This is a genomic window from Variovorax sp. RO1 (assembly GCF_002849325.1).
Classification (GTDB): Bacteria; Pseudomonadota; Gammaproteobacteria; order Burkholderiales; family Burkholderiaceae_C; genus Variovorax.
In genome coordinates this window covers 114,080-338,227 of sequence record NZ_PKMT01000005.1, presented here as the reverse complement: position 1 = coordinate 338,227, position 224,148 = coordinate 114,080, and the positions used below count along the sequence as shown (strand labels likewise).

Sequence of the window (224,148 nt, the reverse complement as noted above, 5' to 3'; positions counted from 1 at the left end):
GCAGCGAGCGCCAGCAGCGCGGGCGCGGTCGATTCCTTCGGCGGATCGAGAAAGGCCACGTAACCCAGCAGCGTGAGCCCGGCCTCATCGGCCACGCTGTAGGCCGGCTTGCGCGCGTCGGCGTTCAGCGTGCGGCTGGCCACGGCCACCACGCGCAGGCCCTGGGCATTGAGCTCCGAGGCCACGCGGTGGATGCGCGCCATCACGTCGGCGTCGAGCGCGAGCACTTCGGCGCCGCGCTCGACCGAGGTGCACACCGAGAGGATCTCTTCGAGCGCGCCCTTGCAGATCAGCAGGTGCTCGTCGTCGCCGTGCGCGACCACCACCGACATGCGGCGGCGCGAGAAATCGAAGGGCACCTCGTCGACCTTGCGCCAGCTGGTCTGCAGCTGCGTGTCGAGCTGTACTTCGGCGTGGCTGAGCACGGCCTTGTCGAGCAGGTTCTTCAGCCCCGTCTGGTGAAAGCTGTTGAGGTAGGCCTGCTGCAGCACGTGGTCGGAGTCTTCGCCCCAGGCGTTGGTGTGGCGTTCGAGCACGATGCGGTCCTGCGTCAGCGTGCCGGTCTTGTCGGTGCACAGCACGTCCATGGCACCGAAGTTGTGAATGGCTTCGAGCCGCTTCACGATCACCTTCTGGCGCGACATCACGACCGCGCCCTTGGCCAGCGTGGCGGTCACGATCATCGGCAGCATCTCGGGCGTGAGGCCGACCGCGATCGACAGCGCGAACAGCGCCGCCTCCCACCAGTCGCCCTTGGTCACGCCGTTGATCACCAGCACCAGCGGCGCCATCACCAGCATGAAGCGGATCAGCAGCCAGCTCACGCGGTTGATGCCGGCCTGGAACGCAGTCGTGCCTCGGTCGATGGTGCTCACGCGCTGGGCCAGTGCGCCGAAGAAGGTGCGCTCGCCCGTGTGCACGATCACGGCCGTGGCGGTGCCGCTGATCACGTTCGTGCCCATGAAGAGCAGGTTGTCGCGTTCCAGCACGCCGGCCTGGTGATCGGCGGCGGTGGCGGCGAACTTCTCCACCGGCATCGATTCGCCGGTGAGCGCCGACTGGCTGATGAACAGGTCTTTCGCCGAAAGCAGGCGCGCGTCGGCCGGGATCATGTCGCCGGCCGACAGCGCGATCACGTCGCCGGGCACGAGGTCGCGCATCGGCACTTCCATGCGCTGCGTGCCGGCATGCGCAAGGTCGAAGCCGTCGTCACCCGCGCGTCCCGCCTTCTCGCCGGGCGCGGGGCGCAGCACCGTCGACGTGTTGCTGACCATCGCCTTGAGCCGGTCGGCGGCCTTGTTGGAGCGCGACTCCTGCAGGAAGCGCAGCACGGTCGACAGCAGCACCATGCTGCCGATCACCACCGTGGCCTTCGTGTCCTCGGTGATGTAGGAGACCAGCGCGAGCACCGTCAGCAGCAGGTTGAAAGGGTTGCGGTAGCACTGCCACAGGTGGTTCCACCACGGCAGCGGCTGCTCGTGGCGCACCTCGTTGCTGCCCAGCCGCTTGCGCAGCGCGAGCGCGTGGGCTTCGGTCAGGCCCTGCGACGAGCTGTTCAGGCGCACCAGCACCTCGCCCGCATCGGTGTGCGAGGCGGCAGCCAGCGCCTTGGCGATCTCGGGCGGCATTGCGGCCGAGCCGAGGCTGCTGGGCTTGGCGCTCAGCAGCGTCTGCCAGCGCTCGAAGTGATGCAGCATGTGGCGGCTGCGCAGGAAGCTTTCGAAAAAGGACTTCAGGACGTTCTTCATTTTTCTTCTCCTGTGTGGGGGCGCTCAGCGAGCGAATGCCCAGGTGAGGCCCAGCGTCCAGCCGCGCGGGCCGTCGTGGCGCAGGTCGCGTGCGTGGCTGAGATCGACGTTGACGGACGGCGTGGCCGTCCAGCGCAGGCCGGCGCGCCAGGCGTTGCGCCCGCCTTCGCGGAAGCGCTCGGCCACGAGCGACAGCGCGGGCAGGGCGGCCCATTCGAGGGCCGCGCCCGAGTGGCTGGTGCTCGGCTGTGCGCGATGGAAGTCGCGGCCCAGGTTCAGGTGGGCGCGCCATGCGTCGTCGAACTGCCAGGTGACGGGGATCACCACGCTGCTGTCGGTGAGGCGCAGCGAGGCATTGCCGGCGTTGCTGCGTTGCCACGAGGCCGAGGCCAGCACGCCGGTGCTCAGCGTGTCGGTGAGCGCGAAGGCCCACTTGATCTGCGGGCCGGCGCGCACGGTGCGGCCGTCGGCGTTGTGCTCACGTTCGAGGTTCAGGCCCAGCTCGACCGGGCCGACACGGCAGGCCGGACCGACGTGCGCGAGGCGCTGGCCGCCCCAGGTCTCGATCTGGCACTGGCCCGGATCGAGGATGGCGGCGTCGTCCACCGAATGGTGTCCGCCGGCGGCGTGGGTCTGTGTGGCGGCCAGGCCGCACAAGGTCGCGAGCCAGGCGTGGCTGGGTGCGGGGCGACGGAAGGGAAGGGGGCGGGCGTTGGAACGGGCGGCCGTGGCCGTCCGCACGACACGCCGCACGCGTTCGCGGGTCATGGGAGTTTTTCCTTCGGGTGCGGCGCGCCGCGAAGGAAGAAACGCCCGTGACGACGTGCTTACTCAGCAGTCAGCCGGCGGCGCTCCTCCGCAGCGCGGCAGGCTGCGAGGTGAATGGGGGATCGATCGGGCAAGGAAGAAGGCGGCGCACAGCGGCGCAAGCAAGGGTCCGGGTCCATGGGGGCCTCCTGTTCTGTGGGGGTGGCAGGGGCGGGCTTCAGCGGCGCGTGGTGCCGCCGGGCTGTTCGAGCAGCAGCAGGAAGCTGCGGATGCGGCGCGTGGTCCACAGCGCGGCGGCGCGGTCCAGGGCCTGCTCGTCGTCGAGGTGCGGTGCGGGGCTCACGCGTGCTGGCGCAGGCGCAGCGGCGTGCGCCGACGGGCGACCGTGCGACGGTCGCGTCTGCGGATGCAACGGACGAATTTGAAACTGGCGCATGACAAGGCTCCTTCACGCTGAAGGGCCTCGCGCACGGACGCACGCAAGCTGACTGAAAAAGTCAGCGACGAAGAACAACGGGAATCGGTAGGGGGAGCCGCTTGCCCGAGGGGCAAGGGGTTCGCGCTGCGGACACGGCGGCCGCAAGCGCGGGAGCTGCCTGCGCTAAAGGGCCGGGGGTGTCACGCCTGCCGAGGCACGCGTCTTGTCACTGATCCAACTGGCACTGTCCACGCACGGGGCTCCGAAATGATGATCTCCGGATTGTTGCACCGCATCATTGCCAGCGTCAACCCTTGGCCTGAAGCGAGAGGCTGCGTCGCGGTTGCGCGGCGTGGAGCTGGGGCTGGTTCGCGCTGCGTTCGATGGGCGTCGGAAACCAGCGGTAGATGTTCGTGTCGCCGCGCCATCCGTCGCTGAAGCGCACGAACAAGAAGCCCGATATCGCGTTGCCCAGGTCGTCCACCGGGATGCCTGCGGCGCGCAGGGCGGCGACTTCTTGCGCGGCGCTCATGTCGAAGGGCAATTTCAGCGTGATGCTCGCGCTGTGAAGACTGGGTCGGGGCATCGTGACTCCTCTGCATTGACCAAGGGCCGTAGTGAAGCGCAAGAAGTTGTGTCAGGCGATACCGAAGATATGGGAGCCTTCGCAGGAGAGGGCGGCGCTGTCGGCCTCTGCGCCCATGGTGCATCCCCTGACGGGGGGATGCCATGGGTAGGACGGCCTATGCCGAACGCCTGTCCCTGTGCCTATAGTGGGCGCGCATGAAACCAAGCACCCCCGCCGTCCTGTTCATCTGCACCGGCAACATCTGCCGCTCGCCGACCGCGCACGCGCTGCTGGTCCACAAGGCGCGGCTCGCGGGCTTCGCGGTGGAGGTCGACAGCGCCGCCATTTCCGACGAAGAGCGCGGCAATCCACCCGACCCGCGCTCGGTGGCCGAGGCACTGCGGCGCGGCATCGAGATGCCCGCGCATTGCGCACGCCAGGTGCGTGCGTCCGACTTCGAGCGTTTCGACTGGCTCGTCGGCATGACGCAGCAGCACTGCGCCGCGTTGCGCAGGCGTGCGCCCGCGGAGGCGGCGCGCAAGGTGCGCCTGCTTTCGGAGTTTGCGCAGGCCATCGGCGGTGACGTGCCCGACCCGTGGTACGGCGGCCACCAGGCCTTCATTGAGGCCTTCGACCTGATCGACCTCGGCGTGGAAGGCCTGCTCGCGCAGCTGCGTCGCGACGCGGCCTGATGAACCTGCAGACGGTGTGGTTCAGCCCGTGCAGAGCGCGCGGATCGTCGGCGGAATCGGCACCGCGCGGATGCCGCCGCCTTCGCGCTTCGCGGCAAAGATCCGCACCTCTTCGCATTCGAGGATCAGGTCGTCGCCGCGCGTCACGCGGTAGGTCTGCACGAAGCTCTTGTCGCGCCATTCGGTGATGCGCACCGCGATCTGCAGCGTGTCGCCGTAGCTGGCCGCCTTGACGAAGCGCGTGTGCGTGTCGACCAGCGGCGTGCCGATCACGCCGAGGGTCTGGGCCGTTTCTTCCCAGCGCGGCACGCCGCACTCGGCAAAGAAGTGGCGCGAGGCCGCGTCGATCCAGCGAAAGAAATTGGGAAACCAGACGATGCCGGCCGGGTCGCAGTCGCCGAACTCGACGCGCGTGGTGTAGACGACTTCCTGGCCGGAAGCGTCTTTGGGAGATGGAGTGCTGCTCATCCGATCATTGTCCCGCGCCCTCAATCGGCCTTGATGCCGCGCTCGCGGATCAGCGCACCAAAGCGCTGCGAATCCGCCGCCGCACGGCGCTGGAAGTCGGCCGGCGTGCCCGGCAGCGGCTCGCCGCCGATGGCCGCGATGCGCTCCTTCACCGCCGGCAGCGCGAGCGCGCGGTTGATCTGCGTGTTGAGCTGCGCCACCACCTCGGGCGGCGTGCCGGCCGGGGCGTAGAAACCGAACACCGTGTCGGCGTCGAAGCCGCGCAGGCCGGCCTCGTCGAGCGTGGGCACGTCGGGGAACTGCGAGGAGCGGTGCGGGCTGCCCACGGCCAGCAGCCTGAGCTTGCCGGCGCGCACCTGGTTCAGGCCGATGCCGGGGTCGAAGGCGTAGTCGATCTGGCCGGCCAGCAAATCTTGCAGCGCAGGCGCGGCGCCGCGGTAGGGCACGTGCAGCGCGAACAGGCCGGCCTGGCTCTTGAACATCTCGCCCGCCAGGTGCGGCGAGCTGCCGTTGCCCGGCGAGCCGTACGAGAGCTTGCCAGGGTTGGTCTTGAGGTAGGCCATGAACGACTTCACGTCGGTCGGCGGCAGCGAGGGGCGCGTGACCAGAAACACCAGCACGCGCGCGGCGGCGGCCACGGGCACCAGGTCCTTCGCGGGGTCGAAGCTCATGCGCGCATACAGGTGCGGGTTCACCGACACCATGCCGCCCGAGCTCATGAGCAGCGTGTAGCCGTCGGCCGCCGCACGCGCCACAGCCTCGCCGCCGACGTTGCCGTTGGCGCCGCCGCGGTTCTCGATCACCACGGGCTGCTTCAGCGCCTCCTGCAGCGGCTGCGAGACGGCGCGCGCAAGCTGGTCGGCCGCGCCGCCGGCGGGGAAGTTGACGATCACCTTGATGGGTTTGGACGGCCAGGTGTCGGCATGCACGGCGGGCGCGCACAAGGCGGTGCCGGCCAGGGCGAGCGCCAGCAGCAAGCGGCGGTGTGACGGCGATGGGGCAGCAGTGGGGCGTGGGGTCATGGTTCTTTGTCTCCTCAGGTCGTGGTCGTTGTCTTGGGCCGCTTCATCCAGCGGATGGGTTGCGCCTGCACCGGGCGCGGCGCGGCGCCGTGGCGCGTGAGCGCGGCGTCGAGCGCCTTGCCGCCTTCGTCCGCGAGCGCCGCCTCGCGTGCCGCGGCAATCGCCTCGGCGCGCGCGGCGGGGGGCAGCGCGGCGCGGCCCGCGAGTTCGTCGATCACGTGCAGCAGGTTGTGCTTGCCGCGTTCGTTGGTGCTGCCGTAGCCCTTGATGAGCCGGCCGCACAGCGCCAGCTCGCGGCCCAGCGCCCAGTGCGTGCGCGTGCCGGTTTCGACGGCGGCGAGCCAGCGTTCGATCAGCGCCTGCTCTTCGGCAAAGCGGCTGCCGCGCCGGCGCAGCCAGGTGAGCGAGGCCAGCACGCGCAGCGAGGCCATGCCCAGCACCGAGTGGCTGCCCACCTGCAGCGGCAAGGCCCACGGCGCAAGTCCGCGCGACTGGCGGCCACGGTCCCAGGCGGTCACGCGGCGCGCGAGCGACGGCGGCAGCAGCGCTGCGAACTCGGGCGCGCCGGGCTTGAAGTGGTCGAAGACCTTCACGATGTCTTCGTCGCCTGCGCGCACTTCCTGGCGCACGCGCTGCGCGCGGCTGGCGCGGCCCTTGAGCGCGGCCACGCGCACGATGTCGTCGAAGGCCATCCACAGCGCCAGCCAGCGCGCCATTTCGCGGGTGACCGCGAATCCCTGCGCGCCCGACGGATCGGCGGCGCGTTCGGCCTCGAGCACCCGCGCGAGGCGCTCGGCGTACAGCGCGGCGTAGGCGCCGTCCTGGTAGTCGCGCACCCGCGCATGGCCGAGCGCGAGCATGTCGTGCACGGCCGGCGGAAAGCGGCGCGCCACGTCGTCGGGCAGGGCCTGCGGCGTCGGGGGCGCGTCGCGCGTGTCGTCGCTGGCCAGCACGCCCTGCACGAAGGCGGCCTGGGCGCGCGGCGCGCGCACGGCCTCGAAGGCGGCGGCAAAGCCGCGCAGGCTGGCGGCGGCCATCTTGCCGAGCTTGTCGGCCGCGGCCGCGTCGCCGCCGCGCACCGCGCGCTCGTAGGCCTCGCGCGGGAACGGAAACAGCCCACTGCCCGCGATCGCGCCCAGCATCACGGCGCTGACCACCGTGCCGGCCTCGCGCGCCATGCCGCCCATGTCGAGCACGTGGTGCTCGCGGCTGAAGGCCTTGACCACGTCGAGCAAGCGCTGCGCGTCGGCGCGACCGTCGCCGGGCACCATGCGCTCGGCCGTGGTGAGCACGCGCGCCGACGAGCTGATGACCAGCGTGCGCAGCGGCGCGCTCATGCCGTTGCCGATCTGGCGCGTGGTCTCCAGCAACTCCGACGAGACGATCGCGTCGAGCGCGCCCGGCACCGGGCTCAGGCTGAACACCGGGCGCCGCCCGCCGAGTTGCGCCATCGGCACCGGGAACACCTCGATGTAGTAGGTGGTGGCGCCGGTGCGCTGCGCCACGCCGGGGATCGACGTGCTCTGCGCCGCGTAGCCCGCATGCCGCGCCGTGTCGACCAGCCATTCGGTGAGCACGCCGCCGCCTTCGCCGCCGAGGGCGCAGACGAGGAGGGTGGTGGGACGGTTCTGTTCCATGTCGTGGTTCTTTCTCATGCGGGCCGCAGCGCGCCGACGATCGCGCCGCGCAGGCCGTGCAGCAGGCGTTCGTGCCACTTCGGGTTCTGCACCACCTCGGCCCGGTAGAAGCTCGGGCACAGCGTGGCCGCGTGCGCGTTGGCGCCGCACAGGCCGCAGCCCACGCAGCCGTCGATGACCACGGCCACCGGGTCGACCTTCAGCGGATCGGGGTTGTCTTTCAGCGTGAGCGTGGGGCAGCCCGACAGGCGGATGCAGGCGTGGTCGCCGTTGCACACGTCCTCGTCGACGCCGTACTTCACGCGCACCACGCGCTTGCCTTTTTTCAGCAGGCCGGCGATCCACGGCTTGATGCGGCGCTGCCGCTCGAGCTGGCACTCGCCCTCGGCGATCACCACCTTCAGGCCGTTGAAGTCGCTCGTGAGCGCCTCGGTGAGCGTCTTGCGCATGCGCTCCACGTCGTAGGTGGTGACGGTGCGCATCCACTTCACGCCCAGGCCCGTGAGCGTGGCCTCGATGGTCTGGTTCTTGTCGACCAGGCTCTGCTGCTTGTCGACGGCGCGTTCCTTGATCTCGTCGTCGGGCGTGGAGATGATGTCCTGCGTGCCGGTGGCCGAGGTGTAGCCGTTCTTGAAGATCAGCAGCACCGCATCGTCGTCGTTGAACAGCGCGCTCTGCACGCCCGTGAGCAGGCCGTTGTGCCAGAAACCGCCGTCGCCCATGATCGACAGCGTGCGGCGGTTCATCATCGGCGCCACGCCCGCGCGGCTCGCCAGGCTCATGCCGTAGCCGAGGATCGAGTGGCCCATCGAAAACGGCTCGAAGGTGCCGAAGGCGTGGCAGCCGATGTCGGCCGCGATGTGCACCGGCCCCGTCTCCTGCTGCGCGAGCTTGAGTGCCGAAAACACCGGCCGCTCCGGGCAGCCCACGCAGAAGCTCGGCGGGCGGTTGGGCAGCGGCGCATCGAGCCGGCGCGCCACCGCTTCGCGGCGTTCGCGGTTGCCCGCCAGCCAGGCCTGCGCCGACGTGGCGGCTTCGCTCGCGCCGAGGTAGCGCTCGGCAAAGGCCGCAAGGCCGCCCGACAGCACTTCCACGCCGTACTCGCCGGCTTGCGGCAGCAGGTCCTTGCCGTGCAGCGGCGTCTGGATGTCGCGGCGGCGCAGCAAGGTGGCGATGTCCTGCTCGATGTACTCGGGCTGGCCTTCTTCCACCACCAGCACCGCGCGCTTGCCGATGCAGAAGTCCGCCACCTGCTCGGGCACCAGCGGGTAGGTCACGTTGAGCACGAGGATCGGGATGTCCGTCTCGCCGAAGGCATCGGCCAGGCCTTGCTGCTGCAGGCTGCGGATCAGCGCGTTGTACAGGCCGCCCTGCACCACGATGCCCAGGTCGGGGTGGCGCTGGCCGGGCATCAGCTCGTTGAGGCCGTTCGCCACGATGTGTCGGCGCGCCGCCGGCATGCGCTCATCGCCCTTGAGTTTTTCGTGGCGGAAGGTGACGGGCGGGTGCGCCAGGCGCATGTAGTCGAAGGCCGCGGGCTCGTCCATCAGCGCGCGCGTCGACACGGCGGGCGCGATGTTGTCCTTGCAGTCGAAGCTGCCGCGCACGTGGCAGGTGCGGATGCGCAGCTCCATCAGGCAGGGCATGTTCGACGCTTCCGACAGCTGGAAACCCTGCTCGACCATGCGCACCATCACGCCCAGGTCGGGCCGCGGATCGAGCAGGCACATGCTCGACTTGAGCGCGTAGGCGTGCGTGCGCTCCTGGATCACGCTGGCGCCTTCGCCGTAGTCTTCGCCCACCACGATCAGCACGCCGCCCGTCACGCCGGGCGACGACAGGTTGGACAGCGCATCGGCCGCCACGTTGGTGCCGACGATCGACTTCCAGGTGACCGCGCCGCGCAGCGGGTAGTGAATGGACGCGCCGAGCATCGCCGCCGCCGAGGCCTCGTTGGAGCAGGCCTCGACGTGCACGCCCAGTTCGTCCATGTACGCCTTGCCCTGCACCATCACGTCGAGCAGGTGCGACACCGGCGCGCCCTGGTAGCCGCCGACGTAGGCCACGCCCGACTGCAACAGGCCCTTGGTGATCGCGAGGATGCCCTCGCCGTGGAAGGTGTCGCCCGCGCCCAGGCGCAGCATTTCCACTTCCTTGCTGAATGAAACTTCCATCGTGTCTCTTGCTTCTTGTCGTGGGGAGAACGCGGGAGTGTGGGCGGGCCTGCGTCATACTTCAATGCAATGAGCCAGCTATCTAATATGAATGGTGTGCATATCGACGCGGTCGACCTCAACCTGCTCCGGTTGTTCGATGCCGTCTACCGCACCCGCAACGTGAGCCGCGCCGCCGAGGCCCTGGGCCTCACGCAGCCGGCGGCCAGCCACGGCCTCACGCGCTTGCGCCTGCTGCTGGGCGATGCGCTGTTCACGCGCAGCCTCGGCGGCGTCGCACCCACGCCGCGCGCCGAGCGGCTGGCGGTGCCCGTGCAGTCGGCGCTGGCCATGCTGCAGCAGGCGCTGAGCGAGCCCGAGCGCTTCGACCCGGCCGCGTCGCGCAAGCTGTTCCGCATCCACATGAGCGACATCGGCGAGGGCCGTTTCTTGCCCGCGCTCATGGCCCGGCTGCGCGAGCTGGCGCCGGGCGTGCGCGTGGAGACCATGCCGCTCGCCCCAGGCGACATCGCCACCGCGCTCGACAGCGGCAAGGTCGACTGCGCCTTCGGCTTCCTGCCGCACGTGAAGGACACCCAGCGCACCCAACTGCTGAAAGACCGCTACATCGTGCTGCTGCGCCACGACCATCCCTTCGTGAAGCGCCGGCGCAGCGGCCAGGCGCTGCTCGCCGCGCTGCACGAGCTCGACTACGTGGCCGTGCGCACCCATGCCGACACCTTGCGCATCCTGCAGCTGCTGAACCTCGAAGACCGCCTGCGCCTGACGACCGAGCACTTCATGGTGCTGCCCGCCATCGTGCGCGCCACCGACCTCGCGGTCGTGATGCCGCGCAACATCGCGCGCGGCTTCGCGGCCGAAGGCGGCTACGCCATCGTCGAGCCGCCGTTCCCGCTGCGCGACTTCACCGTGTCGCTGCACTGGAGCAAGCGCTTCGAGGCCGACCCGGGCAACCGGTGGTTGCGGCAGGTGATCGTGGCCCTGTTCTCGGAGCGAGGCTGACAGCGATCGCCGAACGCCAGCAGCGCCCAGCGTGCTCAGGGCACTGGGTGCTTCCCGCAGCGAAATCAAGGAGGAGGGCGAAGCCCGGGGGACATTCGCGGAGGGAAGTACCCGGTGGCCTGGGCACGCGCCCTGAAAAACGCACCCCGAACACACGCGTTATTCTCAAGCGCTCCCGCCTCGCGCCTAAGTCCCCCGATCCCCGTCCGCATGTCCGTCCCGCATCCCCGTTCCCCCGCCTCCCTCCACCGTCCCGCCAGCCTCGGCGCGCACTGACGGCATCGAGGTGCAAGCGATTCTTTCCGGCGCTGTCCCGGTCCTGATCTTCATGGCCTGCGTGGGCCTGGCCACCTACGCGCAGAACCTCACGGGCTTTGCGTTCAGCCTCATCCTGCTGGGCCTCGTGTCGGTGTTCGACATCGCCAGCGTGAACGACGCGGCCAATGCCGCGACCGTGTTGAGCCTCCTCAACGCCTGGACCTATTTCCGCGCGCGCCCCGGCCCCGTGCCCTGGCAGCTGATGAAGCCCGCGCTCAACGGCAGCACCGTCGGCGTCATCGTCGGGCTCATGCTGCTCGTGTGGCTCAGCGGCAGCGCCGTGGACTGGCTGCGGGGCCTGCTGGGCGTGTCGATCCTGATCTGCGCCGTGCTGCTGTTGCTGCAGGGCAAGCCGCTGCCGGCCGTGTCGGGCCGCACCAGCTTCGCCCTCATCGGCGGGCTCTCGGGCGTGCTGGGCGGGCTGTTTTCCGCCTCCGGCCCGCCCATCGTCTTCCACATGTACCGCCAGCCGCTGGACCGCGAACTCGTGCGCCGCGCGCTGCTGCTGATGTTCGCCTTCAACTCGCTTGTGCGGCTTGTCATCGTGGTGCCGACGGGCCACTTCTCGTGGCACTCGGCGCTGCTGGCCGGCTGCGCCATGCCCGTGGTCTACGCCGCGACGCGGCTGCACCACCGCCTGCCCAACAAGCTGCAGCCGCGCACCTTGCAATGGCTGGTCGCCGGCCTGCTGTTTGTGGCCGGAGTGACGCTGCTCGCCACCGCCTGGACCGCCATCGCGCACGCCTGAAAAACGGCTGAAAACCCTCGGTTTCCGGCGTGGCCCGGGAATTGCAGCGTCAATCCAAGGGTTTCCCCGGACGTGGCATACCGACCCTCACATACGCGTTATGGGCGTGCCCGTATGCAAGACCCCACGCAAGTCGCTAACGTCCATGACTGGCCCACGACGGGCCGCCCACGAGCCTGAAAAAAGCATGAGCACCGAGAGCCGCAGTAATCCGATTCAACCGATCCGCTTCTTCCATCGCGGAAAGATCGTCGACGTCAGCGGGGTCCATCCGACCCGCTCCGTTCTCGACTGGCTGCGCGAAGACGCGCGTTGCACCGGCACCAAGGAAGGCTGCAACGAAGGCGACTGCGGCGCCTGCACCGTCGTCATCGGCGAGCTGGCCACCGACGCCCACGCACCCGGCGCGGTCGACGGCCTGCAGCTGCAGACCGTCAACGCCTGCATCCAGTTTCTGCCCACGCTGCACGGCAAGGCGCTGTTCACGGTCGAAGACCTCAAGGGCCAGTGCGCGTCGCAGTGCAAGCCCAAGACCGACGCCCACGCCAAGCACGCCGTCCACCCGCTGCACCCCGTGCAACAGGCCATGGTCGACTGCCACGGCTCGCAGTGCGGTTTCTGCACGCCGGGCTTCGTGATGTCGCTGTGGGCCACCTACGAACACCACCAGGCCGAGGGCACGCAGCCCACGCGCCAGCAGCTGGCCGACGACCTGTCGGGCAACCTCTGCCGCTGCACCGGCTACCGCCCCATCCTCGATGCCGGCCAGCGCATGTTCGACCTGCCCGCCGTGCGCCTGGACACCGCGCCGGTGGTGGCCGCGCTCACCGCGCTGAAGAACGACGGCCTCGACTACGCGGCCCCGCTCGGCGCCCGCATCGACCACTTTCACGCCCCCAAGACCCTGGCCCAACTCGCCGCGCTGCGCGTGCAGAAGCCGGGCGCCCAGCTGCTGGCCGGCTCGACCGACGTCGGCCTGTGGGTCAACAAGCAATTCCGCGACCTCGGCGACATCATCTATGTCGGCGACGTAGCCGAGATGAAGACGGTCGAAGAGCGTGCCGACGAGCTGTACATCGGCGCAGGCGCCTCGCTCGAAGCGGCCTTCGGCGCACTGGTCGAGCGCGTGCCCAGCCTCGCCGACGTGTGGCTGCGCTTTGCCTCGCCGCCGATTCGCCACGCCGGCACCATGGGCGGCAACGTCGCCAACGGCTCGCCCATCGGCGATTCGCCGCCGGTGCTGATGTCGCTCGACGCGCAGATCGAGCTGCGCCGCGGCGACACCGTGCGCCGCATGCCGCTGCCCGAGTTCTATCTCGACTACATGAAGAACCAGCTGCAGCCCGGCGAGTTCGTGCAGGGGCTGGCGGTGCCGCTGGCCGCCATGCGCCGCCAGGTGCGCGCCTACAAGATCAGCAAGCGCTTCGACTGCGACATCTCGGCGCTGTGCGCGGGCTTCGCCATCGAACTGGAAGCCGACGGCAGCGACACGGTGAAGGCCGTGCGCCTGGCCTTCGGCGGCATGGCCGCCACCGTCAAGCGCGCCGCCAACGCCGAAGCCGCGCTCCTCGGCAAGCCCTGGACGCAGGCCAGCGTGGCCACCGCCAAGCTGGCGCTGGCGCAAGACTTCAAGCCGCTCTCGGACATGCGGGCCTCGGCCGACTACCGCCTGCAGGTGGCGCAGAACCTGATCCAGCGCCTGTGGCTCGAAACCCGCACGCAGAACGCGCTGTCCCTCGAGGAAACCAGCGTCTGGAGCGTGATGCCCCATGTCGTTGCCAAGGTGGCGGCGGAAGGACTCTGACCATGAACAAACCCATCGACGCCCGCCTGCTGCAGCCCGCCGAGGCCTTTGCCGACTACCTGAAGAACACCGCCGCCCGCATCGACGTGGGCGCCGAAGCGCTGGCGCACGACCGCGGCATGCGCGTGGGCATCAGCCGCCCGCACGAATCGGCGCACCTGCACGTGGCCGGCGAGGCCACCTACATCGACGACATTCCCGAACTCGCCGGCACGCTGCATTGCGCGCTGGGCCTGTCGCCGGTCGCCAACGGCCGTGTGACGGCGCTGTCGCTCGACGCCATCCGCGCCATGCCCGGCGTGGTCGCGGTGCTCACCGCCGACGACATCCCCGGCACCAACGACTGCGGTTCGATCGTCCATGACGACCCGATCCTGCTGCCCGTGAACGACGGCGGCCAGATCCGCTACCTCGGCCAGCCCGTGTTCGCCGTGATCGCCGAAACCCGCGATGCCGCGCGCCGCGCCGCCGCCAAGGCCAAGGACGCGATCACCCTCGAGGCGCAGCCGCCCGTCATCACGCCGCAGGACGCGCATGCGCGCGGCCAGTACGTGGTGCCGCCGATGCACATCGTGCGCAGCGGCGGGGCCGCCAACGAAGGCGACGAGGCCGCCGTGCGCGCCGCCATCGCGAAGGCACCGCACCGCCACAGCGCCACGCTCGACGTGGGCGGGCAGGAACAGTTCTATCTCGAAGGCCAGATCAGCTACGCCATTCCGAAAGAGGGCGGCACGCTGCACATCCACTGCTCGACGCAGCACCCGAGTGAGATGCAGCACCTGGTGGCGCATGCGCTGCACCTGTCCTCGAACGAAGTGCATGTGGAATGCCGGCGCATGGGCGGCGGTTTCGGCGGCAAGGAATCGCAGTCGGCGATCTTTGCGTGCGTGGCGGCCATTGCGGCGCGCCAGCTGCAGCGCCCCGTGAAGCTGCGCCTGGACCGCGACGACGATTTCATGATCACCGGTCGTCGCCACTGCTTCTGGTACGAGTACGACGTGGGCTACGACGACGAGGGCCGCATCCTCGGCGCCGAGATCACCATGGTCTCGCGCGCCGGCCACTCGGCCGACCTGTCGGGCCCGGTGATGACGCGCGCGCTGTGCCACTTCGACAACGCCTACTGGCTGCCCAACGTGGCCATGCACGGCTTCTCGGGCAAGACCAACACGCAGAGCAACACCGCGTTCCGCGGCTTCGGCGGCCCGCAGGGCGCCATTGCCATCGAGAACATCATGGACTCGGTGGCCCGTGAATTGAAGCGCGACCCGCTGGACGTGCGGCGCGTCAACTTCTATGGCAAGGGCGAGAACAACGTCACGCCGTACCGCCAGACCGTGACCGACAACATCGTCCACGAACTCGTGGCCGAGCTGGAAGCAACCAGCGACTACCGTCTGCGCCGTGAAGAGATCGCCGCCTTCAACAAGAAAAGCGTCGTGCTCAAGCGCGGCCTGGCGCTGGCGCCGCTGAAGTTCGGCATCTCGTTCAACGTGAAGCACTTCAACCAGGCCGGCGCGCTGGTGCATGTGTACACCGACGGCTCGATCCTCGTGAACCACGGCGGCACCGAGATGGGCCAGGGCCTGAACACCAAGGTGGCGCAGGTGGTGGCGCACGAGCTGGGCGTGAGCTTCGAGCGCGTGCGCGTCACCGCGACCGACACGACGAAGGTGGCCAACACCTCGGCCACGGCCGCCTCGACCGGCGCCGACCTGAATGGCAAGGCCGCGCAGGATGCCGCCCGCCAGATTCGCGAACGCCTGGCCGCCTGCGCCGCCGAGCGCCACGGCGGCAACGCCGCCGACGTGCGCTTTGCCAACGACCAGGTCGAAGTGAACGGCCGCACGCTGGCCTTCAGCACCGTGGTGGGCGAGGCGTATCTCGACCGCAAGCAGCTGTGGTCCGACGGCTTCTACGCCACGCCCGGCCTGAGCTGGGACAAGGACAAGATGCAGGGCCGCCCGTTCTACTACTACGCCTACGGCGCAGCGGTGAGCGAGGTGGTGGTCGACACCCTCACCGGCGAGTGGAAGCTCTTGCGTGCCGACATCCTGCACGACGCGGGCAAGTCGCTGAACCCGGCCGTCGACATTGGCCAGGTCGAGGGCGCCTTCATCCAGGGCATGGGCTGGCTCACCACCGAAGAACTGGTGTGGCATCCGGCGAGCGGCAAGCTCACCACGCACGCGCCCAGCACCTACAAGATCCCGACGGCCAACGACTGCCCGCCGGTGTTCAACGTGCGCCTGTTCGAGGGCCAGAACGTCGAAGACTCCATTCACCGCAGCAAGGCCGTGGGCGAACCGCCGCTGTTGCTGCCGTTCTCGGTGTTCTTCGCGATCCGCGATGCCGTGTCGGCCGCGGGCGGGCACCGGGTCGATCCGCCGCTGAAGGCGCCGGCCACGAGCGAATCCATCCTCCGCGCCCTGACCGCGGTGCAGGCAGCCTCTGGCGAATGAGCACCGGCCGTGCTCGCACGGTCCGAGCGTCCTTCCGTTCTCCAAATGTTGCGCTGTATAACTGTTCGCACAGACAAGAAAGGTGTGAACAGCCATGAGAGACCAGGCGCTTTTCGACAAGATCGATCTTCATCTGATACGGGTGCTTCATACCGTGCTGACCGACCGCAGCGTCTCGCGCGCCGCCATCCGCCTGGGCATGTACCAGCCGGCCGTCTCGGCCGCGCTGAAGCGCCTGCGCGAGCTGTCGGGCGACCCGCTGCTGGTGCGCTCGGGCTCGGGCATGGTGCCCACCGACGCGGGGCTGCGCATGATCGAGCCCGCGGCCAGCATTCTTCGGGCGGCCGAGATGCTGTTCTCGGATGCGCGGGGTTTCGAGCCGCAGTCGGCGGCCACCACCTTCCGCATCGCGGCCAGCGACTACATGGACCCGCTGTTCCTGCCGATGCTGGTGGCGCAGGTCAAGCGCGAGGCACCGCTGTGCCAGATCGAGATCCACGCGCTCTCGCCCGACTCGGACTACCACGGGCACCTGGCGCTCGGGCAGGTCGACCTGGTGATCGGCAACTGGCTCAAGCCGCCGGAAGACCTGCACATGGCGCGCCTCTTCGGCGACGAGGTGGTGTCGCTGGTCAACCAGGACCATCCGGCCGTGCGGCGCGGGTGGGACCTGGAAACCTGGCTGGCGGCCGAGCACATCGCGCCCACGCCCATGCACCCGGGCGGGCGCGGCATCATCGACCAGATGCTCGACGAGCTGGGCCGGCAGCGCAACATCACGGCGCGCTGCGCGCACTTCGGCCTCATTCCGGACATGGTGGCCTCGAGCCTGCTGGTGCTCACCACCGGGCGCCAGTACTGCGAGCGCTTTGCCGCACGGCTGCCCCTGAAGATCCTCGAGTGCCCGGCTGCGCTGCCGCGCCTCATGTACTACCAGCTCTGGCACGAACGCACGCATTCGTCGAGCTCCGCGCGCTGGCTGCGCGAATGCATCAAGGGCGTGGCGGCGTCGCTGCGGCCCGGCTTCGAGGCCGCACCTGCTGCCGCGCGAACCCTGCCGGCTGAACCGATTTCCGATCCTCCCTGAGCCCTCCGTCGCGCCGGCGTCGCGACCGAGGCAACGATGAACGAACCGCCACATACAACAGCTGGAGACAAGCGAAATGAACAGGTATGAAGAGGTGCCCAAGGCCACCACTCCCCGGGCCGCCGGGGCCACCGAGGCGGCGCCGTTGCGTGCCGCGGGCGCACCGGCCAACGCCGGTCTGCTGGAACGCTTTTTCAAGCTGACCGAGCACAACACCACCGTGCGCACCGAAGTCATCGCAGGGCTGACGACCTTCCTGACGATGGCCTACATCATCTTCGTGAACCCGTCGATCCTCGGGGACGCGGGCATGCCCAAGGGCGCGGTCTTCGTCGCCACCTGCCTGATCGCGGCCATCGGCACACTGATCATGGGCCTGTACGCCAACTACCCGATCGCCATGGCGCCGGGCATGGGCCTGAACGCCTACTTCGCCTACGTGGTCGTGCTCGGCATGGGCTACACGTGGCAGGTTGCGCTGGGCGCGGTGTTCATCTCGGGCTGCCTCTTCCTGATCGTGACGGTCACCGGATTGCGGGAGCTGTTCATCGCGGGCATACCGCAGTCCTTGCGAACGGCGATCACCGTGGGCATCGGCATGTTCCTGGCGCTCATCGCGCTGAAGAGCGCAGGCATCGTCGCTGCCTCGCCGGCCACCTTCGTCACGTTGGGCGACCTGCACTCGGCGCCCGTGGTGCTGGCGACCATCGGCTTTCTCATGATCGTGGCGCTCGACCGGCTCAAGGTGCGCGGCGCCATCCTCATCGGCATCCTCACGGTGACGGTGCTGTCGTTCTTCTTCGGCGGCAACAAGTTCCACGGCGTGTTCGACGCACCGCCGTCCATCGCACCGACCTTCATGCAGCTGGACATCCTCGGCGCGCTCAAGGGCGGCATCCTGAACGTGGTGCTGGTGTTCTTCCTGGTCGAGATGTTCGACGCCACCGGCACGCTGATGGGCGTGGCCAAGCGCGCGGGCCTCCTGGTGCCCGGCAAGATGGAACGCATGAACAAGGCGCTCTTGGCCGACAGCGGCGCGATCTTCGCGGGCTCGCTGCTCGGCACCTCGAGCACCACGGCGTATGTGGAAAGCGCAGCCGGCGTGCAAGCCGGCGGCCGCACCGGCCTCACGGCCGTGGTGGTGGCGGTGCTGTTCCTGGCCTGCCTGATGATCTCGCCGCTGGCGGGCTCGGTGCCGGCCTACGCCACCGCACCGGCGCTGCTCTTCGTGGGCTGCCTGATGCTGCGCGACCTGGTCGAGCTCGACTGGGAAGACACGACCGAGGTGATCCCGGCCGCCGTGACTGCGCTGGCCATGCCTTTCACCTACTCGATCGCCAACGGCCTGGCCTTCGGCTTCATCACCTACGCCGTGCTCAAGCTGTGCACCGGCCGGGCACGGGAAGTGCATGCGATGGTGTGGGTGATCGCGGCGATCTTCCTGTTCAAGTTCGCCTACATCGGCGGGCACTGAGAGGCTGAGCAGAGCGCCGTCGGGCGCCGATGGTCGCGGGGACGCTATTAAACTTATAGCTGTCCCCGCTTTGTTGCAGTTGAACGAGACAAACCCACGAAACCCGGCATGACAACCCCCAGACTCCAGCTGGCGAACATCACCAAGCGGTACCCCGCGGTGGTGGCCAACAGCGACATCTCCCTGGCCGTGCAGCCCGGCGAAATCCACGCCGTGCTCGGAGAGAACGGCGCGGGCAAATCGACCCTGATGAAGATCATCTACGGCTCGGTCAAGCCCGACGAAGGCACCGTCACCTTCGACGGCCAGACGGTCAACCTGCGCAACCCGCAGCAGGCGCGCGCGCTGGGCATCAGCATGGTGTTCCAGCACTTCAGCCTGTTCGACACGCTCACCGTGGCCGAGAACGTCTGGCTGGGCCTGGACAAGTCGCTTGCGCTGGCCGAGGTGGCCCGCAGCATCACGGCCAAGGCCAGCGAGTACGGCCTGGACATCGACCCCGCGCGCCCCGTGCACACGCTGTCGGTGGGCGAGATGCAGCGGGTCGAAATCATCCGCGCGCTGCTCACCAACCCCAAGCTGCTCATCCTGGACGAGCCGACCTCGGTGCTCACGCCGCAGGCCGTGATCCGCCTGTTCGGCGTGCTGAACAAGCTGGCCTCGGAAGGCTGCAGCATCCTGTACATCAGCCACAAGCTGCACGAGATCCAGGAGCTGTGCACCGCCTGCACCGTGCTGCGCGGCGGCAAGGTCACAGGTGTGTGCAACCCGCGCAACGAGAGCACCGAATCGCTCTCGCGCCTCATGATCGGCAGCGAGCCGCCGCCGCTGCAGCACCGCCCGCTGCATGCCGGCGCGGTGGCGCTGCGCGTGCAGGGCCTGAAGCTGGCGCGCGAAGACCAGTTCGGCGTCGACCTGGACGGCATCTCGTTCGACGTGCGCGCGGGCGAAGTCGTCGGCATCGCCGGTGTCTCGGGCAACGGCCAGAAGGAACTGCTGTACACGCTCTCGGGCGAGGACGTGCGCGCCGAGTCCGCCATGGTGCGCGTGTTCGACAAGCCGGCCGGCCGGCTGCGCCCGCGTGCGCGGCGTGCGCTGGGCCTGCATTTCGTGCCCGAGGAACGGCTGGGGCGCGGCGCCGTGCCCACGCTGGGCCTGGCGCACAACCTGCTGCTCACGCGCAGCAATGCGGTGGGCAAGGGCGGCTGGATTCGCACCGCCGAGTTGGACAAACAGGCGCGTTCCATCATCGAGCGCTTCAAGGTGAAGGCCGGTGGCCCGAACGCGGCGGCGCGTTCGCTGTCGGGCGGCAATCTGCAGAAATTCATCGTCGGTCGCGAGATCGACGCCAACCCGAAGCTCTTCATCGTCTCGCAGCCGACCTGGGGCGTGGACGTGGGCGCGGCCGCGCTCATCCATGCCGAGATCCTCGCGCTGCGCGATGCCGGCTGCGCCGTGCTCGTGATCAGCGAGGAGCTCGACGAGCTGTTCAACATCTGCGACCGGCTGCACGTGATCGCCAAGGGGCGGCTGTCGCCTTCCATCGACCGCGCGGCGGCCACGCTGCCGCAGATCGGCGAGTGGATGAGCGGCCTGTGGCCGCAGGCGCAGCCTGACAAGAACGACAAGAAGGAGGGCGCGCATGCTCAAGCTTGAACCCCGCCCGGAGCTGTCGCGCTTCTGGAGCTTTGCCTCGCCGATCCTGGCGCTCTTGATCACCGTGCTCATCGGCGTGGCGCTGTTCGCCGCGCTCGGCAAGGACCCGGTCAAGGGCCTGCAGGTGTTCTTCTACGAGCCGATCAAGAGCGGCTACGCCATCGGCGAGCTGATGGTGAAGGCGACACCGCTGCTCATCATTGCGCTCGGCCTGGCCGTGTGCTTTCGCTCCAACGTCTGGAACATCGGCGCCGAAGGGCAGTTCGTCTGCGGCGCCATCGCGGCGGGCGGCGTGGCGCTCTTGGCCGACAAGAGCACCGGCAGCTGGATCATCGCGGCCATTTTGCTGGCGGGCATCGCGGGCGGCATGGTGTGGGCGGGCATCGTCGCGTTCCTGCGCGACAAGTTCAACGCCAACGAAATCCTTGTGAGCCTGATGCTGGTCTACGTGGCCACGCTGATGCTGAGCTACCTGGTCTTCGGCCCCTGGAAAGACCCGCAGGGCTACAACTTCCCGCAGACCAAGACCTTCGAGGCGGTGACGCAGATACCGCGGCTCATGAAGGGCTCGCGCGTGTCGATCGGGCTGATCATCGCGCTGGTCGGCGCGGGCGCGCTGTGGGTGTTTTTGTTCCGCACGCGCGCGGGCTTCGCGCAGCAGGTCGGCGGGCTGGCGCCCGCGGCGGCGCGCTATGCGGGCTTCTCGGCACGCCGTGCCGTGTGGATCGCGCTGCTCACCTCGGGCGGCGCGGCCGGCCTGGCGGGCGCGCTCGAAGTGGCGGGCCCCATCGGCCAGCTCACGCCGTACGTGCCCGCGGGCTACGGCTTCGCGGCCATCATCGTGGCCTTCGTCGGGCGGCTGCATCCGGTGGGCATGATCTTCTCGGCCATCCTGATGAGCATGTTCTACATCGGCGGTGAACTCGCGCAGTCGCGCCTGGGCCTGCCCAAGTCGCTCACCGGCGTGTTCCAGGGCCTGCTGCTGTTCACGCTGCTGGCCTGCGACACGCTCATCGCCTACCGCATCCGCCGCAAGGCCGGCGCCAAGGCCGCGACCATGACCACGGCCTCGCTGCAGGCCAGCACGCCGATCACCGCGCCCGCAGCCACCACCGAAGGGGGTCACTGACCATGGAAAGCTACGCACTCCTGCTGGGCTCGACCCTGAGCGCGGGCACCGTGCTCGCCATCGCGGCGCTGGGCCTGTTGATCAACGAGAAGGCCGGCATCGTCAACCTCGGTGCCGAGGGCATGATGCTGTGCGCCGCCATCGCGGGCTTTGCGACGGTGGTCATCACGCACAACCCCTGGCTCGGCTTTTTGGCCGGCATGGCGGCCGGTGCCTTGCTCGCGGCATTCTTCGGCGTGCTCGTGATCTGGCTCAACACCAACCAGTACGCCACGGGGCTCGCGCTGAGCCTGTTCGGTGTCGGCTTCTCGGCCTTCGCGGGCATCAGCTTCGTGCAGGCCAAGCTGCCCGAGAGCACGCCCTTCGCCATTCCCGTGCTGGCCGACATTCCGCTGGCCGGCCCCGCGCTGTTCCGGCACCACCCGATGGTGTACGTGGCCGTGCTGCTGACCATCGGGCTCATCTGGTTCCTGTACCGAACCCGCGCCGGCCTCGTGCTGCGTTCGGTGGGCGAGTCGCCCGAGTCGGCGCATGCACTGGGCTACCCGGTGCGGCGCATCCGCTTCCTGGCGGTGATCGCGGGCGGTGCGCTGTGCGGGCTGTCGGGCGCGTACCTGTCGACCGTGTACACGCCGCTGTGGGTCGAGGGCATGGTTGCCGGCCGCGGCTGGATCGCGCTGGCGCTGACCACGTTTGCCACCTGGCGTCCGATCCGCGTGCTGCTCGGCGCCTACCTGTTCGGCGGCGTCTCGATGCTCGGTTTTCACCTGCAGAGCAGCGGCGTCGACGTGCCCTCGCAGTTCCTCAGCATGGCCCAGTACATCGCGCCGATCGTGGTGCTGGCGCTGATCTCGCGCAACCCCGCCTTCATCCGCATCAACATGCCGGCATCGATGGGGAAACCGTTCTACCCCGGCTCATAATCGCGTTCTCGTTTTTTTGCCAACCCGTCCTTTTCTTCTGAGGATTTCGACAATGAATGATCTGAACAAGCGTTCCCTGCTCAAGCTCGCGGCACTCACCGCGGTGGCTTCGGCGGCCCTCATCGGCTGCGGCAAGAAGGAAGAGGCGGCCGCTCCCGCTGCACCGCCGGCACCGGCGCCCGCAGCCGCCCCGGCCCCTGCACCGGCCGCTCCGCTGAACATCGCTTTCGCCTATGTCGGCCCTGTGGGCGACGGCGGCTGGTCCTTCGCGCACGACAACGCCCGCAAGGCGCTCGAGAAGGAATTCGGCGACAAGATCAAGACCACCTTCGTCGAAAGCGTGCCCGAGTCGGCCGACGCCGAGCGCGTGTTCCGCGACTTCGTGGGCCAGGGCAACAAGCTGATCTTCGGCACCACCTTCGGCTACATGGAGCCCATGCTCAAGGTCGCCAACGACAGCAAGGACGTGAAGTTCGAGCATGCCACCGGCTACAAGACCGCCGAGAACATGCGCACCTACGACAGCCGCACCTACGAAGGCGCGTACATGGCCGGCGTGATCGCCGGCTCGATGACCAAGAGCAACACGCTGGGCGTGGTCGGCTCGGTGCCGATTCCCGAAGTGCTGCGCAACATCAACAGCTTCACGCTGGGCGCGCAGTCGGTCAACCCGAAGATCACGACCAAGGTCGTGTGGGTGAACGAGTGGTTCAGCCCGCCCAAGGAAACCGAAGCCGCCACCGCCCTCATCAACGGCGGCGCCGACGTGCTGTTCCAGAACACCGACTCGCCGGCCGTGCTCAAGACCGCGCAAGAAAAGGGCAAGCGCGCCTTCGGCTGGGACTCCGACATGACCGCCTACGGCCCGAAGGCCCACCTGGGCTCGGCCATCATCAACTGGGCGCCGTACTACATCAAGACCACGCAGGACGCGCTGGACGGCAAGTGGGCCACGGGCCAGACCTGGTGGGGCGTGAAGGAAGGCGCGATCGACATCGTCTCGATCGCCGAAGACGTGCCGGCCGAAACCAAGGCCAAGGTCGACGAAATCAAGAAGGGCCTGAAGGATGGCAGCTTCTCGATCTGGAAGGGCCCGATCGTCGGCCAGGACGGCAAGGAGTTGATCGCCAAGGACGCGGTCGCCGACGACAAGTTCCTGTCGGGCGTCAACTTCTACGTTAAGGGCGTCGAAGGCAAGGTGCCGGGCGGCGACAAGAAGTAATCAATCGACCATCGATCGCTTCGGCGATTGCCACGAGAAGGGTCGTCTGCGGACGGCCCTTTTTTCATTCGGACAAGAGGTTCATCTCATGAAGCTGCAAGGAGTCATGGTGGCAGGCGCGGCACTGCTGGCCGTGTCGATGTCGTTCGCCGCACCGCCGCCGTTTTCGAAAGAAGAGCAGCGCCTGCGCAAGGCCGTCGACGATGCGGAAATGTGCTTTCACTTCGCCGGCGAATTCAACGGCGACGGGTCGGCGCACGACAAGGAAGTGGCGCGCCAGCAGCGCCAGCATTGCGGCAAGGAAGGCCAGCAACTGGTGCTGCGCGCCTACCGCAAGAACCCGCAGGACACGCGCCTCTACCCGGCGGTGCTGCGGCTGGACGGGCTGATGCCGGGGCTCACGTTGCCCGCGGCCGAGAAGGCCCGGCTGTGTGCCGTGGCCAAGACGGAACTGGCCTGCCCCTGAGCCGGCTTACTGCGTCGCCGTCTGCAGCTGCGCCGCCATCTTCTGGTGAATCAGGTTGACCGCCTTCAGCGGGCGCAGCATCACCTTGAACTCGGTGATCTGCCCATCGGCGTTCCACTTCATCATGTCGACGCCGTTGATGGCGATGCCGTCCAGCTCGAGTTCGAACTCGAGCACGGCATCGTTCGGGCCCTGGAGCTCGCGCACGTAGCGGAAGCTCTCGTTGAAGAAGACCTGGAACGCCGCAGCGAGGTACTGCTTGGTGATCGCCTTGCCGACCTGCGGCCGGTGCACCACGGGCGACAGGAAGACGGCGTCGTCGGCCAGCAGGGCATCGAGCCCCGCGACGTCGCGTGACTTGACGAGCCGGTGCCAGGTGGAAAGGGTGTCGATCGCCATGGGTCTGTCTCCTCGCGGGGTGGATGGAAGCACGGAAAACCCAGTCTAGCGAAGCACCTGCGGGCCCATCGTCGCGAGCGCGACGGGCCCGGCAGGCGGCAGCGGCAGGCTTACGCGCCTTGCCAGCGCTTCAGCACCAGCGTGGCGTTGGTGCCGCCGAAGCCGAAGCTGTTGCTCATCACCGTGTCGACGGTGGCGTTCTCGCGCGTCGCAGTGAGGATCGGCATGTCGGCCACTTCGGGGTCGAGCGCTTCGATGTTGGCCGAGCCGGCCATGAAGTTGCCTTCCATCATCAGCAGGCAGTAGATCGCCTCGTGCACGCCGGCGGCGCCCAGCGAGTGGCCCGACAGGCTCTTGGTGGAGCTGATGGCCGGCGCCTTGTCGCCGAAGACTTCGCGCACGCCCTTCATCTCCATGACGTCGCCCACGGGCGTCGAGGTGCCGTGGGTGTTCAGGTAGTCGATGGGCGTGTCGACGGTGGACATGGCCATCTGCATGCAGCGCACGGCGCCTTCGCCGCTGGGCGCGACCATGTCGTAGCCGTCGGAGGTGGCGCCGTAGCCGACGATTTCGGCGTAGATTTTTGCGCCGCGTGCCAGTGCGTGGTCGAGCGCTTCGACCACCACCATGCCGCCGCCGCCGGCGATGACGAAGCCGTCGCGCTCGGCGTCGTAGGCACGCGAGGCCTTCTCGGGCGTCTCGTTGTACTTGGTGGACAGCGCGCCCATGGCGTCGAACAGGAACGACTGGGTCCAGTGTTCTTCTTCACCGCCGCCGGCGAACACGATGTCCTGCTTGCCCATCTGGATCTGTTCCATGGCGTTGCCGATGCAGTGCGCGCTGGTGGCGCAGGCCGAGGCGATGGAGTAGTTCAGGCCCTTGATCTTGAAGGGCGTGGCCAGGCAGGCGGACACGGTGCTGCTCATGGTCCGCGTCACGCGGTAGGGGCCGACGCGCTTGACGCCCTTTTCGCGCAGCAGGTCGAGCGCTTCCATCTGGTTCAGCGTGGAGGCGCCGCCCGAGCCGGCGATGAGGCCGGTGCGCGGGTTGGACACCTGCTCCTCGGTCAGGCCGGCATCGGCAATGGCGTCCTTCATGGCCAGGTAGGCGTAGGCCGCCGCGTGGCCGACGAAGCGATACAGCTTGCGGTCGATGAGGTCTTCGAGGGGAAGGTCGATGGAGCCGGCCACCTGGCTGCGCAGGCCCATCTCGGCATAGGCCGGCTGGAACCGGATGCCGGGGCGGCTGGCGCGCAGGTTGGCGGAGACGGTCTCCTTGTCGTTGCCCAGGCACGAAACGATGCCCAGACCGGTGATGACGACGCGTCGCATGGCAAAACCCTCAGAAGTTGTCGGTGGAAGTGAACACGCCGACCCGCAGGCCCTCGGCGGTGTAGATCTGGCGGCCGTCGACGCTCACCGAGCCATCGGCGATGGCCAGGTTGAGCTTGCCCTTGAGCACGCGCTTGATCTGGATGCTGTAGGTGACGAGCTTGGCGGTCGGCAAGACCTGGCCCGTGAACTTCACTTCGCCCGAGCCCAGGGCGCGGCCGCGGCCCGGCAGGCCTTGCCAGCCGAGGAAGAAGCCGACCAGCTGCCACATGGCGTCCAGGCCCAGGCAGCCCGGCATGACCGGGTCGCCCTCGAAGTGGCAGGCGAAAAACCACAGGTCGGGCGTGATGTCGAGTTCGGCCGTGAGTTCGCCCTTGCCGTAGGTACCGCCCTCGGCGCTGATGTGGGTGATGCGGTCCACCATCAGCATGTTCGGGGCGGGCAGCTGTGCGTTGCCGGGGCCGAACAGTTCGCCGCGGCTGCAGCGCAGCAGGTCTTCGCGGGTGAAGGCGTTTTGTAGGGTCATGCGATTCGATCAAGGACGGCGCCAGGGCATAAATGCCGCTGCGCGCGGATTGGAGGGAACACACCCGATGCCGGGCCTGCCGGGGTCCAAGCCTATCGCATCCTGCGCGGCCCGATTTGACCCAGATCAGTTTGGGGGAAAAGGGGTGGGCAGCGTATACGTTTTCGGGAATGCCGCGCAGGGTGTCTGCCCTTATGCTGTGCGCGATCACAACGTCGATTTCCCACGCCATGACCGATTTCAGCCGCCCCCTCTTCGACCCGAGCTTCGCGCAGCGCATTCCCGCCGAACGCCTGCCCGAGCTGCTGCGCGCCATGCCCAAGGCCGAGCTGCACATGCACATCGAAGGCTCGCTCGAGCCCGAGCTGATCTTTGCGCTCGCCCAGCGAAACGGCGTTTCGATTCCGTACGCCAGCGTCGAAGAACTGCGCAAGGCCTACGCCTTCACCAACCTGCAGACCTTTCTCGACATTTACTACGCCGGCGCCAGCGTGCTGCTGAAAGAGCAGGACTTCTACGACATGGCCTGGGCCTACCTGGAGCGCGCCGCCGCCGACCACGTGGTGCACACCGAGATGTTCTTCGACCCGCAGACGCACACGGCGCGCGGCGTGGCGATGGACACGGTGGTCAACGGCCTGCATCGCGCGTGTGTCGATGCGCTGCCCAAGCTGGGCGTGAGCGCCTCGCTCATCCTGTGCTTCCTGCGCCACCTGAGCGAGGAAGAAGCCTTCGAGACGCTGGAACAGGCGCTGCCGTACCGCGACAAGTTCATCGGCGTGGGGCTCGACTCGAGCGAGGTCGGCCACCCGCCCGAGAAGTTCGCACGCGTGTTCGCGCGCTGCCGTGAGCTGGGCTTCCACCTCGTCGCGCACGCGGGCGAAGAGGGCCCGCCAGAGTACGTATGGAGCGCGCTCGATGTGCTGAAGGTCGAGCGCGTCGACCACGGCGTGCAAAGCGCGAAAGACCCGGCGCTGATGAAGCGGCTGGCGCAAGACCGCATTCCGCTCACCGTGTGCCCGCTGTCGAACCTCAAGCTCTGCGTGTTCCCCGACCTGTCGCAGCACAACCTGGGCGCGCTGCTCGAGGCGGGGCTGGTCGCCACCGTCAATTCGGACGACCCGGCCTACTTCGGCGGCTACATGAACCAGAACTTCACGCAGACCTTCGCCGCGACCGGGCTCGGCGTGCAGCAGGCCTGGCAGCTTGCGGCGAACAGCTTCGAGGGCAGCTTCATCGACGCCGCGGCCAAGCGCGCTTACGTCGACCGGCTCAACGCGGTCTTCGCGAGCTTCTGATCCGCCGCCGCGGTTCGCGGCACGAGCAGCGGCACCGCCACCAGCGCACACGCACTGGCCGCCAGCCACACGACCGGCCAGCCCTGCAGTGCCAGCAGGTGCGGAATCGAGAAGGGCGTGACGAAGCACACGAGGAACACGCTGGTGTTCGCCATGCCCAGCGCGGTGCCGGCGCGCGCCGCGCCGGCCAGCGTGGCCAGCTCGGTGTAGGCCACGCCGTGCCAGGCCGACACGCACACGCCGCTCAGGGCCAGCAGCGCGATCAGCGCCCCACGCAGCGCGGGTGACGGCGGCTCGGTGCCCGCCGCCATCACCAGCGCAGCCAGGCCCGCGAACAGCACCACGCTGAGCGCGCTGCAGGCCCGCAGGTAGGCCGGGCGGTTGCGGCGGCGGTCGGTCCATCGGCCGCTCCACACGCGCATCACCATCGCACCGACCTGCACGAAGACCATCGCGGCGGTGATCGTGCCCAGCCCCACATGGCCGAAGTCGTGCAGGAACACCGTGCCGAAGGAGAGCACCGCGAACTGCGGCGCGCACAGGATGCCGATGCCGGCCACGATGCGCCACACGCGCACGTCGCGCAGTGGGCCGGTCTTCGGTGCGGCGGCCTCGGTGCTCTTTGGGTGCGGCGTGATGGGCGGCTCGTGCACCCAGGCCCAGCTCATCGCCGCGCTCAGCGCGCACAGCAGCGCGAGCAGGCCGTACAGCGCGGCAAAGCCGAAGTGCAGGGCGACGAAAGGCAGCACCAGCGCACCGATGCCGCCGCCCAGCGGCACCGCCGTCTGTCGGATGCTCATGGCGAGGCCCCGCTCGCTGGCGTCGAACCAGGTCATCACCGCGCGCCCGCTGGCGCCGTTCACGCTGCCGCCGAGCAGGCCGACCAGCAGCAGCCCCGCACCGAGCACGCCAAGGCCCGGAATGTGGCCGTGGCCCGGCGCGGCCCACAGCGCCATCGCGACCAGCGCGATCGCCGTGCTGCCGAGCCCGGCCAGCAGCACGGGGCGGTCGCCCCAGCGATCGGTCAGCAGGCCCCACGGCAGCTCGCTCACGGCAATGCCCAGGCCCATGAGGCCGAGCACCAGGCCGAGCGCGGCGTTGTCGAGCTGGTAGCCGGTGCGCATGAGCACGGCGGTCATCGGGATGCCGCTGAAGGCGACCGAGAAGGCCGCGTTGGCGGCGACGCCGGCGGCGAGCACCTTCCAGCGGTGCCGGCGAGAAAACGCGGGAGAAGAAGCGGTCGAATGTGTCATGTTGCGGCGCAGTGTCCGCCGCTGCAAAGGTTTTGAAAATCAGAAAATAATGGGCGAATCGTCCTGAAATTCAGGACGATGAAAGAACCGACGCAAGGACCCGCAATGACCCAGGTGATGTTCGATCTCGACGTGCTGCGCACTTTTTCCACAGGCATGGCGCTCGGCAGCTATGCGCGCGCGGCCGACAAGCTGGGCCGCTCGACCTCGGCCGTGAGCGCGCAGCTCAAAAAGCTGGAGGCGCAGGCCGGCACCGTGCTGTTCCGCAAGGAGGGCCGTGGCCTGGCGCTCACCGATGCCGGCGAAACGCTGCTGGCCTACGCGCACCGCATGCTCGAACTCAACGACGAAGCCAGCGCCGCGCTGCGCGGTGTCGACCTGCAAGGCTGGGTGCGGCTCGGCCTGCAGGAAGACTTCGGCGAGACGCTGCTGCCGGCTGTGCTCGGCCGCTTTGCGCGCGCGCACCCCAAGGTGCGCATCGAGGCCTGCGTGGCGCGCAGCGGCGAGCTGCGCGAGCGGCTCGAGCTGGGTCAGCTCGACCTGGCGCTGGCTTGGGACGCGGGCGACCAGCCGCTGTCGCCGTATGCCGAGCGCGTGGCGCGGCTGCCGCTGCTGTGGATCGGCCCGACCGCGCCCGAGCGCGTCGATGCGCCCTGGTGGACCGAGCGCGAGCATCGCGCGGGCGTTCGCGCGGTCAAGAGCAAGGAGCCGCTGCCGCTCATCATGCTCGACGCCCCGTGCCCGCTGCGCGAGATCGTCATCACCGCGCTCGACCGCGCCGGCCTGCCGTGGCGCCGGGCCTTCGGCAGTGCCAGCCTGGCCGCGCTGTGGGCCGCGACCTCGGCCGGGCTGGGCCTGACGGTGCGCACGCCGTTCGGGCTGCCCTCGCATGTGCGCACGCTCGACCGCTCGGTGCTTTCGCTGCCGGCGTTGCCGCAGATCTCGCTCGTGCTGTACCGCGCGCAGGCCCGCGCCGAAGCGCCAGCGAGCCGGCTGGCCACACTGCTGCTGGAGGCGGTGCGCCAGCACGCGCAGCTGCAGGCTGTGCCGCCGCGCTGACCGCGCCGGGCGCAGGCCCTTGCCGGGGCCGTGGCCGCAATGCGTGAGAATCCGCCGCGAGACAAGCGCAAGAGACAAGACCCAAGCGAGGCGGCATGACCATTACGCGGCACAACTCCCTGCACCTGTGGGACGACAGGTTCCTCTACATCACACCGGCGATCCAGTCGGGGCTCACGGCCCGTTCGTCGGCCACACTGCTGGCCTCGGTGAGCGGCCACCCTTTCACGCTCGAGGCGGTCGACGGCACGCGCGTGCGCTGCACCGCCGCGCTGGTGGGGCCGCATGTGTCGCGCCGCCTCGACGTCGACGGCTGCGGGCTGCTGTCGCTCAACCTCGACCCGGCTTCCAGCGCCTACCGCATGCTCGCGCGGCACATGGGCGGCCACGGCATCCAGCCGATCGATGCGCGCCGCTTCGGCCGCGCGCGCGACGACTTCGAACCGGCGCAGCACGGCGCGCTGTCCGACCGGCGCCTGCAGAGGCTGAGTTCGACGCTGGTCACGTCGATCACCGAGAGCCCCGAGCTGCAGGCCGCCATCGACCCGCGCATCGACCGCGTGCTGCAGGCCATCCGCGCACGCGCAGGGCAGATTCCGCTGCGCGAGCTGTCGGCGCTGGCCTTTCTTTCGCCCGACCGGCTCACGCATCTGTTCGCGCAGCAGGTGGGCGTGTCGATCAAGCGCTATGCGCTGTGGACCAAGGTGCGCCGCACGGTGCAGCAGTTCACCGAACGCCGCCCGCTGACCGACGTGGCGTTGGTCAGCGGCTTCACCGACGCAGCGCACATGAGCCGCACCTTCCAGCGCTACTTCGGCCTGTCGCCGTCGTTCCTGGCGAACCAGGTGCGCGTGACGGCCGACGCGCACGCGTCGCACGCGTGGGGCGACGCGACCGTCCACTGAGTCGCCCGGTCGCATGACAGCGGCTGCGTTCAAGCCGCAGCAGGTCTCGGTGCCTAAGCTGGCGGTGCTCCATCAAGAGAGCATCAACCGGAGACATCCATGAGACAGACATCCTCGCGCGGCGCCATGCCGCGGTCTTTGCTTGCGCTCGCCACGGCGGCCCTGCTCACTGCCTGCGGTGGTGGCGGAGGCAGTGGCAGCAGCTTCCCGTTCTTCCCTGGCGCCGGCGGCAACCCGCCCGCCGAGAACAATGCCTACAAGGCCGAGATCCGCCGCACCACCATGGGCGTGCCGCACATCAAGGCCGCCGACTGGCCAGACCTCGGCTATGGCTACGGCTACGCGCAGGCCGAAGACAACCTGTGCACCATGGCCGATTCGTTCCTCACCTACCGCGGCGAGCGCTCGCAGTACTTCGGCGCCGATGCGAAGCTCGTGGCCAGCAGCACCATCGGCCTGCCGAAGAACATCGACTCCGACTTCTTCCATCGCCACGTCATCTCGCCCGATGTGCTGCAGCAGATGACAAATGCCCAAGCCGACTACATGCAGCGGCTGGTGGAGGGCTTCGCCGCGGGCTACAACCGCTACCTGCGTGACCTGAAGGCCGGCGGCAGTGCGCACGCGGCCTGCCGCACCGAAGCCTGGGTGAAGCCGATCACCGCCGAGGACATCTACCGCCGCATGTACGCGACCAATCTCGCGGGCGGCTACAGCAATTTCCTGGCGCACATCGCGAACGCGACGGCGCCTGTGGCCGCAGCACCCACGAAGGTCGCGGCACGCAGCAGCAACAGCAAGAAGAAAGAGGTACCGCTGCAGCTCGCTGCGCGCGATGTTGCCGTGCCTTTGCAGGTCGGCGGCGAAGAGGGCGTGGGCAGCAACATGATCGGCTTCGGCACCGCCGCCACCGGCGACGCGAGCCCGCTGCTGTTCGGCAACCCGCACTGGTACTGGCGCGGGCCCGACCGCTTCTACCAGGCGCAGCTCACCATTCCGGGCAAGCTCAATGTGAGCGGCACCTCGTTCCTCGGCATCCCGGTGACGCTGATCGGCTTCAACGACAACATCGCGTGGAGCCATACGGTTTCGACCGCCAAGCGCTTCGGCTTCTACGAACTGCAGCTGGCCTCCGGCGACCCCACCAGCTACATGCGCGACGGCAGCGCCGTGAAGATGCAGGCCCGCGAGATCACCGTGCAGGTGAAGCAGGCCGACGGCAGCGTGACGCCGATGACGCGCACGCTCTACAAGTCCGAGTACGGACCGATCATCAACTTGCAGTACCTCAGCGACAAGCTGCCGCCGTGGACCACGACCATGGCCTACGCGATCCGCGACATCAACGACCAGAACTTCCGCACCTTCCGCAATTGGCTTCGCTGGAGCCAGGCGAAGTCACTCGACGAGTTCATTGCCATCCAGCGCGAAGAGGCCGCCATTCCGTGGGTCAACACCGTGGCTGTGGGCCGGGGCAGCGCCAAGGCCTGGTATGCCGACATCGGTGCGGTGCCCAACGTGTCGACGGACCAGATGGCGACCTGTTCGAGCAAGAGCCCGATCGGCGGGGCGCTGCAGGCCGTGCCGGCCCTCGCACGCGTGCCGGTGCTCGACGGCTCGCGCAGCGCCTGCGACTGGCAGACCGATGCCGACTCGGCGCAGAAGGGCGCACTTGGCGCCGCCCGCATGCCGAGCCTGCTGCGCGACGACTACGTGGCCAACATGAACGACAGCTACTGGCTGGCTAACCCGAAGGCGCCGCTCACCGGCTTCCCGGACATCATGGGACCGGCCGGCACCGACCCCGTGACCTTCCGCACGCGACTGGGCCACCTGCTCGCGCAAGGCCGCATCGACGGCACCGACAGCCACGGCGCACGGAGCGCCACGCCCGACACCGTGAAACGCATGGTGCTCGACAGCCGTGCGCTGACGGCCGAACTCTTCAAGATGCAGGCGCTGCCGCTGGTGTGCGCGAAGTCGACCATCAACGTCGCCACCGATCCGCTGACCAGCGAGGCCATCGGCCGCGACATCGATGTCTCTGCAGCCTGCAGTACGCTGCAGGACTGGAGCGGCACCGGCGTTGCGGGTGCGCGCGGTGCGCATGTGTGGGACGAGTTCTGGAGCCGCGCCTCGCGCATTCCTGCGGCCGACCTGTACAGCGTGGCCTTCAACCCGGCCGACCCGATCCGTACCCCGCGCGACCTGAAGCCTGACGCCGCGCCCGCGCTGCAGCAGGCCTTCGGCGCCGCCGTGGCGCGGGTGCAGGCCAGCGGCTTTGCCGAGAACGCGGCGCGCGGCGACTATTTGTTCGCTACCCGCGGCGGCCAGAAGATTCCGCTGTACGGCGGCTGCGGCGGCCCGGGCTACTTCACTATCGCCTGCTCCGAGAACCGGCTCGACAAGGGGGGCTACACGATGGACGCCAACCCGAACGGCAACAGCTACATGCACATCGTGCGCTTCCCTGAAGGCGGCGTGGAAGCCCACACCTTCCTGACGTTCTCGCTGTCGGACGACCCGGCCTCGGCGCACAACGCCGACTACACCCGCGCCTACAGCGCCGGGAAGTGGCTCAAGGTGCCGTTCTCCGAAGCCGAGATCAAGGGCGACGCGGCCTATCGCAGCGCCGTCGTCAGCGAGTAGCGCACGACGTACGGGACGCGGCTCGCTGCGCGAGCCAGTTCCACCCGGCGCCTGCGGCCATGAGCACGCAGGTGCCGAGGAACACGGCGCGCATGCCGATGTGCCCGCCCACGAAGCCGCCGAGCAGCGGGCCGGCCACCTGGCCCGTGTACTGGGCCGAGGTCGAGTAGCCGAGCATGTTGCCGGCCACGCGCTCGGGCACGTTGTGGCGGATCACGCTCGCGATGCACGGCAGCAGCCCGCCGAGCGACAGCCCCATGAGAAAGCGCAGCACCACCAGCTGCCAGCCCGACGTGACGAAGGCCTGTGGAATCAGCAGCAGCGCCGACACCGCGAGGCACCCGACGATCACGTTCCAGTGCCCCACGCGGTCGGCCAGCCTGCCCAGCCGCGAGGCCGAGAGGATGCTGCCGAGCGCGGCGGCCGACATCACGAGGCCGGCCATCATCGTCACGCGCTGCGGGTCTTCGACCAGCGTGGCGACGTAGACCGTGATGATCGGCTCGATCGACATGTTGGCCAGCATCAGCAGCATGCCGGTGAAGAGCATCGCGACCAGCGGGCGCTTGTCGGGAATGGCGGCCCAGCCGGTGTCGGGGCTGTCGCTCTGCTTCGCAGCCGAAGGCGCTTTCTTCTCCTCGCGGATCAGGAAGGCAGTCGCGAGAAAGGCCACGAAGATCATCGCGCCCGCCGCGAAGAAGGTCGCGCGGATGCCGATCAGCGGCGGCAGCACGCCGCCCACCAGCGGACCTACGAGGTTGCCGGCCATGATGGCCGACGACATCGTGCCGAGCGCCCAGCCGGTGCGGTCCTTCGGCGTCTGCGTGGCGACCAGCACCATCGAGCCCGAGGCATAGCCACCCAGCAGGCCCGCGAGCAGCCGCAGGCCCACGAGTTGCCACACGTTGCCCGCCATGCCGATGAGCGCCATCGCCACCGCCATGCCCAGGCTCGCGCGGATCAGCATCGGCTTGCGGCCGTAGCGGTCGGCCAGGCGCCCCCACAGCGGCGCCACCAGCGCCGCGCTGAAGAAGGTGGCGCCGTAGGCCGCACCCGACCACTGCACGATGGCCGCATGGTCCTTCACGCCCAGCTGCTCGACGTACAGCGGCAGGAACGGCAGCAGCAGCGTCATCGCCACGATGGTGGTGAAGGAGCCGAACATGCAGACGGCGAGGTTGCGCTGCCAATGCGCGTGGGTGGCGGGTGTGATCGGGTTCGTCATGGGGCGAACCGATTGTGTGGCGCGGGGCGCAGAAGCCGCGCTGCCGATTCGCGGCGGGCCCCATCGCGGCGCCCGAAGGGGGCGCGTTGCGCGTTACCGCCGCACGGGCGTGCGCACGAACTCGAAGACAGAGGTCTTGTCGCTGGCGGTGACCTCGAGCCGGATCACGTCGTTCGGCGAGGGATAGGGATCGCAGCAGTTCTTCAGGATCAGGTCGCCCGTCACCATCTGCAGCGGCTCCACCGTGTTCAGCTGAAGGATCGCGTTCGCCGACTGTTCCTGGTTCTGCGCGTTGTATTCGATCTGCCGGATGCCGAGCACGGTGGCCCCGCCGACGGCCGCGCCGGCCAGGATGCCGCTCACAGGGTCGTACACGCGCACGGTGTTCGAGCCCGCGAAGCTCGACACGCCGCGGCGTCCGGCCACGTAGCCGGAGTAGTTCGAGCGGTAGGTCTGGCGTGACGCGCCATAGGCCGCCGCGCCTGCCGCCAGTCCACCGAGGATGGCCAACGCGACCTGCTTGGCCTGCTTTTCCGACTGGATCTCGGCGACCCGTTCGTTGTAGGTGTAGATCTGCACAGGCGCGCCACGGAAGTACGCCTTGACGTTGTCGGTGCTGAAGTCCACCGCGCCTGCGGTGTTGTTGGCGTAGCCGATCGTGAAGGTCGGCTCTGTCGGCTGCTGTGCCTTGAAGCGCGGGTAGGCGAAGACTTCGCGCGTCTCGTCCTTCTCGGACAGCACGCCGACGCCGTCGGTGTACTTCAAGGTTTGCGGCGCGTCCTTGTTGACCCGCGGCGTGTACGTGATCGTCGTGGTGCAGCCGGTGGCGAAGACGGCGAATGCGACGACAACGCAGATCTTGCTGGCGGCCGTGCCTCGCGCGGCAGGAACGTGGGGTTCGCCGCTGTGCTGCAGGGCGCTGTGGAGGGTAACCATGGGGACTCCGTTTGAAGGGGCAGGGTGTCGCGCGAGGGCTGTTGGGCGCCCCACGGCTGATCGTAACTTGGTGTACCTAAATGTGACCAAAACACGAAAACCCGAGAATCGCTGGCCCGTCCGGAGCGTGGCCGCGCGGGCCATCGCCTCATCGCAACGCACTAAAATTCGGCCCCCGCAGCCGGGCGTCCCGGCCGGCTGCGGGTTTCTTGTTCGACCGGGGCCATGTAGAGGACCACCATGTACAAAAACCTCGCGGGCCGCGCCGTTCTGGCGTGGGTGACCGCCTGTTTTTTATCCCCCGCCTTTTCACAGACCGCACCGCCCAAGCCTCCCCTGGCGAAGGACGCGCTGAAGATCGGCTTTGTCTACGTCACGCCGGTCACCGATGCCGGCTGGGTGCGCCAGCATGAAGAGGGCCGCAAGGCCGTCGAGGCGGCGCTGGGCCCCCGCGTGAACACCACCTTCGTCGAGAACGTGCCCGAGGGCGCCGACGCCGAGCGCGTGATCCGCGACCTGGCGCAGCAGGGCAGCCAGCTGATCTTCACGCCCAGCTTCGGCTACATGGAGCCGACGCTGAAGGTCGCGAAGGACTTTCCCGGCGTGAAGTTCGAGTCGATCACCGGCTACAAGACGGCGCCCAATGTGGCGACCGCCAACGCCCGCTACTACGAAGGCCGCTACCTCGCGGGCATCGCGGCCGGGCGCATGACGAAGACGAATGTGGCTGGCTACGTCGCGGGCTTTCCGATTCCCGAGGTGCTGCAGGGCATCAACGCCTTCACGCTCGGCATGCGCTCGGTGAACCCGAAGGCGAAGGTGATCGTGGTGTGGCTCAACGAGTGGTTCGATCCGCCGAAGGAGCGCGACGCGGCGATGGCGCTGTTCAACCAGAACGCCGACATGCTCGCCTTCCACACGGGCTCTACCGCCGTGATGGCCGCCGCGCAGGAGCGCGGCAAGATGGCCGTGGCCTACCACTCCGACATGCGCAGGATCGCGCCCGACGCGCAGATCGTCGCGGTCACGCACCAGTGGGGCGGCTACTACACGCAGCGCGCGAAGGCGGTGCTCGACGGCACCTGGAAGAGCGGCAACCTCTGGGGCGGCGTGAAGGAAGGAATGATCCGCGTCGGCGACTTCGGCACGAAGGTGCCCAAGTCCGTGCAGCAGGAGGTGCTGGCGCGCCAGCAGGACATCGCGGCGGGCAAGCTGCAGCCGTTCCGTGCGGTGACCACCGATGTGCGCGACAACGAAGGCCGCGTCGCGATCGTCAAGGGCGCGCAGCTGACCGACGAACAGGTCCTGCAGATGAACTGGCTCGCCGAGGGTGTGCAGGGGCGGGTGAGCCGCTGAGCGCCGTCCCTTGCTCTGCGTCTGAAGAGTGCGTTCCGCGTATAGCACTCATACGCGCAGGGCAATTCCCGCCGTCCGGGGCTGGATTACCCTCCGAATCCACGATGAAAAAAGCCTACCGCGCCTCCCTCCTGCGATTCGACGCCGCCGGCCTGCCCGTCTTCGATGAAGACGGCCTGCTGGTCGTCGCCCCCGACAGCACCGGCCGCCAGCGCGTGCTCGACGCCGGCAGCCATGCCGACGTGTCGCAGCGCCATGTCGGCGCCCACACCACCCACCTGCCGGGCCGCATCCTGGCGCCGGGCTTCGTGGACATGCACGTGCATTACCCGCAGACCGACATCATCGGCGCGCCCGCCGCCGGCCTGCTGCCCTGGCTCGAGAACTACACCTTCCCGGCGGAAGCCAAGTTCGCCGACCCTGAGCATGCACGCGTGGTGGCCGACGTGTTCTTCGATGAGCTCCTGCGCAACGGCGTGACCACGTCGCTGACCTTCGCGACCTCGCACGTCGCCTCGGTCGACGCCTTCTTCGAGAGCGCGCAGCGCCGCAAACTGCGCATGATCACCGGCAAGGTGCTGCAGGACCGCAACTCGCCCGACGGCGTGCGTGACGACACCGAGCAAAGCCTGGTCGACACCGAGGCGCTGATCCGCAAGTGGCACAACGTCGATCGCCTGGGCTACGCCATCACGCCGCGCTTTGCGCCCACCAGCACCGACGCGCAGATGCGCGGTGCCGGCGAGCTGGCTGCGACGTACGGCGACACCTGGATCCAGTCGCACGTGGCCGAAAACCGCGACGAGGTGAAGTGGGCACGCGAGCTGTACCCGAAGTCGCGCTCCTACCTGGACGTGTACGCCGACTTCGGCCTGCTGCGCGAACGCGCCGTGTACGCCCACTGCATCTACCTGGACGACACCGACCGTGCGCTCATGCACGAAACGAAGACGGCCGCCGCCGTGAGCCCCACGAGCAACCTGTTCCTGGGCAGCGGCTTCTTCGACTTCGGCGCGGCCGACCGCCTCGAGCAACCCTACGGTCTGGCCAGCGACGTGGGCGGCGGCACCAGCTTCAGCCCCTTCCACACCATGCTGGCCGCGTACTACGTGGGCCGTGAAGGCCAGACCAAGACCGGCCTGAGCATCGCGCCCTCGCGGCTGTGGTGGCACCACACCGGCGGCGCGGCGCGTTCGCTGGGGCTCGATGGCGTGGTCGGCAACCTGCAGCCGGGCTGCGAGGCCGACTTCCTGGTGCTGAACCCGTCCGCCACGCCGCTGCTGGCGCGCAAGACCTCGCTGGCCAACAACCTCGAAGAGCTGCTGTTCGCGATGATCGTGCTGGGCGACGACCGGCTGGTCGAGCGCGCGGTGATTTCGCAGGCGGGCTGATCTGCGCCGGGGGAGGGCGCGCAGGGCGCCCATGCCACAATTCGGCCCCGATTCCCCCGCAGCAGCATCAGCGAGCGCATATGAGCATCAAGAGCGACAAATGGATCCGGCGCATGGCCGAAAACGAAGGAATGATCGACCCCTTCGAACCGGGCCAGGTGCGCGAGAACAACGGCCACAAGATCATCAGCTACGGCACCTCGAGCTACGGCTATGACATCCGGTGCGCGCCTGAATTCAAGGTTTTCACCAACATCCACAGCACCGTGGTCGACCCGAAGAATTTCGACGAGAAGAGCTTCGTCGACATGCACGGCGACTACTGCATCATTCCGCCGAACAGCTTCGCGCTGGCACGCACGGTGGAGTACTTCCGCATCCCGCGCAACGTGCTCACGATTTGCCTGGGCAAGAGCACGTACGCGCGCTGCGGCATCATCGTCAACGTGACGCCGTTCGAGCCCGAATGGGAAGGCTTCGTGACGCTGGAGTTCAGCAACACCACGCCGCTGCCCGCCAAGATCTACGCGGGCGAAGGCTGCGCGCAGGTGCTGTTCTTCGAGAGCGACGAGGTCTGCGAAACCAGCTACAAGGACCGCGGCGGCAAGTACCAGGGCCAGCGCGGCGTCACGCTGCCCAAGACCTGACGCGCACTGACGCACTGATGCGCGCCTCCTGACCGCCGGTTACGCCACCGGCCGTCAGGCCAAGTACCATCCTGCGACGTTCCGGCAAATACTCCGATCAGCAAGCCGGCAAGGAGACTGCGATGAGATGGGAAGGCAACGAACAATCCGACAACGTCGAAGACCGCCGTGACGGTGGGGGCGGCGGCGGTGGTGGCGGCGGCCTGTTTGGCGGCCGCAGCATCGGCATCGGCACCATCGCGGTCGCGCTCATCGCGGGCTGGGTCTTCGGGATCAATCCGCTCACCGTGCTGAGCCTGCTCAGCGGCGGTGGCGACCCGGTCCAGGTGCAGCAACAGCAACAAGGCCCTGCGCCCAAGCCGCCCACGGGCGACCGCGAGGCGGCCTTCGTCTCCACCGTGCTGAAGAACACCGAGGTGGTCTGGACCGATCTCTTCCGCAAGAACGGCGGCACCTACCAGGCGCCCCGGCTCGTGCTGTTCCGCGGTGCCACGCCCACGGCCTGCGGCACCGGGCAATCGGCCATGGGGCCGTTCTACTGCCCGGGTGACAAGAAGGTCTACATCGACCTCGCGTTCTACGACACCCTCAAGAACCAGCTCGGCGCGCCCGGCGAGTTTGCGCAGGCGTACGTCATCGCGCACGAGGTGGGACACCACGTGCAGGACGAGATCGGCATCACCGCCAAGGTCGACGGCATGCGCGGGCGCATGAGCCAGGCGCAGAACAACGCCATCAGCGTGCGTGTCGAGCTGCAGGCCGACTGCTTCGCGGGCGTGTGGGCGCACCACTCGCAGGAGTCGAAGAAGTGGCTCGATCCGGGCGACATCGAGGCCGCCATGAACGCCGCGCAGAAGATCGGCGACGACGCTTTGCAGCGCTCCGCAGGCCGCGCCGTGGTGCCCGACAGCTTCACCCACGGCTCCAGTGCGCAGCGCCAACGGTGGTTCGGCACGGGCTATCAGACGGGTGAAATGAAGTCCTGCGACACCTTCAACGCGCGCAATCTGTAAAGATTGTGTCCCGAGAGCCCCGGATTCATTGGGGTTTTTGCTATTGAATAAATAGCAATTCGGCCCACGCGGATGTTGTCGTTTCGTTGTCACTGCCGTTTTTTGCGGCAATGCGACAATAGAAGGCTCAATGACAATGTCCTTCTCCAATCTTTCGCTGGCAGAACCGCTGGCCCGCGCCGTGGCCGAAATGGGCTACGAGACCATGACGCCCATCCAGGCAGAGGCCATTCCGGTGGTGCTTTCAGGCCAGGACGTGATGGGCGCCGCGCAGACCGGCACCGGCAAGACGGCGGCGTTTTCGCTGCCGCTGCTGCAGCGCATGCTCAAGCACGAAAACGCCTCCACCTCGCCCGCGCGGCATCCGGTGCGTGCGCTGGTGCTGCTGCCCACGCGTGAACTGGCCGACCAGGTCGCGCAACAGGTCAAGCTGTACGCCAAGTACACCAACCTGCGCAGCACGGTGGTGTTCGGCGGCATCGACATGAAGCCGCAGACGCTGGAGCTGAAGAAGGGCGTCGAAGTGCTCGTGGCCACGCCGGGCCGACTGCTCGATCACATCGAAGCCAAGAACGCGGTGCTCAACCAGGTCGAATACGTCGTGCTCGACGAGGCCGACCGCATGCTCGACATCGGCTTCCTGCCCGACCTGCAGCGCATCCTGAGCTACCTGCCCAAGCAGCGCACCACGCTGCTGTTCTCGGCCACCTTCTCGCCTGAGATCAAGCGGCTGGCCAGCAGCTACCTGCAGAACCCGGTCACCATCGAAGTGGCGCGGCCGAACGAAACGGCCTCCACCGTCGAGCAGCACTTCTACAGCGTCTCTGACGACGACAAGCGCCGTGCGCTCAAGCAGATCGTCAAGCAGCGCGGCATTACGCAGGCCTTCGTGTTCGTCAACAGCAAGCTCGGCTGCGCGCGCCTCGCACGCTCGCTGGAGCGCGACGGTCTGCGTACCACCGCACTGCACGGCGACAAGAGCCAGGACGAACGCCTGAAGGCGCTCGCCTCGTTCAAGGCCGGTGAAGTCGACCTGCTGGTGTGCACCGACGTCGCGGCCCGCGGCCTCGACATCAAGGACGTGCCCGCCGTCTTCAACTTCGACATCCCGTTCAACGCCGAAGACTACGTGCACCGCATCGGCCGCACGGGCCGTGCCGGCGCCTCGGGCCTGGCCGTGAGCTTCGCCAGCGGCGGCAACGATGCGCGCCTGGTGGCCGACATCGAGAAGCTGATCAAGAAGAAGATCGAGCTCGAACCCGTCGAGTTCGAAGAAGACCGCCCGCGCGGTCGCATCAACGACGGACGCCGCCACTGGCGTGAAGAGGGCGAAGCCGGCGACGCACGCGACGTGCTCGACCAGCCGCGCGAACGCCGCGACGTGGAACCCCGCCGCAGCATGAGCGGCAGCGCTGGCGGCCGCCCGCACCGCGCACCGTCCGCGCCGCGCGATCCGTTCTTCGACAAGCCGTATGAATCCGGCGAGCGCGAAGCCGCACCGGCCTGGGAAGCGTCGGCCAAGGCCTCGCCCGCCCGCGGCATCTCGAGCAACATCAAGAGCAAGCGCAAGGTCGCGGCACTGTTCAAGGCGGCCGAGCCGGGTTGAACCGGTGGCCCGCATGGCCCGCACAGTGAGAGAAAAAACCGGGCGATGCCCGGTTTTTTTTCGTCTGCGCTCTGTCTGTGCGCTCAGGCCACGCGAAAGTGATGCGTGCCGTCGCGCCCCAGCTGTTCCACCAGCCCGTACTCCCAGTCCAGGTAGCCCTGCATGGCCTCGACGGGCGCGTCGGTGCCTTCGTAGGGCCGGCGGTAGCGGTCGGTGCGGGCCGTGGCCAGGCGGGTCTCGCCGGTCTCGGCCGGCAGCCCGGCGGCGAACCAGGCGGTGTTGCCGCCCGTGAGCACCTGCACTTCCACATCGCGTTGGCCGCGTGCGTCGAGCAGGGCGCGCAGGTCCGCGGCGGCGTAGCGTGCGAGCAGGCTGCTGCCGCAGGTCAGGACGTAGCGCGGCGCGGACGGGATGGCCTTGTGGTCGATCGCCTGCGTGAGCTGCGCGCGGATCGCGTACCAGGCGCCGGGAATGTGGCGCTTCACGTAGTTGGCGCTCGTGGTCACGTCGATCACTGCGGTGGCGGGTTGCTGCTTCAGCAGCGCGGCCAGCGCCTCGGGTGCGATCTCGGTGACCGTGGCCGCGACGGGCGGGTAGGCCGATGTCGGCGTGCCGGTCTCGCTGAGCGCGGCGGTCGGCGGCACCGCATCGGGCACGTACACCTCCCAGCCCATCTGCGCGAGCCATGACGCGCTCATCGAGGCGCGCACGCCGTCGTCGTCGGCCAGCACGATGCGTGCGCCGCGCACCGGCACCTGGTGGTCGGTTTCCTGCACGAGCTGCCCGCCGGGCGCGCTCGCGAAGCCGGGCAGGTGGCCGGCGGTGTATTCCTCGGGCGTGCGAACGTCGAAGCGGTACACGGTGCGGCCGGGGGCCTCGAGCGTGTCGAGTGCGTCAAGGGCGATGCGTTGCACGCCCGCAGCGTCGGCCACGCGGCGCGCATCGGTCTGCGCCTGCGCGCGGTTGGCCTCAGACACCGCGGTCGGCGCCTGCCGGCCGGCGCCGTGGTCGAGCACCTGGCCCGCGAGCTTCCAGCCGATGGTGCCATTGCGCAATGCCGCCACCGGGTTCGGAATGCCCGCGTTCACGAGCGACTGCGTGCCGATGATGCTGCGCGTGCGGCCCGCGCAGTTCACGATCACGCGCGTGGCCGGGTCGGGCGCGAGCTCGCGCACGCGCAGCACCAGCTCCGCGCCGGGCACGCTGGTGGCCGAGGGGATGCTCATGGTCTGGTATTCGTCGAAGCGGCGCGCGTCGAGCACGACCACGTCGGCGCGGCTGTCGATGAGCGCCTTCACCTCGGGCGCCGACAGCGACGGCGTGTGCCGCTCGTGCTCGACCAGTTCACCGAAGGACTTGCTCGGCACGTTGACGTCGCGGAACAGCTCGCCACCCGCCGCGCGCCAGCCTTCGAGGCCGCCGTCGAGCAGGTGCACGTTCGTGTAGCCGAGCGCGGCGAAGGTGCGCGCCGCGAGGGGCGCGAGATCGACACCGTCGTGCGCGCCGTACAGCACGATGAAGGTGTCGCGCCGCGGAATGCGTCGCCACGCCTCGATCTCGATGCGCGACAGCGGCAGGTTGGCGGCCCACAGCGGGTGCGCCTGCGCAAACGGGTCTTCCTCGCGCACGTCGAGCAGCGCGGTTTCTTCGTGCGCGATCAGCCGTTCGCGCAGCGCGGCGAAAGGCAGCAGGGGAAAGGAGGCAGTGGTCGTGGTCGTCGTCATGCGGCAGTGTTTCGGAGTTCGGCGGAGCGGTCCCACAAGTTGGGCAGCAGCGTGTTGGAGTAACCGGAGACGAAGGGCTTGCGCCCGCCTTCGGCTGGATAGGTGTGGCGGCGCACGGCGCCGATGTTGGCGCCGTACACGTGGATGCTGATCGACACCCGGTCGGCGTGCGCGTTGTGCACGCGGTGCAGGTCGCCCACGGTGGGCGACACGGCCTCGACATGGCCCGCGTCGAGCCGCACCGGCTCGCCCTGCGGCCGGGCGGTGCCCCCGGCGTCGAGCGCGTAAGGCTGGCTGTACTCGGCGCCGCGCAGCATGCCGATGAGGCCCCACACCGTGTGGTCGTGGATCGGCGTGGCCTGGCCCGGTCCCCAGACGAAGCTCACGACCGAGAAGCGCTCGGTGCTGTCGGCGTGCAGCAAAAACTGCTGGTAGTAGGTCGGGTCGGCCACCGCGAAGGCGTCGGGCAGCCAGTCGTCGCGTGCCACCAGCGTGCGCAGCAGCGCGCCGCCTTCGGACAGGATGCGCGGCTCGTCGGGCTGGCTGTCGAGCAGCCGGCCGAAGGCGCCGACGAAATCGCGCAGCGGAGCAATCATGCAGGGCGTTTCCAGAGTTGGGTGTCGGTAATGGCGCGCACGTCCACGCGCACAGGAAGGATACCGTCGCGCGCCGAGCGGTCGGCCACGGTCTGCAGCGCAGTGATGTCGGCTTCGTTCACCGGACGCCCCGCCACCGAGGCGCGCGCCGTGATGAGGCGCGCCGAGGCGATCGGCAGCCGCGTGAGCTGGCTGTACGCCTGCGCATAGGCCTCGGGGTTGGCCAGCGCCCAGTCGCCCGCGCGCGCGAGCCGGTCGAGAAACTGAACGATGGCCTCGCGCTTGGCGGGGTCGGCCAGCGAATGCTCGCTCGCGGTGATGAAGCCCAGCGCCGTGTTGATGCCGCGCCCGTCGCGCAGGATGCGTCCGCCCTGCTGCAGCGCGATCGCGTAGTAGGGGTCGAAGATGGCCCAGGCGTCGATCTGCTTCGACGCGAACGCGGCCGCCGCGTCGGTGGGCAGCACGAACTTCACCGTGACCTCGTCGCGCCGCACGCCGGCCTCTTCGAGCGCGCCGTAGAGCTGGTACTGCGAGATGCTGCCGCGCGCCGACGAGACGATCACTGTCTTGCCGCGCAGGTCGGCCGCGCTGCGCAGTGGCGAGTCGGGCTGCACGACGATGCCCAGCGACTCGGCCTTGCCGACGCGCGTGGCGACGATCTTCAGCGGCGTCTTGCCGACGGCCGCCGCGAGCACCGGCAGGTCGCCGGCCATCGCGGTGTCGACGGCGGCACTGCGTTGCGCCTCGAACAGCGGCGCGGCGCCCTGGAAGTTGGCCCAGCGGTAGGCAAAGGGCGCGTCGTCGAGGGCCTTGGAGGCCTCGAACAGCGAGCGCAGGCCGCCGGCCTGGTCGCCGAGCACCAGCGTGGCCTTGGGCTGCGCCACTGCGCGCAGCGGGCTGGCCACGGCCAGCGACAACGCGGCGCCTTGCGCGAGCCAGGCGCGGCGGGAGAGTTGCAGCGCGCTCATGCGGCACCTCCCGATGCCTGCAGCGCCCGCTGGCCTGCCGCGACCAGGATCGCGTCGTTCTGCGGCGTGTGGATGCGGCTGCACAGCACGTCGCGGTAGTGGCGTTCGAGCGGGTTCTGGCGCGTGAGGCCGTGGTTGCCGCTCAGCTGCAGCGCCAGCTCGACCACGCGGATCGCGTGCGTGGTCACGGTGTGCTTGAGCAGGCCGCTGTCAGCGGCGGGCGGCGTGTGGCCGCTGTCGACCGCGGCGGCTGCGTCGTCGAGCAGCACGCGGTTGGTGCGCAGCAGCGCCTCGATCTCGCCCACCTGCTCCTGCACGCGCGGCAGGCTGGCCAGCGGCGCGCCGAGGCTGCCGGGCGCGCGCCGGTTCAGGAAGTCGACCAGCCAATCGCGCGCGGCGCGCGCCACGGCGTCGTAGAGGCTGCCCAGCAGCACGACCATCCAGGCCTGCTGCGCCGCATGGGCGTCGATGTCGGTCTGGCTGCCGGCGCCGGGTGCCCAGTCGGCGGGCGCGCGCAGGTCGACGGCGTGGTCGGCGGCAATGGCGACGTCTTCGAACACCACCTCGTGGCTGCCCGAGGCGCGCAGGCCCAGGTGGTCCCAGCTCGCGATCACGCGGATGCCGGGCGCGTTGCGCGGCACCAGGAACACGCCGGTGCGCGGCGCGGGCTCGTCGGTGCGAGCCCAGACCGCGAGCCACGACAGGCCCTCGATGCCGGTCGTGTAGAGCTTGTGGCCGTCGATGCGCCAGCCCTCGGGCGTGCGCCGCGCCACGGTGCCGGGCAGGCCGCCGCGCGCCGGCGAGCCCAGTGCGGGCTCTACGCGCAGCGCGTTGATGAGCGCGCCGTGCGCCACCGCATCGCGTGCCACGCGCTCGCGCAGGTGCGCGGGCCAGCGGCTCTCGCGGCGTGCGAGCGCCTGGTGCTGCAGGTAGGTCATGGTGAGGATCAGCGCGGTGGCGGGCTCGCCGCGCGCGACTGCCGCGATCACGCGGCGTGCCGTGGCCAGCGTGGCGCCGCCGCCGCCGTGCGCGGCAGGCGCGACGAGGCCGACGAGCCCGTGCGCCTGCAACGCCTCGAAGTTCTGCCGCGGAAAGGCGCCGCTGCGGTCGTGGTCGGCCGCGGTGGACGCGAACTGGTCCGACAGGCGGGCCAGCACGGCGGGGTCGACGGAGGGCGGGGTGTCTGTTTCGGGAACGGCCGGCGCGCGGCGCAAGGGGAGTGCACTCATGGTGCCCGCACGGTAAAGGCCCGCTGCCAGCGCGCGAAGGATGCATCGCGCATATCCAAATTCGTTTTTCTGCGTTCGTTTTCGGGGCCCGTCTCGGTACGGTCTCGCTTCTCCTCGAGCGTGAGTGAAGAAGAAAGAACACAAGCCATGACACCCGATTTCCCGTTGGACCGACGCCGCCTGCTGCAGGCGGCCGCCGCATGGGGCGTGGCTGCGTCGGGCGTGGCGCAGGCCGCCGCACCGTCGCGTGACCTCTCCGGCGTGACGCTGCGCGTGGGCACCTACAAAGGCCTGTGGCGCCCGCTGCTCACGGCTTCGGGCCAGGCCGACACGCCCTACAAGATCGACTGGCGCGAGCTCAACAACGGTGTGCTGCACATCGAGGCCATCAACGGCGATGCGCTCGACCTGGGCTCGGGCAGCGAGATCCCGCCGGTGTTCGCGGCACGGCAGAAGTCGAGCGTGCGGCTCGTGGCCGTGACGCACGAAGACCTCAACAACCAGGCCACGCTGGCGCGCAAGGACTCGCCCATCCGCAGCATCGCCGACCTCAAGGGCAAGCGCGTGGGTTATGTGCGTGCCACCACCTCGCACTACTACCTGGCCAAGCAGTTGGCGGAGGCAGGGCTGTCGTTCGCCGACATCCAGCCCGTGAGCCTCACGCCGGCCGACGGCCTCTCGGCCTTTGCGCGCGGCGACCTCGATGCCTGGGCCATCTACGGCTACAACGGCCAGCTCGCGCGCACCCAGTACGGCGCGCGCACGCTCAAGACCGGCGTGGGTTACCTGTCGGGCAACTTCCCCATTTATGCCAACCCGCGCGCGCTCGACGACACGCTGCGCCGCGCGGCGCTGGGCGACCTGCTGCAGCGCCTGCAGCGCGCGTTCGCCTGGATCAACGGCAACTTCCTGGCCTACGCCCGTGCGCAGTCGGCCGAGACGCGCGTGCCCGTGGGCGATCTGGTCGAGCTGTTCATCGGCCGCAGCGGCGACTACAGCCTTGGCCCCGTCACCGACGCCGTGGTGCGCAGCCACCAGGACGTGGCCGACACCTTCCAGAAGATCGGCGTGCTCGACGGCCCCGCCGATGTGAAGCCGCTGTGGGACCGCCGCTTCGAAAACCTGCTGCGGCTGCCCGCCGCCTGACCCCTTCATTCCATCCGCATCCACGAGGACACCATGAGCCAGAACGACGTTGAATTCATCGGCATGATCCAGGGCCAGAAGGTCTCGGAGATCCACGCCGCCCAGGGCCCGGCCCTCGACCGCGACTACGTGCGCGCCTTCGCGCAGGCGCACGAGAACGCCGGCTTCGACCGCGTGCTGGTGCCGCACCATTCGACCAGCCCCGACGCCACGCTCACGGTGGCCTACGCGGCCTCGGTGACCGAGCGCATCCACTTCATGCTCGCGCACCGTCCGGGCTTCGTGGCGCCCACGCTCGCAGCGCGGCAGTTCGCGTCGCTCGACCAGTTCAGCGGCGGCCGGCTCGGTGTGCACTACATCTCGGGCGGCTCCGACGAAGAGCAGCAGCGCGACGGCGACTGGCTCGACCACGACCAGCGCTACGCCCGCACCGACGAATACCTCGAGGTGCTGCACAAGGTGTGGACCGCAGAGAAGCCCTTCGACCACGAAGGCGCGCACTACCGCTTCCAGAACGCGTTCTCGGAAGTGAAGCCGCTGCAGTCGCGCAACGGCAAGCCGCATGTGCCGGTGTACTTCGGCGGTGCGTCGGAAGCCGCGATTCCGGTCGCAGGCAAGTACGCCGACGTGTACGCGCTGTGGGGCGAATCGCTCGACCAGGCGCGCGAACTCACGACGCGCGTGCGCGCCGAGGCGGCCAGGCATGGGCGCAGCGTGCGCTTCTCGGTGTCGTTCCGGCCGATCCTGGCGCAGACCGAAGACGCCGCATGGGCGCGCGCCGAGAACATCCTGGCGGAGACGAAGCGCCTGCGTGTGGTGCAGGGCTACAACCGCGGCGGGCCGCAGCAGAGTGAAGGGGCCAAGCGTCTGCTGGCTGCAGCGGACAAGGGCCCGCGTGTGGACAAGCGCTTGTGGACGGCGGTCGCGCAGGAAATCGGCGGGCGCTCGAACAGCACCGCGCTGGTCGGCACGCCGGAGCAGGTCGCCGACGCGCTGCTCGACTACTACGACCTCGGCGTGACGACCTTCCTGATCCGCGGCTTCGATCCATTGGAAGACGCGGCGGACTATGGGCGTGAGCTGATTCCGCGCACGCGTGAACTGGTCGCGCAGCGCGCCGCCTCCATTCGCAAGGCGGCCTGACCCGGTCTTTCTCCCTCCCCCGGAAGGGGAAGGAGCAAAAACCAAAAAACCGAACACGAGGAATCCGATGAGTGCCGTTCTCTCCATCGACCGCCACGCAGCGCAACCGCTGAAGCTCCACGCGAACCCCCAGCAGAAGCACTGGTTCGACCCCATCCCGCCGCGCCCCACCGTGCAGGCCGAACGTCGCCACCGGCAGGAGCGCCTCGCGGGTGCCTTCCGCCTGTTCGCACGCTTCGGCTTCGCCCAGGGCCTGGCCGGCCACATCACGGCGCGTGACCCCGAGCTGACCGATCACTTCTGGGTCAACCCGCTGGGCATTCACTTCTCGCGCATCAAGGTGTCCGACCTGCTGCTCGTCAACGCGAAGGGTGAAACGGTCGTCGGCGACCGGCCGCTCAACAAGGCCGCTTTCGCCATCCACGCCGCGATCCACGAGCACGACCCGAACATCGTGGCCGCCGCCCACACGCACTCGACCTACGGCAAGGCCTGGTCCACGCTGGGCCGCAAGCTCGACACGCTCACGCAAGACGCCTGCGTGTTCCACGACGACGTGGCGCTGTTCGACGACTTCACCGGCATGGTGGTCGACACCAGCGAGGGCGATCGTATTGCCCGCGCGCTGGGCGACAAGAAGGGCGCGATCCTCAAGAACCACGGCATCCTGACCGCCGGCCCCACGGTGGAGGCCGCCGCGTGGTGGTACATCGCGCTGGACAACGCCTGCCACACGCAATTGCTGGCCGAGGCCGCCGGCACGCCGCAGCCGATCGACGAAGCCACCGCGCGCCACACGCACGGCCAGATCGGCGGGCCCGAAGGCGCCATCCATTCCTTCGACAGCCTGTACGAAGGCCTGGTCGAGGCCGAACCCGAACTCCTGCTTTGACGACGATGAACCCCCGGAGCCTTTCCCCGATGAACGCATCCCTTCTTTCCCGCCGCAGCGTGCTGCGCACCGGCGCCGCCGCCGCCGTGGTCGCCTCGGGCGGCCTCATTGCCTCGCAGGCCTTCTCGCAGCAGACGCGCAAGCTCACCTTTGCCTGGAACGCCGCCGCGTTCTGCCTCTCGCCCGTTGTGGTGGCGCAGGAGCGCGGCTACTTCGAGCGCAACGGCCTGCAGGTGGACCTCGTCAACTACACGGGCTCGACCGACCAGTTGCTGGAGTCGCTCGCCACCGCCAAGGCCGACGCGGCCGTGGGCATGATCCACCGCTGGCTCAAGCCGCTCGAATCGGGCTTCGACGTGAAGATCGTCGGCAGCTCGCACGGCGGCTGCGTGCGCCTCGTGGGCGCCAAGGCCGCGGGCGCCACCAGCCTGGCGAGCCTCAAGGGCAAGATCATCGGTGTGTCGGACATCGCGAGCCCGGGCAAGAACTTCTTCTCGATCCTGCTGGCCAAGAACGGCATCGACGCCGACCGCGACGTCACCTGGCGCCAGTACCCGGCCGACCTGCTCGACATCGCCGTGAAGAAGGGCGAGATCCACGCCATTGCCGACGGCGACCCGAACGTCTACCTCATCGAGAAGCGCAACCAGGGCACCTTCGTCGAGCTCGCGAGCAATCTTTCGGGCGAGTACAAGGACAAGGTCTGCTGCATCGTCGGCGCGCGCGGCGAGCTGGTGCGCAAGGACAAGGCGACCGTCGCCTCGCTGGTGCGCGCCATTGCGCAGGCCTCCGACTTCGTGGCCGAGAACCCGAACGAGTCGGCCAAGCTCTTCGCCAAGTATTCGCCCAAGGTGCCGGTCGAAGACCTGCGCGCGCTGCTGGGCACGCTCACGCACAACCACCATCCGCTGGGAAAGAACCTGCGCAACGAGGTGGAGTTCTATGCGCGCGATTTCCGCAGCGTCGGCGTGCTCAAGAAGAGCACTGACCCGGTGAAGTTCGCCGAGCACGTGTCCTTCGATCCGCTGGCATGAGCGCCGTCATCGATCGGGTGCTGGAAGCACCGCAAGCGCCGGGGCAATGGCGCCGCCCCGGCATCGAAAAGGCCGCGCCGGCTTCCGTGTTCGCGCGCCCCGCCGAAGGCTTCTGGCGGACCGGCGCGCTCGCGAGCGCGGGCTGGGTCGCCCTGGGCCTGCTCACCATCTACTGGCCCAACAAGGCCGTGGGCTTCAGCGACTGGGCCTACACCGACGAATTCGGCATCGCCGCCATCGCCATCGGCGCAGCGCTGCTGCTTGTGGCGCTGCTCGGCACGCGTGCGGGCCGCGTCGCGCGCACGCTGCGGCCGGCCGGGCCGTGGCTGGTCGCGCTGCCGGTGCTGTTCGCCATCTGGGAAGTCGCCACGGCCAAGCTCGCGCTGCTGCCCACGCCGTTCTTCGCACCGCCGCAGAGCCTCATCGAAACCTACATCGACGACTGGCGCCGCCTCGGCGAAAGCCTGGCGCATTCGGCGCGGCTGCTCGCGCACGGCTTTGTGCTGGGGGCGCTCGCGGGATTTCTCACGGGCGTGACCATCGGCTGGTCGCGCATCGCGGGCTACTGGGTGCATCCGGTGCTGCGCTTCGTGGGGCCGGTGCCGGCCTCGGCGCTGCTGCCGCTGGCGTTCTTCTTCTTTCCGTCGAGCTATGCGGCGGCCGTGTTCCTCATCGCTCTGGCCACGGGCTTTCCGGTGGCGGTGCTGACGTGGTCGGGCGTGGCGGGCGTCAACCGCAACTACTACGACGTGGCGCGCACCATGGGCGCGAGCGAGCGCTTCCTGGTGCTGCGCGTGGCGATTCCCGCCGCGCTGCCGCAGGTGTTCGTGGGCCTGTTCATGGGGCTCGGCGCCGCGTTCTCGGTGCTGGTGACGGCCGAGATGATGGGCGTGAAGGCCGGGCTGGGCTTCTACCTTTCGTGGGCGCAGGGCTGGGCTTCGTATTCGAACATGTACGCCGCGCTGATCGTGATGGCGCTGTTGTGCTCGGGCCTGATCACGCTGTTGTTCAAGGTGCGCGACCGCGTGCTGTCGTGGCAGAAGGGGACTGTGAAATGGTAGCCACCGTTGAAGCTGAAGCGGGTGTGCGCCAGGCCGGCGCGCAGATCGACATCCACGGCGTGAGCCACTGGTTCGATGTGCCGGCGGGGCCGCTGCAGGTGCTGGACGACATCGACCTGCGCGTGAAGCCGGGCGAGTTCGTTGCGCTGCTCGGGCCGAGCGGCTGCGGCAAGTCGACGCTGCTGCGCCTCGTGGCCGGGCTGGAGCCCGCCACGGCGGGGCGCATCACGCAGGACGGCGTGCCCATCACGCGGCCCGACCCGTCGCGCATCGTCGTCTTTCAAGACCCGACGCTTTACCCCTGGCGCAGCGTGTGGGACAACGTGGCGCTCGGCCTGCAGGCGCGCGGCGTGCTCAAGGCGCAGCGCGGGCGCGTCGACGAGGCGCTGAAGCTCGTCGGTCTCACGCAGTTCGCGAAAGCCTTTCCGCACCAGCTCTCGGGCGGCATGGCGCAGCGCGTGGCGCTGGCGCGCGCGCTCGTCAACGACCCGCAGCTGCTGGTGCTCGACGAGCCACTGGGCAAGCTCGACTCGCTCACGCGCATCGCGATGCAGAGCGAGCTGGTCAACCTGTGGCAGCGCGCGGGCTTCTCGGCGCTGCTGGTGACGCATGACGTGGAAGAGGCGCTGTTCCTCGCCAACCGCGTGATCGTGCTGAGCGACCGGCCGGCGCGCATTGCAGCGGAGCTCGTGGTCGACCTGCCGTACCCGCGGCATCGCGGCCACGCGCGGCTGGCGGAGCTGCGCCACGAAGCGCTGCGCCACTTGGGGCTCGACGCCACCTGGTGACATGAACAGCAAGCCGGAGGCCGATTGGCTCAACCTGCTGATCGGCCTGCTTCAGGGCGCTCAACTGCAGCTGCTGCGTGCGCTCGATGCGCTCGGCCTCGTGCACCCTGTGCACGGCCAGCCGGCGTGGCCGTGGGCGCACCGGCTGTCGGGCGAGAACCTGTTGATCGACCTGGGGCAAGCGCGCAGCCTCGCGTGGACGCTGGTGTGCGTCGGCGTGGCGCTGTTGCTGCTGTTGGTCGCGTTGGTCTGGCGGCGCCCGCGCTGGTACCTGCTCGCGCTGGTTCCGATGCTGCTGATCGCCGCGCCGTGGCCGCACGCGAACGTTGTGCTGGTGCCTGCGACGCCGACGAGTTTCCAGGCGTCGCCGACTGGCTTCACAGCCGCCTCCATCGCTCAGGGGCGCGTGCTCTATGCGCAGCACTGCGTGAGCTGCCACGGCACCGACGGCAAGGGCGAAGGGCCCCTCGCGGCTTCGCTCGCCGTGTGGCCGCCGAACCTCACGGGCCCGCTGCTCTGGCGTCGCGCCGATGGCGACCTGCTCTGGCGCGTGCTTCACGGCACGGCCACCATGCCCGGCTTCGGCGGCGCGCTCGACGTGGCCGATGCGTGGGCACTCATCGACTACATGAAGGCGCAGGGCGCGGGCCAGAGCCTGCGTGCGCTGGGCCACTGGCCGCAGCCCGTCGGCCTGCCCGACATGGCGGTGCGCTGCGGCGCGCAGGCGCCCCGGTCGCTCGCGCACTGGCGCGGGCAGCGCGTGCGGGTCGTCGCGGGCGCCGTCGCGCCGAGCGAAGACCCGCGCCTGGTGACGGTGCAGCTGCTGCCGCCTGCGTCGGATGCAGCAGGCGTCACCGCCGATTGCGTGGCCGATTCACCGGCCGCGTGGGAGGCGCTGGCGCTCATCGCGGGCACCGACCAGCTCGCGGGCATGCAGCTCATCGCCGACCGCGACGGCTGGCTGCGCGTGCGCGGACTGCCGGGACAGGCCGGCTGGTCCGACGACGACCTGCTGTGCCGCAGCGACAGCCCACCGGCTGCCTCGGCGAAGGGGGCAGTGCTGCCGCTCGACGGCCTGGGCGCGCTCATCGCCCGCATGGACGCCGAGCCGGTGCGCTTCGTCAAGGGCGGCTTCATCCACTGATTTCTTTTTCACTGCTTTTACGGAGAACGAACCCATGACCTCGCACCTCGACCGATCACGCCGCCAGCTGCTTGCCGGCGGTCTTGCTGCCGCCACCACCGCCACCTTGCCTGCCTTCGTCCGCGCGCAGGGCCGCCCCGTGCTCAAGGCCGGCGACCAGAAGGGCGGGCTGCGCGCGTTGCTCGAAGCGGCAGGCGGGCTCGAAGGGCTCGGCTACGACATCCAGTGGTCGGAGTTCCCGGCCGCCGCGCCGCTGGCCGAAGCGCTCAATGCGGGCGCGGTCGATTCGGGCCCGATCGGCGATGCGCCGCTGATCTTTGCGCTCGCGGCCGGCACGCGCGTCAAGGCCATCGGTGCGAACCGCTCCGACGCCTACGGCACGGCGGTGCTGGTGCGGCCCGATTCACCGCTGAAGAACGCTGCCGAACTCAAGGGCAAGAGCATCGCCACCAACCGCGGTTCCATCGGCCACTACGTCACGCTCAAGGCGATCACGGCGGCGGGGCTGAAGCCCGAGGACGTGAACATCCGCTTCCTCGCGCCGGCCGACGCCAAGCTCGCGCTCACGCAGGGCTCGGTCGATGCCTGGGCCACGTGGGAGCCCTACACCGCGCTCGCCGAAATCAGCCGCCATGCGCGCGTGCTGGTCAGCGGACGCGGCCTGCTGCCGGGGCTGAGCTACCTCGCCGCGACCGACGCCGCCATTGCCGCCAAGCGGCCGGTGCTGCAAGACTTTCTGCAGCGCGTGGTGAAGGCGCAGCGCTGGTCGTACCGCAACGTCGATGCGTTCTCGGCCACGCTCGCACGCATCATCGGCATTCCGCCCGAGGCGGCGAAGCTGCAGTTCGAGCGCCGCCAGCAGCAGTGGATTGCCATCGACGCGCAGGTCATCGCCGACCAGCAGGGCACGGCCGATTTCTACCGTCAGGTGGGGCTCATCAAGCAGCCGCTCGACGTGAAGGGCACGTTCGACACGGGCTTCGGCGCCACGGCCTAGAAGCGGCGTTCCAGCGCCTGCACGCGGAAGTCCTGCGGCGCGATGCCGTAGGTGCGGCGGAAGGCGCGGCTGAAATCCGAGGCGCTGCCAAAGCCCGCGCCGTAGGCGATGTCGGTCACCATCACGTGCGGATAGCGCGCCAGGTCGCTCGCCGCCTGGCGCAGCCGCAGGCTGCGGATGTAGCTGCCCAGCCCGCCTTCGTGCTGGAACATGCGGTACAGCGTGGGGCGCGGCAGCTGCAGTGCGGCCAGCACGCTCTCGGGCGTGAGGTCGGCGCGGTGCAGGTGGGTCTGCACATGGCGGCGCACCTGGTCGAACATGGCGGCGCGTGCCGCGGCGCGCGCGTTGCCCTCGAAGCCGGCTTGCTTGCCGAAGGCCGACACCACCAGCTGCGCACCCGTGCGCACCGAACTCTGGGCCGCCGCCGGCGTCATGCCGCCGATGTGGCGCGCGAGCGAGATCGCGTGCCCGGCCGCCAGCCGCGCCAGCGGCGTGGTGCAGGCGAGCATGCGGCCGTGCAGGGCCTCGGGGTCGGGGAAAGTCTCCTGCACTAGCGCGCCCGGCACGAAGAAGGTGTGAACGCGGCAGTCGCTGCGCCGCATGCGCACCGGCTGGTTCATGTCCAGCGCGAGGATGGTGGCCGTGCCGGCAGATGCCGGCGGTGGCTCGCCCTTGCGCAGGGTGCGCGGCGCGGCGCGCACCCGCACGTCGTGCATGCCGCCGTGCTCGAACACATGGAAGGCGAAGTCGCGCACGCTGTCGGTCGACACGCGCGCCAGCGAACGCTCCATCACCAGCGCGTCGGAGCGGCACTCGGTGAAGACAAGGCCACCCACGTCGTAGCGGTCGATCGCGGCGTGGAACGGGCGCTCGAGCACATCGGGCGAGGGCAGCGCGTCCATCACATGGCCGACACGCGCGCGCCAGGCCAGGAACTGCCGGTCGGGCGGTTCCGCATGCACATCGAAGTGGCTGTGCGCCACGCCCGGGGGAGAGAGGGGGCGTTCGGGGGCCGTGGCGGCGCTGGATGTCATGGGCGAGGTCGGAACAGCGCCAAGGCTTGTGGCGGGCTGTTCCGCCAAATAGTACTAACTAAGCGTTAAAAAATCACATATTTCGCGGAATTCTCCCAAGAACTGAGACGGATGGTCAAGGCTGTTTACAAAGCGCCCTCAGGCTCACCGCAGGCATCCCGCATGGCAATTGCATTCCGTCGGGACGCGAATTTCTCTTTTTCCCCCTGAGCGTTGACCGACCGAGCGAGCATTGACATGTCCAAAGGAAGCGCCGAGCTGCGTGCCATTTCGGAACTGGACGACAGGCCGCCCCTGAGCCCCGCCGTGGCCGCGAACGCCGCGGCGCGGCTCTTTGCCCAGGCCAACCAGCTGGAGCTGGCCAACCTGATGGCGGCGGTCGAACGCGGCGACGTGTGGGCCGCTGCGCGCACGGCGCGGCAGATTCTTTGCGGCATCGAGGACGCTGCGCTGGAAGCGCATGGGCTCGACGGGGCGCGCGAAGCGCCCTGCGACGAGGGTCTGCTCTCGCCGCGCGAACTCAAGGTGCTGGAACTCGTGGCCCAGGGCTGGAGCAACCGGCGCGTGGCCGAAGCGCTGCACCGCTCCGACAGCACCGTCGCCAGCCAGATCAAGAGCATCTACCGCAAGCTGTCGGTCCATTCGCGCACGCAGGCCGTGCACGAGGCCACGCAGCGCGGGCTGCTGCGGCCGTCGGGTGCGACGGAGCGGCGGGTGATCCGGTTTCCGGTGTCCACCCCCGCTCGCAACTGAGCGGGTCCGCTTGCGGCGCGCGCCCAGAGGGCGCGCGGCTCGTATCGGCGCGATCGCCGCGTGATCGCCATCACGCCTGTCCACTGTCACCGTTCTGCCATCGGGCCTGAGAAGAATCGCTGCGTCACACAAGCTGACCACCGACTGACTTCTCCGATGAAAAGAACATGACCGACACCACGCAGCCCCGCTCGCCATTCCCCACCATTCCCCTCGACCTTCCCCAGCGCCGCGCCTTCCTGCAACGCTCTTTTGCGACTGCAGGCGCCGTGACGCTGCCGGCCTTTCTTGCCGCTTGCGGCGGTGGTGGTGGCGGTGCGGTCGGCTTTCCGCCTGTGGCGGGCCTGCCGCCGAGCCCGCCCCCGCCTGCGGGTGAGCCCGTGCCGCCGCCCGCACCGGTCGAGCCGCCCGTCAAGAAGAGCCCGTTCGCCGAGTTCTCCGAGCTGCAGCCCGCCGATGCCAACGGCGTCATGCTGCCCAAGGGCTTCAGCTCGCGCATCGTCGCCCGGTCGGGCAGCGTGGCCGCGGGCAGCTACACGTGGCATGGCGCGCCGGATGGCGGCGCCGTGTACCCGGGTGCCGACGGCGGCTGGATCTACGTGAGCAACTCGGAAATCAAGGCGAACGGCGGTGGCGTCGGCGCATTGCGCTTCGACGCCAACGGCACGTTGGTCGATGCGTACCCGATCCTGAAAGGCACAACGACGAACTGCGCCGGCGGTCCCACGCCTTGGAACACCTGGCTGTCATGCGAGGAATACGCCAGCGGCAAGGTCTGGGAATGCGATCCCGCCAAGCCCTGGGTGGACGCCAGCAGCGCGCCCAGCCTGCCCGCGCTGGGCCTCTTCGCGCACGAGGCCGTGTGCGTCGACCCGGTCCACAAGACGCTCTACCTCACCGAAGACGCCTCGGGCGGCCGCGTCTATCGCTTTGTCTGCGACGCCACCGACTGGCCCGCGGGCGCCGACCGCGCCGCCATGAAGACCGGCCGGCTGCAGGTGCTGAAGGTCAAGGACATCGCGAACGACCTCGACCTGGCCGCACCGGCCCAGGCAGCGCTCAAGGACTTCAGCAAGCCGCAGCCCGTGGAGTGGCTGGACGTGATCAACGCCGACAAGGCGCAGTCGACGGTGCGCAGCGGCATGCGCACCGCAGGCTTCACGCCGCCGGGCGCCATCTTCACCAAGGCCGAGGGCATCTGGTTCTTTGCCGGCATCGTGTACTTCGTGACCTCGTTCAATGCGCGCATCTGGGCCTACGACACGAAGAACGAGACGCTCGAAGTGATCTACGACGGCAAGGACAAGGACCCCGCCACGCATTCGATCGACGAGCCCGACAACCTGACGATCTCCGCGCTCGGCGACATCCTGGTGGCAGAGGACGCGGGCAACCTCGAGATCGGCGTGCTGCGCATCGAGGCCGGCACCTCGCAGCCGCTGGTGCGCCTGGAGGGCCACGACGACAGCGAGGTCACCGGCCCGGCGCTCTCGCCCGACGGCACGCGCCTGTACTTCAGCTCGCAGCGCGGTGTGGGCAAGACCGGCCTGGGCATCACCTTCGAGATCACGCTGCCGTTCGCGGCGAAGTGAGGGGGCGCGAGGCCTGTGCGCCCCGCGTCTTCTTCGCCGCTGCACTGGCACTCGGCGCCGGCAACTGCTCGCGCAGGTAGTCCAGAAAGGTGCGCACCACCTCCGGCAGCGTGCGGTCGGCCAGCGTCTGCAACTCGACCGATCGCCCGCGCATGCCGGGCTCGCGGATCTCCGCCGCCACCAGGTCGCCGCGCTGCAGGCGGTCGCGCACCGTGATTTCGCCCGTGATGCCCAGGCCGCCGTCCTGCAGCACGAAGTGGGCGATGGCCTCGAAGCGGTTGCTGACCAGCACGGGTTCGAACACGAGGCCGCGGTTGCTGCACGCCACATCGAACAGCTGGCGCACCGTGTTCTCGGGGCTGCTGAGTGCGATGGGAAAGGGGTGCATCTGCGCCAGCGTCACGCTGCGCGACTTTGCCAGTGCGTGGTCGGGCCGCATGATCGCGAACACCGACGCCGGCTGGCGATGCTCGACGCGGATGCCGCGCACCGCCGCGCGGCTGTAGGTGAGGCCGATGTCCGCCTCGCCGAGCAGCACGGCATCGCTCACCTGCGTCGGGCCGGTGGCATCGAGCCGGAAGCGCACGCCCGGGTACTGCACGCGAAACGCCGCGATGGTGCGCGGCAGGAACTCGTTGGCAAAGCCCGAGGAACAGGCGATGCGCACACGCCCGCTCAGCGGCCCCTGCAGCGCCTGGATGTCCGACAGCACGCGCTCGGCCTCCAGCGCGCCGCGCAGGGCGTGTGCCGCCAGCAGTTCGCCCGCGGCGCTGGGCACCATGCCGCGCGGGCGGCGCTCGAACAGCGGCTCGCCCACCAGGGTTTCGAGCGTGGCCACCTGGCGGCTGACGGCCGAGATGCTGACGTTCAGCCGCGCGGCGGCCTCGGTGAGCGAGCCGGTGCGGGCCACTTCGAGGAAGTAGCGCAGCGAGGTTTCTTGCAGGCGGCGGCTTGGCATGGGGATGGATTGCGATGCGCGAGGTTTGAGCTGAACGCAAAGGTAGCTCGAAAAAATAGCAATTGCCGAAAAGGTGCGCGCTTTTTATGCTGGGCAGATACCCCGCTCCTCGACCTGCTCCTTTCTGCGCCGACATCCATGCCCACCACTCTCCCCCGCTTTCCCCGCCGCCTGATCGCACTGGTGCCGACAGCCTTCCTGCTGCTGGGCCATGGCCTTGCGCAGTCGGCCGAACTCTCGCCGGCCCTGGCCGAGCGCCATGCGCAGGGCACCTACCGCGAGTACTTCGAACTGCTGGCCCTGCCCAACGACGCCACCGTGCCGGAAGACATCCGCAAGAACGTCGACTGGCTCGAGCAGGCCTTCCGCAAGCGCGGCTTCACGACGAAGCAGCTGCCCAACCGCGGCAAGCCGATGCTCTACGCCGAGTTCCCGGGCAGCGACCCCGCGCGCAAGACGGTGCTCTTCTACATGCACCTCGACGGCCAGCCGGTGATTCCCGCGCAGTGGGCGCAGAAGAGCCCGTGGACGCCGGTGCTCAAGCGCAAGACGGACAAGGGCGAGTGGGAAGAGATCGATGTGGCCCCACTTTTCAGCGGCCCGCTCGACCCCGAGTGGCGCGTGTTCGGACGGGCCTCGGCCGACGACAAGGGCCCGATCATGATGCTGCTCGCGGCCATCGACGCGCTGAAGGCCGGCGGCGGCCAGCCGGCGGTCAACGTGAAGGTGATCCTCGACAGCGAGGAAGAAAAGGGCTCGCCGTCGATCAGCCAGGTGATGCAGGCGCACCGCGAATTGCTGCGCAGCGACGCCATCGTGATCCACGACGGCCCCATGCACGCGACCAACCGGCCCACGCTGGTGTTCGGCAACCGCGGCGCGGCCGATGCGCGGCTCACCGTGTATGGCGCCAAGGTGCCGCTGCACAGCGGGCACTACGGCAACTACGCGCCCAACCCGGCCCAGCGGCTGGCCAGCCTGCTGGCCACGATGAAGGACGACACGGGGCGCGTCACCGTGCCCGGCTACTACGACCGCGTGAAGATCGGCGAGGCCGACCGCAAGATCATGGCCGCCGTGCCCGACGACGAGGCCGCACTCAAGCGCCGCCTGGGCATCGCGCGCACCGACAAGGTCGGCGCCAACTACCAGGAGGCGATGCAGTACCCGTCGCTGAACGTGCGCGGCATGGCTTCGGCGGCCGTGGGCGACAAGGTGGCGAACATCGTTCCCGACAAGGCCGAAGCCGAGATGGACCTGCGCACCACGCCCGACTCCGACGCGCCGTACCTCGGCAAGCTCATCGAGGCGCACATCGTCAAGCAGGGCTACCACCTCGTGAAGGCCGCACCGACCGACGAGGAGCGCGCCCGCTACGACAAGATCGCGAGCTTCAGCTACCGCAGCGAGGGCGCCGACGCGGCGGGCTCGCCGATCAATTCACCCATCGGCCAGTGGGCCTACAAGGCACTGACCGACACCTTCGGGACCACGCCCGAGCCGGTGCGCATCCGCATGATGGGCGGCACCGTGCCGACGGCGGAAATCGTGCGGGTGCTGCAGGTGCCGTTTGCGATCATTCCGCTGGTGAACGCCGACAACAACCAGCATGCGGCGAACGAGAACCTGCGCATGGGCAACTACGTGACCGGCGTGCAGACGGTCTATGCGCTGATGACGCACGGGTTCTGAGGCCGCACGAGCCCTTGTCGTTCAAGCCCCTTGGCCGGGCTTCTGCGCCTGCTCGCACTTCACCTGAATCAGCTCGCGCTGGTCCAGCGTCGCGCCGAAGCGCACTGCGCTCAGGCAGCCGCCCCACACGCAGCCCGTGTCGGTCGACAGCAGGTCGGGCCGCGAGAGCCAGCCCAGCGTCGACCAGTGGCCGAAGGCGACGGTGGCTGCGGCGGTATTGCGACCCGGCACGTCGAACCACGGCAGGTAGCCCTCGGGGCCGGGAATCGCGCCGTCCTTGCTCTCGAACTCCATCACGCCCTCGGGCGTGCAAAAGCGCAGGCGCGTCAGCGCATTGACGATCACGCGCAGCCGCGCATGGCCCGTGAGTGCGTCGTCCCAGTGGTCGGGCGTGTTGCCGTACATCTCGTGCAGGAAGTCGCCCAATGCGGGGCCGCGCAGCACCGATTCGACCTCTGACGCCAATGCGAGTGTCTCGCCGACCGTCCACTGCGGCAGCACGCCCGCGTGCACCATCAGCAGGTCGCCACCGCCGATCTGCATGTGCAGCGCCATGTGCTGCGCGCGCAGCCAGTCGAGCATCGCCTCGCTGTCGGGCGCGGCCAGCAGGTCGGCCACCGTGTCCTTGCGGCCGCCCTTGCGCACGCCGTGCGCCACGCCCAGCAGGTGCAGGTCGTGGTTGCCCAGCACGCTCAGCGCCGAGGCGCCGTAGCCCTGCAGGCGGCGCAGCACCGCGGCCGAATCGGGGCCCCGGTTGACCAGGTCGCCGAGCACCACGAGGGTGTCGCGGCTGGGGGAGAAATCGATCTTGTCGAGCAGCCGGCCCAGGGGGGCATCGCAGCCCTGGACGTCGCCGATACAGTAAAGTGACATTCCCTCATTCTCTCCCCCTGTTCATGGATGTCTTCCTGCTGGCCTTGCTGACCACCCTCAATGCGGTGTTCGCAATGTCCGAAATGGCCCTTTCCACCAGCCGCCGCGCACGCCTCGCGGCCTTGGCCGAAACGGGGGACACCGGCGCCGAGGCGGCGCTGAAGTTGATGGAATCGCCCACGCAATTCCTCTCGACCGTGCAGATCGGCATCACGTCCATCGGCATGCTGAGCGGCATCGTCGGCGAGGCCGCCTTCGCGGGGCCGCTCGCGGTGTGGATGGAAAGCGTCGGCATGGGCGCCGGCACCGCCAGCATCGCGTCGACCGCGCTGGTGGTGACCTGCATCACCTTCTTCACCATCATCTTCGGCGAGCTGGTGCCCAAGCGCATCGGCCAGCTGTACCCCGAGCCGGTGGCGCGCTTCGTGGCGCGCCCCATGCGCGGCTTGGCCAAGGGCGCCAAGCCCTTCGTGTGGCTGCTGGCCGGTGCCACCGCCACCACGCTGAAGCTGCTGCGCATCGACGCCAACGCCGCGCGCTCGGTCACTGAAGAAGAGATTTCGGCCAGCCTCGAAGAAGGCGTGGACGCCGGCGTCATCGAGCAGCACGAGCACCAGATGGTGCGCAACGTGTTCCACCTGGACGACCGCCGCCTGTCGTCCCTCATGATCCCGCGCGCCGACATCGAATGGCTCGACGCCTCCAACACCGTCGCGCAGGCGCTGCAGAAGGTGGCCGACGCCGCGGCGCTCAACCTCGTGCATTCGTGGTACCCCGTGTGCCGCAACTCGCTGGACGACGTGGTCGGCGTGATCAGCGTGGCGCACCTGCTGCGCCTGGGCTCCGCGCACGACGGCGTGGTGGGCCAGGAGGCCACGCCCGCCGTGTTCGTGCCCGAAACGCTCACCGGCATGGAGCTGCTCGAGCAGTTCCGCACGCGCGCCGGCCGGCTCGTGTTCGTGGTCGACGAGTACGGCGTGGTGCAGGGCCTCATGACCCCGCGCGACCTGCTCGAAGCCATCACCGGCGAGCTGCAGCCCGGCATGCAGGCCGACGCCTGGGCCCACCAGCGCGCCGACGGCGTGTGGGAGCTCGACGGCCTCATGCCCGTGTCGGAGCTGCGCGCGCGCCTGGGCATCCGAGAGCTGCCCGATGAAGAACGCGGCCGCTACAACACCGTGGCCGGCCTGCTGATGTCCGTGTCGGGCCACCTGCCCGCCGTGGGCGAGCACATCGACTGCGCGGGCTGGTGCTTCGAGATCGTGGCGCTCGAAGGGCGCCGCATCGACCGCATCCTGGCCTCGCCGGACCCGGCCTCGCCGCAAGAGAACTGAAGAGGAGGGCGCGGCCATGCTGTCGCTGCTTGCACTGAGTTGCCCCCAATGCTCGGCCCCGCTGCCGCGCGCGGCGCGCTGGCGCACCGTCAACTGCGGCTACTGCGGCGCCACCATCACGCGCGGCACCGAAACCGTCGAGCGCGAGAGCTTCCGCGCCGCCTGGCGACGCGCCAATGCGGCGCAACTCACCGACACCGGCCGCCTGCTGCAATGGCGCGGTGCGCACTACCGCGTGCTCGCGCCGCTGGGCCACGGCGAGCACAGCGAGGTGCTGCTGGCCGAACGGCTTGGCGCCGTGCCCGAGCGCGTGACGATCAAGCTCTCGCGCGACGACGCGGGCGACGCCGTGCTGGCGCGCGAGGCCGCCGTGCTGCAGTCGCTGCAGGCCCTGTCGGTCGCCGGCGCGGCCTATTTCACGCGGCGGCTGCCGCAGCCGCTGGGCCTGGGCGTGACGCAAGGCCTTGGCGACGGCGAGCGGCAGGCGCTCGTGCTGCGTCACTCGACCGGTTTCTGGGGCAGCCTGCAAGAGGTGCAGCAAGCCAACAGCCCGCAAGGCATCGATGCGCGCCATGCCGTCTGGCTCTGGCGGCGCATGCTCGAGGTGCTGGCCTTTGTGCACGGCGCCGGCTGGACGCACCGCGCGCTCACGCCCGCGCACGCACTCGTGCATCCGCGCGACCACGGCGTGCTGCTCATCGGCTGGTCGCAGGCGCAGCAGGACGTGTCGGGCGGCGCCATTGGGCGCGACCTGATGGCGTCGGCACGCAGCGTGCGCGCGTTGCTGCCCGATGGCGCCGTGCCCGCACCGCTGGCCGCCTTGCTGCACGAATGCAGCGACGACGCCATCGCCTGCGAACGCCTGGGCGCGCAGGGCATCGAGCAGGCGCTATCGGCCGCCTCGCGCGAGGCCTTCGGGCCGCCGCGTTTTGTTCATTTCGACCCCGCGCCGGTTCGCTAGCCAGCGGCCATCCTTTCACTTTCCTCGCACGAAGGAGCACCTCCATGGGTTACGGAAATTATTCGCACGCCGCGCACGCGGCCATCGTGGCCGACCGTGCCGCCAAGTCCGGCAGCGAGGTCTTCACGCAGACCGCCACGCACATGCTCATGAACCCGCAGGGGCTCAAGGTGCGCGAGTCGCGCGACAACGCCGACCACCCGAACTCGCTGGGCATCGTGTTCGCGCTCGACGTCACCGGCTCGATGGGCGACATCCCGCAGACCCTGGCGCGCCGCGAGCTGCCCACGTTCATGAAGCTGCTGACCGACTGCGGCGTGGCCGACCCCCAGCTGCTGTTCATGGCCATCGGCGACGCCACCTCCGACCAGGCGCCGCTGCAGGTGGGCCAGTTCGAGTCGACCGCCAACCTCATGGACCAGTGGCTCACCTGGAGCTACCTCGAAGGCGGCGGCGGGGGCAGCGGAGAAGAAAGCTACGAGCTGGCCTTCTACGTCATGGCGCAGCACACCGACATGGACTGCTGGGTCAAACGAAAGAAGCGCGGCTACCTGTTCGTCACCGGCGACGAGCTGCCGTACCCGGCCGTGTCGCGCCACCAGGTCGAAGGCCTCATCGGCGAGAAGCTCGACGAGGACATCCCGATCGAAGAGGTCATCGCCGCCGCGGCCGAGACCACGCACCTGTTCTTCCTGATTCCCGATGCGCAACGCCGCCGCCGCTGCGAGCCGCGCTGGCGCGAGCTGCTCGGCGACCACGTGATCTGCATGGACTCGCCCGACGACGCCTGCGCCGTGGCCGCCGGCATCGTTGCGCTCACCGAGAAGGCCGTGCCCAACCTCGACGCGCTGGCCCGCGTGATGGGCGCCACCGGCATGGCCAAGGAGCGCGTGGGCGGCGTGCTGCACGCGCTCGACGGCTACGCCGCGCTGCTCGACCCGACCGCACCGCGCCGCGCCACGCCCGTCGCGGGCAACGGCGCGCGCAGTTCGTGGTGGAAGCGGCTCTTCGGTTGACGGCCTGCTGTTGACCTCCACGCGCTACGTCTCGCTGCTCGGCCTCGGCTTCGGCGACTGCGGCAAGGGCCGCTTCACCGACTTCCTGTGCGGCGCCTGGGGTGCCCACACCGTGGTGCGCTTCAACGGCGGCGCGCAGGCCGGCCACAACGTGGTGCTGGCCGACGGCCGTCACCACACCTTCTCGCAGTTCGGCGCGGGCAGCTTCCATGCCAGCGTGGCGACCGTGCTGGCGAGTCCGGTGGTGGTGCACCCGACTGCGTTGCGTGTCGAGGCCGAGGTGCTGCAGCGCACCGGTGTGTCCGACGCTTTTTCGCGGCTGTTCATCGATGCGCGCTGCCGCGTGACCACGCCGTTCCATCAGGCTGCTGGCCGCCTGCGCGAGTGGGCACGCGGTGCCTCGGCGCATGGCAGCTGCGGCGTCGGCGTGGGAGAAACCGTGCGGCAAGCGCTGGCAGCGCCTGAAACGACGCTGCACTACGGCGATTTGGTTCACCCCGCGCGCGCGCTCGAAAAACTCGAAGCCTTACGCCTCGCGCTGCACCGCGAGTTCGCGGATGCGGTGCCTTCGTCGGCCGATGCCGAGCAAGAGCTGTCCGTGCTCGCCGACGCCTCGCTCGCACGGCGCTGGCTCGACGCTGTGCAGCCCTGCCTGCGCCAGTCACCGCCCGCGAGCGCCGACACCATCGGCGAACGTCTCGCGCGCCCCGGCACCGTGCTGTTCGAAGGCGCGCAGGGTGTGCTGCTCGACGAGTGGCGCGGCTTTCATCCGCACACGACCTGGAGCACCGTCTCCACCGCCGCCGTCGAAGCGGTGCTGCGCGACGCGGGCATCGCGGCGCCCGTGCAGCACCTGGGCGTGCTGCGCAGCCACCTCACGCGGCATGGCGCCGGTCCGCTGCCTACGCACGACCATAGGCTCGATGCGCGACTGGCCGAGCCGCACAACGCCGACGAGGGTTGGCAGGGCGCATTCCGCCGCGGCCATCCCGACGCCGTGCTGCTGCGCTACGCGCTCGCCGCCGCCGGGCCGCTCGACGGTCTGCTCGCGAGCCACCTTGATGCGGTCGCGCACGCCGACCTGCGCTGGTGCACCGGCTACCTTGGCACCAACGGACACATGCTGTCGTCGCTGCCGCTGAGCGACACGCCGGACCTCGACCACCAGCACACGCTGACCCGCCTGCTGGAAGACGCGCAACCCCTGTACGAACCGAACCCAGTCGCCAGCGCATCGGATTGGGTGCATCGCGTGGAAGCCTTCAGCGGCCTGCCCGTGCGCTTCGGCGCGTTCGGCCCGGTGCGCGAGGCCGTCCGCGCGCGCGACCATCTGCTCTGACCTGATAAGAAAGCCTGCGTGACCCCCAACCTCTTCCTGATCGCCGGCGCCGTGCTGAGCGCCATCGCCGCGCTCTTGCACATCTGCGTCATCTTCGGCGGCCCGTCCTGGTACCGCTTCTTCGGCGCGGGGGAGCGCATGGCCGCGAGCGCCGAGGCCGGCCACCTGTACCCCGTGGCCGTCACGCTGGTCATCGCCGGCATGCTGGGTGTGTGGGCCGCCTACGCTCTTGCGGGGGCCGGCGTGCTGCAGCCGTTGCCCTCGCAGGCGCTGGTGCTGCCTGCCATCACTGCCGTGTACCTGCTGCGCGGGCTCGTCGCCGTGGCGATGTGGCTGTTCGACCGGCGCCGGCTCAACGCCTTCTGGGTGTGGAGCTCGCTCGTGTGCTTCGTGTACGGCGTGGTGCACCTCATCGGGCTCGTGCAGGTGTGGGACACGCTCTGACGACCGAGCCGCCGCCGCACTCAAGCAGAATCAGAATCGAAAAGCTTCGCTCCGTTTACTTCCTCCCACGACAAACCCCATGACCACACCCGAAGACATCTACACCGAACCCCCGGCCGATCCCGACACGCTCGCCAACCTCGGTCCGTTGCGGCCGATGGCGGGCATCTGGGAGGGCGTGAAGGGCGTCGACGTCAAGCCGAAGAAAGAGGGCCCGAAGACGCAGGTGTATGTCGAGCACTACGAGCTGCAGCCCATCGACGCGCAGACCAACGGCCCGCAGCTGCTGTACGGCCTGCGCTATCACACCTACATCCACAAGCCCGGCCTCACCAAGATGTACCACGACCAGGTCGGCTACTGGCTGTGGGAGCCGGCCACCAGCACCGTGTTCCTCACGCTGGCCATTCCGCGCGGACAGGTGGCCATGGCGAGCGGGCACGTGAAGCCCGGCGACACGCAGTTCACGCTCAGCGCCGAGCACGGCAGCCTGGTGAACGGCATCGTGTCGAACCCCTTCATCGAGCGCGCCTTCACCACGCTGGCGTGGAACATCACGGTGACGATCAACGCCGACGGCACCTGGTCGTACGACCAGGACACCGTGATGCAGATCCTGGGCCAGGCCGAGCCCTTCCATCACACCGACCGCAACACGCTCACGCGCGTCGGCGAGCCAGGGCTCAATCCGCTGGCGAAGATGGCGGCGGCCTGAGGCCGTTCAGTCGGCGGGCGGCTTCGGTGTGCGCAGGCGCCGCAGCCGCACGGTGAGTTCCTTCACCAGCTGAAGCGCCCCGCGCCGCTGCGCGACCTCCAGCGCCTGCACGAACGAAGCCTCGGCCTTCGCGGCATCGCCGAGCGCCAACGCGAGCAGGCCCTGCAGCCGCCACGCGGCCGTGAACTCGGGGTCGAAGGCGAGGGCCTTCTCGACATGCATCAGCGCCGTGGGCGCGTCGTCGCGCCGGTGATGCGCCAGCGCAAGGCTCATGCGCAGCAGGGCGCTGTCACGGCCCGCGGCCAGCAGGCGTTCGAGCGCCTCGGGTGACGGGCCGGGTGGGGTGGTGACGGTGTTCATGGCGTTCGCGCTTTCTTGAGGGACTTTGACCGCCGACTGGCGGGCGCGTCAATATCAAAGAATAATCTTTGATATTTAACGCCGCAGACTCCCCGATGAATCTCCCTACCTCCGTCTGGCTGTTCCAGTCCCTCCACGCGCTGGGCATGGCGCTGTGGCTTTCGATTGCGGTGCGCAACAACTGGCGCGGCTTTGCGGGCTCGGCGTTCGCGGTCGGCGGCACGATGTCGATGGCGCCGTTGCGCGCCGACCCGGCCATCGACACGCCCTTGCTCACCCGCGCCGTCCGCTCGGTGGCACTGCATCGCGCGGCGCTGTGCGTGGTGTTGGCGCTGCAGTTGGGGGCGGCGCTAGCGTTCTGGGCAGGCAGTGCTGCGCTGGTCGTTGGCGGCGACCTGACCACCGCGCGGCCGTGGCTCAACCTGGGGCTGGCCGGCTTTGCCGCGTTCCTCTTCGCGATGCATCTGGGCGGCCTGTGGTTCGGCTACTGGATCCGGCAAGAAGGCTTGCAGCTCACGCACCTCGTTCTGATGCTGTGGGTGCTGGCGGCGTTCTTCCTGTTCAACATGCCATGGCACTGAAGCCGCCGAAAACACAGCCCTTGTCCTACGCGGCGGGGGAGGCTGCCCCCACAGCCCGCGCGACGGCCAGCCCCCACCATCGGTCCCCATGAACAGAGTGATTCTTGCGTTCCTGGGGGTGGCTGCCTGCGCAGCGGCCGTAGTGGCCATCGCGGAGCCCGTGAGAGTGCCCGTCGACAGCGACGACAACGGCACGGCCTACATCGCGCCCAACGTGAACTCCACCGAAACCTCGGCCCGCACGAACGGCGCCACGGTCGGTGTGCAGCGCCCGGACGGCAGCGGTCTGGAGGCCGGCACCGACACGTCGGGCAAGCGGCCCACCTATTCTGTCGGTGCCAAGACCGGGGGCGACGTGTCCTTCTCGGGCGGCGCGCATTCGGACGGCAAGGCCAACACCGGTGTGAAGGCCGGCGTCACCATCAAGTACTGATCGATCAGACCATCGTCGCGTAGACGATGAAGCCTTCGTGCTTCGCGACCTTGTCGTAGAGCATTCGCCCCGCCGCGTTGGTCGTGTGCGTCTGCCAGTACACGCGGTACCCGTCTGCGCGCCGCACCTCGTCGTACACACCCTGGATGAGCTGCCGGCCCACGCCCCGGCCGCGTTCGGACGACTGCGTGAACAAATCTTGCAGGTAGCACGTAGGCTCGATGCGCGTCGTGCTGCGGTGGAACAGGTAGTGCACCAGCCCCACCAACTGCCCGTCGCGTTCGGCCACCAGCGCATGCACCGGCTCGTACGCATCGAAGAAGCGCTGCCACGTGACCTGTGTGATCGCATCGGGCAAGGCCGTCGGGCCCTCGCGGCCGTAGAAGGCGTTGTAGCCGTCCCAGAGCGGCTTCCACGCGGCGAAGTCGTCGGGCTTTGGCGGGCGGATCAGGAGCGCGGGCGTGGTCATGGGGTCAGGGGGCCTTTCCATTGGGTACGGGTGTGTTGCGCGCCGCGATGGCGGCGCTGACGGGACAGGCCGGCAGCGCCACCGGCACTGCCGCGGGCATGGGCTCGGGCACCGGCCCCATCGATTTCTCGAGAAAGTCGAGCATCGCGCGCATCGCCGCGCTGTTGTGGCGGCGCTGCGAGTAGGCGGCGTACAGCCAGTGCTCGTGCGGCATGTGATCGCGCAGCACCGGCACCAGCGCGCCGCGTTCCAGGTGCGACTGCGCCAGCGGCTCGGGCACGTAGGCCACGCCCACGCCGCGCAGCGCCAGCTCGATCAGCGCGACCGCGTCGTTGGCCTCCATGCGGCTGTGCACCGCCACCTCGTGCGGCTTGCCGTCGGTTTCAAAAGGCAGGCTCGTCGTGGGCATCGGCGAATAGCTCAGCACGTCGTGCCGGGCCATGTCCTCGGGCACCTGCGGAATGCCGCGCTGCGCCCAGTACGCGGGCGACGCGCACACCACCATGTCGAAGCGCACTAGCCGGCGCACGATCAGGTTCATGTCGTCGATGCGCCCGCCCGTCAGGTGGATGTCGATGCCCGCCTCGATCAGGTCGATGTCGTGGTTGGTGAAATTCAGGCTCACGTACACGTCGGGATAGAGCTTGATGAACTCCGCGATCACGTCCGAAAGCCAGCCCGCAATCAGCCCGTGCGGCGCGCTCATGCGCAGGCGCCCGCGCGGGTGCGAGCCGTGCGCCTGCAGGTCGTTGAGCGTGTTCTCGGCCATCGTCACCAGCTCGGTGCTGCGCTCCAGCAGCACCTCGCCTGCATCGGTGAGGCTCAGGGAGCGGGTCGAGCGGTTGAGCAGACGCACGCCGCTGCGCGATTCGAGCTCGGCCACATAGCGGCTGACCGTCGCCTTGGACATGCCCAGCGACAGGGCCGCGCGGGAAAAGCTGCGCCGGAACGCGACTTCGCGGAACGTTTTGATGAGATCGAGACCATCCATAGATCGGCCCATTGTTCCAGCATCGGGGGAGGGGGCACGGGTCGTAGGGGCATCCCGGTTTTGGGCTGCAAATGGGGCATAGGAGCGTGGCTATACTGCGGCCGTCACGTCTGAAAAGACCTGATCGGGCTTGGACTCCCGAATCACCTCTGCGATGAAAGCCGCACTCACCCAACAGGGTCTGCGGCTTTGTCGTTCGTGCCTCCAGTTTTGGCGGCTCGACGGGCGGGCGCAAGCCCGGCCGGTTCTCGCAAGAGGTGTCCGGTAGTCCAACCCGTCGAGCTGCCGCCTCCGCTTGGACTCGGGAGTGGTGGTTTCAGCAAATCACACCTCTTGGAGGCCATGCATGGCTCTCGTCACTTCCGTATCCGCCGAATCGCTTGCTTTGCAGGCTTGCGATGACCTCGACAGCTTTCACATGGTGCGCCGCGCGTATGCGTGCATCGAGAAACTCATCGTGCCGCAACATGTGAACGACACCGATGACGTGTACCCGACGCGCACCGAACTCGGGGCGCTCGTGCGGCTCGTCAATGAAGAGTTGCAACGGCGCATCGAAACGGCCGAGGCGACGCTCTTGTCGCTGCGTGCGGCCGTGGGCAATGCCTAGCTAGGTTGACAGCTCAGGAGGGACGCTCGCCGCTCTCCGTCGGTGGCTGCTGTTGTTGCTGCAGCGCCGCCGAGATGCCGTAGAGCGCCAGCATGCCGAGCACGTGCCCGATCGCGACGCCCGGCTCACCCGATTCGATTCGCGCGATCGTCTGGACGTGAACGCCCAGGCGCGTGGCAGCAGCGGCCTGGCCTTCGCCAGCCGTTGTGCGCGCCAGCTTGGCAGCAGCACCGAACGCCTTGATCGCTTGGATCGCGTCGTCTCCGATGTCGGAAGAAATTCGTTTTCCTTGGGCCATGGGGTGATTGTGTCCGCTCCTGGCGAAGGTCGGTAGAGAGGCTTCCGCGCAGAGGGCGCACTGCACGGCGCGCTTCGGCACAATTGCGCGCGAAGCTTTCAAGGAAGAACCGTAGCAATCGGTCGAGCTGCAGGGTCTCAGCAATCAGGCCTTTGCGACTCACTTCAAAAATATTCATCCAGCAACGCCATCTCGGTGAAGCACCCACCATCCCCACCAAGGGGCGCATGGGGCTGGTGCAGATCGTGTCGATGCCAGCGGACGCGCTCGACCCGAAGTGGCGCGTCGGCGCCGCGGCCTGTGCCGTGCTGCTGCACAAGCACTTGCCGGAGCACTCTCCCTGAGCCTGTCGACGCCGTGCTCATGGGCGACTGGGTGCTGGTAGACATCACGCTGCGCATGCTCAAGCCGCGCGAGCTCTTCCGCGCGCAGGGCTTCCTCGAGGACTACGTCATCGATGAGATCCCCGGCCCCGCCTTGCTCTTCCAGGCCGGCGTGCAGGTCGCCGACCCGCTGGCCGTGCCGCGCATCCCGCTGACGGGCACGGCGCAGGTCCGCATGTGCGACAACAGCGTGTGCCCGCCGCAGGCCGCCGCGCTGGCCCGCACCAACTTCGGCCACGAGGCCGAGTTCACAGGCTGGAGGGCGCGTGAGCATCGCCCTGACCGTCGACTGCCCCCTGAAGGTCGTCATCACGAAGCGCGACGCGCTCTTCAGCGCCGACCGCAAGCACCGCCTGTGGCTGTACCGCGAGTGGGATGCAACGAAGCCCGTGGCCGCGTTCATCGGGTTCAACCCGAGCATCGCCGGCGTCGAGGAAGACGACCCCACCATCCGCAAGTTGGTCGGGTTCGCCTCGCGCTTCGGATGTGGCTCGCTCTTCATGGTCAATCCCTACTCCTTCATCGCCACGCGGCCGAAGGATCTGAAGGCGGCCGGCTACCCCACCGGCGGCCTCGAGAACGACACCACCATCCTGAGCGCCGCCAAGGTTGCGCAGGAGAGCGGCGGCTTCGTCATCTGCTGCTGGGGCCAGTTGGCCAAGGGCCTGGCTCGGCCTGTCGAGATCGCCCGGCGCGTCAGCGAGGACTTCATCCCTCTGTACACACTGGGCCACAACCGCGACGGCTCGCCGGCGCACCCTCCGATGCTGGCCTATGGCGAGCGCACCCGTCCCTACAGATGGAGCCCCGCTTGAACGCCCAGCACCCTCGCTCCATCCAGCCACTGCCGCGACCACGGCGGCTCCCTAGGGTTTCTGTTACTTTTTGTTTTGAAGTTAACAGGTAGATTGCAAGCTCAAGGCCGACGCAAATACTCGTCGCAGGCAGTCAATTGACACTGCCTGCGGCTGGAATCAGCCGAGGATTTTTGGATCGAAAATTTCTACTGAATCACTTATGGCTTCAGATACGCTGGTTCTCAATAAACTCGCCGGCCAAGAGCTGGATGTCCAGTGCTCGCGGTGCACGGGAATTACATCTCACCTGATTCTTGCGAATGCCAACGCGTCCGGCGGAGACCCCAATTACCAGTGGGACACCGACCACCAAATTCTGCAATGCCGCGGATGCAAGACGCTGTCCTTCCGGTCGGCGGCGTCCAATTCCGAAGATATCGACCATTGGTACGACGAAAACGGGGAATTGCAATCCGAATACGCGATATTGGAAAAGCTCTACCCGCCCCGTATTTCCGACTATGTGGGCCTGAAAACCGACCTGTGGTTGTTGCCCGACAAGCTGCGCAGCATTTATCAAGAAACCTCCCAAGCGCTGACGGCACAACAGCCCGTTTTGACGGGGATCGGTGTTCGGGCCATTCTTGAAACGCTGTGCAAAGACAAGGCAGCTGCGGGGAAAACTCTTTTCGATCAGATCGATGACCTCGTCAAGAAACAGCTGCTGACCCCGGCCCGGGCGGCAATTCTTCACCAGATCAGAACGCTGGGGAATAAATCGGCGCACGAAGTTGCACCGCACACCCCGCCTCAATTGAGCCTCGCAATGTCAGTGGTCGACCACCTGCTCGAGGAGGTCTACATCATCCCGAACAAGGCGCAGCAACAATTCGCTTCCTTTGCCCCGCCTCCCGCGGCTGCATCGTTGCCACCGCTGCCGCCCCCGTCGGCCGCCGCTGCTGCTCCAGCACTGCCCAACGGGGTTCAGCCCCCCTGATATAAGCGGCCCGAGTCGGGGGTCGCCAAACCTGGTTCGACCGGCGACGCTCGCCGGGGTCGCATTCGCTACGGTCACACCGGATGGCCTCGCCGCGACCTGCGGGCCCTCGTCAGATCGGCGTCGATTCTGAGAACACCATCGCGGCGTTCAGGCCGTACTCAGCGGCGGCCTGTTCGGTCTCGAATGAGTGTTCGCCCAGCGGAAGCGACACCTCGTTCGTCACGCCCTTCGAGTCCAGATGCCGGATGATCGAGCCGCGTGGCGACCACTTACCGTCCGCCATCAGCTGTGCGAAGCCGCGCAGCTCTTTCACTCCCACCGTGTGCACCAGCACCACCGGCCCCGATTTGTCTTGCATGCAACGCTCCTTGGAAAACGCCAGTATGCGCTGCTCGCTTTCAGCCGAACCGAACGGTGGCTGGATGTCACGGGAATGCCCTGGGCCTGTCTCCTGAAGACAAACGAACGCGTGTGCGATCTCGCAGGCTATCTCGATCCTTCTATGACATCTACGTCATCCGGGATTCGAACCATGAACGCCTTGCCGAGTTTGCTGCTTCGTCCCGCAGGCCGGTCGTCAACGCGATGTCGAACGCCGGCCATCCATGCGAAGTTCTTGCCGATGCCTACTTCATCGAAACAACCATAGGTCCGATTCAGAAGGTGCGCATCTGCCTTTGGGGCCCACCGACCAACGTGTTTCGTTCATGGCACGAGCTGGCCGGCGTGATGGGTTTTACGCTGGTTCATGTATGCCATGAGAGCTTCCACGAGACCATCTCCAGCGTAGCCTTTTCGTCGTCTTCCCCAGAGGCAGCGGACGTGGTCATCACCGATGGCTGGCCTCGGGGCACGGAGCAGTTGAGTCGTCCGCTGTCCGTCGAAGACCTGGCTCGGATGGGCAACCCCGTGCTGTTGCCAACGCCACCGTTCACTGTCGGTGGTGAACTTTCGGTGGACCCTTGTCGCTATCCGCACTTCGCCGGCTACGAGCAGAAGAAGCTCCTCTTGCCGGTGCAAAGAGCGGTGCTTCAACATCTGCTTGCAACCTGAATCGACCGGGGCCGGTCAGTCGAGTGCTGGACGGAATAGAGTCGAAAAAACCTGAATAGCCTTTGAGCGAGGACTTCATCTCCATCAGTCGATCGCTTGTCGAGGACGCATGGAACAACCCCGACAAGTGGGAAGCGAGCCTTGCCTCCGCGCAAGCGTTGCTCTCGAAGGCGCTCGTTGAATCCCCTGACAATGTCCTTGCCCTGACGTGCTTGGGTGCAGTGCTTTCCGATCAAGGCAAGCACGAAGAGGCCGCATCCGCTCTGAAGCGTGCGATCGAACTCGGCTCCACCGATCGGAATACGTTCTTCAACCTCGGCGTGGCAACGATGAACCTCGGCACGCGCGCGAAAGCCATGTCTGCATTCCGTGGGGCCGAAGGGCTCCAGGCTTCGCCGCTGTCATGGACGGCATACTTTGATGCGCAGGCCCATTGAGCAGCGCGTTCCATCTGCAACGTACTGCGCACACCGCGACTGCTTCGCTCAAGGCCACAGAGCCGCACCCTCCAACCCCAAGCACGGAGACCCGCATCAGAACGCTGAAAATCATGGAGCACATCTCGCTGGACGGCGTGATCCAGACCTCTGGCGAAGACGCTTTCCCTTACGCAGACTGGACCGCGCCTTATCGCAGCCCTGCTGGCCGGGATGAAGTGCTCGCCGCGCATGGCGGGCGCTTCGATCTGCTGCTCGGCCGCCGCACCTACGAATTGTGGTCGGGCTATTGGCCCAAGGCACCGAGCGGCGCGATGGCGGACGGCTTGAATGCAGCGACCAAGTACGTCGTGACCCACCGTCCGGAAAGTCTGGCGTGGGGCCCGTTCGAAAGCGTGGGACCGGACATCGTCGAGGGCGTTCGCCGCATCAAGTCGCAGGCTGGCCCGAACCTGATTCTCTGGGGCAGCTCCACGCTGACATCGACGCTGCTCGAACACGGTCTTGTGGATGAAGTCTTGCTGGTCGTTTATCCGGTCCTGGTGGGCGCTGGAAAGCGCTTCTTCGCGCAGGGAACCCCGCCACGCTCTCTTGAACTCGTCAGCGCGAAAGCAATGCCGTCCGGCATCCTCGTCAGTGCCTACAAGGTCGCCGGCGCTTTGAAAGCCGGATAGTCGGGCAGTCCCACATCGCGAGCGAAATTTGTCATGAGTACCTCCAACCTTTCCGAAGCCCGCGCCTATGCACTCCGCATGCACGGCGCGCAAATGTACGGAACGCACCCGTACTCGCACCATCTGGATGCCGTCGCGCTGACCCTTCTGCCGTATGGTGAAGAGGCTCAGGTCATCGGGTATCTGCACGATGTGGTCGAAGACACGGACGCGACAGTCGACGAGGTGCGCCTGCGCTTTGGCAACCTGGTGGCTGCATGCGTCGCGCTCCTCACCGATGAGCCCGGCGCGAACAGGAAGGAGCGCAAGTCGAAGACCTACGCGAAGCTGGCCAAAGTGACCGGCGCGGAGGAGCTGGCGCTCGTTGTGAAAGTGGCTGACCGTCTCTCGAATGTTCGAGCCTGTGTGGCCGATGCCCATCGCGACCTGTGGGACGTCTATTGCGGTGAGCATGAGGTGTTCAAGGCGGCGGCATTTCGGGCGGGCCTTTGCGATGCGCTCTGGTCTGAGCTCGATGGGCTGCTGAGCGATGAAAAGCGGCCACAGGCCGGGACCTGATCCAGCCGGGAGCGGTCACTCGGAGTCCCATCTCTGAAACGCCGTCGAATACCAAGGCCGCAAAACTGACCAGGGTCGAATCCGGTCTGCTTCTGACCATTCGTCCCCCTCATTCACAAAGAACACCTTGATCCACCGCATCCGCACGGCCCTCGTGGCCTGCACCTTGAGCGCCGCGGCATTGGCCGTTTCCGCCCAAGTAAAAATCGGCTTCATCGGCACGCTGTCCGAAATGGGCGCCGCGCTCGGGCAGGAACAGTACGACGGCTTCATGCTGGCGGTCGAGCAACGGCAAGGCATGCTCGGCGGCGTTCCCGTGACGGTCCTCAAGGAAGACGACCAGCACAACCCCGAACTCGGGGCGCAGCTGGCGCAAAAACTCATCGAGAACGACAAGGTCAGCTTCATCACCGGCGTGACCTTCTCCGACGTGATGATGGCCATGGCAAAGCCGATGGCCAGGGCGGGCATGCTGTTCGTCGGCTCGAATGCCGGCCCCGCGCCGATTGCCGGCAAGCAGTGCAACAACAAGTTCGTCTTCGCCTCGTACCAGGACGAGTACCAGGCCGGGATCGTGGGACGGTACGCCGTCGACAAGGGCTACTGGAAGACGCTGTTCCTGGCGCCCGACAACGTGTCGGGCAAGGACCAGCTGCGGGGTTTCAAGCGCTACTACTCGGGCGAGGTGGTCAGCGAGACCTACGTCAAACCCGAGCAGACCGACTACGCGGCAGCGCTGGCTCAAATCAAGCGCGTCGCGCCCGATGCGGTGGTCGCCTTTCTGCCGGGTGAGATGGGTGTGAATTTCATCCAGCAGATGAATCGCTCGGGCCTGCTGAACAAGGTGCCCTTGCTGACGGTCGGCACGGTCGACGGCACGACATTGCCGCTGCTCCAGGATGCCGCGCTCAATGTGCTGGCCGGCGCAGTCTGGGGCCCCGACCTGCCGAGCCCGACGAGCAAGGCTTTCGTTACCGCCTTTGAAAAGAAGCACGGCCGCATCCCGTCGCAATACGCCGCGCAAGGTTTCGATGCGGCGCTCTTGATCGACAGCGCGCTGAACGAGACCAAGGGCTCCGTCGCCGACCGCGGCGCCTTGCGCAACGCACTCAACGAAGCTCATTTTTCGTCGGTGCGCAGTGGCTTCAAGTTCCTGCGCAACGGTTTCCCGGTTCAGGACGGGCACATCTTCGTTGTCGCGAAAGACGCGCAGGGCCGCGCGTCACTCAAGCGGATTGCCACGCCGCTGGAGGCGAATCCGGACGGGTACTGGAACGAGTGCCGCTAGGGTTCGCTCCAGCAGAGTCTGGCCCGAAGCAAGGCGTTCGAGCCGAGACTCTCGTTGCCCCCGCTCAGATCATCCGGCGTTGCCGGGCACCGGCGTGTTGAGCAGCTGCTGCTCCCACAGGAACGCGATGCCGCTGCCCGCCGCATGGTGCTTGAGGATGTCGATGAACTCGGCGGTGTGCTCGGTCCGCGCGTGGTCGCGCTGCCATTCGGACACGAGGGCGAGCCACGTCATCATGTTCGCGCCGGCCGCGATCATGCGTTGGATGGCCACCTGATGGGCCTCCGTTGAAACGGCGCCGCACGCATCGGTGATGACCGTCACGTCCCAACCTTCGCCGAGGGCCTGGATCACCGGCATGGCGACACAGATCTCGGTGTACAGGCCCGCGATGACCAGCTGCTTGCGGCCCGTTGCCTTGACCACGTCCACCACCTTCGGGTCTTGCCAGGTGTTGATGAGCGTTCGGTCGATCACTTCCTGGTCCGGGAAGACGTCGGTGATCTGCGGAAAGAGCAGACCGCCGCGCTCGGCAATCACGCTGGTCAGAATGGTCGGGACGCCATAGGCCTTGGCGGCCTTCGCCAGGGCCGTCGTGTTGTTCACCACGGCCTGCGGGTCGTGGCTGTGCAGGTTTGCGAGCTGGAAAGGCTGGTGGTCGATCAGAACGAGTACGGAGTCTTCGGGACGAAGAAGCGAGGCGAGGCCGTTGCGAAAAGTCATCAATACATCCTTGGTTGCCGTCATGGACGGGGGTTGGTTTTTCAGGGAACGTGCGCCGGTTGCGACGTTGCCTGGATGCATTCTGTTGTTCCAAAAATCGATGCGGTAGTACCATTTCTGGGCGAGCTGTGTCGCGAAAAGAGGAACGCGGAAGTGGACATCGAGGAGCTGCAAACTTTTGTAGAAGTGGCGGATGCAGGGGGCATTTCGTCGGCCGCGCTTCGGCTCGGCGTGGCCAAGTCGATCGTCAGTCGTCGCCTCTTAAGGCTTGAAGCGGAACTGGGTGTCCAGCTGCTTTCGCGGTCCACCCGTGGGGCCGCGCTCACAGAAGCCGGCGCCACGTTCCGGGACCATGCGGCCAGGGTCTGCGTCGAGATCGACGCGGCCCGGGATGCGATCCTGCCCGCCGGTGAACTTCGCGGCCGTTTGCGCGTTGCGGTGCCGCTCTCTTTCGGGCCGGCCCACTTTGCGCCGATCCTCGCGGAGATGGCGCGGCGCCACCCTCAGCTTCACATCCAGGCCTGCTACAGCGATCGCTTCGTCGACCTCATTGCGGAGGGCTACGACTGTGCGATACGGCTGGGCTATCTGCAGGACTCCGGCCTGATTGCGAGACGCATCGGTGGCATCCGTGGGCAGTTGGTCGCAAGTCCGGACTATGTCAAGGCGCATGGGTCGCCCGAGACCCCGGAGGCGCTCGCCGCGCACGAGGCCCTCATGCAGGGAACCGAAGCCTGGCAACTCACGGACGGCGACAAGACCATCATGGTCCGGCCGCAGGGGCGCTTCAAGAGCGACAACGGCACAGCGCTGGTCGCTGCCGCGACGGCAGGCCTGGGCATCGCGTACCTGCCCGATCTGCTCACCCACGAGCATCTGGCCTCCGGGGCACTGGTGCCGGTCATGACGCGTCATTCGCCGCCCCCGGCAGGCGCCTATGTCGTCCGCCCGCCAGGTCAGCACCCCGCACGGAAGATACGGGTCCTCACCGAACTCCTGATCGAGTATTGCGACCGCTCCCCGCACCTTGAGGGCGCTGCACCGGTCTGAGTGCGCATTCGCATGCGTCAGCCATTGCCCATGAGAGACTGGGTGAGCTTCATACGTTCGAGGGCGCAATGGTCAAAAAATCAATTGAGCAGAAAGCTGCAGAGGAGCTTCGCTACATCGCTGCCAGTGGTGCGGCCAATGCGGTCGAGCTTGAGCCCTTTGTGACGGACCCCAATCAATCCATACGCGCCGTGGCGGCCATGAACCCCGACGCAGACGCAGAGATCCTGGATCGTTTTGCGAATGACAAATTCTGGGGTGTGCGTATGGAGGTGGTGCGCAATGCCAATGTCAGCCAGGCCACGCTGCGCAGGCTGCTGGAGCCTGATACCCGCAAACGCGGCGTCGTGCACCACGCAGCACGCGCGAAGCTGGAAGCGCGCGGTGTGGCATTTGGTGTGGACGGCATGCCGGAAGATGCGGTGTAGAGAATGACGTCGCGTTTCCGGAGCCCGTCAGCTTGCGAAATTTCACAGGCTTCACGCCATTTGATTGCGTTGCTGTCGATCTCGATCACTGTGGCCGAGGGGCGTTAGGGCCGAGTCGATCCTTCACCTCGCGTCGAGGCTACCTTCGGCGCGCCCCGTTGTATCGCCAAGCGTGCTCAAGTCCTCAGTTCTCTTGCTGCCCGTTCCAGATTCGCCCGCAAAATTACGCGATGGAATGGCGCAATCGCCGCAAGATAGATACGTCCCAGCCTGTTATGGCAATGCACCACTGTGCCCACGAGCAGCTCGCGACCATTCGCCGCGTCGGCGCGAAGTTGGACGGTGACGCGAAAGTCGAGATGCCGGTCATCCGCGCCCAGAACCAACTCCGTCGCGCTCTTTGCCAGCAGCGGCAAGTAGCCGATGACCCGCCCATGCGCCGCTCCGGCAAGACCGACGGCAAGAGACGATTTGACGCCGACTGTCGCCATCACCACATCGCGGAGATGCGTGAGCGCGCGAATCCACCACGCGGGGCGTTCAAGCGCGATGCGTGCCAACACCTCCAGATCATCGCTTGCCTCCATCGGCACTTGAATCGCGAAGGCGTCCAACAGGTTCGCGCCCGCATAAAGCGGCGCCAGCACGCTGTTGCTGGGCATGGGCACAGCGCGCGCTTTGGTCGAGGTCGTGTTCTGGGGGAGGTTCATGGTGTCCAGGAGTGCAGTCATGACAGAGGCTCATCTTGAGGTGTGAGCTCGGTCCATATGTATGAATCAGGCCGGATTCCGGCTGACCCTCGAAGTGGCATGGGTACAGCTGATGCCAGTCTCAGGCTTCTGGTTGGTTATGCCGCCTGCCATCGTGTTGTTGATGCGTCGAGATGCGCCAAGCTCATGATGAATTCCATGCCTTTTGCAGCGCTGGTCGCTCCATCAACCAGCTCGCCGCCAGACCAAACACCAGCCCCCAGAACGGCGCCCCGATGTGCACGATGCTGACGCCGGACAAGGTGACTAAAAAAGCCGTCAACGCGCCGAAACTCAACTCGCTGCCGAATGCAGTGGACATCCAGCCCTGCAGCACGCGGACGATGGCCAGGCCTCCGAGCACACCGATGAACGCCGTTGGCAGCGCCAGGCCGAGGGCCACCGCCATCGGGGCGGCAAGACCGAACAGCAGCATCAGCAGGCCATAGAGCATCCCCGCCCTGTAGCGTTGGTCCATGCGTCCGCTCGCGCACATGATTGCGTTCGACGGTCCAGTGACGCACGCAGGCACGGCGCCCACGCATGCGGCCAGCACACTTCCTAAACCGCAAGCCACGGTCAGCGCGCTGACGGGCGGTTTGTACTTCGCGGCTGCGAGCACGGCAATGCCCTGTGGGTTGTGAATGCCGACCACGGTGACCACAAGCGGCAGCGCCAGTTCGAGCAACGCCTGCACCGAGAAAACGGGGACAACGAGCTGGGGCTGGGCCAGCGCAAAGGGGATGAGGTCTGTGGGTATGCCGGTCCCGCCCATCGCAACCGCAACGATGCCTGCCAGGAGCGCGGCCAGCACGGGGGGCACGACTCGGCCCAACGCCGGGACCGCGCTGGCCAGAAGGTAGGACCCGACAATGGCCGATGCGATCCAAAAGCTGTCCTGAAACCCGGTGACGATTTTGAGCCCGAAGGGCAGGAAGACCCCGCTGACCATGCCCAGCACGATCGGCATCGGCAGACATACCATCAGCTTGCGAACCCAGCCTGTCACGCCGAGCAGCGTGATCATGAGACCGGCTGCCAGATAGGCGCCAGCGGCTTCCGGGAAGCTCAGGTGCTCCAGTGCTGGTGCGACCAGCAACGCCCCCGGAATGGTCCAGGCCATGCCGACCGGTTGCCGATAGAGGTAACTCGTTGCGATAGACAACAAGCCACCGACCGCATAGCTCCCAAAAATCCAGGAGGCGATGTCCTGCTGCGAAAGCTGGGCAGTGCTTGCCACGGTCAGCAGGATGGCAAGAGGCCCGGTGATGGCAAAAAGCCAGGCGATCAGGGCATTCGCGACCAGTGGCCAGTGAGATTCGACGTTGTTGTCCAAGTGCATGATGCGCCGAGTTTCGATGCGCAGACGCAGTTCTGGCAATTCATCGTTCTCGATTTTTGTTATCTCGCTTTCTTATAATCATCGGACTGGGAGATTGGAGATGGAACGACGCATTGCCCTGGATCAGCTCGATTTCCGCTTGCTGAACGCTTTTGTTGCGGTCTTCCGGGAGCGGCATGTGGGCCGTGCCGCTGATGCGCTGGGGATGTCACAGCCGACGGTGTCGACGCTGCTGGCGCGCCTGCGCCATATCGCCGGCGATCCGCTCTTCATCCGAAGCGCGCAAGGCATGCAACCCACCGCATTGGCACGCGAATGGGCCGAGCCGGTGGCCGCCGCGCTGATGGCTTTTGAAGCCGCACTCAACGCACCTTCCCGCTTCGACGCCGCCGCGTCACAGCGGACCTTCGTGATCTACATGACGGATGTCGGGCAGTCGATCGTTCTCAACAAACTGGCGGCCCGGGTAGAGGCCAAGGCACCGGGCGTTCGGCTGCAGATCGTGAGCAGTTGGGAAGGCGCGCTGCCAGACCGGTTGGACGACGGAAGCATCGACATCGCATTTGGCTGGATCCCCCAGCTCACGGCCCGCAAGACCAGCGCCTCCCTGTTCAAGGACAGGTACGTGGGCGTGCAGGACGCGGCGCTGCCCAGGGTGCGGCGGGCGCAGGTGTCCCCCCGCTATGCGGTGGCCTACGTTCCCAATTCAGCGCACCAGATCGTGAACGAGCGCTTCCATGTGCAGGGCATCCAGCCGGCAGTGACAGTGCCCAATTTCTTCATGCTCCCGGCGGTGCTCATGGGCACTTCTCTCACAGGCGTCATCCCCGAGCGCCTTGCGACCATGCTGCTCAAGCAGCGCCATACCGCTTTGCGCATCGTCGAATTGCCATTCAAGCTGCCGGTTCTGGGCATCCGCATGCACTGGTCGGCCGGAACCTGGCGCGACGAAGGCATCGAATGGCTGCGCAGCCAGGTGCTGGCGTGCGTCACGGACGTTCTTGCGGCGGACGGTCCCGCCGTTGGCAGGCGCCAGCCATAGAACCAGTTCGCGCTATGTATGTTGTGCGACATAGCCATTCAAGCCCATGACCACAAACACCCTTCCCATCACCCGGCCCGCCATCCTCTGCGTCGCGTTCGCCGCCGCGGCGGCGTTCTTCTGGTGGGCGTTCCATGAGCGCTACTACAGGCACAGGGACTGCATCGAAGCGTCTACATCAAGCTGCATCGCATCCGACGGAGCCAATCTCATCGGCGCAGGCGCGATGTGGTCCGTGGTCGCCGGCCTCTGTACGTGTGTCTCGATCTACTACCTGGGGGTCGTGCTTCGCCGTCGTCGAGCGAACCGCACGAATAGCCGGCCGTAGCCCAAGCCGTGTCGTCGTTGAAGCGCACCCAAGCTTTGCGGGCGCTGCCGCAGTCACGAATCTAGAACAGCTTCGGCGCAGCGTCGACCAAGGAGCGGGGCAAGGATCACGCCGGGGTGCGCGACCACTGCGTACAAGCCTTCGATGTTCCCCGCAGAGCCGCAAAGCGGCCTGCCGCCAGCTGTCATGGGACGTTGCACGGCGTTGATGGAAAGAAGCGATGGCGCCGTCGCGAGCCCAAGCAGATGAGCAATGGCGTCGCCAGTTTGGGTGGCAAGGGCAGAAAGGCCGGTCTCGCCACCTTCTGGACAGTCGGCAGCAGACACAAGGCCACCTCCCAGGGCGGGGCGCAGCTCCATGTCCTGCGCACAGAGCAGGTGACGAATGCCGTCCGCCCCCGCACCGAATCGAACCAGCACGGCCGGCGATTCATGGATCGGAAGGTCGACGCCGACCGTCGAGGCCAGCGCGCGCGCGCCATGGCCGTTGGCGAGCACGACGATGTCGGCAGGAAGTGTCTGCCCTTCGATCAAGACACCTGTGATCCGGTTGCCTGCGGCTTCGATCGCTTCAACCGCTCCCTGCAGGACGCAGGCCCCGGCAGCCTGCGCGCCTGCCAGCAGCTGGCGTGCAAACGCGGCGGGCTCCAATGCGAAGTCGTCGGGTGCCCAGGCAGCGAGCGGCGGCGGTTCTGAAATCATCGGTTCTTTTTCGGCGAACTGGGAGCCAGCAAGCCGCTCCATCCGCGTGCCGGCGTTCCGGTGCTCCGCAATCATCGCGACCGTTTCGTCTTCCGTAGATCGCCAGAGAAGCGCGCCGCGCGCTGCGATCGGCAACGGGCCGAGCTCGCGCTCGAGACGGGCGAACTCCTCCAGCGCCTTCAACCTCTCGGCGAACGCTGTCGGGTTGTCGGAAGGTGTGCTTGCGCTGGCACCCACCCATCCGAAAGATGAAGCGGTCGCGGTGCAGAGGCTGTGGGGCGCGCGTTCAATCAACGTGACTGCCGCACCTGCCTTGGACAGATGCCAAGCGGCCGACGCACCCATGATGCCGCCGCCCACCACGATGACCTTGCCTCTGTGCTTCACGAATGGGGTGCGCTTGATGGCCGAGCCAAGACAGCCGCTTCATGTCGCGAGGCCACCTCCGGCCGGCCATCGAACGTGGCCCGTGCCCTGGCGAAGCAATCCATATCGGCCGGCAAGGCCACACCGCTTTGCGCAGAGCGGGTCCAGATGTGGCTCGTGAGTTCGACCGCGTTCGGATCGTCATAGCACCCGCGCGAGATGGCGCGGACATCGGGCCAGCGTTCGAAGGTCAGGCCCATCGTCGTGCCGCACGAGGGGCAGAAATGAACGAAGACCTTCTTGTGGCTGCCATCCGAGTGGTGCGCGTACTGCCGAAGCTCGCCCTCGTTGAACTGCACGGCGTCCATCGGAAAGAGGGACTCGGCGTAGAAGGACGTGCCGCTCATGCGTTGGCAGAACGTGCAATGACAGGCGAACGTGCGCAGCGGCGGCTGGGTCGTGCTGAATCTGACCTTGCCGCAGAGGCAACCCCCTTCAAGTACAGCTGGCATACGGCACCCGGAAAAAGATCGGATTCTGCCCCGATGAATGGGGGGCGATGCCGCGCTCAGGCCAGACCGAGTTCCTTGGCTTCGGCTTCGTAGTTCGGATACGACGCCTTCATCGTCGCGCCATTGAGGATCATCTCGGCCACGAGCGTGCGCGACGGCATCTCATAGACCTGGGTGCGTATCCACACGGACTCCGTGCGCGCGCTTTCGCTCAGCGCGATGATCTCGCGCTCCAGTTCGTAGTCCTGGTCGACGAAGAGCGGGCCCTTGATGAGGCGAATCTCCTGCCCGGCGAACAAGCCCACCGCCGGCTTGCGTCCGCTCAGCTGCGCCTCGGCGCTGGTAGAGCCGAGCAGCACGCTGATCATCTCGGTCGGAATGATCGCGCGGCCCCACGGCGAGCGCTTGCCGCCTTCGGGCGTGTACCAGTCGCAGGGCTCGGTGATGACCTTGAGCTTGTCGGCGAGCGTGAAGGGGTAGTGGTCGCCCATGTGCTGGTCGAAGCCCATGCGGATTTTTTCGACGACGGCGCCGCGCTGGCCCACGCGCAGGTCGCGGTTGATGACGAGGCCCTGGGCTGGGCGCAGCTTGGCGATGCGCTGGGGCAGCTCGTGCGGATGCTGCGACGCATCGCCGATCGATGCGGTGCCGGTCAGCACCGGCGTGCCGTCGGCCTTCTCGGCGCGCAGGCGCACGAAGGTGGCGCCGGGCGCGGGCAGGTCGACAAAGGCGCGCACCGATTCGCCCTCGACCACCATGTTCTGGTAATGGGCGCTGATGCAGCCGGTTTCGAACCAGGCCTGGCCGAACACATGGAACAGCAGGGGGTCGAATTGGCTGAAGTGGGTCGGTCCCTCGATCGGCCCGGCGCGCAGGCCCAGATGTTCCGCCGTCGCGTCGTCGTGGATCGATTTGTGGTCGTCGTAGGTCTGGTCGGCCAGCATCTGGCGCGGCTGGCGCAGCGGGCCGCACAGGCCCAGGGCGGTGGTGGAGAAAGGCGAGGTCATTGTGGGGGCTCCGTGTGCCCGGCGACGGGCGTGAGTCGAACGGACGATGATGGCAAAGTCCACCGGTCGCGCCTGTCGCCTAGGGAACGCCTGATCCCATCGCCGATGGGCCTGATGCAGCCGGCAGCACAGTCACTGGCGGTCGGCGCAGGTCGCCCTCGCATGACGGTCCGGGTGGTCGCCCCCTCATTGCGCCTCGACGCCCAGGTCGCGCATCCGCCTGGTGATTACGTTGAATTCGTCCTTGTACGACGCCGCGAACTGCTCGGGCGTGCTGTTCATCATCTCGAAGCCACGGCTCACGAACAGCTGGCTGACGTCGGGCGAGCCGACGATGGCGCGCACTTCGCGGGCGAGCTTGTCGACGATGGGCTGTGGCGTCCTGGCCGGTGCCAGCAGTCCGACCCAGACGTTGGTGTCGTAGAGCGGGTCCTTGAAGCCCAGCTCGCTCATGGTGGGAACCTGCGGGAGCGTGGTGGAACGCTGGCGCCCCAGCACGGCCAGCGGCACGACCTTGCCCGTCGGCACATGCTGCATCGCGCTGGGCACCGACGACAGGCCGAGGTCGATGGTGCCCGACAGCAGGTCGGTCACCACGGGCCCTTCGCCGCGCTGCGGCACATGGACCATGCCGGCATTCAGTGCGCGGTTGAGGCTCTCGCCGGCCAGATGGCCCAGCCCGCCGACGCCCCAGGACCCGTAGCTCAGTTTCGTGCCGCCCCTGGCCACCTTGGCCTTCAGGTCTTCGATGCTCTTGATGCCGGTGCCGGGGTGCGTGGAGATCAGCGCCGGGCTGCGCACCACCTGCGTGACGCCGACGAAGTCCTTCTGCGGGTCGTACGCCAGGGTCTTGAACAGCGCGGTGTTGTTGATCTGTGAATCGGTGATGGTCATCAGCAGCGTGTAGCCGTCGGGTTTGGCGCGGGCGACTTCGCCGGCGCCGATGGCGCCCGCCGCGCCCGCCTTGTTGTCCACCACCACGGGCTGCCCCATCGATTTCGAGAGGCGATCGCCGAGGGTGCGCGCGACGAAGTCGGTCGCGCCGCCGGCCGCGTAGGGCACGACGAGGCGGATCGGCCGCGAGGGGTAGCTTTCCTGCGCGGCGATGGGCAGCGCCAGCGTGATCGCTGCGCAGGCGGCAGTCATTCTTTTGAACATGGTTGTCTCCAGTGGTGGGGTTGAGTTGTCTGCTTGTTATTGAGGAACGATCAGAGATCGAGGACGAGCACAGCGCTGCGCGCGCGGGACACGCAGGGCAGGATGCAAGTGTGGCTGTCGCGCTCCTCGTCGCTGAGCACGAAGTCGCGGTGCTCGGCCTTGCCTTCGAGCAGCGGCACCTCGCAACTGCGGCACATGCCTTCGCGGCACGAGAAGGGAATGCTGACGTTGGCGCCTTCCAGTGCATCGAGCAGGCTCTGCTGCGGCGCGACGTCGATCCGCTGGCCGCTGCGATGCAGCACCACGGTGAAGGTGCCGGCCGGCGCCACGGGCGCGGCGTGTTCCGGCGGCGCGAAGCGCTCGAAATGGGTGGCCGCCTTGTCGATGCCGGCAACGTCCGCAGCCGCGCCGACGGCGTTCATCAGACCTTCGGGGCCGCAGCAGTAGACGTGGGCGCCCGGGGCCGCACCGGCCAGCCAGTCCGCCAGATCGGGCGGCGTGCCTGCCGCTTCCTGGTCCACGTGCAGTTGCACGCGGTCAGGGTGGCGCGCCAACGTCCACGCGTAGGCGGCACGGGCCCGGGTGCGCACGCAGTACAGCAGCTTCCAGGGCCTGGCGTGGGCCTCGCACCAGAGGATCATGCTCAGGAGGGGCGTGATGCCGATGCCGCCGGCCACGAACACATGTTCGGTGGCGGCAGGGTCGATGCCGAACAGCGCGCGCGGTGTGCCCACCTTGAGCACATCGCCCACGGCAAGGCGCTGGTGAACGAAAGCCGAACCGCCGCGCGAGGCCGGTGCCAGGCCCACGCCGAGCACGTAGCGATGACGCTCCAGCGGCGAGTTGGCCAGTGAGTACGGGCGGCGGATGTCGCCGGGCAGCAGCAGGTCCACATGGGCGCCCGCGGTGAAGGGCGGCAGCGCGGTGCCGTCCTGCGCACGCAACTCCAGGCCGAGCACATCCTGCGCCTCGTGCGTGAGGCGGGTGACGACGAGCTTCATGGCTCAGGTCCTGGCGGGTTCGGTCGGTGCCGCGGGGGCAGGGCGCGCTGCAGCTTCTTCGAGCGCCTCTTCCTCCAGCCGGCGCGAGACCATCCAGCGGAACTGGTTCAGCGCGGCGTCGATGCCGAAGGCCATCATCTTGAAGTCGGGCGCCAGCGTCAGGCTCTTTTGCTGCGCGGTGATGATGTCGCGGTCTTCGTCGAAGGCCTCCACCACGGCCTGGTGGATCGAGTGCGTGACCTCGGGTTGGTCGATGGCGAAGTTGTGGGGATGCGCGAAGAAGTAGTGGGTGGAGTTTTCCGTCTCGGGCGTGATGGCCTGGCAGCCGCGAAACTCGATCGCGCCCTCGCGATTGCCTTCAGCGGCGCCTTGACCGGTGGGCGCCATGCCGGAGTCCATCAGCAGGATGGCGGGGAGGGTGAAGTTGTAGATGTTCCACCGATCGACCCTGCTGCCCCAGTCCTTCACCGCCTGCGCGAAGGGCGGAGGCTCGATGTCGAGGGCCCAGCGGGTGATGCGCACGCCGTGGTCGATGCGTTCGACCTTGGGCTGCGCGGCGGCGTAGTCCGCACTGCCGCCTAGCGTGGTCGGGTGCACGAAGGGCAGGTGGGAAAAGTCCAGCAGGTTGTCGCAGATCAGCAGGTAGTTGACGTCGTAGTGGATGTAGCCGTCCAGGCTGCGCCAGTGCGGATCGTCCAGCCAGGGCGTGTCGGGAATCAGCGCCGGGTCGGCCTTGTCGGGCGCGCCCATCCAGATCCAGACCCAGCGATGGCGTTGCACGACCGGAAAGGTACGCACCCGGGCCTGGATGGGAATGCGCTTCTGGGCCGGCGCCTCGATGCACTGGCCCGAGGCGTCGAACTTCAGGCCGTGGTACATGCAGCGCACGCAGTTGCCTTCGCGCCGCCCCACCGACAGGGGCGCGCCGCGGTGGCAGCAGCGGTCTTCCATGGCGACGATCTCGCCGTCGTCCTTGCGGTACATGAGAACCGGCACGCCGATGATGGTGCGGGCGAACAGGCCCTGCGGCGTGAGCTCGTTGTCCCAGGCAGCCACGTACCAGGTGTTTTTGATGAACATGGGGCGTCTCCTTTTGTTGTTCGCCGCGTTCGGGTCACGGCATGGGCACAGCGTAGGGCGAGGGTTCTCATGTATCAACGTCATGCCAGTCATTCCTAGAATGCGCCGCATGCATGCGGAAAATCTCGACCTGAACCTGCTGGCGGTCTTCGACGCGATGTTTCGCGAGGCCAATGTCACGAAGGCCGCGCAGGGCCTCGGGCTGACGCAGAGCGCGATGAGCCATGCGCTCAACCGGCTGCGCGCTTTTTTCGACGACCCGTTGTTCGTCAAGGTCGGCAGCCGCATGGCGCCCACGCGCAAGGCCGAGGGCATGCGCGCCGCGGTGGTGGAGGTGATGGCCACCGTGCGCCAGCAGATCCTGGCCGGCGCCCGCTTCGAGCCCGCGCTGGCGCAGCGCATCTTCACCCTGTGCCTGACCGACATGGGCGAACTGGTGTTCCTGCCCCCGCTGCTCGAGCGCTTCAAGAAGGAGGCGCCCGGCTGCTCGCTGCGCACGCTGCAGGTGCCGCTCGAGCAGGTCGAAGGGCTGCTTGCGTCAGGCGAGGCCGACCTGGCGGTGGGCTCCATCCGCGCGGCGCCCGAGGGGCTGTTTCATCAGCGCCTGTTCCTGCACCCCATCGTGACCATCGCCAGCACGCGGAACAAGGACATCGGCGCCACCCTCACGCGCGAGCGCTTCGAAGCGATGCGGCACATCGTGGTCTCGCTCACCGGCCATCTGGCAGAGAGCTACGACAAGGTGCTGGAAGACCAGGGCGTTCGCCGCACCGTGGCCGTGACGACGCCCCACTTCCTGATGGTTCCGCTCCTGATGGACCAGCATCCGGACCTGCTCGCGACCGTGCCGCGTGAGCTGGCGGAGGTCTTCGCCCGCCTGGGCACGGTGCGCATGTTCGAACCGCCGGTGCCCGTGCCCCAGTTTCAACTCAACCAGCATTGGCATCCGCGCTTTCACCACGACCCGGCCGTGGTCTGGCTGCGCGATGTGATGAAACATACCTTCGAGCACTACCCGCACATCACCACGCAGGCCAGTGCGCCGGCCACGAAGAAGGTTCGAACCAGGTCGCGTTGAAGCGCAAGGCGGCTTTTGTGCCGGGGCCGCGGCGATGCTCCGCCGACGAGAAGGCGTGAACGCCGCCGCTCTTTCTTTCGCTTGTTCGCGCGCCCGCGCACTGTTACAAAGAGCGTCTCCATGCGCTCACCCACTTTCCTTTTCGTTTCACTGCTCTGGCTTGTCGTGGCCGCACCGGCCGCGCAGGCGGAGGTGGTGCGCTGCACCGACGTCGACGGCCGCATCGTCTACACCGACGGCGCCTGCCCGTCGGGCACCAAGCAGTCGCGGCAGTTGCGGATCGACGAGCCGCCGCCCGCACCGTCGCGTGCGCCGGGCGACGAGGGCACACCTCGCCGGTCGGACTACGCGGCACCGTCCGCACCGCCGCCGCAGCCTGCGCCCTCGGGGCCGGCCATCATTCCGCGCTACCCCGTGGGTGAGGCGCCTGCGGTCGATCCGGGGCCGACCTACATCTGGGGTGGCGATCCGTACTACGGCGCGCCGCGCCCCGGTTATCACCGGCCGCCGCGTCCCCCGCATGACCCGGGGCCGCCGCCCGGCCAGCGGCCTTGCAATCTCGCAGGCATCAAGCGCAGCAACTGCTGAGCGCGTTCGTCGCTTTCCTTTCGCTTCTCTCTTTTTCTTCATGACCGTTGCTGCGCCCGAGCGCCTTCCCCCGTGGGTCGTCCACTGCGACGGCAGCGCCATGCCGAACCCCGGGCGCATGGGCATCGGCGTCGTCATCACGCAGCCCGACGGCACGCGCCACACCTTCTCGCAGGCCACGCACACCACGGGCTGCAACAACGAGGCCGAGCTGCGGGCGCTCACGCTCGCGCTGCGCGAGCTGCAGGCGCGCGGCGCCACGGCGGTGCAGGCCTACAGCGACAACAGCACGCTGGTCGAGCAGTTGAGCGGCGGTGCCGACGTGCGACCGATCGTGCGCATGGCGCCGCTGTTCGAGGAGGCGCGCACGCTGTTGCAGGGCTTCGACGAGGCACGCGTGCAATGGATTCCGCGCCACCGCAACGCCGAGGCCGACGCGCTCGCGCGGGCCGCGCTGGGCTTCGGGCCGAAGCCACCGCCCAAGGCCTGGAAGAAGCGCCGCTAGAAGCACTCGGAGCGGGCAGGGCGGCAGGTTCTATCATTCGGGTCGATTCAGAAACCTGTTTGCCCATGACCGACGAAGCCACCTCCAAGCCCGCATTGCCCGATCACCTCTCGACCGATCCGCGCAGCCCGCACCACATTCCCGCCGTGTTCGAGCACCCCATCGGCATCCGCTTCAACGGCAAGGACCGTCTGGACGTCGAGGAATACTGCATCAGCGAAGGCTGGATCAAGGTGCCCGCCGGCCGCACGCTGGACCGCAAGGGCCATCCGCTGCTGATCAAGCTCAAGGGCGCTGTCGAGGTGTACTACCGCGACTGACGCTTGGGGCGCGTTGCCCTCTTTCAGCGCCACTGCAGCAGCAGCGACCACGGCTGCCGGCTCATGTGGCGATCGACGCACGCCGCGCTGCCCGTCGTGCAGCCTTCGGGCAGGTAGCTCGGGTCCAGCAGCCGCGTGCCGGGCGCAAAGGCCAGGCGCCGCCTGGTGACCGACTGCAGCACGTTGCCGCCCACGGCGTCGAAGCCCGCGTCGTCCACGCTCACCACCACATCGCAGTGCATCGGCAACGGCGCGCCGCCCGTGGGGCGCCCGGCGAGCACCTCGCCGATCTGCGCGAAGCGCTCGAGCGACGCACCGCGCGCGCCGCGTGCATGGCAGACCAGATCGCCTGGGCGCGGCGACGTGCGCATCAGATCGCAGGCGCGCAAGGCTTGCGGTGTCGAGCGGCCCGTCGCTTCGTCGATGCCGGCCTGCCATGCGGCACCCGCGTAGTCGACGTGGGCCTCGGAAAAGACGAACTCGTCGGCGCCGAGCCCGGCCTCGCGCGCCACCCAACTGATGAACGCGGCGGACCAGGGCGTGTCGATCACCGCGACGCGTTGCAGGGCCGTCTCGATCGCGCGCTGGTCCGATGAGTCCAGCCCCTGGTCGGGGCCGACGCCCAGGCCTTGCAGGCGCGCCGCGCTCGCCTGGTTCAGTGCGTCGGTCAGCAGTGAGCGGTCGGCCGCGCGCACGGCGCCGAAGCGCACGAGAGACGGCAGCCGCTCGTTCGACGGATCGACTGCGCGCCAGTAGCGCAGCACGCGTTGCCATGCGGGCAGCGCGCTGATGGGGTAGCGCGTGTCTTCCGCTTCCGAATAGCCGGACTCGGTGAGCCGGCCCTCGGCGTCCATGGTCTGGCTGCCGAAAGCGGTGTGCTCGTGCCGGGCCAGCGCGGCCATCGCGAGGGCGCGTGGCGGCGGCGGAAGATACGAGGCCGTGGCAAGACAGCCGGCGGCGGCCGATGCGAGGGTGGGCGCCGCCGTGAACACCAGGGCCACGCACAGCGTGTGCGCAGCGCGGCGCAGCGTTGGCCTGTGAGTGAAGGAGGGCGAGGTGACGGGCGGTGGCGGCATGTGAGGCGAGCATAGCGGGGCGGTCCCGGCGGCACGCAGAATGCAGGGGCGCTCCTGAAGCGCCGGACCGACCGGCGCAGGCGCTCCACCGTGAAGCTCAAGAACATCCTGCTGTCGCTCCTCGGCGTCATCACCGGCCTCGTGATTGCGGGCTATGCCGCGTTCCAGTGGAGCCCGTGGCCCTCGGTGCTGATGATCCGCCATGCCTTCGGCAAGGGATCGGACGCCGCATCGCAGTCGCTGCAAAAGCACGTGCCGCCCGGCATCGCGGCGGTGCTCGACCAGCGCTATGACGAGGCCGATCCCGATGCCTACCTCGACGTGTTCCGCCCGGTCTCGGCGGGCGACCGGCCCTTGCCCACGGTGGTGTGGGTGCACGGCGGCGCCTGGGTCTCGGGTCATCGGCGCGACGTGGCCAACTACGCGCGCGTGCTGGCGGGGCAGGGCTTCACCGTGGTGGCTGTCGGTTATTCGATCGCGCCCGGCCAGGGCTACCCGGTGCCGGTGCGACAGGTGAACTCGGCGCTGGGCTATCTCGTGCGGGAATCAGTAAGGCTCGGCGTGGACCCGACGCGGCTCGTGCTGGCCGGCGACTCGGCAGGCGCGCACATCGTCGCGCAGGTTGCGAATGCCGTGGCCGTGCCCAGCTACGCGAAAGCTGTCGGCCTTGCACCTGTCATCGCGCGCGAGCAACTGCGCGGCTTGCTGTTGCACTGCGGCGCCTACGACGCCGCGCAGGCGAAGCTCGATGGTGCCTTCGGCGGCTTTCTGCGGACCGTGTTCTGGTCGTACAGCGGCAGCAAGAATTTCCAGCATGCGCCGGCCTTCGAGACCGCGTCGGTGCGCCGCTATGTGACCGGGGCTTTTCCGCCGTCGTTCATCACCGCGGGCAACGGCGATCCGCTCGAAGGGCAGTCTCGGTCGATGGCCGAGACGTTGGTGGCAAAGGGCGTGCAGGTCGACAGCCTGTTCTTCCCCGCCGACCAGACGCCGGCGTTGCCGCACGAGTACCAGTTCAACCTCGACGATGCGCCGGGGCGGCTCGCCTTGGAGCGTTCACTGCAGTTTCTTCGGCGCGTCATGGCGCCGTAGCGAGGTCAGGCCTGGGGCTTCTTGCTCGGCAGGTCGCCTTCGCGCAGCTTGCGGCCGACCCACATCAGGCCGGTGGCGTAGTCGGCGCTGCCGACCTGCACGCCGCCGACGGTGCGCAGCGCGCCCGTGCCGTCATCGGTGGCCGGGCCTTCGCCCGTGAGGTCGCCGGGGACCAGCAGCCGGCCGTCTTTCAGGAAGTCGGCAATGCGCAACTGGCGCATGCCGCGGCCCCAATGCCAGTGCTGCTTGAGGTCGAAGGATTTCGGCGATGACGCGGGTTTGGATTTCTTCACGGGATGTCGGGGAGGGGCTTGCGAAGGGTAGCGTTGGCGCAGGCAAACGTACAAGCGAACGCACCATGAAAAAAGCCTGCTACTTTGTGGGTAGCAGGCTTTTCAGCGTTTCCGCGATGTTGGTTGGTGGGCCCTGAGTGACTCGAACACTCGACCTACGGATTAAGAGTCCGCTGCTCTACCAACTGAGCTAAGAGCCCTTGCTTTGAAAACCGTTAGTGTTTTCTGGCAAGACCACGAGTATATACCAATCTTTTTGGCACTTCAAAAACTTTCTACACATTTGTACGAGAGCGCTAGGATGCGCGACCGTCGGGGCCTGGCCCCACCCCCTATCCGAGGAGTTTTCAATGAGCGATGCAAGCAACACCCCCCATGTCGTGATCACCGGCGCCGCGGGCGCGCTGGGCCGGGCCGTGGCCCAGCACTTTCTTGACCAGGGCGCGCGGCTCGCGCTGGTCGACCACCACGCGGGTCGCCTGGCCGAAGTCTTTCCGGGCCTGGACAACTCGCAGCACCTGCTGCTCGCCGGTGACGTGACTTCGGCGCCCGACATGGCCGCGCTCACCGGCCAGGTGCTGCAGGCCTTCGGCCGCGTCGATGCGTTGGTGCACATTGCCGGCGGCTTCGAGATGGGCGAGGCGACGCATGCGCTCACGCGCGAGAGCTGGGACCGGATGATGAACCTCAACGCCTGGTCGTTCGTCGCCGTGACGCAGGCCGTGCTGCCTTCGATGATCGAGCGCCGCGCGGGCCGCATCATCGCGGTGACGGCCAAGGTGGCGGCGCGCGGCCTGCCGGCGATGGCGGCCTACATCGCATCGAAGAGCGCGCTGCAGCGGCTCGTGGAATCGATGGCCGCCGAGGCTGCGCCGCACGGCGTGAACATCAACAGCGTGGCGCCCAGCGTGCTCGACACGCCGGCCAACCGCCAGGCGATGCCCGACGCGAATCCGGCGGAGTGGGTTTCCACGACGGTCGCGGCGCAGACCATCGGCTTCCTGGCGTCGCCGGGCGCCGCAGCGCTGCACGGCCAGCACCTGACGCTCGACGCCTGATATTCCCCGTCGACAACGCACAGCTGCAAACGAAAAAGGCCTTGGCGATTGCCAAGGCCTTTTTGCTGGGTCGGTTGGTGGAGAGGATGAGGATCGAACTCACGACCTCCGCATTGCGAACGCGGCGCTCTCCCAGCTGAGCTACCCCCCCACACAGGCCGCATTTTATCGAGCTGCGCCTTTCCATGCACGCTGTCGTGCCAAGATGCCGACTGGAAAAACAAGGAGCAAGCACCGCATGGAAGCGCACGATCCCGCCTGGCTGGAAGGCATGTACAACAACCTGGCGCGGGTGAAGGACCACCCCGCGTACTTCGCGCGCTGGGCCCGCGATTCCGCCGCGGCGCGCGACACGCTGCCGTGCCGCATCGATGTGCCCTACGGCACGGGCCCGAACGAAACGCTCGATGTCTTTCCGGCGCCCGTGCCCGATGCGCCGGTGCTGGTCTTCATCCACGGCGGCTACTGGCGCGCCATGGACAAGAAAGACCACTCGTTCATCAGCCCCGCGTTCCACGACCGTGGCATCTGTGTGGTGCAGCCCAACTACGCGCTGTGCCCGGGCCCGGTCGACCAGCCGGTGACCGTGCCGGGCATCCTGCTGCAGATGGTGCGGGCGCTCGAATGGACGTGGCGCCATGTGGCGGCGCATGGTGGCGACCCGTCGCGCATCACCGTCGCCGGGCATTCCGCGGGTGGCCACATGGCGGCGGCGTTGCTGGCCTGCGACTGGAAGGCGGTCGCGCCCGATCTGCCCGCGCAGCTCGTGCGCAATGCGTTGTCGGTGTCGGGGTTGTTCGACCTGCGGCCGCTGCAGCGCACGCCGTTCCTCGAGCACACGCTGAAGCTCACCGATGCCGACGCGCGGCGCGCAAGCCCGGCACTGTGGCCTGCGCCGGCGCGCGGCCAGCTCTATGCGGCGGTGGGGGGCAACGAGAGTGCCGAGTTCCTGCGCCACAACGCGATGATCCGCGAGGCGTGGGGCCGACACACCGTGCCGGTGTGCGAGGTGTTGCCGGGACTGGACCACTTCGGCGTGGTCGATGCGCTGGCCGATCCGGCCCACGCGCTGCACCGCTACGCAGTCCAGTTGCTCGAGGCCTGAAAGAAAAGAGAGGCGAGAGACGGGCGGACAGGCCGCCCGTCGCGCTCACATCAGCAGGTGTTCGCCTGCGTTGTCGCCGCCCAGCGTGACGTAGTTGACCTTGCGGATGTCCATCAGCGTGCGGCCGCCCGCGTAGCTGATCGAGCTCTGCACGTCCTGCTCCATCTCGACCAGCGTGTCGGCCAGCTTGCCCTTGATGGGCTCGAGGATGCGCTTGCCTTCGACGTGCTTGTACTCGCCCTTGTTGAAGTCGCTGGCCGAGCCGTAGTACTCCTTGAAGAGCGCGCCGTCGACGTCGACCGTCTTGCCGGGCGACTCTTCGTGGCCCGCGAACAGCGAGCCGATCATGACCATCGACGCGCCGAAGCGGATGCTCTTGGCGATGTCGCCGTGGTCGCGGATGCCGCCGTCGGCAATGATCGGCTTGGTCGCCACGCGCGCGCACCACTTGAGCGCCGACAGCTGCCAGCCGCCCGTGCCGAAGCCGGTCTTGAGCTTGGTGATGCAGACCTTGCCCGGGCCGATGCCGACCTTGGTGGCGTCGGCGCCCCAGTTCTCGAGGTCGATCACGGCTTCGGGCGTGCCCACGTTGCCGGCGATCACGAACGACTTGGGCAGCTTGGCCTTGAGGTAGCCGATCATGTTCTTCACGCTGTCGGCATGGCCGTGCGCAATGTCGATCGTGATGTATTCGGGCACGAGGCCTTGGGCCACCATCTGGTCGACCGTGTCGTAGTCGGGCTTCTTCACGCCGAGCGAGATCGAGGCGAACACGCCCTTGCCCTGCATGTCTTTCACGAACTGGATGTTGTCCAGGTCGAAGCGGTGCATCACGTAGAAATAACCGTTCTGCGCGAGCCACAGGCAGATCGACTCGTCGACCACCGTTTTCATGTTGGCTGGCACCACCGGCAGGCGGAAAGTGCGCTCGCCCAGCGTGACGCTGGCGTCGCATTCCGAGCGGCTTTCCACGCGGCATTTGCGCGGCAGCAGAAGGATGTTGTCGTAATCGAAGATTTGCATGACCAGGCTCCAGAAAGGAATCGTTGAGTGGAACGAATGAGCGCTTGGTCCGGCCGGTTCTCGCGGTCGCGTCATGAAAATGACGGCCAAAAAAAACCGGACGCAAGAAACTTGGGCCCGGTGATTGATTTTACGGCCATGGTCGCGATGCGCAAGTCGCCGGGTCGTATTGACCCTATGGGTTGCTGCGTATACCCGACGACCGTGGTGCGGTTCTTCTTCAGAACCGGTAGCCGACGCCCACGCCGAACAGCCACGGGTCGACCTTCACGGTCGACAGCTGCACGCCGTTCATGTTCACGGCGCTGCGGATGCGCAGCTTCTTCACGTCGAGGTTGAGGTAGGTGTTCTTCGCCACCTCGATGTCGACGCCGGCGCCCATCGCAAAGCCGAAGCTTTCGTTCTGCAGCTGAAGCCGGCCGACCGTCGGCACCTGCAGGTTGACGCTGCTCAGCCGCGTGTAGTTCAGGCCCGCGCCCACGTAGGGCCGGATCTTCGCGGTGGGCATGAAGTGGTACTGCAGCATCAGCGAGGGCGGCAGGTGCTTGAAGGTGCCGATGTCCACGGGCCCGCCCAGCGCGCTCTGCTGCACGGTGACCGTCTGCTTTTGCGGCACGGTCAGCACCAGCTCGGCGGCGATGTTCGGTGTGAAGAAGTAGGTGATGTCCAGCTCGGGAATGGTCTTGCTGTTGATGGTGATGGCGTCGGCCGGAATCGACAGGTCGGCCACCGGGGCCGAGTGGTTCGCCGGCTTCAGGTACACGGCGCGGGCGCGCACCAGCCAGTTGCCTTGCGTTTCCTGTGCCGCGGCCGGCAGGGCCGCCATGGCGGCGAGCAGGGCGGCGATGCAGGCGGGGGCGAGTTTCTTTTGCATGTGTGTTCCAGGGGTGACGGCCGGCGCGCAGGGCCGGCAACTGGAAGGCAGTCTCCCGCCGGGCCAGGCCGCGCCGCTTGATCTGCCGCAAGCGCGGCAGGCCCGCGCACGCCAGCAGGCGCTGCCTTGATCCAGGTCATGCCCGCAAGGTCACCCGGGCCCGGCGGCGCCCTCGGCGGGGCAGCTTTCTACAATGGAGCCCATGCTCCCTCACGACCTGTTTTCCGGCGCGTCCGCAGCCGATGCGGGCGGCCCTGCCTCGCCGTTGCTGAACAACCTCAACGCCGAGCAGCTTGCTGCCGTCACGCTGCCCGCGGGCAACGCGCTCATCCTCGCCGGTGCCGGCTCCGGCAAGACGCGGGTGCTCACCACCCGCATCGCGTGGCTGTTGCAGACGGGGCAGGTGTCCGCCGGCGGCATCCTGGCCGTCACCTTCACCAACAAGGCCGCCAAGGAAATGATGACGCGGCTGACCTCGATGCTGCCCGTCAACGTGCGCGGCATGTGGATCGGCACCTTCCACGGCCTGTGCAACCGCCTGCTGCGCGCGCACTGGAAGCTGGCCAACCTGCCCTCGACCTTCCAGATCCTCGACACGCAGGACCAGCTCTCGGCCATCAAGCGCCTGATGAAGCAGTTCAACGTCGACGACGAGCGCTTTCCGGCCAAGCAGACCCAGTGGTTCATTGCCGGCGCCAAGGAAGACGGCCTGCGCCCCGGCGACATGCAAGCGCGCAGCGACGACGACCGCAAGAAGGTCGAGCTCTACCAGCTGTATGAAGAGCAGTGCCAGCGCGAAGGCGTGGTCGACTTCGGCGAGCTGATGCTGCGCAGCTACGAGCTGCTGCGCGACAACGACCCGGTGCGCGAGCACTACCAGCGGCGCTTTCGCCACATCATGGTCGACGAGTTCCAGGACACCAACCGCCTGCAGTACGCGTGGCTGAAGATGCTCTCGGGCCACACCGCGGCCGGCGGCCACTTCACGCCGGGCGAGCACAACAGCGTGATCGCCGTGGGCGACGACGACCAGAGCATCTACGCCTTCCGCGGTGCGCGCGTGGGCAACATGACCGACTTCGTGCGCGAGTTCAACGTGCGCCACCAGATCATCCTGGAGCAGAACTACCGCAGCTACAGCAACATTCTCGATTCGGCCAACGAGCTCATCAGCCACAACAAGAAGCGCCTGGGCAAGAACCTGCGCACCGAGCAGGGCCCGGGCGAGCCGGTGCGCGTGTACGAATCGCCCACCGACCTTGCCGAGGCGCAGTGGATGGTCGAGGAAATGCGCCAGCTGGTGCGCGACGGCTTCGACCGCAAGGAAATGGCCGTGCTCTACCGCAGCAATGCGCAGAGCCGGGTGATTGAAACGGCGCTGTTCAACGCCTCGGTGCCGTACCGCGTGTACGGCGGCCTGCGCTTCTTCGAGCGCGCCGAAATCAAGCACGCGCTGGCCTACCTGCGCCTGCTCGAGAACAAGGACGACGACACCAGCTTCCTGCGCGTCGTCAACTTTCCGCCGCGCGGCATCGGCGCACGCACGCTCGAAAGCCTGCAGGACGCGTCACGCGCCGCCGGGCGCTCGCTGCACGACGCGGTGAGCGCGGTCGGCGGCAAGGCCGGCTCGAACCTCACGGCCTTCGTCGCCAAGATCGACGTGCTGCGCGAGCAGACTCAGGGCGTGAGCCTGCGCGAGATCATCGAGCTGGTGCTCGACCACAGCGGCCTTGTCGAGCACTACAAGGCCGACCGTGAAGGCGCCGACCGCCTCGAGAACTTGGACGAACTCGTGAACGCGGCCGAAAGCTTCGTCACGCAGGAAGGCTTCGGCCGCGATGCCGTGGCGCTGCCGGTGGACGAGCTGCGCCAGTCGCTGGCCAGCCAGGGCATCGACCTGACCCGCCCCGTGCTCGACGAGCCGCTGGCGCCCGATGCGGAAACGGGCGAAACGCTGAGCCCGCTCGCGGCCTTCCTGACGCACGCGGCGCTCGAGTCGGGCGACAACCAGGCGCAGGCCGGCCAGGACGCGGTGCAGCTCATGACCGTGCACGCCGCCAAGGGCCTGGAGTTCGACTGCGTGTTCATCACCGGCATGGAAGAGGGCCTGTTCCCGCACGAGAACTCGATGAGCGATTTCGAGAGTCTCGAGGAAGAGCGCCGCCTGATGTACGTGGCGATCACGCGCGCGCGCAAGCGCCTGTACCTGAGCCACTCGCAGACGCGCATGCTGCACGGCCAGACCCGCTACAACGTCAAGAGCCGCTTCTTCGACGAGCTGCCGGAAAGCGCGCTCAAGTGGCTCACGCCGAAGAACCAGGGCTTTGCGCCTTCGGCCTTCGGCTATGGCGGCGGCTACGGCAGCACGCGCGGTGGTGCCGGTGGCTACGGTGGTGGTGGGGGCGGCGGCAACCGCTACAGCGGAGGCGGCAGCAGCGCCGGCAAGGACACCTTCGCCAGCCCGCCCGTGCCGCCGCAGAAGACCGCGCCGTCGCACGGTTTGCGCTCGGGCATGCAGGTGTTCCACAACAAGTTCGGCGAGGGCACGGTGACCGCGCTCGAAGGCACCGGCGACGACGCGCGGGCGCAGGTGAAGTTCGCGCGCCACGGCGTGAAGTGGCTGGCACTGTCGGTGGCGAAGCTCACGCCTGTTTAGATTTGCTACAAAAGTTGTAGCTGACTGCAAAGGCGGGGCGGGCGTTGGAGCGCCTTTCGCCTGAAGCAGTCGTACACTCCGGGCTCGCCAAAACAAGGGGAGTCAGGGATGTGGTTCGTAGGCATGATGGCCGGCCTGTTCATTGGGGCGATGCTCGAATCGCTGCCCATGGCGTTGCTTCTCGCGCTCGTCGGCGCGCTCGCGTTCCAGAAGCTGTTCGGCAAGAAGAAAAAGGACGCGCCGCAGCGCACCGAGGCTGAAAGCGCGTTGTCGGACGGCCGGGTCGCCAGTCCACCGTCTGCGCCGGCAGGCGCCGTGCTGAAGCTGCAGCAGCGCGTGACCGAACTCGAGGCACGTGTCGGCCAGCTGGAACGTCGGCTCGCGCTGTGCACGGGCGAGGTGCCTGCCACCCCGGTGGCAACAACATCGGCCGGCGATCTCGCCACATCCATGGCCAGGACGCCGCTTGCGGCGTCGCCTTCGCTGCCCTTGGGCCCGCCGGCCGCCGCACGCGCCGCGGAGATGACGCGGCCCCGCATCGCCACCATGCAAGTCCCGCAGCCTGTCGTGGTTCCCGCGGAGCCCCTTGCGGAAGCGCCGGTCGCAGCCGCAGCGACTGTTGCTCCTGCCGCTGAGCAACCTGTCGCAGCACCCCCACCGCCGGTCGCCGTGCCGCCGCTGGTCCGCCGCCCGCCACCGCCGCCTCCGCCTCCGCCCCCACCGGTCCCGCTGCGCGACCGTTTGCCCGCGCCGATCGCCAACCTGATCTTCGGCGGCAACATGCTGGTCAAGCTCGGCGTGCTGATCCTGTTCCTCGGCCTGGCCTTCCTGCTGCGCTACACGGCCGAACGCGTGACCGTGCCCATCGAACTGCGCTATGCGGCCGTCGCGCTGGTGGGCGCGGGCCTGCTGGTGCTGGGCTGGCTGCTGCGCCACAAGCGCGCGGGCTATGCGTTGATCTTGCAGGGCGCGGGCATCGGCGTCTTCTATCTCACGACGCTCGCGGCCATGAAGCTCAGCGGCCTGCTGCCGGCCAGTGTCGGCTTCGCTTTCCTGTTCGGCGTGGCGGTGCTGAGTGCCGCGCTCGCGGTGCTGCAGAACGCGCCGGTGCTCGCCATCGTCGCCGCGCTGGAAGGCTTCGCGGCGCCGGTGCTGGCATCGACCGGCTCGAACCAGCCGGTGGGCCTCTTCACCTATCTGCTGGTGCTCGACGTGGGCATCGTGCTGATCGCGTGGTTCAAGGCCTGGCGCGTGCTCAACCTGATCGGCTTCGTCGGCACCTTCACGCTCGCGGCCGGCTGGGCGCACAAGTACTACACCGACGACCAGTACGGCATCGTGCAGCCGTTCCTCATCGTGTTCTTCCTGCTCTTCACCGCGATCGGTTTGTTCTTTGCGCGCCGCACGCTGTTCGATGCGCCGGTGCAGCCCGCGCAGCCGCTGGCGACGCGCGCGCTCGACACCTTGCGCCGCGCCGGCCGGGTCGACAGCTCGCTGGTGTTCGGCACGCCGATGGTCGCTTTCGGCATGCAATACCTGCTGATGCATCCGTGGCCATACGGCGCCGCCTTCTCGGCGATGGCGCTCGCGGCGTTCTACCTCGTGATGGGCCGGCTGGTGTTCGCCACGCAGCCCAAGGGCCTCGCGCTGCTGGCGGAGGCCTACGCCATCGTCGGCGTGATCTTCGGCACGCTCGCCATTCCGCTCGGACTCGAGGGGCAGTGGACCGGCGCGGCGTGGGCGGTCGAGGCGGCCGGCATGTACTGGCTGGGCGCGCGGCAAGGGCGCGTCTATGCGCGCGCCTTCTCGTTCCTGGTGTTCGCCGGCGCGGTGTGGAAGCTGCTCGAAGCCACGCAACTCGACGGGGCGGCGGGGCATCCGCTGCTGCAGGGCTCGGTGATCGGCCCGCTGCTGGTCGCTGTCAGTGCCTTCGCGATGTGGGCCATGCACCGTCGCGCCAAACTCGATGAAGGCGACGGCCTCGAAGCCATCGTCGGCAGCGCCTTGCCGTGGCTCGGCATGGCCGCGCTCACGCTGCTGTTGTGGCAGTGGTTCACGCCGCCCTGGGCCGCGGCGGCGACGGTCGTGCTCGCATCGGTCACCTTCGCTGTTGCCGTGCGCTTCGCGCTGCTGCCGCTCACGTACGTGAGCTTCGGCATGCAGGCGCTGGCGGTGGCGGGCTTCATCGCCACGTTGCACCGTGCGGGCGAGGGGCTCGATGCCACGCAAGCGCTCGAAAGCGGCTGGCAGGGCGCCGCGGCTGCGTGCCTCATCGCGCTCAGCGTGCTCGGCAGTGCGGCCTGGTCGATGCGGCAGGCGCACCGCGCGGCACTGGCGCGCGGCGTGCAGCCCGTGTGGTCGGTCGGCAATGTGGTGGGCGTGATCGCGGGCGTGGGGCTGCTGCACCTGGCGATGCTGTTCCAGATCAGCCTCGCCCAAGCCGCGCTGCTGTGGCCGCTGACTGCCACCGTCGTGCTGTGGGTGGCGCTGCGCATGGCGCACCTGCCGCTCGCGGCGTTCGCCGGGGTGCTGCATGCGATCTCGGCGATCCTCTTCATCGTGCTGGCGGAGACGAGCGGCGACATGCGCGTGCTGCGTCCCGCCTTCGGGCATCTGGGCTTCTGGACGCCGGTGGTGCTGGGGCTCACGGCGCTCCTGGCCGGCGACTGGCTGCGCGACGAAGCGCGGCCGCGCGAAACCGGGGCTGTCGGCTCGGCGCGCAAGCGCTGGGTCAACGCGTGGTGCGCGCAGCCTGCGGTGCTGTGGACGCCGGTGGTCTGGGGCCTGGGCTGGTGGCTGGTCGGCATGCTGGACGAAAGCGTCCGGGTGTTGAGCCTCCATGCGTTGGCGAGCTACGTGCCCGCGGCCGCGATGGCGGTGGTGCTTGTGACGTCGGTGCTGTCCGCGCTCGTGGCGCACCGGCGCGACTGGCCGCAGCTCGGCCGGGCGACGCTGGCCACGCTGCCGGGCTTCGGCCTGATCGCCGCCTACGGCATCGCGGGCGGCCCGACGCTGTTCTACGTGCCGTCGAGCGCGCTCGGCTGGATCGCGTGGCCATTGGCGCTCGCGTGGCACCTGCGCCTGCTGCGCGCACAGAAGCGCTGGCTCGATGCCTCGGCGCTGACCTCGTTCCACGTCGCGGGCTTCTGGCTCTTCCTGCTGCTCGCGGCGCGTGAATGCCAGTGGCAGCTCGGCCGCATCGGCGCCGAATGGTCGAGCTGGCAACTGCTGGGCTGGGCCCTCGTGCCGGCGCTCGTGCTGTGGGCGCTGCGCTCGCGCGTGCTGCTGCAGCGCTGGCCGCTCAGCGAGTACCGCAGCGCCTACCTGGAGTTGGCCGCGACGCCGGTGGCGGCGTACCTGCTCGCCTGGGTGTGGGTCACCAACGCCGTGAGCGCTGGCGATGCGGCGCCGCTGCCGTATGTGCCGCTGCTCAATCCGCTCGAACTCGCGCAATGGCTCGTGCTGTTCGCGCTGGTGCTCTGGTGGCGCGCGCTGCCGCAGGGTTCGTTCGCGCGGGTGCAGCCGATGGTCGCCAAGGGCGCGGTCGGCTTCACCGGCCTCGCGCTGCTGACCGGCATGGTGCTGCGCACCTGCCACCACTATGCGGGCGTGGCATGGCGCTTCGACGCGCTCTACGCCTCCTGGCTCACGCAGGCGGCGCTGTCGATCACCTGGGCGATCTGCGGCGTGGTCGCGATGGTGCTCGGCCACGGGCGTCGGGTGCGGACCTTGTGGATGGCGGGTGCCGCGCTGCTCGGCGTGGTGGTGCTGAAGCTGTTCTTCGTCGAACTGGCGGACCGTGGCGGGCTGTTCCGCATCGTGTCGTTCATTGCCGTGGGCGCCTTGCTGTTGCTGGTGGGGTACTTCGCGCCGGTGCCGCCGAAGAAGGAAGAGGCGGAGTCGACGCAGGTGCCGACGGAAGGAGGTGCGACATGAGTGGTCGTTCGATGATTCGTTTTGGTGTTGTCGCGCTGATGGCCGCAGCAGGCACTGCGCAGGCGCAGCCGATCACTTCTGCGCCCATTGGGCTGCAGGGCGCTGGGCCGTACCACCGGCTCACGCTGCCGCTCGCCATCTACGGCCGCGCCGCCTACGGCGACCTCAGCGACCTGCGGGTCCAGAACGCCGCGGGGCATGCCGTGCCCTACGCCTGGCTGCGCAACGAAGCGGCCGCGCCGCGCACGGCGTCGCAGGCGGTGCCGATCTTCGCGCTGCCCGGCAACGCGGCATCGGGCGACACCGCACTGGCTTTCACCGTGCGCCCCGACGGCTCTTTGGCACTCGACAGCAAGACCGCCGCCAAGCCGAGCGACGCGACGCAGTGGCTCATCGACGTGAGCCAGGTCAAGGGCAGCCTGCTGCAGGCGCGCTTCGAGGTCGCGCCCGATGCGCGCGGCCTGTTCGCCTTCCGGCTGGAGGCCAGCGACGACCTGCGGCAATGGCGCCCGGTCGGCGGCGACGAGCAACTGGTGCGCCTGGCGCATGGCGGCCAGACCATCGAGCGCATGGCGGTCGAGTTGGGCAGCCTGCGCACGCGCTTCCTGCGCCTGCGCTGGAGCGATCCGCAGCACGGCGCGCCGCTCGCCAAGGTGGAGATCGACAGCGTGCAGGAGGTCGAACCGGTGGCGCCGATCGAATGGTCCGGCGCGCTGAAGCCGGAGCGCTGCGCCGAGGACCATTGCGACTACCTGCTGCCACGCGGCCTGCCGGTGCAGAGCCTGCGCATCGACCTGGCCGACATCAACACGCTGGCGCAGGTCGGCGTGTCGGGTCTGGTCGATGCCGCGCCGGCTTCGGCCGCACCGCCGCAGTTCGTGCCGCGCAATCCGCTCTACGCGTTGCGGCACTCGCAGCGCCGAACGACCGCGCTGCCCACGGGCCCGGGCGAGGCGCCGCTGCTCGACACAGTGGTGTACCGCCTCGCGCAGGCCGGCGGCGAAGCGCGCTCGCCGGTGCTGGCGCTCGACGGCGCGGTGTATTCGCGCTTGCGGCTGCGCACTTCAGGCCCGGTGAGCGTGCTCGGCGCGACGCCACCGACGATTGCGTTGGGGGCCACGCCGCGCACGCTGGTGTTTCTTGCGCAGGGCAGCGCGCCGTTCTCGCTCGCGTGGCGCGCGGCAACCGACAAGGGCGCGGTTCAAGGGGCGGTGCCGGGTGCGCCGCTCGCGTTGTCCACGCTGATCCCGGGTTACGCGGCGGACAAGCCCGTCGCAGCGGACGGCGCTTCGGTCACGCTGCCTGTGGCGGCGGTCGAGGCCGCTGTCGCAGCCGCCGCGCTCGCGCCCGTTCCCGAGGCGGCACCGCACGATCCGTCGCGCAAGTGGTGGCTCTGGGGTGCGCTGGGTGGGGGCCTGCTGTTGCTGGCAGGCATGGCGTGGTCGCTGTTCGCGAGCCTGCGCAAGGACAGGGCTGGAACCGACTGAGCGGGCTCAGTTCGCGTCGAAGCTGTCGCGGAAGGTGAACCAGGTCGAGGCTAGCGACATGGCCGCGAGCACCAGCGCCGTGCCGATCATCAGGATGTTGCCGATCGCCAGGGCCGCGCCGTCGGAGCCCATGGCGCCGACGCCGATCAGCACGGTGGCGAGCAGGCCGATGGCGATGCCCGCGAGCATGAACACGCCGAACCACGCCAAGCCGAACAGCGCGTAGGCGCCGAAGTTGCGAAACAGCGCGACGATGCTGAAGAAGATGCTCTTCACCGGCTCCACGCGGTGCCAGTGCACCAGCGCGGGCGCGTGCCACATGGCCAGCGACAGCGGCAGGTTCAGGCACATCAGCAGCGTACGCGCCGTGAGGAACTCGCTGCTCTTCATGACTTCGGGCGTCACCGTTTCATCGAACAGGTAGGCGCGCATGAGCTGGCCGCCGTCGATGAGCGCCGTCAGTGTGACGGCCAGCACGAAGTACACGGCCGAGATCACGCCCAGCACCACCAGCGAGCGCCATTCGGTGCGCATGGCGTCGAACACCGCGATGAACATCGCCGAGCCCGTGGGACGCTGCAGGTCGCCCGCGTTGCCCAGGCCGTCGGCGTTGTCGTTCGCGGCCACCGAACTCGCGACCATCAGGCCGAGCGTCAGGAAGGGCAGCAGGATCGGTGCGAGCACGCTGCCGAGCACTGGCAGCATCGACGCCGTCGAGATCATCGCCATCAGCAGGAAGAACAGCGAGATGAAGGCGAGCGGCTGGCGCCAGAAGGTCTTGAGTCCGAGGCGGACCCAGACGAAGCCGGTGCGCGCCGGCACGAGGTTGAGTTTCATTGGGTAGGGTCAGGCGGCCATCAACGGCTCTAAGACGTGAGCGATGGCGTGCGGGTGGGTGGCGCGCTCGCGCAGCACGCGCTCGAAGTGCGTCGGGTCGTGGGGCTTGAGCATGCTGGCCTCGCGCGGCAGGTGGAAGTCCCACAGGCGCGAGATCCAGAAACGCAGCGCGGCGGCGCGCAGCATCGCGGGCAGCAGGGCGCGTTCGGAGGCGTTCAGCGCGCGCACGCTTTCATAGGCGGCAAGCAGGGCGTCGGCGCGGGCGGCGTCATGCCGGCCGCTGGCCAGGTCGATGGCCCAGTCGTTCAGGCACACGGCCAGGTCGAACAGCCAGGTGTCGGTGCCGGCGAAGTAGAAGTCGAACACGCCCGTGAGGCGTGGCGACGCATCGGGCGCGCCGTCGGTCGCGAACATCACGTTGTCTCGGAACATGTCGGCATGCACCGGGCCGCGCGGCAGCGCCGCGTAGGCCGACGATTCGGCGACATGGTTCTGGTAGGCCAGCTCGGCGCGCAGCAGCGCCGACTGCGCCTCGTCCATGTGGGGCAGCACCACCGGGGCGGTTTCGTTCCACCAGGGCAGGCCGCGCAGGTTCGGCTGGATGCGCGGGTAGTCGCGCCCGGCCAGGTGCATGCGGGCCAGCATCGCACCCAGTTCGGCGCAGTGGGCGGCCGTGGGGGCCAGCTCGCTGTGGCCCGAGAGCTTCTGCACCAGCGCCGCGGGCTTGCCGGCCACGCGGTGCAGCAGCTCGCAGGGCGCCTGCGCGGGAATCGACAGCGCATGGCCGGTCGGCGGCGCCACGGCCGGGTCGGCCACGGGCGCGGGCACCGGCAGGCCGGCACCGGCCAGGTGCTTCATGAGGCACAGGTAGTACGGCAGCTGCTCGGCGCTCAGGCGCTCGAACAGCGTCAGCACGAACTCGCCCGACTCGGTGGTGGCGAAGTAGTTGGTGTTCTCGATGCCGCCCTCGATGCCGCGCAGTTCGCGCAGGGCGCCCATGCCAAGACGCTGGACGAGCGCGTCTGCCTCGCCGAACTGGACTTCGGTAAAAACTGCCATGGCGATGCTCAGCGCCGGACGGCGGCTGCGGGAGAAAAGAGGGTTGTCGGGAAGGAGAACGACGACGTCACGGTCAGAACTTCAGCACGTTCCAGACACGCGGGCCGTTGCCGCCGCTGTTCGCGTCGCCCGTTGTGCCGGGGCGGGCGCTGCCGCCGTCGTTGGGCAGCACTTCGTAACCGGGCATGTTCGACTTGGGCTTGACGTTGATGCTCTGCGTGCGGCCGCCGTAGCGCACCTCGTCGACCGAGGCGCCGCTGTCTTCCGTGTGGATGTGCTCGACCTTCTGGTTGCGCCGGCCGTCGGCCTGCTCCTGATTTTGTAGCGGTTCCGCCGGTGCCGGCTGGGCGGCGGGCGCGGCCGGCGCCTGCGCAAGGGCGGCAACGGGGGTGGCGAAAGCCAGCGCCAGCAGGATGCGGCGGGCGACCAGGAGTGGGGAGCTAGGCATGCGCAGATTGTAGGCGTGCACCCGCTGGCGGCGTGTCGGCCGCCAGCCGACCCTGGTGTCGTTCCGGACGCCGGTCCGGGCACGGCAAAATGCCCCGATGACCGACAAGAAAACGCTGCTGCTCGTCGATGGCTCGAGCTACCTGTACCGGGCCTTCCACGCGATGCCCGATCTGCGCGCCGTGCCCGGCGACCCGAAGAGCCCGGCCACCGGCGCCATTCGCGGAATGATCAACATGATGACCGCGCTGCGCCGCGAGGTGCGCGCCGACTATGCGGCCTGCATCTTCGACGCCCCCGGCAAGACCTTCCGCGACGACTGGTACCCCGAGTACAAGGCCAACCGCTCGCCGATGCCCGACGACCTGCGCAGCCAGATCGACCCCATCCACGAAGTGGTCAAGCTGCTCGGCTGGCCCGTGATCACCGTGCCCGAGGTCGAAGCCGACGACGTGATCGGCACGCTCGCCAAGGTGGCGGCCGCGCAGGGCGTCGAGGTGATCGTCTCCAGCGGCGACAAGGACCTGAGCCAGCTGGTCGACGAGCACATCACCATCATCGACACGATGAACGGCAAGAAGCGCGACATCGCCGGCGTGACGGCCGAGTTCGGCGTGCCGCCCAGCCTCATGGTCGACTACCAGACGCTCATCGGCGACACGGTCGACAACGTGCCCGGCGTGCCCAAGGTCGGGCCCAAGACCGCGGCCAAATGGCTGCTCGAATACGGCTCGCTCGATGCGCTGGTCGAACGCGCCGCCGAAGTGAAGGGCGCCGCCGGCGAAAACCTGCGCCAGGCGCTCGACAAGCTGCCGCTGAGCCGGCGCCTCGTCACCATCCGCACCGACTGCGACCTCAACGGCCACGTAGAAGGCCTGCCATCGCTCGAAGGCTTGCCCGTCGGCGCGCCGCAGGCGGCCGGGCTGAAGCCCTTCTACGAGAAGTTCGGTTTCAAGAGCCTCGTCAAGTCGCTCGAAGCGCAGGAAGTGCCGCCCGAGCTGATCGAAGAGAACCTCAAGAAGAAGGCCGCCAAGGCCGACCGCGACCAGGGCGGCCTGTTCGACGAGCCCTCCGAGCTGGAAGCGCAAGAGGCCGCCGCGCCCGCGAGCAACCTCAAGTACGACACCCTCATGGAATGGGCGCAGTTCGACGCCTGGCTCGCCAAGCTCGAGGCCGCCGAACTCACGGCCATCGACACCGAGACCACTTCGCTCGACGAAATGGTCGCGCAAATCGTCGGCATCAGCTTCAGCGTCACGCCGGGCGAGGCGGCCTACATTCCGCTCACGCACAACTATCCCGACGCGCCCGCGCAGCTGCCGATTGACGAGGTGCTTGCCAAGCTCAAGCCCTGGCTCGAGAACGCCGACAAGAAGAAGCTCGGCCAGCACATCAAGTACGACCGCCACGTGTTCGCCAACCACGGCATCGAGGTGCAGGGCTACGCGCACGACACCATGCTGCAAAGCTACGTGCTCGAAGTGAACAAGCCGCACGGCCTGTCGTCCCTGGCCGAACGCCACCTGGGACGCAGCGGCATCTCGTACGAAGACCTGTGCGGCAAGGGCGCGCACCAGATCTCGTTCAGCCAGGTCGACATCGCCAAGGCCGCCGAGTACTCGTGCGAAGACAGCGACCAGACGCTCGACGTGCACAGCACCCTCTGGCCCCAGCTGCAGAAGGAAGAGAAGCTGGGCTACATCTACCAGCTCGAGATGGATTCGAGCGAGGCGCTGTACCGCATCGAGCGCAACGGCGTGATGATCGACGCGCCCACGCTGGCCGCGCAGAGCCACGACCTGGGCACGCGCATCATGGCGCTGGAGTCGGAGGCCTACGAGATCGCGGGCCAGCCCTTCAACCTCGGTTCGCCCAAGCAGATCGGTGAAATCTTCTTCACCAAGCTGGGTCTGCCCGTGGTCAAGAAGACGCCGAGCGGCGCACCCAGCACCGACGAAGAAGTGCTCGAAAAACTGGCGGAAGACTATCCGCTGCCCGCCAAGATCCTCGAGCACCGCGGGCTCTCCAAGCTCAAGGGCACCTACACCGACAAGCTCGGCCAGCTCGCCAACCCGCGCACGGGCCGTGTCCACACGCACTACGCGCAGGCCGTGGCCGTCACAGGGCGACTGAGCAGCAACGATCCCAACCTGCAGAACATTCCGATCCGCACGCCCGAAGGCCGGCGCGTGCGCGAGGCCTTCGTGGCGCCGGCGGGCAGCGTGATTGCCAGCGCTGACTACTCGCAGATCGAGCTGCGCATCATGGCCCACATCAGCGGCGACGAGTCGCTGCTGCGCGCCTTCACCGACGGCGTCGACGTGCACCGCGCCACGGCCGCCGAGGTGTTCGGCACCACGCCCGAGCAGGTGTCGAGCGAGCAGCGCCGCTATGCGAAGGTCATCAACTTCGGCCTCATCTACGGCATGAGCAGTTTCGGCCTCGCGAAGAACCTGGGCATCGAGACCAAGGCCGCGGCCTCGTACATCGAGCGCTACTTCGCGCGCTACCCGGGCGTGAAGGTGTACATGGATGAGACCGTGGAGTTTGCGCGGGAGCACGGCTACGTTGAGACCGCGTTCGGCCGGCGCCTCTACCTGAGCGAGATCAACGGCGGGAATGGCCCTCGCAAAAAGGCTGCGGAACGGCAAGCCATCAACGCGCCGATGCAGGGCACCGCGGCCGACCTCATCAAGCTCAGCATGGTCAAGGTACAGAACGTGCTTGACCAAGAAAAGCGCGCCACCAAGATGATCATGCAGGTGCACGACGAACTGGTGTTCGAAGTGCCCGAGGCCGAGGTCGAATGGGTGCGCACCGAAATCCCGCGCCTGATGGCCGGCGTGGCGGCGCTCAAGGTGCCGCTGCTCGCCGAGATCGGCGTCGGTCCCAACTGGGACAAGGCCCACTGATCCGCATCGATCCACGTTCGCACGACCCCCGAGACAAACGACAGAAAGAAGAAGCCCGTCCATGAAACTCCAGCCCCGCACCTTCCTGCTCGCCGCCGTCTGCGCGGCCTTCCTCGGCACCGCCTCCGCCGCGCCCGATGCCCGCATCGCCGCGCTCGCCGCCAAGGAAAAGCCCGCCCTGCTCGAGACGCTGAAGGAGCTGGTCTCCATCGAGTCGGGCAGCCGCGACCTCGAAGGCCTCGAGAAAATCTCCGACCTCATCGCCGCCAAGCTCAAGGCGCTGGGCGGCGAGGTCGAGCTCATCGACCCGAGCGCCGATGCCTACCGCATGGAAGACACGCCCGAGAAAATCGGCCGCGTGGTGCGCGCCACCTTCAAGGGCACGGGCACCAAGAAGATCATGCTCATCGCGCACATGGACACGGTCTACACCATCGGCATGCTCAACAAGCAGCCGTTCCGCATCGATGGCGACAAGGCCTACGGCCTGGGCATTTCCGACGACAAGCAGGGCGTGGCCGTCATCACGCACCTCGTGTCGATGCTGCAGACGCTGAAGTTCAAGGACTACGGCACGCTCACCGTGCTGATCAATGGCGACGAAGAAATCAGCTCGCCGGGTTCGCGCGCGCTGCTCACCAAGCTGGGCGGCGAGCACGACGCCGTGCTGTCGTTCGAAGGCGCGTCGATCAAGGACGACAAGCTTTCGCTGGCCACCGCGGGCATCGCCTCGGTCACGCTGAACGTGTCGGGCAAGGCCTCGCACGCGGGCTCGGCGCCCGAGCTGGGCGTGAACGCGCTGTACGAGTTGTCGCATCAAATTCTGCAGATGCGCGACCTGTCCGACCCGGCCACGGGCCTGAAGATGAACTGGACCATCTCGAAGTCGGGCTCCAACCGCAACGTGATCCCGGCCAGCGCCACGGCGGGCGCCGACGTGCGCGTGCTCAAGGTGGCCGACTACGACCGCATCGAGCAGCAGGTGAACGAGCGCGTGAAGAAGCAGCTGGTGCCCGAGGCCAAGGTCGAGCTGAAGTTCGAACGCCGCCGTCCGCCGCTCGAGGCCACCGACGCGTCGCGCGCGCTCGCCAAGCATGCGCAGGCGATCTACAAGGACGAGCTGGGCCGCCCGCTGGGCGCCGACGACAAGGCGGCCGGTGGCGGCACCGACGCGGCATTCGCCTCGCTCAAGACCAAGGCGCCGGTCATCGAGCGCTTCGGCCTGCAGGGCTTCGGCGCGCACTCGGCCGACGCGGAGTACGTGCTGATCGATTCGATCGAGCCGCGTCTCTATCTCGGCGTGCGCATGGTGATGGACATCGCCACCGGCAAGGCCACCGTTCGCTGACCGCCACCGACCACTGTCGGCCATGCGGCTGCGCCACATCGAGGTCTTCAACGCGATCATGCTCGCGGGCAGCGTGAGCGCGGCTGCGCGGCTCATCAACATCACGCAGCCGGCCGTGAGCCGCACGCTGCAGCATGCCGAGCTGCAGCTGGGCTTTCCGCTGTTCCAGCGCACCAAGGGGCGGCTCACGCCGACCACCGAGGCGCTCACGCTGTACCCGCACATCGAGCGGCTGTTTGCGCAGCTCGACGAGGTGCAGCGGCTGGCGGCGAACCTGCGCGCGGGCAACGACACCGGCGAGCTGCGCATCCTCAGCGTGCTCGCGCTGAGCTACGAAATCCTGCCGCGCGCGTTGAAGGCTTTTCGCGAAATGCACCCGGGCTACGCGATCACGGTCGAGTCGCTGCACTCGCCGCAGATCATGTCGGCGCTGCTCTTGCAAGAGGCCGATGTGGGCTTTGCGTTCAGCCCCGCGGTGCATCCGTCGCTCACGCAGGAGACGCTGGCCGACAGCCGCATGGTGTGCGTCGCGCCCAAGGGCATGCTGCCGCGCGCGCTGGTGCGCAACGGCTCGGTGGCGTTGCACGACCTCATCGACCGCCCGGTGATCGGCCTGGACGGCCGCGACCCGGTCGGCACCAGCCTGAGTCAGGCCTGCCGGCAGGCCGGCGTGGGTTTCCAGCAGGCCGTGGTCACGGTGCAGACCTACCATGCGGCGCTGGCCATGGCGCACCACGGGCTGGGCGTGGCGCTGGTCGACGGCTGTACGGCGCGCTCGGCCGACCGCACCAAGGTCGAGGTGCTGACGCTGGAGCCGCACATTCCCGTGCCGGTGCGCGCGCTGCGCTTTGCGGGCCGGCCCGATTCGGTGGCGGTGCGCGGCATCACGCGCTGCATGCAGCAGGCGATCCAGGAAACGATCTAGCCGACGCGCGCGGCGAAGTGCGCCTGCAGTGCGTGGTCCGCCTGCACGCGGGCTTCGGCGATGGCCTGTTCACCGAGGCCGGTGCCCTGCACGGCGAAGAAACTCAGGTCCTTCAGTCCGACCATGCCCAGGATGGCGCTGAGGTAGGGCGTCAGGAAATCCGGCTGGCGCGCGTGTTCTCCCATGAACCTGCCGCCCGAGGCGATCGCGATGAACACCGGGCGGTCGCGCAGCGTGCCGACCTTGCCGCCCGGGCCTGTGTTGAAGGTCCGGCGCGCCCGGACGACATGGTCGATCCACGCCTTCAGCGCGGAGGGCACGCCCAGGTTGTGCATCGGCGTGCCGATGACCACGACATCGGCATCTTCCAGCTCCCGGATCAGTTCGTCGGACCGGGCAACGGAGCCGCCTTGCGTGGTCTGCGCCGTGGCCGAGTGCTGGGTCAGCGCGTAGTTCGCGTCGATGTGGGGCAGGGCGTTGCCGCCGATCACGCGGCGCACCAGCGTGGCGGCTGGTTCGCGCGCCAGCAGTCGGGCGACGATTTGTTGGGAGAGCCGGAGGCTCTCGGAGGCTTCCCCGCGGGGGCTGCAGACGACATGCAGGATCTTCATGGTGGCGACTTCGGTGCTTGAGGAAAGAGAAGTCTAGGAAGTACATGGCCTAGGCCATAGAGCCATGAATAAAGATTGGTGCTGAGCCATAATTTGACGTCATCACCAGAGCGCGTTCGTCCCGAGCGGGCCTCCACAGCCATGACCACCAGCAAGACTCACGACCTCTCGCCGTTGGACCCTTCGGCGGCCGAGCCCTTCTATCGGCAGATCTATGAGCGTTTCCGCAGCGCCATCGCCAGTGGCTTGCTCAAGCCGGGCGATCGCGTTCCCTCGGCGCGCGCGTTGACCCAGGAACTGGGCCTGGCGCGCGGCACCATCGACGCCGCCTATTCGCTGCTGGCCGCAGAGGGCTACATCCAGGCCCGCGGCCAGGCCGGGACCATCGTGACGCCGGGCCTCAAGCCGCGAACGCCTGCGACCGTCGCGCCGCCTGCGCCCGACACCGCCACCTCGTCGATCGGCTTTCGCCCGCAATCGATCCTGCCGTTCCAGATGGGCTTGCCCGCGCTGGATGAGTTCCCTCGAAAGATTTGGGCGCGGCTGGGCGCGCGCTGCGTGCGTGCGATGCAGCCGCTCGACATGACGCACCCCTCCGTCTACGGGCAGCCGGCGCTGCGCGCGGAAATCGCCGCCTACCTGCAGGTGTCGCGAGGAATCACCTGCGCCCCGTCGCAGGTGTTCGTGACCTCGGGCTACCGCCACTCCATCGAACTCGTCGGCCTCGCCTTGCTGAAGGCGGGCGACCGCGTGTGGCTCGAAGACCCGGGCTATCCGCCGACACACGAGCTGTTCGCGCAGATGCACATCGCGACCGTCCCGGTGCCCGTGGACGCGGAAGGCATGGTCGTGGCCGAAGGCATCCGGTCGGCGCCGCGTGCGCGCGCGGCCGTGGTCACGCCGGCGCACCAGAGCCCGCTGGGCGTGTCGTTGTCGCTGCAGCGGCGCATGGCGCTGCTGGACTGGGCCGGGCGGCACAACGCCTGGATCGTCGAGGACGACTACGACGGCGAGTACCGCTACGTGAGCCGCCCCCTGCCTGCGCTCAAGAGCCTGGACCGCGACGGGCGCGTGCTCTATGCGGGCACCTTCAGCAAGGTGCTCTTTCCGAGCCTGCGGCTGGCCTACCTCGTGGTGCCGCAGGCGCAGGTCGAGCGCTTCGAACAGATCCTCCAGACCTTTGCGGGCGGCAGCCCCGAGCTCACGCAGTCGATCGTCACGGCGTTCATCCAGGAGGGCCATTTCGCGCGCCACATCCAGCGCATGCGCAAGCTCTACGCCGAGCGCCGCGAAGCGACGAGCGCGGGCCTGGCGAGCGTGCTGGGCAAGCACGTGCGCATCGACGCGCTGCCCGGTGGCATGCACCTGATCCTGCGGCTCACGGGTCGCCAGTCGGACCGCAAGCTCGTGGCGCGCATGCGCGAAGCGGGCCTGTTCGCGGAGGCGCTGTCGGAATGGACGCAGAGCGGCAAGGGCACCTCGGCGCTGCTCGTCAACTTCACGAACATCGACTCCCGGGCCACGGCGGAGAAACTGGGCAAGCGCATCCTGGCCCTGATGTGATCCGAGAAATCATGGCCTAGAACCGAATGCGGTTTATGGCTCTTCTTGACTGAGCCAAGATGGCCGACGATCGAGTCCTTCTCTCTCCACACACACAAGGACTTCTCATGAGCCATCGCATCGACTACGCCAAAGTTTCGCCCGAGGTCTACAAGGCTTTCGGCGGGGTGCACGTCGCCGTCCAGAAAACCGGCCTGCCCAAGGAACTGGTCGATCTCGTCTACCTGCGGGTGTCGCAGATCAACGGCTGCGCCTATTGCATCGACATGCATTCACGCGACCTGCTCAAGGCCGGCCTCGCGGTCGACAAGCTGGTGCTGGTGCCCGTGTGGCACGACGCGGGCGCCGTGTTCAGTGCTCGCGAACGCGCGGCGCTCGCCTGGGCGGAAACGGTGACGCGCGTTGCCGAGACCGGCGTTCCCGATGCCGACTACGAAGCCGCCACCGCCGAGTTCAGCGAGAAGGAGCTGGTCGATCTCACCTACGCGATCAGCCTGATGAACGCCTTCAACCGCTTCGGCGTGACCTTCCGCGCCACGCCGGCCGCCACGGCCGCCAGGGCCTGAACGGCATGGCCTGGGTATGGCTCGGCATCGCGGGGCTGCTGGAAATCGCCTTCGCCTTCGCCATGAAGTCGTCCGAGGGTTTCACGCGGCTGGTGCCGGCGTTGTTCACGGTCGCTGCTGGCCTGTCGAGCGTGGTGTTGCTCGCGCTCTCGATGCGTACGTTGCCGATGGGCACGGGCTATGCGGTCTGGACCGGCATCGGCGCGGCGGGCACCGCCATCGTGGGCATCGTGGTGCTGGGGGACTCGGCCGCGCCGATGAGGCTGCTGTGCATCGGGCTCATCCTCGCAGGCGTGGTCGGGCTGAAGCTCGTCTCGCCCCCCTGAAAGAACACGGCAAAGCCCCGCAGCGCCCGTCGGCGATACGAACGCACGTCGCCGGGGCACGCCATAATTCGCGCCCATGCACGCCCTTCGAACCTTCTGCGCGATGCACCGCCTGGTGCTGGCGTGGTTCATGGCGTCGCTGCTGATCGCGGGCGCCTCGCCGCTCGTGAATCCGCAGGCGATGGAGCTGGTGTGTTCCGCTGCCGGCACCGTCAAGCTCATCGTGCAGGGCGATGACGGCGCGACCGAAGTCGGCATGGCGGCGATGGACTGTCCGCTGTGCATGGTCTCCGGCCCGCCGCCTGCCACCGTGCAGGTGACGCTGCCCACGCCGCTGCCGCTGGGCCGGGCGCTGCAATCGATTCCCGCTGCCCGCCTCGCGGCAGCCACGGCCTCGCCGCCGCCGGCGCGAGCGCCGCCCACGCATCTCTCCTGAGCTTCGTCGTTCCTGCACCTGACGCCGCCTGAACGGGCCGCGCGGTGCGTTCCCGGTCGTTGTGCGGCCGGCGTTGTGCGCCCTTGTTTTGCGCCAGCGCCGCCGCAAGAGAGATGCCATGCCTACCCTTTCCCGTGCCCCCGCTTTGGGGCTGCTCGCCTTGTTCGGCGTCGCCCATGCGCCTGTTCAAGCCCTGGCCGCCGTGCCCTCGTTGCCCCCGATCGAGGTGGCCGACGACGCCCCGCGCCCCAACGGCCGGCTCGACCTCGACACGCCCGCCGACACCGCGAGCCGCCTCGGCCTCACGCCGCGCGAGACGCCCGCATCGGTCACCGTGGTGAACCGTTCGGTGCTTGACGCTCGCGGCGTGCAGAACACGCAGGAGGCGCTGCGCGCCGTGCCCGGCGTGACCGCGCACGACGCGCCCGGCAACGTCGGCGTGAGCTACCGGGGCTTCGGCAGCGGGTCGATCGCGCAGCTGTTCAATGGCATCAACCTGCAGTATTCGATCGCGGCCCGCCCGGTCGACAGCTGGATCTACGACCGCGTCGAAGCCATTGGCGGCCCGTCGAGCTTTCTGTTCGGCTCGGGCGCGCTGGGCGGCTCGATCAACTACATCACCAAGGCGCCCGAGCGCAGCGACTTCGCCGAAGCGCAGTTGCGCCTGGGCACGCAGCACCTGAAAGAGGCTTCCTTCGGCTTGAACCGCCGCATCGCCGGCGACGGCGGGGCGGGCAGCCACTACGCGCGCATCGACGTGAACCACCGCGACGCCAATGGCTGGACCGACGGAACGAAAAGCAAGTCGACGCAGCTCGCGGCCTCGCTGCTGTCGGACTTCGGTGGCGGCCTGACGCACACGCTGGCCTACGAGTACCAGGACGAAGACGTGACGCGGCCCTACTGGGGCACGCCGGTGCTGAACCCGGCGGGCGGCGAGATGCGCATCGACCGCGGCACGCGCTTCAAGAACTACAACAGCGCCGACGGCCTCTACGCGCAGCGCGTGCAGTGGCTGCGCTCGGTCACCGAGTGGCAGGCCAGCGATGCGCTGCAGTTCCGGAACACCTTCTATGCCTACGACGCACTGCGCGACTACCGCAACGTCGAGAACTACCGCTACAACGCGCGCAACACGGCGGTCATCCGTTCGGGCGCCTTGCTGCAGCGGCACGACCAGGACGTGTGGGGCAACCGCGTCGAAGGCATCTACAAGGGACAGCTCGGCGGGCTCAAGAGCGACTGGTCTTTCGGGCTGGACTTCAGCGTGAACCGGCAGACGCGCTTTCCCAACAGCCTGCCCGGCACCGTGAGCACGGTGAACCCGTATGTCTTTGCCACCGAGCGCTTCTTCGATGTGCCGGGCATGACGCCGGGTTTCCGCCCCGACCGCGACAACAAGGTACGGACCACCGCGCTGTATTTGGAGAACCGCACCGCACTGCAGCCGTCGCTGCACCTCGTGACGGCGCTGCGCCACGAGCGCATCGACCTCGACCTGGTCAACCGCCGCACCGTGGACGCGACGAACCCGGCCACCTTCCATCGCGGCTACAAGCCCACCACCGGCCGCATCGGCCTGGTGTGGGACTTCGCGCCTGGCGCGAACCTGTACGCGCAGTACGCGACGGCGGCCGACCCGCCGTCGGGCGTGCTCTCTACCGCCTCGTTCGCCGACGTGCGCAACAACAGCGAGCTCACCACCGGCCGGCAGGTCGAGGTCGGCACCAAGCTCGACTTCTGGCAGGGCAAGGGCACGGTCACGCTCGCGGCCTACAGCATCCGCCGCACCAACATCGCGACGCAGGACCCGGCCAACAGCACGCTCACGGTGCTCGTCGGCGAGCAGTCGTCGAAGGGCGTGGAGCTGGCACTCGGGCTGCAGCCCACGCCGCAGTGGTCGCTGCAGGGCAACCTCACGTATGTCGATGCGCGCTACGACCAGTTCCGCCAGGGTGGCGTGTCGCTCGCGGGCCGCACGCCGACCAACACGCCGGCGGTGGTCGCGAACCTCTGGGTGTCGTACGCGGTCACGCCGCGCCTGCAGGCCACGGCGGGTGTGCGGCATGTGGGCAAGGTGTACGCCGATGCGGCCAACACGATGCACTGGCCGGGCTACACGCTGCTCGACCTCGGGCTGAGCTGGCAGGTGAACCGCACCGTCACGGTGGTGGGCCGCATCCGCAATGCGACCGACCGTGTGTATGCCGCGAACGTCGGCGCCGGCTTCGCCTACCTCGGCGCGCCGCGCACGGCCGATGTGTCGGTGCGCGTGAGCTTCTGAACCGAAGGAGCACCGCCATGCATGCCAAACGCTGGTTGTTCCTGATCCACCGCTGGCTCGGCGTGGTCGCCTGTGCCTTCTTTGCGATGTGGTTCATCTCGGGCGTGGTGATGATGTACGTGGGCTACCCCAAGCTCACCGAGGCCGAGCGCCTGCAGCACCTGCCGCCGCTCGATGCGAAGGCGCCCTTGCTGGGCCCGCGGCAGGCGCTCGATGCGGCCGGCATTGCGGGGCCGCTGCAGGACCTGCGACTGGCCGTGGCCAGCGGCGGGCAGGCGGTGTACCTCGCGACGCCGGCGCGCGCGGCCGAGCCCGGCGTGCGCCGTTCGCCGCCGGGGCGCGGCGTGGTCGTCGTCGATGCGCAGACCGGCGCGGTGCTGCGCCAGGTCGATCGCGCCCGCGCGCTCGTCAGCGCGCAGGCCTATGGGGGCGAGGGCGTGGTGCTCAGGTATCGCGGCACCATCGACGAAGACGCCTTCACCCATTCGCGCGGGCTCGACGCGCACCGCCCCCTGCATGTGGTCGACCTCGCCGATGCGCAGGCCACGCGGCTGTACATCTCGGGCCAGACCGGCGAGGTGGTGCGCGACGCGCCGCGTGCCGAGCGGCTGTGGAACTACGCCGGCGCGTGGATTCACTGGCTGTACCCGCTGCGCGGCACGGGCCTGGACCGCTACTGGGCCGACATCGTCAACTGGCTGTCGATCGTCGGCATCGCCGTCACGCTCACGGGCACGGTGGTGGGCGTGATGCGCTGGCGCTTCCGGCGCACCTACAAGAGCGGCTCGCACTCGCCGTACCAGGGCACGATGATGCGCTGGCACCACATCAGCGGCCTGGTGTTCGCGCTCGTCACGCTGACGTGGATCTTCAGTGGGCTGATGTCGATGAACCCCTGGCGCGTGTTCGACAGCGGTGCGCCGGCGTTGCGCATGGCGGCGATGCAGGGCGGGCCGCTCGTTGTAGACGCAGGTGATGCGGCGCCTGCTGCCTTGCTGGCTTCAACGCGCGGCGATGTCCGCGAAATGCGCTGGGTGCGCGCGGCAGGGCAGACGCTGGTGCTGGCCAGCACCGCCAGCGGCCGGCCGCTGGTGCGCGACGCGGCCAGCGCACAGCCGCAGCAGATCGACTCGGAGGCGCTGCGCACCGCCGTCGCGCACCTGCTGCCCGACCCGGTCGCGCGCATCGACGTGCTCACTGCCTACGACAGCCACTACTACACGCGCGACGCGCACACCATGACCGGCGGCAGCGAGAAGCCGTTGCCCATCTGGCGCGTGGTGTTCGCCGACGCGCACGCCACCTGGGTCCATGTCGATCCGCAGACCGGCGCCGTGCTCGGTCGCAGCGACCGCACGCGTCGTTGGAGCCGCTGGCTGTTCGCGATGCTGCACAGCTGGGACTGGCTGCCGCTGCTCGCGCACCGTCCGCTGTGGGACGTGCTGCTGGTCGCGCTGAGCGCGGGCGGTGCGCTGCTGAGCCTGACCGGCGTGGTGATCGGCTGGCGGCGCCTGGGCCGCAAGCTCAGGCGCGCGACGGGGCCGCGTCCAGCGCCTGCGCGATCCGCTGCGCCGAGCCGAAGGCCAGCGTGAAACCCAGTGCGCCGTGGCCGGTGTTGAACAGCATGTTCGACGGCGCATGCGGCAGCCGCCCGATGATCGGCAGGCCCTTCGGCGTGGCGGGGCGCATGCCGGTCCAGGGATGCAGTTCGGCCAGCCGGCTCGCGCGCGGGAACACGGCGCGCGTGGCATCGGCCAGCGTCTCGATGCGCGTGGCGGGAATGCTCGCGTCGTGCCCCACGAGCTCGGCCATGCCGGCCACGCGCAGGCGCGAGCCGATGCGCGCGAACACCACCTTGCGTGCGCTGTCGGTCACGTTCACGCGCGGTGCCGCACCGGGGGCGGGGTCAACCTCGACCGTGATGCTGTAGCCCTTGAGCGGGTACACCGGCAGGTAGGCGCCGAGCGCACGACCGAGCTTGTGCGAGGCCGAGCCCAGTGCCATCACGAAGGCATCGGCTTCGATGTCGCCTTCGCTCGTCTGCACGGCCGCCACGCGTCCTTCGCTGCGCGCGAAGCCGTGCACGTCGGCACCGAGCATGAAGCGCACGCCGCGCGCGCTCAGTGCGCGCATCAACTCAGCGCACACCTTGAGGCAGTCGGCCGCGCACTCGCTCGGTGTGTGGACCGCGCCCGCCATCTGACCGCGGTAGTCCGCGAGCGCGGGCTCGATGGCCACGCACTCGTCGGGTGTGACGATGCGCTGTTCGCTGCCCAGGGTGCGCTGCAGCGCGACCTGTGCGCTCGCCCCTTCGAGCGAGGCCGCGCTCGCGTAGAGCACCAGCTTGCCGGTGGCGGAGAAATCGCAGTCGGGCGCGATGTCGGCCTGCATCGCTTCGAAGCCGGTGCGGCTTGCGGCCGCCAGCGCCAGCAGCTGCGCGGTGGTGTCGCGCGAAGTTGATGCGTTGCACGCGGCCAGGAAGGCCAGGCCCCAGCGCCATTGCAGCGGATCGAGCTGCGGGCGCAGCTTCAGCGGCGAGGTGGGGGAGAACAGCAGCTTGGGCAGCTGCGTCCAGATCGACGGGTCGGCCAGCGGCTGCACGTACGAGTAGCTGAGCTGCGCGCCGTTGCCGCCGCTGGCACCCGCGCCGGGCGCCGCGCGGTCGATCACCGTGACCTGGTGGCCCTGGCGCTCGAGTTGCCAGGCGGTCGCCAGGCCCACGATGCCGGCGCCGAGCACGCACACATGCATGGGGGCAACTTTCCGGAAGTGAAGAAGAAAGAGAACAGAAGAGACAGCCTGCGACTGTAGAGGCCGCCCGCTTCGCCCGGAAATGCCAAAAGAACCCAGCCCATAACCTTTGGGCATGACCCCGGGGTTAATTGGAATTGTCCCGATGTGTCACTCCTTCTTACACTGGTTGTCTGTTCAATCCAACCGAATGAAGGCTCGAATGAAACTCTCCGTTTTGATGGCGTCCCTGGCTGCCGCGGTCCTCTTCACTGCACCGGCCGCACAGGCTGCCGATACGCTCGCCAAGATCGCCGAGTCCGGCAAGATCTCGCTCGCCTACCGCGAGTCGTCGGTGCCCTTCAGTTACCTGGACGGCCCGAACAAGCCGATCGGGTTCTCGGTGGAACTCTCCAACGCCGTGGTCGAAGCGGTGAAGAAGAAGTTGAACAAGCCCAACCTGCAGGTCTCGCTGATGGCGGTCACCTCGCAGAACCGCATCCCGCTGATCACCAACGGCACCATCGACCTGGAGTGCGGCTCCACCACCAACAACACCGCGCGCGGCAAGGACGTGGCCTTTGCGGTGAACCACTTCTACACGGGCACGCGCCTGCTGACGAAGAAGTCTTCCAAGATCAAGGACTACGCCGACCTCGCGAAGAAGACCGTGGCCAGCACCACCGGCACCACCAACGCGCTGGTCATGCGCAAGTACAACACCGAGAAGAACCTCGGCATGGACATCGTGCTCGGCAAGGACCACGCCGACGCGTTCCTGCTGGTCGAGAGCGACCGCGCCGTGGCCTTCGCCATGGACGACATCCTGCTGTTCGGCCTCATCGCCAACTCGAAGAACCCGGCCGACTACGAAGTGGTGGGCGAGTCGCTGCAGGTCGAGCCCTACGCCTGCATGCTGCCCAAGGACGACCCGGCCTTCAAGAAGCTGGTGGACGACACCTTCACCGCCATGATGAAGAGCGGCGAGTTCGAGAAGCTCTACACCAAGTGGTTCATGCAGCCGATTCCGCCGAAGAACGTGCCGCTGAACTTGCCGATGAGCGACCAGCTGAAGGAGAACCTCAAGGCCTTCAGCGACAAGCCGGCCACCTGATCGAGGGAAGAAAGAAAAGACATGGTCGCAGCCACACAGGTCGTCGGCATCCTCGGGGGCATGGGCCCCGCGGCGGGCGCCGACTTCGTCCGGCTCTTCGTGCAGGCCTGCGCGCAGCAGATGCGTGCGCGCGGCGAGCCGGTGCGCGACCAGTCCTTTCCCGAACACTGGCTGGCGCAGGTGCCGGTGCCCGACCGCACCGGCGCGCTGGCCTCGGGCGAGCAGGGCGCGCACCAGCCGCTCGAACCGATGCTGCAGGCGCTGGGCCGGCTGGCCGCGCTGGGCAGCCGCGCCGTGGCCATCGCCTGCAACACCGCGCATGCCTGGCATGCGAGCCTGCAGGAACGCTTTCCGCAGGTCGAGCTGCTGCACATGGCGCGCGAAACCGCGCGGCAGCTGGCGTCGCAAGGCGCGACCGAGGTGGCGCTGATGGCCACCGAAGGCACCTACCGCGTGCGGCTGTATGAAGAGGCGCTGGCCGAGGCCGGCCTGGGCTGCCATGTGCCGCTGGCCGACGAGCGTCAGACCATCATGCGCGGCATCTTCGACGGCGTGAAGGCCGGCAACCTGCCGCTGGCCGAACGCTGCTTCTCCGAGGTCGCGCTGCGGCTGGCCGAGCGGCACGGCCCGGTCACGATCATCATGGGCTGCACCGAGGTGCCGCTGGGCCTGCAGGGCTCGGCCGCGGTGGCGGGGCTGCGCCTTGTCGACCCGGCGCAGGTGCTGGCCGAGGCGCTGGCACGGCGGGCCTACGGCACCTAGCTGCTTTACCGCCCGGTCACACGGCCCGGCCCGATTTCGCCTACATTGCGGCGTGCGTTTTTCTACGCCACACCCCCTTGTCAGACGATTCAACCGGAGCCTTTGCATGACCTCCTTCGACGACAACCGTTCCGAATTCGATTCGCTGCGCCCCGGCGACAGCACCGAGCAGGGGGCCACGCGCCGCACTGCGCTCAAGGCCGCCCTCGGTGTCGGCTACGCCGCCGCCGTGCTGCCGGTGGCCGCGCAGACGGCCATCTCGACCCCGGCCGACGGCCTGAAGGCCGGCCCCATCAAGTACACCGTCAACGGCTTCGAGGTGCCGGCCTACGCCGCCGCGCCGGCCGGCAAGACCGGGCTGCCGGTGGTGCTGGTGATCCAGGAAATCTTCGGCGTGCACGAGTACATCGCCGACACCTGCCGCCGCTTCGCCAAGCTCGGCTACCTGGCCATTGCGCCCGAGCTGTATGCGCGCCAGGGTGACCCGCGCGGCTACACCGACATTCCCAAGCTGCAGGCCGACATCGTCAGCAAGGTGCCTGATGCACAGGTCATCGCCGACCTGGATGGCGCCCTGGCCTATGCCAAGGCCAACGGCGGCGACACGAGCAAGGCCGGCATCACCGGCTTCTGCTGGGGCGGGCGCTTCGTGTGGCTGTATGCGGCCACCGGCAAGGTCAAGGCCGGCGTGGCCTGGTACGGCCGGCTGGTCGGGCAGGCCAGCGAACTGCAGCCGAAACACCCCATCGACATCGCCGCCAGCCTGCAGGCGCCGGTGCTCGGCCTGTACGGCGGAAAAGACCAGGGCATCCCCCTTGACACGGTTGATAAGATGAAAGCTGCTCTGGCCACTGGAACCCCGGCGGCCAAGGCATCGAGCTTCGTCGTGTACCCCGAAGCAGGCCACGCGTTCCACGCCGACTACCGTTCCAGCTACGTCAAGAGCGCCGCGGACGACGGCTGGCAGCGTGCCACGGCCTGGTTCAAAGCCAATGGTGTCGCCTGACTGAAGACGGCGCCCCGTAGCCACCCTCCGCCGAAGGCCGTCCGAAGTGACGGCCTTTCTCTTTTTATGAACGGAACACGGCCGTAACGGCGGCCACTTTTGCGCAAGCAGCTATGAATTTGATAGTAATTCTCTTGGCGACCCTGGTCGCCGGCATCGGAAGCGTCTGGCTCGCGGCCCTGCTGCTGCGCGTGGGCGTGCGCAGCGGTGGCGGCGGCGTGAACCCGCAGCACCTGCTGAGCCTGGCGGCCGGCGCGCTACTGGCCACGGCCTTCATGCACCTGCTGCCCGAGGCCTTCGAAAGCCGCATCGAGCCCGCGCTGCTGTTCGCGGTGCTGCTGTTCGGGCTGGTGTTCTTCTTCCTGCTCGACAAGGCCGAGCTGTGGCACCACGGGCACGAGCACCACCATGGCGACGTCGCACCCGCGAAGAGCGAAGCGCACGATCACCACGGCCACGATCATGGTCATTCACATGGCCACGCCCACCACCACACCTCGCCCACGGGCGGCGGCAGCTGGGCCGTGCTCACCGGCGACAGCGTGCACTGCTTCGGCGACGGCATCCTGATTGCCTCGGCCTTCGTCGCCGACATCCGCCTGGGCCTCGTGGCCGCGCTGGCCGTGCTTGCGCACGAAGTGCCGCACCACATCGGCGACCTCGTCGTGCTGCGCCAGAGTTCGGCCAATTCGCGCGCGGCGCTCGTGAAGGTGTCGCTCGCGGGCACGATGACCATGCTCGGCGGCATCGCGGGCTGGTGGCTGGTCGACCAGCTGCATGGCTGGCTGCCGTACTTCCTGGTGCTGGCGGGCAGCAGCTTCGTCTACGTGGCGCTGGCCGACCTGATTCCGCAGCTGCAGAAGCGCCTGCCCGCGCGCCAGACCGCGGCGCAGATCGCGTGGCTCGCAGCGGGCATCCTGCTGGTCACGCTCGTGAGCCGGCTTGCGCACGGCGAGCATGGCCACGAACACGGCCACGATGAAGGCCACGGCGAGCACGGCCACGTCCACAAGGACTGACCGGTCATGCCGGCAGGGCGGTGCGTGACGGGAAACTTTCCGACACCGCCGTCAGGCCTTCGATCCACCGCAATGGGCAAAACAGGCGCACCATAGAGGGCCGTTCACCCATCTGCCGAGGAATTCTCATGACGCCCCAAGCCGATGCCACCGCGCGCTCCGCCTCGTCGTCCGAAGACGACGATGACGACAGCACGCCTGCCGACGACTTCGATGAACTCGAAGCCGATGCGTCCGACGACCTGTCGGACGAAACGGGCATCGACCTCACCGATGCCAGCGAGCTCGATGCCGACAACGTGCCGGCCGACGAAGAGTTCGACCGCGTGATGAACGCGCCGGACTGACTCGCCTGACCCAGGACGTTCAGACCGGTTCAGGCCAGCGCGCCTGCGCCGGACGCACCGATTCGTAGAAGCGCGCCATCTGCAGCACGCCCAGGTCGTCGAAGCGGCGCCCCGCGATCTGCAGGCCGATCGGCAGGCCGCTCGTTGAGTGCCCGCAGTTGATCGACGCGGCTGGTTGTTCCGACTGATTGAACACCGACGTGAAGTGCGAATCCTTCAGCGGATTTTCCGAGCCGCTGTTGATCGCGTCTGCCGCGAACGGCAGCACCGGCGACACCGGCGACAGCACGTAGTCGAAGGGCTGCGTGGCCGCCACGGTGGCCGCGCGCAGCGCCTGCATGCGCGTGAAGGCACGGAAGGTGTCTTCGGGCGTGAGCGAGGCCGCGAACTCCGCCGCCTGATGGATGTAGCCGGCCGCGAGCTTCGCGCGTTCCGGCGGCATCGCAGCCAGGTCGACGCGGCAGCGCATCGTGAAGAAGTGGGCCATGCCCATGCGCATGTCCAGCGTGCTCCAGTCGGCCATCGGCTCGACGATGGCGCCGGCCTGCTCGAACAGGCGCGCCGCAGCGAGCACCGCTTCTTTCACTTCCGCATCGATGGGCCAGCCGCCCGTGGTCTCGGTCCACAGGCCGATGCGCAGGCCCTTCACGTTGCGTTCGAGCCGCTGCCACGCCAGGTCGTTCGGCGGCAGGCTCATGTAGTCGCGCGCGTCGGGGCGCGTCACCACTTGCATCAGCAGCGCGGCGTCGGCCACGGTGCGCGTCATGGGGCCGATCACGCGCGCGGCGGCGGGCGGGTCGACCGGGATGCGGCCGTGGCTCGGCTTCAGGCCGAACACGCCGCAGAAGCTGGCCGGAATGCGCACCGAGCCGCCGATGTCGCTGCCCAGGTGCAGGGGGCCGTAGCCCGCGGCGGCGGCGGCACCGGCGCCCGAGCTCGAGCCGCCGGTGTTGCGGCTCAGGTCCCACGGGTTGCGCGTGAGTGCATGGAAGCTCGACGGCGCCGCGCCGAGGAAGCCGAAGTCGGGCATCGTCGTCTTGGTCACGATCACCGCGCCGGCTTCGCGCAGGCGTGCGGCGGCGGGGGCGTCGGCCGCGGCGGGCGCCAGCACGGTGGCCGCGCTGCCGATCGGCGTGGGCGTGCCGCGCGTGGCGATGTTCTCTTTCAGCGTGACCGGCACGCCGTCGAGCTCGCCCTGCGGCTTGCCCTGCGCCCAGCGCGCCTCGGAGGCGCGGGCCGAGGCCAGCGCGGCCTCGGCGTCCAGGCCGTAGGTGGCGTGGATGTGCGGCTCCCAGCGCTCGATGCGCGCGAGCACGGCCTGCGTCACCTCGACCGGCGACAAGGCGCGGTCACGGTAGTGTTCGAGTAGCTGGATGGCACTGAGTTCGTACAGGGGTGTTGTCATGGCTTCGCTTCTTCTTTGGGTGGTTGGATGAAGGTGGGTTGAAAAGACAGGGGGCAGGCGACGGCGCTCAGCCGCCTCCGAACGCATAGCCCTGGCCGGGCGCCGCGGCCAGCAGCGCGCGCGTGTAGGCCTCGCGCGGCGACAGCAGCACGTCGTGCGCGGTGCCTTGCTCGACGATGTGGCCCTGGTGCATCACGATCAGGCGGTCGCAGATCTGGCTGGCCACGCGCAGGTCGTGGGTGATGAACAGGATGCCGATCGACAGCCGCTGCTGGATCTCCGCGAGCAGCTTCAGGATCTGGTCCTGCACCGACACGTCGAGCGCCGACACGGCCTCGTCGGCGATCAGCACGCGCGGCTCGCAGGCCAGCGCGCGCGCAATGCACAGGCGCTGGCGCTGGCCGCCCGAGAACTCGCTCGGGTAGCGGTGCAGCACCTCGGGCTGCAGTCGCACCAGCGCCATCAGCTCCTCGGCGCGCTGCCAGGCCTTGGCGTGCGGCACGCCGAAATTCACCGGCCCCTCGACGATCGACTGGCCCACCGTGCGGCGCGGGTTGAGCGAGCGGTTCGGGTCCTGGAACACGACCTGCACCATGCGCCGGAACGCCGAACGCTGCGCGCCGCGCGAGCCCTCGATGCCCGGCACGCGGATGTCGCCGTCGGTGGGTTCGATGAGCCGCGCGATGCAGCGCGCCACGGTCGACTTGCCCGAGCCCGATTCGCCCACGATGCCGACCGTCTCGCCCGCATGCAGCTTCAGCGACACGTCGGCCGCCGCATGCACCGTGCGGCGCTTGCCGGGCCAGCTGCCCGTGCGGTAGACCTTGCCCACGCCGCGCGCATCGAGCAGCGGCGCCTTCGCTTCCACCGGCGCACGCAGCACCGGTGCCAGCCGCGGCACGGCGTCGAGCAGCATGCGCGTGTAGGCCTCTTTCGGGCGGCGCAACACCTCGTCCTTCGGGCCGCTCTCGACCTGCCGGCCGAGCTGCAGCACCACCACCTGGTCGGCGATGTCCGCCACCACGCCGAAGTCGTGCGTGATGAACAGCACGGCGGTGCCGTTCTCTTGCTGCATCTCGCGGATGAGTGACAGGATCTCGGCCTGCGTGGTCACGTCGAGCGCGGTGGTGGGCTCGTCGCAGATCAAGAGTGCGGGGCGCAGGATCAGCGCGATGGCGATCACGATGCGCTGGCGCTGCCCGCCCGAGAGCTGGTGCGGGTAGGCGTCGTAGATGCGCTGGGGCTCGGGCAGCCGCACGCGCTCGAAGATGGCGAGCACGCGCTCGCGGCGCGCGGCGGCGCCCAGCGTCGTGTGCTCGGCCAGGATCTCGTCGACCTGCGCGCCGCAGCGCATCACGGGGTTGAGCGCGGTCATCGGCTCCTGGAACACCATCGCCATGCGCGCGCCGCGCAGGGCGCGCAGCCGCTTCGCATCGGCCGCGAGCACGTTCTCGCCCTGCACCTCGATGCGCCCGGCCGAGGGCCGCAGCGACGCAGGCAGCAGGCCCATCGCGGCCTGCGCGATGACCGACTTGCCGGAGCCCGATTCGCCGAGCAGGCACACGACCTGGCCCGGCATCACGTCGAACGAGATGCCGTGCACCGCGTGCGCGCGGTCGGCGCCGGCGGGCAGGTCGATGGCGAGGTCGCGCACCACGAGGCAGGGCGCGACGGAGGTCATGGAAGCCGAAGAAGGGGTGGATGTCATGGTCAGGCTCCGCGCGGTTTGAACTTGGGATCGAGCGCATCGCGCAGGCCGTCGCCGAGCATGTTCACGGCCAGCACCGTGAGCGCCAGGAAGAAGCCGGGCAGCAGCACGGTCGACGGGTGCGAGGTGAAGTGCGTGCGGCCTTCGGACATGATGTTTCCCCAGGTCGGCACGTCGGACGGCAGGCCGATGCCCAGGAACGACATCACCGCCTCCACCAGCATTGCCGCCGCGCAGATGAAAGTGCCCTGCACGATCAGCGGCGCCACCGTGTTGGGCAGGATGTGGCGCAGCATCAGCTTCCAGGTCGGCGTGTCGAGCGCGACGGCCGCTTCCACATACGGCTCTTCGCGCACCGACAGCACCACCGAGCGCACCAGCCGTGCCACGCGCGGCGTCTCGGGCACCACGATGGCCAGGATCACCGTGAGCAGGCTGGGCCGCCACACGGCCACCAGCACGATCGCGAACAGGATGCCGGGGATGGCCATCATCCCGTCCATCACCCGCATGATCACGCCGTCGAGCCGCCGGAAGTAGCCTGCCACCATGCCCACCACGAGGCCGAACGCGACCGAGCCCAGCGCCACCGCCACGCCCACCGACAGCGAGATGCGCGCCCCGTAGGCCGTGCGGCTCCACAGGTCGCGGCCCATGCTGTCGGTGCCCAGCGGGAAGAAGCGCTCGAAGCTGTCGCCTGCGAGCGTGGTGAACTCGGTGCGCGTGCCGGGCGGCAGGTGCGAGTTCGCCGGGTCCATCGCGTTCGGGTCGATGGTGTAGAGCCAGGGCGCGGCCACCGCCAGCACCAGCATCGCGACCAGCAGGGCGCCGCCGACGCGCACGGCGCCGTTGGCGAGCAGGCGGCGCAGCAGCGACCGGGCCGGGGCGCGAGGCGCGGCGGGAGGAACCGCGGCAGAGGCAGGCGCATCGTCGCGCAGGGAAATCGAAGTCATGGCAAGGCTTTCGAAAGGCGGGATGAAGGCTGTCAGTAACGGATGCGCGGATCGAGCAGCAGGTAGCTCAGGTCCACCAGCAGGTTGACCACCACGTAGACCAGCGAGAAGAAGAGGGTGATGCCCTGGATCAGCGGGTAGTCGCGCGAGAGCACGGCGTCCACCGTGAGCTGGCCGAGGCCGGGGATCGCGTAGATCGTTTCGGTGACCACCACGCCGCCGATGAGGCCCGCCACGCTCAGGCCGATGACGGTGGCGATCGGCACGGCCGCGTTGGCCAGCGCGTGGCGCAGCAGCATGCGCCACTCCGAGATGCCTTTGGCGCGCGCGGTGCGCACGTAGTCTTCGGTGAGCGCCTCCGACACGGCCGCGCGCGTGACCCGTGCAATGAGTGCCGCGTACATCACGGCCAGCGTGACGCAGGGCAGTGCCAGGTGGCGCAGCCACGGGCCGATGCCGTCGCCGATGCGCTGGTAGCCCTGCGAGGGCAGCCAGCCGAGCTGCATCGAGAACAGCCAGATCATCACGTAGCCGGCCACGAACACCGGCACTGAAAAGCCGAGCACCGAGGCGCCCATGATGAAGCGGTCGAGCCGCCCGCCGCGCCGCGAGGCCGCGAGCACGCCGAGCGGCACGGCGATCAGCACCGTGAGCACCACCGTCACCGCCGCCACCGAGAGCGTGGGTTCCAGGCGCTGGCCGATCAGGTCGGTCACGCGCATCCGGTAGAAGAACGAGTAGCCGAGGTCGCCGCGCAGCACCTGGCCGAGCCAGTACACGAACTGCGTGACGATCGATGCGTCCAGGCCCAGCTGCGCGCGGATGCGTGCGATGTCCTGCGCATTGGCCGCATCGCCCGCGATGGCCGCTGCCGGATCGCCGGGCGTCATGCGCAGCAGCAGGAAGACGATGACGGCCACGATCAGGAGCACGGGCGCGGTGGCCAGTCCGCGGCGCAACAGGAAGTGGAGCATGTGAATCAGGTCCGTGACGAAGGGCCGGGTGTCCGGCGCGGGCAAAGGAAGTCCCGCCCGGCTGCCGCGCAAGGCGCAGCCGGTCAGGGGTGTCGATCAGAAAGGGGAGGGGGCGGTCGCGCCCGTCGGCTTACGGTGCCATCTTCTTGCGTACGTTCCAGTACAGCACCGCCGGCGACGGCAGCAGGCCGGTGATGGTGCCGCGGCGCACGGCCGTGGGCGCCTTGGCTTCGCCGAGCGGTGCGAGCACGCCGTGCTCGAGCACGACCTGCTGGATCTGCGTGGCGATTTCCTTGCGCTGCGCGAGGTCGGCAGTGGCGATGAACTTCGTCTTCAGCGCCTCGAGCTCGGGCACCACGGGCCAGCCGAAGTAGCCCTGGTCACCGTTGCCGGTCAGCGGGCTGTAGCTGATGGGGCTGCTTGCATCCACGCCGCCCCAGAAGGTGATGAAGGCGTTCCAGCCGCCGTTTTCGGGCAGGTCCTTCTTGGCGCGCCGGGTCACGAGCGTGGCCCAGTCGGTGGTCTGCACGTCGACGTTGAAGCCCACCTGCTTGAGCAGCTGGCCGTACACCGCGGGCAGCTTGTTCAGCGCGGGCGCGTCGCCCGGCAGCATGATCACCACGGGCTTGCCGTCGTAGCCCGATTCCTTGAGCAGCTTGCGCGCTTCTTCGAACTGCGGCTTGCCGGTGTAGAAGCCGGTCTTGTCGCTCGCGTAAAGCGAGCCGCACAGGTAGATCGAGGCGCAGGGCTTGTAGAAATCGCGGAAGGTGACTTGCGCGCGCAGCATCGCTTCCTGGTTGATGGCCAGCATCGCGGCCTTCAGCGCCTTCGGGTTGTTGAAGGGCGGCACCTTGTGGTTGTAGAGCACCGTGAAGGGGCCCGCCGGCATCACGTCGACCAGCTCGATCTTGTCGTTGGTGCGCATGCCCGTGTAGCCCGACGACGGCACGGTCTCGAGCATGTCGACCTCGCCGTTGAGCAGCGCATTGGTCTGCGTCTGCGGGTCGCGCAGCATCACCCATTCGACGCGGTCGACGTGCACCACCTTGCCGCCGGCCAGGCCCGAGGCGGGCTCCTTGCGCGGCACGTAGGCGGTGTTCTTGCGGTAGATGACGCGGTCGCCCGGGCGGAAGTCTTCCTTGGCGAGCGTGAAGGGGCCGGAGCCGATCATCTCGTCGATCTGTTTGTCGGCCGGCGTGTCGGCCACGCGCTTGGGCATGATGAAAGGCACCAGCGGGTTGGGCTTGCCGAGCGCGTCGAGCACCACGCCGAAGGGCTGCTTGAACGTCATGCGAAAGCCGTTCGAGCCGTCGGCAGTGATGCTGTCCATCGCCTCGTACATCTTCTGGCCCAGCGTGTCGCGCTTGGCCCAGCGTGCCAGCGAGGCGATCACGTCCTGCGAGGTGACCGGTGCGCCGTCGTGGAACTTCAGGCCCGGGCGCAGCGTGAAGCTCCACACCTTGTTGTCGGCGCTCGCGCTGTACTTGTCGACCATCTGCGGCTTGATGACGCCCTTCTCGTCCATCGCGAAGAGGGTGTCGTAGATCATCAGGCCGTGGTTGCGCGTGATGTTGGCGGTGGTCCAGATCGGGTCGACGATCTTCAGGTCCGACGAGGGCACGGTGCGAAGCACGGTCTGGGCGGACGCGCTGGCGGCGAAGCACAAAGCGAGCGCCGACAGGGAAGCCGCCGCGACGCGGCGCGGTGATAAATGGATTGCCATGGAGCCTTACTTCTTTCGGGAGGGAGCGGAAGACGCGGGAGGGGAAGACGGGGGCGATTCCTTGCTTTCGCGCAGCTGCACCAGCAGGAATTCGAAGATGTCGCGCGAGCCTTCTTCGGCGTCGATGAGCTTGTGCATGATGCGGCGCAGGTTCTCGATGTCGGCGACGCTCAGGCAGTCGAGAAAGCGCGCTTCCATCTCGTGCCCGATGGGCTCGGCGCGCAGCACCATGTCGACACCCGTCTTGCTCAGGCACAGGCGGATCTGCCGCGCGTCCTCGGTGCCGATCTGGCGCTCGACCAGCTTGCGCTGCACCAGCGAACTCACCAGCTTGGAGACCAGCGTCTTCTCGATGCCGCAGGTCTGCACCAGCTGGCCCATGGTGATGCCGGGCTCGGCGCCGATCATGCGCAGCAGGCGCACGTCGCGGATCGACAGGCCGAGTTCGATCTCGTAGATGCGCGAGCCGCGGTCGCGCGTGCGCTGCGACGCCAGGTCGATCAGCACGTTGAGGTAGTCGTTCTTCAGGCGAAGCGGGGCGTGCATGGCGGGTTGGTAGAAGTCTTCAATAGTTGAAATGTTCAACTATGTGGACGAACTACGCAAGCTCCGGGCCAGATGCCGAGGGAAATCCCCTAGGGACGCACTGCCAGAGAGGAAAAGCGCAAAGGAGAAAGAAAAACCGGGCCCGCGAGGCCCGGCGTGTTCACCGATCCGGTGCTGCGCATGCACCAGGATGCGAGGGCGGGCGCCATGCAGGTGCCGCCGCGGCGTGAGCTGTCAGGCTACGTCCTGGCGCACGATCACCTGGCCGTTGCGCGCGCCGCTGTGCACGCCGTGGCGCCACGTGACGGCGCCGTTCACGATCACCGCATCGATGCCTTCGGCGGGTTCGGTCGGCGTTTCGTAGTTCGCGGTGTCGCGCACCGTGGCGGCATTGAAGACCACCACGTCGGCGTGATGGCCGACCTTGAGCGCGCCGCGCTCGTGCAGGCCGAAGTTGCGTGCCGTGAGTCCGGTCATCTTCCACACGGCCGTCTCCAGCGGGAACAGGCCCACGTCGCGGCTGTAGTGCCCCAGCACGCGCGGGAAGGTGCCCCACAGGCGCGGGTGCGGCTTGTCGCCCAGCGGAATGCCGTCGGAGCCGATCATGGTTTCGTCGAAGGCGAGCACGCGCTGCACGTCGTCTTCGTCCATCATGAAATAGATGGCGCTGCCAGGCGACAGGCGCAGCGCGGCTTCTTCGCCCGACACGCCCCATTCGGCCGCGATGTCCTTCAGGTCGCGGCCTGCGCACTCGGGGTGCGGCACGCTCGAGGCAATGAGCACGCGGCCGTCCATCATCCCGCGGTCGGTGCGGATCATGGTGGAGCCGGCCGTGTACGGGTAGCAGTCGAGGCCGATGCACTGGTGCTTCATCGCTTCCTGGATGAAGGGCAGGGTGACCTTGGTCTTGCCGAAGTTCTGCGTGTTCTGCACCTTGTGGTGCGACACCACGACCGGGATGTCGAGCGCGCGGCCGATGTGGAAGGTTTCTTCGAGCGACTCCATGACGTGGTCGCTCTCGTCGCGCATGTGCGTCACGTACAGCGCCTTGCGCGACGTGAGCGGGCGGCCGACCTCGATGATCTCTTCGGTCGTCGCCTTCACGGCCGGCGGGTAGAAGGTGCCGGTCGACAGGCCGATCGCACCGGCCTGCATCGCTTCTTCGACCAGCGCCTGCATGGCGGCGATCTCCTTGTCGGTTGCGGGCCGGTCGAGGTCGGACATGGTCACGGCGCGCAGGGTCGAGTGGCCCACCATCGCCGCCACGTTCACCGACGAGGGCGTGGTGCGCAGCGCATCGAGGTAGGCCGCGAAGGTCATGAAGCGGTCTTCGGCCGGCGTTTCGAGCAGGCTCAGCGGCATCGGCAGGTCCATGTCGGCGCGCAGCGGCGCGGCGCTGATGCCGCAGTTGCCCGCCACCACCGTGGTCACGCCCTGCGACACCTTGAACGGCATCTGCGCCTGCGACAGCACGGCCTGGTCGTCGTGCGTGTGCGAGTCGATGAAGCCCGGCGCGACGATGCGGCCCGTGGCGTCGAGCGTCTGGTCGGCGGTGTGGCCTGTGAGCTTGCCGATGGCGGCGATGCGCCCGCCGACGATGCCCACGTCGGCGTCGAAGCGCGGGGCCTTGGTGCCGTCGATGACGGTGCCGCCTTGGATCAAGAGGTCGTAGTGGGGTGTCTTGTCGGTCATGAGGGCAATGCTTTCAACGGAAGTGGCAGGCGACCCAGTGGCCACCCTTGGAGGACGAAGGGCGCTCCGTCAGCTCGGGCGTCTTCTCCTTGCACACGGCCTGCGCCATCGGGCAGCGTGTGTGGAAGCGGCAGCCGGAGGGTGGGTTGGCCGGGCTCGGCGGGTCGCCTTGCAGCAGCAGGCGCCGCGCCGGCGTGCGCGGGTTGGGCACGGGCACGGCCGACAGCAGGATCTCGGTGTACGGATGCCGGGGCGCCGAGAACAGCGTGTCGCGGTCGGCGATCTCCACGATGTGCCCGAGGTACATCACGGCCACGCGGTGGCTGATGTGACGCACCACGGCGAGGTCATGCGCCACGAACAGGTAGGCGATGCCGAACTCGGCCTGCAGGTCCATCAGCAGGTTGACCACCTGCGCCTGCACCGACACGTCGAGCGCCGACACCGGCTCGTCGCAGACGATGAGCTTGGGGTTCAGTGCCAGCGCGCGCGCAATGCCCAGGCGCTGCCGCTGGCCGCCCGAGAACTCGTGCGGAAACTTCTTCGCCGCCTCGGGCCGCAGACCGACGCGCGAGAACAGCCACTGCACGCGCTCGCGCCGCTCGGCCAGCGACACGTCGCCGAAATTGCGCAGCGGCTCGGCCACGATGTCACCGGCCGTGAGGCGCGGGTTCAGCGAGGCGTACGGGTCCTGGAAGATGATCTGCAGGTCGCGCCGGCGCTGGCGCATCGCGTTCGCGGACAGGGTCAGCAGCTCTTCGCCGTTCAGCCGCACCGAACCCGAGGTGGGCTCGACCAACCGCATCACCGACTTGGCCGTCGTGGTCTTGCCGCAACCCGACTCGCCGACCAGCGACAGCGTCTCGCCGTGCCCGACGTTGAACGACACGCCGTCGACCGCCTGGATCGCTGGCTTGGTCGGTCGCAGCCAGCGGCGCGGCGAGATGTAGTGCTTGCGCAGCTCGCGCACCTGCAGCAGCGGCGCGTTGGTGGATGTTGTCGTTGTCGTCGTCATGCGTTCACCTCGGCAGCCTCGTCGGTCCATTGCTCCTGCACCGCGAAGCAGGCGACCACGTGCCCGTCGCCTTGCGTGGAAAGTGGCGGTGTCTCGCGCCGGCAGCGTTCGCGTGCCTGCGAACAGCGCGCGGCAAAGGCGCAGCCGTGCCCCAGCTCGTGCGCGGCGGGCACCATGCCCGGAATCTCGTGCAGCCGCGCGCTCGACGTGCTCATGGCGGGCATCGAGGCCATCAGCGCACGCGTGTAGGGGTGCAGCGGGCGATCGAAGAGGTCGATCACGTCGGCCTCTTCCACCTTCTTGCCGGCGTACATGACGACGACGCGGTCGCAGCTCTCGGCCACCACGCCCAGGTCGTGCGTGATCATCACCACGCCCATGCCCAGCTCTTTCTGCAGCCGCTTGATGAGGTCGAGGATCTGCGCCTGGATGGTCACGTCGAGCGCGGTGGTGGGCTCGTCGGCGATCAGCACCTCGGGGTTGCAGGCCAGGGCCAGCGCGATCATCACGCGCTGGCGCATGCCGCCCGAGAGCTGGTGCGGGTACTCGTTCACGCGCCGCTCGGGCTCGGGAATCTGCACCAGGCGCAGCATCTCGACCGCGCGCTGCAGTGCTTCGGCGCGGCTGGCCTTCTGGTGCAGCTGCACCGTCTCGGCGATCTGCCGGCCCACGGTGAGCACCGGGTTCAGCGAGGTCATCGGCTCCTGGAAGATCATCGAGATGCGGTTGCCGCGAATCTGCCGCATCTCGCGTTCGCTGAGCTGCATCAGGTCGGTGCCGCGCAGGCGCACCGCGCCCATGTGGCGACCGGGCGGCGTGGGCACCAGCCGCAGGATCGACAGCGCGGTCACGCTCTTGCCGCAACCCGATTCGCCGACCACGCCGAGCGTGCGGCCCGCGCGCACGGTGTACGACACGCCGTCGACCGAGCGCACGGTGCCCGCGAGCGTGCTGAAGTAGGTGCGCAGGTTGTCGACCTCGAGCAGCGGCTCGCCGGGGGCGAGGGTGGCCTGGGACATGTGGATCGTCATGGGGCGTTCCTCTTCATCACAGTTGCCGCGCCAGGCGCGGGTCGAGCGCATCGCGCAGACCGTCGCCGAGCAGGTTGATCGCCAGCACCGTGGCCGCCAGCAGCAGGCCCGGGTACAGGATGATGTGGAACGCCACAGTCACGAAGTTGCGGCCCTCGGCCATCATGTTGCCCCAGCTCGGCGTCTGCGAAGGCACGCCCACGCCGAGGAAGGACAGCGCGGCCTCGGTGAGCACGGCGGCGGCGGCCACGAAGGTGGCCTGCACGATCAGCGGCGCCACGATGTTCGGCAGCACGTGCCGCACGAGGATCACCGGCAGCCGCGTGCCGACCGCGTGTGCGGCCTCCACGAACAGCTGCTCGCGCAAGGTGAGCGCCAGCGAGCGCACCAGCCGCACCACGCGCGGAATCTCGGGCACGGTGATGGCGATGATCACCGTGGTGAGGCTGGCGCGCGTCACGGCCATCAGCGCGATGGCCAGCAGGATGCCGGGGATGGCCATCAGCCCGTCCATCACCCGCATGATCGGTCCGTCGGCCCAGCGCACGAAGCCCGACACCAGGCCCAGCACGATGCCGAAGAAGGTGGCGAGCACGGCGACCGAGGCGCCGACGATCATCGACACGCGACCGCCCCACACGGCGCGGCTGAACACGTCGCGGCCCAGCGCATCGGTGCCGAACCAGTGCTCGGCCGAGGCCGTCTGCATGCGCGCCAGCGGGTCGATGTCCTGCGGGTCGTGGGTGGCGATCCAGGGCGCGGCGATGGACAGTGCGGCCACCACGATGAGCAGCAGCGCGCCGACGATCAGCGTCGGGTGCTTGCGCACCCAGCGCCAGCGCGGCGGTACGAAAGGAGGGTCTTCGGCGGCGTCGGCGACAGCGGCAGGAACCGGCGCATCGACCTCACGCAAGGGCAGGGCAGTGGACATGGCGTCGTGGGGCTCGTTCTTTGTTCTAGTACTGGATGCGCGGGTCGAACAGGCGGTAGCTCAGGTCGATGAGCAGGTTGATCAGCACGTACACGCCTGCCGACAGCAGCAGCACGCTCTGGATCACCGGGTAGTCGTGGCGCTGCACCGAATCGATCACGAGCCGGCCCACGCCCGGAATGGCGAACACCGTCTCGGTGACCACCACGCCGCCGATGAGCAGCGCGATGCCCGCGCCGATGGTGGTGGCGATGGGAATGGCCGCATTGCGCAGCGCATGGCCCAGCACCGGCAGCACGCCCAGGCCCTTGGCGCGTGCGGTGCGGATGTAGTCCTCGTGCAGCACCTCGAGCACGGTGGCGCGCGTCATGCGCGTCACCAGCGCGATGTACACCAGCGCCAGGTTCACGCAGGGCAGCACCAGCGCGCGCAGCCAGGCACCGGGGCCTTCGGAGAAGGGAACGTAGCCCTGCACCGGAAACCACGGCAGCTGCACCGCGAAGGTGTAGACCAGCAGGTAGCCGATGAGGAACACCGGCACCGAGAACGCCAGCACCGCGAACAGCATCACGAGGCGGTCGATCCACGTGCCCGCGCAGTAGGCCGCGAGCGTGCCCAGCGGCACGGCCGTCACCAGCGTGATGAGCATGGTCAGCGCCGCGATCGACACCGTCGGCTCCAGCCGCTGGCCGAGCAGCTGCGTCACGGGCACCTGCGTGAAGATCGAGGTGCCCAGGTCGCCCGTGAAGATCTTGCCGATCCACAGCCCGAACTGCTGCCACAGCGGCAGGTTCAGTCCGAGCGCGGCGCGCAGCTTGTCGATGTCTTCGGTGGTGGCGAGGTCGCCCGCGATGAGCGCGGCCGGGTCGCCGGGCGACAGGTGGATCAGCAGGAACACCACCACGGCCACCACCGCCATCACCGGCAGCGTGGAAAGAAAGCGTCGAACGATGTAGCCCATGGTGGTGCGCGCGGCTTACTTGTCGAGCATCCAGACGGTCGGCATGCCGGACCACATCTTGTCCAGCCCCTTGAGGCTGGCGCGCGCTGCGAACGCGGCCGAGTACTGGCCCGCGTTGATGTACGGCACGGCCTCGTAGGCGCGCGACTGGAAGGCGTCGAGCAATTCCTTGCGCTTGGCCGGCACGGTTTCCTTCAGCCATGCGGTGCGCAGCTCGTCGAGTTTCTTGTCGCAGGGCCAGCCGGGCAGCGTGTTGCCGCAGGCCGCGCCCAGGTAGGCGTTGCTGATGGGCGAGTTCGCATCGAACTCGCCGGCCACCGTGACGTACATGTTCCAGCCGCCGGCATCAGCCGCGTCGCGCTTGGCGCGGCGCGCACCGATCGATGCCCAGTCCATGGTCTGGGCATCGACGTTCAGGCCGATGCTCTTCATGGTCTGCGCGGCCATCAGCGCTTCGGCGTTGAGGTAGGGCACGTCGCTCGGCACCATCAGCACGACCTTCTCGCCCTTGTAGCCGGCGTCGGCGAGCATCTTCTTCGCCTTGGCGACGTCGGCCTTGCGGAAGGGCTCCGCACCGGCCGAGGTGTCGTTGGGGCTGCCGCAGATGAAGTAGGTGGCGCAGTAGGCCATGCGCATGTCCAGCGGGAAGCCCATGGCCGCGACGAAGCGTTCCTGGTTCACGGCCTGCAGCAGCGCCTGGCGCACCTTCGGGTTGTCGAAGGGCGGGTGCAGCTGGTTCATCACCAGGAAGCCCTGGTAGGTTCCGAAGGCGCGGACCTTCACGTTGCTGTCGGTGCGCAGCGGCGCGATGTAGTCGGGTGGCAGCTGCTCGATGAAGTCCACCTCGCCGCGCTTGAGCGCCGAGATGGCGCTGTTGGCGTCGGGCAGGTAGAGCCATTCGACACGGTCGAGCGTGGTCTTCTTGCTGCCGGCCAGGCCGCTCGGCGGCTCGCTGCGCGCCACGTAGTTCGGGTTGCGCACGAACACCGTCTTGTTGCCCGGCACCCATTCGTCGCGCTTGAAGATGAAGGGCCCCGAGCCGACGACCTCGGTCAGGGGCGAGGTGGCCGGCAGCTTGGCGATGCGCTCGGGCAGGATCACGGGCGGAAAGCCCGAGGGCTTGGCCAGCGCGTCGAGCACCATGCCGAAGGGCTCGTTGAGCGTGAGCGTGAGGGTGCGCGCGTCGGTCGCCTTCCACTCGGCGCCGACGGCTGTCATGGCGCGGCCGAGGCTGTCGCGCGCGGCCCAGCGCTGCAGCGACGCCACGGCGTCGGCCGCGGTCACGGCGGCGCCATCGGAGAACTTCAGGCCCGGGCGCAGCGTGAAGCTCCACTGCTTGCCGTCCTTCGAGGTCGTGTACTTCTCGACCATCTGCGGCTGCGGCTTGCCGGTGGCATCTTGTGCGAACAGCGTGTCGTACACCATGTGGCCGAAGTTGCGCGAGATGTAGGCCGTGGTGAAGGTCGGGTCAAGAATCTTCAGGTCGGCATGCGCCACCACCTTGAGTGTCTTGGGCGGCGTTGTCTGGGCGAGCGCGGGAAGGCTGGCGGCCGAAAAGGCCAGGGCAGCGAGGGCGGCAAGCGTTCGTCGTTTCATCGTCGGTTCTCCGGTCGGTGGGGGCGAAAGAAAAAGAAGAGGGAGCTCAGGCAGCGACGCCGATGGGCCACTTGGGCAGGCGTGCTTTTCGATACGGCAGCGTCGTGAGATCGAGCGTCACGGCGCCCGGTGCGCCGGCGTAGATCACGTGCTTCGCCACCTGGGAGTACGACGCATAGAAGTGCTGCGACGACTTGACGACCACGATCTTCTTGGCCGCCAGGTCGCAACCCAGCTGCGTGAACATGTCGGTGCCCATGGCCTGGTTGCGCCGCGTGATCAGAACGATCTCGATGCCGTTGATCTCGACCAGTGCGCAGTCGCCCATGGCCGTGGGCGTGTTCGACAGGCCCGTCATCACCAGGTCGTGCTGCAGCGCCTTCACGGTGCATTCGACGTCGAGCGGATCGCCCGACAGCGGGCTGATCTTGCCGCCGATGCGCATCTGCAGCTTGGCGCCCACGCCGGCATCGAAGGCGATGCGCACGGCGATCGGGTCCCACATCGGGCCCAGCGCCGCATTGGTGATGCCGCGCTCCAGCATGCGGCGCAGGATGAAGGTGGAGTCGCTCGCCGCACCGCCGCCGGGGTTGTCGGCACCATCGGCCAGCACCACGGGGCCGCCGTCGAAGGCCAGCGCCTGGTCGAGCGAGTCGTCGATGCTCGGGTAGTTGACCGTGAGGCCGTCGCGCATGGCGATGACTTCGTCGGCCAGCTGGCGCGCCAGGGCATTGGCCTTGGCTTGATCGCCGTCGGTGTACACGAGCACCTTGGTGCCCATCTCGGGCACGTCGCCCCAAGAGAAGCCGTGCGTGAGCGAGACCGAGAGCACGCCGTTTTTGCCTTCGAGCGCCTGCATGCGCTCGACAAAACTGCGCGCCGGTTCGCGCGAGGTGTGGACGGTGACGATGATGTCGCAGTCGACCATCGCAGCCACCGGCTTGACCTTGCCTTCGACCGCCGCGGCGCAGATGTCGACCAGCTCGAGCCCGCGTTCGAGCACATCCGTGTGCGGGTACTCCTTGAAGGAAACCATCACGTTGGCGTTGTCCACCATGGCGGGCGTGAGGTGGTTGTGCGGATCGAGCTCGGCGCCGACGATGACGTCGGGGCCGACGATCTGGCGCACGCGCACCAGCATGTCGCCTTCGCAGTCGTCGTAGCCGTCAGCCACCATCGCGCCGTGCAGGCCGAGCAGCACCATGTCCACCGGCAGCGCCGCGCGCAGGTCGTTCAGCATTTCGTCGCGCAGCGTTTCGTAGGCGTGGCGCGTGGTGATGCCGCTGGGTTGCGCGCCCGCCACCATGCCTTCGAGCAGCGTCCAGCCTTTTTCCTTGCCGCGGATGCGTGCGGCCCACAGCGGGCCCGAGTAGATCGTCAGCGCATCGGGATGCTGGCCGGCAGGAAAGTAGCCGCGGTCCTTGAAGGAGGCGATGCCGGTCGGCATCGGGCCGAAGGTGTTGGTTTCGGTCGCAAGAGAGGCACTGAAGACACGCATGGTGATTTCTCGTGGAGAGGGTTCGTTGTGGGGGAAGGAACGGATCAGCCGGCCGTGTGCAGCCGCTGCGGGCCGAGCATCTCGGCCGTGAGCCCGAAGCCCGCGATGCGCTCGGGCAGCGGCAGGCCGCGTGCCAGCGCGGCGCAGGCTTCGCCCATGGCGGCCGAGGTCTGGATGCCGTAGCCGCCTTGCGCCGCGACCCAGAAGAAGCCGGGCGCGTCGGGCGCGAAGCCGCCCACCAGGTCGCCGTCGGCCACGAAGGAGCGCAGGCCGGCCCAGGTGCGCGTGGGGCGGCGGATGGCGAGCGTGGTCGCTTCTTCGATGCGGTGCATGGCGATGGCGATGTCCATCTCTTCGGGCTGCACGTCCTGCGGCTCGACCGGGTCGGCGTTGGCCGGCGAGCCGAGCAACATGCCCGCGTCGGGCTTGATGTACCAGCCCTCGTCGGCGGCGAACACCATCGGCCAGTGCGCGACGCTCTGGCCCTCGGGCGGCGCGAAGATGAAGGCCGAGCGGCGGCGCGGCTCGATGCCCAGCGGGCGCACGCCGGCCAGCTGCGCGATCGTGTCGACCCACGCACCGGCCGCGTTGAGCACCACGGGCGCTTCGTACACCGCGCCGCCGGCCGTCACGCGCCAGCAGTCGCCCACGCGCTCCATGGCCGTGACATCGGCGTCGCACACCAGCTTGCCGCCGGCCTGGCGCATGCCGCGCAGGTAGCCCTGGTGGATGGCGTGCACGTCCATGTCGGAGGCATCGGGTTCGTACACCGCGCCGGCCACCTGCTCGGGGCGCAGCGCCGGCACCATCTCGCGCGCCTGTTCGCCGTCGAGGCGCTGGGCGCCGACGTCCATGGCGCGCAGCAGCTCCCAGTGCGCTTCGAGCTCGTGCAGGTGCTCGGTGCCCGCGACCATCATCGCGCCGCGTGGCGTGAGCAGCGGGTGCTCGGCAAAGCCTTCGGGCGGGTGTTCGAGGAAGGCGCGGCTGGCCATGGTGAGGGCGCGCACCTGCGGTGTGCCGTAGCTTTCCATGAAGAGCGCGGCCGAACGGCCGGTGGAGTGGTAGCCCGGCTGGGCTTCGCGTTCGAGCAGGATCACGCGGGCATGCGGGGCGAGCCAATGGGCCACGGAGGCCCCGGCGATGCCGCCGCCGATCACGAGATAGTCGGCCACGACAGGAGTGGTTGTGTTTGTTGTCATCGCCGAAAAGTGTAGGTAGAAATTTGCGGATACGCAAATTGATTTGCGTCGACCAAGGGGAAACCATGGGTGCACCAGCAAGGTGAAATTTGCGTACACGCAATTTGCGCATACGCAAAACGCGTGCCGGCCAAGATCGCACCGTGCGTGGCCGGCCGGGCGCGGGGCTGGCAGAATCACCCGGCACACCTAGAGAAAGCCAAGCGTGACTCCACACACAGGGAACCGGGCCGGGGCGAAGCCGAAGGAAGAGCCGCCCACGCTGGACCGCACCACTTTCGGCCATCGCCTGCGCACCGCGCGCAAGCGTTTCGGCTGGACGCTGGCGCAACTGGCCGAGCGCTCCGGCGTGTCGATCACCACCATCTCGCGCGCCGAGCGCGGCCAGCTCGCGCTCGGTTACGAGAACTTCACCGCGCTGGGCCGCGCGCTCGAGATGGACATGAACGCCATGTTCGCGGGCGCCGGCGTCAAGCCCGAACAGTTCGACGGCCCGGTCGTCACGCGCGCGGGCAAGGGCGTGGTCTACAAGGGGCTGGCCATCGCCTACGAGTTTTTGGGCACCACCGCCGCCGGCAAGCAGATGAGCCCCATCGTCGGCACCGTGCATGCGCGCCGCATCAACGGCCCCGAAGACTTCGTGCGCCACACCGGCGAAGAATTTGCGTACGTGTTGTCGGGCGAGATCGACGTGCACTTCGACAACGGTGAAGTGGTGCGCCTGGCGCGCGGCGATTCGCTGTACTTCGACAGCCGCCTCGGGCACGCCTACGTGAGCGTGAGCCGCCAGCTCGCGAAGATCGTGGGCATGACCTCGGGGGAGAGCGGGCACATGAAGTCGGCGCGGGAGGCGCCGGCGTTGAAGCCGGCGCGCAAGACCGTGGCCGCGAAGAAGACCGTGGGTGGTCGCAAGGGCTGAGCGCCCGCGTCAGCCTCCGGCCAGACATGAACTGAAGGAGCAATGACGATGCCCGAGCACAAGATTTTCGCGATGCCATTCGCCAAGGTGTACCCGATGTACGTCCAGAAGGCGGAACGCAAGAACCGCACGAAGGCCGAAGTCGATGCAGTCATCTGCTGGCTCACCGGCTACGACGCGGTGGGGCTGCAGCAGCAGATCGAACAGCAGAACGATTTCAGGACCTTCTTCGCGCAGGCCCCGGCGCTGCATCCGAACCGCGCGCTGATCAAGGGCGTGGTGTGCGGCGTGCGCGTCGAGGAGGTCGAAGACCCGCTGATGCAGAAGATCCGCTACATGGACAAGCTGGTCGACGAGCTGGCCAAGGGGAAGGCGATCGAGAAGATCTTGCGGGCTTAGCGCGCGTCTAACCCGTCGCCACGATGACGTGCGCCTGGATCTTCCCGGCCACCGGGCCTGTGCCATGTCGGCTGGCAATCGCCTCCGCCGAGCGGTCCGTCGCGAGCTGAAGCAGGCTCGCATCGCGCGCCTCGATCTCGTTGCGCAGTGGCGTTCCCTGGCAGTAGGCCATGGCCACCTCGCTGGCAGAGGGCGAGCGACTTTGCTTCTCGATCGTCTTGATCTCGATGTCGGTGAACCCCGCGCGGCCCAGGTCTTCGCGGATCAGTGCGACGTCGTGGTAGCCGTGCGGCGTGCGCGCGAGGAACCGTGGCGGGTCGTCCGGAAACACGGTGGCGACGGCCTGGCTGACTTCGTTGGAGAAGGCGTTCTCTTCGATGCGGTCCCAGACGCTGAACACGAAGCGCCCGCCAGGCTTGAGCACGCGACGCGCCTCGCTGTAGCCGGCGACCCGGTCAGGGAAGAACATCGCACCGAACTGGCAGAGCACCACATCGAAGGAGGCGTTCTCGAACGGCAGGGCGAGCGCGTCCGCCTGCTTCCATTCGATGCGGCTGTCGGCCGATTGCCGCGTGACGGCATAGTCGAGCATGGCGGGGTTGAGGTCGGTCACCACGTAGCGGGCGTCGGCGCCGAGCAGGGGTGCCAGCATCCGCGTGACCGCGCCGCTGCCGGCCGCTGTTTCCAGCACCGCGCCGGGCGAGAACCCCGCAACCAGTGCTGCGACGTCGACGGCGTAGCCCTCGAAGATCAGGGGGACCATCAGCGTGTCGTAGAACTTCGGGATCGAGCCCGCGAACACCTTGTCGCTTTCGGCAGCCATGGGAACTCCTTGAAAGCTCTGAGCAGTGCATGGCTTGACCATTCATTGCAGAGCGAGCCTGCTCCCTTGCTCCAACGAGTCCGTGCCTGTTTGGGCATGCGTGACGGGGACGCTGGGCCATGGTGGCCCTGCCAGGCATCGTCGTCAACGCCGTTCCGCGGGCGTCCTCCCCCATAGTGGGTACCGGAGATGTTGCCGGGCGTTTCCGGCTTGCTGAGGGGCAGGCCTTGGCGCCCTAACGGCCGCGGTCGCCATCGCGCACCGATTCGATCGTGCCGTTGTAGAGGCGCACGATGCCGAAGAAGGTGCCTGGCCCGCGGTCGTAGGTCCACTCTTCCATCGGCACGCATTGGTTGGCCAGCACCGCTTCGGGGCCGCCCGGCCGATAGGGCGTGAGGACCCAGCCGAGCTGCACCATCGGCACGCAGACCGCCTGCCGATAGACCGGTTCGCCGCAGGTCTGGAGCAGGGTCGCGGGCGACGCACCTTTGCCGACGAGGTAGCCGTTGCAGGCGAGGGACTGTGCGGTGGCGGAGCCGGGGAGCAGCAAGGCGGCTGCTGCGATCGACAGCCCGGTGGCCAGTCGCGCGAAACGACCGTCGCCCGGCATCCTTGACCCTCTTGAACGCTTCATGCGCTCACCGCTCGCGAACCAGTTGGGCGTATCGCCAGACACCCCAGATCGCGCCGGCGGTGAGGCCGACGCCCACGCTCCAGCCTGACGGCACATCGAACGCGAGCGCCAGGATCAGCATCAAGCCGACGCTGACCAACGTGATGAACGTCAGCGTGACGAAATCGAAGCGCGCGACCTCGAAGCTGTCTTCCGCCACGCTGCGCCTTCGGTGGCCGCGCTTGTCGCGCACGCTGCGGAACAACAGGACATCGAGAACGAAATCGAAGATGCCGACGACAAGGTCGGCCAGGATGCTCCACATCGGGACGCTCCATGTTTGCGGTGACACCCTGGGTTGTCGCAGACCTCGCGATGGTCCGACCCGGGTGGTGCGGCGGAGCCGGGCGAAATGTTACCGTGCTTCCGACAAGGCGGGCCATCGCCATGCGTGGTCGCTGGTCATCCGTCGACCCGCTTCAACCCGGCATCTTCGGTGGCCAGTTGTGTGTCTCGTTGCGGCCTTCGCGGCACCACGCATACAGCGCGTCGTACATCACCAGCCCGTGCTGCAGCATCGCCTGGTCGTCGGCAAACACGCGCGACAGCCCTAGCGATATGGCGTAGAGCCCTGCCGACTGCGGCGTGAGGTCGAGCCGCGAGGTGTCCGCGCCGCGCACGATGTCGGCCAGCTGGTGCAGCGCAGGCTCGGTGAGCCGGTACTTCGCGAGGAAGGCGTCGAAGCTGCAGCGCTCGCCGAGGTGGCTCATCTCCACGCCCGGAATGTCGTAGGGCGTGGCGCCGGTGCTTGTCGCCATGCGCAACACGTCGGCCGGTGGCACGTAGAGAAACTCGGCCTCGCGGTCGATGAAGCGCAGGATCAGCCATGGGCAGGCGATGCGGTCGATCTTCGGGCGTTCGCGGGTGATCCATTTCATGACGTCGCTCCTGGGTCGGCAGGCTTGGGTTCGAGCGGACGGCCGGCGGCCTGCCAGCCGTCGATGCCGCCGCGCAGATAGCGTGCGTCCAGGCCCGCAGCGCGCAGCCGCATGGCCGTGCTGCGTCCTACCTCGTGGCCGTAGACGCAGTACACGACGAGCGCGCGGCCCGCCGGGAGTTCGCCGGCCCAGTGCTCGACCGCGGCCGGGTCGCGCCAGCGCGCGCCGGGGATCATCGACGCGGCCTGCGCGAACACGCCGGCACGGCGCACGTCGAGCAGCACCGATCCGGCCACGTCGTCCTGCGTCGCACCGAAGGGCGCGCTGGTGGCGTGCACCGCCTGCTGGTAGCGCGCGTAGACCGGGGCCCAGTCGATGTTTTCCATGAAGGCATCGACGTAGGCGCCGGCAGCGGCGCCGTGATCGAGGTGATAGGCGTGTTCGTACATGTCCAACGCCAGAAGGGGCGTGCCGCCTGCCAGCGCATGGGTGTGATCGGCGGCCCACTGGTTGACCAGCGTGCCCTCGCGCGGCTGGAAGGTGAGCAGCACCCAGCCCGAGCCGCCGCCAAGCGCCTTGCCCATCGCTGCGAATTCCTCGTGCCATCGGTCGACGCCGCCGAAGCTGGCCGCCAATGCGAGTGCCATGGCGGGCTCCATCGTCTGGCCGTCGCCGCCGAGCGACGCGAAGTACAGCTCGTGCAGCAGCATCGAGTTGCTGGCGATGAGCTCTTCGCGCTTGAGGCCGTTGAGCTGGAAGCCGGGCGTCGAGGCGAATGGTGTCGTGGCGAGCTGTGCCCGGATGGCGTTGAGGCGCTTGACCGCGCCGCCATAGTTGTTCTGGTGATGGCTGTTCAGAAGCCGCTCCGACAGGCCGCGCAGCGTGGCGGGATCGAAGGGCAAGGCTTGAGTTCGGGCGTCCATGGCGGCTCCTTCAGCGCAGCAGCGGAAGCCACAAGGTGACTGCCAACCCGATGGCCGCGCAGGCACCGAGCAGCGGCATCACACCGACCTTGAAGCGGAACAGGGCGAGCGTCGCGGCCACGGCAATCACTGCCGACACCGCATCGAAGCGGCCACCGAAGCCGTGCGGCCAGAGCACGTGGTACGCGAAGAAGAGCGCCAGGTTCAGGATCACGCCGACCACCGCCGCGGTGATCGCCGACAGCGGCGCGGTGAAGCCCAGCCTGCCGTGCGTGGCCTCGATGGCGGGCCCGCCGGCCAGGATGAAGATGAACGAGGGCAGGAAGGTGAAGAAGGTGACGACGGTCGCGGCCAGCGCCCCTGCGAGGAACAGCGCGTCGGGCCCCAGCACCTGCTGGAGCCATCCGCCGACAAAGCCGACGAACGCCACGACCATGATGAGCGGGCCCGGTGTGGTCTCTCCCAGCGCCAGCCCGTCGATCATCTGCGCGCCCGAGAGCCAGTGGTGTTGCTCGACGCCCCCTGGTAGACGTAGGGCAGCACGGCATAGGCACCGCCGAAGGTCAGGAGCGCGGCTTTGGTGAAGAACCAGCCCATCTGCGTGAGCGTGCCGTGCAGACCCTGGGTCGCGACGAGCACGCCCATGGCCAGCAGCCACAGGCCCAGGCCGATGCCCAGAATCTTGAGCAGGTGCGCGCGTGAAAAGCGCGCGTGCGCCGGCGTGGGCGTGTCGTCGTCGATCAGCGCCGGGCCGTAGCTCTGTCGCGCATTGCCATGGCCGCCGCCGAGCGCGAACACCTCGGGCGCCCATCGCGCGCCGAAGTGGCCGATGAGGCCGGCCGCCAGCACGATCGCCGGAAACGGCGTGTCGAACGCGAAGATGGCCACGAAGGCCGCGGCGGCGATGCCCCACATCCACCGGTTCTTCAACGCGCGGCTGCCGATGCGGTGCGCCGCGTGCAGCACCAGCGCGGTGACCGCCGGCTTGATGCCGTAGAAGATGCCGGCCACCACCGGCACGTTGCCGAAGCGCAGATAGACCCACGACAGTGCGATCAGGATGAACAGCGAGGGCAGCACGAACAGCGCGCCGGCCGCGATGCCGCCGCGCGTGCGGTGCATGAGCCACCCGATGTAGGTCGCCAGTTGCTGCGCCTCAGGGCCGGGCAGCAGCATGCAGAAGTTCAACGCATGCAGGAAGCGCTTCTCGCTGATCCAGCGCCGCCGCTCGACCAGCTCGGTGTGCATGATCGAGATCTGCCCGGCGGGCCCGCCGAAACTGATGAAGCCGAGCTTGAGCCAGAAGCGAAGGGCTTCGGCAAAGGAGATAGGCGAAGGGGGCGCGCAAAGCGCGGAAGGTGCGTCAGGCAAGGCGGTGTCCACGGAAGGCTCCGTTGTGAGTCACCAGCGCTTGGACGGGACACCGTCTTACTTTGCAGTGCGGGAGGCTGTTTTCCCGCGAAAGGGCATCGTAGCAGTGGATATTCCTGCTGGCAACGTGGGGCCCTCAGGCCACCTCCACGCTGCTCGGAAGCACCTTGGAGATTTCGGCGGAGGCGCCGCACCCCATGTGCCAGATCAGCGTGCCTGTGCGCACACGCGCTTGAACACGATCCCGCTCACCGTGGTCGGACCACCCACGGCCTTCCAGTCGCTGCGCCGGGCAAGGTCGATGTCATGCACTTCCAGCGGCCCGTTGTGGCTGATGACGCGGCGCATCTTTTCGCGCCCGCCCTTGCAGTCGTAGTCGTAGAGATAGCGCGAGGTGCGGAACGGGGTCTTGCCCACATCGGTCTGCAATTCGTCGTAGCGGTAGAGGGTCCACGCCTCCACGGCGTCGCCGTGCGGTTTGATCGACTCGCGCTGCAGCAGCACCTTCTTGCGCGGGGTGCTGGCGATCTCGGTCCAGTTGTCGGCGGCTTGGGCGGGCACTGCGGTCAGCAAGGCCGCTGCCGCGCAGGCAGACGCGATGAGGTGCACTGCCAGCACGGCGCGGTGCTTGGGAAGATGAGGCTTCATTCTTTTCACTCCCTGTGGGTTGATGGGCATCCCTGGCGCATCCATCTTCTGTGGTGATGCGCCGGGCACAGCGGGTTCAGGCGACGTTTGGCTTCAGGCAGCCAGGCAAAGAATGCCACAGGCCTGCGACGAAGGCGCCGTGGATGCCGGTCACTGCGGCAGAATTCCGCGGGGGGACGGGGCCAGCCACGCATCGAGCGCCAGACGTCTGAGTCGAAAAGACTTCATTTCCCCGTGCAGTGGAGTGGGGCATGTCGACGTGGTTCGGCCCAAAGAGTCTCGGGCCTGTGAGGCGAACGGCTTTCAAAAAAATGAGGAGAAGTCTTGAACATAAGAATTGCAACGATGGCTCGCCGTCTGATGGCGACGGTGGCTGTGGCGGCAGCCGCACAGGTCATGGCCCAGTCCACCCTGTCGCCATTGAGCGATGGCTTGCGCGCACCGGCCGGCGGGTTCGGCATGTCCGTCGCACCACCTCCGATGCCGAAGCCGCCACCACTTGTGCGTACGAACTATTCGGACCTGGATGGCGCGTTGCTGTGGGATGAAGCCATTGCCACGTTCAACGGCTTGGCCTATGACTACAACGAATATGTGTTCGATACAAAAATCGAAGCAGACGATTGCGCGGACAACTTCAACGCCAGGTGCAGAAGAACGAGCTTCAGGCCCATTCAGCATCGGGCCGAGCGCAGCAATGAATTGCCGGTGCGCCTTCGCGAAGTGATCCTCAGAACTTCGCGGCACGACTTCAGCAGGCCGATGCCCGATCTGACCACCGGCAAATGGACGGTGATCCGCATCATCGATGCGAAGCCATCGACCTTCGCGGGTGAAGTCAATCCCAAGGAGTGGGTTGCATTGCATGCGGCGCTCTCGCTGCCTTCGGCGCAAGCGCTGCGCAACGACCCCGAATTGAAGATGCGTCGTGTGATGAACCGCATCAAGAACGCGAACGAACTGCGCGATGCACTGGCCACGCAGCAGATGGACAAGGCCCACATCGATGCCTACCTGTCCAACGGCAGTACGTTGGTGCTCAAGGCGATCCACCTCAAGAATCTGGAACTCCTCGACGCGCTGCGCTCCGAGGGGGCGAGCGTCGACAAATGCGGCGTCGACAGTTGTCCGTTGACGCAAACCATCTATCTGAATGATCGTGCCGGCATGCGCTGGTTGCTCTCGAATGGTGCCAACCCCGAAGGCAGCGGTGACAACGTCACGCCATTGATGGCTGCCTCTTCCGTTGCCGATCGCGAAGCGGCCGAACTCCTGCTGCAGGCCGGCGCCAGCCCTTTGGCCACGCACGCCGAAAAGGTGGGTTCATTCGAGCTCAAGCGCTCGGTGGCCTTCTACGCACCCTCTTCTGATCCGTCCTACCTGGATTGGCTGTTGGATATCACCCAGACCGCATTGGAAAAGACCGGGAAGTACGAATGGAGCGCGTGGATCGAGCAAGGTGGCACGCGACGGCCCGTGACCGATGGTGCATCGATCGCCTTGAAGCGACAGCCTTTCAAGATCGTCTTGCGCATTCCGGACGACGTCTCGTTCCGGATGGCCGCGTCCGAGGACGAAAGCCTCACCGAGAAGACGCGGTCGTCGGTGTTCCGGCGAAACCTGCTCGGTCCTGGCAAGGTCGGTGCATCCGGCCCGGACGGCAGCTTCCTGAGCATTGGAACGATGACTCTGAGGGAGGGCGAGTGGAACTTCGATGGTTCAACCCACGATCTCTCGTTCACGACCGATCCCAAGATGAGCGTGGGCGTCAAGCGGGTGCAAGCGGGCGGAAAGGGACAGCTGGACGTCTATGACGTGAAGGAGTTGATCGGAGAGAAGACAAGGAGCGCCATCACCAAGTTCGATGGAAGTTCCCTGACGGTGGTGGCCGGTATCGTGCCGCCGCTTGGGACGGCGGCCGATTTCTATAAGGCGGCAAGATTCACGCTGACGTTCAGGTGACGCCGAAACGTCGGGTCGAAGGACGCGCGACAGTGCGAGCGGTCCGTACATGGGCGCCGCTCCTGTCCTCGCATCGACTTGCCTGACGAGTTGCTTCGGGGCCTGACAGCGTTGACTACCAGGCCCGCCTGACGGATGGCTCCAGCACCAATCCGGTGTCGGTCGACAGGTCTTCCTTCACGAGCTCGATGAAGCACTTGCCTTGGTCCACCATCCCGGAGTTCACAACGTAAGTGGTGCCGGGTAGCGGGTCGAACGCCAGCCTGGCATTGCAGTAGTGCACCACCTGGTACCCGCTCGCAGAACGGTAGGCATTCACCATCAGGCATTGGCCCGCCGGGATGCGGGTCGTCAACGTCTTCGGGTCGATGTCGAGTTGACGGCGGTCCTTGTCGAGCTGGGTGCACAGGCGGAAGGTGATGATCCCCCAACCGGACACCTTCAGCGGGGTTGTGACTTCGTTGGCCGCCGGCTGATAGATCGGAAAGACCGTACACCCGGTCATGGCCAGGAGTGGAAGCAGCGCCAAGAGTTTGAGTTTCATCGTCGGTTTCATCTCTGAGCGCTCTTACTTCTGGCTCGGGACAGGGCTTTTCACCGCCTCGGCGTAGCGCTTCAGTATCTCGGCCGTGCTGTTTGCACCGGCGATGTTTTGATCGCTGAACCGGACGAAGGCGAATGCCCATGGGAATCCACCAATGGTGCCGACCCGGGGCATCTCCGAGGGCCGGTTGCGTGCCGCATTGAGGAGGCTGTCGTACATCACGAAGAACTCTTTCTTCTTCGCCTGTGCTGTCTCGGCGGCGCGGTAGAGCGCAAAGACTTTCATCTTTTCTGGCTCGGAGTAGCCGTTGCCAGCGAAATCCACGCGCTCGAGATGACCGGGTCCGTTGCTGTCCTGGTAGCCGCCGCCAAGGCCGAGGCTCTTGTAGGGTGTTCCGCACCCTACAAGCGCGAGTAGCACGCCCGCAGCGAGCGCTGCGCGGCCGAATCGTTTGCCGTTTTTCATTCTTCTCCAACCTCGCAGAATTTTCTTTGGGCAGGAGTTTCCAGCAATGCGGTACGGGCCGTCAATGACGACCTTGACCGCCGCCATGCGTGTATTGACTAGCCTCCGGCGATCGATGCCGCGAGCAGAAAGTCCGTGACCTCCTCCGAGAAAACCCCGCGCCGCGCACCGATGAGCACGCCGTCCGCACTCTCCGGGTCGGGCCGTGCGGAAGGCATGCCATGGGCCACCAGGGCCTGCGCGCAGCCGACCCAGTCGCCGCCTTCGACGGGTTCGTTCAATGAGGCCCACGACAGGGTGCCGCAGGCGTTGTCGCCGAAGCCGTGAGGCGTCTGCCAGTCCGCGCCGTGTTCGAGCAGGAGCCGGGCAAGCGCCGCATTGCCGCGGAACACGGCGTGATTCAGCGCCGAGGCATCCCAGTCGCCGCCGCGGACTTCGAGCGGCCAGCCGAGCGTGACCATGACCTTCACCGCATCGCTGCAGCCCTGCGCTGCGAGCTCGGGCAGCAGGCGAAGCTGCGTGGTGTCGAGCGTGCCGATGAGGCCGGGGTGCTGTGCCTGCAGGTCCCGCGCCGTGGCTTCGTCGCTGCGGGCACATGCGGCGATGAAGGCCTCAGTGGTGGAGAGCGGCGCCTGTTCACCGCTCGCTGCCTGCAGCAGCTGCGCGACCTCGGTCAGCCCGAAGCGCAGGGCGATGGTGTGCGCGGGCGTGCCGTCTTGCGTGAACACGTTCGGGTGCGCGCCGGCGGCCAGCAAGGCCTCGATGTGCGCCGGTGAACGGCGGCGGCGAATGGCCCACAGCAGCGGCGAACCCCAGTCCGAGATGGGCGAGCCCTGCGGCTGTTCGTTCGCATCGCCGCCGTGCGCGAGCAAGAGGCGCAGCGTCTCGACGTCGTCCAGGTCGAGCACCCGGTACAGCGCGTTCGAACCCGTCACGCGCGCGCCGGCTTCGAGCAGCAGCTTGGCGCAGGCGGGCTGGTCCAGCGAGTGATAGAGCGATTCGCCGTCGTTCGGATCGACCCCGGCGTCGAGCAGCAGCTTCGTCAGTTCGGCGTCGTGGTTCTGGCCGGCCGCGCCGTACAGCGCGGACAGCCGCTCGGTGTCGGCGGGCGCTTCGAGCGATGCGGGAGGCCAGCGGTTGCCGGCCGATTGATCGGGCGAGGCGCCAGCGTCGAGCAGGAACTTCGCGCACGCGTGCAGGCGCTCGCGATAGCCCGGCAGTTGCATCAGGCCGGAGTGCGTGACAGCCACGAGCGGCGGCAATTGCAGCGGGCCGCCCGCGCGATGGACCCATGCCGGGTCGTGCGCGGTGGCTTGGCGCAACGCAGCTTCATCGCCGGTGGCGCATGCCAGGTACGGGTCGCCGCCGGCCAGCAGGGTGGGGTTCTCGTCGAGCAGGCGCAAGGCCACCGCAGGCCGTGCGCGGTTCGTGCCACCGGCGATGTCGCCCGCATACACGAGGCGCAGCCAGTGGAGCACCGCCTTGGCCGGGTCGTCGACCTGCGCCCTGCGCGTGAGAACGAAACCTTGCAGATCGGCCCACGACGCAAAGCCGTACTCGCGCGCGACGCACGACTGCGCATCGTGCAGACGCAAGCCCTGGGCTGAGAGGGCGGCATCGGTCTTGCCCGATGCGGCTGGCAAGGCAACGCGAAATCGGTGAAAGGCCTCGGGGTCGTTGCTTCGGTAGAGCGCAAGCAGTTCCTTGGCTTGCTTCTTCAGGTGGCCGATATCGGGCCGGGCGGGAATGCGCTTCATGGAAACCTCCGTGCATCAGGCGCCGATGACCCGCAAATCCGGCTGCACAAAAGGCTGTGGATCGTCATGAAGAAGGCAAGTGGGTTCAACCCTTCCCGCGGGCCCGGGCGCGGCTTGCACCGCGGATCGGATGGTAGTCGATGGCGGCACCGCGATGGAAGATGCTGAAGCTCAGGTTACGGCTTGCGCGCCACGATGAAAGGGCGGTTCTCTCCACCCTTCGTCGCGTGGTTCTCGGTGGCAAGCACCTCGAAGTCGGCAGCCTGCAGAAGCGAGCCCAGTTCCGCCGCCCGGAAGACACCGGCATGCGGCGCCAGCCCGATCGCGTGCATCGCCGGCAGCAAGGCCAGCCGCAGCAGCGGATTCATGTCGCCGAGGCAGGGCGTCTTGGAGATGAACAGGCCCTGCGGTGCGAGCAGGGCGTGGATGCTGCGCAGCGTGCCGGGCAGGTCGCGGACCAGGTGGAGGTAGTTGAACCCGATGACGACGTCGAAAGGGCCTTCGCTCGATGCCAGTGTCTCGGCAGTGGCTGCGCGGAACGCAAGGCCGGGGATGGGTGCGGCGGCGTGTTTCTCTTCGGCGATGGCGATCATTCCCTCAGCGATGTCTGTCGCCAGATAGGCGCGAGCGTGGCCCGCCAACCGAAGTGCCGTCGTGCCGGTTCCACAGCCCAGTTCGAGCACGCGCGCATCCGGTTTGAACAGCGCGCGGGCCCGGTCCAGCGTGCGCGCGTAGCCGGCCTCGTCCGTGATGGCGCTCTTCGCGTAGCGGCGTGAGGTGCGGTCCCAGAATCTGGCGTCGTTCGCGAGGCTCATGGTCTTCAGTGGGCGGCGTGTGGGAGGGTGCGGCGCACTGTAAACCGCCGGCCGGGCACTGTCGCCGATTTGCGCCGCTTCGCCCGCCATGTCGCTATGCTGGCGCCCGCCAATCCATCACTCCAAGAAAAGAGACTCTCATGACCCTGCGTACTTCGGCATTCTTTTCGTTGCGTTCCGTCGCCCTGGCCTGCGGCCTGGCGCTCGGCGCCGCGGCCACCGTGCAGGCGGCCCCCGATGCAAAGCTGCTCGCCGCCGCCGAGAAGGCGCAGCCCGCCGTCATCGACAACCTGAAGGAGATGGTGTCGATCGAGTCGGGCAGCCTGAACGTCGAGGGCCTGATGAAGATGGCCGATGTGATCGAAGGGCGCCTGAAGGCGGCCGGCTTCAAGACGGAGCGCCGCAAGGCCTCGGCCGGCGCGGGGGCCGACATCGTCATCGGCACGATCAAGGGCACGGGCAAGCGCAAGATCATGCTGCAGGGCCACATGGACACGGTGTACGCGCCGGGCATCCTGAACAGCCAGCCCTACAAGGTGGACGGCAACCGCATCTACGGCCCCGGCATCGCCGACGACAAGGGCGGCCTCGCGGTGATGATGGCGTCGCTGAAGATCCTGGCCGACGCAGGCTGGCGCGACTACGACACGCTCACCGTGCTCGTGAACCCCGACGAAGAAGTGGGCTCGGTGGGCTCGGGCGAACTCATCGCGACCACGGCCGATCTGCACGACACGGTGCTGTCCTTCGAGCCGACGGCCGCCAAGGCGGTGGCCAAGGGCGAGTCGCTGCTGCTCGGCGCGGCCGGCATCGCGCAGGCCACGCTCGAGGTGAAGGGCCGTGCGGCGCACGCCGGTGCCGCGCCCGAGCTGGGCCGCAATGCGCTGTACGAGCTGTCGTACCAGATGCTGCAGACCAAGGACCTCGCCAAGGACATCCCCGGCGTGACGCTGAACTGGACCGTGGCGCGCGCCACCGGCCCGATCAACCAGATCACCGAGAAGGCGCAGGCGCTGGGCGACATCCGCATCACGCAGCCCGGCGCCGAGAAGAAACTCACCGAGGCGCTGCAGGCCAAGATCGCCAGCGGCAAGCTGATTCCCGACACCGAGACGACGGTGAAGGTCGAGGTGGGCCGCCCGGCGTTTGTCGCGGGCGCCAAGGGCCGCGCGCTGGCCGAGAAGGCGCAGGCGATCTACAAGGAAATCGACCGCGAACTGGCGCTGACGCCGATGACCGGCGGCGGCACCGACGCCGGCTTCGCGGGCCGCTCGGGCAAGGCCACGGTGGTCGAGAGCTTCGGCCTCGCGGGCTTCGGCTACCACGCACGCGACGAGTACATCGAGGTCGATTCGATCGTGCCGCGCCTGTACCTCGTGACGCGGCTGCTGACCGAGATCGGCAAGAACTGAGGTTGCGCGTGGTGCGCCCGCGGCGGTGGCCGCGGGTTCACTGCTGCCCCGGAGGATCGCCCGGGCGGCGGCGATGCGCGGCTGCAGCCGCTGCTGCTGCCTGAGCCTGGGCTTGCTGTTGCTGCTGCTGCTGTTGCGCCTGCTGGCGTCGCACCTGCTCCTGTTGCTGTTGCTGTTGCTGTTGCTGTTGCTGTTGCTGTTGCTGGCGCGCCTGGTTCTGCGCCGCCTGCTGTTGTTGCATCTGCTGGCGCTGCATCTGCTCCTGCTGCTGGCGTTGTTGGGCCTGGGCGGCTTGCTGCTGTTGCATCTGCTGCTGGCGCGCCTGTTCCTGCTGGGCCTGACGTTGTTGTTGCACGGCTTGCGCCTGTGCCTGTTGCTGCTGCTGCATCTGCTGCTGACGACGCGCCTGCTCCTGTTGTTGAGCCTGCTGGGCTTGTTGCTGCGCCTGCCGTTGCTGCTGCTGGGCGGCTTGGGCCTGCTGTTGTTCCTGCTGACGCCTTAGTTGCTCCTGCTGCGCTTGTTGCTGCTGCATCTGTTGGCGTCGGCCTTGCTCTTGTTGCTGCGCCTGCTGCTGACCACGTGCCTGCTCTTGCTGGGCCTGTTGCTGCTGCACCTGCTGTCGCCGAGCTTGTTCTTGTTGAGCGTCCTGGCGTTGCCGCTGTTCCTGCTGCTGCTGTTGGCGCTGTTGGTTCTGAGCCGCTTGCTGTTGCTGCATCTGCTGACGGCGGGCCTGGTCCTGCGGGTCCTGGCGTTGGCGCCCTGCTTGTTCCTGTTGCGCTTGTTGCTGACGCCGGGCCTGCTCCTGCTGGGCCTGTTGTTGACGCTGCTGGTCCTGAGCCGCTTGCTGTTGCTGCATCTGTTGTCTACGGGCTTGGTCCTGCGGGTCTTGGCGTTGACGCAGTGCTTGCTCCTGTTGGGCTTGCTGCTGGCGTCGTGCCTGCTCCTGCTGCGCCTGTTGTTGGCGCTGCTGGTTCTGCGTGGCCTGCTGTTGCTGCATCTGCTGGCGACGGGCTTGTTCCTGCTGATCCTGGCGTTGCCGCAGTGCCTGTTCCTGTTGCGTCTGCTGTTGGCGGCGCGCCTGTTCCTGCTGGGCTTGCTGCTGCTGGCGCTGCTGGTTCTGGGCCGCTTGCTGTTGCATCTGCTGGCGTCGGGTCTGCTCTTGCTGGTCCGTGCGCTGGCGCAAGGCCTGCTCCTGCTGCGCCTGTTGTTGACGCCGTGCCTGTTCCTGTTGCACCTGCTGTTGTTCGCGCAACTGGTTCTGGGTCACCTGCTGTTGCATCAGCGCCTGTTGCTGCTGGGCGCGTGCCTGTTGTTGCAGCTGCTGCTGTTGTTGTTGCTGCGCCGTCTGCAATGCCGCCGCACCGGGTGACGGGCCGTTGCGATCGCCGCCATAGTTGTTGGTGTAGACGTTGCGCACGTTGTTCACGACCGTGGTCGAGCGCGAGACATACGTGCTGTTGTTGTAGACGACCGCGGGCCGGTAGGCGGGCGGCGGCGGTGCCGCGCGGTCGCGCCAGCGCGGCGTGCCCCAGTTCATGTTCCAGGCGTTCCAGCCCCAGCCGTGGCGCTCGAGCGCCGAGCCGACGATCACGCCGCTGCCGAAGGCGAGTGCGCCCACGGCGGCCACCTGGCCGCGGCTGTAGCCGGGCTCGACCACCACCGGCGGCGGTGCATAGGCATAGCCGGGGTAGACGGGCACGGGCATGTCGTACACCACCTGCGGGTCGTAGCGCGGCACGTACACCACGTCGGGCTGCACGGGCTCGATGGTGATGAACTCTTCAGGCGGCTCGATCACCATGGGGCCCGCGTACATCGGCTGCATGTCGGGCGCGGGCGTGTAGTTGGACGGCGTCGCGGCGCGCGCCACGCGCAGCTTGTCGTTGTTCTTGAGGCGGCCGGCCTTCGACGCGCGCTGGCGCATCACCTGGATCGCGTTCATCACGTCGGCGGGGTCGTTGTAGTACGCCTTGCCCAGCGATTCGGTCCACGCGATGTTGCCGGCCATCTGGTCCATCACGGGCCGGAATGCGGTGAGCGACTTCACGCTCGGGTCCCACGGCTGCTGGTTGGCCGCGTCGGCGAGCGGGCCGGCCTTGAGCGTGCGGTTCTGCTGCAACCAGTCGTGCGCTGCGGTGATCTGCTCGGGGTAAGTGGCGCCGGCCAGGACCTGCGCGACGAGCTTATCGGGGTACAGCGCAATCGGTGCAACCAGCTGGTAGAGCTGCTCGGCCGAGGGCGGTGTGTAGGCGGCAGGTACCGGCGCGGCGGGCGCTGGAGCCGGTGCTTGAGTCGTTGGCGCCTCAGCGGCTGGAGGCGGTGTCGCAGGCTTGTCGCAGCCTGCAATGAACAGCGCTGCAACGCACAGCGAGGCCATGAGGCGCCGCTGAAGCAGGGGGAGGCGGGGAGAGGGTGTCATCTGGCTGGTCCTGAAGACGCCGGCATGGTGCCCGGAACTCCTTCAACGGCGGGCCAGAGCAGGCGATGACACAGCCTGCGCCTCTGATGCAACGGTCTGTGTCGGCGGTGCGCCGTCTGTGTTGTCGGCGCAGGACCACGAGACCCGGGAACGCGCTACTTGGCGCCGCCCGAATACTTGGTGACGCTGCTCGCCTTCACGTGATATCCGCTCACGCCCATCATCGAGTCGTTGCGCAGCGTCTGCAGCTTGCCGGTGACCCACACGGTGTCCATGGCGCGGAACTTTGCGCCCTTCTGCGGAATGACGTGCAGGATCTGGTTGGCCGGCGGCGGCGGCGTGTGGATGCAGGCGCCGAAGTAGGGCACGAGCAAAAACTCGGTGACCTCGCCCTTGGCCTCTTCGAGCGGCACGATGAAGCCGGGGATCTTCACTTCCACGCCGTTGAGCGCGGGGTTGGTGGGCGCGTTGTTCGACACCTCCTGCATCTTCATCAGCAGCTCGTTGGCGCGCGGGTCGCCGTCGTCGAGCGTGCTCAGGTCGATGCCCTTGAAGGCCTTGGCCGGGTCCCAGTCCTTGGGCACCAGCTCTTCCCAGCTGATCTGGCGCGGCTGGCCCGACGCGGCCTGCGGCGCGGCTGCGGCCGGCTTGCCGCCCAGCGGGTTGGTCGCGGTGGTGTCCTTCGGTGCCGGGTCGGCGGCCCAGGCGGCGGCTGCGAGGCCGGCGCCGGCCAGCAGCATCGACAGGGCGGTGAGCACGCGGGGAGTAGGGGTCTTCGTCATGGTCAGATTCTCGGAGAAAGGCCGTCGGCCAGCGACAGGCGATAGGCCCGGATGCCGGGCAGCAGGCTCGCGAGCCAGCCCGCGACCAGCAGGCTCGCCGTCAGCAGCCATTCGTTCAGTGTAGGTTCGGACAGGCTCAGTGTCAGGCCGAACTGCGCCTGCAGCCATGGCGAGAGCAGGGCGATGCCGAGCACCGCCATGGTCACGCCCAGCAGCACGCCGAGCACGGTGACCAGCGCGCCTTCGAGCGCGAGCAGTGCCAGCACATGGCGCAGGCCTGCGCCCACGGCGCGCAGCACGGCGAGCTCGCGGCGGCGCTCGTTCAGCCCCGCCATCACCACCGACACCAGCCCCGCGAGGCTCACGAGTGCGACCAGTGCCGACATCAGCAGCAGCGCGTTCTCGCCGATGCCGATCACGCTCCACAGCTCGTCGAGTGCCACGCCGGGCAGGATGGCCATGAGCGGTTCGCCGGTGTAGGTCGAAATCCAGCGCTGCACGCCGAACACGGCCGCGCGGTTCTTCAGGCCCACCAGCGCGGCCGTCACGTTCTTGGGCGTGAGGTCGAACTTGCGCACCTGCTCGGCCGGAATCTTCACGCCCGGCATCGGCGCGCCGCCCACCCATTCGAGGTGGATGGCTTCCATCGCCGCGAGGCCGATGTGCACGGTGCGGTCGACCGGCGTGCCGGTGCGCGCGAGCACGCCCACCACGGTGAACGGCTTGTCGGCATGCTCGGCCACGTTGAGCTCGCCGCTGCCGTGCGCCAGCGTGATCTTCTGGCCCACGTGGTAGCCGAGCTTGTCGGCCACCTCGGCGCCGACCACGGCATCGAACAGCGCGTCGAAGGGCTTGCCTTCGCGCAGCTTCAAGGTCTGGCGGTCGCCGTAGCGGAAGTGCGAGAAGTACTCGGGCGTGGTCGCGAGCACCGAGAAGCCGCGGTGCGAATCGCCCAGCGACAGCGGCACGACCCAGTCGACACCGGGGTGCGCCTGCAGCGCCTGCACGCTCTTCCATGAGATGTTGTTGGTGGCCGCGCCGATGCGGAACACCGAGTACAGCAGCAGCTGCGTGGAGCCGGTGCGCGCGCCGACGATGAGGTCGGTGCCCGAGACCGACGACGCGAAGTTCTCGCGCAGCTCGGTGCGGATACGCTCGACGCCGAGCAGCAAAAAGGTCGACAGCGCGATCGAGAACACCGTCAGCGCGAGCGTGAAGCGGCGGTTCCAGGCGCTGCGCCAAGCGATCGAGAAAAGAGCGCTCATGCGTCCACCGCCATCGCGCTCGATGCCGCACGGTTGATCTCCGGCAGCAGCACGTGCCGCGCGAAGCGTGGCGCGATGCGCTGGTCGTGGCTCACGAACACGAGCGCGCTGTGGTTCACGGCGCAGGCCGTGAGCAGCACGTCGAGAAAGGCTTCGCGCCGGTCTTCGTCGAGTGCGGACGTGGGCTCGTCGGCGATCACGACCTCGGGCTGGCCGATGAGCGCGCGCGCCGCGGCCACACGCTGTTGCTGGCCCACCGAGAGCTGCAGCGCCTGGCGCTTCCACAGCGTGCGGTCCAGGCCCATCTGGTCGAGCAGGTGCTCGGCTTCGTCGCGTGAGCTGCCGTTGCGCGCGGCCTGCGCTTCGCGCCGCGCCGAGAAGCGGCAGGGCAGCAGCACGTTGTCGAGCACGCTCAGGTACGGCAGCAGGTTGAACTGCTGGAAGATGTAGCCCACGTGCGCCACGCGGCTGCGGTCGCGCTGCGTGCCCGAGAGCTTCGACCAATCGTGGCCCAGCAGCATGACGCGGCCTTCGTCGGCCACCAGCACGCCGGCCAGCAGCGACAGCAGCGTGCTCTTGCCGCAGCCGCTCGGGCCGTGCAAAAACACGGATTCACCCGCCGTGATGCGCAGGGCTTCGATGTCGATGCACGGTGTCTTCACGCCGGGCCAGGTGAAGCGCAGGGCTTCGGCGGCGAGCACGACGCGCAAGGGCGTGGTCTCGGCCTGCGGGGCGGTGCTCACGCTGTCACTTGCCCAGCGTCAGGCGGGAAGGCTGCGCCGCCTGCACGCCGCTCGGGCGCTTCAGCTGGCGCTTGAACTGGCCTTGCGCGCTGGCGATCTGCACGTCGATCTGGCGTGCGCCCTTGAAGGCCGAGAACAGGTTCACGTCGATGAACTTCGCGGCGGCGGCCTGGGTGCAGTTGAAGGAGAAAGAGGCGTCGAGGTCCGCGTGCCCGCTCGATTCGGCGGGGTCGGGGTTGCCCAGGCCGAGCGCGCCGGAGCGCAGGTCGACGGGGCCGAGCTTGCAGTTGGCGGCGGGGTCGATGGCGAAGAGCTTGTCGGCCGCGCGCAGCTGGGCGATGGCGGCTTCGACGGTTTTTTTCTCGGCGTCGGTCTTGGGCGCGCGCTCGAAGCCGACGATGTTGTCGAGTGGCGATTCCATGGCGATCACGATGGTGGGCCCGTCGATGGCCACGTCGAGCTTGAGCTGGCCGTGCACATGCGCGTGCTGTTGCTGGGCGTGCACAGGAACGGTGGCGGCCGCGAACAGCGCGGCGGCGGTCAGTGCGAAGCCGGAGGACATGCGTCGGAATCGGGTGTGCAGGGTCTGCAGGGTGTGCATCATGGTTCAGCGCCTTGCCGGGTCGGCAGCCCCGGCGTGTTGCTCCATTCGCTCCAGCTGCCGGCATAGAGCGCGGTCGTCCCGAGTCCCGCGATCTGCATCGCGAGCAGGTTGGGCACGGCGCTCACGCCGCTGCCGCACTGGTGGACGACGGTCGCCGCATCGCGCCCCGCGAGCAGTGCTTCGAACTCGGCGCGCAGTTGCGCGGCGGGCTTGAACTTGCCGTCGGGACCGATGTTGTCGGCGAAGGGCCGGTTCAGGGCCCCGGGGATGTGACCTGCGATCGGGTCCAGAGGTTCCACCTCGCCGCGATATCGTGCACCGGCCCGTGCGTCAATCAGCTGCTGGTCAGGTTGGCCGAGCCGACGCAACACGGTGTCGGTAGTCACAAGCTTCGCCAAGGGCTCGCCCTGCACGAAGTTCGACTGGAAGCGCGCGGGCTCCTCGCGGTCGGTCACTTCGCCGCCCGCGGCCTGCCAGGCCTGCAGGCCGCCGTCGAGCACTGCCACGGCGTCGTGGCCCATCCACTTGAGCATCCACCACAGGCGCCCGCAGTAGTTGGCGCCGTTGCGGTCGTACACCACGGCCTGCATCTCGTTGGAAAAACCCACCGACGACAGCCAGGTCGCGAACTTCTCGCGGCTGGGCAGCGGGTGGCGCCCGCCCGAGGCGGGCACGCCGTCGTCCTGTGCGACCACCACGTCGCCGTGCGCGCCGGGCAGGCCATGTTTGGCGCTGAGGTCGGTGTCGAGGTTGGCGTACTGCGCGCCCGGGATGTGCGCGGCGGCATACAGCTGTGCGCCCGCGTCGGGCTTCATGAGGTCGAAGCTGCAGTCGAACACCATGAGGGGCGAGTCGCCTTCCCGCAGCTGCCTCAGTTGTTCGACGGAGATGAGGGTGGTGTACATGGCGAGAGCTCCTTCGAAAAAATGATCGGCGATGGGTGCCGTGGCTGCTGCGTTCAGTGTTCCTCGGCCGGCGCCTTCGGCACGGCCCGCTGCCGCAACACGGTGGCCGCGATGCCGCTGGCGATGATCAGCGCCATGCCGGCCCAGCCGGTGGCGTCGATGCGGTCGTCGAACAGCACCACGCTATAGAAGGCCGCGAACACGATGCCCGAATATTGCAGGTTGGCGACCACCAGTGTGCCCGCCTGGGTCTTTGCGGTGGCGTAGGCGCGGGTCATGCACAGCTGTCCGAGAGCCGCCAGCAGGCCGATCGGCAGCAGCCACAGCGCATGCTGCCACGTCCACGAACTGCCGCCCGAAAACCCGGTCGCGGCCGTGGCGAAGGCGCCGGCCACGGCGGAGCCCACCGCGAAATAGAAGACCGTGCGCAGCTCGGGTTCGCCGATGCGCGACAGCGCCACCACCTGCATGTAGGCAAAGGCGGCCGTGACGCCCGACAGCAGGCCCAGCATGCCCGCGAAACCGTCGCCGCCGCCGACCGTGGGCTTGAGCATGAGCACCACGCCGGCAAAGCCCGCGAGCACGGTCATCACCAGCGGGCCCTGCAGCGGCGGGCGCTCGATGCGGCCGTCGCGTCCGGGCACCGGCACCCATGCCAGCAGCGCGCCGCCGACCAGGAAGGCCGCGACCCACACGCTGCTCATGTAGTTGAGCGTGACGGCGGTGGCCAGCGGCATGTGGGCAATGGCGTAGAACCACGCGCCCAGCGACACCACGCCGATGGTGCTGCGCCAGGCATGCATGCCGGGGTATTTGGTGGCCAGCGAGGTGCCGCGGTTGCGCGCCAGCAGCCAGAGGAACACGATGCCGATGAGGCCGCGCCCCAGGACCATCTCACCGCTGTTGAACCATTCCGAAGCAATCTTCACGACCACGCTCATGGTGGCGAACAGAAAGGCCCCGAGCACCATCCACAGCGCTTGCATCGATTGATATATCCAGATCAGAAAAAAGAAAGCCCCGGCGGGTGCGGGGCGGGAGAGGCGAGGGTCAGACGGGTGGTTGCTGCATGGCGTTGCGGTACCACTCGTGGAACTGCTGCATGCCGTCTTCCATGGGGCTCTGGTAAGGGCCCGTTTCGTTGTCGCCGCGCAGCATGAGCGCGCGGCGGCCGGCGTCCATGCGCTCGGCGATCTCGTCGTCTTCCACGCAGGTTTCCATGTAGGCGGCCTGCTGGGCCTCGACGAACTCGCGCTCGAAGGCGACGATTTCCTCGGGGTAGAAGAACTCGACCATGTTGAGCGTCTTGGTCGGGCTCACCGGGTGCAGCGTCGACACGGTGAGCACGTGCGGGTACCACTCGATCATCACGTGCGGGTAGTAGGTGAGCCAGATCGCGCCGTACTTCGGCGGCTTGCCGTCGCGGTACTTGAGCAGCTGCTCCTGCCACTTCTGGTAGACCGGGCTGCCCGCGCGGCCCAGGCGGTTGGCCACGCCCACCGTCTGCACCGAGAACTCGGGCTTGAACTCCCAGCGCAGGTCGTCGCAGGTGACGAAGCTGCCCAGGCCGGGGTGGAACGGGCCGACGTGGTAGTCCTCGAGGTAGACCTCGATGAAGGTCTTCCAGTTGTAGTTGCACTCGTGCAGCTCGACGCGGTCGAGCGCGTAGCCCGAGAAGTCGAGGTCGGCCTGCGGGCCCAGGCCCGCCATGTCGGCCGCCACGTCACGGCCGCTGCCGTCGGCGTTCTTCTCGAACAGAAGGCCGTTCCATTCGGTGAGCGGGTAGTTGTGCAGGTTCAGGCACGGGTCCTGGTCGAAATGCGGGGCGCCGATCAGCGTGCCGGTGGTGCGCGCATCTTTCGCGGCGTAGGTCCAGCGGTGCAGCGGGCAGACGATGTTGCCGCCGGTCTGGGTGTCGAGCTGGCCCCGGCCCTGCAGGATGAGGGCCTGGCGGTGGCGGCAGACGTTCGAGATGAGCTCCACGCCCTTGGGCGTGTGGACCAGCGCGCGGCCCTGGTGTTCTTGCGGCAGGGTGTGGAAGTCACCCGGCTCGGGCACGGCCAGTCGGTGCCCGACGTAGCGGGGCCCTCGCGCGAAAAGGTTCTGCATTTCGCGGGCGTACAAGGCCTCGTCGAAATACGCGGTAACTGGAAGTTGGCTCGCGGCCTGCTGCAGTTGAAGACTTAAATCAGACATGGAGGACCTGACCAAGCTCCCCACAGGGAGAAAAAAAGGAAAAAACGGAAGGCGCCGTCTGCATGGGTGACGGCCCGAAGAGGTGTGCCGGGCGACCGGCGGGGGAAGCGCGGATTGTACCCGGGGGGCATTTTTGCGCCCGAGGGGTTTTTGCCTCGCATCTCCGGGCGTCATACAGGGTGTTGCAAAGCTGCGCGCACGTGTGCACGCCGCCCGGCAGTCTGTTGCGACCCCGCCCTAAAATGCTTCGTTTCATCCACGATTCGTTGCATGCCCAAGGTGCCTTCTCCTTCCACGACCAGCCCGGCGGCGACGCCCGACACCGGGCCGCTGCCCGCCAGCTACGAAGCCGGGCTCCAGGAACTGGAACAACTGGTTGCAGAACTCGAATCGGGCCAGCTCCCGCTGGACCAGCTGCTGGGCAGCTACCAGCGCGGCGCCGCACTGCTCGGCTTTTGCCGCGACAAGCTGCAGGCGGTCGAAGACCAGATCAAGGTGCTCGACGCCGGCAGCCTCAAGCCCTGGACGGCCGAATGAGCGCCGTCCCGATGACCTCCACCACGACCACCGCCACTCCCTGGGACGCGAAGACGCTGGCCGGCTGGGCCGAGCCTCATCTGGCGACGGTCGAAGCGGCGCTGTCGCGCTGGGTCGGCGTCGTTGCGCCGGTGCTGCTGGGCGACGCCATGCGCTATGCCGTGCTCGACGGCGGCAAGCGGCTGCGGCCGCTGTTGGTGCTCGCGGCCAATGAAGCGGTCGGCGGCAACGCGCACGCCGCGCTGCGTGCGGCCTGCGCCACCGAACTCATCCACGCTTATTCACTCGTGCACGACGATCTGCCGTGCATGGACAACGACGTGCTGCGCCGCGGCAAGCCCACGGTGCACGTGAAGTTCGGCGAAGCCGACGCATTGCTCGCGGGTGACGCGCTGCAGGCACTGGCCTTCGAGCTGCTCGCGCCCGAGGGCGACGAGGTGCCCGCCGCGATGCAGGCCCTGCTGTGCCGCCTGCTGGCGCGCGCGGCCGGCAGCCAGGGCATGGCCGGCGGCCAGGCCATCGACCTGGCCAGCGTCGGCATCGCACTGAACGAAACCCAGCTGCGCGAAATGCACCGCCTGAAGACCGGCGCGCTGCTGCAGGGCAGCGTCGAGATGGGCGCCGCCTGCGGCACCGTGTCTCCGGCTGCATTGGCGGCACTGCGCGACTACGGCGCAGCCATCGGCCTCGCGTTCCAGGTGGTCGACGACATCCTCGACGTCACGGCCGACTCGCACACCCTGGGCAAGACCGCCGGCAAGGACGCCGCGGCCGACAAGCCCACCTACGTGTCGCTGCTCGGCCTGGACGGCGCGCGCGCGCAGGCGAGCCAGTTGCTCGCCGACGCGATCGCTGCGCTGAACAAGAGCGGCTTGACGGACACTGCCGCATTGCGCGCCCTGGCCCACATGGTGGTCGACCGCGACCGCTGAGAAGAAAAAAAGAACCCACCTCCATGGCTCCGCTGCTTCCCACTCTCCACGACCCTTCGCCGATCCGCCAGTACGACCGGGCCCAGCTCAAGCAGCTGTCCGACGAGGTGCGCGCCTGCGTGCTCGACAACGTCTCGCGCACCGGCGGTCACCTGAGTTCCAACCTCGGCACGGTCGAGCTGACGGTGGCGCTGCACCATGTGTTCAACACGCCGCACGACCGGCTGGTGTGGGACGTGGGTCACCAGACCTACCCGCACAAGATCCTCACGGGCCGGCGCGAGCGCATGCCCACGCTGCGCCAGCTGGGCGGCATCTCGGGCTTTCCGCAGCGCAGCGAGAGCGAGTACGACACCTTCGGCACCGCCCACTCGTCGACCAGCATCTCGGCCGCGCTCGGCATGGCCATGGCCGCCAAGCAGAAGGGCGAGAAGCGCCATGCCGTGGCCATCATCGGTGACGGCGCGCTCACGGCCGGCATGGCCTTCGAGGCGCTCAACAACGCGGGCGTGTGCGACTGCAAGCTGCTGGTCATCCTGAACGACAACGACATGTCGATCAGCCCGCCGGTGGGCGCGCTCAACCGCTACCTCGCGCAGCTCATGAGCGGCAATTTCTACGCCGCCGCCAAGAATGTCGGCAAGAGCATGTTGCGCAATGCGCCGCCGCTGTTCGAGCTGGCCAAGCGCCTGGAGCAGCATGCCAAGGGCATGGTCGTGCCGGCCACGCTGTTCGAGCAGTTCGGCTTCAACTACGTCGGCCCGATCGACGGCCACGACATCGACTCGCTGGTGCCCACGCTCGAGAACCTCAAGCACCTGGACGGCCCGCAGTTCCTGCACGTGGTCACGAAAAAAGGGCAAGGCTACAAGCTCGCCGAAGCCGACCCGGTGGCCTACCACGGCCCGGGCAAGTTCGATCCCCAGGTCGGGCTGGTCAAGTCGACCACGGCCGCCAAGCAGACCTTCACGCAGGTCTTCGGCCAGTGGCTGTGCGACACGGCCGCGCACGACGGCCGCCTCGTGGGCATCACGCCCGCGATGCGCGAAGGCTCGGGGCTCGTGGAGTTCGAAAAGCGCTTTCCTGATCGCTACTACGACGTCGGCATTGCCGAGCAGCACGCGGTCACGTTCGCGGCCGGCCTGGCCTGCGAGGGCCTCAAGCCCGTGGTGGCGATCTACTCGACCTTCCTGCAGCGCGCCTACGACCAGCTGATCCACGACGTGGCGATCCAGAACCTGCCGGTGGTGTTCGCGCTCGACCGCGCGGGCCTCGTGGGCGCCGACGGTGCAACGCACGCGGGCGCCTACGACATCCCGTTCCTGCGCTGCATTCCCAACATGAGCATCGCCTGCCCGGCCGACGAGCGCGAGTGCCGCCAGCTGCTGACGAGCGCCTATGAGCAGAGCCACCCGGTGGCCGTGCGCTACCCGCGCGGCGCGGGCGCCGGCACCACGCCGAACCTCACGCTCGATGCACTGCCCTTCGGCAAGGGCGAAGTTCGCCGTGAAGGCCAACGCATCGCCATCCTCGCGTTCGGCACGCTGCTGTACCCGGCGCTCACGGCGGCTGAGTCGCTCGATGCCACCGTGGTCAACATGCGCTGGGCCAAGCCGCTCGACGTCGAATTGCTGCTGCAGGTCGCGGGCACGCACGACGCGCTCGTCACGCTCGAAGAGGGCGCCATCATGGGCGGCGCGGGCAGTGCGGTGGTGGAGGCCCTGCAGGCCGCGGGCGTTCAGAAGCCGGTGCTGCAGCTGGGCCTGCCCGACCGTTTCATCGAGCACGGCGATCCGGCCAAGCTGCTGGCGTCGATCGGTCTCGATGCCGACGGCATTGCCGCTGCAATCAAGAAACGCTTCGTTTGACAAGAGGGCGCAGGGTAAACCCCCGCCAGTCACCTGTAAGCGCGTTTTTACAATCAAAAGGACTCACAAAAGTCCCTGACGCGGTCACAAGCCGCGTTTTGTTTTTTCCAAAGCACTCGGAGTGAATTCAATGGATCGTCGTTCCCTCATCAAAAACGCGGGCATCGCCGGCGTTTTGGCCGCTGGCATCGCCCCTGCCGTCCATGCGCAGGCCGCGGTTCGCTGGCGCCTGGCCTCGAGCTTCCCCCGCTCCCTGGACACCATCTTCGGTAGCGCTGAAACGCTCTCGAAGACGGTCAAGGCGCTGTCCGGCGGCAAGTTCGAAATCTCGGTCCACCCCGCCGGCGAGCTGATGCCCGCGTTCGGCGTGGTCGATGCCCTGCAGGCCGACACGCTCGAAATGGCGCAATCCGCCGCCTACTACTTCACCGGCAAGGACCCGATCTTCGCGTTCAGCTGCGCCGTTCCCTTCGGCCTCACGGCCCGCCAGAACGACTCGTGGAAAGAGTACGGCAACGGCCGCAAGCTGCTCGACGCGTTCTTCGCGCAGTACAACTTCCGCACCGCCAGCGCCGGCAACACCGGCACGCAGATGGGTGGCTGGTACCGCAAGGAAATCAAGACCGTCGAAGACCTCAAGGGCCTGAAGATGCGCATGGGCGGCGGTGTGTTCGGCGAGGCCATGGCCAAGCTGGGCGTGGTGTCGCAGAACATGCCTGCCGGCGACGTGTACCAGTCGCTCGAAAAGGGCACGCTGGACGCAGCCGAGTTCGTCGGCCCGCACGACGACGAAAAGCTGGGCTTCAACAAGGTCGCCCCGTTCTACTACTACCCCGGCTGGTGGGAAGGCGGCGCCGACCTCGAGTTCTTCATCAACAACAAGGCGTTTGCCAAGCTGTCGGACGAGAACAAGGCCATCCTCGACGCCGCGACCAAGGTTGCCGCACGCGACATGACCGCCAAGTACGACGCCTACAACCCCGTGGCGCTGAAGCGCCTCGTGGCTGCCAAGACGCAACTCAAGGCCTTCCCGAAGGCCGTGATGGACGCCGGCTTCAAGGCCTCGATGGAAGTGTTCGCGCTGCACGAAGGCAAGTCGCCCGAGTTCAAGAAGATCCACCAGGACATGCGTGCCTTCCAGCGCGACCAGATCCTGTGGAACCGCTTCTCGGAGTACCCGTTCAACCAGTACATGAACTCGGTCAAGATCTGACGGTCTGCTGAGGCTTCATCGAAAGGCCGGTCTGCGCAAGCAGGCCGGCCTTTTTCGTTGGTGCGCGCCGTCCACTGCTTTCGCGCGGGCATGAAAAAAGCCCCCGAGGTCGGGGGCTTTGGCTTGAGAAACGGAGGCCGCTCAGGGCTTCTGCGGCGGCGACTTCAATGCGTCCTGCATCGCCTTCATCGGATCGGTCTCGCCGGTCTCGGCCGCCGGCTCGGGCGTCGAAGACGGGACGGCTGCAGGTGCGGCAGGTGCCGTGCCTTCCGCGCCAGGCACTTCGACCTTCGGCTCGGATTCTTCGGCGCCGCCGTACGGGTCGGCTGCCGGTTGGCCTTCTTCGGGCTTCAGGCTGTCGCGCATCTGCGCACCGATGTCGTCGAGGTTGACCTTCACTTCCTTGTCGAGGCTGCCCGTCACGATCTGCGGGAACGCGATCAGCACGCCCACCATCGTCAGCTGGATCAGCACGAAGGGAATCGCGCCCTTGTAGATCTGCATCGTGGTCACGGGCTCCATGACCTTCTGCGTGACGCGGTCCACGTACTGCTTCTCGGGGGCGACCGAGCGCAGGAAGAACAGCGCGAAGCCGAAGGGCGGGTGCATGAACGAGGTTTGCATGTTCACCGCCAGCAGCACGCCGAACCAGATCAGGTCGATGCCCATCTTGTGCGCCACCGGGGCCAGCAGCGGCACCACGATGAACGACAGTTCGAAGTAATCGAGGAAGAACGCCAGGAAGAAGATCAGCACGTTCACCGCGATCAGGAAGCCCACCGGGCCGCCGGGCAGCGAGGTCAGCAGGTGCTCGACCCAGATCGGACCGTCGGCGGCCTGGAACACCAGGCTGAACACCGTCGCGCCGATCAGGATGAACATCACGAAGCTCGAGAGCCGCGTGGTCGAGCCCAGCGCCTGCTTGAGCAGCGAGAAGCTCATGCGACGGCGCACCCAGGCCATGATCAGCGCGCCCATGGCGCCCATCGCGCCGCCTTCGGTCGGCGTGGCCACGCCCAGGAAGATGGTGCCCAGCACCAGGAAGATCAGCAGCAGCGGCGGGATCAGCACGAAGGTGACCCGTTCGGCCAGGCGCGACAGCAGGTTGAGCTTGAGGCCCTTGTTGATCAGCGCAATGACCAGCGCCACGAACACGCCGCCGCACATGGCGACCACGACCTTCTCGTCGGTGGCCACGAAGGTCACGGGCTCGCCCTGGAACCAGGTGTGCACGGTCTCCATGTTGCGCGCCAGGAACACGGCCACGACGGCCGACAGCGCGGTGATGCCCACCAGCGAGGCGTAGCCGCCACCGCCGTTGGGTTCGCGGAAGGTGCGTGCCTCGGGCGGCAGCGCGGGCACCTGCGCGGGCTTGAAGATCGCCAGGAACACCACGTACAGCACGTACATGCCCATCAGCATGAAGCCGGGCAGGAACGCGCCCTTGTACATGTCGCCGACGCTCTTGCCGAGCTGGTCGGCCATGATGATCAGCACCAGCGAGGGCGGGATGATCTGCGCCAGCGTGCCCGAGGCGGCGATCACGCCGCTGGCCAGGCGCCGGTCGTAGCCGTAGCGCAGCATGATGGGCAGCGAGATCAGGCCCATCGAGATGACCGAAGCCGCCACCACGCCGGTGGTGGCCGCCAGCAGCGCGCCGACGAAGATCACCGCCAGGGCGAGACCGCCGCGCATCGGGCCGAAGACCTGGCCGACCGTGTCGAGCAGGTCTTCCGCCATGCCGCTGCGCTCCAATATGAGCCCCATCAGCGTGAAGAAGGGCACGGCGAGCAGCGTGTCGTTGGCCATGATGCCGATGAGCCGCTGCGGCAGCCAGGCCATGACGGAGGCCTGGAATACGCCCAGCTCGATGCCCACGAGTCCGAAGAACAAACCGCAGGCGCCGAGGCTGAACGCGACGGGAAAGCCCAATAGCAGGAAGCAGATCAGCCCCGCGAACATGATCGGGGCGAAGTTGGCAACAATGAATTCCATGGTGTCTTTTCTGCCTTGGCCGTTCAGTGCTGGGGCTTGGCCGCGGCGGCGTCCGCCTCGGCCTGGCGACGCAGCGCCTCGATGAGTTCGTCTTCGGCGGTCTTGTCGGTCAGGCGGCCCATCGGGTCAGGACCCTGGCCGCGCAGGAACGCGATGCGCTTGATGAGTTCCGACCAGCCCTGCAGCATCAGCAGCACGAAGCCCACCGGCAGTGCCACCCACACCGGCCAACGGATCAGGCCGCCCGAGTTGCCGGACATCTCGCCCGACTGGTACATCTGGATCACCACCGGCATCGACAGCCACAGCACTGTGATGCACAGCGGCGTGAGGAAGAGGGAGAAGCCGACGATGTCGATCCACACCTGCGTGCGCTTGGACAGGCGGCTGTTCAGCACGTCGATGCGCACGTGTTCCCGCTGCAGCAGCGTGAGGCCGGCGGCCACCAGGAACGACCAGGCAAAGAGGTACCACTGCACTTCGAGGAAGGCGTTGGAACTGGTGTTGAAGACCTTGCGGACGATCGCGTTGAGGGCGCTGATCACCGTGGCGGCCAGGATGAGCCAGATGGCGTATTTGCCGACCTGGGCATTGAGCCAGTCAATGGCCCGGGACAGCTTGAGCAAGCCTTGCATTACATCTCCATTTTTGTATTGGATGCCCCGATACGACGGCACCCGACGCACTGGCTTTGTGTGCCAACGGGTCGGGTGCAAGAGGCGGCTCGGATTCTATCGGTGTACGGGGAAAGTTCTTTTCGGGTCCTACCCAGGGCTGCCATGGTGGCCATAATGCGACATGGCCCAGACTCCGCGCCCCCCACCGGCCCCGGCGGCAGCGGGCCCGCTGTCGATCGACTCCCCCGACATGCGCCGCGCCGGCCGCGACCTGCTCTCGCTGGCCCTCATCGACGCCCGCAACCACACGCTGCACCTGCTGTCCCTGTTCGAAGAGGCGCTGGGCGAAAGCATGCGCGTGCCGCAGCAGCCGGGCGTGCTGCCGCCGGTCTGGCTGGCCGGCCACATCGGCTGGTTCGCCGAATGGTGGATCGGGCGCAACACGCAGCGCGCCTTCGGCATCGACTGCCCCGTGCGCCCCACGCGGTTGGCCGCCATCGACCCCGACGCCGACGACTGGTGGAACCCCGCCCAGGGCGCCGCCGAGCGCAGCGGGTCGCCCGACCTGCCGGGCCTGGGCCAGACCAAGGCCTACCTGCTCGAAACCCTCGAGAGCACGCTCGAACTGCTCGAGAACGCCGCCGAGACCGATGCCGGCCTGTACTTCTACCGGCTCGCGCTGTTCCATGAAGACCTGCGCGGCGAACAGCTCGTGGTGCTGGCGCAGACGCTGGGCCTGCCGCTGAACATCGAGCCGGCACCCATCGCCGTCACGCACGAGCCGCTGCTGCTGCCCGCCACGCGCTGGGAGCTCGGCCTGCCCGAGCACAGCGGCTTCATGTTCGCGCAGGAAGGCGCGGCGCACCGCGTCGACGTGCCCGAGTTCGAGATCGACGCCCAGCCCGTCACCTGGGACCAGTACATCCAGTTTGTCGACGACGGCGGCTACGACCGCGAGGAGCTGTGGCACAGCGACGGCTGGCGCTGGCTCGCCGCACAGACCGAAGGCCGGCGCGGCCCGCGCCATGTCGAGCAGATCGGCGTGGCGCGCAACGGCACGGGCGGTTCGGTGCTGCAGCAGCGCTTCGGCGTCACCGTGCGCGCGGCCGGGCACCACAGCGCCGTGCACCTGAGCTGGTGGGAGGCCGACGCCTGGGCGCGCTGGGCCGGCCGGCGCATCGCGACCGAGGTCGAATGGGAAATCGCGGCCCACACGGCCGCGCGGCGCGGCTTCCGCTGGGCCGACGTGCACGAGTGGACGGCAGGCACGCTGCAGCCCTGGCCGGGTTTCCGGGCCGATCCGTGGAGCGCGGGTGGCGAGTTCGATCCGGTGGCCGCCTTCGGCCGCGCGCGCGTGCTGCGCGGTGCCTCGTTCGCGACCCGTGCGCGGCTGCGCTCGCCGCGCCGCCGTGGCTTTGCGCTGCCCGATTCCGACGACGGCTTCTTCGGCTTTCGCACCTGCGCGCTGTAGCGCGCCCTCAGGGCCGTTCGCCGCCCGCTTCCGACGACAGCGGCGGCGCCACTTCCTCCAGCGGCTTGCGTTCCGCATCGGCCGCATAGCGCAGCGCCAGCAGCCCCGCGACGATGACCAGCACGGCGCCGATCAGGTAGCCCACCATCACCGCGCCGCGGCTGCCGGTCTCGATCAGCAAACCGAACAGCACCGGCGCCACGAAGCCGCCCGCGCCCATGCCGATGGCATAGAAGATCGCGATGGCCATGGCGCGCATCTCGAGCGGGAACACCTCGCTCACCGTCAGGTAGGCCGAGCTGGCCGCCGCCGACGCCAGGAAGAACACCGCCGACCAGCACAGCGCCTGGCTGCGCGCGTCGAGCCAGCCCTGCATGAAGGCCCAGCCCGTGAGCGCCAGGCCCACGCCGGCCAGCACATAGGTCAGCGCAATCATCTTGCGCCGGCCCACGCTGTCGAACAGCGGGCCCAGCAGCAGCGGTCCGAGCACGTTGCCCAGCGCAAACGGAAAGATGTACAGCGCCACGCGGCCTTCGGTCACGCCGTAGAAGCGCGTCAGCACCAGCGCGTAGGTGAAGAAGATCGCGTTGTAGAAAAAGGCCTGCGACACCATGAGCGCCACGGCCACCATGCTGCGCGCCGGGTAGCGCCGCAGCAGCACGCGCGCCACCTCGCGCATCGGCGGGCTGTTCTGGCGCGCGGCGGTGTACTTGACGTGGCCTTGGGCGGCGGGCAACGGACCGTGCTGCACTTCGACTTCGCGCTCGATGTCCGCGACGATGCGCTCGGCCTCCTCCGCGCGTCCGTGCGCGATGAGCCATCGCGGGCTCTCGGGCACATGACGCCGCACCAGCAGGATCGCCACCGCAAGCACCGCACCCAATGCAAAGCCGGCGCGCCAGCCCCACACCGGGCCGATCACGCGCGCGTCGAGCAGCACCAGGCTCAGCGCCGCGCCGAGTGCCGCACCGATCCAGAAGCTGCCGTTGATCGCGAGGTTCACACGCCCGCGCACGCGCGCCGGAATGAGTTCGTCGATGGCCGAGTTGATCGCTGCGTACTCGCCGCCGATGCCCAGTCCGGTGACGAAGCGGCACAGCGCAAAGAAGGCGAAGTTGGGCGAGAAGGCCGTGGCCAGCGTGCCGATCGTGTAGACCACGAGCGTGAGCAAGAACAGCTTCTTGCGCCCGAGCCGGTCGGTGAGCCGCCCGAACACCAGCGCGCCGATCACTGCGCCCGCGATGTAGATCGAGCCCGACCAGCCGATCTCTCCCGCCGTGAGCCCGAGCGTGTCGGGTCGCTCCAGCACCGCGCCGATGGAGCCCACCAGCGTGACCTCGAGGCCGTCGAGAATCCAGGCCACGCCCAGCGCGATCACCACGCGCCAATGCCAGCGCGACCACGGCAGGCGGTCCAGGCGGGCAGGGATGTCGCTGCGCAGAACCGTCATGCGGGGGATTATGCGAAGCGCATCACCCCCGCGTTGTAGGACCGGTGCTGCAATGCGCCGGTCTGTTCAGAGGTTCAGGCCGGCACGGCCGCCGTCACCTGCCGGATGCCCATGGCTTTCAGCGTGTCGGCAATGGCCGCCACCGCACCCGGAATGCCCGCGTCGCCGAAGTGCCCCATGCAGCCCACGCGGAAGGTCTCGACCTGCGTCAGCTTGCCGGGGTAGAGGATGTAGCCGCGCTTCTTCACCTCTTGATAGAAGGTCTTGAAGTCGTAGTTGGCGTCGTCGGGCGCGTGGAAGGTGACGATGATCGGCGCCTGGATCGCCGGGTCGAGGAAGCTGCGGAAGCCCAGCGTGGCCAACCCGTCGATGAGCGCCTTGCAGTTGCGCGCATAGCGTCCACCGCGCGCGGGCAGGCCGCCTTCCTCGATGTACTGCGCGATGGCGGTGTCGAGCGCGGCGACCACGTGCGTGGGCGGCGTGAAGCGCCACTGCGTGGTCTTCTCCATGTAGACCCACTGGTCGTACAGGTCCATGCTCAGCGAGTGGCAGTTGCCTTCGCATTTTTCGAGCGTGCTGCGCTTGACGATGACGAAGCCCATGCCCGGCACGCCTTCGAGGCACTTGCCCGAGGCGGCGACCACGGCGTCGAACGGCGTCTTGCGCGCGTCGATCTCCAGCGCGCCGAAGGAGCTCATGGCGTCGATGATCAGGCCGCGTCCGTGCTTGGCAACGACCAGCGCAATCTCGTGCAGCGGGTTGAGCACGCCGGCGCCGGTTTCGCAGTGCACCACGGCCACGTGGGTGATGCTGGGGTCGGCCGCGAGGGCGCGGTCGACGTCGGCGGGCAAGACCTGTTTTTCTTCGGTGTAGTCGATGGTCGTGAGCTTGCGGCCCAGCACCTTGCAGATTTTCGCGAGGCGCTGGCAGTAGGCGCCGTTGCTCGGCACCAGCACATGGCCGTTGCGCGGCACGATGGTGCCGATGGCCGCTTCGACCGAGAAGGTGCCGCTGCCTTGCAAGGGCACGCACTCATGCGTTCCCGTGCCGTGCACGATGTTCAGCACTTCCTTGCGGATGCGCGCCGTGATCTGGTTGAAGTCGGCGTCCCATGAACCCCAGTCGCGCAGCATCGCTTGGCGGGTGCGGTCCGAGGTGGTCAGGGGGCCGGGCGTGAGCAGGATGGGGTGGGCGGCTTGACTCATGATGTCTCCAGGCAGGGAAAGGGAATGAGGGGCGAGAGGTGAAAGGAATCGTTCAGCCGCGGCTGAGGTTGCGCCAGGCCTGCGTGCGTGCAAGCAGCACGCGCGTGAGCAGGGCGTAGGCGATGCACACCAGCGTCGAGGTGACGACGATCAGGCTGGCCAGCGCGGCGGCCGGGCCGATGTCGCCGGCGTCGTCCAGATGCATGATCGCAACCGACGCGAGGATGGTCTCCGGCGTGTACAGGAAGATTGCGCACGACAGGCTGGCCATCGACACCACGAAGAAGTAGCGCCCGATGTCGAGAATGGCCGGCAGGCACACCGGCACCGTCACGCGCAGGAAGGTCTTGAAGAACGGCACCTTGAGCGAGGCCGACACGGCCTCGAACTCGTTGTCGATCTGCTTGAGCGCCGTCACCGCCGTGAGGTGGCTCGAGGTGTAGTAGTGCACCACCATCGAGATGATCAGGATCGCCATCGTCTGATAGAGAAAGTTCAGCGGGTTGGACGGATGGTTGAAGAACATCACGTAGCCCAGGCCCAGCACCAGGCCCGGCACCGCCATCGACAGCACCGCCATCAGGTGCATGCCTTTGCGCATGAGGCCCAGGTTGCGCGTCTTCTCGATCAGGTAGGCGCCCACGAACACGATGAGCGAGCCGGCCACCGCCGTCACCATCGCCACCATCAGGCTGTTGCCGTAGGCGGCCGCCATGTCGCTCTCGACGAGCACGAAGTGGTAGTGCTTGAGCGTGAACGACAGGTCGTACGGCCACAGCGAGATCGCCGAGGTGTAGACCGCCATGCCGATGGTCGCCAGCAGCAGGCCGCAGACCACGGTGCAGAACAGCGTGAGCACGGCATCGGCCACCTTGCGCGGCTTGGGCGTGTAGGGCACCGAGCGCGCCGTGAGCTGCGCCTTCAGCTTGCGCCGCACCACGTAGTCGATCACGAACGAGATGATCGACGGCAGCAACAGCAGCATGCCGACCACCGCACCGATCGAGAAGTTGTGCTGCCCGACCACCTGCTTGAACACGTCGACCGACAGCACGTTGAAGTTGCCGCCGATGACCTTCGGCGCGCCGAAGTCGCTCACCACATAGGTGAAGACCACGGTGGCTGCGCTGATCAGGCCGTACTTGCACGAGGGCAGGGTGATCGTCATGAACTGACGGAACGGGCGCGTGCGCAGCGCGGTGGCCGCCTCGTACAGCCGGCCGTCGGCCAGCGACAGCGCGGTGACGAGGATCATCAGCGCGTGCGGAAAGGTGTTGTAGACCTCGGCCAGGATGATGCCGGGCGCACCGTAGATCGAGGCGCCGCCCAGCAGGAACTTGAGCGCGCCCTGGTTGCCGAACCACTGCACGAACGAAATGGCCGACAGCAGCGAGGGTGCGAGCAGCGGAATGAGCGCGATGAGGCGGAACACCGCTTTCAGCGGCGCCGGCATGCGGCTGCGCGTGAGCGCGTAGGCGAACACGAAGGCCGTGGGCACCGAGATCATCACCACCGCGGCCGACACCCAGATCGAGTTCCACGCCGCGCGCAGCAGGCTCGGTGTCTGGAAGTAGGTGATGAAGTGGGCCAGGCCGACGAAGTTGCCGTTCTTGTCCTGCACCGCGTGCGCCAGGATGGTCAGCAGCGGCGCGACGAGGAACACGAACAGCATCGCCATCACCACGAACAAGATGGCGCGCGCGATGGTCTCGTCGCGGCTCCAGCGCAGAGCCGGGCGTGCGGCCAACGCAGGGCGGGGATGTGCCAGCGTGTTCATTTGGCCTGTCGCGCGGCAAAGGCGCGGATGCGGTTGGCGCGCAGCGCGATGTCGATCGTGTTGCCTTCGCGGATGTCCAGGTCGTGCAGCTGGTTCAGCGAGAAGTGCAGGCCCAGCGTCTGGCCGTGCAGCGCGTCGGCGGTCACCTCGGCGATGCACAGGCCGCCGAGGAACTCGACCTTCGTGACCTTGGCCTGCAGGCGGTTGGGCGTGTCCTCGTGCAGGTGCTCGACCGCGCGGTCTTCGGGGCGCAGGTACAGGTTGACGTCGTCGCCGGGCTCGAAGGCGCCGTCGCAGGCGTCGCACTGCAGCTCCATGTCGCCGACCTGGAAGCGCTGGTTGCCCAGCGCCACCGCGCGCAGCACGTTGACCTTGCCCACGAAGTCGGCCACGAAGGGCGTGGCCGGCTGCTCGTAGATTTCCATCGGCGTGCCGACCTGCTCGATCACGCCGTGGTTCATCACCACGATGCGGTCGGCCATCGAGAGCGCTTCTTCCTGGTCGTGCGTGACCATGATGGTCGTGATGCCGACCTGCTTCTGCAGCCGGCGGATTTCGCCGCGCAGGCGGATGCGCTCCAGCGCGTCGAGCGCCGACAGCGGCTCGTCGAGCAGCAGCAGGCCAGGCCGCGTGGCCAGCGCGCGGGCCAGGGCCACGCGCTGTTGCTGGCCGCCCGAGAGCTGGCTCGGGTACTTGGCGCCCGAGGTGGGCAGGCCGACCAGCTTCAGCAGCTCGTCGACGCGCGCCTTGATCTCGCCCCGTTTCGCGCGGCTGTTGACGAGGCCGTAGCCCACGTTGTCCGCGATCGACAGGTTGGGAAAGAGCGCATACGACTGGAACACGATGCCGTAGTCGCGCTTGTCCGGCGAGAGCCACGAGACGTCCTTGCCGTTCTGCAGGATCTGCCCGGCGGTCTGTGTTTCGAGGCCCGCAATGATGCGCAGCAGCGTGGTCTTGCCGCAGCCCGAGGGGCCGAGAAAGCACAGCATCTCGCCCGGGTTCACGCGCAGGTGCACGTCGCGCAGCGCGCTGAAGGTCTCGAAGTCCTTGCGAACGCCGACGATTTCGAGGGCCGCGGGCGGGGCCGCGGTGGGGGTCAACTGGCTGGCAATGAAGCGGGTGTCGGTCATGTCCATTTTTCGCACTCGTCGTTGGAGGGCGTCACCAGTTGCGGCGGCACCCGTGAATTGAAAACCGGGGATGCCGTCGGGCTTACTTGGGTTCGGCCTTGCCTTCGTAGCGCTTGCTCCATTCCGCGAGGATGCGTTCGCGGTTTTTCGCAGCCCAGTTCAGGTCGTTCTTGGCCAGCAGCTTCTCGTAGTTCTCGGGAATGCCTTCGAGCTTGGAGACCACGCCCGGGTAGGCGACCACGGCCCACCAGCGTGCGCTGATCTGGTTGGCTTCCTTGCTCGCCATCCAGTCGGCAAAGCGCTTGCCTTGCGCCAGCTTCGTGCTGGTCTTCATGAGGCTGGTGGCCTCGATGTCCCAGCCCAGGCCTTCCTTGGGGAAGATCAGGTCGACCGGCGCGCCCGACTTCTTCACCTGGTGCGCACGGAACTCGAACGAGATGCCGATGGGGAACTCGCCCGCGCCCGCCTGCTTGCAGGGCTTGGAACCCGAGTGCACGTACTGCGCGATGTTCTGGTGCAGCGCGTCCATGTACTTCCAGCCTTCGGCGTCGCCCAGGTTCTGCAGCCAGTACGACACGTCGAGGTAGCCGGTGCCGCTGGAGGCCGGGTGCGGCATCGAGATCGTGCCCTTGTAGATGGGCTTGGTCAGGTCTTTCCAGCTTTCGGGCTTGGGCAGGCCGAGCTTCTTGGCCTCGACATGGTTGAAGCAGATGGTGGCGGCCCATACGTCCATGCCGACCCAGGCGGGCGGGCGGGCGGCGTCGGAGTACGCGGGGTTCAGTTCGTTGAAGCCCTTGGGCTCATAAGGAAGCAGCATGCCTTCCTGCTGCAGCAGCGCCAGGCTGCTGGCGGCCAGGCCGGCCACCACGTCGGCCTGCGGGTTGGCTTTTTCGGCCAGCAGCTTGGCGGTGACGATGCCGGTGGAGTCGCGCACCCACTTCACTTCGATGTCGGGGTTGGCCTTTTCGAAGGCGTCCTTGTAGAGCTTCATGGCGTCGGTCTCGAGCGCCGTGTAGACCAGGAGGGGCGTCTTTTGCGCCCACGCACTGCCGGACATGAGGCCGAGGGCTGCAACACACAGGGCGGCCGTGAGACGGCGCGTGCTTTGTTTCATCGTCATCTGTTTTCTCCTGAAAGGCTGGCTGTCACTGAAGAGGGTGAGTGAGGGGCTGGCGCCGGCGCGAAGGTGTCCAACGCCGTCCGGTGTTTGCAATGTAGGTTGCTGATTGCCGACTGTCAATAAAAAATTGTTGACAGTTGACGATCCTTCGGGAAAATACGCCCCATGGTCACCAGCAATCACTCCGCCGCCCTCGCGTTCCTCCAGTCCAGCTCGCTGCCGATGCTGATGCAGGAAGAAATCGAGCGTTTGATCATGACGGGCGAGCTTCCCGTGGGCAGCCGCATCAACGAGAGCGAGCTCTCGCTGCGCTTCAACACCAGCCGCGGCCCGATCCGCGAGGCGCTGCGTGCCCTGGAAGAGGCCGGCCTGGTGCGCAACGAGAAGAACCGCGGCGTCTTCGTGCGCGAGATCGCGTTCGAGGAAGCCGACGAGATCTACGAACTGCGCGAAGCACTCGAAGAAATCATCGGCCGGCGCGTGGCACTGGCCATCCAGCCCGACGCGGTCGAGCGCCTGCGCGCCATGGTCGACGCCATGCGCTCGGCGGCCCAGGCGCAGGACGTGGAGCAGTACGCGCAGCTCAACCTGCAGTTCCACGAGATCCTGCTCGACACGGCCGGCAGCAAGAAGCTCACCGAAACCTACAAGCGGCTCGTCAAGGAGCTGCACCTTTTCAGAATGCGCGCGCTCGACAGCGGCGGCGGCCTGCGGGTCTCGGCCGACGAGCACAGCCACATCGTCGACGCCATTGCCAGCGGCAACGCCGACACGGCAGGCCGCGCGCTGCGCACGCACGTCGCCGACAGCCGCGCGCGCATGCACAAGGCCTTCGGTCGCATCGACGGCGATGCGGCTGCCATCAGCAACACCCCTGTTACCCCGAACCACCCACCCCAAAAGGAAGTCTGAAATGACACCGGAGACACTTGAAGTCAATGCCAGAAGCTATCGCTGGATGGCCCGTCCGATCGTGGTCGTGTGCGTGGACGGCTGCGAGCCGGCCTACCTCGACGCAGCCATCGAAGCCGGCGTGGCACCGTACATCGCCCGCATGCGCAAGGACGGCGCCGACCTGCTCGCCGACTGCGTCGTGCCCTCGTTCACCAACCCCAACAACCTGTCGATCGTGACCGGCGCACCGCCGGCCGTGCACGGCATCTGCGGCAACTACTTCTTCGACCGCGAGCTGGGTCAGGAAGTGATGATGAACGACCCCAAGTACCTGCGTGCCGGCACCGTGCTGGCCGCGTTTGCCGACGCGGGCGCCAAGCTCGCCGTGATCACCGCCAAGGACAAGCTGCGCAAGCTGCTGGGCCACAAGATGAAGGGCATCTGCTTCTCGTCGGAGAAGTCGGACCAGGTGACGATGGAAGAGAACGGCATCGACAACGTGCTCGACATGGTCGGCATGCCTGTGCCTTCGGTGTACAGCGCCGAACTCTCGGAGTTCGTGTTCGCCGCCGGCGTGAAGCTCATGGAGTCGCAGCGGCCCGACCTGATGTACCTGTCGACCACCGACTACGTGCAGCACAAGGCCGCACCGGGCAGTCCCGCAGCGAATGCCTTCTACCAAATGATGGACGGCTACCTCGCGCAACTCGACGCACTCGGCGCCACCATCGTGCTCACGGCCGACCACGGCATGAACGACAAGCACGGTGCCGATGGTTCGCCCAACGTCATCTATCTGCAGGACGTGCTCGACAGCTGGTACGGCGCTGAAACGGCCCGCGTGATCCTGCCGATCACCGATCCGTATGTGGTGCACCACGGCGCGCTCGGTTCCTTCGCCACGGTGTACGCACCCGACGAAGCCAGCGTGCCGGGCTGGATCGAGCGCATCAAGGGCATCCCGGGCATGGAGCTCGTGCTCTCGCGCAAGGAAGCCGCGCAGCGTTTCGAGCTGCCGCCCGACCGCATCGGCGACATCGTGGTCGTCAGCGAGCAGAGCACCGTCATCGGTACCGCTGCCAGCCGCCACGACCTCTCGGCACTCGAAGTGCCGCTGCGCTCGCACGGCGGCGTGTCCGAGCAGAAGGTGCCGCTGATCTGCAACCGCCCGGTCGAAGGCATTGCCGCCGGCCGCCGGCTGCGCAACTTCGACGCGCTCGACCTCGCCCTGAACCACGCACGCTGACATTGCACGGAGCACCCATGAGCCAAGCCATCCTGAAGCCAGGCACTGTCCACCGCGAAGCCTTGCGCATCGCCGGCGAGAAAGTCCACCGCGACCGCACCATCGACGTCACCTACCCGTACACTGGCGAGGTGATCGCCACCGTGCCCAAGGCCACGCTGGACGACGTGCGCAATGCCCTGCGCATCGCCCGCGACTACAAGCCCACGCTCACACGCTACGAGCGCTACAAGATCCTCATGCGCGCCGGCGAGATCATCGCGTCGCGCCTGGATGAAATGTCGCGCACCATCACGCTCGAGTCGGGCCTGTCGCGCAAGGACTCGCTGTACGAAGTGGGCCGCGCCTCCGACGTGCTGCTGTTCGCCGCCAACCAGGCACTGGTGGACGACGGCCAGGTGTTCTCGTGCGACCTCACGCACCACGGCAAGAGCCGCAAGGTCTACACGATGCGCGAGCCGCTCTTGGGCGCCATCACCGCCATCACGCCGTTCAACCACCCGCTGAACCAGGTGATCCACAAGGTCGCGCCGGCCATTGCGACCAACAACCGCATCGTGCTCAAGCCCAGCGAGAAGACGCCGCTCACGGCCTTCCTGCTGGCCGACATCCTGTACGAGGCAGGCCTGCCACCGCAGATGCTGTCGGTGCTCACGGGCGACCCGAAGGAGATCGCCGACGAGCTGCTGACCAATGCCGACGTCGACCTCGTCACCTTCACCGGCGGCGTGCCCATCGGCAAGTACATCGCGGGCAAGGCCACCTACAAGCGCCAGATCCTGGAGCTGGGTGGCAACGACCCGATCATCGTGATGGAAGACGCGGACATCGAAGAAGCGGCCACGCTCGCTGCCAATGGTTCTTACAAGAACTCGGGCCAGCGTTGCACGGCAGTCAAACGCATGCTGGTGCACGAGTCGGTCGCGGATCAGTTCGTCGAACTCCTGGTCGCCAAGACCAAGGCGCTGAAGTACGGCGACCCGATGGACCCCGACACCGACATGGGCACCGTGATCGATGAGGCGGCTGCCAAGCAGTTCGAAGCGGTCGTCAACGAAGCCATCGCAGCCGGCGCCAAGCTCCTGTACGGCAACGAACGCCGTGGCGCGCTGTATTCGCCCACCGTGCTCGACCACGTCGACCCCGAGATGACCGTCGCCAAGCAGGAGACCTTCGGCCCCGTGTCGCCGGTGATCCGCTTCAAGAACATCGACGAGGCGATCCGCATCTCGAACGGCACGGCCTACGGCCTGTCGTCGTCGATCTGCACCAACCGGTTGGACTACATCACGCGCTTCATCCGCGAGCTGAACGTGGGCAGTGTCAATGTGCGCGAGGTGCCGGGCTACCGCCTGGAGCTCACGCCCTTCGGCGGCATCAAGGACTCGGGCCTGGGCTACAAGGAAGGCGTGCTCGAAGCGATGAAGAGCTTCACCAACACCAAGACCTACTCGCTGCCCTGGTAACCATGAGCCTCAGCATCCCCGACATCGTCGGCCTCTTCGAGACCAAGGGCCATGCGCAGTACGACGGCGAGCCGGTCACGCAGCTGGAGCATGCGCTGCAGTCGGCACACCTGGCCGAGCAGGAGGGGGCGGACAGCGCGCTGATCGCCGCCTCCCTGCTGCACGACCTGGGCCACCTGCTGCACGACTTCGGCGGCACGCCGACGCAGCAGGGGCTGGACGACCTGCATCAGTACCGCTGCCTGCCGTTTTTGCGCGCGCTGTTCGGCCCGGCCACGCTGGAGCCGATCAGGCTGCATGTGGACGCCAAGCGCTTTCTGTGTGCGCGCGTGCCCGGCTACCTGGAGGCGCTGTCGGCCGACTCGAAGCGCAGCCTGCAACTGCAGGGCGGCGTCTTCGACGAGGCGCAGGCCCAGGCCTTCGAGGCCCTGCCGTACGCGATGGATGCAGTGCGCCTGCGGCAGTGGGACGACACGGCCAAGATGGCCGATGCCGACATGCCCGGCCTCGCACACTTCGTGCGCCATCTCGAAATCAGTTCCGCCGAGCACCGGCAAGCCCTCAACGCCTAAGGCACACGGATGCGCCCCTTCTGGATCGAACAAGCGCTCTTCAACGACGGCGATCTGGCCCCGGCGCTGCAAGGTGAAACCACCGCCGACGTCTGCATCGTCGGGGGTGGCTTCACCGGCCTGTGGACAGCCATTCAGGCCAAGCTGCAGGCGCCCGCGCTCGACATCGTCATTCTCGAAAGCGACCTCTGCGGTGCCGGGGCAAGCGGGCGCAACGGCGGTTGCCTGCTCACCTGGTCGGCCAAGTTCCTGACGCTGCGGCGGCTGTTCGGCGAAGACGAGGCGGTGCGCCTCGTGAAGGCGTCGGAAGCGGCGGTGCAGCACATCGCCGACTTCTGCGCCGCGCACGGCATCGACGCCGAGCTGCGGCGCGACGGCACGCTCTACACCGCGACCTCGCAGGCGCAGATCGGCACGCTCGATCCGATGATGCAGGCGCTGGAGGCGCGCGGCATCCATTCGTACCACGCGCTGCCGCCCGATGAGGTGGCGCGGCGCTCGGGCTCGGCGCGCAACCTGGCCGGCGTCTACTCGCCGATTGCCGCCACCGTGCACCCGGGCAAGCTGGTGCGCGGGCTGCGCCGCGTGGCGCTGGCCATGGGCATTCGCATCCACGAGCGCACGCCGATGCTCGACTTCAGCACCGACCAGCCCGTGGTGGTGCGCACGCCCACCGGGCGCGTGCGCGCGAAGAAACTGGTGCTTGCAATGAATGCGTGGATGGCCAGCCGCTTCCCGCAGTTCGAGCGGACCATCGCCATCGTGTCGAGCGACATGATCATCACCGAGCGCTGCCCCGATCTGCTGCAGCAGATCGGCCTGACCGACGGCGTGTCGGTGCTCGACTCGCGCACCTTCGTGTACTACTACCGCAGCACGGTCGACGGTCGCATCATGCTGGGCAAGGGCGGCAACACCTTCGCGTGGGGCGGCCGCATGGCCAAGGTGTTCGACGAGCGCTCGCCGTACGAGGCCGAGCTCACGCAGGCCCTGCATTCCTTCTTCCCCGCGTTGAGCAACACGCCGATCACCGCGAGCTGGAACGGTCCGTCCGACCGCTCGGTGACGGGCTTCCCGTTCTTCGGCAAGCTCGATGGCGCGCCGCACATCTACTACGGCTTCGGCTACTCGGGCAACGGGGTGGGGCCGACCTACATGGGCGGGCAGATCCTGTCGTCGCTGGTGCTCGACCAGGACAACGCATGGACGCGCAGCCCGATCACGGCAGGGCCGCTGGGATACTTTCCGCCGGAGCCGATGCGCTATGTGGGCTCGATCGTCGTGCGCAACGCGATCCGCCGCAAGGAACGTGCTGAGGATGAGGACCGCCAGCCGTGGCTGGTGGACCGCATGCTCAGCAAGCTGGCGAATGCCGCAGGCAAGGCTGATAAAGCCTGACCTGCGGATGCCGCTATATCAGCGGTTCGACGGGAACGAGAACATCGTCCCTTCACGCACGCCGGCCGAAGGCCAGCGCTGCGTGACGGTCTTGCGCTTGGTGTAGAAGCGCACGGCGTCGGGGCCGTAGGCGTGCAGGTCGCCGAACAGCGAACGCTTCCAGCCGCCGAACGAGTGGTACGCCACGGGCACCGGCAGCGGCACGTTGATGCCGACCATGCCGACCTGGATGTTGTCGCTGAACCAGCGCGCGGCCTCGCCGTCGCGCGTGAAGATGCAGGTGCCGTTGCCGTACTCGTGCGCGTCGATCAGGTCCATCGCCTCTTGCAGCGTCTTCACGCGCACCACGCCGAGCACCGGGCCGAAGATCTCTTCCTGGTAGATCGTCATGCCGGGCTTCACGTGATCGAACAGGCAGGCGCCGAGGTAGTAGCCGCCTTCGTGGCCTTCGACCTGGATGCCGCGGCCGTCGACCACCAGCTTGGCGCCGGCGGCCACGCCCGCGTCGACGAAGGCCTTGACCTTCTCGAAGTGCGGCTGGGTGACCAGCGGGCCCATGTCGTTGCCGTTGTCGGTGCCGGGGCCGACCTTCATCTTGGCGATTTCGACCTTCAGGCCTTCGACCACCGCGTCGGCCGTGGCATCGCCCACGGCCACCACCAGCGGAATCGCCATGCAGCGCTCGCCGCACGAGCCGTAGGCCGCGCCCATGAGCGCGCTCACGGCGTTGCCGATGTCGGCATCGGGCATCACCACCGCGTGGTTCTTGGCGCCGCCGAGCGCCTGCACGCGCTTGCCGTGGGCCGTGCCCGTGGTGTAGATGTATTCAGCGATGGGCGTCGAGCCCACGAAGCTCACGGCCTTCACGCGGCGGTCGGTCAGGAGCGTGTCGACCGCTTCCTTGTCGCCGTTGACCACGTTCAGCACGCCCGGCGGCAGGCCGGCCTGCAGCGCGAGTTCGGCCATGAACAGCGTGGAGGAGGGCGTGCGCTCCGAGGGCTTCAGCACGAAGGTGTTGCCGCAGGCCACGGCCATCGGCCACATCCACAGCGGCACCATGACGGGGAAGTTGAACGGCGTGATGCCGGCCGCCACGCCCATCGCCTGGAACTCGCTCCACGAGTCGATCGACGGGCCGACGTTCTTGCTGTGCTCGCCCTTGAGCAGCTCGGGCACGTAGCTGGCGTACTCGACGTTCTCGATGCCGCGCTGCAGCTCGCCGTGCGCGTCGGCCAGCACCTTGCCGTGCTCGGCGGTGATCAGCGCGGCGATGGTGTCGGCGTTTTCTTCGAGCAGCGTCTTCAGGCGGCTCATCACGCGGGCGCGCTTCAGCGGCGGCGTGTTGCGCCAGGCCGGGAAGGCGGCCTGCGCCGCGGCGATGGCCTGCTCGACCGTGAGCTTGTCGGCGAGCGCGACGCTCTTGGCCGACAGGCCGGTGGCGGGGTCGAACACCGGCTGCACGCGGCTGCCGCCGCCGACGTGCTTGCCGTCGATGAAGTGGCCGATGGTGGCGGTGACGTTCTTGTCGTGTTGCATGTCTTGGTATCTCGAAAGGGATTCAGGCGGTTTCTGCGAGGGCGTCAGAGAGGGCGTTGACCATGCGGTCGATCTCGGCCTTCTCGGAAATGAACGGCGGTGCGAGCTGGATCGTGTCGCCGCCGTAGCGCACGTAGAAGCCCTTCTTCCAGCAGTTCATCGCGATCTCGTAGGGGCGGCGTGCGGGCTCGCCCGGCAGCGCGGCGATGGTGATGCCGGCGGCGAGGCCGTAGTTGCGGATGTCGGCGACGTGCTTGCTGCCCTTCAGGCTGTGCACGGCGTTCTCGAAGTGCGGGGCCAGCGTCTGCACGCGGCCGATCATGTCTTCCTTCTGCAGCACGTCGAGCGCGGCGATGCCGGCGGCGCAGGCCACGGGGTGCGCGCCGTAGGTGTAGCCGTGCGGGAACTCGAGCATGTACTCGGGGCCGCCGGCCGCCATGAAGGTGTCGTAGATGTCCTTGTTGGCCACCACGGCGCCCAGCGGCTGCGCGCCGTTGGTGACCTGCTTGGCGATGTTCATGATGTCGGGCGTGACGCCGAAGGCATCGGCGCCCGTGAGCGCGCCGCAGCGGCCGAACCCGGTAATCACTTCGTCAAAAATCAGCAGGATGTTGTGCGCCGTGCAGATGTCGCGCAGGCGTTTCAGGTAGCCCTTCGGCGGAATCACCACGCCGGCCGAACCGGCAAAGGGCTCGACGATCACGGCCGCGATGGTCGAGGCGTCGTGCAGCGCAATGAGGTCGAGCAGGCGGTCGGCCAGCTCGGCGCCGTTCTCGGGCATGCCGCGCGTGAAGGCGTTGGCCGCCAGCTGCGTGTGCGGCAGGTGGTCGGCCTCGATGCCCTGGCCGAACAGCTTGCGGTTGGCCGCGATGCCGCCCACCGAGATGCCGCCGTAGTTCACGCCGTGGTAGCCCTTCTCGCGGCCGATCAAGCGCGTCTTGCCGGCCTGGCCCTTGGTGCGCCAGTAGGCGCGCGCCATCTTCAGCGAGGTGTCGGCGGCTTCGGAGCCCGAGCCGGTGAAGAACACGTAGTCCAAGCCGGCGGGCGTCAGTTCCTTGATCTTGTTGGCCAGCTCGAACGAGAGCGGGTGGCCGAACTGGAACGCGGGCGAGTAGTCGAGCTTGGCGATCTGGCGGCTCACCGCCTCGGTGATCTCGGGGCGGCCGTGGCCCAGGCCCGAGCACCACAGGCCCGAGAGGCCGTCGAAGATCTTGCGGCCGTCGTTGTCGGTGAAGTAGGCGCCTTTTGCCTCCACGATGATCCGCGGATCGGCCTTGAAGTTGCGGTTGCCGGTGTAGGGCATCCAGTGCGCCTCGAGCCAGGCGGCGTCGGTGCGCGCAGTGGGCGTGGGTTCGATGGCGGGTGTGGCGAGGGTCATGGCGCATCCCGCGCAGGGCGGGCTCCGGGGGGTGAAGGGATGTGCCGATTGTTCGCAGAGCCTTCAGTGTGGAGAATGGCGCAATATCAATGTTCACTTGACGATCCATGCAAGTAAAGGCCAAGGCCTCGCCCGCCACCGAAACCAGTGCCCAGGGCACCCGCAACCGCGCCGTGCTGGGGCAGCTCAGCGACATGGATTTACGCCTGCTCAAGGTGTTCAAGAGCGTGGTCGACTGCGGCGGCATGGCGGCGGCCGAGTTGGAGCTGAACATCGGCACCTCCACCGTGAGCCGCCACGTGAAAGACCTGGAAACGCGCCTGGGCCTCGTGCTGTGCCGGCGCGGCCGGGCAGGCTTTGCGCTCACGGCCGAGGGCCAGCGCGTGTACGACGAGACGCTGCGGCTGCTGGCCTCGGTCGACGCCTTCCGCGGCAGCATCGACGACATCCACAACCGCATGGGCGGGCAGCTGGAGGTGGCGCTGTTCGACAAGACCGCGACCAACCCGAAGGCGCGCATCGGCGAGGCCATTGCGCGCTTCACCGAGATCGCGCCCGAGGTGAACCTGGCGGTGCACGTGGGTTCGATCAACGCCATCGAACAGGGCGTGCTGGAGGGCAACTTCCAGATCGGCATCATCCCGGCGCACCGCAGCTCGAAGAGCCTGGTCTACGCCGACCTGTTCGACGAAACCATGCTGCTGTACTGCGGCAAAGGGCACCCGCTGTTCGACAGCCCGCACGGCAAGCTCACGTGGTCGAAGCTCGGCGAGCACCATTTCGCGGGGTTGGGGTATCACTCGCCGAACATGGAGCTGAGCCACCGGGCGAGGTTGTCGCGCAAGGCGACCGGGTTCGACCAGGAGGCGATTGCGACGCTGATTCTGTCGGGGCGCTTCCTGGGCTTTCTGCCCGACCACTACGCGCAAGTGTTCGAGCAGCGCGGGCTGATGAAGGCGGTGCTGCCGGCGCGCTTCAACTATGCGTGCCGGTTCGTGAGCCTGCTGCGGCGCTCGCCGAAGCCTTCACGGGCGGTGTTGGCGTTTCAGGCGTGTTTGGAGCAGGCGCATGGCGGTGCGAAGAAGATCTGAAGGTACAGAAACCATCCAAGATGACCGAAAAACCCCTGCGTATTCGCACTGCACTTGTGTCGGAACACCGGGCACTCGAAGACTTGCAGCGGCGCGCATCGCTCGCGAACCCTGGCGATCGCGAGGCGATTCAGTCCGAACCGGGCGCCATCGAACTGCCGCCTGCCCAGATCGTCGATGGCCGGGTGTTCGTGGCAGAGTTCCATGGTGCGATGGCTGGATTCGCTGTCGTGCTGCCCAACGACGACGGCAGCGCCGAACTCGATGGATTGTTCGTCGAGCCCGAGGCATGGCGTCGCGGCATCGGCAAGGCATTGGTCGCGCACTGTGTCGAGCTTTCCCGGCGCCAGGGTGCGTCGGCACTCCACGTCACCGGCAATCCGCACGCCGGGTCGTTCTACCTTCGCTGCGGATTCGAGGCGAACGGCACCGTCGCCGTGCGCTTCGGCAGGGCCGAGCGGTTTCGCAAGGTCTTCTAGACCTTTGTGGTGCTATCGCTGCCCGCTGGGCAGCAACAAATGCTTCGCCCCGATGTACGCTTCCATCTCATGCATGTGGTGCTCCGCATCCACCATGTGCTCGGCCATCAGCCGCCGCTCCTCGTCCGCATGGCCACCAGTAGCTGCGTGTGGTAGTCCACGTCGGGCTCGCTGAAGCGTCCAGGGGCGGTGCCGGCGCTTCAAGGGTGGCTTGAGCGGGCGCACAAATAACGCGCCAGTCGTGGACGCACTGCCGTTAATTTTCCACATTCACACGAACTGTCCTGCTCGCCCCGCTGTGGGGTGACGCTTGTTTGCAGTGCACGTTGTGCACGAGTCGCAAACTTTGGAAGCGAGGGGGCGGTGCCGCTGGCGAGACTGCCCAAGTCGCTTTTACAAAGGACGGCGATGAGAAGTTTCAGAAATCTGCTGCGAGGAGGACTTGCGTGGGGAGGAATTGCGCTGATTGGCCTTTCCTTCCTGGCTCCCAAATATGAGACTTCACCCCAACGTTCCAGCGAGACGCTCGTAGACATTCGCCTGAGCGCTTCGGGCGAACTACTTCTCCTGCGCACGAAAGAGCACGACTATGAGTTTTCGTTGCCTCAAAATCGCCTGAGCGAAATGCCAGCCCCCTCAGAGACGGCTTCGTTTTGGCTCTTGTTCGACAACCCAGACCATGTGACTTTCGGCCTGTTGAGTGTTGCACCAGACGGTGCGGCCTCTGCAAACGTCGAGATTCAGTTTGGAGGGTATGACTCTGGGCTGCCCGAAACGAAAACCATACTTTCAGAAGAAATGCGGGAGCACTTGAAAGAGTTAGGATTTTCTCCTTCCAACCGCAACGTGATTGGCGATTTTGAGCCTCCCCTCTATATGGTGTGGAGACGCGATCTTGTCGGGAGGCAGTACCCAGTTCTCAGCAGGAGCTCAGATGCGGGGAGGGTGATAGAGAGTTGGTGTTGCTCCTCCGTGAATTACATTGAAATAACGGAAGACGATCAGGCCAAACTGGCCCGCAATAGCCGCATCAATTTCGTGCTCGCCCCGCTGCACGAGATCAGGGACGCAATTCAAGATTTGCTTCGTGTTCCGTTTCTGCTCATCCTTTGGCTCATGGGTTTTCGATCAGGGGCGTAAGGATCTGAACGCCAGAAATTCTGGCTTCATGCGCTGTTCCCATGCGTGAATGCATCATGTGAAAGTACGGAGTGTGTCGTCCTCATAGATGAATTCTTCACGTTCACTGGAGCTGCTTGCTCGATATCGCGCGGGGTGACCATTGTTCGCAGTCGCACGTCCTGGCTCGCAGCAGAATTTTGGATCGCCAACTTCCAGCTACTCCAGATCTCATGAAAGCACTTCTGATACTTGCCTGCACCGCAATCGGAATTCTTGTCGGCTATGCCATCAGCGATGGCTTTGGAGGTGGCCCAAGCGTTGCTACGGCGGTGAACGGCTTGTTCACGCTGATCCTCATGGCGGCAGGTGGTGGGATCGGCCTTGCAGTCGGCGCGGTGATCGCACTCATCCTCTGGTCCAACGAGCGCGAGGCTTCTGCCCGCCAAGATTCATCAGACCCGGAATAACGCACGCCGGCACGGAGATCTCGGCGCGCGTTGGACGCGGTGTCTCTGTGTCTGAGCTACAGCTACTCGCTAGGCAACAGCAGATGCTTTGCTCCGATGTGTTCAGCCATCCGCCGCTGCACCTCGTTCGCGTCTTCCTTGGAGTGGGCCGTCAGCAACTGCGCGGGGTGGTCCACATCGGTCTCATTGAAGCCTTCACGGCCAGTGCGGGCGCTTCAGGAGTGCCTTGAACGGGCGCACAAATAGCGAGCCCGTCGCATTGCGTCTGGGCGCAGGGCATCAATTCCCCACATTCATACGTGCTTTACCCCCATCGAACTGATGACCCTTCCGCAAGAACAATCTCCACTTTTCCATTCGAAAACAACTCCCTCGCTCGGCAGTCAAGCTTCCGCCATCGCTTTCTACGCGTGGATGGCCTACCTGCCCATACTGACCTTGTTTCTGGGGTCGGCCACGCCATCCGGTGGGGCCGTCTATGCCGCCTCGGCGGGGTTGTCAGTCATCGCCGTAGCCGGGTTTGGACTGGGTCTTGTCGCGGCAATGGCGCTGGGACTCGGCACCAAGACATTGGGTGTCAGCGTAGCTGGCTTGCTCTTCGGCTTGCCACTTTGCCTTGTCGTACATACCGTCTTGGCTGGAGCGACGCACTCTTCAAGCGCGCAGAGAGCGTGGCGAAACGAGCATGAGGAGATCTCGGGCATCGCCGCGCTCTTGGTGGCCGATGACCGCAAGCAGTTGAGCAAAGTATTGGCGATGCGGGGGATATGGTCGAAACCAGCGTTGGCATGCGAGTTGGTGCGACTCAAGATCGAGCGCTACTCGTCGCAATTGGAAGCTCGCCCCGCAATACACGGGGCCGAGATGCTGCTGTTTGCCGAACTTTCGATCCAAACCAGCCTTCCGCTGGAAGAAAAGCAGGCGTTGATGTTTGTTGTGTTGACGCTGTTGGGCGAACGAGAAGTCGGGAACACGCAATTTCTACGCAAGTGGCTTGAGCTGTGGCGCCAAGCAACGTCGAGTGACGGAACAACGCGCACTATCGACGGCACGTGGCGACTCAGTGAATACCGGCGCGATTGCTCTTGGGGAAATCCAGTGGCCGTTGCCGAACTGGCTTTCGCTACATGGAAAGACCGTGGCATCGTGGCGTGGTTGGATGCAGGTTTCACGTTCACACCAGCGCAGTTTCGCGAGGTGCTCAAGGTGGTCGAATCTGCCGAGGTACTTGAGCGCGCTGCGGCTTCTGGCGTCGACGTGCGTGCGATTCCCCCTCGTAACCCAAGAATGGCGTTTGAACCTTCGCCCCTTGCCTTGCGCGCAGATGCCTGGTCCGTGCAATTGGGCGGAAGTGGCGCTCTGGAGGAGATGGTGAAACTGGCGACGGTGCTTGCGAGTCTGTCCACAAAGGAGGCCCGAGCGGAAGCTTGCAAGGTATTCGCGAAGAACGAGATCTCACGTCAAGCGACGCTGAGAAAGCCGAATGATCCCGGCGCTTCCCTCAGCGGGATCAAGCCCGAAATTTCTTCAAGAGCCAAGACTGCCGCAGCTCTTGAGGCCGCCCTCTGCCAAGGGTAAAAAAAGAAGCAAGGATGATGCGCGTCCGAGGTTTCTACTTCCGTAGTTTTTAGCCCCCGTCACCGCTGCCCGCTCGGCAGCAACAAATGCTTCGCCCCGATGTGCGCCTCCATCTCATGCATGTGGTGCTCCGCATCCACCATGTGCTCCGCCATCAGCCGCCGCACCTCGTCCGCATCTTCCTTGCGGTAGGCCGCCAGCAGTTGCGTGTGGTAGTCCACGTTGGTCTCGCCGAAGTGGTGGTGGTCCAGCGCCTTCTTGTAGACGACGAGGTCGCGCAGCAGGTCGTTGAGAAAGCGGCACATGAAGGACAGCACCGGGTTGGGGCAGGCCTCGGCCAGCATCGTGTGAAAGGCCAGTTCGGCCTCGCGCTGCGTGCGCAGCTCGTCTTCGTTCGTGGGCTCGATGGTGCACAGGCGCACGTTCTCTTCGAGCCTTGTGAAGTGTTCGGGCGTGAGCCGCCCGACCACGCTCACGGCCAGCTCAGGCTCCAGCGCCTTGCGCAACTGGTAGATGTGATGGCCGTCGAGGTGATGAAAGTGCAGGAAGTTGCGCAGCGGTTCCGACGCGTGGTCGACCGACACCTGCTGCAGGTACGCGCCGCCGCCGGGGCCGGTGCGGATCGAGATCAGCCCGCGCACCTCGAGCGCCTTCAGCGCCTCGCGCACCGTGCTCTTCGAATAACCGAAGAGCTCGATCAGTTCCTTCTCGTTCGGTAGCCGGTCGCCTGGCTGCTTGCGCTCGGCAACGATCCATCGCTTGACGTCTTCGACGATGACGTCCGAGAGCTTTTGCCGCTTCGGAGGGTTGTGCCCCACTCTCATCAAAACGCTCCATCCATGCACATCGGGAGATGCGCGGGATGCGCAACAGCGCGCGATCTTAACGGCGTCATCGGCAGGGTCGGGTTGGGTTGGGGCACGGGGCTTGCTAGCGGGTTTTTACCAGCATATTAATCCTATTTATCCGCTTAAATTGCCGGCGATCGCAGGCACTGTGTTTTCTTCCCCCACTTTCCACACCTCACGACCGGAGAACCCCATGCAACGCAGACAACTCCTTCAGCTCGCCGCCCTGTCGGCCGCCCCGGCCTCGCTCCTGATGAACCGCTCGGCCATCGCCCAGGCCACCGACGTGATCCGCTTCGGTGCACCGGTGCCCATGTCGGGTGCCTTCGCAGCCAACGGCAAGTTCGCCGACCTGGGCACGAAGCTGGCGATCGAGCAGTACGGCAAGGTGCTGAACCGCCCGCTGGCCTACACGCTGCTCGACACCGAAGGCAAGCCGGCCACCGCCGTGCGCAAGGTGCAGGAAGCCTCGCAGCAGCAGGGCGCCAAGTTCTTCGCGGGCGGCATCCTGTCGTCGGAAGCGCTGGCCATGGGCAAGGAGGCCGAGAAGGCCGGCGGCCTGTTCATCACCACCGCAGGCGCCGACGAGATCACCGGCAAAGACTGCAACCCCGCCACCTTCCGCTGGTCGGTGCCCACCTTCGGTGCCATCGAGCAGACGGTGCGCCCGCTGATCGCGTCGATGCCCAAGGCCAAGCGCTGGTACACGATCACGCCGCAGTACGTGTTCGGCGACGGCCTCTTGAGCGCCGCCAAGACCATCTTCCAGGAGAAGGGCATCGAGCACGTGGGCAACAGCTACCACTCGCTCAACGACAAGGAGTTCAGCGGCTACCTCACCAACGCGATGGCCGCCAAGCCCGACGTGCTGCTGCTGCTGAACTTCGGCGCGCAGTCGTCGGCCGCGCTGCGCCAGGCGGTGAGCTTCGGCATGCACAAGAACATGACGATCCTCATGGCCTGGGCTTCGGGCCTGGAGCAGTTCGACGAGCTGGGCGCCGACCTGTGCGACGGCGTCTACTTCGGTGCGCAGTACTGGCACACGGTCGACACGCCGCTCAACAAGGACCTGGTGAAGCGCACCGCCGACAAGCTGAAGATCGTGCCCAACTACAGCCTGGCCGGTTCGTACATCTGCACCAAGATCCTCATCGACGGCATCGTGAAAGCCGGCACGGTCGACCAGAAGGCCGTGATCGCCGCGCTCGAAGGCATGAAGTTCGACGGTCTCACGGGCGTGGAAGAAATCCGCAAGGCCGACCACCAGGTCATCAAGGACTACTACCTGCTCAAGGGCAAGGCGAAGTCGAAGATGGCCAACCCGGCCGACTACGTCGACGTGATCAGTTCCGGCAAGTCCTTCCTGCCCGTCGACAAGACCGGCTGCAAGCTGGCCTGACGCCGCCCGGCTTCGCGCCGCGCTCGCGCCCGCATCGTTTGCGGCGCGGGCAGGGCGTGGGCCGCCTGCACGTTTGCCACCCCCACGACACCTATGTCCGTCTACCTGCTCCAGACCATCAACGGAATCGGCATCGGCATGCTGTATTTCCTGCTGGCCGTTGGCTTGTCCATCGTGTTCGGCCTGCTGCGCTTCGTGAACTTCGCGCACGGCGCTTTCTATCTGCTGGGCGCCTACCTGTGCTTCCAGGCCATGCAGTGGGGCCTGAACTTCTGGGCCGCGCTCGTGCTGGTGCCGCTGTTCGTCGGCGCGCTCGGCTGGCTGGCCGAGAAGCTGCTGCTGCGCCGCGTGTACGCCAAGCCGCACGAGTTCCACATCCTCGTGACCGTGGGCCTGGCGCTCGCGGTGCAAGAGATCGTCATCGTGTTCTGGGGCCCGCTGGGCAACAGCGTGCCCACGCCCGACCTGCTGCAGGGCGTGGTGATGTGGGGCAGCTTCATCTACCCGAAGTACCGGCTCTTCGTGATCGGCTTCACCGCCGTGCTCGCGGTGCTGCTGTGGTGGGTGCTCGAAGGCACGCGCCTGGGCAGCGCGGTGCGTGCGGGCAGCGAATCGACCGAGATGGTCTCGCTGCTGGGCATCAACGTGTTCCGCGTGTTCAGCCTGGTGTTCGCGCTCGGCGCGGCCACGGCGGCGCTGGCCGGCGTGCTGGCCGCGCCCATCCGCGGGGCCGAGCCCTTCATGGGCGTCGAGGCGCTGGGCGTGGCCTTCGTGGTCGTGGTGATCGGCGGGCTCGGCAGCTTCAGCGGTGCGCTGGTCGGCGGCGTGCTGATCGGCATCGTGCAAAGCCTCATGAGCACCATCTGGCCGCCGGGGGCGAGCCTGATGATCTACATCGCGATGGGCGCCGTGCTGCTGCTGCGCCCGCATGGCCTGCTCGGCCGCAGAGGATGACCGCCGCCATGCCAAAGAAATACACCTTCCTGCTGGCGCTGATCGTCGCGCTCGCGCTGCCGCTGTTCATGCGCTCGGGCTCGCTCGCGAGCGAAGTGCTCATCTACGCGCTCGCGGCGTTGGGCTGCAACCTGCTGCTGGGCTACACGGGGTTGCTCTCGTTCGGCCAGGGCATCTTCTTCGGGCTGGGCAGCTACACCATCGCGATCCTGCTCACGCGGCTGCAACTGCCGATGCCGTTGGCATTGCTTGCCGCCATCGGCATGGGCGCGCTGGGCGCGGCGGTGGTCGGCTGGGTCGCCATCCGCCAGCGCGGCACCTACTTCGTGATGCTCACGCTGGCCTTCGCGCAGATGTTCTATTTCGTGGCCTACACGGCCTCGGGGCTCACGGGCGGCGACAACGGCCTGCTCGACGTGCCGCGCCCGGCCTTCATGGACACGCCGTGGAAGTACTACGCCTTCGTGGCGGTGATCTTCCTCATCGCGTTCGCGCTGCTGCTCAAGGTGACCGATTCGGTCTTCGGCCGCACGCTGCTCGCCATCCGCGACAACGAGGACCGCGCCGCCGCCGTGGGCTACGACCTCAAGCGCTTCAAGCTGCTGGCCTTCGTGATCTCGGGTGCCGTCACCGGCTTGGCCGGTGGGCTGCACGCGATGATGACCGGCATCGCGCCGCTGTCGAACGCCGAGTACCACACGAGCGAGATGATCCTGGTCATCACCGTGATCGGCGGCACCGGCAACCTGTTTGCCTCGGTGCTCGGTTCGGCCTTCTACGTGCTGCTGGCCGACTGGCTTTCCACGCTGTGGCCGCGCTGGTTGTTGCTGCTGGGCCTGCTGCTGATCGGCGTGAGCATCGGTATGCAGCGCGGCCTCTGGGGCCTGGGCGAAAGCGCCTGGCGCCGGGTGTTCCGCAAGACGTCGCCTGCGGACAAGGCGCCGCTGGCACAGGGAGAAAAAGCATGAGCGACATCCTCATCGAAGCCATCGGCGTCACCAAGCACTACGGCAAGTTCGCCGCGCTCGGCGGCGTCGACCTGAAGATCAAGCGCAACACCGTGCACTCGGTGATCGGCCCGAACGGCGCGGGCAAGACCACGCTGTTCCACATGCTCACGGGCACCGGCACCACCACGGGTGGGCGCATCGTGTTCGACGGCCACGACGTGACGCGCGAGCCCGACCACAAGCGCGTGCAGCGCGGCATGGCGCGCTCGTTCCAGGTCACGAGCCTGTTCCCCAGCCTGTCGGTGCGCGAGAACCTGCGCGTGGCGGCGCAGGGCATTGCGCCGCGCCAGGCCATGAACTGCTGGCGCGCTCCGATCGGCGAGCGCGCCTGTGCCGACACCGTGGCCGAGGTGCTCGCGCGCGTCGGCCTCGAACGGCTGGCCGACACGGCCGCCAGCGTGCTCTCGCACGGCCAGCAGCGCCGCCTCGAAGTGGGCATGGCGCTGGCTGCGAAGCCCAAGGCCATCTTCCTGGACGAGCCGACCTCGGGCATGGGCATCGACGACCTCGACGAGATGAAGCACCTCATCCGCAGTCTGCGCGATGCGCACACCGTGGTGCTGATCGAGCACAACATGAACATCGTGATGGACATCTCCGACACCGTGACCGTCATGCAATTGGGCCGTGTGCTGGCCGAGGGGCTGCCGGGCGACATCCGGTCCGACGCGCGTGTGCGCACGGCGTACCTGGGCAACATGATCACCGGAGGCAAGGCATGAGCGCGGCGAACATCCTCGAAGTCGACGGCCTGCACGCGCACTACGGCAAGAGCCATGTGCTGCAGGGCGTGTCGTTCACGGTGGGCGAGGCCGAGCTGGTCACGCTGCTGGGCCGCAACGGCGCGGGCAAGTCGACCACGCTCAAGAGCATTGCCGGTGCCGTCGCGCCCACGGGCGGGCGCGTGCGCTTCCAGGGCGCCGACATCGCGGGCCAGCCGCCGCACCGCATCGCCACGCGCGGCGTGTGCCTGGTGCCCGAGCACCGCGGCATCTTCAAGCTGCTCACGGTGGAAGAGAACCTGCTGCTCGGCCTGCGGCGCGATTCGCCCTGGCAGCTGGCCGACATCTACCGCATCTTTCCGCGCCTGAAGGAGCGCAGGCGCAACGGCGGCGGGCAGCTGTCGGGCGGCGAGCAGCAGATGCTGGCCATCGGCCGCGCGCTCATGAACCACCCGCGCCTGCTGATCCTCGACGAGCCCGTGGAAGGCCTCGCACCGGTGATCGTGGAAGAGATCGTCGCGCAGCTCAAGACCATCAAGGCCGCGGGCGTGGCCATCCTCCTGGTCGAGCAGAACCTCGAGGTCTGCGTGCAGCTGGCCGACCGCCACTACATCGTGGAGCAGGGCGTGATCGTGCACGAGGCTGGCAATGCCGCTTTCATGGCCGATCACGACGTGAAAGACCGCTATCTCGGCGTCGGGCTTGCCTGATCCGCCCTCCATTCGTCGCAAAAATCATGAACACAACGAACGAACTTTCCACCGCGCCGGACGTGCGCGCGCTGCGCGTGAACGGCCAGCGCCTCTGGGACTCGCTGATGCAGCTCGCGCAGCTCGGCGCCACCGAGAAGGGCGGCGTGTGCCGCATCGCGCTCACCGACCTCGATCGACAAGGCCGCGACCTCTTCACGCGCTGGGCGCGCGAGGCCGGCTGCGAGGTGCGCGTGGACGCCATCGGCAACATCTTCGCGCGCCGCGCGGGCCGCAACAACGCGCTGCCACCCATCACCACCGGCAGCCACATCGACACGCAGCCCACGGGCGGCAAGTTCGACGGCAACTACGGCGTGCTCGCGGGGCTCGAGGTGCTGCGCGCGCTGAACGATGCGGGCATCGAAACCGAAGCACCGCTCGAAGTGGCGGTGTGGACCAACGAGGAAGGCTCGCGCTTCGTGCCCGTGATGATGGGCTCCGGCGTGTTCGCGGGCGCCTTCACGCTCGAACACGCACTCGCGCAGCGCGACACCGAAGGCGTGAGCGTGGCCGACGCGCTCTCGGCCATCGGCTATGCCGGCGCCGTGCCCGCCTCGGCGGTGTCATCGCCGGTCGGTGCGTACTTCGAAGCGCACATCGAACAGGGCCCGGTGCTCGAAGCCAACGAGCGCGTCATCGGCGTGGTCGAGGGCGCGCTGGGCCAGCGCTGGTACGACGTGGTGGTGCAGGGCATGGAAGCCCATGCCGGTCCCACGCCGATGGAGCTGCGAAAAGATGCGTTGCTGGCCGCCTCCGAACTCGTGGTCGAAGTGAACCGCATCGCGCTCGCACACGCGCCGCACGGGCGCGGTACGGTCGGCTGGATCGACAACTACCCGAACTCGCGCAACGTGATCCCGGGCCGCGTGAAGCTCAGCGTCGACCTGCGCGCGGCCGACGACGTGGTGCTGTCGGCCATGGACGCGGCGCTGAAAGAAGCCGTGCAGCGCATCGCCACCAAGGGCAAGGTCGAGGCAACGGTCGAGCAGGTCGTGTACTTCCCGCCGCAGCCGTTCACGCCCGCACTGGTGTCGGCCGTGCGCGAGGCTGCACAAGACCAGGGCATGACGTGGATGAACGTGATCAGCGGCGCCGGCCACGACGCGGTGTACCTCGCACGCGTGTGCCCCGCGGCGATGATCTTCGTGCCCTGCCTGGACGGCATCAGCCACAACGAGATCGAAGACGCGCAGCCCGACCACCTCGAAGCCGGCTGCAACGTGCTGCTGCAGGCGATGCTGCAGAGCGCGGGAGTGGCCGCGTGAAGGCGGCGCTTCGCCGCATCGGCCTTCACTGCGTCCTGGCGATGGGCGTGGTCGCGGCGTCGACGGCGGCCCTGGCGGCTGGAGAGCCGATCCTGGTCGGGCAGTCTGCGGTGCTCACCGGCCCGTTCACGCCAAACAGCCTCGCGTTCATGGAAGGCCAGACGCTGTTCCTCGACCAGCTGAACAAGGCGGGCGGCGTCGGTGGCCGGCCCGTCAGGATGATCACCTACGACGACGCCTACATCCCCGAGAAGGCAGCGGCCAATGCCGAGAAGCTGCTCGGCACGGACCGCGTCGTCTGCCTGTTCGCAACCATGGGCACGGGCATCGGCGCGGCCATGGTGCCGGTGGCGGCGAAGTACGACAGCTTCATCTTCGGCGGGCTGACCGGCGCGGCGGTGCTGCGCGGGCCGAAGGTGCCGATCTACCACGTGCGGGAGTCGTATGCCGACGAGGTCTCGCGTGTGATGAAGCACCTGACGACCGTGGGCCTGACGCGCATCGCCATCGTCTCCAGCGACGACGCCTACGGCAAGGGCATCGAGAAGGATGCGTTGGCCGCGCTTGAGAAAAGCAAGCAGCCTGCGCTGCTGTCGCTGCGCTTCGATCCGAAGGAAAAGGACCATCCCGCCATCGCGCAGCAGGTGATCGCGAGCGGGGCGCAGGCGGTGTACGTCATCGCGGCCGGCACGCCGGCCATCAACATCATCCGCTCGCTGGTGGCCGCGCCCATCCATCCGCAGATCTACACGAACTCGGTGGCGAGCTCGTTCCTTCTGTACAAGGAACTCGGCGACAGGAGCCGCGGCATCGTGCTGTCGCAGGTGGTGCCGCCGTTCTGGAAGACGCGCTTTCCCATCGTCGACGAATACCAGCGCGCGAGGAAGGCCGCCGGCAGCGAAGGCGAAGGCTCCTACCTGGGGCTGGAGGGCTACATCACGGCCAAGGCCTTTGCGGAATCGCTGCAGCGCGTGAAGGGGCCGATCACCACCGAATCGCTGCGCCGCAGCATCGAGAACTCTCCGCCCATGAACCTGAATGGCTTCACGGTCGCGTTCCGTCCCGACAACCGCAACGGCTCCAGCTTCGGCGACATCACCATGCTGGGAAGCTCCGGAAAGTTTGCCCAATGAAAGTCCTGATCGCCCGTCTCAACCACGAGACCAACACCTTCTCGCCCGTGCCCACGCCGCTCGCGGCCTTCGGTCCCGACGGCCCGACCTTCGGTGCGCAGGCCTACACCGACAACAAGGGCATGCGCACCGCGATGTCGGCCTTCATCGACCTGGCCGAAGCCGTGGGCGCCGAGGTCGTCACGCCGGTGTCGGCCTCGGCCAACCCCAGCGGGCCGGTCGATGCGCAGGCCTACACCACGCTCACACAATGCATCGTCGATGCGGCGCCGGGTTGCGACGCGATCCTGCTCGACCTGCACGGCGCGATGGTGGCGCAGAACAGCACCGACGGCGAAGGCGATCTGCTGGTGCGCCTGCGCGCCGCGGCGCCCGGCGTGCCGATCGGCGTGGCGCTGGACCTGCATGCCAACGTGACGCCCGCGATGGTGGAGAACGCCGACGTGATCGTCGGCTTCAAGACCTACCCGCACGTCGACATGTACGAGACCGGCGAGCACGCCGGCCGCCTGCTGTTCGACCTGCTGGCCAAGCGCAGCCAGCCGCACATGCGCTGGCGACAGCTGCCGCTGATGGCGCACACGCTGCGCAGCGCCTCGTTCACCGGCGCGATGCAGCGGGCCATCGAGGCCGCGCGCGCGGCGGAGGAATCCGAGTCGCTGGCGGTGTCGATTCTGGCGGGCTTCTCGCTGTCGGACATCACGGCGCCGTGCATGAGCGTGATCGTGGTCGACGCCCAATCGCCCGCGCGCGCGCAGGCCACGGCCGACCGCATCGCGGCGCAGATGTGGGCCGAGCGCGAAGCCTTCATCTACCGCAGCGAGCCGCTGGCCGCATCGGTAGCGCGCGCGAAGCTCATCGCCGGCGGTGCGACGCGTCCGGTGCTGCTGCTCGACCACGGCGACAACTGCATGTCGGGCGGAAGCTGTGACACGATGGACGTGCTGCAGGAGGCGCTGGCGCAGGGCCTGGACGGCATCGGCGTCGGGCCGTTGTGCGACCCCGAGGCGGTGGCCGCGCTGGTCGCGGCGGGCGAGGGCGCCGAGGTGACGGTGGCGCTGGGCAACAAGGTGTCGCTGGAAGGCATCGGCCTCACGAAGACGCCGGTGCAACTGACCGGCGTCGTGCGCACGGTCAGTGACGGCGAGTACGTGATCACCGGCCCCACCTACACCGGCCAGCGCAGCAGCATGGGCCGCACGGTGCTGTTCGACATCGGCGCGGCACGCATCGTCGTCACCGAGCGCACGCAGGAGCCGTGGGACATCGGCGTGTTCGAGTGCGCCGGGCTCGACCCGCGCCAAGAGCGCTTCCTGCTGCTGAAGTCGCGCATGTACTGCCGACCGGTGTTCGAGCCGCTGTCGGCGGCGCTGGTGGAGTGCGACAGCCCGGGCGTGACCAGCTCGGACTACAGCCTGTTCCCGTTCAGCCAGGTGCGCCGGCCGGTGTTCCCGCTCGATGCGAACGCGACGATGGACGTGCCTGCATAACCTGTCACGTCATCGACGCGCGGCGCGTGCCCCGCGACCATTCCTTCACCCCGCGCTGTTGCGGGTCGAACCCTCGAAAGGAACAGTCGCCATGAACACCGCCGCCTCCGACGCCCATGCCATCGCCACCGGCTACATCGCCGTCTGGAACGAGACCGACGCCGCGCGCCGCGCCGCACTCATCGAAACCGGCTGGACCGCCGACGCCCGCTATGTCGACCCGATGGCGCAGGCCAGCGGCCGCGAGCAGATCAGCGCGCTGGTCGGCGCGGTGCACCAGCGCTATCCGGGCTTTCGCTTCCACCTGCTCGGCAAGGCCGAGGCGCACGGCGACAACCTGCGCTTCTCGTGGACGCTGGGCCCGAGCGGCGCCGACGACCTGATCCAGGGCACCGACTTTGCGCAGGTCGACGCAGGCAAGCTGCGCGTGGTGACGGGCTTTCTCGACAAGGTGCCCGTGGGCGCGTGAAGGGATTGGGTCAGTCGCCCGTGGGCCGACCGCGCCAGAGCTTGCGGTAGACCGTGGCGCGGCTGATGCCCAACGTGCGCGCTGCTTCGGCCACATTGCCGCGCGCATCGTTCACCGCCTTGCGGATCAGCGCGGTTTCCACGTCGCGCAGGCGGGGGCGGCCGTCGGTCGCGGTGCCGGGCATACCGGGCACGTCGCCATGCTCGCTGCCGCCGCGCTGGGCCCGCACCTGCACCCGCAGGCCCGACCACAGCGGCACCTCGAGCGTTGCGTCGCCGCGCCGGGCGGCGTCGAACATCATGTGCAGCGGCAGCGCGAACAGGTCGTTGAAATGCAGGCCCCCCGCATGGCAGGCCAGCGGCTGGTGCAGCATCTGCCGCGCCGCCGCGTTGGCGCCGGTGACGTGGCCGGCCGCGTCGATGCACAGCAGGCCTTCGGTGGTCTCGCTGCTCGGGCAACCGGGCCAGAGCAGCCGCAGCAGCAGCTCGCAGGGCTCGCGCTGCACCAGCAGGTTCTCGATGCTGCGCGCCGACATGGTGGCCAGGTGGCGCAGCTCGGGCCGCTCGACCACCTGCACGCCCGTGAGGTCGAGCATGCCGATGCAGTCGCCCCGCGGGCCGAAGAGCGGGGCGCCGGCGCAGCTGTACACACTGGTGTCGTCAAAGAAGTGTTCACCGCGGTGCAGCCACACCGATTCCTGTTCGGCCAGCGCCGTGCCGATGGCGCTGGTGCCGATGGCGTTTTCGGACAGGTCGACGCCCACGCGCCCGATGTCGCGTGCGTAGCGGGCGGCGGGGTCGGTGCCGTCGGGCAGGGTGCCCACGTCGACCACGATGCCGCGGGCGTCGGTCAGGATGGCGAAATAGCGAGTGTCGGCAATGGCGCGCGAGAGCCGCTCGATCACCGGACGCGCCGCCGTGACCAGGGCCTTGTTGCATTCCGTGACATCGCGGCTGGCGGTGCGGCTCACGGGTTCGAAGCTCACGCGCTGCTGGGGCCGGCGGCCGGCCTCAAGGCAGCGCTGCCACGAGCGGGTGATGCCCGGATCGACCCGCGCCGCGGCGCGCGGACGCGGGCCGTCGCTTTCGATCAGCTCACGGCGCGCCTGCGCAATGGCCAATGAACGCTCGATGGGAGGCGGGGCGGCGGAAGCGGACATCATCGTGAGGATTCTTCTTCGCGCGGGGAGGGCGGGTGGCTTTTCCGGGCTCGCCGGACGACAAGCTGTTTCATTTTGAGAATTTCCCGCGGTCTGTGCAAGTGTCAAGGGTTTTTGCCTAGGATAGTGCGAAAGAGCGGCATCCAAGATGACCCGCTGAACCAGCCATCACCTTCCACGGAGACAGCCACATGCAGGTCGCTTTCAAGGTCAACGGCCGCCCGGTCACGGTCGACGCCCCACCGAACACCTTCCTTGTGCACGCGATCCGCGAGCACCTCCACCTCACCGGAACCCACGTCGGCTGCGACACCGCCCAGTGCGGCGCCTGCACGGTCCACCTGAACGGCCGCGCGGTCAAGTCGTGCAACATCCTGGTCGCGCAGGCGGCCGGCGCCGACGTCACCACCATCGAGGGCATTGCCGAAGCCGACGGCACCATGCACCCCATGCAGGCGGCCTTCAAGGAATGCCACGGCCTGCAGTGCGGTTTCTGCACCCCGGGCATGGTCATGAGCGCCATCGACCTGTGCACCCACCACCCCAAGTCGAGCGAATCGGAAATCCGCGAGCTGCTCGAGGGCAACCTGTGCCGCTGCACGGGCTACCAGAACATCGTGAAGGCCGTGAAGATGGGTGGCGAGGCCATGGCCTCGGGCACCCCGGTCAAGACCACCGTCGCAGCCTGAAAGGGAGCCGCATCATGGGTGCTTCCGACTTCTCCAACCTGCCGCACATCGGCGAGGCCCTGCGGCGCAAGGAAGACTATCGCTTCCTGACCGGCGCGGGCAACTACACCGACGACATCACGCTGGCCAACCAGAGCCATGCGGTCTTCGTGCGCTCGCCGCACGCCCACGCCACGATCAAGTCGATCGACATCACCGAGGCCTCGAAGATGCCCGGCGTGGTCGGCATCTTCAGCGGCAAGGACATCGAAGGAAAGATGGGCGGGCTGCCCTGCGGCTGGCTCATCAACAACCCCGACGGCACCCCCATGAAGGAGCCGATGCACCCGATCCTCGCGATCAAGAAGGTGCGCTACGTGGGCGACCACGTGGCCATGGTGGTGGCCGAGACGGTCGAGCAGGCCAAGAATGCGGCCGAGGCCGTGGTGGTCGACTACGACGTGCTGCCCGCACTCGTGAGCGTGGCCGACGCGGCCAAGAAGACCGGCAGCACCACGCTGCACGACGAAGCGCCCGACAACCAGTGCTACAAGTGGGTGCTCGGCGACAAGGCGGCGGTCGACAACGTGTTCACCACGGCGGCGCACGTCACGAAGCTCGACCTCGTCAACAACCGGCTGATTCCCAACCCGATCGAGCCGCGCGTGGCCATCGGCAGCTACAGCCGCGGCACCGACGACTACACGCTCTACGTGTCGAACCAGAACCCGCACGTCGAACGGCTCTTGATGACGGCCTTCGTGCTGGGCCTGCCCGAACACAAGGTGCGCGTGATCGCACCCGACGTGGGTGGTGGCTTCGGCTCCAAGATCTTCCTGTATGCGGAAGACGTGTGCCTGACCTGGGCGGCCAAGCAGCTCAACCGCAACATCAAGTGGACGGCAGAGCGCTCGGAGTGCTTCCTGTCCGATGCGCACGGCCGCGACCACGTGAGCCACGCCGAAATGGCGATGGACAAGGACGGCAAGTTCCTCGCCATGCGCGTGCACACCGACGCCAACCTCGGCGCCTACCTGTCGACCTTCTCGACCGCGGTGCCGACCATCCTGTACGCCACGCTGCTCGCCGGCCAGTACACGACGCCGCAGATCTACGTCGAGGTCGATGCCTGGTTCACCAACACCTCGCCGGTCGATGCGTACCGCGGGGCCGGGCGGCCCGAGGCCACCTACCTGCTGGAACGCCTGGTGTCGCGCTGCGCCTGGGAAATGAACCTGGGCCAGGACGAGATCCGCAAGCGCAACTTCATCACCAGCTTCCCGTACCAGACGCCCGTGGCGCTGCAGTACGACACCGGCGACTTCCATGCCTGCATGGACAAGGCGCGGGTGCTGGCCGAGGTTGACGGCTACGCCGCGCGCAAGGCGGCGACCGAAGCCAAGGGCAAGCTGCGCGGCATGGGCTATTCGAGCTACATCGAGGCCTGCGGCATCGCGCCGTCGAACATCGCGGGCGCGCTCGGTGCGCGCGCGGGCCTGTTCGAATGCGGCGAGATCCGCGTGCACCCGACCGGCAGCGTGACGGTGTTCACCGGCTCGCACAGCCACGGCCAGGGCCATGAAACCACCTTCGCGCAGGTCGTGGCGGCGCGCCTCGGTATCCCGGTCGACAACGTCGATGTGGTGCACGGCGACACCGGCCGCGTGCCCTTCGGCATGGGCACTTACGGTTCGCGTTCCATCTCGGTGGGCGGCGCGGCCATCATGAAGGCGCTCGACAAGATCGAGACCAAGGCCAAGAAGATCGCCGCGCACCTGATGGAGGCGAGCGACGCCGACATCGAGTTCGCCAACGGCGAATTCACGGTCAAGGGCACCGACAAGACGATCCCGTTCGGTCAGGTGGCGCTCACGGCCTACGTGCCGCACAACTACCCGCTCGACAAGCTCGAGCCCGGCCTGAACGAAACCGCCTTCTACGACCCGACCAACTTCACCTTCCCGGGTGGCACCTACATCTGCGAGGTCGAAATCGACAAGGAGACCGGCGAAGTGAAGGTCGACCGCTTCACCGCGGTGGACGATTTCGGCACCATCATCAATCCGATGATCGTCGAGGGCCAGGTGCACGGCGGGCTGGTGCAGGGCATCGGCCAGGCACTGCTCGAGAACTGCGTCTACGACAACGAAACCGGCCAGCTGCTCACCGGCAGCTTCATGGACTACGCCATGCCGCGCGCCGCCGACTTTCCGCAGTTCAAGCTCGACACCGTCTGCACCCCGTGCACCCACAACCCGCTGGGCACCAAGGGCTGCGGCGAGGCGGGCGCCATCGGTTCGCCGCCGGCCGTCATCAACGCCGTGCTCGATGCGCTGGCGCCGCTGGGCGTCAAGGATTTCGACATGCCCGCTTCGTCCAGCCGCGTCTGGGAAGCGATGCAAGCCGCCGCCAAGCCCTGAACCGACATAAGAAATAACAGAGAAGGAATCACCCCATGTATGCCTTCACACTCGAACGGCCCGCCAGCGTGGCAGATGCCACCCGGCTGATCGCCGCGGGCGGCAAGCCACTGGCCGGCGGACAGACCCTGCTGGCCTCGATGAAGCTGCGGCTGTCGGCGCCTGAGCAACTGGTCGACCTCAGCGGCATCAAGGAACTCACCGGCATCAAGAAAGACGCCGGCACGGTCACCATCGGCGCCATGTCGCGTCACCTCGACGTGGCGAACAACGCCGACGTGAAGGCCGCGTACCCCGCGCTGGCCGACCTTGCAGCGCGCATCGGCGACCGGCAGGTGCGCGCGATGGGCACCGTCGGCGGCTCGGTGGCCAACAACGACCCGGCCGCGTGCTATCCGAGCGCGGTGCTGGCCTCGGGCGCGACCATCGTCACCTCTAAGCGCGAAATTGCGGCCGACGACTTCTTCCTGGGCCTGTTCACCACGGCGCTCGAAGAAGACGAGCTGATCACCGCCATCCGCTTCCCCATTCCGAAGCGCGCCGTGTACGAGAAGCTGCGCCAGAAGGCCTCGAACTTCCCGCTGGTCGGCATCTTCCTGGCGCAGTACGACAGCGGCGTGCGCGTGGCCGTCACCGGCGCGGGCAACGGCGTGTTCCGCCATGCCGGGCTCGAAGACGCGCTCAACAAGAGCTTCACCGCCGCGGCAGCTGCCGCCGTGAAGATCGACGCGAGCGACCTGAACAGCGACCTGCACGCCTCGGCCGCCTACCGCGCGAACCTGATCAGTGTGCTGACCCAACGCGCCGTCACCAAGGCGCTCGGCTGAAGCAGCACGACACCCACCGGAAGGCGCGACACCCTCGCGTCTTCCGCTACGCTTCGCCATGACTTTCCCGACCATCGACGCACTTTCCGACGGTTTGATGCAGGCCGGCTACTTTGCCGACCGCCGCCTGGCCACCGCGGTGTTCCTTGCGCTCAAGCTGCAGCGCCCGCTGCTGCTCGAAGGCGAACCCGGTGTCGGCAAGACCGAGCTGGCCAAGGCGCTGTCGATCGCCCTCAACCGCCAGCTGCTGCGCCTGCAGTGCTACGACGGCATGGAGCAGCGCGAGGCGCTGTACGAATGGAACTACGCCGCGCAGCTGCTGCACATGCGCGCGGCCGAAGCCACGGGCGCGGCACGCGATGTCGAAGCCGAGGTCTACCAGCCGCACTACCTGATCCGCCGCCCGCTGCTGCAAGCGCTGCAGACGCCTGCGCCCGGTGCCGTGCTGCTGATCGACGAGGTGGACCGCGCCGACGAGCCCTTCGAAGCCTTCCTGCTCGAATACCTCGGTGAGTATCAGGTCAGCATTCCCGAACTCGGCACCGTGCGTGCCGTGGTGCCGCCCGTCACCTTGCTCACCAGCAACCGCACGCGCGAGCTGAACGATGCCGTGAAGCGGCGCTGCCTCTACCACTGGCTCGACTACCCCGAGCGCGAGCGCGAGCTGGCCATCGTGCGCGCGCAGGTGCCGCAGGCCGGCGAGACGCTGTCGGCGCAGGTGGCGGCCTTTGTCGCGCGGCTGCGCTCGGCGCCGTTCGTCAACGCCTTCCAGCGTGCACCCGGCATTGCCGAAAGCGTGGAGTGGGCGAGGGCGCTCATCGCGCTCGACACCGTCGAACTCGACCCCGAAGTGGTCGTCGACACCGCCGGCATCCTCTTCAAGCAGCGCGACGACGTGGCGGCGCTGACTCACGAGCTGGCCTCCGACCTGCTGAGGCCCGAGGAACCGCTCGCCACCTGAGCGCGGCCGAGGCACATACATGGCCGGCATCCAGCAACTCGGCGACGTCCGCAGCGGCAAGCTGGCGGGCAACATCGCCGCCTTCGGCCGCGCATTGCGCCGCGCCGGCGTGCGCACTGACGCCATGCGCATCGCGCTCGCGACCGAGGCGGTCACCCTGGTCGGCGTCGAAGACAAGCTCGACCTGAGCGCCGCCATGGAGGCCGTGATGGTCAGTCGCGAGCAAGACCGCCTGGTGTTCCGCGAACTCTTCGATGCGTGGTTCCGCGACCCCGAACTGGCCAACAAGCTGCTCGCCCAGATGCTGCCCAGCGCCGAAGGCAAGGCGGAGCCTTCCAAGCGGCGGCCGCGCGTGCGCGAGGCGCTGAGTCCGCCGCGCCATGCCGTGAAGCCCGCGGCACCGACCAAGCCCGACGAAGAGATCAAGTTCGACGCCGCCATGACGGCCAGCGACCGCCAGCGGCTGCAGCATGCCGACTTCAACGCGCTCGGCGCGGCCGAGTACCGGCTGGTCGAGCGGTTGGCGCGCGACGTCACGCTGCCGGTGCCCCGGCTGCCCACGCGCCGCCTGCGCCCGGCCGGCGATGCGGGCAGCGCGCATGCCCGCATGCATTGGCCCGGTGTGCTGCACGAGGCAGCCCGCACCGGCGGCGAGATCCTGCGCCTGCCCCGGCTGGCGCGGCGCGAACAGCCCTTGCCGCTGCTGGTGCTGGTCGATGTGTCGGGCTCGATGGAACGCTATGCGCGCCTGCTGCTGGCCTTCCTGCATGCCGCCACGCGGCGGGCCGGGCGGCGCGACGTGTTCGCCTTCGGCACGCGGCTGACCGACCTCACGCCGGCCTTTCGGCTCGCCGACACCGACGCCATGCTGGGCGCCGCCAGCCTGGCCATCGACGACTTCGCGGGCGGCACGCGGCTGGGCGGTTCGCTGGCCGAGCTGCGCCAGTCGCATGCGCGCCGGCTCATCGGCCGCCGCACGCTGGTGCTGGTGATCAGCGACGGCCTCGACACGGGCGAGCCCGACTTGCTCGAGACCGAGCTGCAGTGGCTCAAGCGCCATTCGCGCCGCCTGCTGTGGCTCAACCCGCTGCTGCGCTTCGAGGGCTACGCCCCTCTGGCGCGTGGGGCCGCCGTGCTGCACCGCCATGCGGACGCGATGCTGGCGGTCCACAATCTGAATGCACTCGAACAGCTGGCCGCCAGCCTGGCCGCGCTGATGCGCGCCAGCCGCTAGGGCAGGACTCAGGAAGGAACAAAGGAAACCCACCATGGAAATGCTCGGAAACCGCCGCCTCGGCGTCACCCAACAACAGGCCTGGGAAGCGCTCAACGACCCCGAGACGCTCAAGAAGTGCATCCCCGGCTGCGACAAGTTCGAGCTCACGGGCGACAACACCTACAGCGTGGCGCTGGCCGTGAAGATCGGCCCGGTGTCGGCCAAGTTCAGCGGCAAGGTGATGCTGTCGGACATCGTCGCGCCCGACGGCTACAAGCTCACCTTCGAGGGGCAGGGCGGCGTGGCGGGGTTCGCCAAGGGCTCGTCGAGCGTGTCGCTCAAGCCGCTGGCCGGTGCTTCGGAGGCCGCGCCCGTTGTGGCCGACGGTGTGCCCGTTGCAGAAGGTGTGCCTGCCGCTGAAGCCGTGGCCGCTGTGCCAGCCGAAGCCGCACCAGCGCCCGCCGGCTGCGAACTCGACTACACCGTGCAGGCCCAGGTCGGCGGCAAGATCGCCCAGCTCGGCCAGCGCCTGATCGACGGCGCAGCCAAGTCCACGGCCGACGATTTCTTCAAGCGCTTCGAGGCCGAGATGCAAAGCCGTTACGGCCCGCCGCCCGCACCGCCCGAGGAAGCCCCGGCCGAGGCGCCTGCCGAGAAGGCCGGCGTCATGTCGGGCCTCATGAAGAAGATGGGCTTCGGCAAGAAGGACGGCGACGACGCCGCCACCCCGGGCGACGCCGCCTGACAACGCACCGGACCTCGCCATGGAAAACCTCGATGTCATGGTGTTGCGCACGCTGCGCGACTGGCGGCGTGCCGGCAAGCGCGCGCTGCTGACCACCGTGGTGCGCACCTGGGGCTCGTCGCCGCGGCCCGTGGGCTCGATCATGGCGCTGGCCGAAGACGGCGCCGTGGTCGGCTCGGTCTCGGGCGGCTGCATCGAAGACGACCTCATCGCGCGCTACAGCCACGCCCACGGCAAGGGCGAAGACGTGCCGCTGGGCGCGCCGCCCGCGCTGGTCAAGTACGGCATCACGGCCGACGAGGCGCACCGTTTCGGCCTGCCCTGCGGCGGCACGCTCGAGCTGCTGCTCGAATACGCGCCCGACGCCGACACGCTCGACACCCTGGTGGCTGAACTCGAACGCGGCAAGCTCATGCGCCGCACGGTGACGCTGGCCACCGGCGCGGTGCGGCTGGCCGAGGCGACCGCGCCCGACGAACTCACGGTGAACGACACCGAACTCACCAACACCTTCGGCCCCGAGTACCGCATGCTGCTGATCGGTGCCGGCCAGCTCGCCGAATACCTCGCGACCATGGCCAAGTTCAGCGGCTTCGCCGTGACGCTGTGCGACCCGCGCGCCGAGTACCGCACCGCGTGGACGCTGTCCGGCGTGACGATCACCACCGAGATGCCCGACGACGCCGTGCTGGCCTTCCGGCCCGACCGCCGCAGCTGCGTGGTTGCGCTCACGCACGACCCCAAGCTCGACGACCTCGCGCTGCTCGAAGCGCTGCAGAGCGAGGCCTTTTATGTGGGCGCGATCGGCTCGCGCCGCAACGCCGACGCGCGGCGCGACCGCATGATCGAGCACTTCGATCAGACGGCCGCATCGCTCGCTCGCCTGCGTGGGCCCATCGGCATCTTCATCGGCAGCAAGACGCCGCCCGAGATTGCGGTGAGCGTGATGGCGGAAATTCTGGCGGTGAAGAACGCGGTGACGCTGCCGCGCGAAGTGGAAGTGGCGCGCGCCAAGGAAATCCAGCAGCTGCAACCGAGTTGAGCTGAGCGGGATTCGTTCAGTCCACGCCCAGCAGGTCGTAGATGCGGCGCACGTACTCGCCGAACTCCGGGCTGGTCTTCACGTGCAGCTTGCGCGGCTCGGGCAGTTCGATGCGGAAGAAATCCGCCATGCGCGCCGGGCCTGCTGTGAGCACGGCGCAGTGCGAGCCCAGGAACACCGCCTCCTGGATGCTGTGCGTGACCACGATGAAGGTCTTGCGGCTGCGCTCCCAGATGCGCAGCATCTCCAGGTTCATCTTCTCGCGCGTGAGCGCATCGAGCGCGCCGAAGGGCTCGTCCATGAGCACCAGCTTCGGGTCGTGGATGAGCGCGCGCGCGATGGCCGCGCGCTGCTGCATGCCGCCCGAGAGTTCGTAGGGCAGCTTGTCGGCGAAGCCCGTGAGGCCGACCATGTCGAGCAGTTCGTGCGCGCGTGCCTTGGCGGCCTTGCGGTCCAGCCCGAGGATGTCGGCGGGCAGCAGCACGTTCTCGAGGATCGTGCGCCACTTCAGAAGCAGCGGCTGCTGGAACACCATGCCGACATCGCGGCCCGCGTTGAAGCTTGTGCCGCCAGGGCCGCCGATTTCCAGCGTGCCGCCGTCATGGCCGTGCAGGCCCGAGAGAATCTTCAGCAGCGTCGACTTGCCGCAGCCCGAGGGGCCGACCAGCGAGATCATGTCGCCCGCATGCACGTCCATCGTGACGTCGGAGACGGCGAGGAACTCTTCGTTGCGCTTGCGGTAGACCTTGCGCAGCTGCCGCATGCGGATCAGCGGGGCCTCTTGTGCCGGCGCGAGTACTGCGCTCATGCCAGCCACCGTGCCAGGTTGTCGCGCACGAAGGCGTCGTCGGACAGGTCGCCGTGCTGGCGGTAGACACGGTCGATTTCTGCTGACTGCCCGTGGCCCAGGCCTTCTTCCGGATCGAGGCACCAGATGCCTTCGAGCAGGCCCTGGCGCCTCAGCACCTCGTGGCAGCCCGCGATGCAGCCGTGGAAGTTGTTCGCCACGTCGAAGAAGGCGGCATTGCAGTCGGTCACGCGCGAATCGAGCGCGAGCAGGGCGGGGCTCAGCGCACCGCCGCTGGCGGCCAGCTCGGCCTTGATCTGCTGCAGCTGGTGCACCGCGCTCGACGTCCACACCGACCAGTGGCCCAGCAGGCCGCCGCGAAAGCGCACCTGCACGGGCGCGCCGTCGCGCATCGCGGCAAAGGGCAGCGCCAGGTCGAGCACGATGTGGTCGTCGTTGCCGGTGTAGAGGAACACGCGCTCCTCGGCGCGCGCATCGACCAGCCCGCGCACCACGTCGATGCTGCGGTAGCGGTTGAAGGGCGCGACCTTGATGGCGAGCGCGTTCGGAATGAGCGCGAAGCGGCGCCAGAAGTCGCTCGAGAGGATCGGGCCGCCAACCACGGTCTGCAGGTAGAAGCCGATCAGCGGAATCTCCTGCGCCACCGCCTCGCAGTGGGCGATGAGCGCGTCTTCCGACGAGCCGGCCAGGGCCGCGAGGCTCAGCAGCCCAGCGTGATAACCCAGAGAGACTGCGGTGCGCGCTTCGGCCTGCGCCTGCGCGGTCGGGCCGCACAGGCCCGCGATCATCGCCATCGGACGATCGTTCCAGGCCAGCCGATCTTGCATCGCGGCTTCGAGCACGGTGGCGTAGAGCCCGCGCTCGCGGATCGCGAACTGCGTGGTGTGCACGCCCACCGCGAGGCCGCCCACGCCGGCATCGACGTAGTAGCGGGTCAGCGCGCGCTGACGCTGGCGATCGAGCTGGCGATGCGCGTCGAGTGCGAGCGGATGCGCCGGAATGACGGTGCCTTGCGACAGCAGCGCAAGCACGTCGGCGGGAAGGTCGGAGCGGTTCAGTGACATGGGCGAAGGTCCTCAGGCGAACTCGGGGCCGGCGATGGCGTGGATGAAGGCAGGGTGTCCGGTGGGCGGCTGCGTGCCGTCGCGCGTGGCCAGCGCCATGCGCGTGAAGCTGCGTTGGGGCGCGAAGCCGGTGGCGCGCAGCGCGGCAGTCATGGCCGGGCGGTCGTCGGGCACGTCGATGTAGATGCGGCCGTCGATGCCGCGCGCGGCCTGCGTCAGCAGCGCGGCGGCGACGGTTTCGTCAGACGACAGCAGCGGGCCGATGTGGTGCGCAGTACGGCCTGCGCGCACGAGGCCGAAGCCCAAGCCGTTGCGCACGCAGCGGCTGTCGTCGCGGCCGAGCAGGTCGGCGAGCACGGCGGGGCGCGCGAAGCCCAGCGCCTGTGCGTCGAGCGCGGCGAGGTTGTCGAGGGGCGGCTTGTCGGCGCTGAGCGATGCGGTGGCTGGTGTGGCCTCGCGCTGCCAGCGCGTGAGCCGCCACAGCGGCGTGAAGCCGAAGCTCGCATAGAGCGGCTCGCCCTGCGGCGTGGCGTCGAGCATCGCGACGAGGCCGGCGGACTTCACCTGCTCGAGGCACTGCGCGAACACCGCGCGGCCCAGGCCTTGCCCGCGCGCGGCAGGCATCACGAGGATCATGCTGATCCAGGCCACGCCGTCCATCGGCAGCACCGCACCGCTGGCGATGAGCTGGCCCTCGCCATCACGTATGTCATGCACGCCATGCACCGTGCCGAGCCGCTCGAACAGCCGCCAGTCGTGCGCGGTCTGGTTCCAGCCGCTCGCGGCGACCAGCGCGTCGAGCATCGGGGCGATGCCGGGCGTGATCGACGACAGGGCTTCGACGGCGGGCATGGTCATGGGCTCAGTACTTGCCGTCGCGCGATTCGAACTTCGTGGGCTTGCCGTACTGGCGTTGCTCGCGCGAGATCCAGTCAGCCACCCAACGGATCTGCTGCGCCAGTGGCACGCGCGGGTAGCCGAACAGGCGCTCCGCTTCGCCGGTGTTCATGAGCCAGGCAGTCGGCGCTTCTTGCCCGCTGATGGTCACGGGCTTGTCGAACTCGCGCGCGAACTCTTGCGCGAGCCAGCGGATCGACGTGGTCTCGGGGCCGCTCACATTGAGCGGCGAGGTCGGCACGGTGGCCGCGGCGAGGCAGCGCAGCGCCTGCGCGTTCGCGTCGCCCTGCCAGATCACGTTGACGTGGCCCATGGTCACGTCGACCGGCTCACCGCGCCACACCTTGAGCGCCACGTCGGCCAGCACGCCGTAGCGCAGGTCGATGGCGTAGCTCAGGCGGAACAGGCGGCCGGGTGTGCTGTGGCGCTGCGAGAAGTACTCGAACATGCGCTCGCGGCCCACGCACGAGTTGGCGTATTCGCCGGGCGGGTTGGGCGCGTCGCTCTCGCTCGCGCCCTGGCTGGTCACGGGCACGAAGGGGTACACGCAGGCGGTCGAGAAGGCGACGATGCGCGAGGCGTGGAAGTGCTCGGCCACCAGCGCCGGCACGTGCGCGTTCATGGCCCAGGTCAGCGGGTTGTCGGCGTCGGCGCCGAACTTGCGCCCGGCCATGAACACGACGTTGGCGCAGGGCGGCAGCGCGGCGATGGCGGCGCGGTCGAGCAGGTCGCACGCGATGGTTTCGATGCCGTGCGCTTCGAGGGCTTCGCGCACGCCGGCTTCGCTGAAGCGGGCGACGGCGATCACGCGGCGACCGGGCATGGCGTTCTTGGCGAGGCGGGCCAGCGTGGGGCCCATCTTGCCGCCCACGCCGAGGATCATCAGGTCGCCGTCGAGGCGGGCCATGTCGCGCACGAGGTCGCGCGAGGGCGTGGCCAGGTAGTCTTCGAGCGCGGCTTCGCTCTCGAAGCGCTCGGGAAAGGGCAGGTCGTCGAGGACAGGCGTGGAGGTCATTGGATTCTTGCGTCCTGGGTGATGAAGAGGCGCTCCAGCAGAAGCACCAGCAGATAGAGCAGCACGCCCAGGCCCGTGATGAGCAGCACGGCCATGAAGACCGCGGGCGTGTCCAGCGAGGCCTGGACCTGGATCATCAGATAGCCCAGGCCTCGTTCCGAGGCGATGAACTCGCCCACCACCGCACCCGCGACGGCGAGGATGGTGGCGACCTTCATGCCCGAGAACACGTACGGCAGCGAGCCCGGCAGCTGGATGTAGCGGAACAGCTGCCAGCGCGAGCCCTTGAGCGCGCGCACGAGGTCGAGCAGCTCGGGCTCGGTCTCGTTCAGGCCGCGGATGGTGGTCAGCAAGATCGGGAAGAAGCACAGGCTGAACGTGATCAGGATGTTCGGCCCGATGCCGTAGCTGAACCACACGATCACCAGCGGCCCCATCGCCACCTTCGGGATCATGTTGAGCGTGACCAGCAGCGGGAACACCACCAGCATCAGCCGCTTGCTGGTGATGAAGAGCAGGGCGCAAAGAATGCCGAGTACCAGCCCCAGCGCGTAGCCGCCGAACACTTCGAGCGCGGTGACGCCGGTGTTCTTGAGCCAGCTGTAGTTCGGGTTGGCCAGCGTGGCCAGCACCTTCGAGGGCGCCGGCAGGATGAAGGGCTGGATCGCGAAGACCCGCACCGCCAGCTCCCACAGCGCGATGCCCGCCAGATGCACCGCGACCACGAGGGCCCAGCGCTGCCATTCGGGGCGCTCGCCCGACAAGGGCGCAGGTGCGGGGGGCGCCAGAGCGCCATCAGGTGCCGTCATCTCAATTCCTGGGTCGAGGAAGCAATGCGGCGAATCATAGGAGTCGCCACGACCCGAGTCAACCAACTAGTTGATAATTTTCATGCGGCGGCTTTGTCGGGCCGCAAGGCATTGAGCGCGAACTCGATCACGTGCCGGCGGCGCTGCAGCAACGCGCCGCGTGCATCGAGCGGCTTGCCGAAGATGGCCGACAGCGTGTGGTTGTTGGAGAAGAAGAAGTACGAGATGCCGGCGATCGAGATGTAGAGGTTGATCGCATCGAAGTCGGGCCGGAACACGCCGGCCGCCACGCCGCGCTTGAGCGTGGCTTCGAGCATCTCGATGAAGGGCGAGTGCATCTTCTGCAGCCGCTCCGACTCGCGCAGGTGCGCGCCGTGGTTGCGGTTCTCGTCGGCCAGCAGCGCGATGAACTCGGGGTGCTCGGCCAGGTAGTCGAACGAGAAGGCCACCAGCTGCTTCATGGCCTCGAGCGGCTCGAGCTCGTCGAGCGTGAGCTTCTGTTCCTTCTCGCGGATCTCGGCATAGACCGATTCGAGCGCGACCAGGTACAGCCCCTGCTTGCTGTCGAAGTAGTGGTACACGAGCTGCTTGTTGACCCCGGCGTTGGCGGCGATTTCGTCGACGCGCGCGCCCGCGAAGCCCTTGGTGGCGAACTCGGCCACCGCGGCGGAGATGAGCGCCTGCTTGGCGGCGACAGGGTCGCGCTCGCGTTTCGCGGCAACGGTGCTGCGGGCGGTGCGGGTGGGGCTGGTGGCGGTCATGGTGTTCTGGTTCTCCCGGCAGTGGCAACGCGGTCTGGATGATCTGGATTGCTTGTCAACCAAACAGTTGGTAATATAAATTTCAGGACCTGTTTTTACCTTCTTTTGGAGTGATCCGCATGAAAAAGCTGTTGTCGGCCGCCGGCGCCACCGCCTTGCTGATGGCCTCGGCCCCCGCCGCATTCGCGGCCGATGCCATGAGCCTGATGCTCAACTGGACACCCACGGCCGATCATGCGCCGATCTATTTTGCGAAGGCCAAGGGCTGGTACACCGAGGCGGGCATCGACCTGAACATCGAGGCCGGCAAGGGCTCGGCCGTGTCGGCGCAGCGCGTGGGCACGGGCGGCAGCGACCTCGGAATTTCCGACCTGCCCACCACGATCCAGGCCAAGGGCAAGGGCGCCGACGTGAAGGCCGTGATGGTCATCTATGCCAACAGCCCGCAGGGCTTCTACTGGCTCAAGTCGTCGGGCATCAACGGGCCGAAGGACTTTGCGGGCCGCAAGATCGGCAACCCGCCGGGCGACGCCGCACGCCTCATGTGGCCGGCCTTCGCGAAGAAGGTGGGGCTCGACCCGGCCAGCGTGACCTTCGTCAACGTGAGCCCGCAGGCCAAGGTGGCGGCGCTGAAGAGCAAGTCGGTCGACATCATCAGCGACTTCTACAACGAGCACGACCTGAAGGCGCGCGAGTTCGGCGCCGACCTGGGCTTTCAGCCGTGGCGCGACGCGGGCGTGAACGTGTACGGCAACTCGCTGATCGTGAACGGCCCGTACCTCGCGAAGAACCCGGGCCAGGTGAAGAAGTTCGTCGCCGTGACGCAGCGCGCCTACGACGCCTGCGTGAAGAGCTTCGAGCCCTGCCTGCAGGCACTGCAGGCCAGCGTGAGCGGCCTCACGCCCGACAACCAGCGCGACCAGTGGATGCGCATCAAGCAACTGATGCGCGACGACACCACCACCAAGGTGGCGCTCGGCGCCTTCGACGGTGCGCGCGTGAAGGCCGACTACGAGCTCGTGTCCTCGCTGATCGGTATCGACAAGCCCTACGACCCCGCGACGCTCTTCACCAACGAGTTCCTCGACAAGGGCGTGCGCATGGCGCCCAACTGAACGGAGGAGAAAGCCGCCTCAGCCCGACTTGGCGGCGGGCGGCACCTTCGGGTTGCCCTTCTGCCGTTCGCGGAAGAGGGCGGCACGCATCAGGAAGATGGTGGTGATCGGCGCCGTCAGCACGATGAACAGCACGATCAGCATTGCGTGCAGGAACAGGCTGAAGCCCTGCACCGAGAAGTAGGCGATGGTGGCCACCGTCAGGCACCAGGCGCCCACCGTGGCACCCAGCGTGGGCGCATGGATGCGACGGAAGAAGGTCGGCAGGCGCACCAGGCCGAAGGAGCCGATGGCTGCGAAGGCCGCGCCCAGCACCGCGAACACGGCGGTGATGATTTCGGCCCACAGGGGAAGGGCAGTAGCGCTCATTCGATCACCTCCCCGCGCAACAGGAACTTGGCCAGCGAGGTCGAGCCCACGAAGCCGAACAGCGCCACCAGCATCGCCGCCTCGAAGTACACGCTGCTCGCGTAGTTGATGCCGAGCACCAGCATCATCAGCATGCCGTTGATGTAGAGGCAGTCCAGCGCCATCACGCGGTCTTGCGCGGACGGGCCGGCCAGCAGGCGGAACAGGGCGCACAGCATGGCCACGGCCAGCAGGAAGAGCGCGGCCTTCAGGGCCCAGAAGAGAACAGGCGTCATGATTCGAAAATCTCCATCAGCGGACGTTCGTAGCGGGTCTTGATCAGGGCGATGAAGGCCGCGTCGTCCTCGAGGTCGAACACGTGGATCAGCAGCGTGGTGCGATCGAACGAGACTTCGCCCCAGGCGGTGCCGGGCGTGAGGCACATGATCATCGCGAGCACGGCAAGCCCGTTGGGGTCGCGCATGTCGAGTGGAATCTGCACGAAGCGCGCCGAGATGTCAGCGGTGCGGCGCGTGAGCAGCAGCCGCGCCACGTCGTACGCCGACTTCAGCATGTCGAAGGTGACGAGGAACGACAGCCGCAGCGCCACGCCGGGCCGGCGCATGCGCACCCTGGCGGGGCGCAGGCCCTTGGTGATCAGCGGCACGGCAATGGCGAGCACCGCGGCCGACAGCAGCGTGGCCGCTTCGAGCGACTGGTTGAGCAGCAGCCAGATGACGAACAGCGCGAACGACAGCGGTGGGGAAGGCATCAAGCGCTTCATGGCTTGGCCTCCTCTTTCTTCGCGGGCACCGGGTTGGGCTTCTGCTTGGCACCGAGCACGGCCTCGCGGTACGCGGTGGGCGTGCGCAGGCCGCCCGCGGTGGCTTGCGCGTGCTGCATCACGGGTTCGGCCCAGACCGTCAGCGCGACGCAGGCCGCGAGCAGGGCGGCCACCGGCAGCACTTCGAGCGCGGGCAGCGAGGGCATGGTGGCGTGGGGCTGCGTCCAGAAATGGCGGATGCCGGTGCGGCTCAGCGCAATCAGCGAGAGAAAGCCCGCGACGATCAGCAGACCGAAGAAGGTCCATCCGGCCGTGGTGACGACCTTGCTGTCGAGCAGGCCCGAGAGCATCGCGAACTTGCCGACAAAGCCCGACAGCGGCGGCAGGCCCGCCAGCAGCAGCGTGCACAGCATGAAGCTCAGGCCCAGGAACGCGACGCCCGCCGGAATGGCGCGGCCGTAGAGCGCCTGCGCGTCGTCGTCGAGGTTCACGTCGTTGAGCGCGCGCAGGTCTTCGGCCAGGAAGGGCGCGTTGCCCGCGGCCTCGTGCGGCGCGACGCTCATGCCCGCGTTGCGCCAGCGCTCGATCATGTCGATCAGCAGGAAGAACGCCGCCACCGCGACCGTGGAATTCACCATGTAGTAGAGCGCGCCCGCCCACACGGCCGGCTCGCCCAGCCCGACGGCGGCCAGCAGCGTGCCCGCCGACACCAGCACGCTGAAGCCCGCGAGGTTCGACAGCCGCTGCGTGCCGACGATGCCGATGGCACCCACGAACAGCGTGGCCAGCCCGACGCTCACCAGCGCGGTCTGCCCGAAGGCGGCCGAGGCGCCGGTGTCGGGCGCGAACAGCACGGTCCACAGGCGCAGCACCGTGTACACGCCGAGCTTGGTGAGCAGCGCAAACACCGCGCCCACCGGCGACACGGCCGCGCTGTAGGCCGGCACCAGCCAGAAGTTGAGCGGCCACGCGCCTGCCTTGGCGAAGAACGCGGTGGCCAGGATGGCCGCGGCCGCGTGCACCAGGCCGCGGTCGCCCGGCGCCAGTTCGGCGATGCGCGCGCCCAGGTCGGCCATGTTGAGCGTGCCGGTCACGCCGTACAGAATGGCCGCGCCGATCAGGAACAGCGACGAGGCCGCGAGGTTGATCGCGATGTAGTGCAGCCCGGCGCGCACGCGCAGCTGGCCCGAGCCGTGCAGCAGCAGGCCGTACGAGGCTGCGAGCATCACCTCGAAGAACACGAACAGGTTGAACAGGTCGCCCGTGAGGAAGGCGCCGTTCAGGCCCATGAGCTGCAGTTGCAGCAGCGGATGAAAGTGCACGCCCGCGCGGTCCCAGCGCGAGGTCGAGTAGATCGACGCCGCGAAGGCGACCACGCCCGTGAGCGCGACCATCATGGTCGAGAGCCGGTCGGCCACCAGCACGATGCCGAAGGGCGCGCGCCAGTTGCCCGGCAGGTACACGCCGATGGAGCCGGGGCCGCCGCCGGTGTCGGCCGCGTTCACCCAGCGCAGCAGCGCCAGCGCGGCGAGCAGGCCGATCAGGCCCGAGACCACGCTGAGGAACGACTTGGTACGCCGGCGGTTCTCGTTCATCAGCAGCATCAGCGCCGCCGTGAGCATGGGCACGAGGATCGGCACCGCCACCAGGTGCGGCATGCTGAACTCGAGGAAGCGGTCGAGCAGGTGCAAGAGGTCGTTCATTCCACGGCCTCCCGCTCTTCACCGTCCACGTGGTCGGTGCCCGACAGGCCGCGCGAGGCGAGCATCACGACCAGGAACAGGGCGGTCATCGCAAAGCCGATCACGATGGCCGTGAGCACCAGCGCCTGCGGCATCGGGTCGGCCGTGTTGGCCAGCGTGGCCTTGAAGCCTTCGACCAGCACGGGCTCGCTGTCGACCTTGAGCCGGCCCATGCTGAAGATGAACAGGTTGACCGCGTACGAGATGAGCGTCAGGCCCATGATGACCTGGAAGGTCCGCGGACGCAGCAGCAGGTACACGCCCGAACCGGTGAGCACGCCGATGGCGATGGCCAGCACGATTTCCATCAGCGGGCCCCCCCGGTGGTGGCCGCGGCAGCAGCCGCTTCTTCGGCTTCGGCGGCGGCGCGGGCCTCCGCTTCTTTCTCTTCTTGTTCGTCGGCCCAGCGGTGGCTTCGGACGGACTGGTGGGCCAGCGCGGTGAGGATCAGCATGGTGGCGCCGAGCACCAGCGCGAACACGCCGATGTCGAAGAAAAGGGCGCTGGGCACGTGCATGTCGCCCAGCAGCGGCACGTGCAGGTGCGCGGTGTGCGTGGTCAGGAAGGGGTAGCCGAACGCGATCGCGCCGCCGCCGGTGGCGAGCGCGAACAGCAGGCCGATGGCGATCCAGCGGCGCGGGTAGATGCGCAGGTGCTCTTCCACCCACTCGGTGCCCGAGACGATGAACTGCAGCACCAGCGCGACCGACATCACCAGCCCCGCAACGAAGCCGCCGCCGGGCGCGTTGTGGCCGCGCATGAAGAAGTACACCGACACCAGCACGGCCACCGGCAGCACCAAGCGCACCAGCACGGCCGGCACCATGAGGTAGCCGATGGCGGAGTCGGTGGCGCGGCGCGGGTTCAGCAGGTCGCTGCTGCCGTCGTCGACCTGCAGGCGTTGCTGGATGGGCAGCGCCATCGATTCGATGGCGGGCCGGAAGCGCCGCAGCAGCGCATACACGGTGAGCGCCACGATGCCCAGCACCGTGATCTCGCCGAAGGTGTCGAAGCCGCGGAAGTCGACCAGCATCACGTTGACCACGTTGGTGCCGCCGCCTTCGGAGAGCGCGCGTTCGAGGAAGAAGGGCGAGATGCTCTGCGGGAAGGTGCGCGTCATCAGGGCCCAGGCCAGCGCCGCCATGCCGCAGCCGGCGACGGTGGCCACCAGCAGGTCGCGCCCGCGGCGGCCCCAGGGGCGCAGCCGCATGCGTGCGGGCTGCACCACATCCTTGCTGCGCATCGGCAGCCAGCGCAGGCCCAGCAAGATCAGCACCGTGGTCACGGCCTCGACCACCAACTGCGTGAGCGCGAGGTCGGGCGCCGAGAACCAGATGTACGTGACGCACGAGACCAGCCCGGCGCCCGCGGCCAGCATGAGCGCGGCGAGCCGGTGGAACTTGGCCTGCCACGCGGCGGCCACGGCGCAGACGCAGCCGATCAGCCAGGTCATGGCGAACATCGGCGAGAAGGGCAGCAGTTCGCGCGTGCCGCGATCGGCCGGCGTGGCCCACAGCGAGGCTGTAGCGCCGGCCACGGCCACCACCACCAGCCACAGCAATTGCCACTGCAGGCGGCGCGTGCCGAACAGGCGGCGACTGCGCCGGCCGGCTTCGCTCAGCAGCGCGATCAGGTGTTCGAAGATGAGCTGTCCGTCGAAGCGGTGCAGCAGCGGCGTGCGCTCGAGGCGGCCGCTGCCCAGCGGGCGGCGCAGCAGCAGGTAGAGCACGGCGCCGCCTGCCAGTGCGACGAAGCTCATCATCAGCGGCAGGTTGAAGCCGTGCCACACGGCCAGGCTGTAGGCGGGCAGCGTGCCACCGACCACCGGCGTGG

213 protein-coding genes, 2 tRNA genes and 1 pseudogene (2 of these 216 only partly in view) are annotated in these 224,148 nt (G+C 67.8%); 114 read left to right on the top strand and 102 right to left on the bottom strand.

What is annotated here, in order from left to right; translation table 11 throughout:
- The 4 genes from mgtA to CY658_RS24655 all read right to left on the bottom strand — a co-directional run.
- On the bottom strand, positions 1-1,748 hold the 5' portion of the coding sequence (gene mgtA / locus CY658_RS24670) for a magnesium-translocating P-type ATPase (protein ID WP_101492691.1). It extends 1,018 nt beyond the left edge of the window; the window shows 1,748 of its 2,766 coding nt (coding positions 1-1,748); it begins with the start codon at positions 1,746-1,748; its stop codon lies off the left edge, out of view.
- A gap of 24 nt (positions 1,749-1,772) precedes the next feature.
- Positions 1,773-2,516, bottom strand: a complete 744-nt coding sequence (locus CY658_RS24665; protein ID WP_101492690.1) for a hypothetical protein — start codon at positions 2,514-2,516, stop codon at positions 1,773-1,775.
- A 217-nt stretch (positions 2,517-2,733) separates the two neighbouring features.
- Positions 2,734-2,952 (bottom strand): hypothetical protein, encoded by a 219-nt coding sequence (locus CY658_RS24660; protein WP_101492689.1) that lies wholly within the window; start codon positions 2,950-2,952, stop codon positions 2,734-2,736.
- A gap of 289 nt (positions 2,953-3,241) precedes the next feature.
- Positions 3,242-3,520: a hypothetical protein gene (locus CY658_RS24655; RefSeq protein ID WP_180839044.1), complete on the bottom strand. Its 279-nt coding sequence runs from the start codon at positions 3,518-3,520 to the stop codon at positions 3,242-3,244.
- Positions 3,521-3,717: 197 nt separating this feature from the next.
- On the opposite strand from CY658_RS24655, the gene CY658_RS24650 reads away from it, so the two are divergent.
- A complete protein-coding gene (locus CY658_RS24650; RefSeq protein ID WP_101492688.1) occupies positions 3,718-4,194 on the top strand; it encodes a low molecular weight protein-tyrosine-phosphatase in 477 nt (158 codons plus the stop codon).
- A gap of 21 nt (positions 4,195-4,215) precedes the next feature.
- On the opposite strand, the gene CY658_RS24645 is transcribed toward CY658_RS24650, so the two are convergent.
- From CY658_RS24645 to CY658_RS24630, 4 genes are read right to left on the bottom strand one after another with little or no spacing between them, the layout of a single operon-like run.
- Positions 4,216-4,662 (bottom strand): acyl-CoA thioesterase, encoded by a 447-nt coding sequence (locus tag CY658_RS24645; RefSeq protein ID WP_101492687.1) that lies wholly within the window; start codon positions 4,660-4,662, stop codon positions 4,216-4,218.
- Between the two features lie 20 nt (positions 4,663-4,682).
- On the bottom strand, positions 4,683-5,684 hold the full coding sequence (locus CY658_RS24640; protein WP_101492686.1) for a Bug family tripartite tricarboxylate transporter substrate binding protein: 1,002 nt from the start codon (positions 5,682-5,684) through the stop codon (positions 4,683-4,685).
- Positions 5,685-5,698: 14 nt separating this feature from the next.
- Positions 5,699-7,321, bottom strand: a complete 1,623-nt coding sequence (locus CY658_RS24635) for an indolepyruvate oxidoreductase subunit beta family protein (protein WP_101492685.1) — start codon at positions 7,319-7,321, stop codon at positions 5,699-5,701.
- A 14-nt stretch (positions 7,322-7,335) separates the two neighbouring features.
- Complete coding sequence (locus CY658_RS24630; protein ID WP_101492684.1) at positions 7,336-9,495, bottom strand: thiamine pyrophosphate-dependent enzyme; 2,160 nt, start codon at positions 9,493-9,495, stop codon at positions 7,336-7,338.
- 87 nt (positions 9,496-9,582) lie between these two features.
- Between CY658_RS24630 and CY658_RS24625 the strand changes: the two genes are divergently transcribed.
- The 11 genes from CY658_RS24625 (at position 9,583) to CY658_RS24575 (ending at position 23,786) form a co-directional block, all read left to right on the top strand.
- Positions 9,583-10,497 (top strand): LysR family transcriptional regulator, encoded by a 915-nt coding sequence (locus CY658_RS24625; protein ID WP_101492683.1) that lies wholly within the window; start codon positions 9,583-9,585, stop codon positions 10,495-10,497.
- A gap of 286 nt (positions 10,498-10,783) precedes the next feature.
- A complete protein-coding gene (locus CY658_RS24620; protein WP_101492682.1) occupies positions 10,784-11,563 on the top strand; it encodes a sulfite exporter TauE/SafE family protein in 780 nt (259 codons plus the stop codon).
- A 187-nt stretch (positions 11,564-11,750) separates the two neighbouring features.
- On the top strand, positions 11,751-13,367 hold the full coding sequence (gene xdhA / locus CY658_RS24615; protein WP_101492681.1) for a xanthine dehydrogenase small subunit: 1,617 nt from the start codon (positions 11,751-11,753) through the stop codon (positions 13,365-13,367).
- Between the two features lie 2 nt (positions 13,368-13,369).
- Entirely contained in the window at positions 13,370-15,829 is a 2,460-nt protein-coding gene (gene xdhB, locus CY658_RS24610; protein ID WP_101492680.1) for a xanthine dehydrogenase molybdopterin binding subunit, read from the top strand.
- A 94-nt stretch (positions 15,830-15,923) separates the two neighbouring features.
- Complete coding sequence (locus tag CY658_RS24605; protein ID WP_101492679.1) at positions 15,924-16,916, top strand: LysR family transcriptional regulator; 993 nt, start codon at positions 15,924-15,926, stop codon at positions 16,914-16,916.
- Between the two features lie 76 nt (positions 16,917-16,992).
- Entirely contained in the window at positions 16,993-18,390 is a 1,398-nt protein-coding gene (locus tag CY658_RS24600) for an NCS2 family permease (protein WP_101492678.1), read from the top strand.
- A 108-nt stretch (positions 18,391-18,498) separates the two neighbouring features.
- On the top strand, positions 18,499-20,046 hold the full coding sequence (locus CY658_RS24595) for an ABC transporter ATP-binding protein (RefSeq protein WP_101492677.1): 1,548 nt from the start codon (positions 18,499-18,501) through the stop codon (positions 20,044-20,046).
- On the top strand, positions 20,033-21,175 hold the full coding sequence (locus CY658_RS24590) for an ABC transporter permease (RefSeq protein ID WP_101492676.1): 1,143 nt from the start codon (positions 20,033-20,035) through the stop codon (positions 21,173-21,175). Before CY658_RS24595 ends, CY658_RS24590 begins: the two co-directional genes overlap by 14 nt.
- A gap of 2 nt (positions 21,176-21,177) precedes the next feature.
- Complete coding sequence (locus CY658_RS24585; protein WP_101492675.1) at positions 21,178-22,098, top strand: ABC transporter permease; 921 nt, start codon at positions 21,178-21,180, stop codon at positions 22,096-22,098.
- Positions 22,099-22,150: 52 nt separating this feature from the next.
- Positions 22,151-23,320, top strand: coding sequence for a BMP family ABC transporter substrate-binding protein (locus tag CY658_RS24580; protein WP_101492674.1), 1,170 nt, complete (start codon positions 22,151-22,153; stop codon positions 23,318-23,320).
- 88 nt (positions 23,321-23,408) lie between these two features.
- The gene (locus CY658_RS24575; RefSeq protein ID WP_101492673.1) at positions 23,409-23,786 is read left to right on the top strand and encodes a hypothetical protein; all 378 of its coding nucleotides are present in this window, start codon (positions 23,409-23,411) and stop codon (positions 23,784-23,786) included.
- A 6-nt stretch (positions 23,787-23,792) separates the two neighbouring features.
- On the opposite strand, the gene CY658_RS24570 is transcribed toward CY658_RS24575, so the two are convergent.
- The 3 genes from CY658_RS24570 to fabA form a co-directional block, all read right to left on the bottom strand.
- Positions 23,793-24,185: a nuclear transport factor 2 family protein gene (locus CY658_RS24570; RefSeq protein WP_101492672.1), complete on the bottom strand. Its 393-nt coding sequence runs from the start codon at positions 24,183-24,185 to the stop codon at positions 23,793-23,795.
- A gap of 110 nt (positions 24,186-24,295) precedes the next feature.
- Positions 24,296-25,516, bottom strand: a complete 1,221-nt coding sequence (gene fabB / locus CY658_RS24565; RefSeq protein WP_101492671.1) for a beta-ketoacyl-ACP synthase I — start codon at positions 25,514-25,516, stop codon at positions 24,296-24,298.
- A gap of 10 nt (positions 25,517-25,526) precedes the next feature.
- Positions 25,527-26,042, bottom strand: coding sequence for a 3-hydroxyacyl-[acyl-carrier-protein] dehydratase FabA (gene fabA, locus CY658_RS24560; protein WP_056574156.1), 516 nt, complete (start codon positions 26,040-26,042; stop codon positions 25,527-25,529).
- A 230-nt stretch (positions 26,043-26,272) separates the two neighbouring features.
- Between fabA and CY658_RS24555 the strand changes: the two genes are divergently transcribed.
- The gene (locus CY658_RS24555) at positions 26,273-27,340 is read left to right on the top strand and encodes an adenosine deaminase (protein WP_101492784.1); all 1,068 of its coding nucleotides are present in this window, start codon (positions 26,273-26,275) and stop codon (positions 27,338-27,340) included.
- Here the strand turns inward: CY658_RS24555 and CY658_RS24550 are convergent.
- A complete protein-coding gene (locus tag CY658_RS24550; protein WP_101492670.1) occupies positions 27,301-28,593 on the bottom strand; it encodes an MFS transporter in 1,293 nt (430 codons plus the stop codon). The two genes, CY658_RS24555 and CY658_RS24550, sit on opposite strands and share 40 nt — an antisense overlap.
- A gap of 105 nt (positions 28,594-28,698) precedes the next feature.
- On the opposite strand from CY658_RS24550, the gene CY658_RS24545 reads away from it, so the two are divergent.
- The 3 genes from CY658_RS24545 (at position 28,699) to CY658_RS24535 (ending at position 33,206) form a co-directional block, all read left to right on the top strand.
- Complete coding sequence (locus CY658_RS24545; protein ID WP_101492669.1) at positions 28,699-29,652, top strand: LysR substrate-binding domain-containing protein; 954 nt, start codon at positions 28,699-28,701, stop codon at positions 29,650-29,652.
- Positions 29,653-29,747: 95 nt separating this feature from the next.
- Positions 29,748-30,557, top strand: a complete 810-nt coding sequence (locus CY658_RS24540) for a helix-turn-helix domain-containing protein (RefSeq protein WP_101492668.1) — start codon at positions 29,748-29,750, stop codon at positions 30,555-30,557.
- Between the two features lie 99 nt (positions 30,558-30,656).
- Positions 30,657-33,206: a penicillin acylase family protein gene (locus CY658_RS24535; RefSeq protein ID WP_101492667.1), complete on the top strand. Its 2,550-nt coding sequence runs from the start codon at positions 30,657-30,659 to the stop codon at positions 33,204-33,206.
- Here CY658_RS24535 and CY658_RS24530 read toward each other — a convergent pair.
- Both CY658_RS24530 and CY658_RS24525 read right to left on the bottom strand, forming a co-directional pair.
- A complete protein-coding gene (locus CY658_RS24530; RefSeq protein ID WP_101492666.1) occupies positions 33,196-34,431 on the bottom strand; it encodes an MFS transporter in 1,236 nt (411 codons plus the stop codon). The two genes, CY658_RS24535 and CY658_RS24530, sit on opposite strands and share 11 nt — an antisense overlap.
- Before the next feature lie 93 nt (positions 34,432-34,524).
- Positions 34,525-35,367, bottom strand: coding sequence for a hypothetical protein (locus CY658_RS24525; RefSeq protein WP_101492665.1), 843 nt, complete (start codon positions 35,365-35,367; stop codon positions 34,525-34,527).
- A 240-nt stretch (positions 35,368-35,607) separates the two neighbouring features.
- On the opposite strand from CY658_RS24525, the gene CY658_RS24520 reads away from it, so the two are divergent.
- The 5 genes from CY658_RS24520 (at position 35,608) to CY658_RS24500 (ending at position 41,380) form a co-directional block, all read left to right on the top strand.
- Positions 35,608-36,723, top strand: coding sequence for a BMP family ABC transporter substrate-binding protein (locus tag CY658_RS24520; RefSeq protein ID WP_101492664.1), 1,116 nt, complete (start codon positions 35,608-35,610; stop codon positions 36,721-36,723).
- A 104-nt stretch (positions 36,724-36,827) separates the two neighbouring features.
- A complete protein-coding gene (guaD, locus tag CY658_RS24515; protein WP_101492663.1) occupies positions 36,828-38,114 on the top strand; it encodes a guanine deaminase in 1,287 nt (428 codons plus the stop codon).
- Between the two features lie 80 nt (positions 38,115-38,194).
- Complete coding sequence (dcd, locus tag CY658_RS24510; RefSeq protein WP_101492662.1) at positions 38,195-38,761, top strand: dCTP deaminase; 567 nt, start codon at positions 38,195-38,197, stop codon at positions 38,759-38,761.
- 122 nt (positions 38,762-38,883) lie between these two features.
- Positions 38,884-39,774 carry a KPN_02809 family neutral zinc metallopeptidase gene (ypfJ, locus tag CY658_RS24505; protein WP_101492661.1) on the top strand — a complete coding sequence of 297 codons (891 nt, stop codon included), beginning with the start codon at positions 38,884-38,886 and terminating at the stop codon, positions 39,772-39,774.
- Positions 39,775-39,904: 130 nt separating this feature from the next.
- Positions 39,905-41,380 (top strand): DEAD/DEAH box helicase, encoded by a 1,476-nt coding sequence (locus tag CY658_RS24500; RefSeq protein ID WP_101492660.1) that lies wholly within the window; start codon positions 39,905-39,907, stop codon positions 41,378-41,380.
- A gap of 83 nt (positions 41,381-41,463) precedes the next feature.
- On the opposite strand, the gene CY658_RS24495 is transcribed toward CY658_RS24500, so the two are convergent.
- The 4 genes from CY658_RS24495 to CY658_RS24480 are packed head-to-tail and all read right to left on the bottom strand — an operon-like array spanning position 41,464 to position 45,897.
- On the bottom strand, positions 41,464-43,104 hold the full coding sequence (locus CY658_RS24495; protein ID WP_101492659.1) for a rhodanese-related sulfurtransferase: 1,641 nt from the start codon (positions 43,102-43,104) through the stop codon (positions 41,464-41,466).
- On the bottom strand, positions 43,101-43,700 hold the full coding sequence (locus tag CY658_RS24490) for a cysteine dioxygenase (protein WP_101492658.1): 600 nt from the start codon (positions 43,698-43,700) through the stop codon (positions 43,101-43,103). Before CY658_RS24490 ends, CY658_RS24495 begins: the two co-directional genes overlap by 4 nt.
- Positions 43,697-44,668: an ABC transporter substrate-binding protein gene (locus CY658_RS24485; RefSeq protein WP_101492657.1), complete on the bottom strand. Its 972-nt coding sequence runs from the start codon at positions 44,666-44,668 to the stop codon at positions 43,697-43,699. The genes CY658_RS24490 and CY658_RS24485 overlap by 4 nt, the downstream gene beginning before the upstream one ends.
- A complete protein-coding gene (locus CY658_RS24480; protein ID WP_101492656.1) occupies positions 44,665-45,897 on the bottom strand; it encodes an acyl-CoA dehydrogenase family protein in 1,233 nt (410 codons plus the stop codon). The genes CY658_RS24485 and CY658_RS24480 overlap by 4 nt, the downstream gene beginning before the upstream one ends.
- Positions 45,898-46,044: 147 nt before the next feature.
- On the opposite strand from CY658_RS24480, the gene CY658_RS24475 reads away from it, so the two are divergent.
- The 8 genes from CY658_RS24475 to CY658_RS24440 all read left to right on the top strand — a co-directional run bounded on the left by CY658_RS24475 (position 46,045) and on the right by CY658_RS24440 (position 54,102).
- On the top strand, positions 46,045-47,043 hold the full coding sequence (locus CY658_RS24475) for an ABC transporter substrate-binding protein (protein WP_101492655.1): 999 nt from the start codon (positions 46,045-46,047) through the stop codon (positions 47,041-47,043).
- Between the two features lie 33 nt (positions 47,044-47,076).
- Positions 47,077-48,186, top strand: coding sequence for an LLM class flavin-dependent oxidoreductase (locus tag CY658_RS24470; RefSeq protein ID WP_101492654.1), 1,110 nt, complete (start codon positions 47,077-47,079; stop codon positions 48,184-48,186).
- 67 nt (positions 48,187-48,253) lie between these two features.
- The gene (locus tag CY658_RS24465; RefSeq protein WP_101492653.1) at positions 48,254-49,078 is read left to right on the top strand and encodes a class II aldolase/adducin family protein; all 825 of its coding nucleotides are present in this window, start codon (positions 48,254-48,256) and stop codon (positions 49,076-49,078) included.
- Positions 49,079-49,107: 29 nt separating this feature from the next.
- Positions 49,108-50,112 carry an ABC transporter substrate-binding protein gene (locus CY658_RS24460; RefSeq protein WP_101492652.1) on the top strand — a complete coding sequence of 335 codons (1,005 nt, stop codon included), beginning with the start codon at positions 49,108-49,110 and terminating at the stop codon, positions 50,110-50,112.
- Entirely contained in the window at positions 50,109-51,173 is a 1,065-nt protein-coding gene (locus CY658_RS24455) for an ABC transporter permease (RefSeq protein ID WP_101492651.1), read from the top strand. The genes CY658_RS24460 and CY658_RS24455 overlap by 4 nt, the downstream gene beginning before the upstream one ends.
- Positions 51,167-51,961 carry an ABC transporter ATP-binding protein gene (locus tag CY658_RS24450; protein WP_101492650.1) on the top strand — a complete coding sequence of 265 codons (795 nt, stop codon included), beginning with the start codon at positions 51,167-51,169 and terminating at the stop codon, positions 51,959-51,961. Before CY658_RS24455 ends, CY658_RS24450 begins: the two co-directional genes overlap by 7 nt.
- A 1-nt stretch (position 51,962) precedes the next feature.
- Positions 51,963-53,105, top strand: a complete 1,143-nt coding sequence (locus CY658_RS24445) for a c-type cytochrome (RefSeq protein ID WP_101492649.1) — start codon at positions 51,963-51,965, stop codon at positions 53,103-53,105.
- A gap of 34 nt (positions 53,106-53,139) precedes the next feature.
- Positions 53,140-54,102, top strand: coding sequence for an ABC transporter substrate-binding protein (locus CY658_RS24440; RefSeq protein ID WP_101492648.1), 963 nt, complete (start codon positions 53,140-53,142; stop codon positions 54,100-54,102).
- Here the strand turns inward: CY658_RS24440 and CY658_RS24435 are convergent.
- The gene (locus CY658_RS24435) at positions 54,099-55,136 is read right to left on the bottom strand and encodes an AraC family transcriptional regulator (protein WP_101492647.1); all 1,038 of its coding nucleotides are present in this window, start codon (positions 55,134-55,136) and stop codon (positions 54,099-54,101) included. The two genes, CY658_RS24440 and CY658_RS24435, sit on opposite strands and share 4 nt — an antisense overlap.
- 237 nt (positions 55,137-55,373) lie before the next feature.
- Between CY658_RS24435 and CY658_RS24430 the strand changes: the two genes are divergently transcribed.
- A complete protein-coding gene (locus tag CY658_RS24430; RefSeq protein WP_101492646.1) occupies positions 55,374-55,889 on the top strand; it encodes a response regulator transcription factor in 516 nt (171 codons plus the stop codon).
- 167 nt (positions 55,890-56,056) lie between these two features.
- Positions 56,057-57,481, top strand: a complete 1,425-nt coding sequence (locus CY658_RS24425; RefSeq protein WP_101492645.1) for an alkaline phosphatase PhoX — start codon at positions 56,057-56,059, stop codon at positions 57,479-57,481.
- On the opposite strand, the gene CY658_RS24420 is transcribed toward CY658_RS24425, so the two are convergent.
- The gene (locus CY658_RS24420) at positions 57,456-58,439 is read right to left on the bottom strand and encodes a LysR family transcriptional regulator (RefSeq protein WP_101492644.1); all 984 of its coding nucleotides are present in this window, start codon (positions 58,437-58,439) and stop codon (positions 57,456-57,458) included. The two genes, CY658_RS24425 and CY658_RS24420, sit on opposite strands and share 26 nt — an antisense overlap.
- A gap of 138 nt (positions 58,440-58,577) precedes the next feature.
- Here CY658_RS24420 and CY658_RS24415 point away from each other — a divergent pair, with 138 nt between their 5' ends.
- Positions 58,578-60,131 (top strand): M20/M25/M40 family metallo-hydrolase, encoded by a 1,554-nt coding sequence (locus CY658_RS24415; RefSeq protein WP_101492643.1) that lies wholly within the window; start codon positions 58,578-58,580, stop codon positions 60,129-60,131.
- 21 nt (positions 60,132-60,152) lie between these two features.
- Here the strand turns inward: CY658_RS24415 and CY658_RS24410 are convergent, their stop codons facing one another.
- Positions 60,153-61,004 (bottom strand): symmetrical bis(5'-nucleosyl)-tetraphosphatase, encoded by an 852-nt coding sequence (locus CY658_RS24410; RefSeq protein WP_101492642.1) that lies wholly within the window; start codon positions 61,002-61,004, stop codon positions 60,153-60,155.
- A gap of 23 nt (positions 61,005-61,027) precedes the next feature.
- Between CY658_RS24410 and CY658_RS24405 the strand changes: the two genes are divergently transcribed.
- The 6 genes from CY658_RS24405 to CY658_RS24380 all read left to right on the top strand — a co-directional run bounded on the left by CY658_RS24405 (position 61,028) and on the right by CY658_RS24380 (position 66,813).
- Complete coding sequence (locus tag CY658_RS24405; RefSeq protein WP_101492641.1) at positions 61,028-62,338, top strand: hemolysin family protein; 1,311 nt, start codon at positions 61,028-61,030, stop codon at positions 62,336-62,338.
- A gap of 16 nt (positions 62,339-62,354) precedes the next feature.
- Entirely contained in the window at positions 62,355-63,299 is a 945-nt protein-coding gene (locus tag CY658_RS24400) for a serine/threonine protein kinase (RefSeq protein ID WP_101492640.1), read from the top strand.
- Positions 63,300-63,343: 44 nt separating this feature from the next.
- Entirely contained in the window at positions 63,344-64,315 is a 972-nt protein-coding gene (locus CY658_RS24395) for a hypothetical protein (RefSeq protein WP_101492639.1), read from the top strand.
- 10 nt (positions 64,316-64,325) lie between these two features.
- The gene (locus CY658_RS24390) at positions 64,326-65,654 is read left to right on the top strand and encodes an adenylosuccinate synthetase (RefSeq protein ID WP_257884986.1); all 1,329 of its coding nucleotides are present in this window, start codon (positions 64,326-64,328) and stop codon (positions 65,652-65,654) included.
- Positions 65,655-65,672: 18 nt separating this feature from the next.
- Entirely contained in the window at positions 65,673-66,098 is a 426-nt protein-coding gene (locus CY658_RS24385) for a hypothetical protein (RefSeq protein ID WP_101492637.1), read from the top strand.
- A gap of 79 nt (positions 66,099-66,177) precedes the next feature.
- Entirely contained in the window at positions 66,178-66,813 is a 636-nt protein-coding gene (locus CY658_RS24380; RefSeq protein ID WP_101492636.1) for an FABP family protein, read from the top strand.
- Between the two features lie 6 nt (positions 66,814-66,819).
- Here CY658_RS24380 and CY658_RS24375 read toward each other — a convergent pair whose 3' ends face one another.
- Positions 66,820-67,173 (bottom strand): hypothetical protein, encoded by a 354-nt coding sequence (locus tag CY658_RS24375; protein WP_101492635.1) that lies wholly within the window; start codon positions 67,171-67,173, stop codon positions 66,820-66,822.
- 95 nt (positions 67,174-67,268) lie between these two features.
- On the opposite strand from CY658_RS24375, the gene CY658_RS24370 reads away from it, so the two are divergent.
- Both CY658_RS24370 and CY658_RS24365 read left to right on the top strand, forming a co-directional pair.
- A complete protein-coding gene (locus tag CY658_RS24370) occupies positions 67,269-67,754 on the top strand; it encodes a DUF2165 family protein (RefSeq protein ID WP_101492634.1) in 486 nt (161 codons plus the stop codon).
- A gap of 88 nt (positions 67,755-67,842) precedes the next feature.
- Positions 67,843-68,187 carry a hypothetical protein gene (locus tag CY658_RS24365; protein WP_101492633.1) on the top strand — a complete coding sequence of 115 codons (345 nt, stop codon included), beginning with the start codon at positions 67,843-67,845 and terminating at the stop codon, positions 68,185-68,187.
- A gap of 4 nt (positions 68,188-68,191) precedes the next feature.
- Here the strand turns inward: CY658_RS24365 and CY658_RS24360 are convergent, their stop codons facing one another.
- Complete coding sequence (locus CY658_RS24360; RefSeq protein WP_101492632.1) at positions 68,192-68,656, bottom strand: GNAT family N-acetyltransferase; 465 nt, start codon at positions 68,654-68,656, stop codon at positions 68,192-68,194.
- 4 nt (positions 68,657-68,660) lie between these two features.
- On the bottom strand, positions 68,661-69,647 hold the full coding sequence (locus tag CY658_RS24355) for a LysR family transcriptional regulator (protein ID WP_101492631.1): 987 nt from the start codon (positions 69,645-69,647) through the stop codon (positions 68,661-68,663).
- Positions 69,648-69,993: 346 nt separating this feature from the next.
- Here CY658_RS24355 and CY658_RS24350 point away from each other — a divergent pair, with 346 nt between their 5' ends.
- Positions 69,994-70,257, top strand: a complete 264-nt coding sequence (locus tag CY658_RS24350) for a hypothetical protein (protein ID WP_257884985.1) — start codon at positions 69,994-69,996, stop codon at positions 70,255-70,257.
- A 13-nt stretch (positions 70,258-70,270) separates the two neighbouring features.
- On the opposite strand, the gene CY658_RS24345 is transcribed toward CY658_RS24350, so the two are convergent.
- A complete protein-coding gene (locus CY658_RS24345) occupies positions 70,271-70,555 on the bottom strand; it encodes a helix-turn-helix domain-containing protein (protein WP_101492630.1) in 285 nt (94 codons plus the stop codon).
- Between the two features lie 152 nt (positions 70,556-70,707).
- On the opposite strand from CY658_RS24345, the gene CY658_RS32835 reads away from it, so the two are divergent.
- The 3 genes from CY658_RS32835 (at position 70,708) to CY658_RS24330 (ending at position 72,732) form a co-directional block, all read left to right on the top strand.
- The gene (locus CY658_RS32835) at positions 70,708-70,899 is read left to right on the top strand and encodes a hypothetical protein (protein ID WP_180839043.1); all 192 of its coding nucleotides are present in this window, start codon (positions 70,708-70,710) and stop codon (positions 70,897-70,899) included.
- Between the two features lie 305 nt (positions 70,900-71,204).
- On the top strand, positions 71,205-71,753 hold the full coding sequence (locus CY658_RS24335) for a DUF1643 domain-containing protein (protein WP_101492629.1): 549 nt from the start codon (positions 71,205-71,207) through the stop codon (positions 71,751-71,753).
- 202 nt (positions 71,754-71,955) lie between these two features.
- The gene (locus CY658_RS24330) at positions 71,956-72,732 is read left to right on the top strand and encodes a DUF4145 domain-containing protein (protein WP_101492628.1); all 777 of its coding nucleotides are present in this window, start codon (positions 71,956-71,958) and stop codon (positions 72,730-72,732) included.
- A 112-nt stretch (positions 72,733-72,844) separates the two neighbouring features.
- On the opposite strand, the gene CY658_RS24325 is transcribed toward CY658_RS24330, so the two are convergent.
- Positions 72,845-73,093, bottom strand: coding sequence for a hypothetical protein (locus CY658_RS24325; RefSeq protein ID WP_101492627.1), 249 nt, complete (start codon positions 73,091-73,093; stop codon positions 72,845-72,847).
- A 113-nt stretch (positions 73,094-73,206) separates the two neighbouring features.
- Here CY658_RS24325 and CY658_RS32555 point away from each other — a divergent pair, with 113 nt between their 5' ends.
- The 5 genes from CY658_RS32555 (at position 73,207) to CY658_RS24300 (ending at position 76,745) form a co-directional block, all read left to right on the top strand.
- A complete protein-coding gene (locus CY658_RS32555; protein ID WP_219589615.1) occupies positions 73,207-73,788 on the top strand; it encodes a hypothetical protein in 582 nt (193 codons plus the stop codon).
- A gap of 62 nt (positions 73,789-73,850) precedes the next feature.
- Entirely contained in the window at positions 73,851-74,225 is a 375-nt protein-coding gene (locus tag CY658_RS24315) for a tetratricopeptide repeat protein (RefSeq protein WP_219589614.1), read from the top strand.
- A 113-nt stretch (positions 74,226-74,338) separates the two neighbouring features.
- A complete protein-coding gene (locus CY658_RS24310) occupies positions 74,339-74,899 on the top strand; it encodes a dihydrofolate reductase family protein (RefSeq protein ID WP_257884984.1) in 561 nt (186 codons plus the stop codon).
- A gap of 33 nt (positions 74,900-74,932) precedes the next feature.
- Positions 74,933-75,457: an HD domain-containing protein gene (locus CY658_RS24305; protein WP_101492625.1), complete on the top strand. Its 525-nt coding sequence runs from the start codon at positions 74,933-74,935 to the stop codon at positions 75,455-75,457.
- Positions 75,458-75,584: 127 nt separating this feature from the next.
- Positions 75,585-76,745 (top strand): ABC transporter substrate-binding protein, encoded by a 1,161-nt coding sequence (locus CY658_RS24300; protein WP_101492624.1) that lies wholly within the window; start codon positions 75,585-75,587, stop codon positions 76,743-76,745.
- Positions 76,746-76,814: 69 nt separating this feature from the next.
- On the opposite strand, the gene CY658_RS24295 is transcribed toward CY658_RS24300, so the two are convergent.
- Positions 76,815-77,642: a hydrolase gene (locus CY658_RS24295; RefSeq protein WP_257884983.1), complete on the bottom strand. Its 828-nt coding sequence runs from the start codon at positions 77,640-77,642 to the stop codon at positions 76,815-76,817.
- On the opposite strand from CY658_RS24295, the gene CY658_RS24290 reads away from it, so the two are divergent.
- Both CY658_RS24290 and CY658_RS24285 read left to right on the top strand, forming a co-directional pair.
- Positions 77,622-78,518 (top strand): LysR family transcriptional regulator, encoded by an 897-nt coding sequence (locus CY658_RS24290; protein ID WP_101492622.1) that lies wholly within the window; start codon positions 77,622-77,624, stop codon positions 78,516-78,518. The genes CY658_RS24295 and CY658_RS24290 overlap by 21 nt on opposite strands.
- Positions 78,519-78,586: 68 nt before the next feature.
- Entirely contained in the window at positions 78,587-78,946 is a 360-nt protein-coding gene (locus tag CY658_RS24285; RefSeq protein WP_101492621.1) for a hypothetical protein, read from the top strand.
- A gap of 176 nt (positions 78,947-79,122) precedes the next feature.
- On the opposite strand, the gene CY658_RS24280 is transcribed toward CY658_RS24285, so the two are convergent.
- Positions 79,123-79,656: a DUF2867 domain-containing protein gene (locus CY658_RS24280; RefSeq protein WP_101492780.1), complete on the bottom strand. Its 534-nt coding sequence runs from the start codon at positions 79,654-79,656 to the stop codon at positions 79,123-79,125.
- Between the two features lie 61 nt (positions 79,657-79,717).
- Here CY658_RS24280 and CY658_RS32895 point away from each other — a divergent pair, with 61 nt between their 5' ends.
- A complete protein-coding gene (locus CY658_RS32895; RefSeq protein ID WP_219589613.1) occupies positions 79,718-79,846 on the top strand; it encodes a DUF6463 family protein in 129 nt (42 codons plus the stop codon).
- Here CY658_RS32895 and CY658_RS24275 read toward each other — a convergent pair.
- Entirely contained in the window at positions 79,841-81,076 is a 1,236-nt protein-coding gene (locus CY658_RS24275) for a benzoate/H(+) symporter BenE family transporter (RefSeq protein WP_219589612.1), read from the bottom strand. The two genes, CY658_RS32895 and CY658_RS24275, sit on opposite strands and share 6 nt — an antisense overlap.
- A gap of 61 nt (positions 81,077-81,137) precedes the next feature.
- On the opposite strand from CY658_RS24275, the gene CY658_RS24270 reads away from it, so the two are divergent.
- The gene (locus CY658_RS24270; protein WP_180839042.1) at positions 81,138-82,079 is read left to right on the top strand and encodes a LysR family transcriptional regulator; all 942 of its coding nucleotides are present in this window, start codon (positions 81,138-81,140) and stop codon (positions 82,077-82,079) included.
- 46 nt (positions 82,080-82,125) lie between these two features.
- Complete coding sequence (locus CY658_RS24265; RefSeq protein ID WP_101492618.1) at positions 82,126-82,407, top strand: hypothetical protein; 282 nt, start codon at positions 82,126-82,128, stop codon at positions 82,405-82,407.
- A gap of 53 nt (positions 82,408-82,460) precedes the next feature.
- On the opposite strand, the gene CY658_RS24260 is transcribed toward CY658_RS24265, so the two are convergent.
- The 6 genes from CY658_RS24260 to CY658_RS24235 form a co-directional block, all read right to left on the bottom strand.
- Complete coding sequence (locus CY658_RS24260) at positions 82,461-83,495, bottom strand: NAD(P)/FAD-dependent oxidoreductase (RefSeq protein ID WP_101492617.1); 1,035 nt, start codon at positions 83,493-83,495, stop codon at positions 82,461-82,463.
- Positions 83,492-83,986, bottom strand: coding sequence for a GFA family protein (locus CY658_RS24255; RefSeq protein ID WP_101492616.1), 495 nt, complete (start codon positions 83,984-83,986; stop codon positions 83,492-83,494). The genes CY658_RS24260 and CY658_RS24255 overlap by 4 nt, the downstream gene beginning before the upstream one ends.
- A gap of 56 nt (positions 83,987-84,042) precedes the next feature.
- Positions 84,043-84,993: a hypothetical protein gene (locus CY658_RS24250; protein WP_101492615.1), complete on the bottom strand. Its 951-nt coding sequence runs from the start codon at positions 84,991-84,993 to the stop codon at positions 84,043-84,045.
- Between the two features lie 186 nt (positions 84,994-85,179).
- Positions 85,180-86,151 carry a Bug family tripartite tricarboxylate transporter substrate binding protein gene (locus CY658_RS24245; RefSeq protein WP_101492614.1) on the bottom strand — a complete coding sequence of 324 codons (972 nt, stop codon included), beginning with the start codon at positions 86,149-86,151 and terminating at the stop codon, positions 85,180-85,182.
- 50 nt (positions 86,152-86,201) lie between these two features.
- Complete coding sequence (locus CY658_RS24240; protein WP_101492613.1) at positions 86,202-87,152, bottom strand: PDR/VanB family oxidoreductase; 951 nt, start codon at positions 87,150-87,152, stop codon at positions 86,202-86,204.
- Positions 87,153-87,155: 3 nt separating this feature from the next.
- On the bottom strand, positions 87,156-88,232 hold the full coding sequence (locus CY658_RS24235) for an aromatic ring-hydroxylating dioxygenase subunit alpha (RefSeq protein ID WP_101492612.1): 1,077 nt from the start codon (positions 88,230-88,232) through the stop codon (positions 87,156-87,158).
- Positions 88,233-88,341: 109 nt separating this feature from the next.
- Between CY658_RS24235 and CY658_RS24230 the strand changes: the two genes are divergently transcribed.
- The 4 genes from CY658_RS24230 (at position 88,342) to CY658_RS24215 (ending at position 90,723) form a co-directional block, all read left to right on the top strand.
- Positions 88,342-89,310 carry a LysR family transcriptional regulator gene (locus tag CY658_RS24230; RefSeq protein ID WP_101492611.1) on the top strand — a complete coding sequence of 323 codons (969 nt, stop codon included), beginning with the start codon at positions 88,342-88,344 and terminating at the stop codon, positions 89,308-89,310.
- 120 nt (positions 89,311-89,430) lie between these two features.
- Positions 89,431-89,898 (top strand): DUF4124 domain-containing protein, encoded by a 468-nt coding sequence (locus CY658_RS24225; protein WP_101492610.1) that lies wholly within the window; start codon positions 89,431-89,433, stop codon positions 89,896-89,898.
- 40 nt (positions 89,899-89,938) lie between these two features.
- Entirely contained in the window at positions 89,939-90,403 is a 465-nt protein-coding gene (locus tag CY658_RS24220; RefSeq protein WP_101492609.1) for a ribonuclease HI family protein, read from the top strand.
- Between the two features lie 65 nt (positions 90,404-90,468).
- Positions 90,469-90,723 (top strand): DUF3297 family protein, encoded by a 255-nt coding sequence (locus CY658_RS24215; RefSeq protein ID WP_101492608.1) that lies wholly within the window; start codon positions 90,469-90,471, stop codon positions 90,721-90,723.
- Between the two features lie 23 nt (positions 90,724-90,746).
- Here CY658_RS24215 and CY658_RS24210 read toward each other — a convergent pair whose 3' ends face one another.
- On the bottom strand, positions 90,747-91,799 hold the full coding sequence (locus CY658_RS24210) for a DUF2272 domain-containing protein (RefSeq protein WP_257884982.1): 1,053 nt from the start codon (positions 91,797-91,799) through the stop codon (positions 90,747-90,749).
- Between the two features lie 90 nt (positions 91,800-91,889).
- Between CY658_RS24210 and CY658_RS24205 the strand changes: the two genes are divergently transcribed.
- The gene (locus CY658_RS24205) at positions 91,890-92,891 is read left to right on the top strand and encodes an alpha/beta hydrolase (RefSeq protein WP_101492606.1); all 1,002 of its coding nucleotides are present in this window, start codon (positions 91,890-91,892) and stop codon (positions 92,889-92,891) included.
- Positions 92,892-92,896: 5 nt separating this feature from the next.
- Here the strand turns inward: CY658_RS24205 and CY658_RS24200 are convergent, their stop codons facing one another.
- Together CY658_RS24200 and CY658_RS24195 are read right to left on the bottom strand one after the other, a co-directional pair.
- On the bottom strand, positions 92,897-93,184 hold the full coding sequence (locus CY658_RS24200; protein WP_101492605.1) for a hypothetical protein: 288 nt from the start codon (positions 93,182-93,184) through the stop codon (positions 92,897-92,899).
- Between the two features lie 124 nt (positions 93,185-93,308).
- Positions 93,309-93,384 (bottom strand) — tRNA-Lys (locus CY658_RS24195).
- Positions 93,385-93,534: 150 nt separating this feature from the next.
- On the opposite strand from CY658_RS24195, the gene CY658_RS24190 reads away from it, so the two are divergent.
- Positions 93,535-94,242: an SDR family NAD(P)-dependent oxidoreductase gene (locus CY658_RS24190; protein ID WP_101492604.1), complete on the top strand. Its 708-nt coding sequence runs from the start codon at positions 93,535-93,537 to the stop codon at positions 94,240-94,242.
- Positions 94,243-94,317: 75 nt separating this feature from the next.
- Here the strand turns inward: CY658_RS24190 and CY658_RS24185 are convergent.
- A tRNA-Ala gene (locus CY658_RS24185) sits at positions 94,318-94,393 on the bottom strand.
- An 87-nt stretch (positions 94,394-94,480) separates the two neighbouring features.
- Between CY658_RS24185 and CY658_RS24180 the strand changes: the two genes are divergently transcribed.
- Entirely contained in the window at positions 94,481-95,347 is an 867-nt protein-coding gene (locus tag CY658_RS24180; RefSeq protein WP_180839041.1) for an alpha/beta hydrolase, read from the top strand.
- Positions 95,348-95,392: 45 nt separating this feature from the next.
- Here CY658_RS24180 and CY658_RS24175 read toward each other — a convergent pair whose 3' ends face one another.
- Entirely contained in the window at positions 95,393-96,370 is a 978-nt protein-coding gene (locus tag CY658_RS24175) for a GMP reductase (protein ID WP_101492602.1), read from the bottom strand.
- Positions 96,371-96,590: 220 nt separating this feature from the next.
- Entirely contained in the window at positions 96,591-97,244 is a 654-nt protein-coding gene (locus CY658_RS24170; protein WP_101492601.1) for an OmpW/AlkL family protein, read from the bottom strand.
- Between the two features lie 202 nt (positions 97,245-97,446).
- Between CY658_RS24170 and CY658_RS24165 the strand changes: the two genes are divergently transcribed.
- The 3 genes from CY658_RS24165 to CY658_RS24155 all read left to right on the top strand — a co-directional run bounded on the left by CY658_RS24165 (position 97,447) and on the right by CY658_RS24155 (position 105,323).
- Positions 97,447-99,900 carry a UvrD-helicase domain-containing protein gene (locus CY658_RS24165; protein ID WP_101492600.1) on the top strand — a complete coding sequence of 818 codons (2,454 nt, stop codon included), beginning with the start codon at positions 97,447-97,449 and terminating at the stop codon, positions 99,898-99,900.
- A gap of 108 nt (positions 99,901-100,008) precedes the next feature.
- The gene (locus CY658_RS24160; RefSeq protein ID WP_101492599.1) at positions 100,009-103,836 is read left to right on the top strand and encodes a DUF2339 domain-containing protein; all 3,828 of its coding nucleotides are present in this window, start codon (positions 100,009-100,011) and stop codon (positions 103,834-103,836) included.
- Positions 103,833-105,323, top strand: coding sequence for a DUF3999 domain-containing protein (locus CY658_RS24155; protein WP_101492598.1), 1,491 nt, complete (start codon positions 103,833-103,835; stop codon positions 105,321-105,323). The genes CY658_RS24160 and CY658_RS24155 overlap by 4 nt, the downstream gene beginning before the upstream one ends.
- A gap of 6 nt (positions 105,324-105,329) precedes the next feature.
- Here CY658_RS24155 and CY658_RS24150 read toward each other — a convergent pair whose 3' ends face one another.
- The 3 genes from CY658_RS24150 to CY658_RS24140 all read right to left on the bottom strand — a co-directional run bounded on the left by CY658_RS24150 (position 105,330) and on the right by CY658_RS24140 (position 107,667).
- Positions 105,330-106,160 (bottom strand): BPSS1780 family membrane protein, encoded by an 831-nt coding sequence (locus tag CY658_RS24150; RefSeq protein WP_101492597.1) that lies wholly within the window; start codon positions 106,158-106,160, stop codon positions 105,330-105,332.
- Positions 106,161-106,169: 9 nt separating this feature from the next.
- Positions 106,170-107,219 carry a homoserine kinase gene (locus tag CY658_RS24145; protein WP_101492596.1) on the bottom strand — a complete coding sequence of 350 codons (1,050 nt, stop codon included), beginning with the start codon at positions 107,217-107,219 and terminating at the stop codon, positions 106,170-106,172.
- Positions 107,220-107,292: 73 nt separating this feature from the next.
- Positions 107,293-107,667, bottom strand: a complete 375-nt coding sequence (locus CY658_RS24140) for a hypothetical protein (protein ID WP_101492779.1) — start codon at positions 107,665-107,667, stop codon at positions 107,293-107,295.
- Between the two features lie 97 nt (positions 107,668-107,764).
- Between CY658_RS24140 and polA the strand changes: the two genes are divergently transcribed.
- The 3 genes from polA (at position 107,765) to CY658_RS24125 (ending at position 112,851) form a co-directional block, all read left to right on the top strand.
- Positions 107,765-110,578, top strand: coding sequence for a DNA polymerase I (polA, locus tag CY658_RS24135; RefSeq protein WP_101492595.1), 2,814 nt, complete (start codon positions 107,765-107,767; stop codon positions 110,576-110,578).
- A 61-nt stretch (positions 110,579-110,639) separates the two neighbouring features.
- A complete protein-coding gene (locus CY658_RS24130; protein WP_101492594.1) occupies positions 110,640-111,926 on the top strand; it encodes a M20/M25/M40 family metallo-hydrolase in 1,287 nt (428 codons plus the stop codon).
- Between the two features lie 22 nt (positions 111,927-111,948).
- The gene (locus CY658_RS24125; protein ID WP_101492593.1) at positions 111,949-112,851 is read left to right on the top strand and encodes a LysR family transcriptional regulator; all 903 of its coding nucleotides are present in this window, start codon (positions 111,949-111,951) and stop codon (positions 112,849-112,851) included.
- Here the strand turns inward: CY658_RS24125 and CY658_RS24120 are convergent.
- On the bottom strand, positions 112,848-113,462 hold the full coding sequence (locus CY658_RS24120) for an FMN-dependent NADH-azoreductase (RefSeq protein WP_101492592.1): 615 nt from the start codon (positions 113,460-113,462) through the stop codon (positions 112,848-112,850). The two genes, CY658_RS24125 and CY658_RS24120, sit on opposite strands and share 4 nt — an antisense overlap.
- A gap of 141 nt (positions 113,463-113,603) precedes the next feature.
- Here CY658_RS24120 and pdxR point away from each other — a divergent pair, with 141 nt between their 5' ends.
- From pdxR to CY658_RS24090, 6 genes are all read left to right on the top strand, one after another.
- Positions 113,604-115,025, top strand: a complete 1,422-nt coding sequence (gene pdxR / locus CY658_RS24115; protein WP_101492591.1) for a MocR-like pyridoxine biosynthesis transcription factor PdxR — start codon at positions 113,604-113,606, stop codon at positions 115,023-115,025.
- 107 nt (positions 115,026-115,132) lie between these two features.
- Entirely contained in the window at positions 115,133-115,591 is a 459-nt protein-coding gene (locus CY658_RS24110) for a carboxymuconolactone decarboxylase family protein (protein WP_101492590.1), read from the top strand.
- A 5-nt stretch (positions 115,592-115,596) separates the two neighbouring features.
- A complete protein-coding gene (locus CY658_RS24105) occupies positions 115,597-115,917 on the top strand; it encodes a DMT family transporter (protein WP_101492589.1) in 321 nt (106 codons plus the stop codon).
- Positions 115,918-115,993: 76 nt separating this feature from the next.
- Positions 115,994-116,353, top strand: a complete 360-nt coding sequence (locus tag CY658_RS24100; protein WP_101492588.1) for a DUF2946 family protein — start codon at positions 115,994-115,996, stop codon at positions 116,351-116,353.
- 118 nt (positions 116,354-116,471) lie between these two features.
- The gene (locus CY658_RS24095; RefSeq protein ID WP_101492587.1) at positions 116,472-118,637 is read left to right on the top strand and encodes a TonB-dependent receptor; all 2,166 of its coding nucleotides are present in this window, start codon (positions 116,472-116,474) and stop codon (positions 118,635-118,637) included.
- A 17-nt stretch (positions 118,638-118,654) separates the two neighbouring features.
- Positions 118,655-120,229, top strand: coding sequence for a PepSY domain-containing protein (locus CY658_RS24090; RefSeq protein ID WP_101492586.1), 1,575 nt, complete (start codon positions 118,655-118,657; stop codon positions 120,227-120,229).
- Here the strand turns inward: CY658_RS24090 and CY658_RS24085 are convergent.
- Positions 120,162-121,388 carry a D-amino acid dehydrogenase gene (locus tag CY658_RS24085; RefSeq protein WP_101492585.1) on the bottom strand — a complete coding sequence of 409 codons (1,227 nt, stop codon included), beginning with the start codon at positions 121,386-121,388 and terminating at the stop codon, positions 120,162-120,164. The two genes, CY658_RS24090 and CY658_RS24085, sit on opposite strands and share 68 nt — an antisense overlap.
- 202 nt (positions 121,389-121,590) lie before the next feature.
- On the opposite strand from CY658_RS24085, the gene CY658_RS24080 reads away from it, so the two are divergent.
- The 5 genes from CY658_RS24080 (at position 121,591) to CY658_RS24060 (ending at position 125,615) form a co-directional block, all read left to right on the top strand.
- Positions 121,591-122,481, top strand: coding sequence for a transporter substrate-binding domain-containing protein (locus CY658_RS24080; protein ID WP_099795833.1), 891 nt, complete (start codon positions 121,591-121,593; stop codon positions 122,479-122,481).
- A 21-nt stretch (positions 122,482-122,502) separates the two neighbouring features.
- Positions 122,503-123,243 (top strand): aspartate/glutamate racemase family protein, encoded by a 741-nt coding sequence (locus tag CY658_RS24075; RefSeq protein WP_101492584.1) that lies wholly within the window; start codon positions 122,503-122,505, stop codon positions 123,241-123,243.
- Positions 123,244-123,349: 106 nt separating this feature from the next.
- Complete coding sequence (locus CY658_RS24070; protein ID WP_101492583.1) at positions 123,350-124,249, top strand: dienelactone hydrolase family protein; 900 nt, start codon at positions 123,350-123,352, stop codon at positions 124,247-124,249.
- A gap of 113 nt (positions 124,250-124,362) precedes the next feature.
- On the top strand, positions 124,363-125,268 hold the full coding sequence (locus CY658_RS24065) for a ZIP family metal transporter (RefSeq protein ID WP_101492582.1): 906 nt from the start codon (positions 124,363-124,365) through the stop codon (positions 125,266-125,268).
- 128 nt (positions 125,269-125,396) lie between these two features.
- The gene (locus CY658_RS24060) at positions 125,397-125,615 is read left to right on the top strand and encodes a hypothetical protein (RefSeq protein ID WP_062468907.1); all 219 of its coding nucleotides are present in this window, start codon (positions 125,397-125,399) and stop codon (positions 125,613-125,615) included.
- Positions 125,616-125,634: 19 nt separating this feature from the next.
- Here the strand turns inward: CY658_RS24060 and CY658_RS24055 are convergent, their stop codons facing one another.
- From CY658_RS24055 to CY658_RS23990, 14 genes are all read right to left on the bottom strand, one after another.
- The gene (locus CY658_RS24055) at positions 125,635-127,020 is read right to left on the bottom strand and encodes an amidase (protein WP_101492581.1); all 1,386 of its coding nucleotides are present in this window, start codon (positions 127,018-127,020) and stop codon (positions 125,635-125,637) included.
- 67 nt (positions 127,021-127,087) lie between these two features.
- Complete coding sequence (locus CY658_RS24050; RefSeq protein ID WP_101492580.1) at positions 127,088-128,728, bottom strand: dipeptide ABC transporter ATP-binding protein; 1,641 nt, start codon at positions 128,726-128,728, stop codon at positions 127,088-127,090.
- 2 nt (positions 128,729-128,730) lie between these two features.
- Positions 128,731-129,681, bottom strand: coding sequence for an ABC transporter permease (locus tag CY658_RS24045; protein ID WP_101492579.1), 951 nt, complete (start codon positions 129,679-129,681; stop codon positions 128,731-128,733).
- A 32-nt stretch (positions 129,682-129,713) separates the two neighbouring features.
- Positions 129,714-130,655 carry an ABC transporter permease gene (locus CY658_RS24040; protein ID WP_101492578.1) on the bottom strand — a complete coding sequence of 314 codons (942 nt, stop codon included), beginning with the start codon at positions 130,653-130,655 and terminating at the stop codon, positions 129,714-129,716.
- Positions 130,656-130,785: 130 nt separating this feature from the next.
- Positions 130,786-132,378 (bottom strand): ABC transporter substrate-binding protein, encoded by a 1,593-nt coding sequence (locus tag CY658_RS24035; protein ID WP_101492577.1) that lies wholly within the window; start codon positions 132,376-132,378, stop codon positions 130,786-130,788.
- A gap of 6 nt (positions 132,379-132,384) precedes the next feature.
- The gene (locus CY658_RS24030) at positions 132,385-132,924 is read right to left on the bottom strand and encodes a MarR family winged helix-turn-helix transcriptional regulator (protein ID WP_101492576.1); all 540 of its coding nucleotides are present in this window, start codon (positions 132,922-132,924) and stop codon (positions 132,385-132,387) included.
- A 234-nt stretch (positions 132,925-133,158) separates the two neighbouring features.
- Positions 133,159-134,616, bottom strand: a complete 1,458-nt coding sequence (locus tag CY658_RS24025; protein WP_101492575.1) for an N-acyl-D-amino-acid deacylase family protein — start codon at positions 134,614-134,616, stop codon at positions 133,159-133,161.
- Positions 134,617-134,629: 13 nt separating this feature from the next.
- Entirely contained in the window at positions 134,630-135,631 is a 1,002-nt protein-coding gene (locus CY658_RS24020; RefSeq protein ID WP_101492574.1) for an ABC transporter ATP-binding protein, read from the bottom strand.
- Positions 135,628-136,662, bottom strand: coding sequence for an ABC transporter ATP-binding protein (locus CY658_RS24015; protein WP_101492573.1), 1,035 nt, complete (start codon positions 136,660-136,662; stop codon positions 135,628-135,630). The genes CY658_RS24020 and CY658_RS24015 overlap by 4 nt, the downstream gene beginning before the upstream one ends.
- A 16-nt stretch (positions 136,663-136,678) precedes the next feature.
- A complete protein-coding gene (locus CY658_RS24010) occupies positions 136,679-137,593 on the bottom strand; it encodes an ABC transporter permease (RefSeq protein WP_257884980.1) in 915 nt (304 codons plus the stop codon).
- Positions 137,594-137,618: 25 nt separating this feature from the next.
- Complete coding sequence (locus CY658_RS24005; protein ID WP_101492572.1) at positions 137,619-138,554, bottom strand: ABC transporter permease; 936 nt, start codon at positions 138,552-138,554, stop codon at positions 137,619-137,621.
- Between the two features lie 15 nt (positions 138,555-138,569).
- Positions 138,570-140,150 carry an ABC transporter substrate-binding protein gene (locus CY658_RS24000; protein WP_101492571.1) on the bottom strand — a complete coding sequence of 527 codons (1,581 nt, stop codon included), beginning with the start codon at positions 140,148-140,150 and terminating at the stop codon, positions 138,570-138,572.
- A 46-nt stretch (positions 140,151-140,196) separates the two neighbouring features.
- Positions 140,197-141,648 (bottom strand): M81 family metallopeptidase, encoded by a 1,452-nt coding sequence (locus tag CY658_RS23995; protein WP_101492570.1) that lies wholly within the window; start codon positions 141,646-141,648, stop codon positions 140,197-140,199.
- Between the two features lie 44 nt (positions 141,649-141,692).
- Entirely contained in the window at positions 141,693-142,847 is a 1,155-nt protein-coding gene (locus CY658_RS23990) for an NAD(P)/FAD-dependent oxidoreductase (RefSeq protein WP_101492569.1), read from the bottom strand.
- Between the two features lie 205 nt (positions 142,848-143,052).
- On the opposite strand from CY658_RS23990, the gene CY658_RS23985 reads away from it, so the two are divergent.
- Both CY658_RS23985 and CY658_RS23980 read left to right on the top strand, forming a co-directional pair.
- Positions 143,053-143,766: a helix-turn-helix domain-containing protein gene (locus CY658_RS23985; RefSeq protein ID WP_101492568.1), complete on the top strand. Its 714-nt coding sequence runs from the start codon at positions 143,053-143,055 to the stop codon at positions 143,764-143,766.
- A gap of 48 nt (positions 143,767-143,814) precedes the next feature.
- Entirely contained in the window at positions 143,815-144,165 is a 351-nt protein-coding gene (locus CY658_RS23980) for a DUF2200 domain-containing protein (protein WP_101492777.1), read from the top strand.
- A gap of 7 nt (positions 144,166-144,172) precedes the next feature.
- Here the strand turns inward: CY658_RS23980 and CY658_RS23975 are convergent, their stop codons facing one another.
- The 7 genes and pseudogenes from CY658_RS23975 to CY658_RS23945 all read right to left on the bottom strand — a co-directional run bounded on the left by CY658_RS23975 (position 144,173) and on the right by CY658_RS23945 (position 149,481).
- Positions 144,173-144,988, bottom strand: a complete 816-nt coding sequence (locus CY658_RS23975; RefSeq protein WP_101492567.1) for a class I SAM-dependent methyltransferase — start codon at positions 144,986-144,988, stop codon at positions 144,173-144,175.
- 235 nt (positions 144,989-145,223) lie between these two features.
- The gene (locus tag CY658_RS23970) at positions 145,224-145,622 is read right to left on the bottom strand and encodes a DUF2845 domain-containing protein (RefSeq protein WP_257884979.1); all 399 of its coding nucleotides are present in this window, start codon (positions 145,620-145,622) and stop codon (positions 145,224-145,226) included.
- Positions 145,623-145,626: 4 nt separating this feature from the next.
- Positions 145,627-145,926, bottom strand: a complete 300-nt coding sequence (locus CY658_RS23965; protein WP_101492565.1) for a hypothetical protein — start codon at positions 145,924-145,926, stop codon at positions 145,627-145,629.
- 154 nt (positions 145,927-146,080) lie between these two features.
- Positions 146,081-146,539 carry a chromate resistance protein ChrB domain-containing protein gene (locus CY658_RS23960; RefSeq protein ID WP_101492564.1) on the bottom strand — a complete coding sequence of 153 codons (459 nt, stop codon included), beginning with the start codon at positions 146,537-146,539 and terminating at the stop codon, positions 146,081-146,083.
- Positions 146,536-147,462: a Fe-Mn family superoxide dismutase gene (locus tag CY658_RS23955; RefSeq protein ID WP_101492563.1), complete on the bottom strand. Its 927-nt coding sequence runs from the start codon at positions 147,460-147,462 to the stop codon at positions 146,536-146,538. The genes CY658_RS23960 and CY658_RS23955 overlap by 4 nt, the downstream gene beginning before the upstream one ends.
- Before the next feature lie 10 nt (positions 147,463-147,472).
- A pseudogene (gene chrA, locus CY658_RS23950) lies at positions 147,473-148,845 on the bottom strand (chromate efflux transporter).
- 195 nt (positions 148,846-149,040) lie between these two features.
- A complete protein-coding gene (locus CY658_RS23945; RefSeq protein ID WP_143713784.1) occupies positions 149,041-149,481 on the bottom strand; it encodes a surface-adhesin E family protein in 441 nt (146 codons plus the stop codon).
- Positions 149,482-149,826: 345 nt separating this feature from the next.
- Here CY658_RS23945 and CY658_RS23940 point away from each other — a divergent pair, with 345 nt between their 5' ends.
- Positions 149,827-151,443, top strand: a complete 1,617-nt coding sequence (locus CY658_RS23940) for an ankyrin repeat domain-containing protein (protein ID WP_101492561.1) — start codon at positions 149,827-149,829, stop codon at positions 151,441-151,443.
- Between the two features lie 115 nt (positions 151,444-151,558).
- Here the strand turns inward: CY658_RS23940 and CY658_RS23935 are convergent, their stop codons facing one another.
- From CY658_RS23935 to CY658_RS23920, 4 genes are all read right to left on the bottom strand, one after another.
- Positions 151,559-151,987, bottom strand: coding sequence for a hypothetical protein (locus tag CY658_RS23935; protein ID WP_099795859.1), 429 nt, complete (start codon positions 151,985-151,987; stop codon positions 151,559-151,561).
- 24 nt (positions 151,988-152,011) lie between these two features.
- Positions 152,012-152,539, bottom strand: a complete 528-nt coding sequence (locus CY658_RS23930; protein ID WP_143713782.1) for a CC0125/CC1285 family lipoprotein — start codon at positions 152,537-152,539, stop codon at positions 152,012-152,014.
- Between the two features lie 11 nt (positions 152,540-152,550).
- Positions 152,551-154,209, bottom strand: coding sequence for an ankyrin repeat domain-containing protein (locus CY658_RS23925; protein WP_101492559.1), 1,659 nt, complete (start codon positions 154,207-154,209; stop codon positions 152,551-152,553).
- Between the two features lie 176 nt (positions 154,210-154,385).
- Positions 154,386-155,024: a class I SAM-dependent methyltransferase gene (locus tag CY658_RS23920; protein WP_101492558.1), complete on the bottom strand. Its 639-nt coding sequence runs from the start codon at positions 155,022-155,024 to the stop codon at positions 154,386-154,388.
- Positions 155,025-155,164: 140 nt separating this feature from the next.
- On the opposite strand from CY658_RS23920, the gene CY658_RS23915 reads away from it, so the two are divergent.
- Positions 155,165-156,436 carry a M20/M25/M40 family metallo-hydrolase gene (locus CY658_RS23915; protein WP_101492557.1) on the top strand — a complete coding sequence of 424 codons (1,272 nt, stop codon included), beginning with the start codon at positions 155,165-155,167 and terminating at the stop codon, positions 156,434-156,436.
- Between the two features lie 37 nt (positions 156,437-156,473).
- Here CY658_RS23915 and CY658_RS23910 read toward each other — a convergent pair whose 3' ends face one another.
- The 8 genes from CY658_RS23910 to CY658_RS23875 all read right to left on the bottom strand — a co-directional run bounded on the left by CY658_RS23910 (position 156,474) and on the right by CY658_RS23875 (position 165,350).
- A complete protein-coding gene (locus CY658_RS23910; protein WP_101492556.1) occupies positions 156,474-158,855 on the bottom strand; it encodes a DUF3300 domain-containing protein in 2,382 nt (793 codons plus the stop codon).
- Between the two features lie 155 nt (positions 158,856-159,010).
- Positions 159,011-159,637 (bottom strand): DUF3299 domain-containing protein, encoded by a 627-nt coding sequence (locus CY658_RS23905; protein WP_101492555.1) that lies wholly within the window; start codon positions 159,635-159,637, stop codon positions 159,011-159,013.
- Between the two features lie 2 nt (positions 159,638-159,639).
- Positions 159,640-160,902 (bottom strand): ABC transporter permease, encoded by a 1,263-nt coding sequence (locus CY658_RS23900; protein ID WP_101492554.1) that lies wholly within the window; start codon positions 160,900-160,902, stop codon positions 159,640-159,642.
- Positions 160,899-161,645: an ABC transporter ATP-binding protein gene (locus tag CY658_RS23895; protein ID WP_101492553.1), complete on the bottom strand. Its 747-nt coding sequence runs from the start codon at positions 161,643-161,645 to the stop codon at positions 160,899-160,901. Before CY658_RS23895 ends, CY658_RS23900 begins: the two co-directional genes overlap by 4 nt.
- A 4-nt stretch (positions 161,646-161,649) precedes the next feature.
- The gene (locus CY658_RS23890; protein ID WP_257884978.1) at positions 161,650-162,249 is read right to left on the bottom strand and encodes a DUF2796 domain-containing protein; all 600 of its coding nucleotides are present in this window, start codon (positions 162,247-162,249) and stop codon (positions 161,650-161,652) included.
- Positions 162,246-163,154, bottom strand: a complete 909-nt coding sequence (locus CY658_RS23885) for a sulfurtransferase (protein ID WP_101492552.1) — start codon at positions 163,152-163,154, stop codon at positions 162,246-162,248. Before CY658_RS23885 ends, CY658_RS23890 begins: the two co-directional genes overlap by 4 nt.
- Positions 163,155-163,207: 53 nt before the next feature.
- Positions 163,208-164,140: a DMT family transporter gene (locus tag CY658_RS23880; RefSeq protein ID WP_228121820.1), complete on the bottom strand. Its 933-nt coding sequence runs from the start codon at positions 164,138-164,140 to the stop codon at positions 163,208-163,210.
- A gap of 64 nt (positions 164,141-164,204) precedes the next feature.
- On the bottom strand, positions 164,205-165,350 hold the full coding sequence (locus tag CY658_RS23875; protein WP_101492551.1) for an aromatic ring-hydroxylating oxygenase subunit alpha: 1,146 nt from the start codon (positions 165,348-165,350) through the stop codon (positions 164,205-164,207).
- Positions 165,351-165,620: 270 nt separating this feature from the next.
- On the opposite strand from CY658_RS23875, the gene xseB reads away from it, so the two are divergent.
- The 4 genes from xseB (at position 165,621) to CY658_RS23855 (ending at position 169,900) form a co-directional block, all read left to right on the top strand.
- A complete protein-coding gene (gene xseB / locus CY658_RS23870) occupies positions 165,621-165,887 on the top strand; it encodes an exodeoxyribonuclease VII small subunit (protein WP_062468817.1) in 267 nt (88 codons plus the stop codon).
- Positions 165,884-166,819: a polyprenyl synthetase family protein gene (locus CY658_RS23865; protein WP_180839040.1), complete on the top strand. Its 936-nt coding sequence runs from the start codon at positions 165,884-165,886 to the stop codon at positions 166,817-166,819. Before xseB ends, CY658_RS23865 begins: the two co-directional genes overlap by 4 nt.
- Before the next feature lie 23 nt (positions 166,820-166,842).
- Complete coding sequence (gene dxs / locus CY658_RS23860; protein WP_101492549.1) at positions 166,843-168,687, top strand: 1-deoxy-D-xylulose-5-phosphate synthase; 1,845 nt, start codon at positions 166,843-166,845, stop codon at positions 168,685-168,687.
- Positions 168,688-168,817: 130 nt separating this feature from the next.
- Entirely contained in the window at positions 168,818-169,900 is a 1,083-nt protein-coding gene (locus tag CY658_RS23855) for a TRAP transporter substrate-binding protein (RefSeq protein ID WP_101492548.1), read from the top strand.
- Between the two features lie 141 nt (positions 169,901-170,041).
- On the opposite strand, the gene CY658_RS23850 is transcribed toward CY658_RS23855, so the two are convergent.
- Together CY658_RS23850 and CY658_RS23845 are read right to left on the bottom strand one after the other, a co-directional pair.
- Positions 170,042-171,895, bottom strand: coding sequence for a TRAP transporter large permease (locus CY658_RS23850; protein ID WP_101492547.1), 1,854 nt, complete (start codon positions 171,893-171,895; stop codon positions 170,042-170,044).
- Positions 171,896-171,918: 23 nt separating this feature from the next.
- Positions 171,919-172,530: a TRAP transporter small permease subunit gene (locus tag CY658_RS23845; protein ID WP_101492546.1), complete on the bottom strand. Its 612-nt coding sequence runs from the start codon at positions 172,528-172,530 to the stop codon at positions 171,919-171,921.
- Between the two features lie 163 nt (positions 172,531-172,693).
- Here CY658_RS23845 and CY658_RS23840 point away from each other — a divergent pair, with 163 nt between their 5' ends.
- Entirely contained in the window at positions 172,694-173,983 is a 1,290-nt protein-coding gene (locus CY658_RS23840; protein ID WP_101492545.1) for an SUMF1/EgtB/PvdO family nonheme iron enzyme, read from the top strand.
- 7 nt (positions 173,984-173,990) lie between these two features.
- On the opposite strand, the gene CY658_RS23835 is transcribed toward CY658_RS23840, so the two are convergent.
- From CY658_RS23835 to CY658_RS23815, 5 genes are all read right to left on the bottom strand, one after another.
- Positions 173,991-175,433, bottom strand: coding sequence for an MFS transporter (locus CY658_RS23835; protein ID WP_101492544.1), 1,443 nt, complete (start codon positions 175,431-175,433; stop codon positions 173,991-173,993).
- 74 nt (positions 175,434-175,507) lie between these two features.
- Entirely contained in the window at positions 175,508-176,638 is a 1,131-nt protein-coding gene (locus CY658_RS23830; RefSeq protein ID WP_101492543.1) for a 2-aminoethylphosphonate--pyruvate transaminase, read from the bottom strand.
- Between the two features lie 52 nt (positions 176,639-176,690).
- A complete protein-coding gene (locus CY658_RS23825) occupies positions 176,691-178,415 on the bottom strand; it encodes a putative 2-aminoethylphosphonate ABC transporter permease subunit (protein ID WP_101492542.1) in 1,725 nt (574 codons plus the stop codon).
- On the bottom strand, positions 178,412-179,551 hold the full coding sequence (locus tag CY658_RS23820) for a putative 2-aminoethylphosphonate ABC transporter ATP-binding protein (RefSeq protein WP_101492541.1): 1,140 nt from the start codon (positions 179,549-179,551) through the stop codon (positions 178,412-178,414). Before CY658_RS23820 ends, CY658_RS23825 begins: the two co-directional genes overlap by 4 nt.
- A gap of 76 nt (positions 179,552-179,627) precedes the next feature.
- Positions 179,628-180,665: a putative 2-aminoethylphosphonate ABC transporter substrate-binding protein gene (locus CY658_RS23815; protein ID WP_101492540.1), complete on the bottom strand. Its 1,038-nt coding sequence runs from the start codon at positions 180,663-180,665 to the stop codon at positions 179,628-179,630.
- Between the two features lie 165 nt (positions 180,666-180,830).
- Here CY658_RS23815 and CY658_RS23810 point away from each other — a divergent pair, with 165 nt between their 5' ends.
- From CY658_RS23810 to CY658_RS23790, 5 genes are read left to right on the top strand one after another with little or no spacing between them, the layout of a single operon-like run.
- Positions 180,831-181,577 carry a phosphonate utilization associated transcriptional regulator gene (locus CY658_RS23810; RefSeq protein ID WP_101492539.1) on the top strand — a complete coding sequence of 249 codons (747 nt, stop codon included), beginning with the start codon at positions 180,831-180,833 and terminating at the stop codon, positions 181,575-181,577.
- Between the two features lies 1 nt (position 181,578).
- Complete coding sequence (gene phnA / locus CY658_RS23805; RefSeq protein WP_101492538.1) at positions 181,579-182,805, top strand: phosphonoacetate hydrolase; 1,227 nt, start codon at positions 181,579-181,581, stop codon at positions 182,803-182,805.
- Between the two features lie 17 nt (positions 182,806-182,822).
- Positions 182,823-184,271 carry a phosphonoacetaldehyde dehydrogenase gene (gene phnY, locus CY658_RS23800; protein ID WP_101492537.1) on the top strand — a complete coding sequence of 483 codons (1,449 nt, stop codon included), beginning with the start codon at positions 182,823-182,825 and terminating at the stop codon, positions 184,269-184,271.
- A gap of 2 nt (positions 184,272-184,273) precedes the next feature.
- Positions 184,274-184,843: a phosphonate degradation HD-domain oxygenase gene (locus CY658_RS23795; protein ID WP_101492536.1), complete on the top strand. Its 570-nt coding sequence runs from the start codon at positions 184,274-184,276 to the stop codon at positions 184,841-184,843.
- Between the two features lie 9 nt (positions 184,844-184,852).
- Positions 184,853-186,241 carry an FAD-dependent oxidoreductase gene (locus CY658_RS23790; protein ID WP_101492535.1) on the top strand — a complete coding sequence of 463 codons (1,389 nt, stop codon included), beginning with the start codon at positions 184,853-184,855 and terminating at the stop codon, positions 186,239-186,241.
- Between the two features lie 18 nt (positions 186,242-186,259).
- Here the strand turns inward: CY658_RS23790 and CY658_RS23785 are convergent, their stop codons facing one another.
- Together CY658_RS23785 and CY658_RS23780 are read right to left on the bottom strand one after the other, a co-directional pair.
- The gene (locus tag CY658_RS23785; RefSeq protein WP_099795888.1) at positions 186,260-187,777 is read right to left on the bottom strand and encodes a CoA-acylating methylmalonate-semialdehyde dehydrogenase; all 1,518 of its coding nucleotides are present in this window, start codon (positions 187,775-187,777) and stop codon (positions 186,260-186,262) included.
- 22 nt (positions 187,778-187,799) lie between these two features.
- A complete protein-coding gene (locus CY658_RS23780; protein ID WP_099795889.1) occupies positions 187,800-189,155 on the bottom strand; it encodes an aspartate aminotransferase family protein in 1,356 nt (451 codons plus the stop codon).
- Positions 189,156-189,262: 107 nt separating this feature from the next.
- On the opposite strand from CY658_RS23780, the gene CY658_RS23775 reads away from it, so the two are divergent.
- The 5 genes from CY658_RS23775 (at position 189,263) to CY658_RS23755 (ending at position 193,892) form a co-directional block, all read left to right on the top strand.
- The gene (locus CY658_RS23775; protein ID WP_101492534.1) at positions 189,263-190,246 is read left to right on the top strand and encodes a LysR family transcriptional regulator; all 984 of its coding nucleotides are present in this window, start codon (positions 189,263-189,265) and stop codon (positions 190,244-190,246) included.
- Between the two features lie 20 nt (positions 190,247-190,266).
- Positions 190,267-190,725, top strand: a complete 459-nt coding sequence (locus CY658_RS23770; protein WP_101492533.1) for a GNAT family N-acetyltransferase — start codon at positions 190,267-190,269, stop codon at positions 190,723-190,725.
- A 408-nt stretch (positions 190,726-191,133) separates the two neighbouring features.
- Positions 191,134-191,865, top strand: a complete 732-nt coding sequence (locus CY658_RS32550; RefSeq protein ID WP_143713780.1) for a hypothetical protein — start codon at positions 191,134-191,136, stop codon at positions 191,863-191,865.
- Positions 191,866-192,077: 212 nt separating this feature from the next.
- Positions 192,078-192,314: a hypothetical protein gene (locus CY658_RS32545; protein WP_143713778.1), complete on the top strand. Its 237-nt coding sequence runs from the start codon at positions 192,078-192,080 to the stop codon at positions 192,312-192,314.
- 321 nt (positions 192,315-192,635) lie between these two features.
- Positions 192,636-193,892, top strand: coding sequence for a hypothetical protein (locus CY658_RS23755; protein ID WP_101492531.1), 1,257 nt, complete (start codon positions 192,636-192,638; stop codon positions 193,890-193,892).
- 59 nt (positions 193,893-193,951) lie between these two features.
- Here CY658_RS23755 and CY658_RS23750 read toward each other — a convergent pair whose 3' ends face one another.
- Positions 193,952-194,716 carry a FadR/GntR family transcriptional regulator gene (locus CY658_RS23750; RefSeq protein ID WP_099795891.1) on the bottom strand — a complete coding sequence of 255 codons (765 nt, stop codon included), beginning with the start codon at positions 194,714-194,716 and terminating at the stop codon, positions 193,952-193,954.
- Between the two features lie 217 nt (positions 194,717-194,933).
- Here CY658_RS23750 and CY658_RS23745 point away from each other — a divergent pair, with 217 nt between their 5' ends.
- From CY658_RS23745 to CY658_RS23705, 9 genes are all read left to right on the top strand, one after another.
- Complete coding sequence (locus CY658_RS23745; RefSeq protein WP_101492530.1) at positions 194,934-196,139, top strand: ABC transporter substrate-binding protein; 1,206 nt, start codon at positions 194,934-194,936, stop codon at positions 196,137-196,139.
- Positions 196,140-196,232: 93 nt separating this feature from the next.
- A complete protein-coding gene (locus tag CY658_RS23740; RefSeq protein ID WP_099795893.1) occupies positions 196,233-197,093 on the top strand; it encodes a branched-chain amino acid ABC transporter permease in 861 nt (286 codons plus the stop codon).
- An 8-nt stretch (positions 197,094-197,101) separates the two neighbouring features.
- Positions 197,102-198,061 (top strand): branched-chain amino acid ABC transporter permease, encoded by a 960-nt coding sequence (locus CY658_RS23735; protein ID WP_101492774.1) that lies wholly within the window; start codon positions 197,102-197,104, stop codon positions 198,059-198,061.
- Entirely contained in the window at positions 198,058-198,825 is a 768-nt protein-coding gene (locus CY658_RS23730) for an ABC transporter ATP-binding protein (protein ID WP_101492529.1), read from the top strand. The genes CY658_RS23735 and CY658_RS23730 overlap by 4 nt, the downstream gene beginning before the upstream one ends.
- A complete protein-coding gene (locus tag CY658_RS23725) occupies positions 198,822-199,535 on the top strand; it encodes an ABC transporter ATP-binding protein (RefSeq protein ID WP_101492528.1) in 714 nt (237 codons plus the stop codon). Before CY658_RS23730 ends, CY658_RS23725 begins: the two co-directional genes overlap by 4 nt.
- A gap of 26 nt (positions 199,536-199,561) precedes the next feature.
- Positions 199,562-200,842, top strand: a complete 1,281-nt coding sequence (locus CY658_RS23720) for a Zn-dependent hydrolase (protein ID WP_101492527.1) — start codon at positions 199,562-199,564, stop codon at positions 200,840-200,842.
- Positions 200,839-201,975, top strand: a complete 1,137-nt coding sequence (locus tag CY658_RS23715) for an ABC transporter substrate-binding protein (RefSeq protein WP_101492526.1) — start codon at positions 200,839-200,841, stop codon at positions 201,973-201,975. Before CY658_RS23720 ends, CY658_RS23715 begins: the two co-directional genes overlap by 4 nt.
- A complete protein-coding gene (locus CY658_RS23710; RefSeq protein ID WP_101492525.1) occupies positions 201,972-203,465 on the top strand; it encodes a M81 family metallopeptidase in 1,494 nt (497 codons plus the stop codon). The genes CY658_RS23715 and CY658_RS23710 overlap by 4 nt, the downstream gene beginning before the upstream one ends.
- A gap of 91 nt (positions 203,466-203,556) precedes the next feature.
- Entirely contained in the window at positions 203,557-203,934 is a 378-nt protein-coding gene (locus CY658_RS23705) for a nuclear transport factor 2 family protein (RefSeq protein WP_101492524.1), read from the top strand.
- Positions 203,935-203,944: 10 nt separating this feature from the next.
- On the opposite strand, the gene CY658_RS23700 is transcribed toward CY658_RS23705, so the two are convergent.
- Positions 203,945-205,093: a helix-turn-helix domain-containing protein gene (locus tag CY658_RS23700; RefSeq protein ID WP_101492773.1), complete on the bottom strand. Its 1,149-nt coding sequence runs from the start codon at positions 205,091-205,093 to the stop codon at positions 203,945-203,947.
- 191 nt (positions 205,094-205,284) lie between these two features.
- Here CY658_RS23700 and CY658_RS23695 point away from each other — a divergent pair, with 191 nt between their 5' ends.
- From CY658_RS23695 to CY658_RS23665, 7 genes are read left to right on the top strand one after another with little or no spacing between them, the layout of a single operon-like run.
- Positions 205,285-205,782 (top strand): (2Fe-2S)-binding protein, encoded by a 498-nt coding sequence (locus CY658_RS23695; RefSeq protein ID WP_099795899.1) that lies wholly within the window; start codon positions 205,285-205,287, stop codon positions 205,780-205,782.
- A 14-nt stretch (positions 205,783-205,796) separates the two neighbouring features.
- Positions 205,797-208,181, top strand: coding sequence for a xanthine dehydrogenase family protein molybdopterin-binding subunit (locus CY658_RS23690; RefSeq protein WP_101492523.1), 2,385 nt, complete (start codon positions 205,797-205,799; stop codon positions 208,179-208,181).
- A 35-nt stretch (positions 208,182-208,216) separates the two neighbouring features.
- Positions 208,217-209,008 carry an FAD binding domain-containing protein gene (locus CY658_RS23685; protein ID WP_101492522.1) on the top strand — a complete coding sequence of 264 codons (792 nt, stop codon included), beginning with the start codon at positions 208,217-208,219 and terminating at the stop codon, positions 209,006-209,008.
- Between the two features lie 58 nt (positions 209,009-209,066).
- On the top strand, positions 209,067-209,969 hold the full coding sequence (locus CY658_RS23680; RefSeq protein WP_101492521.1) for an AAA family ATPase: 903 nt from the start codon (positions 209,067-209,069) through the stop codon (positions 209,967-209,969).
- Positions 209,970-209,988: 19 nt separating this feature from the next.
- Complete coding sequence (locus tag CY658_RS23675; protein ID WP_101492520.1) at positions 209,989-211,203, top strand: vWA domain-containing protein; 1,215 nt, start codon at positions 209,989-209,991, stop codon at positions 211,201-211,203.
- Positions 211,204-211,237: 34 nt separating this feature from the next.
- Positions 211,238-211,930, top strand: a complete 693-nt coding sequence (locus tag CY658_RS23670; protein WP_101492519.1) for a CoxG family protein — start codon at positions 211,238-211,240, stop codon at positions 211,928-211,930.
- Positions 211,931-211,949: 19 nt separating this feature from the next.
- A complete protein-coding gene (locus CY658_RS23665; protein WP_099795905.1) occupies positions 211,950-212,972 on the top strand; it encodes an XdhC family protein in 1,023 nt (340 codons plus the stop codon).
- Positions 212,973-212,988: 16 nt separating this feature from the next.
- On the opposite strand, the gene CY658_RS23660 is transcribed toward CY658_RS23665, so the two are convergent.
- The 6 genes from CY658_RS23660 to CY658_RS23635 all read right to left on the bottom strand — a co-directional run bounded on the left by CY658_RS23660 (position 212,989) and on the right by CY658_RS23635 (position 218,326).
- Positions 212,989-213,780 carry an ABC transporter ATP-binding protein gene (locus CY658_RS23660; RefSeq protein ID WP_101492518.1) on the bottom strand — a complete coding sequence of 264 codons (792 nt, stop codon included), beginning with the start codon at positions 213,778-213,780 and terminating at the stop codon, positions 212,989-212,991.
- Positions 213,777-214,844 (bottom strand): dihydrodipicolinate synthase family protein, encoded by a 1,068-nt coding sequence (locus tag CY658_RS23655; protein ID WP_101492517.1) that lies wholly within the window; start codon positions 214,842-214,844, stop codon positions 213,777-213,779. Before CY658_RS23655 ends, CY658_RS23660 begins: the two co-directional genes overlap by 4 nt.
- Before the next feature lie 12 nt (positions 214,845-214,856).
- Positions 214,857-215,702 (bottom strand): GNAT family N-acetyltransferase, encoded by an 846-nt coding sequence (locus CY658_RS23650; protein WP_101492516.1) that lies wholly within the window; start codon positions 215,700-215,702, stop codon positions 214,857-214,859.
- A 4-nt stretch (positions 215,703-215,706) separates the two neighbouring features.
- Positions 215,707-216,756: an NAD-dependent epimerase/dehydratase family protein gene (locus tag CY658_RS23645; protein WP_101492515.1), complete on the bottom strand. Its 1,050-nt coding sequence runs from the start codon at positions 216,754-216,756 to the stop codon at positions 215,707-215,709.
- Positions 216,753-217,565, bottom strand: coding sequence for an ABC transporter permease (locus CY658_RS23640; RefSeq protein WP_099795910.1), 813 nt, complete (start codon positions 217,563-217,565; stop codon positions 216,753-216,755). The genes CY658_RS23645 and CY658_RS23640 overlap by 4 nt, the downstream gene beginning before the upstream one ends.
- Before the next feature lie 80 nt (positions 217,566-217,645).
- On the bottom strand, positions 217,646-218,326 hold the full coding sequence (locus tag CY658_RS23635) for a TetR family transcriptional regulator (RefSeq protein ID WP_101492514.1): 681 nt from the start codon (positions 218,324-218,326) through the stop codon (positions 217,646-217,648).
- Between the two features lie 119 nt (positions 218,327-218,445).
- Here CY658_RS23635 and CY658_RS23630 point away from each other — a divergent pair, with 119 nt between their 5' ends.
- The gene (locus CY658_RS23630; protein ID WP_180839039.1) at positions 218,446-219,441 is read left to right on the top strand and encodes an ABC transporter substrate-binding protein; all 996 of its coding nucleotides are present in this window, start codon (positions 218,446-218,448) and stop codon (positions 219,439-219,441) included.
- A gap of 18 nt (positions 219,442-219,459) precedes the next feature.
- On the opposite strand, the gene mnhG is transcribed toward CY658_RS23630, so the two are convergent.
- The 6 genes in view from mnhG to CY658_RS23600 are tightly spaced (each overlapping or abutting the next) and all read right to left on the bottom strand, a layout consistent with a single transcriptional unit that may run on beyond the window.
- Entirely contained in the window at positions 219,460-219,810 is a 351-nt protein-coding gene (gene mnhG, locus CY658_RS23625; RefSeq protein ID WP_101492513.1) for a monovalent cation/H(+) antiporter subunit G, read from the bottom strand.
- Positions 219,807-220,085: a K+/H+ antiporter subunit F gene (locus tag CY658_RS23620; protein ID WP_056582692.1), complete on the bottom strand. Its 279-nt coding sequence runs from the start codon at positions 220,083-220,085 to the stop codon at positions 219,807-219,809. The genes mnhG and CY658_RS23620 overlap by 4 nt, the downstream gene beginning before the upstream one ends.
- Positions 220,082-220,573, bottom strand: a complete 492-nt coding sequence (locus CY658_RS23615) for a Na+/H+ antiporter subunit E (RefSeq protein WP_101492512.1) — start codon at positions 220,571-220,573, stop codon at positions 220,082-220,084. Before CY658_RS23615 ends, CY658_RS23620 begins: the two co-directional genes overlap by 4 nt.
- Complete coding sequence (locus tag CY658_RS23610; RefSeq protein WP_101492511.1) at positions 220,570-222,276, bottom strand: monovalent cation/H+ antiporter subunit D; 1,707 nt, start codon at positions 222,274-222,276, stop codon at positions 220,570-220,572. Before CY658_RS23610 ends, CY658_RS23615 begins: the two co-directional genes overlap by 4 nt.
- Positions 222,273-222,623: a Na+/H+ antiporter subunit C gene (locus tag CY658_RS23605; RefSeq protein WP_056582686.1), complete on the bottom strand. Its 351-nt coding sequence runs from the start codon at positions 222,621-222,623 to the stop codon at positions 222,273-222,275. The genes CY658_RS23610 and CY658_RS23605 overlap by 4 nt, the downstream gene beginning before the upstream one ends.
- On the bottom strand, positions 222,623-224,148 hold the 3' portion of the coding sequence (locus CY658_RS23600) for a monovalent cation/H+ antiporter subunit A (protein ID WP_101492510.1). It continues 1,450 nt past the right edge of the window; the window shows 1,526 of its 2,976 coding nt (coding positions 1,451-2,976); the start codon falls outside the window, past its right edge; its stop codon occupies positions 222,623-222,625. The genes CY658_RS23605 and CY658_RS23600 overlap by 1 nt, the downstream gene beginning before the upstream one ends.

Excerpts from the sequence above, each read along its gene's own strand:
- CY658_RS24665 (WP_101492690.1), bottom strand. The coding sequence starts at position 2,516 with ATGACCCGCGAACGCGTGCGGCGTGTCGTGCGGACGGCCACGGCCGCC.
- CY658_RS24660 (WP_101492689.1), bottom strand. The coding sequence starts at position 2,952 with ATGCGCCAGTTTCAAATTCGTCCGTTGCATCCGCAGACGCGACCGTCG.
- CY658_RS24655 (WP_180839044.1), bottom strand. The coding sequence starts at position 3,520 with ATGCCCCGACCCAGTCTTCACAGCGCGAGCATCACGCTGAAATTGCCC.
- CY658_RS24650 (WP_101492688.1), top strand. The coding sequence starts at position 3,718 with ATGAAACCAAGCACCCCCGCCGTCCTGTTCATCTGCACCGGCAACATC.
- CY658_RS24645 (WP_101492687.1), bottom strand. The coding sequence starts at position 4,662 with ATGAGCAGCACTCCATCTCCCAAAGACGCTTCCGGCCAGGAAGTCGTC.
- CY658_RS24640 (WP_101492686.1), bottom strand. The coding sequence starts at position 5,684 with ATGACCCCACGCCCCACTGCTGCCCCATCGCCGTCACACCGCCGCTTG.
- CY658_RS24635 (WP_101492685.1), bottom strand. The coding sequence starts at position 7,321 with ATGGAACAGAACCGTCCCACCACCCTCCTCGTCTGCGCCCTCGGCGGC.
- CY658_RS24630 (WP_101492684.1), bottom strand. The coding sequence starts at position 9,495 with ATGGAAGTTTCATTCAGCAAGGAAGTGGAAATGCTGCGCCTGGGCGCG.
- CY658_RS24625 (WP_101492683.1), top strand. The coding sequence starts at position 9,583 with ATGAATGGTGTGCATATCGACGCGGTCGACCTCAACCTGCTCCGGTTG.
- xdhA (WP_101492681.1), top strand. The coding sequence starts at position 11,751 with ATGAGCACCGAGAGCCGCAGTAATCCGATTCAACCGATCCGCTTCTTC.
- xdhB (WP_101492680.1), top strand. The coding sequence starts at position 13,370 with ATGAACAAACCCATCGACGCCCGCCTGCTGCAGCCCGCCGAGGCCTTT.
- CY658_RS24605 (WP_101492679.1), top strand. The coding sequence starts at position 15,924 with ATGAGAGACCAGGCGCTTTTCGACAAGATCGATCTTCATCTGATACGG.
- CY658_RS24600 (WP_101492678.1), top strand. The coding sequence starts at position 16,993 with ATGAACAGGTATGAAGAGGTGCCCAAGGCCACCACTCCCCGGGCCGCC.
- CY658_RS24595 (WP_101492677.1), top strand. The coding sequence starts at position 18,499 with ATGACAACCCCCAGACTCCAGCTGGCGAACATCACCAAGCGGTACCCC.
- CY658_RS24590 (WP_101492676.1), top strand. The coding sequence starts at position 20,033 with ATGCTCAAGCTTGAACCCCGCCCGGAGCTGTCGCGCTTCTGGAGCTTT.
- CY658_RS24585 (WP_101492675.1), top strand. The coding sequence starts at position 21,178 with ATGGAAAGCTACGCACTCCTGCTGGGCTCGACCCTGAGCGCGGGCACC.
- CY658_RS24580 (WP_101492674.1), top strand. The coding sequence starts at position 22,151 with ATGAATGATCTGAACAAGCGTTCCCTGCTCAAGCTCGCGGCACTCACC.
- CY658_RS24575 (WP_101492673.1), top strand. The coding sequence starts at position 23,409 with ATGAAGCTGCAAGGAGTCATGGTGGCAGGCGCGGCACTGCTGGCCGTG.
- CY658_RS24570 (WP_101492672.1), bottom strand. The coding sequence starts at position 24,185 with ATGGCGATCGACACCCTTTCCACCTGGCACCGGCTCGTCAAGTCACGC.
- fabB (WP_101492671.1), bottom strand. The coding sequence starts at position 25,516 with ATGCGACGCGTCGTCATCACCGGTCTGGGCATCGTTTCGTGCCTGGGC.
- fabA (WP_056574156.1), bottom strand. The coding sequence starts at position 26,042 with ATGACCCTACAAAACGCCTTCACCCGCGAAGACCTGCTGCGCTGCAGC.
- CY658_RS24555 (WP_101492784.1), top strand. The coding sequence starts at position 26,273 with ATGACCGATTTCAGCCGCCCCCTCTTCGACCCGAGCTTCGCGCAGCGC.
- CY658_RS24550 (WP_101492670.1), bottom strand. The coding sequence starts at position 28,593 with ATGACACATTCGACCGCTTCTTCTCCCGCGTTTTCTCGCCGGCACCGC.
- CY658_RS24545 (WP_101492669.1), top strand. The coding sequence starts at position 28,699 with ATGACCCAGGTGATGTTCGATCTCGACGTGCTGCGCACTTTTTCCACA.
- CY658_RS24540 (WP_101492668.1), top strand. The coding sequence starts at position 29,748 with ATGACCATTACGCGGCACAACTCCCTGCACCTGTGGGACGACAGGTTC.
- CY658_RS24535 (WP_101492667.1), top strand. The coding sequence starts at position 30,657 with ATGAGACAGACATCCTCGCGCGGCGCCATGCCGCGGTCTTTGCTTGCG.
- CY658_RS24530 (WP_101492666.1), bottom strand. The coding sequence starts at position 34,431 with ATGACGAACCCGATCACACCCGCCACCCACGCGCATTGGCAGCGCAAC.
- CY658_RS24525 (WP_101492665.1), bottom strand. The coding sequence starts at position 35,367 with ATGGTTACCCTCCACAGCGCCCTGCAGCACAGCGGCGAACCCCACGTT.
- CY658_RS24520 (WP_101492664.1), top strand. The coding sequence starts at position 35,608 with ATGTACAAAAACCTCGCGGGCCGCGCCGTTCTGGCGTGGGTGACCGCC.
- guaD (WP_101492663.1), top strand. The coding sequence starts at position 36,828 with ATGAAAAAAGCCTACCGCGCCTCCCTCCTGCGATTCGACGCCGCCGGC.
- dcd (WP_101492662.1), top strand. The coding sequence starts at position 38,195 with ATGAGCATCAAGAGCGACAAATGGATCCGGCGCATGGCCGAAAACGAA.
- ypfJ (WP_101492661.1), top strand. The coding sequence starts at position 38,884 with ATGAGATGGGAAGGCAACGAACAATCCGACAACGTCGAAGACCGCCGT.
- CY658_RS24500 (WP_101492660.1), top strand. The coding sequence starts at position 39,905 with ATGACAATGTCCTTCTCCAATCTTTCGCTGGCAGAACCGCTGGCCCGC.
- CY658_RS24495 (WP_101492659.1), bottom strand. The coding sequence starts at position 43,104 with ATGACGACGACCACGACCACTGCCTCCTTTCCCCTGCTGCCTTTCGCC.
- CY658_RS24490 (WP_101492658.1), bottom strand. The coding sequence starts at position 43,700 with ATGATTGCTCCGCTGCGCGATTTCGTCGGCGCCTTCGGCCGGCTGCTC.
- CY658_RS24485 (WP_101492657.1), bottom strand. The coding sequence starts at position 44,668 with ATGAGCGCGCTGCAACTCTCCCGCCGCGCCTGGCTCGCGCAAGGCGCC.
- CY658_RS24480 (WP_101492656.1), bottom strand. The coding sequence starts at position 45,897 with ATGAGTGCACTCCCCTTGCGCCGCGCGCCGGCCGTTCCCGAAACAGAC.
- CY658_RS24475 (WP_101492655.1), top strand. The coding sequence starts at position 46,045 with ATGACACCCGATTTCCCGTTGGACCGACGCCGCCTGCTGCAGGCGGCC.
- CY658_RS24470 (WP_101492654.1), top strand. The coding sequence starts at position 47,077 with ATGAGCCAGAACGACGTTGAATTCATCGGCATGATCCAGGGCCAGAAG.
- CY658_RS24465 (WP_101492653.1), top strand. The coding sequence starts at position 48,254 with ATGAGTGCCGTTCTCTCCATCGACCGCCACGCAGCGCAACCGCTGAAG.
- CY658_RS24460 (WP_101492652.1), top strand. The coding sequence starts at position 49,108 with ATGAACGCATCCCTTCTTTCCCGCCGCAGCGTGCTGCGCACCGGCGCC.
- CY658_RS24455 (WP_101492651.1), top strand. The coding sequence starts at position 50,109 with ATGAGCGCCGTCATCGATCGGGTGCTGGAAGCACCGCAAGCGCCGGGG.
- CY658_RS24450 (WP_101492650.1), top strand. The coding sequence starts at position 51,167 with ATGGTAGCCACCGTTGAAGCTGAAGCGGGTGTGCGCCAGGCCGGCGCG.
- CY658_RS24445 (WP_101492649.1), top strand. The coding sequence starts at position 51,963 with ATGAACAGCAAGCCGGAGGCCGATTGGCTCAACCTGCTGATCGGCCTG.
- CY658_RS24440 (WP_101492648.1), top strand. The coding sequence starts at position 53,140 with ATGACCTCGCACCTCGACCGATCACGCCGCCAGCTGCTTGCCGGCGGT.
- CY658_RS24435 (WP_101492647.1), bottom strand. The coding sequence starts at position 55,136 with ATGACATCCAGCGCCGCCACGGCCCCCGAACGCCCCCTCTCTCCCCCG.
- CY658_RS24430 (WP_101492646.1), top strand. The coding sequence starts at position 55,374 with ATGTCCAAAGGAAGCGCCGAGCTGCGTGCCATTTCGGAACTGGACGAC.
- CY658_RS24425 (WP_101492645.1), top strand. The coding sequence starts at position 56,057 with ATGACCGACACCACGCAGCCCCGCTCGCCATTCCCCACCATTCCCCTC.
- CY658_RS24420 (WP_101492644.1), bottom strand. The coding sequence starts at position 58,439 with ATGCCAAGCCGCCGCCTGCAAGAAACCTCGCTGCGCTACTTCCTCGAA.
- CY658_RS24415 (WP_101492643.1), top strand. The coding sequence starts at position 58,578 with ATGCCCACCACTCTCCCCCGCTTTCCCCGCCGCCTGATCGCACTGGTG.
- CY658_RS24410 (WP_101492642.1), bottom strand. The coding sequence starts at position 61,004 with ATGTCACTTTACTGTATCGGCGACGTCCAGGGCTGCGATGCCCCCCTG.
- CY658_RS24405 (WP_101492641.1), top strand. The coding sequence starts at position 61,028 with ATGGATGTCTTCCTGCTGGCCTTGCTGACCACCCTCAATGCGGTGTTC.
- CY658_RS24400 (WP_101492640.1), top strand. The coding sequence starts at position 62,355 with ATGCTGTCGCTGCTTGCACTGAGTTGCCCCCAATGCTCGGCCCCGCTG.
- CY658_RS24395 (WP_101492639.1), top strand. The coding sequence starts at position 63,344 with ATGGGTTACGGAAATTATTCGCACGCCGCGCACGCGGCCATCGTGGCC.
- CY658_RS24380 (WP_101492636.1), top strand. The coding sequence starts at position 66,178 with ATGACCACACCCGAAGACATCTACACCGAACCCCCGGCCGATCCCGAC.
- CY658_RS24375 (WP_101492635.1), bottom strand. The coding sequence starts at position 67,173 with ATGAACACCGTCACCACCCCACCCGGCCCGTCACCCGAGGCGCTCGAA.
- CY658_RS24370 (WP_101492634.1), top strand. The coding sequence starts at position 67,269 with ATGAATCTCCCTACCTCCGTCTGGCTGTTCCAGTCCCTCCACGCGCTG.
- CY658_RS24365 (WP_101492633.1), top strand. The coding sequence starts at position 67,843 with ATGAACAGAGTGATTCTTGCGTTCCTGGGGGTGGCTGCCTGCGCAGCG.
- CY658_RS24360 (WP_101492632.1), bottom strand. The coding sequence starts at position 68,656 with ATGACCACGCCCGCGCTCCTGATCCGCCCGCCAAAGCCCGACGACTTC.
- CY658_RS24355 (WP_101492631.1), bottom strand. The coding sequence starts at position 69,647 with ATGGATGGTCTCGATCTCATCAAAACGTTCCGCGAAGTCGCGTTCCGG.
- CY658_RS24350 (WP_257884985.1), top strand. The coding sequence starts at position 69,994 with ATGGCTCTCGTCACTTCCGTATCCGCCGAATCGCTTGCTTTGCAGGCT.
- CY658_RS24345 (WP_101492630.1), bottom strand. The coding sequence starts at position 70,555 with ATGGCCCAAGGAAAACGAATTTCTTCCGACATCGGAGACGACGCGATC.
- CY658_RS24330 (WP_101492628.1), top strand. The coding sequence starts at position 71,956 with ATGGCTTCAGATACGCTGGTTCTCAATAAACTCGCCGGCCAAGAGCTG.
- CY658_RS24325 (WP_101492627.1), bottom strand. The coding sequence starts at position 73,093 with ATGCAAGACAAATCGGGGCCGGTGGTGCTGGTGCACACGGTGGGAGTG.
- CY658_RS24310 (WP_257884984.1), top strand. The coding sequence starts at position 74,339 with ATGGAGCACATCTCGCTGGACGGCGTGATCCAGACCTCTGGCGAAGAC.
- CY658_RS24305 (WP_101492625.1), top strand. The coding sequence starts at position 74,933 with ATGAGTACCTCCAACCTTTCCGAAGCCCGCGCCTATGCACTCCGCATG.
- CY658_RS24285 (WP_101492621.1), top strand. The coding sequence starts at position 78,587 with ATGGTCAAAAAATCAATTGAGCAGAAAGCTGCAGAGGAGCTTCGCTAC.
- CY658_RS24280 (WP_101492780.1), bottom strand. The coding sequence starts at position 79,656 with ATGAACCTCCCCCAGAACACGACCTCGACCAAAGCGCGCGCTGTGCCC.
- CY658_RS32895 (WP_219589613.1), top strand. The coding sequence starts at position 79,718 with ATGAATCAGGCCGGATTCCGGCTGACCCTCGAAGTGGCATGGGTACAG.
- CY658_RS24270 (WP_180839042.1), top strand. The coding sequence starts at position 81,138 with ATGGAACGACGCATTGCCCTGGATCAGCTCGATTTCCGCTTGCTGAAC.
- CY658_RS24265 (WP_101492618.1), top strand. The coding sequence starts at position 82,126 with ATGACCACAAACACCCTTCCCATCACCCGGCCCGCCATCCTCTGCGTC.
- CY658_RS24255 (WP_101492616.1), bottom strand. The coding sequence starts at position 83,986 with ATGCCAGCTGTACTTGAAGGGGGTTGCCTCTGCGGCAAGGTCAGATTC.
- CY658_RS24250 (WP_101492615.1), bottom strand. The coding sequence starts at position 84,993 with ATGACCTCGCCTTTCTCCACCACCGCCCTGGGCCTGTGCGGCCCGCTG.
- CY658_RS24245 (WP_101492614.1), bottom strand. The coding sequence starts at position 86,151 with ATGTTCAAAAGAATGACTGCCGCCTGCGCAGCGATCACGCTGGCGCTG.
- CY658_RS24240 (WP_101492613.1), bottom strand. The coding sequence starts at position 87,152 with ATGAAGCTCGTCGTCACCCGCCTCACGCACGAGGCGCAGGATGTGCTC.
- CY658_RS24235 (WP_101492612.1), bottom strand. The coding sequence starts at position 88,232 with ATGTTCATCAAAAACACCTGGTACGTGGCTGCCTGGGACAACGAGCTC.
- CY658_RS24230 (WP_101492611.1), top strand. The coding sequence starts at position 88,342 with ATGCATGCGGAAAATCTCGACCTGAACCTGCTGGCGGTCTTCGACGCG.
- CY658_RS24225 (WP_101492610.1), top strand. The coding sequence starts at position 89,431 with ATGCGCTCACCCACTTTCCTTTTCGTTTCACTGCTCTGGCTTGTCGTG.
- CY658_RS24220 (WP_101492609.1), top strand. The coding sequence starts at position 89,939 with ATGACCGTTGCTGCGCCCGAGCGCCTTCCCCCGTGGGTCGTCCACTGC.
- CY658_RS24215 (WP_101492608.1), top strand. The coding sequence starts at position 90,469 with ATGACCGACGAAGCCACCTCCAAGCCCGCATTGCCCGATCACCTCTCG.
- CY658_RS24210 (WP_257884982.1), bottom strand. The coding sequence starts at position 91,799 with ATGCCGCCACCGCCCGTCACCTCGCCCTCCTTCACTCACAGGCCAACG.
- CY658_RS24190 (WP_101492604.1), top strand. The coding sequence starts at position 93,535 with ATGAGCGATGCAAGCAACACCCCCCATGTCGTGATCACCGGCGCCGCG.
- CY658_RS24180 (WP_180839041.1), top strand. The coding sequence starts at position 94,481 with ATGGAAGCGCACGATCCCGCCTGGCTGGAAGGCATGTACAACAACCTG.
- CY658_RS24175 (WP_101492602.1), bottom strand. The coding sequence starts at position 96,370 with ATGCAAATCTTCGATTACGACAACATCCTTCTGCTGCCGCGCAAATGC.
- CY658_RS24170 (WP_101492601.1), bottom strand. The coding sequence starts at position 97,244 with ATGCAAAAGAAACTCGCCCCCGCCTGCATCGCCGCCCTGCTCGCCGCC.
- CY658_RS24165 (WP_101492600.1), top strand. The coding sequence starts at position 97,447 with ATGCTCCCTCACGACCTGTTTTCCGGCGCGTCCGCAGCCGATGCGGGC.
- CY658_RS24160 (WP_101492599.1), top strand. The coding sequence starts at position 100,009 with ATGTGGTTCGTAGGCATGATGGCCGGCCTGTTCATTGGGGCGATGCTC.
- CY658_RS24155 (WP_101492598.1), top strand. The coding sequence starts at position 103,833 with ATGAGTGGTCGTTCGATGATTCGTTTTGGTGTTGTCGCGCTGATGGCC.
- CY658_RS24150 (WP_101492597.1), bottom strand. The coding sequence starts at position 106,160 with ATGAAACTCAACCTCGTGCCGGCGCGCACCGGCTTCGTCTGGGTCCGC.
- CY658_RS24145 (WP_101492596.1), bottom strand. The coding sequence starts at position 107,219 with ATGGCAGTTTTTACCGAAGTCCAGTTCGGCGAGGCAGACGCGCTCGTC.
- CY658_RS24140 (WP_101492779.1), bottom strand. The coding sequence starts at position 107,667 with ATGCCTAGCTCCCCACTCCTGGTCGCCCGCCGCATCCTGCTGGCGCTG.
- polA (WP_101492595.1), top strand. The coding sequence starts at position 107,765 with ATGACCGACAAGAAAACGCTGCTGCTCGTCGATGGCTCGAGCTACCTG.
- CY658_RS24130 (WP_101492594.1), top strand. The coding sequence starts at position 110,640 with ATGAAACTCCAGCCCCGCACCTTCCTGCTCGCCGCCGTCTGCGCGGCC.
- CY658_RS24125 (WP_101492593.1), top strand. The coding sequence starts at position 111,949 with ATGCGGCTGCGCCACATCGAGGTCTTCAACGCGATCATGCTCGCGGGC.
- CY658_RS24120 (WP_101492592.1), bottom strand. The coding sequence starts at position 113,462 with ATGAAGATCCTGCATGTCGTCTGCAGCCCCCGCGGGGAAGCCTCCGAG.
- pdxR (WP_101492591.1), top strand. The coding sequence starts at position 113,604 with ATGACCACCAGCAAGACTCACGACCTCTCGCCGTTGGACCCTTCGGCG.
- CY658_RS24110 (WP_101492590.1), top strand. The coding sequence starts at position 115,133 with ATGAGCCATCGCATCGACTACGCCAAAGTTTCGCCCGAGGTCTACAAG.
- CY658_RS24105 (WP_101492589.1), top strand. The coding sequence starts at position 115,597 with ATGGCCTGGGTATGGCTCGGCATCGCGGGGCTGCTGGAAATCGCCTTC.
- CY658_RS24100 (WP_101492588.1), top strand. The coding sequence starts at position 115,994 with ATGCACGCCCTTCGAACCTTCTGCGCGATGCACCGCCTGGTGCTGGCG.
- CY658_RS24095 (WP_101492587.1), top strand. The coding sequence starts at position 116,472 with ATGCCTACCCTTTCCCGTGCCCCCGCTTTGGGGCTGCTCGCCTTGTTC.
- CY658_RS24090 (WP_101492586.1), top strand. The coding sequence starts at position 118,655 with ATGCATGCCAAACGCTGGTTGTTCCTGATCCACCGCTGGCTCGGCGTG.
- CY658_RS24085 (WP_101492585.1), bottom strand. The coding sequence starts at position 121,388 with ATGCATGTGTGCGTGCTCGGCGCCGGCATCGTGGGCCTGGCGACCGCC.
- CY658_RS24080 (WP_099795833.1), top strand. The coding sequence starts at position 121,591 with ATGAAACTCTCCGTTTTGATGGCGTCCCTGGCTGCCGCGGTCCTCTTC.
- CY658_RS24075 (WP_101492584.1), top strand. The coding sequence starts at position 122,503 with ATGGTCGCAGCCACACAGGTCGTCGGCATCCTCGGGGGCATGGGCCCC.
- CY658_RS24070 (WP_101492583.1), top strand. The coding sequence starts at position 123,350 with ATGACCTCCTTCGACGACAACCGTTCCGAATTCGATTCGCTGCGCCCC.
- CY658_RS24065 (WP_101492582.1), top strand. The coding sequence starts at position 124,363 with ATGAATTTGATAGTAATTCTCTTGGCGACCCTGGTCGCCGGCATCGGA.
- CY658_RS24060 (WP_062468907.1), top strand. The coding sequence starts at position 125,397 with ATGACGCCCCAAGCCGATGCCACCGCGCGCTCCGCCTCGTCGTCCGAA.
- CY658_RS24055 (WP_101492581.1), bottom strand. The coding sequence starts at position 127,020 with ATGACAACACCCCTGTACGAACTCAGTGCCATCCAGCTACTCGAACAC.
- CY658_RS24050 (WP_101492580.1), bottom strand. The coding sequence starts at position 128,728 with ATGACATCCACCCCTTCTTCGGCTTCCATGACCTCCGTCGCGCCCTGC.
- CY658_RS24045 (WP_101492579.1), bottom strand. The coding sequence starts at position 129,681 with ATGACTTCGATTTCCCTGCGCGACGATGCGCCTGCCTCTGCCGCGGTT.
- CY658_RS24040 (WP_101492578.1), bottom strand. The coding sequence starts at position 130,655 with ATGCTCCACTTCCTGTTGCGCCGCGGACTGGCCACCGCGCCCGTGCTC.
- CY658_RS24035 (WP_101492577.1), bottom strand. The coding sequence starts at position 132,378 with ATGGCAATCCATTTATCACCGCGCCGCGTCGCGGCGGCTTCCCTGTCG.
- CY658_RS24030 (WP_101492576.1), bottom strand. The coding sequence starts at position 132,924 with ATGCACGCCCCGCTTCGCCTGAAGAACGACTACCTCAACGTGCTGATC.
- CY658_RS24025 (WP_101492575.1), bottom strand. The coding sequence starts at position 134,616 with ATGACCGACAAGACACCCCACTACGACCTCTTGATCCAAGGCGGCACC.
- CY658_RS24020 (WP_101492574.1), bottom strand. The coding sequence starts at position 135,631 with ATGACGACGACAACGACAACATCCACCAACGCGCCGCTGCTGCAGGTG.
- CY658_RS24015 (WP_101492573.1), bottom strand. The coding sequence starts at position 136,662 with ATGACGATCCACATGTCCCAGGCCACCCTCGCCCCCGGCGAGCCGCTG.
- CY658_RS24010 (WP_257884980.1), bottom strand. The coding sequence starts at position 137,593 with ATGTCCACTGCCCTGCCCTTGCGTGAGGTCGATGCGCCGGTTCCTGCC.
- CY658_RS24005 (WP_101492572.1), bottom strand. The coding sequence starts at position 138,554 with ATGGGCTACATCGTTCGACGCTTTCTTTCCACGCTGCCGGTGATGGCG.
- CY658_RS24000 (WP_101492571.1), bottom strand. The coding sequence starts at position 140,150 with ATGAAACGACGAACGCTTGCCGCCCTCGCTGCCCTGGCCTTTTCGGCC.
- CY658_RS23995 (WP_101492570.1), bottom strand. The coding sequence starts at position 141,648 with ATGCGTGTCTTCAGTGCCTCTCTTGCGACCGAAACCAACACCTTCGGC.
- CY658_RS23990 (WP_101492569.1), bottom strand. The coding sequence starts at position 142,847 with ATGACAACAAACACAACCACTCCTGTCGTGGCCGACTATCTCGTGATC.
- CY658_RS23980 (WP_101492777.1), top strand. The coding sequence starts at position 143,815 with ATGCCCGAGCACAAGATTTTCGCGATGCCATTCGCCAAGGTGTACCCG.
- CY658_RS23975 (WP_101492567.1), bottom strand. The coding sequence starts at position 144,988 with ATGGCTGCCGAAAGCGACAAGGTGTTCGCGGGCTCGATCCCGAAGTTC.
- CY658_RS23970 (WP_257884979.1), bottom strand. The coding sequence starts at position 145,622 with ATGAAGCGTTCAAGAGGGTCAAGGATGCCGGGCGACGGTCGTTTCGCG.
- CY658_RS23965 (WP_101492565.1), bottom strand. The coding sequence starts at position 145,926 with ATGTGGAGCATCCTGGCCGACCTTGTCGTCGGCATCTTCGATTTCGTT.
- CY658_RS23960 (WP_101492564.1), bottom strand. The coding sequence starts at position 146,539 with ATGAAATGGATCACCCGCGAACGCCCGAAGATCGACCGCATCGCCTGC.
- CY658_RS23955 (WP_101492563.1), bottom strand. The coding sequence starts at position 147,462 with ATGGACGCCCGAACTCAAGCCTTGCCCTTCGATCCCGCCACGCTGCGC.
- CY658_RS23945 (WP_143713784.1), bottom strand. The coding sequence starts at position 149,481 with ATGAAGCCTCATCTTCCCAAGCACCGCGCCGTGCTGGCAGTGCACCTC.
- CY658_RS23940 (WP_101492561.1), top strand. The coding sequence starts at position 149,827 with ATGGCTCGCCGTCTGATGGCGACGGTGGCTGTGGCGGCAGCCGCACAG.
- CY658_RS23935 (WP_099795859.1), bottom strand. The coding sequence starts at position 151,987 with ATGAAACTCAAACTCTTGGCGCTGCTTCCACTCCTGGCCATGACCGGG.
- CY658_RS23930 (WP_143713782.1), bottom strand. The coding sequence starts at position 152,539 with ATGGCGGCGGTCAAGGTCGTCATTGACGGCCCGTACCGCATTGCTGGA.
- CY658_RS23925 (WP_101492559.1), bottom strand. The coding sequence starts at position 154,209 with ATGAAGCGCATTCCCGCCCGGCCCGATATCGGCCACCTGAAGAAGCAA.
- CY658_RS23920 (WP_101492558.1), bottom strand. The coding sequence starts at position 155,024 with ATGAGCCTCGCGAACGACGCCAGATTCTGGGACCGCACCTCACGCCGC.
- CY658_RS23915 (WP_101492557.1), top strand. The coding sequence starts at position 155,165 with ATGACCCTGCGTACTTCGGCATTCTTTTCGTTGCGTTCCGTCGCCCTG.
- CY658_RS23910 (WP_101492556.1), bottom strand. The coding sequence starts at position 158,855 with ATGACACCCTCTCCCCGCCTCCCCCTGCTTCAGCGGCGCCTCATGGCC.
- CY658_RS23905 (WP_101492555.1), bottom strand. The coding sequence starts at position 159,637 with ATGACGAAGACCCCTACTCCCCGCGTGCTCACCGCCCTGTCGATGCTG.
- CY658_RS23900 (WP_101492554.1), bottom strand. The coding sequence starts at position 160,902 with ATGAGCGCTCTTTTCTCGATCGCTTGGCGCAGCGCCTGGAACCGCCGC.
- CY658_RS23890 (WP_257884978.1), bottom strand. The coding sequence starts at position 162,249 with ATGATGCACACCCTGCAGACCCTGCACACCCGATTCCGACGCATGTCC.
- CY658_RS23885 (WP_101492552.1), bottom strand. The coding sequence starts at position 163,154 with ATGTACACCACCCTCATCTCCGTCGAACAACTGAGGCAGCTGCGGGAA.
- CY658_RS23880 (WP_228121820.1), bottom strand. The coding sequence starts at position 164,140 with ATGCAAGCGCTGTGGATGGTGCTCGGGGCCTTTCTGTTCGCCACCATG.
- CY658_RS23875 (WP_101492551.1), bottom strand. The coding sequence starts at position 165,350 with ATGTCTGATTTAAGTCTTCAACTGCAGCAGGCCGCGAGCCAACTTCCA.
- xseB (WP_062468817.1), top strand. The coding sequence starts at position 165,621 with ATGCCCAAGGTGCCTTCTCCTTCCACGACCAGCCCGGCGGCGACGCCC.
- CY658_RS23865 (WP_180839040.1), top strand. The coding sequence starts at position 165,884 with ATGAGCGCCGTCCCGATGACCTCCACCACGACCACCGCCACTCCCTGG.
- dxs (WP_101492549.1), top strand. The coding sequence starts at position 166,843 with ATGGCTCCGCTGCTTCCCACTCTCCACGACCCTTCGCCGATCCGCCAG.
- CY658_RS23855 (WP_101492548.1), top strand. The coding sequence starts at position 168,818 with ATGGATCGTCGTTCCCTCATCAAAAACGCGGGCATCGCCGGCGTTTTG.
- CY658_RS23850 (WP_101492547.1), bottom strand. The coding sequence starts at position 171,895 with ATGGAATTCATTGTTGCCAACTTCGCCCCGATCATGTTCGCGGGGCTG.
- CY658_RS23845 (WP_101492546.1), bottom strand. The coding sequence starts at position 172,530 with ATGCAAGGCTTGCTCAAGCTGTCCCGGGCCATTGACTGGCTCAATGCC.
- CY658_RS23840 (WP_101492545.1), top strand. The coding sequence starts at position 172,694 with ATGGCCCAGACTCCGCGCCCCCCACCGGCCCCGGCGGCAGCGGGCCCG.
- CY658_RS23835 (WP_101492544.1), bottom strand. The coding sequence starts at position 175,433 with ATGACGGTTCTGCGCAGCGACATCCCTGCCCGCCTGGACCGCCTGCCG.
- CY658_RS23830 (WP_101492543.1), bottom strand. The coding sequence starts at position 176,638 with ATGAGTCAAGCCGCCCACCCCATCCTGCTCACGCCCGGCCCCCTGACC.
- CY658_RS23825 (WP_101492542.1), bottom strand. The coding sequence starts at position 178,415 with ATGAACACGCTGGCACATCCCCGCCCTGCGTTGGCCGCACGCCCGGCT.
- CY658_RS23820 (WP_101492541.1), bottom strand. The coding sequence starts at position 179,551 with ATGGACATGACCGACACCCGCTTCATTGCCAGCCAGTTGACCCCCACC.
- CY658_RS23815 (WP_101492540.1), bottom strand. The coding sequence starts at position 180,665 with ATGACGATGAAACAAAGCACGCGCCGTCTCACGGCCGCCCTGTGTGTT.
- CY658_RS23810 (WP_101492539.1), top strand. The coding sequence starts at position 180,831 with ATGGTCACCAGCAATCACTCCGCCGCCCTCGCGTTCCTCCAGTCCAGC.
- phnA (WP_101492538.1), top strand. The coding sequence starts at position 181,579 with ATGACACCGGAGACACTTGAAGTCAATGCCAGAAGCTATCGCTGGATG.
- phnY (WP_101492537.1), top strand. The coding sequence starts at position 182,823 with ATGAGCCAAGCCATCCTGAAGCCAGGCACTGTCCACCGCGAAGCCTTG.
- CY658_RS23795 (WP_101492536.1), top strand. The coding sequence starts at position 184,274 with ATGAGCCTCAGCATCCCCGACATCGTCGGCCTCTTCGAGACCAAGGGC.
- CY658_RS23790 (WP_101492535.1), top strand. The coding sequence starts at position 184,853 with ATGCGCCCCTTCTGGATCGAACAAGCGCTCTTCAACGACGGCGATCTG.
- CY658_RS23785 (WP_099795888.1), bottom strand. The coding sequence starts at position 187,777 with ATGCAACACGACAAGAACGTCACCGCCACCATCGGCCACTTCATCGAC.
- CY658_RS23780 (WP_099795889.1), bottom strand. The coding sequence starts at position 189,155 with ATGACCCTCGCCACACCCGCCATCGAACCCACGCCCACTGCGCGCACC.
- CY658_RS23775 (WP_101492534.1), top strand. The coding sequence starts at position 189,263 with ATGCAAGTAAAGGCCAAGGCCTCGCCCGCCACCGAAACCAGTGCCCAG.
- CY658_RS23770 (WP_101492533.1), top strand. The coding sequence starts at position 190,267 with ATGACCGAAAAACCCCTGCGTATTCGCACTGCACTTGTGTCGGAACAC.
- CY658_RS32550 (WP_143713780.1), top strand. The coding sequence starts at position 191,134 with ATGAGAAGTTTCAGAAATCTGCTGCGAGGAGGACTTGCGTGGGGAGGA.
- CY658_RS32545 (WP_143713778.1), top strand. The coding sequence starts at position 192,078 with ATGAAAGCACTTCTGATACTTGCCTGCACCGCAATCGGAATTCTTGTC.
- CY658_RS23755 (WP_101492531.1), top strand. The coding sequence starts at position 192,636 with ATGACCCTTCCGCAAGAACAATCTCCACTTTTCCATTCGAAAACAACT.
- CY658_RS23750 (WP_099795891.1), bottom strand. The coding sequence starts at position 194,716 with ATGAGAGTGGGGCACAACCCTCCGAAGCGGCAAAAGCTCTCGGACGTC.
- CY658_RS23745 (WP_101492530.1), top strand. The coding sequence starts at position 194,934 with ATGCAACGCAGACAACTCCTTCAGCTCGCCGCCCTGTCGGCCGCCCCG.
- CY658_RS23740 (WP_099795893.1), top strand. The coding sequence starts at position 196,233 with ATGTCCGTCTACCTGCTCCAGACCATCAACGGAATCGGCATCGGCATG.
- CY658_RS23735 (WP_101492774.1), top strand. The coding sequence starts at position 197,102 with ATGCCAAAGAAATACACCTTCCTGCTGGCGCTGATCGTCGCGCTCGCG.
- CY658_RS23730 (WP_101492529.1), top strand. The coding sequence starts at position 198,058 with ATGAGCGACATCCTCATCGAAGCCATCGGCGTCACCAAGCACTACGGC.
- CY658_RS23725 (WP_101492528.1), top strand. The coding sequence starts at position 198,822 with ATGAGCGCGGCGAACATCCTCGAAGTCGACGGCCTGCACGCGCACTAC.
- CY658_RS23720 (WP_101492527.1), top strand. The coding sequence starts at position 199,562 with ATGAACACAACGAACGAACTTTCCACCGCGCCGGACGTGCGCGCGCTG.
- CY658_RS23710 (WP_101492525.1), top strand. The coding sequence starts at position 201,972 with ATGAAAGTCCTGATCGCCCGTCTCAACCACGAGACCAACACCTTCTCG.
- CY658_RS23705 (WP_101492524.1), top strand. The coding sequence starts at position 203,557 with ATGAACACCGCCGCCTCCGACGCCCATGCCATCGCCACCGGCTACATC.
- CY658_RS23700 (WP_101492773.1), bottom strand. The coding sequence starts at position 205,093 with ATGTCCGCTTCCGCCGCCCCGCCTCCCATCGAGCGTTCATTGGCCATT.
- CY658_RS23695 (WP_099795899.1), top strand. The coding sequence starts at position 205,285 with ATGCAGGTCGCTTTCAAGGTCAACGGCCGCCCGGTCACGGTCGACGCC.
- CY658_RS23690 (WP_101492523.1), top strand. The coding sequence starts at position 205,797 with ATGGGTGCTTCCGACTTCTCCAACCTGCCGCACATCGGCGAGGCCCTG.
- CY658_RS23685 (WP_101492522.1), top strand. The coding sequence starts at position 208,217 with ATGTATGCCTTCACACTCGAACGGCCCGCCAGCGTGGCAGATGCCACC.
- CY658_RS23680 (WP_101492521.1), top strand. The coding sequence starts at position 209,067 with ATGACTTTCCCGACCATCGACGCACTTTCCGACGGTTTGATGCAGGCC.
- CY658_RS23675 (WP_101492520.1), top strand. The coding sequence starts at position 209,989 with ATGGCCGGCATCCAGCAACTCGGCGACGTCCGCAGCGGCAAGCTGGCG.
- CY658_RS23670 (WP_101492519.1), top strand. The coding sequence starts at position 211,238 with ATGGAAATGCTCGGAAACCGCCGCCTCGGCGTCACCCAACAACAGGCC.
- CY658_RS23665 (WP_099795905.1), top strand. The coding sequence starts at position 211,950 with ATGGAAAACCTCGATGTCATGGTGTTGCGCACGCTGCGCGACTGGCGG.
- CY658_RS23660 (WP_101492518.1), bottom strand. The coding sequence starts at position 213,780 with ATGAGCGCAGTACTCGCGCCGGCACAAGAGGCCCCGCTGATCCGCATG.
- CY658_RS23655 (WP_101492517.1), bottom strand. The coding sequence starts at position 214,844 with ATGTCACTGAACCGCTCCGACCTTCCCGCCGACGTGCTTGCGCTGCTG.
- CY658_RS23650 (WP_101492516.1), bottom strand. The coding sequence starts at position 215,702 with ATGACCATGCCCGCCGTCGAAGCCCTGTCGTCGATCACGCCCGGCATC.
- CY658_RS23645 (WP_101492515.1), bottom strand. The coding sequence starts at position 216,756 with ATGACCTCCACGCCTGTCCTCGACGACCTGCCCTTTCCCGAGCGCTTC.
- CY658_RS23640 (WP_099795910.1), bottom strand. The coding sequence starts at position 217,565 with ATGACGGCACCTGATGGCGCTCTGGCGCCCCCCGCACCTGCGCCCTTG.
- CY658_RS23635 (WP_101492514.1), bottom strand. The coding sequence starts at position 218,326 with ATGACCGCCACCAGCCCCACCCGCACCGCCCGCAGCACCGTTGCCGCG.
- CY658_RS23630 (WP_180839039.1), top strand. The coding sequence starts at position 218,446 with ATGAAAAAGCTGTTGTCGGCCGCCGGCGCCACCGCCTTGCTGATGGCC.
- mnhG (WP_101492513.1), bottom strand. The coding sequence starts at position 219,810 with ATGAGCGCTACTGCCCTTCCCCTGTGGGCCGAAATCATCACCGCCGTG.
- CY658_RS23620 (WP_056582692.1), bottom strand. The coding sequence starts at position 220,085 with ATGACGCCTGTTCTCTTCTGGGCCCTGAAGGCCGCGCTCTTCCTGCTG.
- CY658_RS23615 (WP_101492512.1), bottom strand. The coding sequence starts at position 220,573 with ATGAAGCGCTTGATGCCTTCCCCACCGCTGTCGTTCGCGCTGTTCGTC.
- CY658_RS23610 (WP_101492511.1), bottom strand. The coding sequence starts at position 222,276 with ATGAACGACCTCTTGCACCTGCTCGACCGCTTCCTCGAGTTCAGCATG.
- CY658_RS23605 (WP_056582686.1), bottom strand. The coding sequence starts at position 222,623 with ATGGAAATCGTGCTGGCCATCGCCATCGGCGTGCTCACCGGTTCGGGC.